Raw genomic sequence first — 226806 nt, forward strand, 5'->3', positions numbered from 1 at the left:
TGGGGCGAACCGCCGCCCAGTGACACGACGAAATCGCACTGGCTCTCCTTCAGCAACCCCAGCCCGAGCTCGACATTGGCGATGCTTGGGTTGGGCTTGGCACCGTCGAAAATCACCGAGTCGATATCCTGAAGCGCCAGTAACCCGGCCACCTTGCTCGCAACGCCGGCCTTGGCCAGCCCCGTGTCGGTGACGATCAGCGCCTTGCGAAAGCCATAGTTACGAATGGCCGTCATGGCCTCGTCGAGACAACCCAGGCCCATGACGTTCACGGCGGGAATGAAAAAAGTACTGCTCATGGGACACGCTCCTGGGGAGACCGAGGTGACAGGGCCTACAGAATGACCGAGTAGTCGGGGCGTATCTTGATCTGGCTCAAGACTGGGTCGTGATAAAGTCGCGCCCTGCCTTTGCCACGTTTTGAGATGAGTTTCGCAATGACCGATTTCCAGGAATATGACACCCGGCTCGAAGACTGGGAGGCCTTGCGCGCTGAGATCGCCTTCAGTGGCTTGCTGGTAGGCAACGGTGCCAGCCGTGCGGTGTGGGACGATTTCGGCTACGACTCGCTGTTCGAAAATGCCCGCACCGTCGAGGAAAAACCCCTGAGCCCGTCGGAACTGAGTGTGTTCGACGCGATGCAGACCCGCAGCTTTGAGCAAGTGCTCGGTGCGCTGAAGACCACCAGTCGGGTCAACAAAGCCCTGGCCGTCAGCTCCGCCGCTCCTCGCAATCGCTACTACGCGATCAAGGAAGCGCTGATCAACACCGTGCATGCGGTGCACATCCCGTGGCGCCTGGTGCAACCGTCGACGCTGGCGGCGCTCAGCCAGGAGCTGGGCCGCTATTGCACGGTGTTCACCACCAACTACGATCTGCTCAACTACTGGTCGATCCAGCACGCGCCCGGCAGCATGACCGACCTGTTCCAGGACGGCGACCACCGTTTCGACCTGAGCCAGGTGAGCACCGATAAACCGCGCCTGCTGTATCTGCACGGCGGCCTGCATCTGGTGCGCAACCAGGACGGCACGGCACGCAAGCTTCCCGCCACCGAAGGCACATTGCTGGGCAGCTTCGCCATCAACAACACCCTCAAGACCCTCGACGACGTACCTTTATTCGTCAATGAAGGCCCGAGCGAAGACAAGCTCAAGACCATTCGCAGCTCCGATTACCTGTCGTTCTGCTACGACCAGTTGCTGCACCACAGCGGTAGCCTGTGCCTGTTCGGCCATGCGCTGGGCGAGCAGGACCGGCATATCGTCCACGCCCTTCGCCAAGCGGCCCCCAGCACTGTGGCTATCTCCATCTACCCGCGCAGCCAGGCGTTCATCCAGCACCAGAAGCGCCATTACGCCAAGGTCTTCGAGGGGCTGGATGTGCAACTGCGGTTCTTTGATGCCAAAAGCCATCCGCTGGGCGATCCGAAGCTATCGGTGCCGGTGGAGGTGTAGCGTCTGTGGCGAGGAAGCTTGCTCCCGCTGGACCGCGAAGCGGTCCCATTGGCTTTCAGACATCAAGCTGCCAGACGACTGCTTCGCAGCCGAGCGGGAGCAGGCTCCCTCGCCACATTGGTCATTGCCACTTCACAGCCGTCATCGCGAGCAAGCTCGCTTCCACAAGGATGGGTTCAAAGCGCAACCACGGTCTTGTCCTTGATCACGGTCGTCGGGCCGTTGGCCTGGACGCTGGCGATGCCTTTGTCCCGGGCGGCCTCGGATGAGTAGGCTTCGCTGCTGCCAATCACTTCGTGGTTACCGGCCTTGAGGTTGAAGTACGGATGGCCATCCTTGGTGTTCTTCAATTCGTAGCGTTCGGCCAACGGACTGTTCTTCTGCACCGACGCAATGCCGCTGTCGGCACCGCTGCGGGCGGCGTACAGCTCGCTGGTCAATATCGTTTCAGCGTTGGCCGCCTTGAGCACAAACCGAAACTGGCCGCTGCTGCTTTTGCTGACTTCATACCATCCGGACATGATTGTTCTCCTGGCAATTGGGGCAAGCTCCGAGAGTAAAGACCCGCTTCGCTTGCTCCGCCAGTTCACTGCGCAGCGTGACGAATAGGGGTGCTACAGGGAGATGGCCGTACCCAGCAGAGTCAGGAATCCCGCCAGCCAATTCGGATGCGCGGGCCAGGCTGGGGCGGTGGCGAGGTTGCCCTGGACATGCCCTTGCGTCACGGGAATGTCCATGTAGGTCCCGCCGGCCAGGCGCACTTCCGGAGCGCAGGCCGGATAGGCGCTGCATTCGCGCCCTTCGAGGATGCCCGCCGCCGCCAGCAGTTGCGCACCGTGGCAGACCGCGGCAATCGGCTTGCCAGCCAAATCGAAATCACGTACCAGCTGCAGGACTTTTTCATTCAGGCGCAGGTATTCCGGCGCACGACCGCCCGGCACGAGCAGCGCATCGTAATCGGCGGCTTCGACACCGGCGAAATCATGATTGAGGGCAAACAGATGCCCGGGTTTTTCGCTGTAGGTCTGGTCGCCTTCAAAGTCATGGATCGCCGTGCGCACGGTCTGGCCGGCGCGCTTGTCCGGGCAGACCGCGTGCACGGTATGGCCGACCATCTGCAAAGCCTGGAACGGCACCATGACCTCATAATCTTCGACGTAGTCGCCGACCAGCATCAGGATTTTCTTGGCCGCCATGGGGTGGGACTCCTTTGGGAATGCGTGGGGAAGTGAACGCATTAAAGGTAGCCCGGTAAGTCAGTCGCTGAAGGATAACCGGTGATTTCCTGACGGGCTGCACGACATGCAACGCATCCTGTGGGAGCGAGCTTGCTCGCTCCCACAGGGCCCCTCGCGCTAGAGGGTGCCATCAGCCCGCAGCAGCGTTTCCAGGCAATGCTCGGTGATGTGGTAGAAAGCCTTGAGCTCTTCGATCTTGGCCAGCAGCTCAGCGGGGTCAGCCGGTTCCGCACGCTTGACCGCCAAGATCATTTTGTTCTTGTTGGTGTGGTCCAGGGAGATGAACTCGAACACCTTGGTTTCGTAGCCACACGCTTCCAGGAACAGCGCCCGCAAGCTGTCAGTGACCATTTCAGCCTGCTGGCCCAGGTGCAAGCCGTATTGCAGCATCGGTTTGAGCAAGGCCGGGCTCTGGATCTGCAGGCGGATCTGCTTGTGACAACATGGCGAGCACATGATGATCGAGGCGCCCGAGCGAATGCCCATGTGGATTGCGTAGTCGGTGGCGATGTCGCAGGCGTGCAAGGCGATCATCACATCCACTGCGCTGGGTGCGACGCTGCGCACGTCACCGTGCTGGAAATTCAGGCCCGGGTGCTCCAGTCGCGCCGCAGCCTCGTTGCACAACTTGACCATGTCTTCACGCAGCTCGACGCCGGTTACCACGCCTTCGGCCTGCAAGGTGTTGCGCAAGTAGTCGTGGATGGCAAAGGTCAGATAGCCCTTGCCCGAACCGAAATCCGAGACCCGCACAGGTTTGTCCAAGGCCAGTGGCGAAGATGTCAGCGCATGGCTGAAGACTTCAATGAACTTGTTGATCTGCTTCCACTTGCGCGACATCGCTGGAATCAGCTCGTGCTTGTGGTTGGTCACGCCCAGGTCGGCGAGGAACGGCCGGTTCAGGTCGAGAAAGCGGTTTTTTTCGCGGTTGTGCTCGGCGGACGGCACTTCACGCAGTTGCTGGGGCTTGCTCTTGAACAGGGAGCTCTTGCCCTTCTTGCTGTATTCCAACTGCGCCTCGTCGGTGACCGCCAGCAGGTGTGCGTTCTTGAACGACGCGGGTAATAGCCCAGCAATGGTTTCCACGCCTTCGACCACCGGCAGGTTCTTGGTGATGTCGCGCGTCTTGTAGCGATAGACGAAGGACAGGCATGGTTGGTCCTTGACCGTCAGCTGCTTGATGATCAGCCGTTGCAGATCCGCTTCTTCACCGACGTACTTGGCCAGCACCAGCTTGATGAAAGCGTTTTGTTCGAGGCTGGCTCGCAGCAGCTCGATGAACTGGGCGTGGTGATCCGGCGCGGGACGGACGGGGGTTGCGGTGGCGGACATGAAAAAGCGGCCTCGGGCGGGGGCGAATCGGGAATGGCGTATTTTAAGCTGCAAGCTGCAAGCTGCAAGCTGCAAGCTTGAAGCTCGTAGCTTACCCCAACACCACCAACCGATTCGGCAGCTCATTGCGCTCGTGGGTCACCGGCACGTGTTCCTTGAGCAGTTCGCCGCAGGCTTCGATGCAAGTCACGAAGCCTTGCAGCGTCTGGCCCTGGCGGACCTGTTGGGTGAAGGCTGCGACGATGGCGTTCCAATGGGTGTTGTCCAGGCGCTTGGAAATGCCTTCGTCCACGAGGATTTCCACATAGCGCTCGGCCTCGCAAACGAAGATCAGCATCCCCGTACTGCCCACCGTGTGGTGCAGGTTCTGTTCGAGAAACTGCCGGCGCGCCAGGTTGGAGGCCCGCCAGTGGCGCACGGAACGGGGAATCAGGTGCGTGGTGATCCGGGGAATGCGCAACACCAGGCACAACACGATGAAACTGACCCACTGCACGATCAACAGGCTGTGCATGGCCAGCCAGCCAGTGAGGTAATGCACCACGCCGGGCACCACCAGGGCCAGCAGGCTGGCCCATAGCAGCGGGATATAGGCGTAGTCGTCGGCGCGGGCGGCCAGCACCGTGACCAGTTCGGCGTCGGTATGCCGCTCGACCCGGGCGATGGCCTCGGCGACCTTGCGTTGTTCGTGTTCAGTCAGTAATGCCATGGTTAAAAGTGCCTGCTCATTATTATTGTCACCAGCCGCCCGACGAACCGCCGCCCCCGAAACTTCCCCCGCCTCCGCTGAAGCCGCCGCCTCCGCCGCCTCCGCCAAAGCCTCCACCGGAACTGCCCGAACCACTGGAACCACCGCTTCCGGACGGCAGGATACCGAGCATCTGGCACACCAATAGGGTCAAGATAAACAGTATCACCAGGAAGATGAACAGCCCGGGATGGCGCTCGACGAAATCGGGCGGTTCCTGCTGGCCGTCCGTGCCGTACGCCGGCGCAGGCTCATCCAGCGGGCTGCCGCCCAGCACTACGAGCATCGCCGACACGCCGTCGCTGATGCCTTTGTTGAAATTGCCAGTCTTGAATGCCGGAGTGATCACCTGATGGATGATCACGGAACTCTGGGCATCGGTCAGGCGATCTTCCAGCCCGTAGCCCACTTCGATGCGCAGTTTACGGTCATCCCGGGCGACGATCAGCAGCGCGCCGTTGTTCTTGTCCTTCTGCCCGATGCCCCAGTGCCGACCCAGTTGATAACCGAAGTCTTCGATACTGGTGCCTTGCAGGTCCGCCAGGGTGACGACGACCACTTGTTCGCCGGTCGCCTGCTCATGAGCCTTGAGCTGCGCCTCCAGCTGCGTGCGCACCGAAGGTTCGAGCATCTGGGCGGTGTCCACGACCCGCCCGGTCAGCTCAGGGAATTTCAATTCGGCCTGGGCCGTGAGTGCAACCGCCCAGAGCAACAGCACCTGGACAACTTTCAACACGCGCATTGGAACCTCTGTGGGAGCGGCGGTTCGTCGCCACGACTTGCTCGCGAAAGCGGTGGGTCAGCTTGCATTGATGTTGGAGCGCCGTCGCCTTCGCGAGCAAGCCCGCTCCCACAACGTTTCAGATCGTCGAGCATTGATCAAAACTTCACTTCAGGCGCTTTTTCGGCGTTGGGGCTGGTGGCCTCGAAGGTCTCGCGGATCGGCAGGTCGCTGTACATCACGCTGTGCCACAAGCGGCCCGGGAAGGTACGGATTTCGGTGTTGTACTTCTGCACCGCCAGGATGAAGTCACGGCGGGCCACGGCGATGCGGTTCTCGGTGCCTTCGAGTTGTGATTGCAGCGCCAGGAAGTTCTGGTTGGCCTTGAGGTCGGGATAACGCTCGGACACCACCATCAACCGGCTCAATGCACCGGACAACTGATCCTGGGCCTGTTGGAACTGCTTGAGTTTTTCCGGGTTGTCCAGGGTGTTGGCATCGACCTGGATCGACGTGGCCTTGGCCCGCGCCTCGATCACCGCGGTCAGGGTGTCCTGCTCATGCTGGGCGTAGCCCTTGACGGTTTCCACCAGGTTGGGAATCAGGTCGGCGCGGCGCTGGTACTGGTTCTGCACCTGGCCCCAGGCGGCCTTGGCCTGCTCATCCAGGGTCGGGATGTTATTGATGCCACAACCGGCCAGCAGCGTCGTCAACAGCATCAACGCCAGCCATTGCAGGCCATGGCGGTGGTTCAGTCGTAGATTCGTCAAATGAAACGCTCCCTTGCGTGATATAGAAAAACACCGCCACCTATCTCACCGGCGTCTGGGGCATAATCTGCCGCCGCGCTGGATTGAATCGGGTCGATGGGCTAAAAGATGCGCGGGGCGAAACTAAGTTCAGCCCCCTGGGTTCGAAAGTGTGCTGTATTTGACCGAACAACAATAGCCGCTCCTCACATTTTGGCTGACCGGCGTGTCCTGATCACCGCCCTTTAGGCTTGCGAGAAAATTATTCATGAAGAAGCTGTGTTTGCTGGGCCTGTTTGTCACCTTGGCCAGTCAATCCGTATTTGCCGACAACCTGCCAGCCCCCATGGAGAACAAGGACGCGTTCATCAGCAACCTGATGAAGCAGATGACCCTCGAGGAAAAGATCGGCCAGTTGCGCCTGATCAGCATCGGCCCGGAAATGCCCCGGGAGCTGATCCGCAAGGAAATCGCCGCCGGTAACATCGGCGGCACCTTCAACTCCATCACTCGCGCGGAAAACCGTCCGATGCAGGACGCGGCGATGCGCAGCCGGTTGAAGATCCCGATGTTCTTCGCCTATGACGTGATCCACGGCCACCGCACGATTTTCCCGATTCCCCTGGCCCTGGCCTCGAGCTGGGACATGGACGCCATCTACCACTCCGGCCGTATCGCCGCCCAGGAAGCCGCGGCCGACAGCCTGGACATCACTTTCGCGCCGATGGTCGACATTTCCCGCGACCCACGCTGGGGGCGGACCTCCGAAGGCTTTGGCGAAGACACCTACCTGGTCTCGCGCATCGCCGGGGTGATGGTCAAGGCATTCCAGGGCAACGGCGCCAACGCGGCCGACAGCATCATGGCCAGCGTCAAGCACTTCGCCCTGTACGGCGCGGTTGAGGGCGGCCGGGACTACAACACCGTGGACATGAGTCCGCTGAAAATGTACCAGGACTACCTGCCGCCCTACCGTGCCGCCATCGACGCCGGAGCCGGCGGGGTGATGGTCGCGCTGAACTCCATCAACGGCGTGCCGGCCACTGCCAACACCTGGCTGATGAACGACCTGTTGCGCAAGGAATGGGGCTTCAAGGGCCTGGCGGTCAGCGATCATGGCGCCATCTTCGAACTGATCAAGCACGGCGTCGCCCGTGACGGTCGCGAAGCGGCGAAGCTGGCGATCAAGGCCGGCATCGACATGAGCATGAACGACTCGCTCTATGGCAAGGAGCTGCCAGGGCTGCTCAAGTCCGGCGAGATCGAGCAGAGCGACATCGACAACGCCGTGCGCGAAGTGCTTGCGGCCAAATATGACATGGGCCTGTTCAAGGATCCGTACCTGCGAATCGGCAAGGCCGAGGAGGACCCGGCCGACACCTACGCCGAAAGCCGCCTGCACCGCGCCGATGCCCGTGACGTGGCGCGCCGCAGCCTGGTCCTGCTGGAAAACCGCAACCAGACCTTGCCCCTGGATAAAAGCGCAAGAATTGCCCTGGTCGGCCCGCTGGCCAAGGCACCGATCGACATGATGGGCAGTTGGGCCGCCGCCGGACGTCCTGCGCAGTCGGTCACTTTGTTCGACGGCATGACCCGCGCCCTGGGCGCCGAATCGAAACTGATCTATGCCCGTGGCGCCAACATCACCGGCGACAAGAAGGTGCTCGACTACCTCAACTTCCTCAACTTCGACGCCCCGGAAGTGGTAGACGATCCACGTCCGGCCCAAGTGCTGATCGACGAAGCGGTGAAAGCGGCCAAGGACGCCGATGTGGTGGTGGCCGCCGTGGGCGAGTCCCGTGGCATGTCCCACGAATCCTCGAGCCGCACCGAGCTGAACATTCCCGCCAGCCAGCGTGAGCTGATCAAGGCCTTGAAGGCCACCGGCAAACCGCTGGTGCTGGTGCTGATGAACGGCCGCCCATTGTCGTTGCTCGACGAGCAGCAGCAAGCCGATGCGATCCTGGAAACCTGGTTCAGCGGCACCGAAGGTGGCAACGCCATCGCGGACGTGCTGTTCGGCGACTACAATCCGTCGGGCAAGCTGCCGATCACTTTCCCACGCTCGGTGGGTCAGATTCCGACCTACTACAACCACCTGAGCATCGGCCGGCCGTTCACGCCGGGCAAGCCGGGCAACTACACCTCGCAGTACTTCGATGACACCACCGGCCCCCTCTATCCGTTCGGCTACGGCCTGAGCTACACCGAGTTCAGCCTGTCGGACATGGCCCTGTCATCCACCACCCTGAACAGGACCGGCAAGCTCGACGCCAGCGTGACGGTGGAAAACACCGGCAAGCGCGACGGCGAAACCGTGGTGCAGTTGTACATCCAGGACGTGACCGGCTCGATCATCCGTCCGCTGAAGGAACTGAAAAACTTCCGCAAGGTGATGCTCAAGGCCGGCGAGAAGAAAGTCGTCCACTTCACCATCACCGAAGACGAGCTGAAGTTCTACAACGCCCAGCTCAAATACGCCGCGGAGCCCGGCAAGTTCAACGTGCAGATCGGCCTGGATTCCCAGGATGTGAAGCAGCAGAGTTTTGAGTTGCTCTGACCCTCGAACGCCACAAAAACCAGTGTGGGAGCGGGCTTGCTCGCGAAAGCGGTTTAACAATCAACAGAGATGTTGACTGCTATGGCCCCTTCGCGAGCAAGCCCGCTCCCACATAGGGTTCCAGTGTTTTCAAGGATTGTGCTTAGCCCCGCCGATCCAGCAGATTCACCACCAACCGATCCACCCACCCCCACAACCGCTGCTTGACCCGCTTCCACAGCGGCCGACGCTGCCAGGCGTCGAGGCTGACTTGTTGGCTCTGGGCGAAGTCCCGTTCAAAACTGGCCGCTACGGCATTGCTGAGCCCTGAATCCAGGGCTTCGAGATTGGCTTCCAGGTTGAAACGCAGGTTCCAGTGGTCGAAATTGCACGAGCCAATGCTGACCCAGTCGTCCACCAGCACCATTTTCAGGTGCAGGAAACATGGCTGGTATTCGAATATTTTCACCCCGGCCTTGAGCAGCCTTGGGTAATAACGGTGCCCGGCGTAGCGCACGGACGGGTGATCGGTGCGCGGGCCGGTCAGCAGCAGGCGCACGTCGATGCCCCGGGCGGCGGCCTTGCGCAAGGAACGACGGACGTTCCAGGTCGGCAGGAAATACGGCGTCGCCATCCAGATGCGTTTCTGCCCGCTGTTCAATGCCCGGGACAATGATTGCAGGATATCGCGATGCTGACGGGCGTCGGCATACGCCACCCGCCCCATGCCCTCGCCCATCGGCGGGACACGAGGCAGGCGTGGCAGGCCGAAGTTGGACGCCGGCTTCCAGGCTCGCCGATGACGGTTGGCCAGCCATTGGCGGTCGAACAGCAACTGCCAGTCGAGCACCAGCGGGCCGACGATTTCCACCATCACTTCGTGCCAATCGCTGCGGTCGTCGAGGGGGTTCCAGAATTCATCGGTCACCCCGGTGCCGCCGACCACGGCCAGGCGCTGGTCCACCAACAACAGCTTGCGGTGATCTCGGTAGAGGTTGCGCACCCAGCGGCGCCAGCTCAAGCGATTGTAGAACCGCAGCTCCACGCCGGCCGTCGTCAGGCGATTGCGCAGGCCAAGGGTAAACGCCAGGCTGCCATAGTCATCGAACAGGCAACGCACGCGCACGCCGCGCTCGGCGGCCTGGACCAGCGCCTGGACCATCGCCTCGGCGCAGGCCCCCGCTTCCACCAGGTACAGCTCCAGCTCCACCTGTTCCTGGGCGCGGGCAATTTCCACCAGCATGCGCGGGAAGAACTGCGGGCCGTCGATCAACAGCTCGAAGCGGTTGCCTTTACGCCACGGAAATACCGGCCCGTTCATGTCAGCGCGCCGTGAAAATCAGCACCGCATTCACCGGCACCGACAGACTGATGGCCGACAAACCGGCCATGTTTTGCAGTTTTTCCAAACCCGGCGCCAAGTCGAAATCCTCCGCGTTGAGTACCACCGGTTCCAGGGTCACCACCTGGAAGCGTCGTTCATCCAGGCGTGTCGCCAACAGTTCGACGTTGTACTCATGTTGCTTGCCGTGCAGGTTCACCGTCAGCGGCAGGCGCAATTCCAACTGCGCACCGTTGGCCAGATCCTGGATCGGCGCCAAGTCGATCTGCGCGGTGACGGTGGCTTCGGCAAATTGCTTGATCTCGAACAGCTCGGCCCGCATGCGCTCGTCCCGCAGGGGAATGCCGCTGTTGATGGAGTCCAGCTCCACTTCCAGGCGCGCCAGGCCATCGGGCTGGACCTGGCCATGCAGCACCAGGAAACGTAGGACTTCGGAGACATTGCCGTTTTTGCTGCTGATGAACGACAACCGCGACGACTCGCCGTCCAGGTACCAATCGGCCTGCGCCGGCAGCGCGGCGCAAGTCAGCAGCAAGGCCGCGACAGCGTGGGAAAACAACCGCTTGAACATACACACTCGGGGGGCAGATAAACCTGTGGCGAACCTTAACCGGGCCGAGGGCGCTTGCAAACTGTCTGTTGTCACAATGGCCCTGCTTACCACATACCCCCGTGGCGAGGGAGCTTGCTCCCGCTGGGCTGCAGCCCCAAGATCGCGGCGGATTAAAGAATCTGCGAGCGCTGCGCACTCGAGCGGGAGCAAGCTCCCTCGCCACAAGAGCTGCGCAGTTTGAAAATCATTCCAACCGACACCCCTGCCGCGCTCCCACCCACCGTGCACTGTGGCTGCGCCCCAACCCACTGACGGTGACGCGTTTGGCTTCAACCGTCTCGAGAAATTCACTGATCGGCACTGCCTGTTTCACGTAGCCACGACAGTAGTCCGCCGGTTGCTCCATTACATAGCGACACGAGCAATATTCCTTGGCGGTGTAGGCACTGATGATGTCGGGAAAGGCCCGTAGCGCCACCCGCTCAAGCCAGACCCACCCCAACAGGGCAACGAGCAGCACCGACACCAGCGCGAGCAGCCACTTGCGCCTCATCGCCGCACCTGCCCGGCGAAAGCCGCCATGACTCGCTTGAGCAGTTCGTTGTGGCGGTAGCGGCCGTCGCGGTCGTCGCCGTAACGCACGATCACCAGTTTGGCGCTGGGGATGATGTACAACGCCTGGCCCCAATGACCCAGCGCGGCGAAGGTATCCTCCGGCGCATCGGGCCATGGGTGGATGGCCGGGTCAGCTGCGCGATTGAGCCACCAATGGCCGCCCGGCACGGCTTCGTCCTGGCCGGCCTGGAAATGCACGAAAGGCTCGCGGTTGAACGCGACCCAGGCCTTGGGGATCAGCTGCCGCTCGCCCCAGCGGCCGTCCCGCTGCATCAACAGCCCTACACGCGCCAGGTCTCGCGCCGTGAGGTAGGCGTAGGAAGAACCGACGAACGTGCCGCGGGCATCGGTTTCCCACGTGGCGTGACGAATGGCCAGGGGTTCGAACAGCGCCGTCCAGGGGTAATCGGGATAGCGCACCGGGCCGACGATGGTCTTCAGAGCTGCCGCCAACAGGTTGCTGTCGCCACTGGAATAACGGAACACCTGTCCCGGCGGGCCGAAGCTTTCATGCTGCGCGGTAAACGCCGCCATGTCGCGCCGTCCCCGGGTATACAGCATCGCCACCACCGAGGAGTTGAGCGGCGCGTATTCGTAGTCTTCCTGCCAATCCAGGCCCGAGGCCCAGTGGAACAGATCGGCCAGGGTCATGTCCGGGTGCTTTTCCAACGCTGGGTAGTAACGCACGACCGGATCTTGCAGGCCGAACAGCTGTTCACCGTAGGCCGCACCGAACACCGTCGCCAGCAGGCTTTTGCTGATGGACCAGGTCAGGTGTGGGGTCTCGGCGCTGGTCGGTCCAGCGTAGCGCTCGTAGACCAGCCGACCGTCCTGGATCACCAGCAGCGCGTCGGTGCGGATGCCTTGGCGGGTGGCGTCGTCCCGGGGGGCGAAGGCGTAACTCTCCAAGGCCTCGATGGCCGCGCCGCTGGGGGTCGGGCCGGTTGGCCATTGCTCACCGGGCCAGTCTTCGGCATGGGTATTGAGGGTGAATATCAGGAGCGGGATCAGGAACCAGCCTTTGAGCATGTTCGCAGGGCTCGGTGGATTGAACCTGCTGAGCCTAGCCAAGCTTGATGACAGTTTTGCGTTGTATGAGGTTTGACTGTGGGAGCGAGCCTGCTCGCGATAGCGGTGTGTCAGTGCGCTGACGTGTGACTGGTCCGGCGCTATCGCGAGCAGGCTCGCTCCCACAAGGGTTTGTCGTCAGTAGGCCGTTATCCCAGCGCCTTGGCCAACCGCTTGGCCCGCGCCCCGGCCGCCATGTCCATCACCGTTCTATCCCGCGCCCACATCTCGCGCCACGACGCAGGCCCTACCGCCAGTGCGGCATTGAGTTCGTCATCAAGCCCTTGGAACTGAGCGAACAAGCCGCCCAACAGCACATGCCCGGCCGCGCTGGAGGGGTTGTGGCGGCTGACTTCTGCGCAACCGGCCAGCAGCGCCAGCAGGCGCAACTGCAAGGCCTGGGGCCAGTCGCATTCCTGCCCCACGCCGTACAACCAGGCGCTCATGGCACTGAGCACGTATAGGTCTTCCAGGGTGCGGAACGGTTTGACGTAGGCGTCCCAACCGTCGCCGGCCAACAACTCGCACAGTGCGCCGTCGAGCAGCACGCGGCCATGGCTGATGTCTGGCATCAGGGCGATGGTGGGAAGTTTTTCCAGGGTCACGCCGGGCTCGCCGGGAAAGACCACCGCCAGGCTCAGCCGTGGCGTTTCACCGGGTGCTTCGCTGCGAGCGGCGATCAGCAGCCATTCGGCGGCGTCGCCGGCAGTGACGAAATCCTTGCGCCCGCTCAGGCGCAAGTCGCTGAGGCGGGTCTGCATGTCTGCCGGGCGCAGGCTGCGCCGTTCGGTGGCACACAAGGCGCCCAGGCTCTGCGGCGCGCTTGGCCAAAGCACCCGCAACGCCGCTTGGTAGCCCACCAGGAAAGCCAGGCCCGGCGTCGCCATCAATCGCGCGCCGGCCACCGCCAGTTCAAACGGCATCACCGGCCCCAGGCGTTGCAACAACGCGGCATAACCTTCGGCCAGGTCCGGATGGGCGGGCAGGCGCTCGCCGCGTTCGATCAGGGTTTGCCAAGGCATGAAGGGGCCTCCTGAGGGCTGTCATATAAGCATCACCAAAGCTTCATGGCGATGACACCGGGGCTACATAGCCTGACTTTGCACAACATGGCTGCATAAAGAAAGTCGATTGGCTGCAACTGAACAGCCCGCACGGAGATTCGCTATGACCCAGATCGCCCGCATCAGCGACACCGGCAATGACCGCCGCCTGCAAGCCGAACGCCTGATCGGCGCCCAAGCCTTGCAAGAAGCCCAGGCCCTGCGCTTCAACGTCTTCAGTGGCGAATTCAACGCCAAGCTCAAGGGCGCGGAAATGGGTCTGGACATGGATGACTACGATGTTCACTGCGCCCACATCGGCGTTCGCGACCTGAACACCGGCCGCCTCGTGGCGACCACCCGCCTGCTCGACCACCAGGCCGCCAGCAGCCTGGGCCGGTTCTACAGCGAAGAAGAATTCAGCCTCAACGGCCTGGTTCACCTCAAAGGACCCATCTTGGAAATCGGCCGCACCTGCGTCGACCCGGCCTACCGCAACGGCGGCACCATCGCCGTGCTCTGGGGCGAATTGGCCGAAGTGCTGAACGAAGGCGGCTACAGCTACCTGATGGGCTGCGCGAGCATCCCGATGCAGGACGGCGGCATCCAGGCCCAGGCAATCATGCAGCGCCTGCGCGAACGCTACCTGTGCACCGAATACCTGCAAGCCGTGCCGAAAAAACCGTTGCCGAGCCTGGACGTGCCGTCCAACGTCATCGCCGAAATGCCGCCCCTGCTCAAGGCCTACATGCGCCTGGGCGCGAAGATTTGCGGCGAACCGTGCTGGGATGAGGATTTCCAAGTGGCCGATGTCTTCATCCTGCTCAAGCGCGACGAACTCTGCCCGCGCTACGCCCGCCACTTCAAGGCGGCCGTGTGATGAGCCGGTTGCGGGTGTACGCGCGCATCGCGCGGGTATTGCTGGTGGTGACGCTGGGCCTGAGCATGGCCAGTGTGTTCGGGCTGTTCGAGCGCCTGGGAGTGGCCAATTCCATGGTCCGCCGCCAGCGTTGGTCACGGTTCTTCATGGCACGCTTGAGTCGCGCCCTGCCCTTCTCCGTGACGGTCCACGGTCAGTTGCCGCAACGGCCGATGCTGTGGGTCAGCAATCATGTGTCCTGGACCGATATCCCACTGTTGGGCATGCTCACGCCGTTGTCGTTCCTGTCCAAGGCCGAAGTGCGCACCTGGCCGGTGGCCGGATGGCTGGCGGCCAAGGCAGGCAGCCTGTTCATCCGCCGTGGCTCGGGCGACAGCCAGTTGATCCGCAAACAGATGAGCCGCCATTTGGAACAGGCCCATCCATTGCTGATGTTCCCCGAAGGCACCACCACCGATGGGCGTTCCTTGCGTACGTTTCATGGGCGCTTGTTGTCGGCGGCCATTGACGCCGATGTCGCCTTGCAACCCGTGGCGATCCGTTACCTGCGCAACGGCGAACCTGACTCGCTGGCGCCGTTCATTGGCGATGATGACTTGCTGTCGCACCTGATGCGCTTGTTTGCCAATGACCGGGGCGACGTGCACATCCACCTGCTGCAACCCATCGCCTGCCACGGCCAGGAACGCGCGGCCCTGGCGTTCCTGGCACAACAGGCGGTGCACAAGGCGTTGTTCGGCGTGACTCCGGAGAAACAGCAGGCGCCGGTGCGGCCTGCTGCGATTGCGGCTTGATCTGCAAATTTTGCGAAGATCCTTTGTGGGAGCGGCTTGCTCGCGAAAGCGGTTTAGCATTCAACGCAAATGTTGACTGTCCCACCGCTTCGCGAGCAAGCCCGCTCCCACAGTTAGATCGGTGATGTGGTTTGGTTTTGCGCAAAATCCTGCAATTGCGGATAGAACAACCGAAAGTCTTCGCTCAACGGTTCATAAAGCTTGACCAGTTCCTCCATCGCCCCAGCCAATTCCTCCGGCCGGGACAGGCGTCGGGAAATGCCGCGCAGTACCTGCCCCAGCACCTCGAATTCCTGATAAGACCCCAGCCAGTCATTCGCCGCCATATGAGGTGCGATTTGCGCCAGCCGCCCGGGCAACTGCGCTTCGGTGCCGAGTACCTGATAGACCCGAGAGGTGAAATCCGCCAGCGGCCCTTCGCCGTATAGCGTCCAGTTCCGAGCCAGGCAATGGTCGAAAAACACGTCGAGCACGATCCCGGCATAACGCCTGCGCACCGTGGAAAAGCGCGACAGGGCGATGTCCACCAAGGGATGGCGGTCGGTGTACATGTCAATGCGTCGGTGCAAGGCAATCGCCGCCTCGATCTGCGGATCGTACAGTCCTTGCAGCGGTCCCTTGACGAAGTCGCCGTAGAGACTGCCGAGCAATTGTTCCCGGCCAGGGCCGCCGAGGTGCAGGTGCGCGAGATAGTTCATGGGGCGCAGCTTAGCATCGACTTGCCCATATCGTTATAACCCGATATAGCGATTCGTTTGGCATTCAGATCAAATCCATATTGGAATATCGCGAAGTAACGATTTAAGGTTCGCCTCATCGCGATATAGCGTTTTACTCATTACGAGCTGCCTTCATGACCCTCGACCTCGACGACATTATCAAAGCCCTGGCGCACCCGGTCAGGCGAGACATTCTCAACTGGCTCAAAGACCCCAAGGTCCAGTTCCCGGAACAGTTGCACAACCACGAATTCGGCATCTGCGCCGGGCAGATCGACCAGCGCTGCGGCCTGTCGCAGTCCACCGTGTCGGCGCACTTGGCGGTATTGCAACGGGCGGGGCTGATCACCAGCCAGAAAGTCGGTCAATGGCATTTCTTCAAGCGCAACGAGGAAGTGATCCAGCAATTTCTCAAGCAAATGAGCCAAGAGCTCTGACCTGACAAGGACTCGACATGCCTCTCTCACTCTTCATCCTGGCCCTGAGCGCCTTCGCCATCGGTACCACCGAGTTCGTCATCATGGGCTTGTTGCCCGATGTGGCGGCCGACCTGGGCGTCTCGATACCCGGCGCCGGCTGGCTGGTGACCGGCTATGCCCTGGGCGTGGCCATTGGCGCACCGTTCATGGCGCTGGCCACCGCACGCTTGCCACGCAAGGCTGCCCTGGTGACCCTGATGGGAATTTTCATCGTCGGCAACCTGCTCTGCGCCATCGCCAGCGATTACAACGTGCTGATGTTCGCCCGGGTCGTCACCGCCCTGTGCCACGGTGCGTTCTTCGGCATCGGCTCGGTGGTGGCCGCCGGCCTGGTCGCCCCCAACAAGCGCGCTTCGGCCGTGGCCCTGATGTTCACCGGCCTGACCCTGGCCAACGTGCTCGGCGTCCCGCTGGGCACCGCGTTGGGCCAACAAGCCGGCTGGCGTTCGACCTTCTGGGCGGTGACGGTCATTGGCGTGGTGGCGCTGATCGGTCTGATCCGCTTCTTGCCGGCCAAGCGCGATGAAGAAAAACTCGACATGCGCTCGGAATTGGTCGCGCTCAAGGGAGCCGGCCTGTGGCTGTCCCTGAGCATGACCGCGCTGTTCTCCGCCTCGGTCTTCACCCTGTTCACCTACGTCGCCCCGCTGCTGGGCGAGGTGACCGGCGTATCGCCCCGTGGCGTGACCTGGACCCTGGTGTTGATCGGCCTGGGCCTGACCTTGGGCAACATCATCGGCGGCAAGCTGGCGGACAAGAGCCTGGCGAACACGCTAATGGGTGTCTTCCTCACCATGGCCGTGGTCTCCACCGTCCTGAGCTGGACCAGCGTGGCGCTGATCCCCACGGAAATCACCCTGTTCCTCTGGGCCACCGCCTGCTTCGCCGCCGTGCCGGCCTTGCAAGTCAACGTGGTGACCTTCGGCAAAGATGCGCCGAACCTGGTTTCGACGCTGAACATCGGCGCCTTCAACATCGGCAATGCCTTGGGCGCCTGGGTCGGCGGCAGCGTCATCGACCACGGCCTCGGCCTCACCTCCGTGCCCCTGGCCGCCGGTGCGCTGGCCGTGCTGGCACTGCTGGTGACGCTGATCACTTTCCGCCAGGGCGGCAATGCCGAACTGGCTACGGCAACTCGTTGACTATTAATCCCTTCCACTTTTGAGGTTGTATTTCATGGCGACTATTTTCGACCCGATCAAACTCGGCGATATCGAGCTGAAAAACCGTATCATCATGGCTCCGCTCACCCGCTGCCGCGCCGATGAAGGCCGTGTGCCCAACGCCCTGATGGCCGAGTACTACGTACAACGTGCCTCCGCCGGCCTGATCCTCAGCGAAGCGACTTCCGTCACGCCGATGGGCGTGGGCTACCCGGATACCCCGGGCATCTGGTCCAACGACCAGGTGCGCGGCTGGAGCAACGTGACCAAGGCGATCCATGGCGCCGGCGGCAAGATATTTCTGCAACTGTGGCACGTCGGCCGGATCTCGCATCCGTCCTACCTGAACGGCGAAGCGCCGGTGGCGCCGAGCGCCATCCAGCCCAAGGGCCATGTCAGCCTGGTGCGCCCACTGGCCGATTACCCAACCCCACGCGCACTGGAAACCGCTGAGATCGCCGATATCGTCGATGCCTACCGTGTGGGCGCCGAGAACGCCAAGGCCGCCGGTTTCGACGGCGTGGAAATCCACGGTGCCAACGGCTACCTGCTCGACCAGTTCCTGCAAAGCAGCACCAACCAGCGCACCGACAACTATGGCGGCTCCCTGGAAAACCGTGCCCGCCTGTTGTTGGAAGTGACCGACGCGGTCATCGAGGTCTGGGGTGCCGGCCGGGTTGGCATGCACCTGGCGCCACGCGCCGACTCCCATGACATGGGCGATGAGAACCGTCTGGAGACGTTCAGCTACGTAGCCCGCGAGCTGGGCAAGCGCGGCATCGCCTTTATCTGCTCCCGCGAGAAGGAAGGCGACGACAGCATCGGCCCGCAACTCAAGCAGGCATTCGGCGGCGTGTACATCGCCAACGAACGTTTCACCAAGGACAGCGCCAACGCCTGGCTGGCCGAGGGCAAGGCCGATGCCGTCGCCTTCGGTGTGCCCTTCATTGCCAACCCGGACCTGCCGGCACGCTTGAAGGCCGATGCACCATTGAACGAGCCGCATCCGGAAACCTTCTACGGTAAAGGGCCGGTAGGTTATATCGATTACCCGGTACTGTAAGTTCGTAAACCGGCCTTGTGAAAAAGCCCCGCCTCGAAAGAGCCGGGGCTTTTTTCATATTCGCAGGCTGCATGTGCATTCGGACTTTTCAGCCATCGAAACACCAGATAACAACATGACACTTATTCAGCATGGATTCATTTGCACAACAGGACTAATAATAAACCCACACAACAACCCACTCACGCAATGGATTCAATCGACACTGACCAAACAATAATTTCACGCCTACAAAAGCGACACCCAAAGTTCTATTAATCAATTATCAGGCAGGCTTCAGCAAGCCTCGCTGTCAAGGAAGACGCATGACAATCAATATGAAAAAAAGCTTCACGCTCGCCCTGCTACTCGGCCCCATGGCAGTTGCCACCAGCCAGGCGAACACGGCCATAACCGTGGAGGTCGTGAACAATACTTCCCACGCTTTGGAAATGACAAACTTTCTAAGTGAGTTACCAACGTCCCCGGACTTCTCCTTGAGCAATTTCGATATCGCTGCCAAAACAAGCGACGAACTTTATTTCCTTCATAACAGGCGATATACCTACCCCGCCGCCGGCTGGCAACCAACGCTTAGAAAGATCAAACCGATCGAACTGGTTCTGTCCTACCAAATGAGCGACTTCAACTTTGGCTGTCAAATGCAAACTCGGTTTGAAGCGCCCATCGGTTTTGGCGTGTTGGAGTCCAGTTACCGACCAAACTGGAAAAGCAGAACCGCGTATACCGGCAATGGCGAATACACCTGCCGATCACTGATTTCGCAAAAGATGCTCGAACCGCCGTTCAATTACACCGTGAGCCTGATCATCGAATAGCCCAGGGCGCAAGCAATCTTCGGTGCCTGCGCAGCCCCGTGCATGAACAGGCCATGATTGCCCTGCACGATGGCGACGCGCGCTGTCAAAGTGCCCACGGTTCATCTATAAGTATTCTGCCGGGTCCAGAGGCCCGGCGGAGTCGTTGCCGAGCAGCTGCTATTGACACAAACCGACGCAATTAAGCATTTTGTTTCATTTGCGCAGGCTAGGGCTCTGACGCAGCATATCCAGCCCGATCTCCACCCAGCGCTCAGCCTCACCGGCCAACGCGAAGCTGTCGGGGGCCAGCAACCACTGGTAGAGGATGCCATCGATGTAGGCATGCACGGCAATCGCCGCCCTTTCGGGATCCAGGTCTTCCGGCAACTGGCCGCGATTCACCGCATTGCGCAACGACAAGGCAATACGCACATTACAGTCGAGGCTGACCTGGCGCCGCTGCTGGCGCAGATCGCACATTTCATCGGTGAATTCGCACTTATGGAACAGAATTTCATTAATGCGCCGGGTCTTCGGGTCCAGGGCCACCTGTTGAAACAACCGCACCAACAGCTTGCGGACACAGCCCAGCGGGTCCAGCTCTTCCTCATTTTCACTGGCACGTGCCAGGTCATCGAGCGGCTCATGCAAGGTATCGAGCATGGCCTGGAGCAAGTCGGCCTTGTTGCTGAAGTGCCAGTAGATGGCTCCTCGCGTCACGCCGGCCAGCGTCGCGATATCTGCCAGGGTCGTGCGCGCCACGCCTCGCTCGAAAAAGGCTTTTTCAGCCGCTTCGAGGATCTGGCTGCGAGTCTCCAGGGCTTCCTCTTTGGTACGACGGACCATGGCAGTAACACCTCAATCAGGATGCATCAGCAATGCGTAAGGATCAGCTGAATAAAAATGAGGCAACGTTTTCCGGAACGCGTCCCCGACCTGCACAGGCCTTTGTCAGGCTTTTGTAAATACGGATGGTACGCAATTTGGCTGTTTACAAACAACCATGTACGTAAGTATATTTCTTAGCATCCTACTAATTGTGTATCTCGCTCTTTTTTCACCTTCCACTTTTCGAGTGCGCCTGTTGCGCGCCTGGACCCGAGGATTTCCATGCAATTCAAGCCAGCTGTTACCGCTCTGGTCACTGCCATCGCCCTGGCATCGCTGCTCAGCGGATGCAAAAAGGAAGAGGCGGCGCCTCCCGCACCCACCCCTCAGGTCGGCGTCGTAACCCTCAAGACCCAGCCTTTCACCCTGACGTCCGAGCTGCCAGGGCGCACCAGTGCGTTCCGCGTCGCCGAAGTTCGCCCGCAGGTCAACGGCATCATCCTCAAGCGCCTGTTCAAGGAAGGTGCTGACGTCAAGGCCGGTCAACAGCTGTACCAGATCGACCCGGCCGTGTACGAAGCGACCCTGAAAAGCGCCGAGGCCAACCTGCGGTCCACCAAGTCAATTGCCGATCGTTACCAGCAACTGGTCAACGAACAAGCAGTGAGCCGCCAGGAATACGACACCGCCGTGGCCAATCGCCTGGAATCGGAAGCCAACCTGCAGACCGCCCAGATCAACGTGCGCTACACCAAGGTCTATGCACCGATCTCCGGTCGCATCGGCCGCTCTTCGGTCACCGAGGGCGCATTGGTCAGCAATGGCCAGGCAGACGCCCTGGCAACCATCCAGCAACTGGACCCGATCTACGTCGATGTCACGCAAAGCTCGGTGGAGCTGCTGCAACTGCGCCGCGAGCTGGAAAGCGGTCGTTTGCAGAAGGCGGGTGACAATGCCGCCATGGTCAAGCTCACCCTGGAAGATGGCAGCCAGTATCCACACGAAGGCAAGCTGGAATTTTCCGAAGTGTCGGTCGACCAGACTACCGGTTCGGTGACCTTGCGCGCCGTGTTCCCCAACCCAGACCACACCCTGCTGCCGGGCATGTTCGTCCACGCGCAGTTGCAGGCCGGTGTGAACAGCGCGGCGATCCTGGCACCGCAGCAAGGCGTGACCCGCGACCTCAAAGGTATGCCGACCGCCCTGGTGGTGGGCCCGGACAACAAGGTGGAACTGCGCCAGCTCAAGGCCAGCCGTACTGTCGGCAGCCAATGGCTGATCGAAGACGGGCTCAAGGCCGGCGATCGCCTGATCACCGAAGGGTTGCAATACGTACGGCCAGGGGTGGAAGTCAAGGCCACCGAGGCCACCAACGTCAATGCCAAGAACCCGGCCCCCGCTCAGGCAGCTGATAAAGCAGCCGGCGGCAAAGGGGAGTAAACCATGTCGAAATTTTTTATCGACCGTCCGATCTTCGCCTGGGTGATCGCCCTGGTGATCATGCTGGTCGGGGCCTTATCGATCCTCAAGTTGCCGATCAACCAGTATCCGAGCATTGCGCCGCCCGCCATTGCGATCCAGGTGACCTACCCGGGTGCGTCCGCGCAAACCGTGCAGGACACCGTGGTGCAGGTCATCGAGCAGCAGCTCAACGGGATCGACAACCTGCGTTATGTATCGTCGGAAAGTAACTCCGACGGCAGCATGACCATCACCGCGACCTTCGAGCAGGGCACCAGCTCCGATACCGCGCAGGTCCAGGTCCAGAACAAGCTGAACCTGGCCACTCCACTGTTGCCGCAGGAAGTGCAGCAACAGGGTATCCGTGTGACCAAGTCAGTGAAGAACTTCCTGATGGTGATCGGCGTGGTATCGCGCGACGGCAGCATGACCAAGGACGACCTGTCCAACTACATTGTGTCCAACATGCAGGACCCGATCTCGCGCACCGCCGGTGTTGGTGACTTCCAGGTCTTCGGCGCCCAGTATGCGATGCGGATCTGGCTCGACCCGGCCAAGCTGAACAATTTCAACCTGACCCCGGTGGACGTTAAAACTGCGATTGCCGCGCAGAACGTCCAGGTATCGTCCGGCCAGCTCGGCGGCCTGCCTGCCCTGCCCGGCCAGCAACTCAACGCCACGATCATCGGCAAGACTCGCCTGCAGACCGCCGAGCAGTTCAAGGCGATCCTGCTCAAGGTCAACCCGGACGGCTCGCAAGTGCGCGTCGGTGATGTCGCCGATGTCGGCCTGGGCGGTGAAAACTACAGCGTCAGCGCCCAGTTCAACGGTGCCCCGGCGTCGGGCCTGGCGGTAAAACTGGCCAACGGCGCCAACGCCCTCGACACGGCCAAGGCGCTGCGCAAGACCATTGACGATCTCAAGCCGTTCTTCCCGCAAGGCATGGAAGTGGTGTTTCCGTATGACACCACGCCGGTGGTGAGCGAATCGATCAAGGGTGTGGTTGAAACCCTGGTCGAAGCAATCGTGCTGGTGTTCCTGGTGATGTTCCTGTTCCTGCAGAACTTCCGCGCCACCATCATCACCACGATGACGGTTCCGGTGGTGCTGCTGGGTACCTTCGGGATCCTTGCGGCATTCGGTTTCAGCATCAACACACTGACGATGTTTGGCATGGTGCTGGCCATCGGCTTGCTGGTGGACGACGCCATCGTCGTGGTGGAAAACGTCGAACGGGTGATGAGCGAAGAAGGCCTGTCGCCCAAGGAAGCCACCAAGAAATCCATGGGTCAGATCCAGGGTGCCCTGGTGGGTATCGCCCTGGTGCTCTCGGCGGTACTGTTGCCGATGGCGTTTTTCAGCGGCTCCACCGGCGTGATCTACAAGCAGTTCTCCATCACCATCGTCTCGGCCATGGCCCTGTCGGTGATGGTGGCGTTGAACTTCACCCCGGCGCTGTGCGCCACTATGCTCAAGCCGATTCCGAAGGGTGAGCACGGCACGCCGAAACGCGGTTTCTTCGGCTGGTTCAACCGTACCTTCGACCGGGGCGTCAGGAGTTACGAGCGCGGCGTGGGCAACATGCTCAAGCACAAGGCGCCGTACCTGCTGGCCTACGTGATCATCGTGGTCGGCATGGTCTGGCTGTTCACCCGCATCCCAACTGCGTTCCTGCCGGAAGAAGACCAGGGCGTACTGTTTGCCCAGGTGCAGACGCCGGCCGGCTCCAGTGCCGAGCGTACCCAAGTGGTGGTGGACAAGATGCGCGAGTTCCTGCTGCGTCCGAGCAAGGACGGCGGTGAAGGCGATGCCGTGGCGTCGGTGTTTACCGTGACCGGTTTCAACTTCGCCGGTCGTGGCCAAAGCTCCGGCATGGCGTTCATCATGCTCCGGCCATGGGACGAGCGTAACGCCGACAACAGCGTGTTCAAGCTCGCAGCGCGTGCCCAGCAGCACTTCTTCACCTTCCGTGACGCGATGGTGTTTGCCTTCGCTCCGCCAGCGGTTCTGGAACTGGGTAACGCCACCGGCTTCGACGTGTTCCTTCAGGACCGCGCTGGCATCGGGCACGACAAATTGATGGAGGCTCGCAATCAGTTCCTGGGCATGGCATCCCAGAGCAAGATCCTCTCCCAGGTGCGTCCGAACGGTCTGAACGACGAGCCGCAATACCAGCTCGAAATCGATGACGAGAAGGCCAGTGCGCTGGGCATCACCTTGTCGGACATCAACAACACCCTGTCGATTGCCCTGGGCAGTAGCTACGTCAACGACTTCATCGACCGCGGTCGGGTGAAGAAGGTGTACGTGCAAGGCCAGCCGGGTGCTCGCATGAGCCCCGAAGACCTGAAGAAATGGTACGTGCGCAACAGCAGCGGGACCATGGTGCCGTTCACCGCGTTCGCCAAGGGCGAGTGGGTCTACGGTTCGCCGAAACTGGCCCGCTATAACGGCGTTGAAGCGATGGAAATCCTCGGTGCCCCGGCTCCGGGTTACTCCACCGGTGAAGCCATGGCCGAAGTCGAAGCCATCGCCAAGAAGCTGCCGGCCGGTGTCGGTATCTCCTGGACGGGCCTGTCCTACGAGGAGCGCTTGTCGGGCTCCCAGGCACCCGCGCTGTACGCTTTGTCGCTGCTGATGGTTTTCCTGTGCCTGGCGGCGCTGTATGAAAGCTGGTCGATTCCGATCGCGGTGATGCTCGTGGTGCCGTTGGGTATCATCGGTGCGCTGATGGCAACCAGCCTGCGCGGCCTGTCCAATGACGTGTACTTCCAGGTGGGCCTGTTGACCACCATCGGCCTGGCGGCGAAAAACGCCATTCTGATCGTGGAATTCGCCAAGGAACTCCATGAAGAGGGCCGGACACTGATGGAAGCTGCCATCGAAGCCTGTAGGATGCGTCTGCGACCGATTATCATGACCTCCCTGGCGTTCGTCCTCGGCGTGGTGCCGCTGGCGATTTCCACCGGCGCCGGCTCGGGCAGCCAGCACGCCATCGGTACCGGCGTGATCGGCGGTATGTTGACCGCTACGATTCTGGCAATCTTCTGGGTGCCCCTGTTCTTTGTGACTGTGTCATCGATCGGTCGCCGCAAAAATGCCGACCAGGACGACACTCCTGAAACTTCTAAAGAGGCTGGCCAATGAGCAAGTCGCTCCTCTCCCTGACTATCGCCGCCATCGTGCTCAGCGGTTGCTCGCTGATTCCCGACTATCAGCGGCCCGAAGCACCGGTCGCGGCGCAGTACCCGCAAGGGCCGGCCTACGAGTCGGCCAAGGCGCCCGGCCAAGCCGCCGCCGAGCAGGGCTGGAAACAGTTTTTCCATGACCCGGCGTTGCAGCAACTGATCCAGGTCGCCCTGGAAAACAACCGCGACCTACGTGTCGCGGCGCTGAACATCGATGCTTATGCGGCGCAGTACCGCATCCAGCGGGCAGACCTGTTCCCGGCGGTCTCGGCCACCGGCTCCGGCAGCCGCCAGCGCGTACCGGCACGGGCTTCGCAGACCGGCGAAGCGGGGATCAGCAGTTCGTATTCGGCGACCTTGGGCATCAGCGCCTATGAACTGGACCTATTCGGCCGGGTTCGCAGCCTGAGCGAGCAAGCGCTGCAAAGCTACTTCGCCACTGAAGAAGCCCGGCGCAGCACCCAGATCAGCCTGGTGGCCAACGTCGCCAATGCCTACCTGACCTGGCAGGCCGACAAGGAACTGCTCAAGCTGACCCAGGAAACCCTCGGGGCCTACGAGCAAAGCTTCAAGCTGACCTCGCGCAGCGCCGAAGTCGGCGTTGCCTCGGCCCTGGACCTGAGCCAGGCCCGCACGGCAGTGGAAAACGCCCGTGTGCAACTGGCCCGCTACACCCGCCAGGTCGCCCAGGACGAGAACAGCCTGACCCTGCTGCTGGGCACCGGCCTACCGGCCAACCTGCACTCGCAACCGCTCAGTGATGACCTGCTGAGCGAAGTGCCGGCCGGCCTGCCATCGGACCTGCTGCAACGTCGCCCGGACATCCTCCAGGCCGAACGCAACCTGCTGGCCGCCAACGCCAACATCGGCGCCGCACGGGCCGCGTTCTTCCCGAGCATCAGCCTGACGGCCAACGCCGGCACCCTGAGCCCGGACCTGTCCGGCCTGTTCAAGGGCGGTTCGGGTACCTGGACCTTCGCCCCGCAAATCAACCTGCCGATCTTCAATGCCGGCAGCCTGCGGGCGAGCCTGGACTACGCGAAGGTCCAGAAAGACATCAACGTCGCCAATTACGAGAAGTCGATTCAGACCGCGTTCCAGGAAGTCTCCGACGGCCTGGCAGCACGCCAGACCTACAACGAACAGTTGCAGGCCCAGACCGACTTCGTCGCCGCCAACCAGGACTACTACCGCCTGGCCGAACGTCGCTATCGCATCGGCGTCGACAGCAACCTGACCTTCCTCGACGCCCAACGCCAGTTGTTCAGTGCGCAACAATCGCTGATCACCGACCGTCTTGCGCAACTGACCAGCGAGGTCAATTTGTACAAGGCACTGGGCGGCGGCTGGAATGCCGAGACGGGCAAGAACGAGCCGGTGAAAGAAGAAGCGCCAGAGACGAAGCTGTTCTGATTGACGCTTGAAATGCTGAAACACGAAGCCCACCGAAAGGTGGGCTTTTTTGTTTGTGTCTGCTTCAACTCCGACTTGGCGAACGCGGGTCGACGATATCCAGCGCACGATTAGCCAACAATTCACTCAGCTCGATCATCTGCGCCACGCCGAGCGCGACATGCCGCCGCGAGCCCTCCAACTCGAACGCCAGGTCACTGACCATGGCATTGGCCGAGGCCAGGGTTTCGCTGAGATTGGCCAGTAGACATTCGGTGTCGATGGTATCGATGACGGTGAAAACTTGGGTTGAGGTTTTGGGTTTAGGATCAGTGGGGGTGCCCAGATGGTAATCGAGTGCTCGGTCTGCGGCCTCTTGGAGCTTTTCCGGATCGGGGGCGTTGTAGGGGAAGGTGCTCTCTGATGGCGAAGAAGAATGATGTTTTTTCATAACGGCGCTCCTGCATCAACTGGAGCCCGAGACGTGGGTCCGGGCGCTGGCGCCTAACGAATTCGGCGGGCTTGCAGTCCCGATCGCTGAATTGGCAGCGACCCAAACAAGCTAGAGATTCCGCTTCCGAGCAGCAACCTTAAAACCTCGTCGGAAAATTCGCCGCGTCTGTCAGACCGGCCACAAACTCTGTGGGAGCAAGGCTTGCCCGCGATGGCGGCCTGACAGCTGGCCTTGCTCTTGTTGACGGGGTACATATCCATTCCTGCGGTAACGGCTGCTTAGGGTTCCGCCCTGAAGGCGGCTCACTTTTGAGAAGCGCAAAAGTAAGCAAAACGCTTTTGCCCCACCACTCGGTGCCTCGCTAGGGCTCGGCATGCCCGCCCTCCGGCATTGCTCCGTGGGCCGCCGCGAAGGGCCATCCATGGCCCAGCGCGGCTACCTCGGCATCCATGCCGAGGTGCCCACTGCGCAATGCCTGCGTGCGGCCATCGTGGTTAACGGGGCGCCCGAGATCAACGTCCACCACGAGGCGGCCTAGTAGCCGACCTGGTTCTTGATGGGGACCGTGTTCCTCCTGTAGGAGCGAGCCTGCTCGCGAAGAGGCCGGCAAATTCAACATCTTCACCGACTGTCATACCGCCTTCGCGAGCAAGCCCGCTCCCACAAATTTGGATCGGAGTACGACCGGGAGAGCCAGGTCGGCTCTAAGGCCGCCTCGTGAGCAAGCTTTGCTCCCACAGATCTGACAGGTGTACGACCAGGAGAGCCAGGTCGGCTACTAGGCCGCCTCGCGGTGGACGTTGATCTCGGCGCCCCGTTAACCACGCTGGCCGAACGCAGGCATTGTGGAGTGGGCATCCCGGCATGGATGCCGGGATAGCCGCGCTGGGCCATGGATGGCCCTTCGCGGCGGGCCCACGGAGCAATGCCGGAGTGAGGGCACACCGAGCCTAAGCGAGGTGCCGAGTGGTGGGGCAAAAGCGTTTTGCTTACTTTTGCGCTTCTCAAAAGTGAGCCGCCGTCAGGGCGGAACCCTAAGCAGCCGTTACCGCAGAAATGGATATGTACCCGATCAAAAAATCTTGATCAGCCGTAAGGCCGCCTTCGCGAGCAAGCTCGCACACAGGCTCTTCATCCAGCCAATCGATCTTTTTGCTGTTCGATAATCGCCCAAAACCCGCAAACCGCAATTGAATCGATCAAGGCCGGCCCGTCACCATCGCTCGCACAAAACCAATAACAACAGGTCCGACGCCATGCCCCCGCGCCCCGCCTCACCAGGCTGATCCCCGGTCGCCCTAACGCCCCTGGCTCCACCCTTACCGCCAGCACCTCAACAGTGCGGCAACGACTCGCTTCGTCCACAAAAAATAGAGACAACACCCATGAAGCCCACACAGCACTTATTCCCCAGCCTCATCGCCGTCGCCCTGACCAGTACCGTCCTGCCCGCCCTGGCCGCGGAATCAGGGTTTGTCGAAGACGCCAAGGCCACGCTGAACCTGCGCAACTTCTACTTCAACCGCAACTTCACCAACCCGAACAACGCCCAAGGCAAAGCCGAGGAGTGGACCCAGAACTTCATCCTCGACGCCAAGTCCGGTTTCACTCAGGGCACCGTCGGTTTCGGTGTGGACGTGCTGGGCCTGTACTCGGTCAAGCTCGACGGCGGTCGTGGCACGGCGGGTACGCAGTTGCTGCCGGTGCACGACGACGGGCGCCCGGCCGATGATTTCGGTCGCCTGGGTGTAGCCCTGAAGGCCAAGGTCTCGAAAACTGAGCTGAAGGTCGGCGAATGGATGCCAGTCCTGCCGATCCTGCGCTCCGACGATGGCCGTTCCCTGCCACAAACCTTCCGTGGCGGCCAGGTGACCTCCACCGAAATCAACGGCCTGAGCCTCTACGGCGGCCAGTTCCGTGGCAACAGCCCGCGCAACGACGCGAGCATGGAAGACATGTCGATGAATGGCCGCGCCGCCATCACCTCCGACCGTTTCAACTTCGGCGGCGGCGAATATGCCTTCAACGAAAAACGCACCCAGGTCGGCGTCTGGTACTCGGAACTGTCCGACATCTACCAGCAGCAGTATTTCAACCTGACCCACAGTCAGCCCATCGGCGACTGGACCCTGGGTGCCAACCTCGGCTACTTCATCGGCAAGGAAAACGGCAGCGCGCTGGCGGGCGATCTGGACAACAAAACCGCATTCGCCATGCTCTCGGCCAAATACGGCGGCAACACCTTCTACGTTGGCCTGCAAAAAGTCAGTGGCGACAACGCCTGGATGCGCGTCAACGGCACCAGCGGCGGCACGTTGGCGAACGACAGCTACAACTCCAGCTACGACAACGCCAAGGAAAAATCCTGGCAATTGCGTCACGACTTCAACTTCGCCGCCGTCGGCGTGCCAGGCCTGACCCTGATGAACCGCTACATCAGCGGTGACAACGTGCACACCGGCGCCATCACTGACGGCAAGGAATGGGGCCGTGAAAGCGAACTGGCTTATACCGCGCAGAGCGGCGCACTGAAGAGCCTGAATGTGAAATGGCGTAACTCGACCATGCGTCGGGACTACAGCACCAATGAGTTCGATGAGAACCGGCTGATCATCAGCTATCCGATCAGCTTGCTGTAAAAACCAACATGGCTGGAGGCTTTACCACCGTCATCGCGAGCAGGCTCGCTCCCACAGGGGATCTGTGTCGAACACAAAATTTGTACTCACGGAAGATCCAGTGTGGGAGCGAGCCTGCTCGCAGGCGTCATCATATTCAACATCGAAGCAAACTGACCTGCCGCTTTCGCAAGCAAGCCTGTGGTGCTTAAGCCCGGGACTCGACACCCAGCTCATCCCACACCGACTCAGCCAAATGAAACGTAGCATTGGCCGCCGGGATGCCGCAGTAGATGGCGCTCTGCATGATCACTTCCTTGATCTCGCTGCGGCTCACCCCATTATTGGCCGCAGCGCGCAGGTGCAGCTTGAGTTCTTCGTTGCGGTTCATGCCGATCAGCATGGCGATGGTGATCAGGCTGCGGGTGTGCCGCGGCAGGCCCGGGCGGGTCCAGATGTCGCCCCAGGCGTGGCGGGTGATCATTTCCTGGAATTCGCTGTTGAACTCGGTCAGGGCATTGAGGCTGCGATCGACGTGGGCATCGCCCAGCACCGCGCGGCGCACTTGCATGCCTTCGTCGTAACGTTGTTTCTCGTCCACAAAAAACTCCTCAGGCGCGGCTGGAATCGAGCAGGAAATCCAGCACCCGCGTGCTGAACGCAACGCCGGCCTGGACGTTGGACAGGTGCGCGGCACGGAATTCGGCGTACTCGGCCCCGCTGACCCGCGCCTGGATGAAGTGCCCACCCGACGGCGGCGTCACCGCATCTTCAGTGCCGGCCACGACAAGAAGCGGCACGCGGATCGATGACAATTGCTCCTGGAAATCAGCATCACGCACGGCCGCACAGTTGGCCGCGTAGCCTTGGGGCGAGGTGGCAGCAAGCATATCGGTGATCTGCTTCACCTTCGCAGGTTGGGCCTCGGCAAAGTCCGGGGTAAACCAGCGGCCAATCGAAGCATCCCGCAACGCCACCATCGCCGCCGGGCCGTCACGCAGCACCGTTTCGATGCGCGGGTTCCACACTGATGGGTCGCCGATCTTGGCAGCGGTGTTGCACACCACCAATTTATGCAGACGCTCACCTGCGTTGATCCCCAGCCACTGGCCGATCAACCCGCCCATGGACAATCCACAGAAATGCACCTTGTCGATGTTCAACTGATCGAGCATTGCCAGCACGTCGTGGCCCAGTTGCTCGATGCTGTACGGCCCGTCAGTGACCAGCGATTGACCATGCCCGCGGGTGTCGAAGCGCAACACACGAAAGTGTTCGCTGAACGCTGCGACCTGTTCGTCCCACATGTGCAGGTTGGTGCCCAGGGAATTGGAGAGCAGCAGCACCGGGGCATCTTGCGGCCCGTCGAAACAATAATTCAGTTCGCCCTCGGCGAGTTTGACGAATCCCACAACAATCTCCTTTCAGGCAGTGAAGGCAAGGTGTTCGGCCACTGCTCGGGCGACCCAGGTCTGGGCTTGGCCGAGGTAATGGGCAGGGTCGAGCAAATGATCGAGTTCGGCAGCAGACAGTTGTGCGGTGACTTCGGGTTCATCCCCCAGTACCTGCCGCAAATGGCGTTGTTCGGCCACGGCGCGTTTGCAGCATTGCTCCAGCAGATGGTGCGCGGTGTCGCGACCTACACGCTGGGCCAGGACGATGCTCACGGCTTCGGCCAGCACCAACCCTTGAGTCAGTTCCAGATTGCGGGCCATGCGCGCCGCGTCGACTTCCAGCCCCTCGGCCAACAGCCGTGACTGCTGCAAGGCGCCGGACACCAGGCAGCAGATTTCCGGCAGGGTTTCCCATTCGGCGTGCCACAGGCCCAGGCTGCGCTCGTGCTCCTGGGGCATGGCGCTGAACAGCGTCGATAACAGGCCAGGCACCCGCGTCGCCGCGCCGATCAGCACCGCCGCGCCCACGGGATTGCGCTTATGGGGCATGGTCGACGACCCGCCCTTGCCCGGCGCCGACGGCTCGAACGCTTCGCCGGCCTCGGTCTGCATCAACAGGCTGATGTCGCGGCCCAGCTTGCCCAGGCTGCCGGCGATCAACCCCAGCACCGCGCCGAACTCCACCAGGCGGTCGCGCTGGGTGTGCCACGGCTGCTCAGGCAGGTCCAATTGCAGCTCGGCGGCCAAGGCTTCGGCAACGGGCAGCGCCTGTTCGCCCAATGCCGCGAGGGTTCCGGAGGCGCCGCCAAATTGCAGCACCAGCAAGCGCGGCTTGAGTTCTTTCAAACGCTGGCGACTGCGGGTGATTGCCCCCAACCAACCGGCGATCTTCATGCCCAGGGTCACCGGCGTAGCGTGTTGCAGCCAGGTTCGCCCGGCCAGCGGCGTGGCGGCGTAGCGTTCCGCTTGTTGGGCCAGGGTGGCGGCCAACTGCGCCAACTCGCCTTCGATCAAGCCCAGGGCCTGGCGTAATTGCAACACCAGCCCGCTGTCCATCACGTCCTGGCTGGTGGCGCCCAGGTGCATGTAGCGCTCGGCTTCAGCGTCCTCGGCGGCAATGCGTTTGCCCAGCGCCTTGACCAACGGAATCGCCGAATTGCCGGCGCTGGCGATCGCTTCGCTCAATGCCGAAAAGTCGTAGAGCTGGGCACGACAGGCCCCTTCGATCGACGCCACCGCGCTTTGGGGAATCAACCCGACCCGCGCCTCGGCCCGGGCCAATGCCGCCTCGACATCGAGCATGGCCTGGACCCGACCCGCGTCGCAGAACACTTCGCGCATGTCGCGGGCGGTGAAGTAGGCATCGAACAGCTGATTGCCCGGTCGTTCGCTCATAAAACTGTCCTTGGAAAGTAGATGTCCTGTGGCCAGAGATTGCGGTGGCCACAATGACTCAAACGAGCCCTAAGTGATCAAGTGGATTCAAAGGTCATGGTGCAGATACGCCGGTTGCTTGGGCAGGCGCAGGCTGAACAGGAACGCCACCACCATCATCACCGTGACATACCAATAAAAGGCGTTCTCCATGCCCTGGGCCTTCAGGCTCAAGGCAACGTACTCTGCCGAGCCGCCAAAAATCGCATTCGCCACCGCGTAAGCCAACCCTACCCCCAGCGCGCGCACTTCGGGTGGAAACATTTCCGCTTTCACCAGGCCGCTGATGGAGGTGTAGAAACTGACGATCGCCAGCGCCAACGTGATCAGGACAAACGCCAGGAACGGGCTGCTGATGCTTTTCAAGGTCAGCAGGATCGGGACGGTGCACAACGCGCCCAGGCCCCCGAACCAGAGCATGGAGTTACGCCGGCCGATCTTGTCCGCCAGCATGCCGAACAGCGGCTGCATGCACATGTACAGGAACAGCGCGCCAGTCATGACGTAACTGGCGGTCTTGGCGTGCAGGCCGGCAGTGTTCACCAGGTATTTCTGCATGTAAGTGGTGAAGGTGTAGAAAATCAACGAACCGCCGGCGGTGTAGCCCAGCACGGTGATGAACGCCGCCTTATGGTCGCGAAACAGCGCCGCGATGCTGCCGGCGTCCTTGTTCTCACGCATTTCCTTACTGCTGGTTTCCTTCAGGGAACGCCGCAGGAACAGGGAAATCAGCGCCGCCACGGCTCCGACCACGAACGGGATTCGCCAGCCGTAGGCGCGCAGTTCGTCTTCGTTGAGAAACTGCTGCAAGATCACCACCAGCGACACCGCCAACAGCTGCCCGCCGATCAGCGTCACGTACTGGAACGAGGCAAAAAAACCGCGCTGGCCCTTGAGGGCCACTTCGCTCATGTAGGTGGCGGTGGTGCCGTATTCGCCACCGACCGACAAACCTTGCAGCAGGCGCGCGAGCAGCAACAGCACCGGCGCCCAGACGCCGATGTCTTTGTAAGTGGGCAGGCAGGCGATGAGCAACGAGCCGAAGCACATCATCAGCACCGATATCATCATCGAGTTCTTGCGCCCGTGACGGTCCGCTACCCGGCCGAAGATCCAGCCGCCGATGGGTCGCATCAGGAAGCCGGCGGCAAATACACCGGCCGTGTTGACCAGTTGCACGGTGGGGTTGTCCGACGGGAAAAACGCCGGTGCGAAATAGATCGCGCAGAACGCATAGACGTAGAAGTCGAACCATTCGACGAGGTTGCCGGAGGAGGCACCGACGATAGCGAAGATGCGCTTGCTGCGTTCTTCGCCGGTGTAGTGGCTGGTTGGGGTGGTCATGGATTATTCACTCGTTGGGGAATGCACAAAGTCTAGACATACTTTGAAACAGACCCGTTCCACAAACAGGCGTTGCCTGTACTGACGCCATCGCGAGCAAGCTCGCTCCCACAGGGTTCATGCCACTTTCGAGGCCCTGTGGACTCCTGTGGCGAGGGAGCTTGCTCCCGCTCGGCTGCGAAGCAGTCGTAACCCGGCCATGAGGTCATCCTGACACACCGAGTCGCCGGTCTTGGGCTTGCTGCGCAAGCCAGCGGGAGCAGACTCCCTCGCCACAGGGGGCCAATCAATAGTCGAAGAACACCGTCTCGGCATCCGTGCCCTGCAGGACCACGTTCCACTGGTACACACCCGAAGCATCAGGCTTGGCCACGATGGTGTCGCGGCGCTCCTCGGGCACGCAGGCCAGCAGCGGGTCGGTTTCGTTGGCCTGTTCGCCATCGAAATAGATCCGCGTCAGCAGATGTTTGACCAACCCACGAGCGAACACCAGCACCACCAAATGCGGCGCCTGGGTTGTTCCCCCCAGGCCCGGTACGGTGCCCGGCTTGATGGTGGTGAAGCGAAAGCGCCCTTCGGCGTCCACCGGCACCCGACCGAAGCCTTCGAAATGCGGGTCCAGGGGTTTGTCCTGGTCATCTTCCGGATGGGCATATTTGCCGGCGGCATTGGCCTGCCAGACTTCCAGCATCGCGTCGTTGACAAATTGGCCGTTGCCGTCGATCACTTGCCCGGTGATTGCCACACGCTGGCCGAGGGTTTGCGCGACGGTCAGATCTTCACGGTTCAGCCAGGTCAGGCCGATGTGATAGTAAGGGCCTACGGTGTGGGATGTGGTGGCGGTGAGCGTCATCTTATTTCTCCATCGGCGTGGCGTCGCGGCCGCGCAAGACGATGTCCCAGCGATAACCGAGGGCGTAGTGAGGGACGGTTTTTTCCAGGTCGAAACTGGCGATCAGGCGTTCCTTGGCGCGGGTGTCCGGTACGCAGTTGTAGATCGGGTCGTAGGCCAGCAGCGGATCGCCCGGGAAATACATCTGCGTGACCAGGCGCGTCAGGACGCTCGGCCCGAACAGCGAGAAATGGATATGCGCCGGGCGCCAGGCGTTGTGATGGTTGCCCCAAGGGTAGGCGCCGGGCTTGATGGTCTGGAACTGATACCAGCCGTCAGCATCGGTGACGGTACGACCGGTGCCGGTGAAGTTCGGGTCCAACGGCGCATCATGGTTGTCGCGGTCGTGGTTGTAGCGACCGGCGGCGTTGGCCTGCCAGATTTCCACCAGGATGCCCGGCACCGCCTGGCCGTGCTCATCCAGCACGCGCCCGTGAATGATGATCCGCTCCCCCAGTGGCTCGCTGGCATGCTGGGCGGTGAGGTCGTTGTCCTTTTCCTGCAAGCGATCAGCGCCTACAACCGGACCGGTAATTTCCGACAGCGAATGGGGCAGGAACACCAACGGCTTGGACGGCGAGCGCAGGTTGGTGGACTGATACGGCGGGTGCAAATACTCCGGCTGGGTGCCCGCTTGGGGGCGACGATAACCAGGCTTGTCAGTCATGAAGCATTCCTCGGTTTCTTATTAGTAGAGCGACATGTCAGACGCGCTCGATTGCCAATGCCAGACCCTGGCCAACGCCGACACACATGGTCGCCAGGCCTTTCTTGCCGCCGGTCTTTTCCAAATGATGCAGCGCCGTCAACACCAACCGCGCCCCGCTCATGCCCAGGGGATGGCCCAGGGCGATGGCGCCGCCGTTCGGGTTGACCTGCGGCGCATCGTCCGCAAGCCCCAGCTCGCGCAGCACCGCCAACCCCTGGCTGGCGAAGGCTTCGTTGAGCTCGATTACGTCAAAGTCGGCAACCGCCAGGCCCAGGCGCTCAGTGAGCTTGCGCACCGCCGGCACCGGGCCGATGCCCATCACCCGTGGTGCCACGCCGGCACTGGCCATGCCCAGAACTTTGCCCCGCGGCGTCAGGCCATGTTTCTTCACCGCCTCGGCCGACGCCAGGATCAACGCCGCCGCACCGTCGTTCACGCCCGAGGCGTTGCCGGCGGTGACCGTCTTGTCCGGGCCGTTGACCGGTTTGAGTTTGCCCAAGGTTTCCAGGGTGGTGTCGGCGCGAGGATGCTCGTCCTGATCGACCACTGTCTCGCCTTTTTTGTGGGCAATGCGCACCGCAACAATTTCTTCGGCGAAAAAACCGGCGGCCTGAGCCGCAGCCGTGCGTTGTTGACTGCGCACGGCGAAAGCATCCTGGTCGGCGCGGGACACTGCGTAATCGTCGGCCACGTTATCGGCGGTCTGGGGCATCGCATCCACGCCGTACTGGGCTTTCATCAATGGGTTGATGAAGCGCCAGCCGATGGTGGTGTCTTCCAGTTTCATGTTGCGCGAGAACGCCGCGTCGGCCTTGCCCATCACGAACGGTGCGCGGGACATCGACTCCACGCCGCCGGCGATGGCCAACTCCATTTCGCCGCTGGCGATGGCCCGGAACGCCGTGCCGATGGCGTCCATGCCCGAGGCGCAGAGGCGGTTGAGGGTCACGCCGGGAATGCTTTCCGGCAGCCCGGCCAGCAGCAGCGCCATGCGCGCTACGTTGCGGTTGTCTTCACCGGCCTGGTTGGCGCAGCCAAGGAACACCTCGTCCACCGCGTTCCAGTCCACCGACGGGTTGCGCTCCATCAGTGCCTTGATCGGTATTGCTGCCAAGTCATCAGCGCGCACGGCGGACAAGCCGCCGCCAAAGCGACCGATGGGGGTTCGAATCGCATCACAGATATAAACGTCGCGCATCAAGCTTCTCCCGGTGCCTGGCCGTGGGCGGCCGCGGTGCGAGCTTCAAGATCGCGCAATGCACGCAGCTCTACCTCGGTCGGCGCAGCGGTGGTCTGCACCTGATCGGCGAAACGGATCGCCCACCCGGTGGCGGCAATGACTTGCTCGCGGGTGACGCCGGGATGCAGCGCGGTGACCACGAACTCATGGCTGCCGGCTTCCGGCTCCATGATGCACAGGTCAGTGATGATGCCCACGGGACCGGCGCCCGGCAGGCCGAGGCGCTTGCGCGAATCGCCGCCTTCGCCATGGCCGACCGAGGTGATGAAATCCAGCTTGTCGACAAATGAACGCGCCGACTGCTTGAGGATGATCAGCACGCTCTTGGCCGAACCGGCGATCTCCGGCGCGCCGCCGGCGCCCGGCAGGCGGACTTTCGGCTGATGATAGTCGCCCACCACCGTGGTGTTGATGTTGCCGAAACGGTCAACCTGGGCCGCGCCGAGGAAACCGACGTCGATGCGTCCGCCCTGCAGCCAGTAGCGAAAAATCTCACCGGTCGGCACGACAGTATCGGCAGTTTCCGCCAGCTCCCCGTCACCGATGGACAGCGGCAACACGCTGGGTTTCGCGCCGATCGGACCGGACTCGTAGATCAAAACAACGTCTGGCGACGAGGTCAGTCGCGCCAGGTTGGCCGCTTTCGACGGCAGGCCGATGCCAACGAAGCAAACGGCGTTGTTCTTCAGGCGACGCGCTGCGGCGACGGTCATCATTTCGTTGGTGGAGTAGGTCATTTGTTCACCTGCGAAGCGGCAGCCAGTCGGGCCTGGAATTCACTGAAATCCCGGGTGCCGTGAATGTATTCATTGATCCAGGCAGTAAAAGTCTCACGGTCGCGCGCAATGGGGTCCCACGCCTGGTAGAAACGGTTGTCACGCTCGGTGTAGCCGTGGGCGTAGGACGGATGGGCACCGCCCGGTACGTGGCACACCGCGCTCAATGCCCAGGTGGGCAGGACGCAGGCGTTCATCGGCGCATTCAGGTCGTCGACGATTTCTTCAACGGTGACGATGCAGCGCTTGGCGGCCAGGGCGGCTTCCTTCTGCACGCCAAGAATGCCCCACAGCAGAACGTTGCCCTTGCGGTCGGCTTTCTGGGCGTGGATCACGGTAATGTCCGGGCGCACCGAAGGCACGGCAGCCAGGACTTCACCGGTAAAAGGACAGGTCACGCTCTTGATCAGCGGGTTGACCTTGGGCAGGTCGGAACCGGCGTAAGCCCGCAGCACCGCGAACGGCAGTCCGGAGGCCCCGGCAACGTAGGCATTGGCCAGGTCGGCATGGCTGTGTTCCTCGATCTCCAGCGGGTGCGGCCATTGCTTTTCAACGGCGTCCCGCAGGCGATGCAACGAGCCCACACCCGGGTTACCGCCCCAGGAGAAAATCAATTTGCGCGCACAACCGGCACCGATCAACTGGTCGTAGATCAGGTCTGGGGTCATCCGCACCAGCGTCAGGTCTTTCTTGCCCTGGCGAATGATTTCATGACCCGCGGCTGTCGGAATCAAATGAGTGAAACCTTCGAGCGCGACGGTATCGCCGTCGTTGACGAATTGCTTCACCGCGTCGTGCAGCGAAAGGATTTCAGCCATGAGGCAGGCTCCCGTTTTCCAGTAGACCGACATGAAGAAAAAGGCGCGAGGTTAAGCGCCGGAGTGACTGAAGATTAAGCTGCGGGAAAACGCCAAACAATCCGATAATCGACTGAGTGTTCGTTTATCGAACGAATTGTTGCTTGGCTATCGATTCATCCAAATACACAACACCCTTGTGGGAGCGGGCTTGCTCGCGAATGCGGTGGGTCAGATAAAGTAATGCTGCCTGACAAACCGCATTCGCGAGCAAGCCCGCTCCCACAGGAATCATGCCCGTGGCTCAGGTCGCATCCGCATGGCTGACCATGCCCTTGATCACGACTGCGGTGGTCGCAAGGGCGGCAGGTATCACCAGCGCGGTCAGAACTTGCTCGAAGTTCCAGCCCAGGCCCAACAGGGTCGCGCCCATCCAGGCGCCGAGGATCGCGCCGAAACGACCGATGCCGAGCATCCATGACACCCCGGTGGCCCGGCCTTGGGTCGGATAGAAGCGCGCGGCGAGCGAGGGCATCGCCGATTGCGCGCCGTTGACGCACATGCCGGCCACCAGCACCAGCGTGGCGAGTAAGGTGATATTGCCTAGGCTCTGGCCTACGGCGTAGGCAAAGATCCCAGCCATCAGGTAGAAAATACCGATCACCTTGTGCGGATTGAACCGATCCATCGCCCAGCCCACGCCGACGGCGCTCAACACACCGCCAAACTGAAACAACGCGCCGATGAACGCCGCCTGCTCCATGCTCGCCCCGCTGTCGCGCATCAACGTCGGCAACCAGCTGGTCAGCAGATAGACGATCACCAGGCCCATGAAATAAGTCAGCCACAGCAGCAGCGTGCCGGCGCTGTAGGTGCCAGAGAAGATCACCGCCAGCACGTTGCGGGCTTTTACGGTCTTCTGCTCCGGCACACTGAAACTCGCCGCTTGGGCAATCGTGGTTGGATCGATCGGCGCCAGGGCCTTGCGTACTTTGTCGGTGCCGCGATTACGCACCACCAGGTAACGCGCCGACTCCGGCAACCAGACCAGCAGCACCACGGCCAAAATCAACGGCAGAATCCCACCGAGCAACAACAGGCTGTGCCAGCCGAACGCCGGTATCAGCTTGGCGGATATGAACCCGCCGCCGGCCATGCCCAGGTTGAAGCCGCAGAACATGCTGGTCACCAACAGGGATTTCTTGCGCTCCGGCGTGTATTCCGACAGCAAGGTCGTGGCGTTCGGCATCCCCGCACCGAGGCCCAGCCCGGTCAGGAAACGCAGCACCAGCAGTTGATCGACATTGGAGCTGTAGGCCGACGCCAGGCTGAACGCGCCGAACAGCAGGACCGCGCCCACCAGTACGACTTTTCGCCCGAAGCGGTCAGCCAATGGGCCGGAACCGAGGGCGCCAAACACCATGCCGATCAGCGCGGCGCTCATCACCGGGCCGAGGCTGGCACGATCAATCCCCCAATCCTGGGACAGCGCCGGCGCAATGAAACCCATGGCTGCCGTGTCGAGGCCATCGAGAAAGACAATCAGAAAGCAGAGGATCACCACTCGCCATTGATAGCGGGAGATGGGCTGGGCATTGATGAAGGACTGCACATCGAGGCAGTTGCCAACGGAGGTCTGGGGCTGATTCATATTATTTTTATTCCACGCAAGAAACGCAGGCGAACGATTGGAGACCGGCAAACACGCCGGATAACGCTGCGCGACATTAATGAGGCCAGCCGAATACCGTCAATTCATCGCAGCCGAGTGTGTGCGTTTATCGAACAGCTTACGTGAACAGCTGCGCGCTCAGATCGCGACTGGCTCCCAGCAGGCCTGGCAGGAAACGCTGTTCCAGTTCATTGCGGCTCACGCGCCCGGCGTGGGTGCTGACGTTCAGCGCCGCCACTACCTGGCCGGAAGCGTCGTACACCGGCACGGCAATCGATCGCAGGCCCTGTTCCAGTTCCTGGTCGACGATGCACCAGCCCTGCTGCCGAACTTGCTGCAGGCATTCCAGCAACGCCTCGGGGGTGTGCAAGGTCCGGCTGGTCTTGGCTTGCAGGTCGGCATGGTCGAGGTAATCACGCAGCGAAGCGTCATCCAGGGCTGCCAGCAGGATTCTGCCCATCGAGGTGCAATAGGCCGGCAGGCGCCCACCCACCGACAGGTCCACCGAAATCAGCCGCTGGGTAGTGGCCGACCGCGCGATGTAGAGGATGTCGTCGCCTTCAAGCGTCGCCATGTTGCAGGCTTCGTGCAGTTGCTCGCTCATGCGGTCCAGGTACGGCTGGGCTGAAACGGCCAGGGGCGTCGACGACAGGTAGGCGTGCCCGAGGGTCAAGACTTTGGGCAGCAATGAATAGGTGCGCCCGTCGGTGGTGGCGTAGCCTAGCTTGATCAACGTATGCAGGCAGCGCCTGACGGCGGCGCGGGGGATTTCCGTGCGGTGGCTGATCTGGGCAATGGTCAAATGCCGCTTGCGCTCTTGAAAAGCCTGGACCACCGCCAGGCCGCGGGCCAGGGACGTCATGAAATCCGGATCGCCGGTCAGCGCCTGGATTCGCTTGGCCGGTGAGGCGACAATCGGTGGCGCGACTGAGGTGAAGGCGTTTCGCAATTGATCGTTCATGTCGGGTCCTTCGCGGGGAATGACGGCTATTACAAGCGGCTGCCAGAGGACAGACAAGACCTGCCCGCCAAGACTGTTCGATTATCGAACCGGCGACCGATAATCGCAATCAAGAAGTTCATGGCGCTCGCCGCCCGCCCCAGGATCCAATGACAGGCCAAGGTGGCAAGCGGTCTGAATTGTCCCCTGCGAGTGATATTGAACTTGTCGCGGTAAATGGCCTCTTGATAACAGTACTCGCCAGACCGGCTGCAACGGAGTTGCCGGACTTGCAAGATACAAATATCGATTCACACAACAACGGGCACCTTTAATATTTCCCCGTAGTGTTATTCGGCTGGACCGCTATAATGCGATTCAGTGACGGTACGGGCATTCGACCGCTCCCGTCCCCAGGCACAGTGGTTCCATACTGCAGTGCCCGGAGCACTTTCAGGGTCGCATCCCTGTATTGGCGATAACACGAAGTCCTGATGCTACGTCAGCTGTCAGCTCTGGTGCCGTGGCCGTCTGCATGCCTGCATGCAGTGCGTATCACCAGATTAAATCTTTATTAATTAGGTACAACTGTGACGAAAGACGAACTGCGCGCGGAACTTGAGCGCCAGGAACAACGTTACAAGGAAGTTTACGGCGGGGAAGTCACCACCTATGCCGCTCAACCTGAACCGGAACGCAAACCCTGGCGCAAACGCGCCACCGTTCAGGACCAGGCCTTCACCCAGGAACTTCAGAAAATGGAAAAAGAACTAAAAGCCGAAGAGCAGTGATGCGCCGGCCGGATGTTCTTGTGAAGCAGTCTGCGGCCGACACCCGGGCCGCAGACCGATAACGGGCGCCTGCCATGAGCGGGCCGTCACCTCCCCAAGCCCAACGCTCGGGAGGAACCCAGGACTCACAGTTCTTTCAGATATTTCAGACAACCGTCTGGCACGCCTTTCAGTGTCGAGACGAGGCATGCCTGCCGCCCTTTCCGCCCCTGAATCAAAGGGTTGCGCACCCCGCTGGACACCTTGTACCAGAGGGTTTCCTACAAATTATTTCGTTGAAGAATGTTACCGATGAGCAGGCAGTGCATCGATTACCCAGGTTTTCTGGCATAATCGCGCCCCCTTATGACCGGGTCAGAAAACCTTCATGATCGATTTATTCAGCGGACTGGATGCTTGGGTGCTTGTGAGCCTCTTGCTCGCCCTGGCTTTTGTCCTCGCCTTCGAGTTCATCAACGGCTTTCATGACACCGCTAACGCGGTTGCCACTGTTATCTACACCAAAGCCATGCCGCCTCACCTGGCGGTGTTCTTTTCCGGTGTGTTCAACTTCCTCGGTGTGCTGTTGGGCGGCGTGGGGGTGGCGTATGCCATCGTCCACCTGTTGCCCGTGGAGCTGCTGATCAATGTGAACACCGGACACGGGCTGGCCATGGTGTTTTCGCTGCTCGCAGCGGCCATCACCTGGAACCTGGGCACCTGGTATTTCGGTATCCCGGCTTCCAGTTCCCACACCTTGATCGGTTCGATCCTCGGCGTGGGCCTGGCCAACGCATTGATCAACGATATCCCGTTGGCCGACGGCGTGAACTGGCAGAAGGCGATCGATATCGGTGCCTCCCTGGTGTTCTCGCCGATGGCGGGTTTCCTGGTCGCCGCCCTGGTATTGATTGGCCTCAAGGCATGGCGCCCGTTGTCGAAGATGCACAAGACACCGGAACAGCGCCGCAAGATCGACGACAAGAAACATCCGCCGTTCTGGAATCGCTTGGTATTGGTGATTTCGGCCATGGCCGTCAGCTTTGTCCATGGCTCAAACGATGGCCAGAAAGGCATCGGCCTGATCATGCTGGTGCTGATCGGCATCGTGCCCTCGCAGTTCGTACTCGACCTGAGCAGCACCACCTATCAGATCGAGCGAACCCGTGACGCGACCCTGCACTTGAGCCAGTTCTACAAGCGCAACAACGAATCACTGGGCGAATTCCTGGCGCTGGGCAAAAGCGTGGAAGGCGATCTGCCGGAGAAATTCCGTTGCAACCCGCAGCAGACCGAGCCGACCATCAATGCCCTGCTCGACACGCTCAAAGGCGTGGCCGACTATCATTCGTTGCCGTCGGAAAGCCGTATCGAAGTGCGTCGCTACCTGCTCTGCCTGGATGACACGGCGAAGAAGGTCGGTAAATTGCCAGGCCTGGCGGCCCGTGAGAAAGACGACCTGAACAAGCTGCGCAAAGACCTGACCGGCACCACCGAATACGCGCCGTTCTGGGTGATCCTGGCGGTTGCACTGGCGCTGGGCCTGGGCACCATGGTCGGCTGGAAGCGCGTGGTACTGACCATTGGCGAGAAGATCGGCAAGCAAGGCATGACTTACGCCCAGGGCATGTCGGCGCAGATCACCACCGCGTGCATGATCGGCTTGGCGAACATCTTCAGCCTGCCGGTTTCCACCACCCATGTATTGTCCTCGGGCGTGGCCGGCACCATGGTCGCCAACAAGAGCGGCCTGCAAGGCGGCACCGTGCGCAATATCCTGCTGGCCTGGGTATTGACCCTGCCGGCGACGGTGGCGCTGTCGGCCGGGCTGTTCTGGCTGGCGTCCATCGCCCTCGGCAGCTGATTCCAGCGGCCCATAAAAAAGGTGCGACCCTCATAGGTCGCACCTTTTTTTACGCCAAAATATTGATCAGAACACTGTGGGAGCGGGCTTGCTCGCGAAAGCGGTGTGCCAGTCACTCTATAAATAACCGACACGACGTCTTCGCGAGCAAGCCCGCTCCCACAGGGTTCCGTGTGGAACAGAAAATTTGGCAAAAAAAAAGGGCGACCGAAGTCGCCCAAAATGCCTTGCGTGCTCGTTGTAGCCGGAAAGACCTACGGTTTTTTGCGTTTGTGTGCATCTTTCCAGATGAATAATCCAAAGCCTGCGAAAAACACGAACATGAGGCCGACCGTCAACACCCCGGCAAACACCACATTATCGAAAAACATGACTGGCCTCCTGGTCTTGCCCCTGTTGCGATGGGTTCAAGTTAACCAATCAGGCCTGGATAAGAATTGACCGGGGTCAATAACGCCCGCAACGGGGCGCAAAGGTGGGGGAATAACTGATCTGCATCAATGGATCGAGGGGGTTCAGCGCTTTTTCGGTTTGTTTTTCGGTTTTTTCTTCGGCTTGCCCAGCGGCATGGCCTGCTCGAAAGCCTGGCGAACTTCATTGAGGCGCTTTTCGTTGAGGTCGTGAACGCGCTTGGCGCGCTCAGCACTGAGGTCAATCAGTTTGTCGTCTTGGCTCATGGTGTGTCGGCATCGTGCAGTAAATGGCGGATACGCCCATGATGCGGGCTGTTGGCGGCGTTGACCAGCCTGCTCGCCTTGACCAATACCTGAATCAGATCTGGATATCGACCCACAGGCCTTGGCGCGACTCATCATCGATCAACGGCACCACGGGCACGGTATTATCGGCGTTCAGTTCGGTGCCCGGCACGGCCAAATGTTCTCCGGGGTCTTCATCGGCTTCACGACGTCGCTTGTCGCGTTCCTGTTGACGACGTTGTTCCTCACGCAGCAGCAGCGCGCCCTCTTCCGGATCACGGTTTTGCAGGTCGATAGTGCTTTCGTTGGAGCTTTGCTGTACCGGCACCACGGGCGGTATATCCGGTCGTTGGCGAACCGGATCCTGCTGAGCGGTGATGGGTACGACGCTCAATGGGAGCATGGGTGGCAACATAAAGGTCTCCTTGTCTTCAGGTTGTCGGCTATGAATGGGGCAGCTTGAACCGCCGGTCTGAAACTTGTGACCCGGTTGGCATTGCAGCAATCCCCGGGGCCGAGCTAGTTGGATCGCTCCGCTCGCTTAAGTTCCATGCCGCCGAGCGAAGAATCCGCACCACAGCAGCGTGGCGCGTACGTAATTTCTTTGGTCTGAAGGATCATTCCGTTAAGATAACCGGCTTTTTCAGGGCGGGAGTCAGGCAGCATGGCGCAGCAGTATCAACCGGGGCAACGCTGGATCAGTGACAGCGAAGCCGAGCTGGGTTTAGGCACCGTTCTGGCACAGGACGGCCGCTTGTTGACCGTGCTCTATCCGGCCACTGGCGACACTCGCCAGTACGCGCTACGGAATGCGCCCCTCACCCGTGTACGGTTTTCCCCGGGCGATGTGATCACTCACTTCGAAGGTTGGAAAATGACCGTGCGCGAAGTCGACGATGTCGATGGACTGCTGGTCTATCACGGCCTCAACGGGCAGAACGAAGTCGTTACGCTGCCGGAAACCCAGCTGTCGAACTTCATCCAGTTCCGCCTGGCCAGCGACCGTCTGTTCGCCGGCCAGATCGACCCGCTGGCCTGGTTCTCCCTGCGCTACCACACCCTGGAACACACCAGTCGCCAGCTGCAGTCTTCGCTTTGGGGCCTGGGCGGCGTGCGCGCCCAACCCATCGCCCACCAACTGCACATTGCCCGTGAAGTGGCCGACCGCATCGCACCGCGGGTATTGCTGGCGGACGAAGTGGGCCTGGGCAAGACCATCGAGGCCGGCCTGGTCATCCACCGTCAACTGCTCTCCGGCCGCGCCAACCGCGTGTTGATCCTGGTGCCGGAAAACCTCCAGCACCAGTGGCTGGTGGAAATGCGTCGACGCTTCAACCTGCAGGTTGCGCTGTTCGACGAAGAACGCTTCATCGAAAGCGATGCCAGCAACCCGTTCGAAGACACTCAGTTGGCCCTGGTGGCGCTGGAGTGGCTGGTGGACGACGAGAAGGCCCAGGACGCGCTGTTCGCCGCCGGCTGGGACCTGATGGTGGTCGACGAAGCCCACCACCTGGTGTGGCACGAAGATCAGGCCAGCCCGCAATACGCGCTGGTCGAGCAACTGGCCGAAACCATCCCCGGCGTGCTGCTGTTGACCGCCACCCCGGAACAACTGGGCCAGGACAGTCACTTCGCCCGCCTGCGCCTGCTGGACCCGAACCGCTTTCATGACCTCAAGGCCTTCCGCGCCGAGAGCGAGAACTATCGCCCGGTGGCCGAAGCCGTGCAGGAGCTGCTGGACAAGGGTCGCCTTTCGCCTGCGGCCCACAAGACTATCCAGGGTTTCCTGGGCAACGAAGGTGAGGCCTTGCTGACCGCTGTCAATGATGGCGATGTCGAAGCCAGCGCCCGCCTGGTGCGCGAACTGCTGGACCGCCACGGCACCGGCCGCGTGCTGTTTCGCAACACCCGCGCCGCCGTGCAGGGCTTCCCTGAGCGCAAGCTGCACGCTTATCCGTTGCCGTGCCCGGATGAATACCTCGAGCTGCCCCTGGGCGATCATCCCGAGCTGTATCCGGAAGTCAGCTTCCAGGCACAGCCGGACGCCAGCGAAGAAGAACGCTGGTGGCGCTTCGACCCGCGCGTCGAATGGCTCATCGACACCCTGAAGATGCTCAAGCGAACCAAAGTGCTGGTGATCTGTGCCCACTCGGAAACCGCCATGGACCTGGAAGACGCCCTGCGCGTGCGTTCCGGCATCCCGGCCACGGTTTTCCATGAAGGCATGAATATCCTTGAGCGTGACCGCGCGGCGGCCTATTTCGCTGATGAAGAGTTTGGCGCCCAGGTGTTGATCTGCTCGGAAATCGGCAGTGAGGGTCGTAACTTCCAATTCGCCCATCACCTGGTGCTGTTCGATCTGCCGTCGCACCCGGACCTGCTGGAACAACGAATCGGTCGCCTGGACCGGATCGGCCAGAAGCACACCATCGAGCTGCATGTGCCGTATCTGGAAACCAGCCCGCAAGCGCGCCTGTTCCAGTGGTATCACGAAGCCCTGAACGCTTTCCTCAACACGTGCCCGACCGGCAACGCCTTGCAGCATCAGTTCGGCCCGCGCCTGCTGCCATTGCTGGAAGAAGCCGACGACGGCCAATGGCAAGCCCTGATCGACGAGGCCCGCACCGAACGCGAGCGCCTGGAAGCCGAGCTGCATACCGGTCGCGACCGTTTGCTGGAGCTCAACTCCGGCGGCGCGGGTGAAGGCGATGCGCTGGTGGAAGCCATTCTTGAGCAGGACGACCAGTTTGCCCTGCCGATCTACATGGAAACCCTGTTCGACGCGTTCGGCATCGACAGCGAGGACCATTCGGAAAACGCGCTGATTCTCAAGCCGAGCGAAAAAATGCTCGACGCCAGCTTCCCGCTGGGCGACGACGAAGGCGTGACCATTACTTACGACCGCAACCAGGCGCTGTCTCGCGAAGACATGCAGTTCATCACGTGGGAGCACCCGATGGTGCAAGGTGGCATGGACCTGGTGCTGTCCGGCTCCATGGGCAACACCGCCGTGGCGCTGATCAAGAACAAGGCCCTCAAGCCTGGCACCGTGTTGCTGGAGCTGCTCTACGTCAGCGAAGTGGTTGCCCCGCGCTCACTGCAACTGGGGCGCTACCTGCCACCGGCCGCCCTGCGCTGCCTGCTGGACACCAACGGCAACGACCTGGCCGCCCGGGTCACGTTCGAAACCCTCAATGACCAGCTCGAAAGCGTGCCCCGCGCCAGCGCCAACAAGTTCATCCAGGCCCAACGCGACCAGCTCACGCCACGGATCAACGCCGGCGAAGAGAAGATCGCCCCGCGCCACGCCGAACGCGTAGCCGAGGCCCAGCGGCGCCTGGCCGCCGATACCGATGAGGAACTGGCGCGCCTGACCGCCCTGCAAGCAGTCAACCCGACCGTGCGCGACAGCGAGCTGGTGGCCCTGCGCCAACAGCGCGAACAAGGCCTGGCGATGCTTGAGAAGGCGGCTTTGCGCCTGGAGGCGATTCGGGTGTTGGTGGCGGGTTGATTAACCCGATTCACCTGTAACACAGAGCTTACGTGGTGAGGGAGCTTGCTCCCTCACCACGTTCAGGGGCTGTAATACCCCACCGCCACGAGGAAATGCCCGACCTTCTTCAGGTACGCGTGCTTGTCCTCGACCTTGCCGGTCACTGGGTTTTTCCAGCGATACTCATACTCCCCCGCGTCCTGCTTGCCGATCATGGCCAGGATCGGCTCGCCCACCGGCTTGCCATCCGGGTCCTTGATCTTCGAGAAGTCGGTATTGATCAAACGCAGATTGGTGCCGTGGCCCACGTACCGCCGAGTGTCGAGGTCAACGACAAAGACATACAGGTCATCCTGCAAGTAACCGCCCTTGAGGGAATTGATCGCCGTCAACGTCGCTTTCTCATTCTTCAGCAAATCGCTCGAAGCCTTGTCCAGCAGCGCCTTGGCCTGTTCGGCAGAAGCCCGTGGCAGATAGTAGCCGACGGCCAGGATTCGCTCACCGACCCGTTGGAAGTACACATGCTTGCGCTCGACCTTGCCGTCCGCCCAGTTCTGCCAGCGGTATTCGGCCTGCTGGATGCCGCTGGCCTCGGGGGTTTTAAGGGCGTCCTTGAACGCTTTGCGCAGGTCCGGTCCGAGGATCTCGGACACGTCGCGCCCAATCAGCGCCGACGACGGCCCACCGCTGGCGAGCATCACGCCTTGGGTATCCACCACGAAGACGTAGCGGTCCTTGTCGACGAACTCCCCTTGGCGACTGAAGGCGGCAAACGCCTTGTCGCCATTGTCGTGGTAATAGGCCAAGGCCTTTTCCAGCAGCGCCCGGGCTGCCTGGCCGTCGTCGGGTGTCGCGGCATGAACCGCTGGCAGCCCCAGCACCAGCATTACGCCCAACCAGGCCATCCTACGAAAAAACCCCATACGCGCGCCCCTCGTTCTTGTTGGTGTCTCAAGAGCGTAGACGGCGCGGGGTGATGTGGGAGTATTCAGGAAACTGTGTTGGGGCAATGCAGTTTTGACCGGGACAAAGCCATCGCGAGCAAGCTCGCTTTCACTAGGGGCTAGCCGGCCTCTGCATAACCTGGGGGAGCGAGCTTGCTCGCGATGGGGTACTGACTGCCCCCATCAACTCTCGGGCAAGTTCTCACAGGTTTGTCATTGAGCCCGGGCACTGAGCTGCTGCTGCAGATGCTGGATCTGCGCTTGCAGGGTATTGATATTGCGGGTGACCTGGCCGCGGAAGGCGTCGAACTCGGCCGTGTTGCCGTTATCCTGCTGACTCTTGAGCACGACTATCTCCTGCTCGAGACGCTCGATAGCTGAGTTGGAGGTGGCTCTTTTCAGCGCAGTGATGTCAGCGCCGATGCTCTTGAGCTGGGCATCCAGGGCACCGCCCTCGCCTTGGTTCTTCAGGGCGGTGACTTCAGCCGACAACGCCTTGACCTGTGCCTGGAGCTCCTTGTTGGAAGCTTGCAGCTGAGTGTTGGCGTTCTGCTGTTCATTGGCTTGGGCAATGATCTGGGCCAGTTCCTTGTCCAGGTCGGCGGACGGACCGAACGTGGCTTGCTGTGCTTTGTATTGTTCCTGCAGCTTGCTGTCGAACTGCCGGCTCTGCTCTTGCAGCTTGGTGTCCAACTGCTTGATCTGCAATTTCAAGGCTTCACTGTCGCTCATGACGTTGGACTGCCCAGCGACCACTTTGCCGGAAATGTCCTGCAAACGCCCCGCTGCATCCTCACTGATCCGGGCGAAGCTTTCCTGGGTGGCCACCAGTTGCTGTTCCATCAGGGAAATCTGCTGGAAGCTCCACCAGGCGAGAAAGCCAAAGGCACACAGCAACGCGCCGACCAATGCCCACAGCGGCCCGGTGCTGGGCCCCTTGACCTTGGCCTTGGCCGCAGCAGCGGGCGCCGGGCGCGCCTGCACGTGAGGCGGGCGGTTGGGCAGGAAATCATCGTCATCGGGAATGTCGGCCCGCATCCGCAGGCTCGGTACATCATCGAAGTCGTCGTTGGCATCGTTACGCATGGGCATGAGCTGAACCTTTGGGAAACCGGCAATGGCTTGATGCGGCGAGTATAACCCCCTCGCCCGCCGCACCGATTGACCCCGAACCTGGCACTCGGTTCACGGCGGGCCGATCAATGGGCGTGTTGGACCCTCCACCAGGCGCAAAATTCATCCAGGGCGGTCCACAGGCTGACCTGCGGATCGTAATCGAGATGATGCCGCGCCCGGCCGATGTCCAGGGTGAAATTTTTGTTCATGACCTGCATACCCAGGCGCGACAGCGTCGGCTCGGGCCGCCCCGGCCACAACTTGCACACGCCTTCGTTCAGGGCTGCGACACTGTAGGCCAAGCCGTAGGAGCGATAACGCCGGACCTGTGGGACGTCCATCTGTCGCATCACATAATTGACCACATCCCACAACGGAACCGGTGCCCCGTTGCTGATGTTGTAGGCCTTGCCCAACGCTGAATCGGCCGCCAGCAGGCTGCTGAGCAAGGCTTCGTTGAGGTTCTGCATGCTGGTGAAGTCGACTTTGTTCAGCCCGTTGCCGACAATCGCCAGGCGCCCCTTGCGCTGCATTTTCAACAGGCGCGGGAAAATGCTCATGTCGCCAGCGCCGGTCACGAAACGCGGGCGCAGGGCCAGGACTTCGAGGCCGAACTCCTGGGCACCGAAGACTTTTTGCTCGGCCAGGTATTTGGTGGCGGCGTAAGGGTGCTTGAAGCGCTTGGGCACTTGTTCTTCGGTCAAGCCGAGGTGGTCGCGACCGTCAAAATAAATCGACGGTGACGACAGGTGGACCAGGCGGCGGACCTTCTGCTTCAGGCACGCCTCGACGATGTTTTCCGTGACCTGGACATTGCCCTGGTGAAAATCCTGATAGCGTCCCCAGAGTCCCACCGATCCGGCGCAATGCACCACGGCCTCGACATCCAGGCACAGATCGCGGGCCAGCAACGGGTCGTTCAGGTCCCCCTGCACAAACTGCGCACCGCGACGCACCAGGTGCTCCACGCTCTCGGCCCGGCGGCCATTGACCCGAACATCCAGGCCCTGCTCCAGGGCGAAACGCGCAAAGCGCCCGCCGATGAAGCCGCTCGCGCCGGTGACCAGAATTTTCATGCATGCTCCTAAAAATCAGATTCGAGCGGCAAGCCGCACGCTTCAAGCCAAGGACTTTCAACTTACTGCTTGCAGCGTACTGCTTGCCGCTGCGATCAGTTGCTCGGTCAGTAAACCGAGCAACTGCCCGCCATTGCGCCAATGATGCCAGTACAGCGGCACATCGATCGGTTTATCTGCCAACAATTCCACCAACACACCCCGCTCCAACTGATCCCGTACTTGCAGTTCCGGCACGAGGCCCCAGCCCAGTCCGGCCTCGGTGAAGCGAATGAAGCCTTCGGAAGATGGGCACAAATGGTGTTCGAATCCGCCCTCGACGCCCACGGAGGCCAGGTAGCGGTGTTGCAGGAAGTCATCGGGGCCGAACACCAATGCCGGTGTGCGGGCCAAAAGATCGGCCCGCACACCCTCGGGGAAATGCCGGGCAATGAACGCGGGGCTGGCCAGCGCTCGATAACGCATGGCCCCCAGCAACACACTGCGGGCGCCGGCCACCGGGCGCTCACTGGCGCAGACACAGGCTGCCACTTCGCCAGCGCGCATGCGCTTGAGGCCAACGTTCTGGTCTTCCACCACCAGGTCGAGCAACAAGTGGTGCGCTGCGCAGAAATCGCTTACCGCCGCCGCCCACCAGGTTGCCAGGCTGTCGGCGTTCAGGGCGATGCGCAGGCGCTCCGGCAGGCCCTCCTCATCCAGCGCCGGCACCAGGCTTTGCAAGTCGCGCTCCAGCAGGCGCACCTGTTGCACATGGTTGAGTAGCCGGCGACCGATCTCCGTGGGCACCGGCGGCGCGGCGCGCACCAGCACTGGCTGGCCGATGCGCGCTTCCAGCAGCTTGATTCGCTGGGAAATAGCCGATTGCGACAAGCCCAGCACTTGGGCCGCACGCTCGAACCCGGCTTGTTCGACCACCGCAGCCAGGGCAGAAAGCAATTTGTAGTCGAACATCAGTTTTCCTAATGAGCGATGAGCAATATTGGTTTTTCTTATACAGAGTCTCGCAGGAGAATGGCCAGCATTCGAACCCGCAAGGAACAAACATCATGGCTGGCGAAACCTCACTGTCCGTCCTGCTGCGCAGCATGAGCCCGCAGCTCAACCATGGCCAATATGTGTTCTGCAGCCTGCCCAACGGTCCATTGCCCACAGGCCTGGAACCGCTCGGCAGCTTCAAGGAACAGGAAGGACTGACGGTGATTCTGGAAAAAACCCAGGCCGAAGACGCCGGGTTGAGCTTCGACTATGTCGCCGCCTGGATCACCCTGAACGTGCATTCGGCCCTGCAAGCCGTTGGCCTGACCGCCGCGTTCGCTACCGCACTGGGCACCGCCGGTATCAGTTGCAACGTCGTTGCCGGCTACTACCACGACCATTTGTTCGTCGGCCAGGACGATGCCGAGCGGGCCATGGACGTTCTCAAGCAACTGGCCATCAGCGGAGCATGAACCTATGTGGCAAAGTTATGTGAATGGGCTGCTGGTGGCCCTCGGGCTGATCATGGCCATTGGTGCCCAGAACGCGTTTGTCCTGGCCCAGAGCCTGCGCCGCGAACATCACCTGCCTGTGGCGGCGCTGTGCGTCACTTTCGACGCGTTGCTGGTGGCCGCCGGCGTTTTCGGCCTGGCGACGTTGTTGGCCCAGAGTCCCTTGCTGCTGTCGATTGCCCGCTGGGGCGGCGCGGCGTTCCTGCTCTGGTACGGCTGCCTGGCGTTGCGTCGGGCCTGTTCGAAGCAGAGCCTGCAACAGGGCCAGAACCAGGCCGTGCGCTCACTGCGAGCAGTGCTGCTCAGTGCGTTGGCGGTGACGCTGCTCAATCCCCACGTTTATCTCGACACCGTGCTGCTGATCGGTTCCCTCGGTGCACAGCAGAGCGTGCCCGGCGCCTATGTCATGGGCGCAGCCAGTGCCTCGCTGCTGTGGTTCTTCACCCTGGCCTTCGGCGCCGCATGGCTGGCCCCTTGGCTGGCCCGCCCAAGCACCTGGCGGATCATGGACCTGCTGGTGGCCGGGATGATGTTGACCGTGGCTGCGCAATTGATCGTCAACGGCTGATTATTCCAAACCGCTCTGGAACCTCTATCCCACACAGTTGTTGCGTGGTTATGCCGCACCCCCGGTGCTATGATCCGACTCCTGCGCCGCAAAGAGTACAAACTCCCCGGCGCTAGTCTGGCCGCCCGTGATCGGCCTTGCGCTCACCGCAACTGACCTGATTAGGAGAATCACCATGGCTTTCGAATTGCCGCCGCTGCCCTATCCACACGACGCCCTGCAGCCGCACATCTCCAAAGAGACTCTGGAATACCACCACGACAAGCACCACAACACCTATGTCGTGAACCTGAACAACCTGGTACCTGGCACCGAGTTCGAAGGCAAGACCCTGGAAGAAATCGTCAAGACTTCCTCCGGCGGCATCTTCAACAACGCCGCTCAGGTCTGGAACCACACCTTCTACTGGAACTGCCTGGCGCCAAACGCTGGCGGTGAACCTACCGGCGCGCTGGCCGAAGCTATCAACAAAGCCTTCGGTTCGTTCGACAAGTTCAAGGAAGAGTTCAGCAAAACCTCCATCGGCACCTTCGGTTCCGGTTGGGGCTGGCTGGTGAAAAAGGCTGACGGTTCCCTGGCCCTGGCCAGCACCATCGGTGCCGGCAACCCGCTGACCAGCGGTGACACCCCGCTGCTGACCTGCGATGTATGGGAACACGCCTACTACATCGACTACCGCAACGTTCGCCCGAAATATGTCGAAGCGTTCTGGAACCTGGTCAACTGGAAGTTCGTGGCCGAGCAGTTCGAAGGCAAGGCCTTCACCGCTTAACCACTGCTGCCGTTAAAAACCCGGCGTCTGGCCGGGTTTTTTTTGCCTGGCGCAATCACCGGGACGTTCGCCGCCCATGAATGACCTCACGTCAGCAAACCAATAAAAAATCCCTCCAGGCCTCAAGTTGCAGCCCCTTCCAACCGACACATTAGTCGTAGAGCAATCACTCTGAAAAAACCGTATATCTGCCATGTTTCAGGCGAAAACCCTTGTGTTTGATTGTCCCTTTGACTGACATCACAGGATTGCCAATACTCATGGCAACTTGACGCTACCCGCACGGAACAAGGAACCCCTCTTTGAAGCTGGAACTCAAGAACAGCTTGTCGGTGAAGTTGCTCCGGGTGGTGCTCCTCTCGGCATTGTTCGTTGGCATGATCTTGAGCTGCGCCCAGATCGTGTTCGACGCGTACAAGACCAACCGCGCCGTCGCCAGCGACGCCCAGCGGATTCTCGATATGTTCCGGGATCCTTCGACTCAGGCCGTCTACAGCCTGGACCGGGAAATGGGCATGCAAGTGATCGAAGGGCTGTTCCAGGACGAAGCCGTGCGCATGGCTTCCATCGGCCACCCCCGCGAAACCATGCTCGCCGAAAAAAGCCGCCCCTTGCAGCGCTCCGAAAGCCGTTGGCTGACCGACCTGATCCTGGGCAAGGAACGCACATTCACCACGCAACTGGTCGGGCGCGGGCCCTACAGCGAGTATTACGGCGACCTGAGCATCACCCTCGACACCGCTACTTACGGCCAGGGTTTCATTGTCAGCTCCGTCATCATTTTCATTTCCGGCATGCTGCGAGCCCTGGCCATGGGCCTGGTGTTGTACCTGGTCTATCACTGGCTGCTGACCAAGCCGTTGTCGCGGATTATCCAGCACCTGACCGAAATCAACCCCGATCGTCCCAGCGAGCACAAAATCCCGCAACTCAAGGGCCACGAGAGGAACGAGCTGGGCTTGTGGATCAATACCGCCAACCAGTTGCTTGAATCCATCGAGCGCAACACGCATCTGCGCCACGAGGCGGAAAACAGCCTGTTGCGCATGGCCCAGTACGATTTTCTCACCGGCCTGCCCAATCGCCAGCAGCTTCAACAACAACTGGACAAGATCCTGGTGGATGCCGGGCGCCTGCAACGCCGGGTAGCCGTGCTGTGCGTGGGACTGGATGATTTCAAGGGGATCAACGAGCAGTTCAGCTATCAGACGGGTGACCAATTGCTGCTGGCCCTGGCCGACCGGCTGCGGGCCCACAGCGGCCGCCTCGGCGCCCTGGCGCGGCTGGGGGGCGATCAGTTCGCCCTGGTCCAAGCCGACATCGAACAGCCTTACGAAGCCGCCGAGCTGGCCCAGAGCATCCTCGATGACCTGGAAGCGCCGTTCGCCATCGAAGACCAACAAATCCGCCTGCGGGCCACCATCGGCATCACCCTTTTTCCAGAGGATGGCGACAGCACCGAGAAGCTGTTGCAGAAAGCCGAGCAGACCATGACCTTGGCCAAGAGTCGCTCACGCAATCGCTACCAGTTCTACATCGCCAGCGTCGACAGCGAAATGCGCCGCCGTCGCGAACTGGAGAAAGACCTGCGCGAGGCGCTGGCCCGCGAGCAGTTCAGCCTGGTGTACCAACCGCAGATCAGCTATCGCGACCTGCGTGTAGTGGGGACCGAAGCCCTGATCCGCTGGCATCACCCTGAACACGGCCTTGTGCCGCCGGACCTGTTCATTCCCCTGGCCGAGCAGAATGGCACCATCATCGCCATCGGCGAATGGGTACTCGACCAAGCCTGCAAACAGCTGCGTGAATGGCATGACCAGGGCTTCATCGACCTGCGCATGGCGGTCAATCTGTCGACGGTGCAACTGCACCATGCCGAGCTGCCGCGGGTGGTGAATAATTTCCTGCAAATGTACCGGCTGCCACCGCGCAGCCTGGAGCTGGAAGTCACCGAAACCGGGCTGATGGAAGACATCACCACCGCAGCCCAGCATCTGCTGAGCCTGCGCCGCTCCGGAGCGCTGATCGCCATCGATGACTTCGGGACCGGCTATTCGTCCCTGAGTTATCTCAAGAGCCTGCCGCTGGACAAGATCAAGATCGACAAGAGCTTCGTCCAGGACCTGCTCGACGATGAAGACGATGCCACCATCGTCCGGGCCATTATCCAGCTGGGTAAAAGCCTGGGTATGCAGGTCATCGCCGAGGGTGTCGAGACCCTCGAGCAAGAAGCCTACATCATTGCCGAGGGCTGCCACGAAGGTCAGGGGTATTACTACAGCAAACCCCTGCCGGCACGGGAACTGGGCATTTACCTGAAGCAGGCACAGCGCAGCCAGGTTTCCATCATCTGACTCTTCCCCCTGGGTCGCCCTGTCGTTGAGGCGCCTGCGATTTTTTGCGGCTGCGCCGGATGGCGGCGGCCCGCATTATTAAATAAGAAATATTTACAGCTGCAACCCTTTACACATAATGCAAATCTTTCGCATTATGTCGCAGCTTTTGCGCACCCTCGCGCCTGTCCCATCCATCACCGAAGCAGGATGTTCGCCATGATTCGTATGCCTCTGGCTACCGCCAGTCTGTTGGCCATCGCTATTTCCCTCGCCGGCTGCGGCGAAGGCAAAGACAAGGCCGCGGCGCCCCAAGCGCCAACGCCTGCCGCCAGCACTGCGGCACCGGTCGCCCCTGCTGCCGCCGGCAAGATCGACGAAGCCGCCGCCAAGGCCGTTGTCGCGCACTATGCCGACATCGTCTATGCGGTCTACAGCGATGCCGAATCCACCGCGAAAACCCTGCAGACCGCCGTCGACGCGTTCCTCGCCAAACCGAACGCCGAAACCCTGAAAGCCGCCAGGGCCGCCTGGGTCGCCGCACGCGTGCCTTACCTGCAGAGCGAAGTATTCCGCTTCGGCAACACCATCATCGACGACTGGGAAGGCCAGGTGAACGCCTGGCCCCTGGACGAGGGCCTGATCGACTACGTCGACAAATCCTACGAGCACGCCTTGGGCAACCCCGGCGCCACCGCCAATATCATCGCCAATACCGAAGTCCAGGTGGGCGAAGACAAGGTCGACGTCAAGGACATCACCCCGGAAAAACTCGCCAGCCTGAACGAGCTGGGCGGTTCCGAGGCCAACGTCGCCACCGGCTACCACGCCATCGAATTCCTGCTGTGGGGCCAAGACCTCAACGGCACCGGCCCAGGTGCCGGCAACCGCCCAGCGTCCGACTACCTGCAAGGCGCCGGCGCCACGGGCGGCCACAATGATCGCCGTCGTGCCTACCTCAAGTCCGTGACCCAACTGCTGGTCAGCGACCTGGAAGAAATGGTCGGCAACTGGAAGCCGGACGTGGCCGACAACTACCGTGCCACCCTGGAAGCCGAGCCGGCCGAAAGCGGCCTGCGCAAGATGCTGTTCGGCATGGGCAGCCTGTCCCTGGGCGAACTGGCCGGGGAGCGCATGAAGGTTTCCCTGGAAGCCAACTCGCCAGAAGACGAGCAGGATTGCTTCAGCGACAACACCCACAACTCGCATTTCTACGATGCCAAAGGCGTGCGTAACGTCTACCTGGGCGAATACACCCGTGCCGACGGCACCAAGATGACCGGTGCCAGCCTGTCGTCCCTGGTGGCCAAGGCCGACCCGGCTGCGGATACCGCGCTCAAGAACGACCTGGCCGACACCGAGGCCAAGATCCAGGTCATGGTCGATCACGCCAACAAGGGTGAGCACTACGACCAACTGATTGCCGCCGGCAACACGGCGGGCAACCAGATCGTACGTGATGCCATCGCCGCACTGGTCAAGCAGACCGGTTCGATCGAACAGGCAGCAGGCAAACTGGGTATCAGCGACCTGAACCCGGACAACGCCGATCACGAGTTCTGATCGACGTTGGCTGGCTGAAAAAGCGACCTTCGGGTCGCTTTTTTTTGCCTGATGCAGGTCAGTTGAAAGAAATAAACTTCAAACAACAACCCCCTGGCGAGGGAGCTTGCTCCCGTTGGGTCGCAAAGCGGCCCTGTTTTTGGGGCTGCTGCGCAGCCCAGCGGGAGCAAGCTCCCTCGCCACAGGGTTCGGCGTTCGTCGGACTCATGTCACTACAACCCCGCAAGCCGTCCCTCGATAAACCGCCGTTCCGGCAGTTGCTGGGTCAACTCCAGCGCTCGTCGATACGCCGTCCTCGCCTCTTCCACTCGCCCCAACTGCCGGCAGAACTCCGCCCGCGCCGAGTGCGCGAGATAGTAGTCCAGCAGCTCACCGCGCTCCAGGATCCCGTCGACCAGGCGCAACCCTTCCAGTGGTCCGTCGCGTTTTGCCAACGCCGCAGCGCGATTAAGCTCGATCACCGGTGACGGCACGGCACGCAGCAATACGTCATAAAGCCCGACGATCTGCGGCCAGTCGGTTTCCTGCGCCGTTGGGGCTTCGGCATGCACCGCGGCAATGGCCGCTTGCAGGCAATAGGGCCCGAAGCGCCGGGTGTTCAACGCCGCTTCCACCAAAGCGCAGCCCTCGGCGATCAGCTCGGTGTCCCACAACGAGCGGTCCTGCTCGTCCAGCAAGATCAGCTCACCCAGCGATGACGTTCGCGCCCGTCGCCGGGAGTCGTGCAGCAGCATCAGCGCGAGCAATCCCATGACCTCGGCTTCGGGCAGCAACTCCATCAGCAGTCGGCCCAGGCGGATGGCTTCGCGGGTGAGTTCCTCGCGCGTCAACTCAGCGCCCATCGAGGCCGAGTAACCTTCGTTGAACACCAGGTAGATCACCCGCAGCACGCTGTCCAGGCGCTCCGGCAGTTCCGCGCGCGAGGGCACTTGATAAGGAATCTTCGCGTAGCGGATCTTTGCCTTGGCCCGCACGATGCGCTGGGCAATGGCTGCCGGAGCGGCCAGGAACGCGCGGGCGATCTGCTCAGTGGTCAGGTCGCAGACCTCCCGCAGCGTCAGCGGCACCTGGGCATCAGCGGCCAGGGCCGGGTGACAACAGGTGAAGATCAGCCGCAAACGATCGTCTTCCACGTCTTCGTCACTCCAATCGACCTGCTCCAACGCTTCGAGCTGGGCGATCAACATCGGCTTTGACGCGGCGAAACGCGCGCGCCTGCGCAGACCGTCGATCGCCTTGAAGCGCCCGGCCGACACCAGCCAGGTTCGCGGGTTATCCGGCACGCCATCGCGCTGCCAGCGCTCGACTGCGATGAAAAAGGCCTCGTGCAAGGCTTCTTCGGCGAGGTCGAAATCCCCCAGCAGGCGAATCAGTGTCGCCAGGATGCGTCGTGAGTCTTGCCAATAAACCTGCTCGACCCGCGCCTTGACCGTTTCGGCCGGCATCAGTCGGGCATGCCCTGGGTGACCAATGCTTCAAGCCGGTCCAGGCTTTGGCCCCAACCTTCATGAAAGCCCATGGCTTCGTGGGCCTGGCGGTCCTCCTCGCTCCAGTGCAGCGCACGGGCGGTGTAGCGGGTCTTGCCCTCCACCTCTTCAAGCAACACCTCGGCGGTCATGAAGGCTTTACCCGAAGGAATCCAGCCAGGCACGAACGCATCGGTGAAGACCAGGCGCTGCGGGGCCATGATTTCCAGGAACACGCCCATGGTCGGGTATTCACTGCCGTCAGGCGCACGCATCAGGGTGCGAAACTGGCCACCCACCCACAAATCCATTTCACATTCCGGCGTGGTCATGCCATGGGGTCCCCACCATTGGACCAGCAAGGCCGGCTCAGTCCAGGCGCGGAAGATTTTCTGGCGCGGCGCATCGATCAATCGGCTGATGGACAGCGCAAAAGGGGCAGGTTTGAGGTTCATCGATGAAATCCTGTTTGTGATTGTTGTTCAGGGGTTCAGTTGGCGCACCGGCCGTACTTCGACGCAGCCGACCCGGGCCGCCGGGATATGGCCGGCGACCTGGATGGCTTCGTTCAGGTCCTTGGCATCGATCAGGTAGAAGCCTGCCAGTTGCTCCTTGGTTTCGGCGAACGGACCGTCGGTGATCGACAGCTTGCCAGCGCGCATGCGCACCGTTGTGGCGGTCTGCACCGACTCCAGGGCCTCGGCAGCGAGCATCCGCCCGCTGCCCTGGATCGACTCGGCATAGGCCATGCACTCTGCGTCCTCCGGACTGTCGGGCGAGTTATGCAGCGTTTGTTCGTTGCTATACACCAGGCATAAGTACTTCATGGAAAGCTCCGTGATCGAACTGATCAACTATGGACGGCAGACGGGCATTTGGCGAAAAACCCGACGATCAGGGCTGCAGGTCGAACAGCGTCGTGCCCGCCATCGGGTCGAACGGAGCGGACCAGTGTTCATGGACAATCCGCCACTGCCCACCGGTACGCTGGTAACAGGCGGTCACGCGCATCCAGCAGGCCTGTTCCTCACCCTTGTCGTTGGTGCCGCCACAGTAGGCCAGCCAATGGGCGAAGGCGATGGTGTCGGCCGGGGTGATGCGCACTTCATGGAAGTCGAACTTGTGCGGGCCGGGGCACATCTCCATGCAGGCCTGCCAATGGGCCCGGTAGGCGGCCTTACCCTTGAATTGCAAGGCCTGGATGGCATCGAACGAGACGATGTCGTCGTCATAGAGGGCCATGACTTTTTCGACGTCCTTGGCCATGACGGCCTGGCGATAAGTGTCGATCAGGTCCTTGATTTCGGTTTCAGTGGCTTGGGTATTCATGGTGAATTCTCCGCAGGTTTTTGTTGAGGACACCCTTAGTCGTTTGGAGAAACGGCGAATCGACAGCCCAAACAAAAATAATCCAAGGACAAAAACTCGCTAGAATCGGCCGCTCATTCTGTCGACAAACAACGGACGTTTTTGTGACCGCCCAACTCGTACCTTACGAAGATCTCACCGCGCTTCAACGCGATCAGGTCGAAGCCATCGAAATCCATGCCGAACAGATCAAGTTCGCAGGCGATATCCATGGTGCCTTGCATACACTACTGTCCAGGCCAAGCCCCGGGGTCAAGGGTTTCGCGCTGCTGGCGGACGGCGTGCCGGTGGCCTTCCTGCTGCTCAAGCGCCCACCGGTCCTGCCCGCCTGGGCCAGCGAGCACAGCGCCACCCTCCATGCGTTGCAAGTGGATCATCGGGCCCAGGGCAAGGGTTATGGCAAGGCCTGCCTGCAAGCGCTGCCCGCCGTCGCGCGAGCGACCTGGCCGGAAATCAGAGGACTTGAGCTATCGGTCGACGCCGACAACGATCCGGCCATCGGCCTGTATACCCGGCTGGGCTGGGTCGACAGCGGCGAGGCGTACAAGGGCCGTATCGGTTATGAGCGGCGGATGGGGTTGGTGTTTTAAGAATCCCTGAGGCGCCCACCGTCCCTGTGGGAGCGGGCTTGCCCGCGAAGGCGTCAGCACATCCGACATTTATGCAAGCTGACCCGCAGCTTTCGCGAGCAAGCTCGCTCCCACAGGGCCTTGTTGATCAGCGCGATTTGAGCGGTATCCAGATCTCCAGGGTGCCTTCGCCGGTCCTGGGGTTGAAGTCATCGCTGTAGCGCTCGAACTCCGGTTCATCCGCGGGTTCGTGGCCGGACTGTGGCAGCCATTCTTTCCAGATGTACTGGAACGTTTGCGGCAACGTCTTCAAGGGGCCCTTATGTTCGAACACCGCGTACTGAGTGGGCTGGAGTTCGATCCAGCGGTACTGCTCCGGTAAATCGTCCAACCGGCTGATTTCCACGCCGGCGATGTATTCGAAACCACCCTTCCCGTCCGGATTGCAACACACGCCATAGGTCACGTCGCTTTTCTGCCCGGGTACGTTACCCAGCCAGGGCAGGAACTTCTCCCAGAGCAAAGGAATATCCTGGGCGGTGTCCTGGGTAAAACGCGCACCAAAGCCGGCGATGAGCTGAAAACGTCCCTGTTCGAAGCGTGGTTCGGCGGTGTAATCGCGTTCGTGCTTTTCCATGCGTCAACACTCCGGGAAACGTGAAGTCGGGCTTTGCAGTATAGAAGCCAAACGGTATTTGCCAGTTTGGTTCGCTCGTCACAACCCGGGCAGGATCGTGGCCGAGGCGCTGGCTACAAACTCGTTGTAACCGGAAACGATCACGTAAACAGCGAAATAACAGAAGATCGCGGCGGATGCCCAATAGGAATACCGCAACAATTTATCCCCCAATAGTTTGCCGCCCTGGGTCGCCGCCAGGCACAGGCCTGCGCTCCACAACAGCCCGGCACAGAGAAAACCGCTGAGAAACAGCGCCGAGCTGAGCAGGGTTCCGCCTCCCGAGCGAGCGATCAAGGTGCCGCCCACAGCGGCGAACCAGAGAATGGCGCTGGGCGATGACATCGCCAGGAAAATTCCCCGAAAGAACTCCTGGCGCGAAGAGTTGCCCTGCACCTCGCCCGCCTCGGCCAGCAGGGCGCTGTGATAGATCGCCGAATGAATCATTTTCGCCGCGAAGTACAGCAGCAGCCCCGAGCCACCGATCCACAGTACCCAGCGCACCGCTTCGTATTGCAGCAGCACGGTCATGCCGGCCAGGGCCAGGATCGCGTAGATCAGATCACCCACGCAGGTGCCCAGGCCCAGGGCGAACCCTTGGAAATACCCGCGCTGCATCGCCAAGGTGATCATGGCGATATTGGCCACGCCAATGTCCAGGCACAGGGAGAGGCTCAGCAGGAAACCGCTGGAAAATTCCATCATTCATTCCGTTCGATTGGGGTGCGGCGAATTCAACTGTCCGCAGCGATCATTGATACGACCGCGCGGCAGGTCGACAGTGTCGTCGAAAATAGTTCTGCGCCGCTACTGGACAATGAGCCATCCGCCCCCTTATCTTGCGCCGCAGGCCACCGCAGTGGCCGACGTCGCTCGGACGGTTCCGGGCGCTCACGTATCTCGAGGCAACAATGGCCGAACAAGGTTCGCCGCGCCGCTTTGCGCGCATCGATCGACTCCCCCCTTATGTATTCAATATCACTGCCGAGCTGAAGATGGCTGCGCGTCGGCGCGGCGAAGACATCATCGACTTGAGCATGGGTAACCCCGACGGCGCCACGCCCCCGCACATCGTCGAGAAACTGGTCACCGTCGCCCAGCGCGAAGACACCCACGGCTACTCCACCTCCAAGGGCATCCCGCGTCTGCGCCGCGCGATTTCGCGCTGGTACAAGGACCGCTACGAGGTGGACATCGACCCGGAAACCGAGGCCATCGTCACCATCGGCTCCAAGGAAGGCCTGGCGCATCTGATGCTGGCGACCCTGGACCAGGGCGACACGGTGCTGGTGCCAAACCCCAGTTATCCGATTCACATCTACGGCGCGGTGATCGCCGGCGCCCAGGTGCGCTCGGTACCGCTGGTGCCAGGGGTGGATTTCTTCGACGAGCTGGAGCGGGCCATTCGCGGCTCGATTCCCAAGCCGAAGATGATGATCCTGGGCTTCCCGTCCAACCCGACCGCGCAATGCGTGGAGCTGGATTTTTTCGAACGGGTCATCGCCCTGGCCAAGCAGTACGACGTGCTGGTGATTCATGACCTGGCCTACGCCGACATCGTCTACGACGGTTGGAAAGCCCCGTCGATCATGCAGGTGCCCGGCGCGAAAGACATCGCGGTGGAGTTTTTCACCCTGTCCAAGAGCTACAACATGGCCGGCTGGCGCATCGGCTTCATGGTCGGCAACCCGGAACTGGTCAGTGCCCTGGCGCGGATCAAGAGCTACCACGACTACGGCACCTTCACCCCGTTGCAGGTGGCGGCCATCGCGGCATTGGAAGGCGACCAGCAATGCGTGCGCGACATCGCCGAGCAGTACCGCCAGCGCCGCAACGTGCTGGTCAAGGGCCTGCATGAACTGGGCTGGATGGTGGAAAACCCCAAGGCGTCGATGTACGTCTGGGCCAAGATTCCCGAGGCCTATGCGCACCTGGGTTCACTGGAATTTGCCAAGAAGCTGCTGGCCGAAGCCAAGGTCTGCGTCTCGCCGGGGGTGGGCTTCGGTGAATATGGGGACGATCACGTGCGCTTTGCGCTGATCGAGAACCAGGACCGGATTCGCCAGGCTGTGCGTGGGATTCGCGCGATGTTCCGGGCCGATGGGTTGGTACACAAACCTGGCGCCTGATGCAAAACCCAGTGTGGGTAACTGGATTTATTGATCACCAGAAACCACTGTGGGAGCGGGCTTGCTCGCGAAAGCGATATGACAGTCAACCCATTTGTTGACTGTCAGTCTGCCTTCGCGAGCAAGCCCGCTCCCACCACATTGGCGACGATGTGATGGGTCAGACCACCAGCGACAACAGCAGGATGAAGATCAGCCCTACCACGGACAGGATGGTTTCCATTGCTGTCCAGGTCTTGAAGGTTTCGGCCACGGTCATGTTGAAGTACTGCTTGACCAGCCAGAAGCCTGCATCGTTAACGTGGGACAGGATCAACGAACCGGCACCGGTCGCCAGGACCAGCAGCTCACGGTTCACGCCCGGGATCATCCCGACCACTGGCACCACGATCCCGGCACCGGTGATGGTTGCCACGGTCGCCGAACCTGTGGCAATGCGGATCACCGCCGCCACCAGCCAGGCCAACAGGATCGGGGAGATCTGCGCACTCACCGCCATATGGCCGATCACGTCGCCGACGCCACTGGTCACCAGCATCTGCTTGAAGCCACCACCGGCACCGATGATCAGGATGATCGCGGCGGTTGGCGCCAGGCTCGCGTCCAGCCATTTGAGCATCTGGCTGGAGCCAATGCCCTGCTTGTAGCCGAAGGTGTACAGCGACAGCAGCAACGCCAGCAGCAGTGCGGAAATCGGGTGACCGATCAGGTCCATGAACGTGCGGAAGAAGTTGCCGTCCGGCAGCGCTACGTCAGCGAAGGTCTTGAGTAGCATCAAGAACACGGGCGAGAGCACGGTGACCAGCGTGATGCCGAAGCTCGGCAGGTCGGCGGCATTCGTTTCGCGGGCCAGTTGATCCACCAGTTCCTGATTCGGATGGCCGGGGATGTGCTTGGCGATGAACGTACCGTAGATCGGCCCGGCAATGATGGCCGTGGGCAGCGCCACGATCAGGCCGTAGAGAATGGTTTTACCGATATCGGCGCCAAACACGCCAATCGCCAGCAGCGGACCCGGGTGCGGCGGCACCAGGCCGTGCACCGCCGACAGGCCAGCCAGCAGCGGGATACCGATCTTGATGATCGAGACGCCGGTGCGGCGCGCCACGATGAACACCAGAGGGATCAGCAACACAAAGCCAATCTCAAAGAACAGCGGGATGCCCACCAGGAATGCGGCGAACATCATCGCCCACTGCACTTTGTCTTTGCCGAAGGCGCGGATCAGGGTCTGGGCGATCTGATCGGCCCCGCCCGACTCGGCCATCATTTTGCCGAGCATCGTGCCCAGCGCCAGGATGATGCCGACAAAGCCCAGCACGCCACCGAAGCCGTCCTGGAACGCCTTGATGATAGTGCCGATCGGCATGCCCGACGTCAGGCCGAGAAAAGCCGCGGCGATGATCAGGGCGAGGAACGGATGAAGCTTGAACTTGGTGATGAGGACGATGAGTCCGATCACCGTGACCACTGCATCCAGCAGTAGAAACGACTCGTGGGACATGCCAAACATGGGGGTGTCTCCTGATTTGTTGTTGTTATTGAAGCAGTTATTTTTAAGTCACCGGGACAGCGCTATCTTTCTGACGCAAATTTTTCCAGCGTTCAGCTGGCAAGCTTCAGCCCATGAGCCAGCCACCAGACATACGCCTGCTGGGCCAATTCCTCGATGCTGTGGTTGGATGCGTCCAGAGCCAGGGTCAGGGGCTCGCCGACAGGGGATTCGAGGGTGGCAAACTGGCTGTCGATCAGTGTGGATGGCATGAAATGGCCGGGCCGATGGGAAACCCGGTCAGCGGCCACTTCGGGGGTGAGTTCGAGGAAGACAAAGCCCAGGCCGGGCAAGGCGCTGCGCAGACGTTCGCGATAACTGTGCTTGAGGGCCGAGCAGGTCAGCACCGGGCGCTCGCCCGTGGCGTCGACACGGCGCAACTCGTCGCACAGGCTGTCGAGCCAGCCGGCGCGGTCGTCGTCGTTCAGGGGAATACCGGCGCTCATCTTCTGGATGTTGGCCGCAGGGTGGAACGTGTCGCCTTCGATGGCAGTGGCGCCGCTCAAATGGCACAGGGCCTGGCTGACGCAAGTTTTGCCGCAACCGGCAACGCCCATGATGACCAGGGCGGTGATGGGATTGTTCATGTAACACCTCAGCGCGCAGACAGCGCTACCTTTGCCAGTTATGACACCGCAACAAAAGCAGAAGTTGCCGACGCCTTCTTGTCATTATTTGTGGTTGCAGCATGTTCGTACACGACACTCACGGATGGGGCTCAGGCAAACCCCGCTCACGCATTTGCAGCCGCGTCGAGACAGCGCTACCTTAGTGCCTTGATTTTTGTTTGGCAAGCCACCCTGATGACCGTCCCTAAAAACGATAAGAATACTCGCACCACCGGTCGCCCCACGCTCAACGAAGTCGCACGCCTGGCCGGTGTCAGCCCCATCACCGCCTCCCGCGCCCTGCGCGGCGTCAGTACTGTCGCCGCAGAGCTGGTAGAAAAAGTCCGCCAGGCGGCCCGGGAACTCAACTACGTCGTCAACCCCGCCGCCCGCGCACTGGCTTCGGCCCAGAGCCATTCGGTGGTGGTGCTGGTGCCGTCGTTGTCCAACCTGTTGTTCATCGACACCCTGGAAGCCATCCATCGGGTGCTGCGGCCCAAGGGTTTTGAAGTGGTGATCGGCAACTATCACTACTCCCGGGACGAGGAAGAAGACCTGCTGCGCCATTACATGGCCTATCAACCCCGGGGTTTGCTGCTGACCGGCTTCGACCGCACTGAAAGCGCCCGGCGCATGATCGAGGCCAGCAACATTCCCTGCGTGTATATGATGGAACTGGACCCTGGCGCCGGGCTCAATTGCGTGGGTTTCTCCCAACTCAAGGCCGGCGAGACGGCGGCCGAGCACCTGATTTCCAAGGGCCGCAAGCGCTTGGCCTACATCGGCGCGCAACTGGACCAGCGCACCCTGCTGCGCGGCGAAGGTTTCCGTCGCGCGTTGCAAAAAGCCGGGTTGTATGACCCTGACCTCGAATTGCTGACGCCTCGCCCATCATCGGTGGGCCTGGGCGGCGAGTTGTTCCTGCAACTGCTCGACAGCCACCCGGATGTCGATGCGATCTTCTTCGGCAACGATGACTTGGCCCACGGCGCCCTGTTCGAAGCACTGCGCTGCGGCATCAAGATTCCCGAGCAAGTCTCGGTCCTCGGCTTCAACGACCTGCCCGCCTCGGCGCACATGGTGCCGCGCCTGAGCAGTATCAGCACGCCCCGTGAAGCCATCGGCCGCCGCGCCGCCGAGCAGATGTTGACGCTGATGGCGGGCAATCGCATTGCCCAACCGGTGGTGGACATGGGCTTTGAACTCAAGGTTCGCGAAAGCACCTGAGCCTCCAGTGCGAAAGCGGTCGATCCATGCCGTCCCGCGGCAACGGTTGGCCGCCCCGTCCTCGTCTCTCGTAGCCGCAACCGCTCAAACCCGTGGCCCGCAGCGACGGCACGGGAATTGCTCCTGTTCATCGCTCAGTCATTACCTACAGGTAGTCATCATGTTGGTCAGTGCAAAACAGCAAGCCATGATCTTGCCCCTCAAACGCCCGGGCGAAGATCCCACCGCCGAAGCCGCCAGCGGCCTGCAAAGCGCCGCATTGCAGGCGTTGCGCGATAATGTCCAGGCCCAAGCCAGCCAGGCCAGCACCCAGGTACAGGATTCTTTCACCCAACGGGCCACGCAACAGGTCAACGCGGCAACGGCCATCAGCGATAACGTGGACGAGGCGTTCGCCAAGACTCGCGTGCAATTGCAGGCCGGTGCTTCGCCAGCGTCCGAAACCGTGGCGTCTGCGGGTTCTGCAACAGCAGAGTTCAAGGAATACATGAGCAAGACGCCTGAACAGCGCCTGCGCGACAGCATTCTTGAAGAGATGGGCATTTCGCAGGAAGAATTCGAGGCGATGCCGCCAGAGAAGCAGATGGCGGTCAGTCAGGAAATTGCCCAGCGCATGCAGGACAAATCGGCGGTGGCCCAGGTCGAGAAAACCCAGGCCAGTCACGCCAATGACAAAGAACCCGCCGTGGACATGTTCCTGGCGTCACTCTGAGCCTTGGCGCCAAGGCGACCGGCGTGAACTGAGTTGGGGCCGCAGCCCCAGCTCAGGCCTGTGGAGGCGATGCGGCTCAATGACCGAACAGGTTCACCTTCTTGGCCTTTTTGTCAGCGCGTTTTTCGTCGGCGCTTTTCGCTGGCTTTTTCTTAGCCGCTTTTTTCGAATCCATGCCTTTGGCCATGATCAGTGCTCCACTCATACGGGGTGTGTAAATCAGGTATACACCTATCGCCGCTCGCACGTTCTTTTATAATCGCCCTCCCCTTATCGTCCCGACCCAGCCATGTCCGAAATCCAGTACACACAACTTCAGGAATCATTGTGGCCGCTGATGAACAAGTTCTATCGCGCGCACCAGTCTTCGATGAAAGCGGTGCGTGACGCCCAGCTGTGGGCGGCGCGGCGCGATGAAATCGTCGCCGCCCTGTGCCTGCGGCCGGTGGCGGGCGGACATTGGTTGACGGGACTGTTTGTCGATCCGGCGTACCGTGCGCAGGGCATCGCCGCGCAATTGATGGCCGAAGCGGTGAAAGGTGTGAATGAGCCGGTGTGGCTCTTTTGCCACCCCGACTTGCGCGGGTTTTATGAGCGGCGTGGTTTCAGCTTCGACCCCGAACTGCCCTATGCGATGGCCGAACGCCTGAGCCGGTATGCGCGCAGCAAGCCGATGATTGCAATGGGGCTTGCGCCACATACACAATCCTAAAGTTCAATACAGATCCAATGTGGGAGCGGGCTTGCTCGCGAAAACGGCGGCACATTCAACATCCATGCAAGCTGACCTACCGCTTTCGCGAGCAAGCCCGCTCCCACAAGTTCTGTGGTGGATGATCAATCGTCTACAGCGGGGTCCAGGTCCGGGAACATCACCTCGGTGAACCCGAACTTGCTGAAGTCGCTGATACGCGACGGGTACAAGCGCCCGATCAGGTGGTCGCATTCATGCTGCACCACCCGAGCATGAAACCCTGAGGCCGTGCGCACGATCGGTTCGCCCTTGGGGTCGAACCCTTCGTAGCGGATGTGCTGGTAGCGTTCCACCGCACCGCGCAGGCCCGGCACCGACAGGCACCCTTCGAAGCCCTCCTCCATCAAGGGGCTTAGCGGTGTAATCAGTGGGTTGATCAGGATCGTCTGGGGCACCGCCTCCGCGTCGGGGTAGCGCTCGCTGTGCTCGAAGCCGAAGATCACCAGTTGCAGGTCCACGCCGATCTGCGGCGCCGCCAGACCGACGCCGCCAACGCTTTCCATGGTCTGGAACATGTCATCGATCAGTTGCCACAACTGCGGGCTGTCGAACATTTCGACGGGCACCGGCGGGGCAATGCGCAGCAGGCGTTCATCGCCCATCTTCAGGATTTCACGAATCATGGTCGGGCTTCGTCAGGGTGAGTGTGAGGGATGGAATGGTCGCGCCCCAGGCCCGAAACATGTTGTTTTTCATGCTCGCCGGGGTGTTTTTCGCCAGGGTCCTTGCCCTCGGCGGACATGTGCTCGATGACCGCGTTCATCTCCGCGCCGAGCAACAGCACCGCCGAGGAAATGTAGAAGTACAGCAGCAGCACGATGATCGCGCCGATGCTGCCATACATGGCGTTGTAGTTGGCGAATGTCTTGACGTAAAACGCGAAGCCCAGGGAGGCGATGATCCAGACGACCACCGCCAGCACCGACCCCGGCGTGATGAAGCGAAACTCCTGTTTTACGTCGGGCATCACGTAATAGATCAGCGCCACGGCAACCATCAGCAAGAACACGATCACCGGCCAGCGCACGATCGTCCAGAGCGTGACGATGAATTCCTCCAGACCGACCTGGGCCGCAATCCAACCCATCACCTGCGGTCCGAGGACCATCAAGGCAGCGGCGGCCAGGAGCATCCCGGCGATACCGACCGTATAAAAAATCGACAACGGAAAGCGTTTCCAGGCCGGACGACCCTCTACCACATCGTAGGCGGCATTCATCGCGCTCATCATCAACCGCACGCCCGCCGAGGCGGTCCACAGCGCGATGACGATACCCACCGACAACAAGCCGCCCTTGGATTGCTGGAGTTGGTCGATTACCGGATTGACCTGCTCCAAGGCCTGGGGCGGCAGTACCAGTTCCGATTGCAGGCGCAGCCAGGAGAAGAAGTCCGGTAAGTGCAGGAAGCCGATCAAGGCGATCAGGAAGAGAATAAAGGGGAACAGTGAAAACAACATCTGGTAGGCCAATGCCGAGGCGTACGTCGACATCTCGTCATCGAGAAACTCGGTCACGGTGCGCATCATCACACGATGCAGGGGTAAGCCTTTCAAGGCCGAAAACATCATGTGCGTCTCCTTTCGCCGCAAAAAGGGTGGTCGCAAGGCGACTCAAGGGCCGTTATTTACAACAAAGTAGCCTGTTTGGCGACTTTGGAGCAATTTCGTCGTTTTGCCGCAGACGCTGAATTGACCGACGATTGACGGGGCAAGTTTCATTGTTAGTAAGGGCGGGGCTTTATGTTTGGCTGGTAACCGTCGAGAATGCCCCACGTGTCAGGCTCTGGCCTGAAGCTCCAATCCCGTAGGAACGTTATGAAACTCGATAAAAAGCAGGCCATTGCCCGCAGAAACCAGGAACTGGGCGGCGCCGTACTGGGCGTCAACAATTGCCATTTCAGCGAATTGAACCGCAACCGCAACATTTTCTGGTTCGATATCCCGGTGGCCCGCCTGGCCATCGGTCAGTACGAATGGATCCACCTGCTGCTGCATACGCCAGCGACCGATGAATTGCTGCATTTGAAAGTGCCAACAGTGTTCCTGCGGGAAAAAATGGAAGGCCTGGAAGTGCGCAACCAGGGCAAGCGCAAGGCGGCCCTGAGCCTGGAATTGAGTGCCGATAAGGATTCCTATCTGCAGGATATGCGTCCGGGTGGTACTAACGTGGATTTCGCGCAGTTTCGGTTGTAACCAGGTCCGAGAGGCACCGATTCCCTCGCCACACAAGCATCCTTGTCCCAGGAAATCGAAGCCAACGAAAAGCCCCGCATTCGCGGGGCTTTTGCTTCATATCGGGCTTACTTCTTCAGACCCAACTTCCTGAGCTCTTCATCACGCAACTCACGCCGCAGGATCTTGCCCACGTTGGTGGTTGGCAGCGCATCACGGAACTCCACCGACTTCGGCACCTTGTAGCCGGTGAGGTTGGCACGCATGTGCTCCATGACCTGCTCCTTGGTCAACGTGACGCCCGGCCGCGCAACGATGAAAATCTTGATCGCCTCACCAGACTTCTCGTCCGGCACGCCGATAGCCGCACATTGCAGCACGCCCGGCAAGGTCGCCAACACGTCTTCCAGCTCGTTGGGGTACACGTTGAAGCCAGAGATCAGGATCATGTCCTTCTTGCGGTCGACGATGCGCATGTAGCCGTCCGGCTGGATTACGGCGATGTCGCCGGTCTTGAGCCAGCCTTCGCTGTCGAGGATCTCGTCGGTGGCGTCCTGGCGCTGCCAGTACCCCTTCATGACCTGCGGACCTTTTACGCACAATTCGCCGACTTCGCCCAATGGCTGCTCGACACCCGCATCGTTGATGATTTTGCACAGCGTCGACGGCACCGGGATACCGATGGTGCCGACCTGGATGTTCTGGATCGGGTTGACGGTGGCCACCGGGCTGGTTTCGGTCATGCCGTAGCCTTCGCAGATCGGGCAACCGGTGACCGCTTTCCAGCGCTCGGCCGCCGCCAGTTGCAGGGCCATGCCGCCGGACAAGGTGACTTTCAGCGCCGAGAAATCCAGTTTGCGGAAGGCTTCGTTGTTGCACAGGGCCACGAACAGCGTGTTGAGGCCGACGAAACCGCTGAATTTCCACTTCGACAGTTCCTTGACCATCGCCGAGAGGTCCCGCGGGTTGCTGATCAGGATGTTGTGGTTGCCGATTAACATCATCGCCATGCAATGGAAGGTGAACGCGTAGATGTGGTACAGCGGCAGCGGTGTGATCAGTACCTCGCAACCTTCGTTGAGGTTGGAGCCCATCAGTGCCTTGCACTGCAGCATGTTCGCCACCAGGTTGCGGTGGGAGAGCATCGCGCCCTTGGCCACGCCGGTGGTGCCGCCGGTGTATTGCAATACGGCCACGTCGTCGCTGGTGGGATTGGCTTCGCTCACCGGTTGGCCGTGGCCTTTGCGCAGCACGTCGTTGAACTTGATGGCCTTGGGCAGGTGATAGGCCGGCACCATCTTCTTCACGTACTTGATCACGCTGTTGATCAGCAGGCGCTTGAGCGGTGGCAGCAGATCGGCGACTTCCGTGACGATGACGTGCTTGACGCTCGTCTTGGGCACCACGGCCTCGGCCAGGTGCGCCATGTTTGCCAGGCAGACCAACGCCTTGGCGCCAGAGTCGTTGAACTGGTGTTCCATTTCCCGCGCGGTATACAGCGGGTTGGTATTGACCACGATAAGCCCGGCGCGGATCGCACCGAACACAGCCACCGGGTACTGGAGAACGTTAGGCAGTTGCACGGCGATTCGATCGCCCGGCTGCAAATCGGTATGCTGTTGCAGATAGGCAGCAAAGGCACCGGACAACTCGTAGAGTTCACCGTAGGTGATCGTCTTGCCGAGGTTGCTGAACGCCGGCTTGTTGGCAAAGCGTTGGCAGGACTGCTTCAACACCGCCTGAATATTCGGATACTCGTCTGGATTGATGTCGGCAGCAATCCCAGCTGGGTACTTATCCTTCCAAAAGTCTTCGATCATGGAAGCCCACTCCTCAGCAACGCGAATTCTCACCGCATTTGATGCGATTATTATTGGTGTGTGTTTATTGGTGATCTGGCTTGAATCAAGGCCGAGAAGTCCCAAAAGCGCGCCGAGAGTAGCAGCTTTGCCAAGGGTCGCCTAGAGCCAAAAACGGCCCCTACAGTCATGAACATGACTTAAGACTATCTTATGGTCACTTTTAGAGTAAAAAATCTAGAGCTTCTAGAAGCGCTCTAAATGACCTCAGTTGAAATACAAAAATGTGAGAGCGAGCTTGCTCGCGATAACGGTCTGTCAGCCCATCTCATTCAGGCTGACCACCGCTATCGCGAGCAAGCTCGCTCCCACAGATTTTCAGTGAAACGAACACCTTCTACATCAGGCGATGTCCCGCAGTTCCCGTCGCAGGATCTTGCCCACCGGCGTCATCGGCAACGACTCCCGCAGCACGATGTGCTTGGGAATCTTGTAGCCCGTGAAGTTCTCCTTGCAGTAGGCCTTGAGCTCCTCAAGGCTGACTCCCGTCTCGCGCGCCACCACGAACAGTTTCACCGCTTCGCCCGAGCGCTCGTCCGGCACACCGATCACCGCGCAACTGGCGACTTTCGGGTGGGCCATGACCACGTCTTCAATTTCGTTGGGGTACACGTTGAAACCGGACACGATGATCATGTCCTTCTTGCGGTCGACAATACGCACAAACCCGTCCGGGTCGATGACCGCGATGTCGCCGGACTTGAACCAGCCCTCGCTGTCCAGCACTTCGGCCGTGGCTTCGGGCTTGTTCCAGTAGCCCTTCATGATCTGCGGCCCCTTGATGCACAGCTCGCCACGCTCGCCCAGTGGCTGCTCGACACCGTCGTCGTTGATCACTTTCATAAGTGTGCCCGGCACCGGCAGCCCCACCGTGCCCAACCGGGACTTACCGCCATAGGGGTTGGCACAGGCCACCGGCGAGGTTTCGGTCAAGCCATAGCCTTCGGTGATACCGCAACCGGTTATCTGCTCCCAGCGCTCGGCGGTGGCCTTGACCAGGGCGGTCCCACCGGAATTGGTGACCTTGAGGTGGGAAAAATCCAGGGTCTTGAAATCTGGATGGTCCATCAGCGCCACGAACAGCGTGTTGAGCCCCAGCAGCAACGAAAAACGCCAGTTCTTCAGTTCCTTGATGAAGCCGCCGATGTCCCGCGGGTTGGTGATCAGCACGTTGTGGTTGCCGGTGACCATCATGCACATGCAATTGGCTGTGAAAGCATAGATATGGTACAGCGGCAGCGGCGCGATCATGACTTCCTGGCCCTCGCGCAGCAGTGCTTGGCCGTCGTCGCCGATCTGCCCGAGGCACGCCCGGGCCTGCTGCATGTTGGCCACCAGGTTACCGTGGGTCAGCATCGCCCCCTTTGCCAGCCCGGTGGTGCCGCCGGTGTATTGCAGCACCGCGATATCTTCGAGGCTGACCTTCAGCGGCTTGATGCCCTGGCCACGCCCCAGGCGCAAGGCACTCTTGAAGGAAATGGCCTGGGGCAGCGAATAGTCCGGGACCATCTTCTTGACCTTGCTCACCATCGTGTTCACCAGCCAACCCTTGGCGGTGGGCATCAGGTCGCCCATTTTCGCTTCGATCAGGTATTGCAGGTCGGTGTCGGGCAGGACCTCTTGGACTTTCTGCCCGAACAGGTTCAGGTACACCAGCGCCCGGGCCCCGGAATCCTTGAATTGGTGGCGCATTTCCCGCGGGGTATACAGCGGGTTGGTGTTGACTACGATCAGCCCCGCACGCAAGGCACCGAATACCGCGATCGGGTATTGCAGCACGTTGGGCATCTGCACCGCGATACGGTCACCCGGGGCCAAGTCGGTGTGAGCCTGCAGATAGCCGGCGAAAGCCGCGCTGTAGCGTTCGAGCTCGGCATACGTGAGGGTCACCCCCATGTTGCTGAACGCTGGACGATCGGCGAATCTCTTGCAGGAACGCTCGAACACCTCGACAACCGACTTGTAGGCCCCATGGTCGATATCCAGGGGCACGCCGGCCGGGCGTTTGTCATTCCAGAAATCAGGCTGCATTGTTTTTATCCTCTTACCTGAGCGAATCCGGGCCGCGTCTGTATCGCTTGCAGAGGCGGAACTCCCTGGGACACTAGCAGTTATGGCGTATCAGGCAAATATGGCGGCCTGCGTCATAGATTGTGTGAATCTTCCTGCCTTGGCGTGGGCTGATCAGGCGAGACGCAGCGGATGAGCTATACAATGCAGCGACACTGCGCAAAGGAACCGCCATGATCCACCAAACGTTCTGGCTGACCGCGACCGACCACAGCCGCCTGTTCGTCAACCAATGGCTGCCTGACACCGCGCCCGAGGCGCTGGTCATGCTGGCACACGGGATGGCCGAACACAGCGGCCGCTACGCACGCCTGGCCCAGGCCCTGTGCGACGAAGGCTACGGCGTCTACGCTGCGGACTTGCGCGGCCATGGCAAGACCGGCCAGGCAATGATTCTCGGCCATTTTGCAGATGCGGGCGGTTGGGCCAAGGTGGTGGGTGACCTGGCCAGCCTCAATCATCACATCGGCCAGCAACATCCCGATACGCCCGTGGTGCTGCTGGGTCACAGCATGGGCAGCTACATCGCCCAGGGCTACTTGCTGCATCACAGCGCCAGCCTGCACGGGGCGATTCTCAGTGGTTCCAATTTCCAGCCTGTGGCGCTTTATCGGGCGGCTCGGCTGATCGCCCGCTTCGAACGTCGACGCCAGGGTGCCACGGGGCGCAGCGCCTTGATCGAGTGGCTGTCGTTCGGCAGCTTCAACAAGAAATTCAAACCGGCGCGCACCCCCTTCGACTGGCTCAGCCGCGACCCGACCGAAGTCGACAAATACGTCCACGACCCGCTGTGCGGCTTTCGCTGCACCAATCAACTGTGGGTCGATCTGCTCGGCGGGTTGCAGCAAATCAGCAAAGCGTCCAATCTCGCCCAGATCGATCCGGGCCTGCCCGTGTTGGTGATCGGCGGTGAATGTGATCCGGTGAGCGAAGGCAAGCGTCTGAAGGATCTGGCCGACGCCCTGCGCGACGCCGGCAGCCGGAACCTGCAACTGACGATTTACCCACAGGCCCGACACGAATTGTTCAACGAAACCAACCGCGACGAAGTGACGGCCGACGTGCTGGCCTGGATTGCCCAGGCACTGAGCCACAAGCGACCGCCACGAAGCGAGTAGGTTTTGCAGCGTTTTCCTTTACCCGTCACAGGATTTGAGACAGATGACCCAGGTTACCAATATCCCTTACGAAGCCCTCGAAGTCGGCCAGACCGCGAGCTACAGCAAGACCGTCGAAGAGCGCGACATTCAGTTGTTCGCCGCGATGTCCGGCGATCACAACCCGGTGCACCTGGACGCCGAATTCGCGGCGGCAAGCATGTTCAAGGAGCGCATCGCCCATGGCATGTTCAGCGGGGCGCTGATCAGCGCGGCGGTGGCTTGCGAGTTGCCTGGCCCGGGCACCATCTACATCGGCCAGCAGATGAGCTTCCAGAAACCGGTCAAGATCGGTGACACCCTGACTGTGCGCCTGGAAATCCTGGAGAAACTGCCAAAATTCCGTGTGCGCATCGCCACGCGTGTATTCAATCAGCGCGATGAGCTGGTAGTGGATGGCGAAGCCGAAATCCTCGCGCCACGCAAGCAACAGACCGTGACGCTGCCGACGTTGCCGGCGATCACTGTCGGTTGAATCGATGAAGCGAAGCGTTTTTCCGTGGCGAGGGAGCTTGCTCCCGCTCGGCGGCGAAGCCGTCGTAAAAAATCGACCGCGTTTGATCAGATCAAATAAGGTCGATTTTTTGGGGGGCTTCGCCCCCAGCGGGAGCAAGCTCCCTCGCCACGGGTGATCGCGGCGCGACAACTATTGATGGCCCTCCTGCACCTGCACGCTCGCCGTCATCCCGGCACTCAGGCTTACCCCTTCGGGCACCTTGTCCAGTTTGATCCGCACCGGTATGCGTTGGGCCAGGCGTACCCAACTGAAGGTCGGCTCGACCTCGGCCAGTAGCTGCGCATCGGGGTTGGTGTTGCGGTCGGTAATCCCCCGGCTGATGCTTTCGACATGACCTTCCAGCGCATGGTCGGCGCTCATCAGCCAGACCTTGACCGCATCACCCACGCGGATCCTTGGCAGTTTGGTTTCTTCAAAATAAGCCTGCACGTAGAACGTCGAGTCATCGATCAGCGCCATGACCGGTTGCCCGGCGTTTACATAGTTGCCTTCGGCCAGGCGCAGGTTGGTGATGTGGCCGCTGCGTGGAGCCAGTACCTGGCTGCGGGCCAGATTGAGTTCGGCCACCTTGGCCTCGGCCTGGGCTTCGCGCAGTTCGCCCCGGGCAATGCCGGCGTTGATCTGGGCGTTCTCGCGCAGTTCAGCACTGATGGCCTGGGGCCCCAGGGCGGCGCGACGGCTGGCTTCGTGCTCGCGCAGGCTCAGTTGCTGCTGGCGTGTCTGAACCACCGCCCGAGCCTTCTCCACCGCCGCCTCGAAGCGCTCGCGATCGATGTCCAGCAACAGGTCGCCAGCCTTCACCTGCTGGTTATCCACAGCCTTGAGCTCACGCACCCAACCCGACACGTCCGGCGCAATCACCACCACATCGGCACGAATTCGCGCATCGCGCGTCCAGGGCGTCAGCATGTAGTACTGCCACAGGTGAAACCCGGCGAAGATCGCCACAGCCACCACGCACAGCGTGACGGCAACACGTACGGAGGTACGCATGTTCAACTCCTAGAGTGGCCCGAGGACCACGGTAATGACAGTCAGGACACAAACATACAGGGCGCAGTCGAACAAGGCTTCGTGCCAGATCCAGCGCCCGGCCGGCACAAGGCTGAGCAACAGGCGCAGCGCACCGGTCACCAGCAACGCCAGCACCACATAAACCAGGAAGGGGCTGAGCAGCACCCCGCCGATCGACCACTCACGCAAGCCCATGGTTGTGCTCCCGTCCTTCAGGTTCATGCTGGCGGCACCAGGCGCGCCAGCTGCTTTGCAATTGCACCACGGCGCCCTGGGCCAACTTCAGCGCATCATTGGGTGGCTGGGCCGCCAGGACTTCCAGGAACTCGGTGCTCGCCGGTGCCAGGGCATCGGCCTGGTCACCGGCCGGACCGTGTTCGAGCGCTTCTTCCAGCGCTTCGAAATAACGGCGCTGCGCCACGCTATCGGGTATCTGGGCCACGGCCAGACTCAGCCGCAAGTGCAACAGTTCGTCGCCGATGTCCAGGCCCAGCAAGCCATCATCCCAACGGCTGCGTGCCTGCACCGGCAGCTCGGGATAATGCCGCGCCAGCTGTAGCAAGCGGTCGGCCATGCGTCCGCCGAACCAGCTCTCGGCGCCGCGCAGGCTGCGATGGGTCAGGCGCACCAGATCGTCGAGGGTCGCAGCCAACAAACGCCGACTGTGCCAGGCCGGGTTACGCAAAATCAGCAGGTTGAACGCCAGTACGGCCGCGCCTACACCGATCACCATCGCCTGGGCGTTGTTGAAGAACGCCGCCACGTCATATTTCATGGCGTTGAGCGGCGACACCAGCACCACGAAATGCAGGCAGAACGAGGTCGCGGTGGCGAAAATCTGCGGCTTGGCCATGCCCAGTGCGCCAAAAAACAATGGCACGCCCATGGCCATGCACAGCATCGCGAAACTGCTCCATTGCGGCAGGACGATCTCACCGATGACAAACGCCGTCGGCACCGCCAACAGAATGCCGCGCAAGAAACTCAGGCCGATCTGCGCACCGTTTTCACGACTGGCAAACAGGCTGCACACCACGCAAGTGAGCACCAGGGCACCCGAAGCGGCAGGCCATGCCGTTGCCAGCCAGAAACTGGCCACCGCCAGGAATGCCAGGGCGCTGCGGGCACCAAAGACCATGGCCAGGGACAGGTCACGGTGCGGAGCCAGGGTCCGTGGAGGATCCGCCGCCGCCCTGCCCTCCTGTACCGCTGCCAGCGCGGCGCAGGCCGCCAGGGCGGTGTCGAGCAACAGGGCGAGCCGGGCCAGGCAATAACTCTGCGCCGAGCTGAAACCGGCGTCGTGAGATGCGTCCAGCAACTGCGGCCGCAAGGCTTGCAGGGTCGCGCTGTCGGCGTCGAGGGCTTGCTGCACCTCGCTCATCCACGGCTGCAAGGCCTCGGCCTCTTCGGGCTCGAGTTGCTTCCACTGGCGCCGCACGGAGCGGGCGATACGCAGCAGCATCAATAATTTCTGGCTCAGACCACTGATGGCCCGGGCCCGTTGCCGGCCAAGGCTGCCTTCAAACCAGGCGTGTTCGCGCTGGGCGTCCACCGCGACAATCTTGCCAAGGATTTCCAGCAAGCCTTTACGGGCCTGCGCGTCGCCGGCCAGGGTGGCCCGTGCCGCTTGCATGCCGCTCTGCCAGGCCGCACGGGCCTGACCCGCCAATTGCCGCTCGACCCGCAACGGCCAGAGCAAGGCACTGGCCGCCGTGGCGCAAACGATGCCCAGGCTGATTTCAGTGCAACGCGCCACCGCCTGATCGAACACACTCAACGGATGGGAAATGGCCGGCAAGGCAATGATCGCCACCGTGTAGCCGGCCAGCACGAATGAATAGGACCAGGCGCTGCGCAACAGCGTGGAACACGCCGTGCACAGGCCCAGCCACAGCGCCAGGGCGAGGAGGAACAACCACGGCGCCTGGGCGAACAGCCCCATGAACACCACCGACATGACGGTGCCCACCAACGTGCCGAGCAATCGCGCCAAACCCTTTTGCACCACCATCCCGGAGAGCGGCTGGGCCACGATGAACGCGGTCATCAAGGCCCAGGATGGCTGTTCCAAGCCCCAGCGCAAGGCCAGCCACAGCGCCAACCCGCCACCCAATACGGTTTTGATGGCGAACTGCACGGCGAGGCGGTCGGGGGCGAACAAGGCCTGGAAGGTAATGGGCACGCGAAAAACTCTGATGGGGACGCAATAACGATAGATGCAATATGGGGTGATTGGCCGGTGCAATTATTAGCTAGCTAACTATGTAGCGTCCATAGGTGATTACCAACGGATTTAACAACACACTTTTCTGGCGGACGCTTCATTTGCCCTAAGCTGGAATAACGACCCACAAAAAAACGCCAGGCTGGCTGGCGTTTTTTTCACATCAAGGCGCGTTTAGCTGGCGCGTGCCTGGTTACGCAGTGCCTTGACCTGGTCATGGTTGCGTTGCACGCCGTGGTACTGGCGCTCGACCAGATCACGAATACCCACCAGGTTGTGCTTGGTGATTTTTTCCAGCGCTTCCTTATAGGCCTTGAGCGCATGGTCTTCGCCGCGCTCGGCTTCGTTGAGCACTGCTTCTTCGTCCTTGCCGGTGAACATGGATTTCACGTCTACCCAGCGACGGTGCAAGTCACCGCTGACACTGGTGGAAGTTTCCGGATCACCGCCCAGCGAACGCACGGCCGCTTGCAGTTCGGCCGCGGCAGTCGCGCAATCGGCAGAACGCTTGACGAACAGAGCCTTGAGTTCTGGGTGCTTGATGTCTTCAGCGCAGGTCTTGAACCCTTCCTGACCATCCTTGCTGGTCTCGATCAGGTCGTTCAGGACGGAGATGGATTCTTTATTGATGTCGGTCATTTTTCAGTTCCTTTGCTGGTGAATAAAACCTGCAAGGGATATTGCATCGGCCGTGCCAGCCGCGTAACGAATTAAAAGCCTTTAAAGTCAATAAGATAACAACACACCAAAAAACTGTATCCGCGCTATTTGCATGATCTGTCATTTGGCCTGCATGCAGAATGCCTGTATTTTCTAGGCAGTTTCGAATCAAGACGATTGCCATGAACCCGCAGAAGCTCGAATTGCTCATCACACGCCAAATGCCCTTCGGCAAATACAAGGGCCGAATCCTCGCGGACCTGCCCGGCCAGTACCTGAACTGGTTTGCCCGCGAAGGTTTTCCCCATGGAGAACTCGGCGGCTTGCTGGCATTGATGCAGGAAATCGATCACAACGGATTGTCGGACTTGCTCGATCCCTTGCGCGTCAAACACGGCAAGCCCAAGCCCCGCCCCTGAACAGTTGAGCCCCGACATGCCCGAGAACACACTGCGCGCCCACGATGAAGCTTTCTGGCAAACCTTCGTGGGTCGCTACGATGTCGATCCCAATGGACCGCTCAATCTGGAAAACGGGTACTTCGGGCGCATGTCCCAGACCGTGGTCGAGGAGTACCAGCGCAATATCGAGTTCATCAACCGCGGCAATTCGTTGTACGTCCGCCAGCAGTTCGACCAGGAACAGGGCGAAGCCATTCGCCGCCAGGTGGCGAACCTGATCCATGCCTCCCCCAAGAGCGTGGCGCTGGCCAGCAGCGCGGTGGATGCCCTGCAGACGCTGATCCGCAACTACAACAAGCTCAAGCCCGGCGACCAGGTACTGGTCTGTGACCTGGAATACACTTCGGTCAAGAGCGCAATGCACTGGTTGGCCCGCCAGCGCGGGGCGCAGGTGATCGAAATCGTCCACCAGCACCCCGCCAGTTTCGAAAGCCTGGTGGGCACCTATCGCGAAGCGTTCATTCGTTATCCGCGCCTCAAGCTGATGGCGCTGACCTATGTCAACCACCTCACCGGATTGGTAATGCCGGTCCGGGCGATTGCCGAGAGCGCCAAGGAGTTCGGCGTCGATATCATCCTCGACGGTGCCCATGCCCTGGGCCAGATCGATTTCGACTTGAAGAAACTCGGGATCGAATTTGCCGGGTTCAACCTGCAGAAGTGGATCGGCGGTCCCCTTTCCCAGGGTTTCCTGTATATCGCCCCCCACCGGTTGGTGGATATCGACCCGGACATGGACGAAGGCAGCTATCCCGCTACCGACATCCGCTCGCGCACACCCCATAGCACGCCCAACATCCCCGCCTTGTTGACCCTGCCCCTGGTGTTCGAAGAGCACCGCGCCCTCGGTGGCGCTTCGGCCAAAGGCGCGCGCCTGAGCTACCTGCGCGATTTGTGGGTAAAGGCCGTGCGCGATCTTCCCGGCATCGAAGTCATGACGCCGGACGACCCCGGCCTTTATTGCGGCATTACCGCGATGCGCTTCACTGCCCAGGCCGATCAACAAGCGATGGCCGATCGATTGCTCAACGACTATGGGATCTTCACCGTGGTGCGCAACACCAGCGTCGGGCCGTGCATACGCATTACGCCAGGCTTGATTACCTTGGCGCGTGATATCGACCGTTTGATCAAGGCATTGACCGAACTGAGCCGCCTGTGACGGCCACGGGACAGAGCACTAAATCCCAGGCATAAAAAAACGGCGCGCCGACCAAGCGCACCGTAAAACCGTAGAACACCCAACGAGGTTCGGTAAATCAATCAGTCCAGCAGCGCCAGTGCCTCGGCGGTGCACTCCTGAATGCGGGCCCAGTCGCCGTTCTTGATCCACTCCGGATCAAGCATCCAGCTACCGCCCACGCACATCACGTTTTTCAACGCCATGTAGCTCTTGATGTTGGCCGGGCTCACGCCGCCGGTCGGGCAGAACTTCACTTCGCCGAACGGGCCGCCCAAGGCCTTGATGGCTACGACGCCACCGCTGACTTCGGCCGGGAACAGTTTGAAGCGGCGATAACCCAGGCCATAGCCTTCCATGATGCCGGAGGCGTTGCTGATGCCCGGCAGCAAAGGAATCGAGCTGTAGACGCTGGCTTCGAGCAGATCACGGGTGATACCCGGCGTCACAATGAACTGCGAACCCGCAGCCTCGGCGGCGGCCAGCATGTGACGATCGAGCACGGTACCGGCGCCGGTTACCAGCTCCGGACGCTGTTCACGCAACACCTGGATGGCCTTGAGGCCGTACTGGGAACGCAAGGTCACTTCCAACGCCGTCAGGCCGCCGGCAGCCAGGGCATCGGCCAACGGCAGGATGTCCTGTTCACGGGCAATGGTGATCACCGGCAGGATCCGCGCCTTGGCGCAGAGGCTGTCGATCAGGGTAACTTTGTCCGCCATGGAAACGGTCGGGGATGGGTTTGTCATAGCGGTTGATCCTTGGTTCATGGGCACCAGTAAATCTCTAGCGTGGGTTGCAGAAACGCGCGGATCGGCATTTCGGCGACGTCGTCACCGGCCACGGCGGCGTTCAGGGTGGTCAATTTCGACTGACCGGAAATCGACAGCACTTTGTATTTCGCCGAAGCCAGCAGTGCGCGACTCATGGTCAGGCGCTGGTGTGGCACGGTTGGCGCAAGCATCGGCCAGCAACGACGGGCGCCGCTGGCATCCAGGGCCTGGGCCAGGTTCGGGCTGCCGGGAAACAGCGAGGCGGTGTGCCCGTCATCGCCCATGCCCAGGACCAGCACGTCGATCGGCGGCAGCTCGGCCAGCAGGCGATCCGCCTGTTCGGCAGCGGCTTCCAGGTTCGCGCTCGCACTGTAGAGGCTGAGAAATTGGGCCTTGGCCGCCGCCCCTTGCAGCAGATAACGCTTGAGCAGGCCGGCATTGCTGTCGGCGTGTTCAACCGGCACCCAGCGCTCATCGGCCAGGCTCACCACCACCTTGGACCAGTCCAGCGCCTGCTTGCCCAGGCTTTGGAAAAACGCCACCGGGCTGCGTCCACCGGACACCACCAGGGTCGCCGCGCCGCGCGCGTCGATCGCTTCGCGCAATTGCCCGGCCACCTTCAATGCCAAACCTTCGGCCAACAGTACCGGGGTCTTGAATGCCTGGGCGCTGACGCCCTGGGGCAGTTTCAGTTCAGATATCGCCATACCACGACCTCCCATCCCGCGTGATCAGTGCGATGGAGCTCATCGGCCCCCAGGACCCCGCCGCATACGGCTTGGGCGCATCACCGGACTTCTTCCATCCGGCGATCAACTGGTCACACCACGTCCACGCGGCTTCAATTTCATCTTTACGGACAAACAGGTTCTGATTGCCGTTCATGACTTCCAGCAACAACCGCTCGTAGGCATCGGGTATCCGTGCGCTGCGATAGGTGTCGGAGAAGTTGAGTTGCAGCGGACCGCTGCGCAATTGCATGCCCTTGTCCAGGCCTTGCTCCTTGGTCATCACCCGCAAGGAGATCCCTTCGTCCGGTTGCAGGCGGATGATCAGTTTGTTGCTGATCTGCAGGCGCTGCTCGGGGGCGAAGATGTAGTGGGACGGTTCCTTGAAGTGGATGACGATCTGCGACAGCTTCTGCGGCATGCGCTTGCCGGTACGCAGGTAGAACGGCACGCCGGCCCAACGCCAGTTACGGATGTCGGCACGCAGGGCGACGAAGGTCTCGGTGTCGCTCTGGGTGTTGGAGTTGGGTTCTTCCAGGTAGCCTGGAACGGCCTTGCCTTCGCTGTGACCGGCAATGTACTGGCCGCGCACAACCTGGGTGGTCAGGCCCTCGGGGCTGATCGGCGCCAGGGCCTTGAGTACCTTGACCTTCTCGTCGCGGATGCTGTCGGCGGACAGGTCGGCCGGCGGGTCCATGGCGATCAGGCACAGCAGCTGCAGCAGGTGGTTCTGGATCATGTCCCGCAGTTGACCGGCCTTGTCGAAATAGCCCCAGCGACCTTCGATACCGACCTTCTCGGCCACGGTGATTTCCACGTGGGAAATATAGTTCTGGTTCCACTGGGTTTCGAACAGGCTGTTGGCAAAGCGCAGCGCGATCAGGTTCTGGACGGTCTCTTTGCCCAGGTAATGGTCGATGCGATAGGTACGGTTTTCCGGAAAGAACTGCGCCACGGCGTCATTGACCTTGCGCGACGATTCCAGGTCCGAGCCGATGGGTTTTTCCAGCACGACACGGGTGTTCTCGCTCAAGCCGACCTTCGCCAGGTTCTCGCAGATCGCCCCGTACACCGCCGCTGGGGTGGCGAAATAGGCGATCATTTGCTGAGCCGTGCCCACCTGCTCGGCCAGGGCGACGTAATCGTCGGTCTTGAGAAAATCCACATGCAGGTAGGTCAGTCGCGCCAGAAAGCGCTCGACCACGGCTTCGTCCAGGTCCTTGTCGCCCACGTAGCGGCGCAGCTCCGCGGCGATGAATGCCAGGTGCTGCTGCTCGCTGCCGGGTTCACGGGCCAGCGCGATGATGCGCGTGTCCTCGTGCAGCAACTGGGCGCCATCGAGTTGATAAAGGGCAGGAAACAGCTTGCGCAAGGCCAGATCGCCCAACGCGCCGAACAAGGCAAAGGTGCACGGTTCAACCGTAATCGAAGGCATGATGTTTGTTCTTTTATCAAGTTAAGCTACAAATACCTTTTTTCAAGGCATCACTCAAGGAAAAATGTAGTAATAACTACAACATTTCTCGAAAAATCTGATTCCGAGTGGTGGTCTGTCGGAGCCATCAGTAGGATAGGCCACCGCAAAGGGTCGTATCAAAGGCCCGTCTTTCTAGGAATCTTGTATGGACCGCGTGCGAAATTTACTCGAACAGATCCAGAGTCGCCTTGAAGACCTGAACAAGGCAGAACGCAAGGTGGCCGAAATCATCCTGCACAACCCACAGCAGGCCACCCGCTTCAGCATCGCCGCCCTCGCCCAGGCCGCCTCGGTCAGCGAGCCTACGGTCAACCGTTTCTGCCGTTCATTCGGCGTCAGCGGTTACCCGGAGCTCAAGCTGCAACTGGCCCAGAGCCTGGCCAGCGGCGCCGCTTACGTCAGCCGCGCAGTGGAGGCCGACGACAACCCCGAAGCCTATACCCGTAAAATCTTTGGCAGTGCCATCGCCTCATTGGACAGCGCCTGTCAGGCCCTTGATCCAAATTTGATCAGTCGCGCCGTGGATTTGTTGATCCAGGCCCGGCAGATCCACTTCTTCGGCCTCGGCGCCTCCGCCCCGGTGGCGCTGGATGCCCAACACAAGTTTTTCCGCTTCAACCTGGCGGTGACCGCCCACGCCGATGTGCTGATGCAGCGCATGATCGCGTCGGTGGCACACACCGGTGAGCTGTTCGTGATCATTTCCTACACCGGACGGACCCGCGAGCTGGTGGAAGTGGCGCGCATCGCCCGGGAAAACGGCGCCTCGGTGCTGGGCTTGACCGCCGAAGGCTCGCCGCTCGCCAAGGCCAGCACCCTGAGCCTGAACATTCCGCTGCCCGAAGACACTGACATCTATATGCCGATGACCTCGCGGATCATCCAGCTCACCGTGCTCGATGTGCTCGCCACTGGCATGACGTTGCGCCGGGGCGTGGACTTCCAGCCGCATCTGCGCAAGATCAAGGAAAGCCTGAATGCCAGCCGATATCCGGTGGGAGATGAGTTCAACTGATCGGGCCTGAGTGCTTTGTTGCCTGACAGGCCGTCATCGCGAGCAAGCTCGCTCCCACATTGGATCTTCGGCGTTCACAAAAACCCCGTGGGCGCGAGCCGGCTCGCGATGAGGCCAGTAGCCTCACCCAAACCCCGGATCAAGCCCCCGCCCGCGCCTGCAAGCTCAAATGCGCCCGCTCCCCCGGCGCCAGGCACAGGCTGTCGGTGCCGCCACTGGCCGCTTCGACGCAGACGAACTCCGACACCTCATCCCAACTCACTCCCAACAATGGCCGGGCACCGGGATGCCACACCACGGTGTCGGCGCTGTCGCCGGTGTCGATGCACAATTCGCGCTGCCAGGCATGATCCTTGAGCTGCAATTCTCCCTCATGTTGAAACACCCGCTGGCAACCACCCTCGACCCGCAACTCGCCTTCCTGCTGGCAAACCGCACGGCTCAATTGATCGTAACCTCGCGCACCTTCGAGCCCAGACAGCGCTATCTCACCAACATCACCAATACGCCAGTAGGCATGCAAAGCCTGGCTCAACTGGCAAGGCAAGCGGTCTTGATGCTCGGTGCTCAAGCGTAATTCCATGCGCTCGCCCAGGTCTGCATGCAAGTCCACCTGCCAGTCACACAGTTGCAAGCGCCAGTGCAAACGCACGCCGTCATCATCGCTTTGGCTGTCGAGCAGTTTCCAGTCGATCAAGCGCGCCCATCCGTGGGATGGCCAGGCATTTTCACTGGGGTGACGGCCATACCACGGCCAGCACACCGGCACACCGCCACGTATTGCGCCGACTTGCGGCCATTTGGCCGCGCACCACAACCAGGGTTTCTGGTCGCGCGGTTGGAAGTGCAGCAATTGCGCCCCCTGGCGACTGAACACCGCCTGGCACAGCGGATGATCGATCACCAACACGTCACGCTGCTGATAGCGCTCCCAGGCAAACACCGGGCGCTCGCGCAAGGATCTGAAGAAGCGTTGCAGTGGGTGCTCATGCATGGGCCGCAGTCCTGGAAATCATTGAATTGCGCTGTCGTAAACGGGGCAAATACAGTCTGGCTGACGCACCGCAGTGAATGGCGTTGGGGTCGCTTCGCAACCCAGCGGGAGCAAGCTCCCTCGCCACGAGTCCAGCATCCAACCAAACCTGCTCCCCAAAAAAAAGCGGACAGCCTTGGCCGTCCGCAAATATGCGCACATAGAGAGGAGCTTATCGCAACAACGTTTAGAACACCGACTGAATTTTCAGGCCGGCCACCAGTGCGTTGTCGACTTCATCCACACCGCCTGGGTGAGTGATGTACTGCAGGTTCGGACGCACGGTCAGCCAGTTGGTGACGTGGATCCCATAGTTGAGTTCGTAGTTGTACTCAGTGCTACGCAGCGGCGCGAACAGTGGATCGTTGTAGTCGGTGACGCCATTGGCCAAATTGGTCAGCTCGGCGTTTTTCTTGACGTCGTCGTTGACATGGATGCGGGAGGCGCCGATGCCGATGTCATCTTTTGGACGCGCATCGAATGGGCCTTTGTACACCAGCATCAGCGACTGGTAGTTGTCGACAATGTTGGTGTCCTTGTCGTGGAAGGTCGCGTTGGCTGCGATGTTCAGGCCGCGCGAAGCATCGCCGTTGTGCGTGGTGAGTTGTTGTTGCGCAACGAACCAGTAGCCGTGCTTGCTGTTGTGGCTGCGGTAGGCGTTTTGGGTAGTTGCCGCATCGTCACCGTTGTCATCTTCACGCACGTCATTGGCATCGGCCGTGCTTTTGTAGTAACCGACACGGTATTCGCCCGGCAGGTTGTTGACCTTCGGCGACCAGACCAGTTCGACTGGAATGACGGTGCCCTTGGTGCCGCTGCCGCTGAGCTTGAAGCCGTTGCCGTGCTCCAGCTGCGATGGGTTCTGGTTGTACGCACCGATCTGCGCGTAAAACTCAGGCGTGATGTTGTACTTCACGCGGATCGCGGCCTGCATGACTGGCCAGTTGTACCAGATACCGGTGGCCCAGTTACCCACTTGGGAGCCGCAGAACGCCAGGTTCTGGAACTCGCAAGGGAAGGTGTTGAAGTCTTCGCCTTCGCCGAAGTAACCGGCCTTGACGTCCAGCTTGCCGTCGAGGAACTGGTGCTTGATCCACAACTGGGTCAGACGGACCATGTGGCCACGGCCATAGACTTCCTGGGAAGAACTCAAGGTACCTGCACGCGGATCGCCGACCCGGTCGTTGGAGATGTTTTCACCGTTACGATTGGTGAGCTGGATCTTGGCCTGGGTGTTATCCCAACCCCACAATTTTTGCAGGTCCAGCGCCACGCCCAGACCAAATTGGTCGGAGTAACGTGCCGTCTTGTCGTTGTTGTAGCCACCGTGCAGGTTGCCGCCGACTTCACCGACGTAGTCGGCCTTGATGTCGATACCCTGCTCGATCAGCTTGGTCCGCTCGCCACCCCAGTCACCCGTCATCCACTGCGAATCGGCGCTGAAAGCGTCGGCAGCGTGTGCGCTACCGGCCAGCATCATCGCCGCAACGGCTGATAACTGGCAGATTAGCTGGGCGTTGTTTTTCTTCTTCATCCCTACATCCTCGTCTTTAATTTATTGTTATTAACTGTTTTTATCTAACGCGGTTTACAACGATTGCGGCGGGTGGTCCCCCACCCACCGCATACTCCCTGTGGGAGCGGGCTTGCTCGCGAAAGCGGTGTGTCAGTCGCCGCAAACGTTAAATGACACACCGTCTTCGCGAGCAAGCTCGCTCCCACATTTGTTCCTCACCGACCTTTGAACTGCGCGACATTCGCAGCGCGGCCTTCTGTTTGCGGCTGACCCGCCACGCCCAGGCGCTCGCCGGACTGGGCGTCGAACAGCAGCACTTTCGATGGATCGAATTGCAGCGTCAGGGTTTCGCCGGCTTGCGGCGCGACGTCCGGCGCCAAGCGACAGCAGACCTTGGTGTCGTTGAGGTTGACGAACACCAGGGTGTCCGGCCCGGTAGGCTCGGTGACCTGGACTTCGGCGCGAATGGTCGGCAGGCCATTGGGCTCGCTGCCCGCCAGCACGATCTGCTCGGGGCGCATGCCAAGGATCACTTCGCGGTCCTCAAGGCCGGCGTCCTGCATGCCCAGCGGCAACTCGCAACGGGCCTGGCCGCTGTCGAGCAACGCCAATAGGCGACCGTCCTTGCGTTGCAGGCGCAGCGGGATGAAGTTCATCGGTGGAGAGCCGATGAAACTCGCCACGAACAGGTTGGCCGGGTTGGTGTAGATGTCCTTTGGCGTGCCGAACTGCTGGATGATCCCATCCTTCATCACCGCCACTTTATCGCCCAGGGTCATCGCTTCAATCTGGTCGTGGGTCACGTAGACCGTGGTGGTCTTCAGGCGCTGGTGCATCAGTTTCATTTCGGTGCGCATCTCGACCCGCAGCTTGGCGTCGAGGTTGGACAGCGGTTCGTCGAACAGGTAGATCTTCGGCCGCCGCGCCAGCGCCCGGCCCATGGCCACGCGCTGTTGCTGGCCACCAGAAAGCTGGCCAGGCTTGCGGTTGAGCAGGTGCTCGATCTGCAACAGCTTGGCCACGCGAGTGACTTCTTCGTCGATGGCGGCCTGGCTCATCTTGCGGATCTTCAGGCCGAACTCGATGTTCTCGCGCACGCTCATGGTCGGGTACAGCGCGTAGGACTGGAACACCATGGCGATGTCGCGATCCTTGGGGCTCATGCCGCTGACATCCTGGTCACCGATCATGATCGCGCCGCCGGTGATGGTCTCTAGCCCGGCGATGCAGTTCATCAGCGTCGACTTGCCGCAGCCCGAAGGTCCGACGAGGATCAGGAACTCACCGTCCTTGATCGATAACTCGATGTTCTTCAGGGTGTCCGGCAGGCCGGCACCGTAGGTCTTGTTTACATTGCGAAGTTCGAGCGTTGCCATGATTACCCCTTGACTGCGCCGGCCGTCAGGCCGCGCACGAAATACTTGCCTGCTACCACATAGACCAGCAGGGTCGGCAGCCCGGCGATCATCGCCGCCGCCATATCCACGTTGTATTCCTTGGCCCCGGTGCTGGTGTTGACCAGGTTGTTCAGCGCCACCGTGATGGGCTGCGAATCACCGCTGGAAAACACCACACCGAACAGGAAATCGTTCCAGATCTGCGTGAACTGCCAGATCAGGCAAACCATGATGATCGGCGTCGACATCGGCAGGATGATCCGCCGGAAAATGGTGAAGAAACCCGCGCCATCCAGCCGCGCCGCCTTCACCAGCGCATCGGGAATGCTGACGTAGTAGTTACGGAAGAACAGCGTGGTGAACGCCAGGCCGTAGACCACGTGCACGAACACCAGGCCGGTGGTGGTACTGGCCAGGCCCATCTTGCCGAGGGTGAACGAGGCCGGCAGCAGCACGGTCTGGAACGGCAGGAAGCAACCGAACAGCAACAGACCGAAGAACAGCTGCGAACCGCGAAAACGCCACATCGACAACACGTAGCCGTTCAATGCGCCAATGGCGGTGGAGATGAGCACCGCCGGGACGGTGATTTTGATCGAGTTCCAGAAGTAGCCGTCGACCGTGGCCCAGGCCTTGACCCAGCCGATGCCGGTGACTACGGTCGGCCAGCTCAGCAGGTTACCGGTGTTGATGTCTTCCGGGGTCTTGAAGCTGGTCAGCAGCATGACCACCAGCGGCACCAGGTACAGCAATACGGCGAGGATCAACACCGCGTAGATCGCGATCCGACTCAGGCTGATGGAAGGTTTGGCAGCGAGACTAGTCATGACGCTTGGTCCTCAGCTCGGAGTACAGGTAAGGCACGATGATTGCGAGAATCGCACCGAGCATCAGGATTGCGCTGGCCGAGCCCATGCCCATCTGGCCGCGACTGAAGGTGAAGGAATACATGAACATGGCGGGCAGGTCGGAGGAGTAACCCGGGCCGCCGGCTGTCATCGCCGCCACCAGGTCGAAACTCTTGATGGCGATGTGCGCCAGGATCATCACTGCGCTGAAGAACACTGGACGCAGGCTTGGCAGCACCACTTTCCAGTAGATACGCGGCATGCTTGCGCCATCAATCTGCGCGGCACGAATGATCGATTGATCGACACCCCGCAGGCCAGCGAGAAACATCGCCATGATGAAACCCGAGGCTTGCCATACCGCCGCAATCACCAAGCAATAAACCACACGGTCCGGGTCGATCAGCCAATCCAGGCGGAAGCCTTCCCAGCCCCAGTCACGCAACAATTTGTCCAGGCCCATGCCTGGGTTGAGCAGCCATTTCCAGGCGGTACCGGTGACGATCATCGAGAGCGCCATCGGATACAGGTAAATGGTGCGGATGAAACCTTCGCGACGAATACGCTGGTCAAGAAACACCGCCAGCAGTACGCCGATCACCAGGGTGATGCCGATGAACATGCCGCCGAACAGCGCCAGGTTCTTGCTCGCCACCCACCAGCGGTCGTTGTCCATCAGCCGTGCGTATTGCGCCAGCCCCGCCCATTTGTAGGTCGGCAAGAACGTCGAAGTGGTGAACGACAGAACGAACGTCCACAAGATATAGCCGTAGAAGCCCACCAGGACGATGAACATGCTCGGCGCCAGCACCAGTTTTGGCAGCCAGCGTTGCAGTGCATCGAACGGCGAGGCCTTGCTGAACACAGCAACAGAACTCATGGGGAAATCCAGTACAAAGGGTAATGATTACAAGGGCATTCCCTGTGGGAGCGGGCTTGCTCGCGAAAGCGATGTGTCAGGCAATAGATGTATCAACTGACACGACGCCTTCGCGAGCAAGCCCGCTCCCACAGGGGGCCTGCGTTGCTAACGATTATTTGGCCGACTGAACCGCTGCGCCGAGTTTCTTCGCAGCATCGGCCGGGTCGGCTTTCGGGTCGTTGATGTAGTTGGTCACTACGTCGAAGAACGCACCCTGGACCGCCAGTGTGGTTGCCATGTTGTGCGCCATGCTCGGCTGCAGGCCGCCGGACTTGGCGTCCGTCAGGAAGTCCTTGGCAGCGGTCTGGGCGCAGGAATCGAAACCGTACTTGCCCATGTCGGCCAGCATGTCGTTGCGAACCGGGATCGAGCCTTTGTTGATGCTGAAGACTTTCTGGAAGTTCTCACCCAGCACGACCTTGGCGATGTCCTGCTGGCCGGCCGCAGTACCTTTATCCTTCTGCTTGAACACCGCCAGGGAGTCGATGTTGTAGGTGAAGGCCTTGTCGGTGCCCGGGAAGGCTACGCATTCGTAGTCCTTGCCAGCGACTTTCTTGGCGGCGGTCCATTCGCTCTTGGCCCAGTCACCCATGATCTGCATGCCGGCCTTGCCGTTGATAACCTTGGCCGCTTCCAGGTTCCAGTCCTGGCCCTTGCCGTCGGCGTCCATGTAGGTCGCGACTTTTTTCAGCTCGGTCAGCGCCTTGACCATTTCCGGACCGGTCAGCGCCTTGCTGTCCAGGTCGACCAGGGCTTTCTTGTAGCCATCAGCCCCCATGACCGAGAGCACCACGGCTTCGAACACGGTGCTGTCCTGCCAAGGCTGGCCACCGTGGGCGAGCGGAATGAAGCCCGCCGCCTTGAGCTTGTCGCCAGCAGCGTAGAATTCTTCCAGGGTGGTTGGGTTCTTGGTGATGCCGGCTTTCTTGAAGACTTCCGGGTTGATCCACAGCCAGTTGACGCGGTGGATGTTCACCGGCACGGCGACGTAGTCACCGTCGTACTTCACGGTATCGGAGACTTTCTTGTCGAGCAGGCTGTCCCACTTTTCGGCCTTGGCGACGTCTTTCAGGATGTCGGTATCGAGCAGGCCGGTAGACGCCCATTCCTGGATGTCGGGGCCTTTGATCTGGGCGACACCCGGTGGGTTGCCGGCCACGGCGCGGCTCTTGAGCACGGTCATCGCGGTAGAACCGCCACCGCCGGCGACAGCGCCGTCTTTCCAGGTAAAGCCGTCTTTCTCCACTTGGGCCTTGAGCACATCGACCGCGGCTTTTTCGCCACCCGACGTCCACCAGTGAACGACTTCCACGGAACCTTTGGATTCGGCGGCAAGGGTGGTGACAGGGAACGCAGCGACGGGAAGCAGGGAAGCAAGAGAAATGACAGTAGCGAGGCGAGAAATCGCATTCATCTAGAATTACCTTTCTTGTTGTTATGCATGCAAGTCTGGTGCTTGCGCTGCATGGATTCTAATCAGAGGGAATCCCTTCACAGGTAACGAAGGGACGTGCAAATGTCACGACATGGTTACACAGGCGAAGGCCTGGACAACCGCGCCAGGGCTGACGCCATGCTCGGTGCCAGGGGCAGGCGCGGAATCAAGACCGCCTGCCAGGCGTGGTACAGGTCCGGCTTGCCCGCCCAGATATCGGCGCTCGGGCGATTTTGCGGATCGAGTTCGTGATGCCAGCTGCCATCGCAACGGTCGATGAAATGCTTGTCGCAGAACTCCCAGAATTGTCGGTACCAGGCTTCGTACTTCGCCTCATCGGTGCGCTTGAGCAAGGCACTGGCAGCAGCGGCCGCTTCGCAATGGACCCAATGCAGGCGATGGCGAACCACCGCGCGATTGTCCCAGTCCAGCGTGTAGACAATGCCGGGCGCGCCATCGACGTTCCAGCCGTGACGGCAGTTCTGGTCGAAGAGTTTTTGCGCATCCTGGGCCAACCAGCCGGGGGTCAGCATGCCAATCTGGACTCGCGCGGCTTCGAGGTGCAGCAACAGCCGGGCCCACTCGAAACCATGGCCGGGGGTGGTGCCGTACGGGCGGAAACCATCGGCGGGATTATCGTGGTTGTACTCGCGCAGCGGCTGCCAGTGGCGGTCGAAATGCTCAACAACCAGGTAATCGTTGGCGGCGGCGTGATCGTGGATCACCCGCTCGACAATGCGCAGCGCACGGACCAGCCAACGCGTGTCGTCCGTGGCATCGGCCAGGGCCAGGAAGGCTTCGGTGGCGTGCATGTTGCTGTTGGCGCCGCGATAGGCCTCTTCCTCGCTCCAGTCGCGGTTGAAGGATTCACGCAGGGCGCCCTCTTCCTCGCTCCAGAAATGCGTGTCGATGATCCGCACCGCCTCGTCCAGCAATGCCTGGGCGCCAGGACGCTGGGCCACCACTGCGGAACTGGCGGCCAGGGCGACAAATGCGTGCAGGTAGGCGGCTTTGCCGGTGGCGTCTTCATCGGGTTGCGCCGTGGCAAACCAGCCGCCGAATTCAGCGTCCCGCAGCGAACCGCCGAGGGCCTGGACGCCGTGGTCCACCAACTCGGCGAAACCGGGCAGGCCCTGGATGTGCGCCATGGCGAAGCTGTGGGTCATGCGCGCGGTGTTCATGGTCTCGGCCCGGGCATCGACCGGCAGACGACCCAGCTCATCCAGGTTGCCAAAGCCGTCCGGCAGCTTCGACGCCTTGGCGAACGCCAGCAACCGCAAGCCTTCGGTGGCAAGCCATTGCTGGTGGGCAGGCGCATTCAGCCAACTGCTGAAGGCCGGTTGGAAGGTGTCCATCGTTGGGTACCTTTTTTGTTGTTTTGACGCAGGGAGTCTAAACAAGGGATGACGGGAGGCAGGTAACGAAAGGGGCGAGTTATGTCACAGGCTTGTGACATTCCCCTCAGACATGTGTTGAGGCTGATGGCGTCTTCGCGAGCAAGCCCGCTCCCACAGGGGCCGAACACATTGTCCGCATCCAATGAGGGCCAATGTGGGAGCGGGCTTGCTCGCGAAGAACGATAACGCGGTTGCGCTATTCCACACTGCGAGGCAATTGCAGCGTCACCCGCAACCCACCCTCGCGCAGGTTTTGCAGGCTCACTTCGCCGCCATGGCTGTGGGCGATGTTGCGGGCGATACCCAGGCCCAAGCCGTAGCCCTGCTGCTGCCCGGCCAGGCGAAAGTGCGGTTCGAACACCTGCTCCAAGCGCTGTTCCGGCACGCCCGGGCCTTCGTCGTCGACGTGCAGGATGAACGCGGCTTCGTCGTCATCGATGTGCAGGTGGGCGTTCTGCCCATACTTCAACGCGTTGTCGATCAGGTTGCCGATGCACCGCTTGAGCGCCAGCGGCTTGCCGGGATACGGCGCCAATGCCCGGCCATCCTGGGTCACGCGACCGTTGCCGTGGGGCGCCAGATACGGTTCGACCAGGCAATCGAGCACATGGTTGAGGTCCACAGGTTCGATGTTTTCGTGGATGTCGGTGTCCTTCACGCATTGCAGCGCGCCCTTGACCAGCAACTCCAGCTCGTCCAGGTCACGGCCGAACTTGGCTTGCAGGTTTTCGTCTTCCAACAACTCGACCCGCAAGCGCAACCGGGTGATCGGCGTGCGCAAGTCATGGGAGATCGCGCTGAACAATTGGCTGCGCTCGGTCAGGTAGCGGCTGATGCGTTCGCGCATGGCGTTGAACGCCCGCCCCACCTCCACCACTTCGCTGCCGCCGCCCTCGGCCACGGGCTCCACTTCGGCGCCCAGGGACATATCCCTTGCCGCCCGGGCCAGCCGCTTGAGGGGCCGGCTCTGCCAGTGGACCAGCAAACCGATGAACAGCAGCAACAAGCTGCTGGTGAGCACGATGAAGCCGACCTGCTGCTTGGGCAGGTCCTGCTCTTCGAGACTGGTATAGGGCTCCGGCAACAACGAGGCGATGTACAGCCATTCGCCGGGGGCCATTTGGATTTGCGTGACCAGCACCGGCGGGTTCACCGGTTCAAGGGTCAAGGCATAGTGCGCCCATGAGCGCGGCAGTTCGTCGAGCTTGAGCCCGGCGTTGAAAATACGCAGATCGTCGGGGCTGACGAATGTCACCGAAATGTCGGCATTGTGGCCCAAGGACCGGCGCAGCACTTCGTCCACCGCCTGGAGCACCGCCAGTTTGCGTGGCGTCACCGGCAGCACGTCCATGCCCAGGGGCTTGTCATTGAGCGTGACGACAAACCGCGTACCGCCCATGCTGCGCAATTGGTCGAGTACCAGCGGCCGGTAAGCCACCGGCAACGAACGCAAGTAGCTGACGCTGGCGGTCATCGAATGAGCCAGGCTGCGGGCGCTGGTGACCAGGCCCTCAAGCTGGGTGGCGCGCAGTTGCGACACCCAGATCAGGCTGGAAAGGGTCTGGGCGAACAGCACCACCAGTAAAGTCAGCAGCAGCATGCGACCCAGCAACGAACGCGGCACTGGCACCCGCCGGACGACTTTCCTGACCCAATCAGTGACCATTGCTGGCAACCACACTGGCCGCCAATTGATAACCGCTGCCGCGCACCGTACGGATCAACCGCGGCGGCTTGTCGGTGTCGCGCAAGCGCTGGCGCAGGCGACTGACCGCCATGTCGACGATCCGGTCCAGGGGCATCAGTTCACGACCACGGGTGGCATTGCCGATGGTGTCGCGGTCGAGGATTTCCTGGGGATGATCGAGGAACAGCTTGAGCAGGGCAAAGTCGGCGCCAGAGAGAATCACCTCTTCGCCGTCGGTGTGGAACAACCGGTGACTGACCATGTCCAGTCGCCATTCGTCGAAGGCCAGCACTTCGCCGCCGGAGCGTTCCTGGCCGAATTGCGCCCGGCGCAGCAAAGCCTTGATGCGCGCCTGCAATTCACGCGGGCTGAACGGCTTGCCCAGGTAGTCGTCGGCCCCCAGTTCCAAGCCGATGACCCGGTCGGCCTCGTCGGAGCTGGCGGTCAGCATGATGATCGGCACATGGGCCTGGCGCGGGTGTTGGCGAACCCAGCGGCAAAGGCTGAAGCCGTCTTCATCCGGCAGCATCACATCGAGAATCACCAGGTCGCTCGGAGCGTCGTTCAACGCCTGGCGGAACCCGGCGCCATCGGGCGTGGTACGCACCTGGAAACCCGCGCGACTGAGGTAGGTGTCCAGCAGCTCGCGAATTTCCTGATCATCGTCGACCAACAAAATCGATTTGTTCACTGAACTCACGGGCCTCGTCCTTGTTGTTTGGGTTGGGGCGGATTATGCCTGATGGTTGGACCGTACAAACACCACAGAACCTTTGTGGGAGCGGGCTTGCTCGCGAAGGCGGAGTGTCAGGCAACGACAATGTTGAATGACACACCGCCTTCGCGAGCAAGCCCGCTCCCACAGGGTCCGTATTTCAATTTCAAGATTGAGCAGACTGCTCCAACGCCACACCCGCGCCCATCAGGCCCGAATAGGGCGCCGTTACCAGCCAGACCGGAATGCCCTTGAAGTAATCGCTCATGCAGCCCTTGTCGGCGAAGCAACGAGCGAAACCGCTTTCAAGGAAGAAATCGGCAAACCGTGGGATCACCCCTCCGACGATGTACACACCGCCGCGCCCTCCCACCGTCAGCACATTGTTGCCGGCCACGCGCCCCAGCCAACGGCAGAACTGTTCGAGTACTTCCAAGGCGATAGGGTCGCCGGCCAGGCCCGCGGCGGTGATGGATTCGGGGGTATCGAGCACTGGAGCATGGCCATCGACCGCGCAAATGGCGCGGTACACCCGAGGCAAGCCGCTGCCGCTCAAGGCGGTTTCGGCGCTGACATGGCCGATCTCGTTGTAGATGTGCTGCCACAGCTGGGTTTCCCGTGGGCTGCTCATCGGCAGGTCGACATGGCCGCCCTCCCCCGGCAACGCCGCGAAACGACCTTCGCCCAGGTCCAGCAGCGTACCGACGCCCAACCCGGTGCCCGGCCCGATCACCACCGCCGGACGCATGGGCTCGGGGGTGCCTTCGCACACGACCCGGTATTCATCGGGACGCAGACGGGTCATGCCCAGGGCCATGGCCGAGAAATCGTTGACCAGCAACAGCTTCTCCACCTGCAATATTTCACAGAACGCCAGGTTGCTCAGGCGCCAGTGATTGTTGGTGAAGCGAAACTCATCACCGCTCACGGGGCCTGCCACCGACAGGCACACCGAGCCGATGGCCCCCGGCGCCATGCCCATGCCGCTCAGGTAAACCTTGATGGCATCTTCCGGGCAGGCGTAATCCGCCGTCGCCAGCACCTGGATATTTTCCAGGTTGTGGTTCTTCCACAGCGCGAAACGCGCGTTGGTCCCACCGATGTCACCGACCAAAGCCAATTTCAATTAAGCGTCTCCAGGGCCGAAGTAAAGGCGCTGGCGCCCTGCTCCGCCGAGCTGAAGGCCATGCGCATGAAACCGAACAGCTCGCGACCGGTGCCGATGTTGTTGCCCAACAGGCCCTTGGCCGGCGTGCGCGCGGCGAATTGCGCGGCGTCCACCTTCAGTTCCAAAGTGCCTTTGACGCCGTCGACGCGAATGATATCGCCCTCCTGCACCCGGGCCAACGCGCCGCCGACATAAGCTTCGGGGCTGACATGAATGGCCGCCGGGATTTTCCCCGACGCACCCGACATGCGCCCGTCGGTCACCAATGCCACTTTGAAGCCACGGTCCTGCAACACACCGAGGAACGGCGTCATCTTGTGCAGCTCCGGCATGCCGTTGGAACGCGGGCCTTGGAAGCGCATCACCGCGACAAAATCCTTCTCCAACAGGCCGGCCTTGAACGCATCGGCCAGGTCCTGCTGATCCTGGAAAACCATCGCCGGGGCTTCGACAACCTGATTCTCCAGCGCCACCGCGGAAACCTTCATCACGCCACGGCCCAGGTTACCTTCCATCACTCGCAACCCACCCTCTGGCGAGAACGCGCGGGCCACCGGACGCAGGATGTTTTCATCGAGGCTTTCGATCGGGCCATCGCGCCACACCAGCTTGCCCTCCTCCAGGAACGGCTCCTGGATGTAGCGGCTCAGGCCGTGACCGAGCACGGTGTTGACGTTTTCATGAAGCAACCCGGCTTCGAGCAGTTCACGGATCAGGAACGACATGCCACCCGCCGCCTGGAAGTGGTTGATGTCGGCCTTGCCATTCGGATAGACGTGGCTCAGGGTCGGCACCACTTCGGAGAGGTCGGCCATGTCCTGCCAGGTCAACTGGATGCCCGCCGCCATCGCGATGGCCGGCATGTGCAGGGTGTGGTTGGTCGAACCGCCCGTGGCATGCAGCGCGACGATGGAATTGACCAGCGACCGCTCATCGACGATTTCGCCGATAGGCATGAAGTTGCCGCTCTGTTTGGTCAGGCGCGTGACCTGGAACGCCGCTTCGCGGGTCAGGGCGTCGCGCAACGGGGTGTTCGGGTTGACGAACGAAGCGCCCGGCAAGTGCAAGCCCATCACTTCCATCAGCAATTGGTTGGTGTTGGCGGTGCCGTAGAAGGTGCAGGTGCCAGGGCTGTGGTAGGACTTCATCTCCGATTCCAGCAGCTCTTCGCGGGTGGCCTTGCCTTCGGCGTAGCGCTGGCGAACGTCGGCTTTCTCCTTGTTGGAAATACCCGAGACCATCGGCCCGCCGGGTACGAAGATCGTCGGCAAGTGACCGAAGCGCAGCGCGCCCATCATCAGGCCCGGGACGATCTTGTCGCAGATGCCGAGCATCAGCGCACCGTCGAACATGTTGTGGGACAACGCCACCGCCGTGGACAACGCGATCACTTCGCGACTCGGCAAGCTCAGTTCCATGCCCGCCTCGCCCTGGGTCACGCCGTCGCACATCGCGGGCGTGCCGCCGGCGAACTGGCCGACCGAGCCGATCTCGCGCAAGGCGCTCTTGATCTGCTCGGGAAAGGTTTCGTAGGGCTGGTGGGCCGAGAGCATGTCGTTATAGGAGGACACGATGGCGATGTTGGCGGCGTTCATCATCCGCAGGTGCTGCTTGTCGTCGCTGCTACAGCCGGCCACACCGTGGGCGAAGTTGGCGCACTGCAGCTTGCCGCGCATCGGGCCGTCGCTGGCAGCACCGCGAATCAATGCAAGGTAAGCCTCGCGCGTGGCGCGGCTGCGGGCGATAAGCCGTTCGGTGACCTCAAGAACGCGGGGATGCATGTGTAGAACTCCAGGCTAGCGGGTGTGGCGACCTGATTGTCTATGCTGGTCAAGAAGCCCGTCGCGAACACCTGCCAAGGGCAGGCGACAGACGGTTTCTTGACCACTCGGACCAGTTGATTCAGGTCACTCGTTGTAGATAAAACAAAATATTGCCACTAAAAAGGCTTGTTTTCTATTTTTATGCGAATAATCTTGTAATTCCAACAACAAATCGACGGCGGCGCAGTTAATGACTCTTCGAATCGCAATCAATGGTTTTGGCCGCATCGGCCGCAACGTCCTCCGTGCACTGTATACCCAAGGCTACCGTCGCGACTTGCAGATCGTCGCCATCAACGACCTGGGCGACAGTGCCATTAATGCCCATCTGCTCAAGTTCGATACCGTTCACGGCACGTTCGATGCCGACGTTCAGCACGATCACGAAAGCCTGACGGTCAACGGCGATCGCATCTCGGTCAGCGCCATCCGCAACCCAGCCGAACTGCCCTGGGCCGCCGAGAAGATCGACGTCGTGTTCGAATGCACCGGCCTGTTCACCGATCGCGCCAAAGCCGCCGCGCATATCAGCGCCGGTGCCCGCAAGGTGATCATTTCGGCCCCGGCCAAGGGTGCCGATGCCACCGTGGTGTATGGCGTGAACCACGACATCCTGCGCCAGTCCCACCAGATCATTTCCAATGCTTCGTGCACCACCAACTGCCTGGCCCCGGTGGCCCAGGTGCTGCATCGCGAGCTGGGCATCGAGAGTGGCCTGATGACCACCATCCACGCCTACACCAACGACCAGAACCTGACCGACGTCTACCACAGCGACCCGTACCGCGCGCGTTCGGCCACCCAGAACATGATCCCGAGCAAGACCGGCGCCGCCGAAGCGGTGGGCCTGGTGTTGCCGGAACTGGCGGGCAAGCTGACCGGCATGGCCGTGCGCGTGCCGGTGATCAACGTGTCCCTGGTCGACCTCACCGTACAGCTCAAGCGCGAAGCCTCGGCCGAAGAAGTCAACGAACTGCTGCGCCATGCCAGCCAGCATTCGAAGATCCTCGGCTATAACACCCTGCCGCTGGTTTCCAGCGACTTCAACCACAACCCGCTGTCGTCGATCTTCGACGCCAACCACACCAAGGCCAGCGGCAAGCTGCTCAAGGTACTGGCCTGGTATGACAACGAATGGGGCTTCTCCAACCGCATGCTCGATAACTGCCTGGCGTTGTGTAACGCGGAATAACCGACACGGCAGCCTTGAGCTTTCTGTGGGAGCGGGCTTGCTCGCGAAAGCGGAGTGCCAGTCGACGGAGAGTTAGCTGACCCACCGTCTTCGCGGGCAAGCCCGCTCCCACAGGGTTACAGGATGCAATGAAATCAAGGCTTGACCCATCGTGTAGGTGATAAGCATTATCATCTACACGAACCGGATCGGGCCCTACCGTGAGTCAATCGCGCTTTCATCATGTCTTCCTCGCCCAGCGCACGCCGCTGCTGCGCACCCTCGAGCGAATGGTCAGCCACCCCAGCATCGCCGAAGACCTGCTTCAGGAAACCTACCTGCGCGTCACCCGCGCACTGGGTGAGCGTACGATCGAGCATCTCGAACCCTTCGTCTTCCAGACTGCTCGCAACCTGGCGCTGGACCATTTGCGCGCGCGCCGTATCCAGTCCCGGACCCTGCTCGACGACGTACCCCAGGAGATCGTCCACAATATCGCGGCTCCCCACAGCAGCGCCGAGGATGCGGCCCATGCCCAACAATTGCTCGAACGCCTGAACGTCAGCTTGCAAGCCTTGAGCCCACGCCAGCGGCAGATTTTCATCCTCAGCCGCCTGCATGGCCACAGCTATCAGCACATCGCCCAGCGATTGGGCGTGTCCCTGAGTACGGTGCAAAAGGAACTGAAACTGATTATGGCGATCTGTGTGGGCGTGGCTGGCCGCAGCGGCGACGGTCATCTTTAGACGTCATGCTGCACTCGCGTTTATCGCCAACTCCGAGGAACTCCCGTGACGGACAACCAGCATCGACCAGACACAGCGCCGGAAACCGCCCACGCCATGGAACAGGCGCTGGATTGGTTGATCGTCCTGGACAGCCCCAGCGCGGAGCAGACGCAGCAGTTCCAGGCCTGGCTGGCGGCCGATCCGCGCCACGGCGAGGCGTTCGCCCGGGCCCAGGCGATCTGGAACGGACCGCAAGTGATGGAAAGTGCCCGTCAACTGGAGGCCGCGCCCAAGGTCACCGCGCTGTCACGCCTGCGTGCCCACTGGAAACCCCTGGCCACCGCCGCCGTGCTGTTTCTCGGCCTGTTCAACTTCAGCGACCTGCCCCTGCGCTTTCGGGCCGATCACCTGACGGTGGTCGGTGAACGCCAGCGGGTGCAATTGGAGGACGGCTCCCAGGTCTTGCTTAACACCGACTCGGCATTCTCCAGCACGTTCAACGCCCAGCGGCAGGTGGCCCGCCTGTATAAAGGCGAGGCGCTTTTCGAGGTGCCGGGCAATCGCAACCTGCCGCTGGAAATCGATGCCGGCCCGGTCACGGCCAGCGTCAGCGACACGACGTTCGCGGTGCGTTACCTCAATGGCGTGGCTCAGGTCCAAGTGCAGCGTGGCGACGTAGACCTGCGGGCCAACCGTAACGATGCCCATGTCCGACTGTCAGCCGGGGAGAGCATCCGCATCGGCCCCAACGGTTTCGACCGCCCCGCCCGACTCGATGCCGCTGCCGACCTGGCCTGGGTCCAGGGTCGATTGGTGTTCGAAAACCGGCCGCTTGGCGAAGTGCTGGCCGAGCTACGACGTTATTACCCCGGCTGGATCATCAACAACAACGAACAGTTGGCCAGTGTCGCGGTGACTGGAAACTACCGCCTCGACCAGCCCTTGGACGTGGTCCGCTCCCTGGCCCAGATCACCTCGGCACGTCTTCAGGAATTCCCGGCGCTGGTGATTCTCAACTAAATGAGCATTATTTTTACTCGATAGGCTCCGCTGGTTCGTCTCGTTATAGCCAATGCAATTGATTCGCATCTACCAACGCGAATCTGCACCTATAACAGATGCGACACGGAGCGCTATCGATGTCCTCTCGCCTTTCTTGCCGGTTCCTTGCCCCTGCTTGCACGCTGTCGTTATTGACCGCCGCCATCCTCATGGCCGTCACCGCGCCGGCCGTCCTGGCCGCCACCGCCGCACAACCACCTGCACGCAGCATGGGCGATTACACCTTCGCCATCGCCGAGCAACCCCTGGTTTCGGCCCTGAACGCCTTCACCACCGTCACTGGCTGGCAAGTCGGCCTGCCGGCGCAATTGGCAGAAGGCGTCGCCTCGCCGGGGGTCAATGGCTCGCTGTCGCCCGAAAAGGCCCTGGAACGCCTGTTACTGGGGACCCACCTGAGCTACCGCAAGCTGAGCGACAACAGCGTCGTCCTGGAAAAACGCAGCGCCGGCAACGTGTTGAACCTGCCGCAGGTAACCATCAGCGCCACCCGCCAGGAACAGGCCATCACCGGCGTACCCAGTACGGTCACCGTCCATGAACGCCAGGAACTGGACCGCAACAACGTCAATACCCTCAAGGACCTGGTGCGCTACGAGCCCGGCGTTTCGGTGGGCGGTGCGGGCCAGCGCGGCGGCATCAGCGGCTACAACATTCGTGGCATCGACGGTAACCGCATCCTGACCCAGGTCGACGGCGTAGCCATACCCGATGGCTTCTTCAACGGCCCCTACGCCAAGACCCAGCGCAACTACGTCGACCCGGAAATCATCAAGCGCGTCGAAATCCTGCGCGGCCCGGCCTCGGTGCTGTACGGCAGCAATGCCATTGGCGGTGTCGTCAGCTACTTCACCCTCGATCCGGACGACATCATCAAGCCAGGCGAGGACGTAGGCGCCCGCTTGAAGACAGGCTACAGCTCCGCCGATGAGAGCTGGCTCAAGTCCGCCACCGTTGCCGGCCGCAGCGGGCAGATCGACGGCCTGTTGCACTACAGCCAGCGCGACGGCCACGAAACCGAATCCAATGGCAGCCATAACGGCACCGGCCTGGACCGCACCGCCGCCAACCCGGAAGACGTGCGCGCCAGTAATGTGCTGGCCAAGCTCGGCTGGGACTATAACGATGACGCGCGCCTGAGCCTGGTCTATGAGAAGTACAAGGACGACCGCGATACCGACTTGAAAAGCGCCTATGGCGGGCCCTACTCCAACGGCCGACCGGCCATTCCCGTTTCGGTGCTGCCCGGCGGCATGTACCAATGGCGCACCGGCAACGACACCATCACCCGTGAGCGTTTTGGCCTGGAGCACAGCTTCGCCCTGAACAGCCTGCTGGCCGATCACCTCAAGTGGAGCCTGAACCACCAAGTCGCCAAGACCGACCAGAGCACCGCCGAGTTCTACTTCCCGATCACCCGCCAGGTCCTGCGCACCCGGGACACCCTCTATGAAGAAAAGCAGTGGGTCTTCGACACGCAGTTGGACAAAGCCTTCCGCATCGCCGATACCGATCACGTGCTGACCTACGGCACGACGCTCAAGCAACAAAAAGTCACCGGCTCACGCAGCGGCAATGGCGTGTGCCTGGCCGTTGGCCGGGGTTGCACCGCCGTGGGTGCCACCAGCACAGCGGATGTACTGGCCAAGGCCAGCGACTTCCCCGACCCGACCATCAATACCTACAGCCTGTTCGCCCAGGACCAGATCAATTGGGACAAGTGGACGTTCACCCCCGCGTTGCGCTACGACTACACCCAGCTCAAGCCGCATCTGACCGAGGCATTCCTCAAGACCGTGGACCCGACCGCCGGCGGTGACGTCAGCGATGAAAACAAAACCTGGCATCGCGTCTCGCCCAAGTTCGGCCTGACATACGCCCTGACGGAGGAATACACCTGGTACGGCCAGTACGCCGAAGGTTTCCGCACCCCAACCGCCAAGGCCTTGTATGGCCGTTTCGACAATGCCGGTGTGGGGTATAGCGTCAGACCCAACCCGGACCTGGAACCGGAAAAAAGCAAAAGCTATGAGACCGGCTTGCGTGGGCGTTTCGACGCTGGCTCGTTCGATGTCGCGGTGTTCTACAACAAGTACCGCGATTTCATCAACGAAGACGCCATTACGCCCGGCGCCGACCAGTTGACCTTCCAGAGCAATAACATCAAGCACGCCACCATCCAGGGCGCCGAGGTTCGCGGACGGCTGGACCTGGACGTGCTGGGCGCGCCGAAGGGCTTGTATACCCAAGGCACCGTGGCCTACGCCTACGGTCGCAACAACGATACCGGCGAACCGCTCAACAGCATTAACCCGCTGACCGGTGTGTTTGGCCTCGGGTACGACCAAGACCACTACGGCACGTTGCTCAGCTGGACCCTGGTCAAGCAAAAGGATCGCGTCGACGACAGCAACTTCAAGTCTCCGGACGGCGTCAGCAGCCAGTTCAAGACTCCAGGCTTCGGCATTCTCGACCTGACCGGTTTCTACAAAGTGACTTCCGACATCACCGTCAGCGGCGGCCTCTACAACCTCACCGATAAAAAATATTGGCTATGGGACGACGTGCGCGGCTACGACAGCGTCGGCGAAGCTGCCGTGCTGAGCCCCGCCAACCTTGACCGCCTGACTGCGCCAGGGCGCAACTTCGCCGTCAATCTGATCTGGGATATCTGATCCAGCCGCCGGGTTTCCCCACGTTCTGAACTCAAAGGAATTTTTCATGACCCCACACCATCCCGCTTTACGGTCCCAACGCCTGAACCAGATCACCCACGAGCCCCACAGCAGGCTCGACGCGCTGGTCAAGGCCCACGCCCCGTTCGAAACCCCGGCCAGCTTCGCCCGTTTCGTCGTTGCCCAGTACCTGTTCCAGTCGGAACTGGTGGCTTTATACAACGACCCAGGGCTATGCGCCTTGATCCCTGACCTGCCGGCCCGCTGCCGGGCCGAAGCAGCCAAGGCCGACCTCGCGGACCTGGACACCGAAGTCCCCGCGCCGGTGGCTGGCGCGGTGAACAATCCGACCCAAGCCGAAGCCCTCGGCTGGCTATTCGTCGGCGAAGGCTCCAAGCTCGGCGCCGCGTTTTTGATCAAGCGAGCCGCGGCCCTGGGGCTGAGCGAAACCTTCGGCGCCCGGCACCTGGCGGAACCCGCGGGCGGGCGCGCCGAAGGCTGGAAAACCTTCACCCGCACGCTCGACGGCTTGGCCTTTACCGAACAGCAAGAAGCCGAGGCAGACAAAGGCGCGCTGGCAGCGTTCAACCGCTTTACGGTGCTGTTGGAACACGCTTACACAGCAGAGCTTGCCTGAAACGCCACCATTCCCTGCGGGAGCGAGCTTGCTTGCGATGACGGCAGCCACGTTTTTTTGGTCTATGCTCCCTCTCTGGTTTTGGAGGGCTTTCGATGACCGATCTGCTGACGTCCGTGCAAGCCGCGCTCGGCTTGCCCATGACGCCGATCCTCTTCACCGGCGAAGGCGCGTTGTCCTCCGCCTTCGCCGTCACGGAGCTGGCCTGCGCCAGCATCGCTGCAGCCGGGCAGGCAACCGCCGGGCTCATCCACCAACAGACCGGCCGCCTGCCACCTGTCGAAGTCGACCGGCGCCTGGCCTCGTTGTGGTTTTCCACGTCCCTGCGTCCGATTGGCTGGAGCGTGCCGCCGATGTGGGACCCAGTGGCCGGTGACTATGCCACCGCCGACGGCTGGATTCGCCTGCACACCAACGCCCCTCATCATCGACTGGCGGCGGAAAAAGTCCTCGGCCCCTGCGTTGACCGCGCCGACATGGCGACCCGAGTGGCCCGCTGGAACAAGGCCGAGCTGGAGCAGGCCGTGGTCGACGCCGGCGGTTGCGCCGCCGAGATGCGCTCATGGCAGGCATGGCAGGCGCATCCCCAAGGCATGGCGGTGAACGCCGAGCCGCTGGTGCAGTTGAGCAAGTCCATCATCGAGCGGCCTGAACCCTGGCTCGGCTCCGTAGCGCGACCGCTGGCGGGCGTGCGGGTACTGGATCTGACCCGCGTCCTGGCCGGCCCTGTCGCCAGCCGCTTCCTCGCGGGCCTGGGTGCCGATGTCCTGCGCATAGACCCACCGACCTGGAACGAACCCGGCGTGGTGCCAGAAGTCACCCTGGGCAAACGCTGCGCCCGCCTCGATCTTCATCGCGCCGACGATCGAGCCACATTCGAGGCACTGCTCCAGGACACCGACATCCTCCTGCACGGCTACCGTGCCGACGCCCTTGAGCACCTGGGCTATGGCGCCGAGCAACGCCAGCAGATCGCCCCGGGCCTGATTGATGTCAGCCTCAACGCCTACGGCTGGAGCGGCCCGTGGCAGAACCGGCGCGGCTTCGACAGCCTGGTGCAGATGAGCAGCGGCGTTGCCGAAGCGGGCATGAATTGGAAACACACCGACAAACCGACACCACTGCCGGTGCAGGCACTGGATCACGGCACCGGCTATCTGCTGGCGGCCAGCGCACTGGTGCTGCTATCCCGGCGCTTGCACAATGGTCACGGCGGCTCGGCACGCTTGTCACTGGCGCGCACGGCAAAGCTGTTGATCGAGCGTGGCGCAGGGGACCCGACCCCATTGCGACCCGAGGCCAGCGACGACCGAGGACTCTTGATCGAACAAACGCCGTGGGGCCCGGCCCAGCGGCTGCACGTGCCGCTGAAAATCACCGGGACGCCGGTGCAATGGGCGCTCCCGGCGGCTGAACTGGGGGCCCATCGCCCACAGTGGTGAGGTGCCCATGTGGTGAGGGAGCCGCAGTAGTTCTACAGCACCAGCACGCCGCGGTACAAACCATAAGCCGCCATGCCCGCCCCCGCCATCACGCAGGCAAAGATTCCCTTTTCCATATGGGTGAACAAGGGCTGCCGCTGCTCGCGCTTGGCCTGGGCGAACAGGATGATCCCGGGCGCATACAACAGCGCCGACAGCAGCAGGTATTTCACACCACCGGCGTACAGCAGCCACACCGCGTAGCACAGCGCGACGCCACCGACGAACAGGTCCTTCACGCGCCGGGCCGAGCCCTGCTCATAAGTTTCACCCCGGGCGCAAAGCAATACCGCGTAGGCCGCTGACCACAGGTACGGCGCCAGAATCATCGACGACGACAGGTAGATCAGGCTGGTGTACGTACCTTCGGAGAATAGGGTAATCAGCAAAAACAGTTGAATCATGCCGTTGGTCAACCACAGGGCATTGACCGGGGCATGGTTGGCATTCTCTTTGGTCAGGAACGCCGGCATGGTCTTGTCCCGGGCAGTGGCATAGAGGATTTCAGCGCACAGCAGCGCCCAGGACAACAGCGCCCCCAGCAACGATACCGCCAAACCCAGGCTGACCAGCAACGCGCCCCAGGGCCCGACGATGTGTTCCAAGACACCGGCCAGAGACGGGTTTTGCAGTCTTGCCAGTTCCGGTTGGGTCATGATGCCCAACGACAACACGTTCACCAGTACCAGCAACGCCAACACCCCGACGAATCCAATGACCGTCGCCCGCCCTACGTCCGCACGCCGTTGCGCCCGCGCTGAATAGACGCTGGCGCCCTCGATGCCGATGAACACGAACACGGTGATCAGCATCATGTGGCGCACCTGGTCCATTACGCTGCCCAGGTCCGGGTTCATCGCGCCCCAGATGTCCCGGGTGAATATCTCGGCCTTGAACGCTATGGCGGCGATGACGATGAACATCACCAGCGGCACCACTTTGGCGATGGTGGTCACCAGGTTGATGAACGCGGCTTCCTTGATACCCCGCAGCACCAGCCCATGCACCGCCCACAGCAGCGCCGACGCGCAAGCGATGGCCACCGGCGTGTTGCCCTGGCCGAACACCGGAAAGAAATAGCCCAGGGTGCTGAACAGCAACACGAAGTAACCGACGTTGCCCAGCCAGGCGCTGATCCAGTAACCCCAGGCCGAGGAGAAGCCCATGTAGTCGCCAAACCCGGCCTTGGCGTAGGCGTAGACACCCGGGTCCAGCCCGGGCTTGCGGTTGGCCAGGGTCTGGAACACAAAAGCCAGGGACAGCATGCCGACGGCGGTAATGAGCCAGCCGATCAGTACCGCACCGGCATCGGCCCGAGCCGCCATGTTTTGCGGCAAGGAAAAAATCCCACCGCCAATCATCGATCCCACCACCAGCGCAACCAGCGCCCCGAGTCGCAATTTCTCAATCGGCTGCGGCATCTTTTCTCACTATCAAATATGTAAATAAAACGACATGACTATTTTAAATAGCGTCATTCAGGGCTAAGTCCCAAGGGCTTATGCCGGGCATTCTCCAAGACGCTTATAAAAAAGGCCATGACGGCAACTCTTTTCTTGTCCAGACACTCGCCCAGGCATTCGTTGCGCAGCAGGTTTTCATCAACTAGCGGAAATATTACCGCCGCAGATCAAACCTCCCCATCGCACCACACCAGCCGCTCTGGAACGGTCCTCCAGGAAAATTCATGAAGACCGAGAGACGGTAATAACTCTTTCATTAACAATGGAATGTTGTCATGCACTGATCCAGATCAGCTATTGAAGTTTCAATTCGTTTTAGCCTACTGACTCTCTTCTCCTGCATTGGAGTCTCGCAAATGTCTGATACCCCCGGAAAACTTCGATTGGGTGCATTGGTGGCACTGGTCGTCGGCTCCATGATCGGTGGGGGAATCTTTTCCCTGCCGCAAAACATGGCCGCCAGCGCCGACGTCGGAGCCGTGTTGATCGGCTGGGCGATCACCGCCGTCGGCATGCTGACCCTGGCCTTCGTGTTCCAGACCCTGGCCAACCGCAAGCCCGACCTGGACGGCGGCGTGTATGCCTACGCCAAGGCCGGCTTTGGCGACTACATGGGCTTCTCCTCGGCCTGGGGTTACTGGATCAGCGCCTGGCTGGGCAACGTCGGTTACTTCGTGTTGCTGTTCAGCACCCTGGGTTACTTCTTCCCGATCTTCGGTGAGGGCAATACCGTTGCAGCCGTGATCGGCGCGTCGGTGTTGTTGTGGGCGGTGCACTTCCTGGTCCTGCGGGGGATCAAGGAAGCGGCGTTCATCAACCTGGTCACCACCGTCGCCAAGGTCGTGCCGCTGGTGTTGTTCGTATTGATCGCGGTGTTCGCGTTCAAGCTCGACATCTTCACCGCCGACATCTGGGGCCTGAAGAATCCGGACCTGGGCAGCGTGATGACCCAGGTACGCCACATGATGCTGGTCACCGTGTGGGTGTTCATCGGCATCGAGGGCGCGAGTATCTTTTCCGCCCGTGCCGAAAAACGCTCGGACGTGGGCAAGGCCACTGTGATCGGCTTCATCACCGTGCTGTTGTTCCTGGTGCTGGTGAACGTTTTGTCGCTGGGCATCATGACCCAACCGGAACTGGCAAAACTGCAGAACCCGTCCATGGCCGCCGTGCTGGAGCACGTGGTGGGGCATTGGGGCGCGGTGCTGATCAGCGTTGGCCTGGTCATCTCGCTGCTCGGCGCGCTGCTGTCATGGGTGTTGTTGTGCGCCGAGATCATGTTCGCCGCCGCCAAGGACCACACCATGCCGGCGTTCCTGCGTCGCGAGAACGCCAATCATGTCCCGGCCAACGCCCTGTGGCTGACCAACGCGATGGTCCAGCTGTTCCTGATCATCACGCTGTTTTCGGCCAGCACCTACCTGTCACTGATCTACCTCGCCACCTCGATGATCCTGGTGCCTTACCTCTGGTCGGCGGCCTACGCGCTGTTGCTCGCGGTGCGCGGCGAAACCTATGAAAACGCCCTGGCCGAACGCCGCAAGGACCTGGCCATCGGTGCCATCGCCCTGGTCTATGCGGTGTGGCTGCTGTACGCCGGCGGCATCAAGTATTTGCTGCTCTCTGCCCTGCTCTATGCCCCCGGCGCGATCCTGTTCGCCAAGGCCAAGCATGAGCTGGGCAAACCGATTTTCACCTCTGTCGAGAAGCTGATTTTTGCCGCGGTGATCGCAGGTGCCCTGGTGGCTGCCTACGGGCTCTACGACGGCTTCCTGACCTTGTAGCTGACTGATTGTTTTCACTGGAGGATTTGTAATGACCACGGAAAAAGTGAAATACGGCGTTCATTCCGAAGCCGGTAAATTACGTAAAGTCATGGTGTGCTCCCCAGGCCTCGCCCATCAGCGCTTGACTCCCAACAATTGCGACGAGCTGCTGTTCGATGATGTGATCTGGGTCAACCAGGCCAAGCGCGACCATTTCGATTTCGTCACCAAGATGCGCGAGCGAGGCATCGACGTGCTGGAAATGCACAACCTGCTGACCGACATCGTCGCCATCCCCGAAGCCCTGGACTGGATCCTGCAACGCAAGATCACTGCCAACTCGGTGGGCCTGGGCCTGGTGAATGAAGTCGGCTCGTGGCTGCGCAGCCTGGAGCCGCGCCATATCGCTGAATTCCTGATCGGCGGCGTCTCGGCAGACGATCTGCCGGACAGCTTCGGTGGCAAGACCATCCAGATGTTCCGCGACTTCCTCGGGCACTCCAGCTTCATCCTGCCGCCGCTGCCCAACACCCAGTTCACCCGCGATACCACTTGCTGGATCTACGGTGGCGTGACGCTGAACCCGATGTACTGGCCGGCGCGACGCCAGGAAACCTTGCTGGCCAGCGCCATCTACAAATTCCATCCCGAGTTCACGAACGCCGATTTCCAGATCTGGTACGGCGACCCCGACCAAGAGCACGGCAACGCGACCCTTGAAGGCGGCGACGTGATGCCTATCGGCAACGGCGTGGTGCTGATCGGCATGGGCGAACGCTCGTCCCGCCAGGCCATCGGCCAGTTGGCGCTGAACCTGTTCAAGCACAAAGCGGTGGAACGGGTCATTGTTGCCGGCTTGCCAAAATCCCGCGCCGCGATGCACCTGGACACCGTCTTCAGTTTCTGTGACCGCGACCTGGTAACGATTTTCCCGGAAGTGGTGAGCCAGATCGTCGCCTTCTCCCTGCGCCCTGACGAGAGCAAACCCGGCGGCATCGACGTGCGCCGCGAGGAAGGCAGTTTCCTCGACACCGTGGCCGCCGCCCTCAAGCTGCCGGCGCTGCGAATAGTGGAAACCGGCGGCAACAGCTTCGCCGCCGAGCGCGAACAATGGGACGACGGCAACAACGTGGTGGCCCTGGAACCGGGCGTGGTGATCGGCTACGACCGCAACACCTACACCAACACCCTGCTGCGCAAGGCCGGGGTGGAAGTCATCACCATCAGCGCCAGCGAACTGGGCCGGGGCCGCGGCGGCGGCCATTGCATGACCTGCCCGATCATCCGCGACCCTATCGACTACTGATTTTTGGCCTTGGCCGCTGCTTATCCGGCAGCGCCCAAGGGGATAACCGAAACCCAAGGAGATCCATCATGGCTTTCAACATGCGTAACCGTAGCCTGCTGAGTTTGATGCACCACACCAACCGCGAGCTGCACTTTCTGCTGGACCTGTCCCGTGACCTCAAGCGCGCCAAATACACCGGCACCGAACAGCCACACCTCAAGGGCAAGAACATCGCGCTGATTTTCGAAAAGACCTCGACCCGTACCCGCTGCGCCTTTGAGGTCGCGGCCCACGATCAGGGCGCCCACGTCACCTACATCGATCCGGTGTCGTCGCAGATCGGCCACAAGGAGAGCATGAAAGATACCGCCCGGGTGCTGGGCCGGATGTTCGACGCCATCGAGTACCGTGGCTTCGAACAGGAAATCGTCGAGGAACTGGCCAAGTTCGCCGGAGTACCGGTGTTCAACGGCCTGACCGCCGAATTCCACCCCACCCAGATGATCGCCGACACCCTGACCATGCGTGAACACAGCGACAAGCCGCTGCATGACATCAGCTATGCCTACCTGGGCGATGCCCGCTACAACATGGGCAATTCGCTGCTGATGATCGGCGCCAAGCTGGGCATGGACGTGCGCATCGGCGCGCCGAAAGCCTTGTGGCCGCATCAGGACTTCATCGACCAGTGCCAGGCCTTCGCCGTCGAAAGCGGCGCGCGCATCACCATCACCGAAGACCCCAAGGAAGCCGTCAAGGGCGTGGACTTCATCCACACCGACATTTGGGTGTCCATGGGCGAGCCGGTGGAGGCCTGGGATGAGCGTATCGAGCAACTGCTGCCCTACCAAGTCAACGCGCAGATGATGAAAGCCTCGGGCAACCCACGGGTGAAATTCATGCACTGCCTGCCGGCGTTTCATAACAGCGAAACCAAGGTCGGCAAAGACATCGCCGCCCGCTATCCGAACCTGGCCAACGGCGTGGAAGTCACCGAGGACGTCTTCGAATCCCCGGCCAACATCGCCTTCGAACAAGCGGAAAACCGCATGCACACCATCAAGGCGATCCTGGTGTCGGCGCTGGCGGATATCTGAAGGCGCCCTCCCCGCTGGAATGCAATCCAGTGTGGGAGCGGGCTTGCTCGCGAAAGCGGTGTGTCAGTCGAAGGAACTGTGCCTGTTATTCCGCCTCCGCGGGCAAGCCCGCTCCCACAAGGGACCGAGTCGTCCGTTATGTATCTGTCAGAGGACAACACCATGCGCATCGTCATTGCCCTGGGCGGTAACGCCCTTCTGCGTCGGGGCGAGCCCATGACCGCAGAGAACCAACGCAGCAACATCCGCACCGCCACCGAGCAGATCGCGAAAGTCCACGCCGGCAACCAACTGGTCATCGCCCACGGCAACGGCCCGCAGGTGGGCCTGCTGTCGTTGCAGGCCGCGGCCTACACCTCGGTCACGCCATATCCACTGGACGTCCTCGGCGCCGAAACCGAAGGCATGATCGGCTACATCATCGAACAGGAACTCGGCAATCTGCTGGATTTCGAGGTGCCGTTCGCCACGCTGCTGACCCAGGTCGAGGTGGATGGCAACGATCCGGCTTTTCAGAACCCCACCAAGCCCATCGGCCCGGTCTACAGCCAGGCAGAGGCGCAAAAACTGGCCGCTGAAAAAGGCTGGGCCATCGCCCCGGACGGCGACAAGTTCCGCCGGGTGGTCGCCAGCCCACGACCCAAGCGCATCTTTGAAATCCGCCCGATCAAATGGCTACTGGAAAAAGGCAGCATCGTGATCTGCGCCGGCGGTGGCGGCATTCCGACGATGTACGACGCGAACGGCAAGCTGCAAGGCGTGGAAGCGGTGATCGACAAAGACCTGTGCTCGGCGCTGCTGGCCGAACAGCTGGAAAGCGATCTGCTGGTCATCGCCACTGACGTCAATGCGGCATACATCGACTTTGGCAAACCGACCCAGCAAGCCATCGTCCAGGCTCACCCCGACGATCTGGAAAAACTCGGTTTCGCTGCGGGTTCCATGGGACCGAAGGTGCAAGCGGCCTGCGAATTTGCGCGCAACACTGGCAAGGTTGCGGTGATCGGGTCGTTGGCAGACATCGATGCTATTGTCCAAGGCACTGCCGGCACGCGCATCAGCACGGCCACGCCGGGAATTGTTTATCGATAAAGGGAAAACTTATGCGGCAGGCGCGGTGTCTGCCGTTCTCCATGCCTTCAAAGGAGAAACGCTTATGGCCATGTTCGAACCCGGTCACCTGCACATGGAGCGCCATGCGCTGAACAAGGAGGATTTCAGCTACAACCTGTGCATCGACTACACGCTCGAGCAGGATCCCAAGGAGGGCGCGGGTATGTCGTTTCGGGTGCATGGCACCGTCGAGGACAAGACCTTGGACGAGACGTTCTTCCTGGCCAAGGACCAAGCCTTCGACTTTGCCCGCCATGCCACCCGCATCGCGCAGAAATATGGCTTGCCCAAGACCGCCAGCATCGGTTCGATGCACAAGTACTACGACGAAATGTTCGAAGACGTTCGCCATCAACTGGACGTCAAGCCGGGCGATCCGATGAAGCCTGAACACTTGAGTTAAGAACACCGCTAACCCTTGTGGGAGCGGGCTTGCTCGCGAAGACGGAACAACCTCCAACATTAAAGTGACTGACCCACCGCTTTCGCGAGCAAGCCCGCTCCCACAGGGATCATCAGTGGCCTGAATACCGATCTACAAACAGCCCCCGCCTCGCTGGCAACTCACCCGCGCTGACCTATGCTTTAAACAGTACCCCAGGGTATTCGTTCAGAGGTCACCGCCATGAACATCAAAACAAAAAGACGCCTCGCCATCTTCGTCACCTGCGCCGCTACGCTGGCGCTGTACGGCACGGCGGCCTACCGGGTCGAGCAGGCCAGGCAGCAGCCCCGTGAATACGCCAGCTGCAATATGGAACGTTGCATCCCCCACAACGCGACCCTGAACGCCCTTCGCTGAGGCGTATTCAGTCGTCCTGCTGATCGGTCTTGAGCCGGTCCCGGAACGCTTTGGGCGAGATGCCGACGCGCCGGCGAAAAAGCCGGGTGAAGTTGGTCGGGTCGGAGAAACCGAGCATCTCGGAAATCTCGTAGATGGTCATGCCGGTATAGGTCAGCAACCGCTTGGCTTCCAGCAACTGGCGCTCGTGCATGATCTGCAATGCCGGTTGCCCCGCAAGTTCCCGGCAGGTGCCGTTTAGGTGCGACACGGAAATGCCCAGGCGATGGGCCAGATCCTCGACCTTGACGTGCTGGCGATAGGTTTCTTCCACCAGTTGAATGAACCCGTTGAGGTATTCCCGGGCGCGTTGCGGGCGCTGGGTCTGGGTACGTCGTTGCATCACCTGGCGGCTGACCCAGACCATGATCACGCTGACCAGGGCATGCATCAGCATTTCCCGGGCCGGTTGATGCCCCACATATTCATTCTGCAAGGCGCTGAACAGGCTGTTGAGGTACTCGGCGTTGTCCAGGGCCGGGTAGCTTTCAGCCTGGGCCAGGACGTTCACCGAATGCCCCAACTGCGCTTGCAAGTGCGTCACCAGTGGCGCCGCCAGGGTCACCACGTAACCTTCCACATCTTCGGAAAAACGAAAGCCATGCACTGACAGCGGCGGCAGGATCTGCACCGCCGGCTCGTCGAGTTGCGTGCGCAGGCCTTCGATTTCCAGTTCCGCCTGGCCCTTGAAGACGAACAGCAACTGGCACAGGTCAGCATGCCGATGGGGTTTGATCTCCCATTGATGCTCGCTGCTGCGCTTGGAAATGGTTTCGCAGTGCAGCAGGTCCGGCGTCGGCCAATCCTGGCTCTCGCCGTAGAGCTTGAACACCGGGATCGAAGGCAAGTCAGGTTTTTTCATAACGTGGATCCGGGCCAGGGGTTGCGGGCGATAATCGCACCAATTGGCAGAAAGAACAGGTATCGGCTCAGTTTTCCCCTTCAACTGACAGCTCCGCAAGCGAAAAATGCAGGCACTCGATCTATAACAATCAACACCGACCCTGGTCGCGTGCTTCGTGCGAGTCATAAGAACAATGAAAACCCTCAAGACCCAAGTCGCGATTATCGGCGCCGGCCCCTCTGGCCTGCTACTCGGCCAGTTGCTGCACAACGCCGGGATCGACACCGTCATCCTCGAACGCCAGGCCCCCGACTATGTACTGGGCCGTATCCGCGCCGGCGTGCTGGAACAAGGCATGGTCGACCTGCTGCGCCAGGCCGGCGTCGGCCAACGCATGGACGCCGAAGGCCTGCCCCACGACGGGTTTGAGCTGGTACTCAACGATCGGCGCGTGCACATCGACCTCAAGGGCCTGACCGGCGGCAAGAACGTCATGGTCTACGGCCAGACCGAAGTCACCCGTGACTTGATGGCCGCTCGCGAAGCCGCCGGCGCCCGCACGTTGTATCAGGTCGAAAACACCCAGCCCCACGCCATGCAAACCGACCAACCCTTCGTGACCTTCGAGCACCAGGGCGACACCTGGCGCCTGGACTGCGACTATATCGCCGGTTGCGACGGTTTCCATGGCGTGGCGCGACAGTCCATCCCGGCGGAAAAACTCAAGGTCTTCGAGCGAGTCTATCCGTTTGGCTGGCTCGGCGTCCTGGCCGATACCCCGCCGGTCCACGAGGAACTGGTCTACGCGCGGCACGAGCGCGGTTTTGCCCTGTGCAGCATGCGTTCCAAGACGCGTACCCGTTACTACCTGCAAGTACCCGCCGAGGAACTGGTCGCCGATTGGCCGGACGAGCGCTTCTGGACCGAACTCAAAGCCCGCCTGCCCGCCGACCTGGCCGAAACGCTGGTAACCGGCCCGTCCATCGAGAAGAGCATCGCGCCGCTGCGCAGTTTCGTGGTCGAGCCCATGCAGTACGGGCGTATGTTCCTGGTGGGCGACGCGGCCCACATCGTCCCGCCCACCGGCGCCAAGGGCCTCAACCTGGCGGCCAGTGATGTCAGCACGCTGTTCAACATTCTGCTCAAGGTCTATCGCGATGGCCGTGTGGATCTGCTGCAACAGTACTCAGCCATCTGCCTGCGGCGGGTCTGGAAAGCCGAGCGTTTTTCCTGGTGGATGACCTCGATGCTGCACCGCTTCGACAACGACGACGCTTTCAACCAGCGCATCAGCGAAGCGGAGCTGGAGTATTTCGTCGACTCCGAGGCCGGCCGAAAAACCATCGCAGAAAATTACGTCGGACTTCCTTATGAGGCTATCGAATAGCCGGCTATCGACTTAAACTGCGGGCTCCGACCCGGCGCGATGCCCGCAGGTTCTACCGTGACTCAGCTCAATATTCCCCACACCCCGAAGCCGGCCATACGCAGCGTACTGGCAGCCCTGATGCTGGCGATTTTCCTCGGAGCGCTCGACCAGACCATCGTCGCCGTCTCGATGCCGGCCATTTCCGCACAGTTCAAGGACGTCAGCCTGCTGGCCTGGGTGATTTCCGGCTACATGGTCGCCATGACCGTGGCAGTGCCGATCTACGGCAAGCTCGGGGACCTTTATGGCCGGCGACCGCTGATGCTGTTTGGCATGGGCCTGTTCACCCTGGCCTCGCTATTGTGTGGCTTGGCGCAAGACATGGAACAACTGGTGCTGGCGCGGATACTCCAAGGCATTGGTGCCGGCGGGATGATCTCGGTGAGCCAGGCGATCATCGGCGACATCGTGCCCCCTCGCGAGCGTGGCCGCTACCAGGGCTATTTCAGCAGCATGTACGCGGTGGCCAGCGTCGCCGGGCCGGTGCTCGGCGGCTACATGACGCAATACCTGTCGTGGCGCTGGGTGTTCTGGATCAACCTGCCGCTGGGCATGGCGGCCTGGTGGGTAGCCAGGCGCACCCTGGTCGGGCTGCCAGTACCGCAACGCACGCCGATCATCGACTACCTGGGCACAATGCTGCTGATCATCGGCCTGACGGCGCTGTTGCTGGGGATCACACAGGTGGGACATGGCCACGCCTGGTACAGCCGTGAAGTGCTGGGGCTGTTGATTGGCGCGATAGCGGTGCTGGGGCTGTTCGCCTGGCATGAGCGCAGGGCCCGGGAACCGCTGTTGCCGATGCACCTGTTCGTCAATCGCAGCGCGGTGTTGTGCTGGTGCACGGTATTTTTCACCAGCTTCCAGGCGATTTCCCTGACAGTGCTGGTGCCGCTGCGCTTTCAGAGCGTAACCGGCGCCGGTGCGGACAGCGCCGCGTTGCATTTGCTGCCCCTGGCCATGGGGCTGCCCATCGGCGCGTACTTCGCCGGGCGCCGTACGTCGATCACGGGCCGCTACAAACCGATGATCCTGGGCGGCGCCGTGCTCCTGCCGCTGTCCATCCTTGGCATGGCCCTCACCCCACCCGCTGCGTTCTGGCTCAGCAGCGTATTCATGCTGCTCAGCGGCATTGCCTCGGGCATGCAATTTCCGACCTCCTTGGTGGGCTCGCAGAATTCTGTGCAACAAGCGGACATCGGCGTTGCCACCAGCACCACCAACCTGTTCCGCTCCCTGGGCGGCGCGGTGGGCGTGGCCTTAATGTCGGCGTTGTTGCTGGCCTTGCTGCAGGATTCGAACTTCGCCCGGCTTGCCGGCTCGTCGTTGATTGGCGAAGGGCATTCGGGGAATGTCTTGCTGGACAGCCTGAACGCTGCGCCGGGCGCGGCGCAGGATGCCTTGCGCGGGGAATTGCTTGGGACGTTTCGGCATTTGCTGTTGATCAGTGCGGCAGTGTCGTTGTTGGGGTTGATGGCGGCTGTTGTGATGCCTGATCGGGTGTTGCGGGGGCGGGAGGAGAAGGGTCAGTAGGTCCGTGTGGATACACACCACCCAAAAAGCCCGACCACGGCCCCATTCCGACTTTAGCCACATTGACCGCAAGATGCTAAGCTGCCGCCCGGCTGGCTTGGCTTGCGAGAGGTACGTTATGGAATTGGTGGTTCATAGCTATTGCCTGAAAGGCGCACGCCAGGAGCCTTTGCTTCCCCCCGTCACCCTGACACCGATCTCGTCGATCCTGACGGTCGCCGAGCTCATTCGCCTCACCGTTGCCGAACAGATCGCCGCGCTGTCGGTCCAGCACTGGCTGGAACAGGCGGCCATGCGCGAGGTGCTCGATCGCCAGTACCTGAGCGAGCGGGAGATCCTTCAGCAAGCCGGTGAAGGCGCAGTCGTCATGCCGCAAGCCAAGGCATCCCCCAAACTGGATCTCGACGTCGAAATCGAGCGAGCCTTGAAGGGCTTTGAGACCCGCGCATTCCGCGTTCTGCACAACGGCGTCATGCTACAGAACCTGAATGACCTCGTTGATGTGAGCCCCCCTTCCACGCTTGCGTTTATCCGTCTGATGCCGCTGCTTGGCGGTTGATTCCTGTTGCTCTCTTCTTCGGAGCCCCTCATGCAATCACGTCGTCCAATGCCGGACCAATCCACACGCCTCGCTGCGCTGGGAGCCTTCTGTGACAGCGCGTTGGATACCTATCCCGAGCTCAGACGATATGACGAATTCGAAATCGATATCTGGGATGGCATCGACTTCCTGAGCATTGCCAACGACTGGGTCAGGCAGCAGCCACAGGAAGGCGCCAGGGCACTGGCGGACGGTTTTGTGTTCCCGATCGTCTGGGACGACTTGAAAGACCGCCGCGACCAACAGCGCTACGGCCTGCAATATCGCATTTGCGATGCGTGGGTGACTGCCCACCCCGATGCCTATGCGCTGGAGCAGATCTGTGCGCGACTGCAGCACATGCTGCAATTTGCTTTCGAGGACAGCGACTATCCACTGCCCACTGATGACGACGATCCAGCCTATTACCGCAGACGCCCGGAACACGCCTGGGCCTTTCCCGATGTGTCGGATTGCATCAACCGCCTGAGCGATTACCCGTCCACCCCGGTCTGGCAAACGTTCGCCGAATGGTTGCTGGACGGCAGTTGGAACCGTGTGCAGCCACCGTCCTCGCCTGATGAAGAGCAAAGGCGACTCGCCGACGCGTACATCTACGTGCACAAGGAGATCCGGCGCATTGCTCTGGGCCTGATGGAAGCAGGCCGGCTCGATTACCCTCGCTTCGCCCGGGCGGCCAACACCTGGGGTCGCGCCATGATGTTCTATACAGACGCCGCCGGGCTCGGCAGTGATGACGTGGACTCGAATCGGTACGCCGGTGAAGCGTTAGACGAGGACGCCCCAGATGACGAAGCCCCTGACGACGAAGCGTGCGAGACGGAGCAACCTCAGCGCGAAGATTCACTGATCGAGGAGCCGGCCGACGTGCCACCTGAACTGGCGAATTTTACCGTTCGTTATGTCGAGGACGCCCTGGCCGGATTACCCGATAATGCCGAGAAGCTGGCGGACACCTTCCGTTCGGTGCAGGTCTATCAGACCCGCTGGCTGCTGTTGGCCCTGGCGGCCATCGAACGTCTGGGTATGACACCCGACACCTTTCACGACAGCTTCGGCAGTACGGCCGCGGTGCTCGAACGTTTCCTGTCGCTCCAGCAATTGCCCAAGGAGCAATCGGCGGAGCTGCTCGCGCCACTGACCCGTTTTTCAAGAGATACCCTGCTGACCGCCCTGCCCTACGCCGGGCACGCCAGCCGAGTGGTACTCGACGCGCTCGGCTGGGGTGATCTGCAAGGCTTCCAGCGTGAATACCTGAACATCGCCCTCGCCCCCCAGTCCGGCTGGGGCAGCGACCTGCCCAATACGCTGGATGCAACCGTGGGTGTGGTGGACCGCTATCTTCTGGACAAGGCGCTGGCCGAAGCTGACCCGCAGCACTTGCGCGACTACCTCGCCGCACTCGCTCCCTCGCACTGGGCGTTTCCCGAAACCCGCGTGCTGCTCGATGCCTATCAGGGTATCGGTCGTCCCGCACTGGAAAAGAAGCTGACCCGCCACGCCCAGCCGGCAATGCGCATCTATGGGGTATTGCCCGTCACGCATTCGGACGACGTACGCCAGCGCTACCTGAAGCTCAAGAAATTGCACCAGGAGGTGCGTAAATACGGCGCTCAACGACAGGCCAACTCCCACGCGGCGATTCAGGCGGGGCTGGAAAACCTGGCGCGTGTTGCCGGTTATCCATCGGCGATTCGCCTGGAATGGGCCATGGAATCGCAGATCTCCGAATCCGCCATGACGGCCGCCACCATCGATGGCTATGACGTCACGCTGGTGAGCGACGGCTTGTCGCCCACGTTGCGCATCTGCAAAGCCGGAAAGACGCTCAAGACCGCACCGCCAGCGATTCGCAAAAACGCGGACTTCCTTGCTCTCAAAGCACAGCAGGCCCAGATCCAGGAACAGACTTCACGCTTCTGCCGCACTCTGGAAACGATGATGAGCAGCGGCGAAACCCTGGCTCTGGATGTCCTGAAAACCCTACTGAAAATGCCTACGGTCCGCCTGCTACTGGAGCAACTCATCGTTCAAGCCGACGACGCTGTGCTGGGCTGGCTCGACAGCACGACGCTGTCAGTGACCGACATTGAAGGGCGCCAGTACACCGTTAAACAGAACCTGCGCATTGCACACCCTTTTCATCTGTTCACGGCAGGACAACTGTCGGCCTGGCAGAAAGCGGTCGTCAGCCACCGCCGTGTACAGCCCTTCAAACAAGCCTTTCGCGAGCTGTACCTGCTGACCCCCGCCGAGCGAGATACACACGTGTGGTCCAATCGATTTGCCGGCCACCGCCTGAAAGGCAAAGTGGCCGCACGGTTGCTGCAGGTTCGCAACTGGTCGACCTCAAGCGTCGAAGACATCTATTACGAGAGCAAGGAGCACGGCATCTACGCCACGTTCAATTTTCTGGATACCGGTCATTACCTGTCCCAAACAGAACACTTCACCTTCGACACGATTGCGTTCCACCGCGACCAGAAAGCCTTGCCGCTTGAACAGGTACCGCCACTGCTGTTTTCAGAAGTCATGCGTGATGCCGACCTACTGGTCTCCGTGGCCCACGCCGCGGACGGCTATAGCACCAGTCAGGAAACCCTGCAGCGACGCGCCGAACTGGTCGCGGAGCTGACTCGGGGGCTGGGACTGCAAAACGTCAGATGTGAAGGGCATTTCCTGCACATTACCGGCCAGCGTGCGAACTACCGCATTCACCTGGGCAGCGCGGCCATCCATATCGAACCCGGCAACTACCTGTGCATCGTGCCTGTTAGCGGCAGCGCCACCGAGTTCTACCTGCCGTTCGCCGACACCGACAGAAAAATGGCTGAGGTGCTGAGCAAGATGTTCCTACTGCTGGACGACATGAACATCACCGACAGCCAGATACTCGAACAGATACAGCTGGCGAGCTGATGTCAGGCTTTGCTCAGGCCGCCGCCACAGCAACGCCCGGCACCACCACCGCACTCATTCCCTCCTTCATCCGCTTGGCATCCCTCACAAAGCACCGCGAAGACATAAACAAAAACACCATCGTCAAAAACAACGCCACCGGAATCAGATACATCGCGTCGTGCAACCCGATGGCCTTGAACGCCTCGGTCATCTGATCGACGCCAGCCGCCGCCATCGCCGTGCGGGCGAAGTAATCGGACAGCCCGCCCACCACCACCGGTCCCAGCCCCCCGCCTAGCAAATAAAGCCCGGCAAAGTACAACGCCATCGCCGTGGCGCGCAGGCGCGGTTCAACCACGTCCTGGATCGCCGTGTAGACGCAGGTGTAGAAGTTATAGGCAAACAACCAACCGACGCTGAACACCGCCACGAACACGCCAATTTCAATACGCCCCGCGTGCAGGGCCCAGGCCGTGGTGACCGTCGAGATCGCCAGGCTGAACGCCGCGAACAGCAGGCGGCCGTTAGGTACGCGCTGGTGAATCTTGTCAGCGACCCAGCCGCCCAGGGTAAGGCCGAACAACCCGGTCACGCCCACCATGATCCCGGTGGCGACGGCCGCCTCATGCAGCGGCATCAGGAAATAGCGCTGCAGCATCGGCACCAGGAACGAGTTGCAGGCATACGTCGCAAAGTTGAAGCACAGCCCCGCCAGCACCAACCAAAGAAATGTCGGTATCGCCAATACCCGACGAACAGGCCGGTCGACCTTCTCCTGGGACACTTGCACGGTTTCCGCCGCGCCGCGCTTGGGTTCCTTGATGAAAAACATGAACACCGCCAGCATCAGCCCCGGTACCGCCGCGATGAAGAACGGTGCACGCCAGCTGTCGAACGCCTTGACCATCGCGCCAATGGTAAAGAACGCCAACAGCAGGCCAAGGGGCAGGCCGAGCATGAAGATGCCCATCGCCCGCGCCCGACGATGGGCCGGGAACAGATCACCGATCAACGAGTTGGCGGCCGGTGCATAACTGGCTTCACCAATACCCACGCCCATGCGCACCAAGAGAAAAGCCCAGAAGCTGCCCACCAGGCCGTTGACCGCCGTCAGTCCGCTCCAGGCTGCCAGGCCCCAGCCCATCAACTTGCTGCGCGAACCGGTATCGGCCATGCGCCCCAGCGGCAGCCCGGCAATGGCGTAGACAATGGTAAACGCGGTGCCGATGATCCCGATCTGGAAGTCGCTGAGACTCCACTCCATACGGATCGGCTCGATAATGATCGCCGGAATGGTGCGATCGAAGAAGTTGAACAGGTTGGCCAGGAACAGCAGGAACAGAATGCGCCAGGCATTCGCCGCTTGGGTCGAGTTCTGCATGGGTCCGTCTCTTTTATTGTTATGGGGCAGCGGCGAGGCATCCGAGCCCGGAACCTGCAATCTAGACAGCAGTGCGAGGACTGTCTCCAATCATTCGCAAGGTTGATACCCGACCATGGCGCGTCAGGTATTTCTTGATGCCGCTCAAGTCTTTGTAACAATTGCCATCACTTTGCCTTTTTTCGGTTAAAGATCATCGCTCCGTGGCCGATTCAACGTGATCAGGAAAAGTTTCTCCCCAGCGCTGCTCAGGCTGTAGCCCTGACCGCTTGGGCCGACCTTCGCGCCATTCAGGACGCGAGCTTCCATCCGCGATGGTTCGATGACAGAGATTGTCGAACCGACCAGTTCAGGCATACGGCGCACAATGACTTCCAAAAAAACAGCCACTGCGGTTTCCGATCTGACCCTGAGCCCGGCCGCCAACGGCCCTGAAGCTCCGACGCTTTCGAGCAGCTCGCGATCCCTGGCGACCCAGCAATATCTGTATTTCACCGAAACCAACACCGACCGCATCCTCGACAACCTCGATGGCCTGCGCGATGCCGTGTTCCCACGCCCTCCTCATCTGGTGGATGACGAGAGCGAACGTGGGCAGCAGGAGTTCCCCTCGGTGTGCCTGATCGGCCTGGGGCGCTGCGGTTCCAACATCGCCCTCGACGTGGCAGAGCTGGTGTACAACGCCCGCAAGTTCTACCTCAACGAATTCAACGCCGAAGACAAAAGCTACAGCGACAAGGGCTACCGCCCTACGCAGTGGATCCGCAATAACCTGCGCCTGGGCAGCAACAAGGCCAGCAAACCGGTGTTCTTGGTCGAGCCTCTGGTGATGCTCGGCGACTTGGACAAAGACATCGCCGGACGCATCCGCTTCTCGCGCAAAGGCGAGAAAAGCGGTTTCCTGCGTGACTACAGCAAGATGAAAATCATGGACTTGTCGGAAGTCCACGCCGGTGGTGCCGGTAACGCGCCGATCCTGGGCCAGTACCTGGCCAAGATCATCCTGAACAAGGACACCCAGCGCTTCTCCAGCCCCGATTGGAAAATGATCCACTCGTACCTGATCGACAGCTGCGGCATCAAGGCCAACCAGTCGCGCCTGTACTTCTCGATCTTCAGTGCCGGTGGCGGTACCGGTTCGGGCATGGCCTCGGAATTCGGCCTGGCCCAGCAGTATTCGTACATGAACAAAACGTTCGACACCAAGCCGATGGACGAACACGACAGCAAGAGCGGCCACTCCTTCGTATTCGAGCCGATCTTCACCAGTGGCATTTGCGTGCTGCCGAACATTTCCGACCACCGCAGCGAAATGTCCGAGGCGCTGCACATCAACGCCGGACGCCTGCTGTGCAAATACCTGTCGGAAGAATGGGATTTCTCGTACAACTTCGCCAACGAAGACAGCAGCGAAGCCAGCGTGATGGGCCGTATCCGTCCGTGGAACGCAATGATGCTGATCTCCAACGACATCATGCGTTATGCCGAAGAAAGCGATGACGGCAACATCCAGAACATTGATGTCAATGCCATGGAGAAGCACGCCAACCAATACATCTCCCAGCAGATTTTCAACATCCTGACCGCCCAGGCCGTCACGACCGACTACGACCAGAACTACTTCCGCCGTGCCGGCATCGACATTGGCGAAACCATTCGCCTGGACGCCAACGACCTGTTCATGAGCCTGGCCGGCCCGGTGGCGATTGCCTACGCCGAATCCGTCGTCCCGGAAACCCCGGCGCCGAGCGGCGACAAGTTCAAGGTGTTCGAAAAAGAGCCGCCGCGCCTGAACATCGATGACCTGTTCTTCCGCTCCATCGACCTGCCGCACTTCAACAAAGTGACCCAGGCCATCGAAGGCATCAGCCTGTTGCCGATCGAATCCAAGCGCTACCGGGCTTCGCTGGAGCAATACAAGAATTCCGGCTACGACGCCGCGGCCCTGCACGACCTGCATTTCTTCAAGAATTGCTCGTCGGTGGTGTCCATCGTCTCGCTGCCCAAGGACTACAAGCTGTCCTACATGGACCTGAACCGGCTCAAGACCCACCTCAACAGCCTGTTCCCCAACACCACGCTCAAGCGTTACGCACTGGTGATCGGCGCTTCGGCCAACCTGTCGCTGACCACCCTGATCGCCAAGAGCCCGTGCCTGTCGGATGACTTCCTGACGTTGATCGTGGCCTTTATCAAGCGCTGCTTTGCGCGCACGCCATATCGCTTCGACGACACCCTGGACAACTCGATCCTGGACTTCATCATCAACGAGGACTTCGACGAGGCACGGATCGACGAGCTGCTCAACGAATTCGAGAACCCGGCGAAGATCCTCGACACCAACTGGTATGCGATCAAGCCGATGTACGAGAAGAAGTACCGCGAGCTGATCAACGACAAGGAAAAATTCGTCTCGATCAACGACATCCGCCTGTCCCGCGACTGCGTGAAGAAGTCGATCAAGTACCTGCGCGAGATCTACCGTCACCGTATTGGCAAGACCAAGGTTATTTCCTTGAATAACCATACGGGCAAGAGTTATTGAGGCGGGTTTGATACCGCGTCGCGCCTTTCGCGAGCAAGCCCGCTCCCACATGGAACCGCGTTTCTTCAGAAGGAATGCGGTCCACTGTGGGAGAGCGGGCTTGCTCGCGAATGCGGCCTTGAATACACCATCGCGACAACATCCAGAAACAATTGAGCAGCCCAAAGGCTGCCCCCCCAAACTGTTCCCGTTACGTATACGTCACCCTCCCCTGTGGCGTTTCACCACGGCAGGTGGCCATCACGCTACGCACCTACACACTTTTGAAGGGTCGAAATCGCGAACCAAATTGGTGCACTGATCAGTTTGATGCTCTTTCCTGGATCATTATCCAAGGTGAAACCACCACCGCCCAAAGCTGCGGATTACGTTCCAGAAAATCCAACGCCCGCGTTTCAGACAGCTTGGCGAGCTGGTCCGCGGCCAGCCAGGCGGCGACTTTGGTACCTTCGTCCTGGGCGACGGCTTCGGCGGCGGCGATCAGATCCAGTGCCGGGTCGACCCACAATAGGGCACCCTTGGCAAAGAACGGCTCCAGCTCCTTCCAGGTGATGGATGCGGTTTCACCAAGCAGCTTGGCATAGAGGGTGCTAGGTTCTTGATTCATGGGACCCGTCCGGAAAAGAAATCGGCGCGAATGATAACGTCGGTGGTCTGGCAGAAAAACCCGGTAGCAAATGGAGTACCGATTGAAGAACACAGGAACGCCAGGGATTGCCGAGATGTCATGACAGCCCCCGCCGCTATTCTGTCTTTTTCTTTCAATAAAGCGACACCCTCAGGTTTTGCCCCCAAGCGCCAGCTTCCCTTGCCAACAATCGGCGCTCTACACTGTACCGGTACAGTTGCCGGGGGCATTTTCCGCGAGGATATCCAAGATATCTGACCCGGTTCTGCTGCTACGGCGCCAGGACTATAAAAACTACAACAGCATGAGTGGAGCACTATGACTAAGGCTACTAAGCAGATTTCCAAACTGTTTGCCGCTATGGTTCTGGCAGGGGTTGCCAGCCATTCGTTCGCCGCCGACACCATCAAGATCGGCATCGCCGGCCCAAAGACCGGCCCTGTAGCCCAATACGGCGACATGCAGTTCAGTGGCGCCAAGATGGCCATCGAACAGATCAACGCCAAGGGCGGCGTCGACGGCAAGCAGCTCGTCGCCGTTGAATACGATGACGCCTGCGATCCAAAACAAGCGGTCGCGGTCGCGAACAAAGTCGTCAACGACGGCGTCAAGTTCGTGGTCGGCCACCTGTGCTCCAGCTCCACCCAGCCAGCTTCGGACATCTACGAAGACGAAGGCGTCGTGATGATCACCCCGGCCGCTACCAGCCCGGACATCACCGCTCGTGGCTACAAGATGATCTTCCGCACCATCGGCCTGGACAGCGCCCAAGGCCCTGCGGCCGGCAACTACATCGCCGACCACGTCAAGCCGAAGATCGTTGCGGTCCTGCACGACAAGCAGCAGTACGGTGAAGGCATCGCCAGCGCCGTGAAGAAAACCCTCGAAGGCAAAGGCGTGAAAGTGGCGGTCTTCGAAGGCGTCAACGCCGGCGACAAAGACTTCTCCTCGATGATCGCCAAGCTCAAGCAAGCCAACGTCGACTTCGTCTACTACGGCGGCTACCACCCGGAGCTGGGCCTGATCCTGCGTCAATCCCAGGAAAAAGGCTTGAAAGCCAAGTTCATGGGTCCGGAAGGCGTGGGTAACGACTCGATTTCGCAGATTGCCAAGGATGCTTCCGAAGGCCTGTTGGTGACCCTGCCGAAATCCTTCGACCAGGATCCTGCCAACGTTGCCCTGGCTGATGCATTCAAGGCCAAGAAAGAAGACCCGAGCGGTCCGTTCGTGTTCCCGTCCTACTCCGCTGTCCAGGTGATTGCCGGTGGTATCGAAGCGGCCAAGAGCGAAGACGCGGCCAAAGTGGCTGAAGCCATCCACAAAGGCACTTTCAAGACCCCAACCGGTGACCTGAGCTTTGACGCGAAGGGCGACCTGAAGGACTTCAAGTTCGTGGTCTACGAGTGGCATTTCGGCAAACCTAAAACCGAAGCTTCGCCTCAGTAAGGCCTTGCCTGACTGACTGCCAATAAAGCCCACGGCGTGCCGTGGGCTTTGTTTTAAATGTATTGGGCCGCGCTGGCGTGATCCGCCAGTCTCCCCACCTGAAAATCTCAAAACCGTCATCAGCGGTTCGCTGGCAAACCTCGTGTTCGAAGTGGATGCAGATCCACGGGACCCGGGCGGGAAAATGACTCCACCAGTGAAATGCGTATCAGGTTTTTAGGAGCGCTGTAATGCCTGACATCTATCACTTCTTCCAGCAGCTGGTTAACGGCCTGACCGTTGGCAGCACGTATGCCCTGATCGCCATCGGCTATACGATGGTCTACGGCATCATTGGAATGATCAACTTCGCCCACGGCGAGGTGTACATGATCGGCTCCTACGTGGCGTTCATCGCCATTGCCGGGCTGAGCATGATGGGACTCGACAGTGTCCCGCTGTTGATGACCGCGGCGTTTCTCGCGAGCATCGTCGTCACCAGTTCCTATGGCTACAGCATCGAACGAATCGCCTACCGCCCCCTGCGCGGCAGCAACCGTCTGATTCCGCTGATTTCCGCCATCGGCATGTCGATATTCCTGCAGAACACGGTACTGCTTTCGCAAGACTCCAAGGACAAATCCATTCCCAACCTGATCCCGGGCAATTTTTCCATCGGGCCAGGTGGCGCACATGAAGTGCTGATTTCCTACATGCAAATCGTGGTGTTCGTGGTGACCCTGGTCGCCATGCTCGGCCTCACGCTGTTCATCTCCCGCTCCCGCCTGGGCCGCGCCTGCCGCGCCTGTGCCGAAGACATCAAGATGGCCAACCTGCTGGGCATCAACACCAACAACATCATCGCCCTGACCTTCGTCATCGGTGCGGCCCTGGCGGCCATCGCCGCGGTGCTGTTGAGCATGCAATACGGCGTGATCAACCCCAACGCCGGGTTCCTCGTAGGCCTCAAAGCCTTCACCGCCGCGGTACTGGGCGGTATCGGCAGTATCCCCGGCGCCATGCTCGGTGGGCTGGTACTGGGCGTCGCGGAAGCCTTTGGCGCCGACATCTTCGGTGACCAGTACAAGGACGTCGTGGCGTTCGGCTTGTTGGTTCTGGTTCTGTTATTCCGGCCGACCGGCATCCTGGGCCGCCCGGAGGTTGAAAAAGTATGACTAGGCATCTCAAATCGGCGCTCTTCAGCGCCCTGCTGGTCTGGGCCGTGGCCTATCCGGTACTCGGTCTCAAACTGACCATCGTCGGCATCAACCTGGAAGTGCATGGCACCAGTCCGGCTATCCTGATGACCATCGCCGTGTGTTCGCTGTTGATGTTCCTGCGCGTGCTGTTCAGCACGCAGATCAGCGCGGCGTGGAAGTCTTCGCCCGGCTTGCCGGTGATCCCGGCCAAGGCCAGCAACTTCCTGACCCTGCCGACCACCCAGCGCTGGATCGTATTGGCGCTGATTGTCGTGGCCCTGGTGTGGCCGTTCTTCGGTTCCCGCGGTGCGGTGGACATTGCCACGCTGATCCTGATCTACGTGATGCTGGGCCTGGGCCTGAACATCGTCGTAGGCCTGGCCGGCCTGCTGGACCTGGGTTACGTCGGCTTCTACGCCGTCGGTGCCTACAGTTATGCGCTGCTGTCCCACTACTTCGGCCTGAGTTTCTGGATCTGCCTGCCGATTGCCGGGATGATGGCCGCCACCTTCGGTTTCCTGCTGGGCTTCCCGGTGCTGCGCTTGCGCGGTGACTACCTGGCGATCGTGACCCTGGGTTTTGGCGAGATCATCCGTCTGTTCCTGCGCAACCTGACCGACATCACCGGTGGCCCGAACGGTATCAGCAACATCCCCAAGCCAACGTTCTTCGGACTGACTTTCGAGAGAACCGCCGCCGAAGGCCTGCAGACCTTCCACGAGTACTTCGGCCTGGAATACAGCTCGATCAACAAGGTGATCTTCCTTTACCTGGTTGCCCTGTTGCTGGCCCTGGCCGCGCTGTTCGTCATCAACCGCCTGCTGCGCATGCCGATCGGCCGTGCGTGGGAAGCATTGCGTGAAGATGAGATCGCCTGCCGTGCCCTGGGTCTCAACCCGACCGTGATCAAGCTGTCGGCCTTCACCCTCGGTGCCGCGTTCGCCGGTTTTGCCGGTAGCTTCTTCGCCGCCCGCCAGGGCCTGGTGACGCCCGAATCCTTCACCTTCATCGAGTCGGCGATCATCCTCGCCATCGTGGTGCTGGGCGGGATGGGCTCGCAGCTGGGCGTGATCCTGGCGGCCATCGTGATGATCCTGTTGCCGGAAATGATGCGTGAATTCAGCGAATACCGCATGTTGATGTTCGGCGCCTTGATGGTGCTGATGATGATCTGGCGTCCTCAAGGTCTGCTGCCTATGCAACGCCCCCACATGGAGCTGCGCAAATGAGCCGCGAGATTCTGAAAGTCGAAAACTTGAGCATGCGCTTCGGCGGTTTGCTGGCGGTCAACGGCGTGGCCCTGACCGTGAAAGAGAAGCAGGTCGTGGCCCTGATCGGTCCGAACGGCGCGGGCAAGACCACGGTGTTCAACTGCCTGACCGGCTTCTACCAGCCCACCGGCGGCACCATCCTGCTGGACGGCGAGCCGATCCAGGGCCTGCCCGGCCACCACATCGCTCGCAAGGGCGTGGTACGTACCTTCCAGAACGTGCGGCTGTTCAAGGACATGACGGCGGTCGAAAACCTGTTGATCGCCCAGCATCGTCACCTGAACACCAACTTTTTTGCCGGTTTGTTCAAGACTCCGGCGTTCCGCAAGAGCGAACGCGAGGCCATGGAGTACGCCGAATACTGGCTGGACAAGGTCAACCTCACCGAGTTCGCCAACCGTACCGCCGGTACCCTGGCCTACGGTCAGCAACGGCGCCTGGAAATCGCCCGCTGCATGATGACCCGTCCGCGGATCCTCATGCTCGACGAACCGGCCGCCGGCCTGAACCCGAAGGAAACCGAAGACCTGAAGGCGCTGATCGGCGTGCTGCGTGAGGAGCACAACGTCACCGTGCTGCTGATCGAGCATGACATGAAGCTGGTCATGAGCATTTCCGACCACATCGTCGTGATCAACCAGGGCACCCCCCTGGCCGACGGTTCACCGGAACAGATCCGCGACAATCCTGAAGTGATCAAAGCCTACCTGGGGGAAGCGTAAATGCTGCAGTTCGAAAACGTTTCCACCTTCTATGGCAAGATCCAGGCCCTGCACAGCGTCAACGTCGAAGTCCGCCAAGGCGAAATCGTGACGCTGATCGGAGCCAACGGCGCCGGCAAGTCCACCCTGTTGATGACGCTCTGCGGTTCGCCCCAAGCCCACAGCGGCAGCATCCGCTACATGGGTGAGGAACTGGTGGGCCAGGACTCTGCGCGAATCATGCGCAAGAGCATCGCTGTGGTGCCGGAAGGTCGTCGGGTATTTGCCCGGCTGACCGTGGAAGAAAACCTCGCCATGGGCGGATTTTTCACCGATAAGGGCGATTATCAGGAACAAATGGACAAGGTGCTGCACCTTTTCCCACGCCTGAAAGAACGCTTTACCCAGCGCGGCGGCACCATGTCCGGCGGCGAACAGCAGATGCTCGCCATCGGCCGTGCGCTGATGAGCAAGCCCAAGCTGCTGCTGCTCGACGAGCCTTCCCTGGGCCTGGCACCGATCATCATCCAGCAGATCTTCGACATCATCGAACAACTGCGCAAGGATGGCGTGACGGTGTTCCTGGTGGAGCAGAACGCCAACCAGGCGCTGAAAATCGCCGACCGGGCGTATGTGTTGGAGAACGGTCGCGTGGTAATGCAAGGCACCGGTGAAGCCTTGCTGACCGATCCGAAAGTGCGCGAGGCGTATCTGGGCGGTTGAGTGACATGTCAAAAAAACGGCCTTCGGGCCGTTTTTTTATCTGGATCTCAAGTGAATGACTTTGTGGCGAGGGAGCTTGCTCCCGCTGGGCTGCGAAGCGGCCCCAAGATTTTGCGGTTGCTGCGCAACCGAGCGGGAGCAAGCTCCCTCGCCACGGGTTTTGCAGTAAATAAAAAAAATCCGAAATCCGCTGTAACACTCCTCCACCTCCCCTCTCTAGTTCAGCAGACCGGCGCTAACGCCGGTTCATTTCCCTGAATGACTGGAGAATCATCATGACTGCTTCGACCCGCACCCTGTCCGCCACCGCCCTGGTCCTCGCCCTGGGTTCTGCCCTGAGCATGACAGCTGTCTCGACCGTCCACGCAGCTGACGACACCATGGAAAAATGCTTCGGTGTTGCCCTCAAAGGCATGAACAACTGCGCCGCCGGCGCCGGTACCACCTGCGCCGGTACCGCGAAAATGGACTATCAGGGCAACGCCTGGAAATCGGTACCCAAAGGCACTTGCACCACCCTGGAAAGCAAAACCTCCCCGACTGGTTTCGGCCAGCTCGAAGCGTTCAAAGCCAAGTCCTGATCGCGTCTGCCTGAGGCCCGTCACCATGTTGAATACCCCATCCCTCGCCACTGATAACCGGCTGCCGCCAAGGGCAGGGTTGGGGCTCAAGAGTGAGCATTTTCGTGAGGTGCTCCAGACCCTACCGGATCTGGGTTTTTTCGAAGTGCACGCAGAAAATTACATGGTGGCTGGCGGGCCACTTCATCACTACCTGGGGCGGATACGCGAACAGTACCCGTTGTCGTTGCACGGCGTCGGTCTGTCAATCGGCGGGGAGGAGCCGCTGGATGTCGCACATTTGCAGCGCCTGGCCGCACTGATCGAACGCTATCAGCCCCAGTCCTTTTCCGAACACCTGGCCTGGTCCAGCCACGGCCCGGTGTTTCTCAATGACCTGCTGCCCCTGGCCTACGATGAGCCGACCCTTGAGCGCGTCTGCGAACACATCGACCAGGTGCAGTCCTGCCTCAAACGCAAGCTGCTGTTGGAAAACCCGGCCACCTACCTGGCGTTCGAAGCCTCGACCCTCGACGAGCCACACTTCATTAGCGAAGTCATTCGTCGCACCGGCTGCGGTCTGCTGCTGGATGTGAACAACCTCTACGTTTCGTGCGTCAACCACTGCCGCGATCCACTGGCCTACCTCGACGCCCTGCCCCTGCAAGCGACCGGGGAAATTCACCTGGCCGGCTTTGCCGAAGACACCGACAGCCTCGGCGAGCGTCTGCTGATAGATAACCACGGCGCCCTCATCGATAACGAAGTCTGGCGGCTGTATCGCAAGGTCCTGGAACAGACCGGGCCGGTAGCCACCCTGATCGAGCGGGACAACCACATCCCCGCATTGGAGGTGCTACTGACCGAAGCACGCCAGGCCGAGCGACTGTTAAGCACCGCTGGAGCCCGGCCATGAAACGCCAGAGCGAATTTGCCGCGGCCCTGCTCGACCCGCGCCTGGCCTGTCCGCCGGGACTGATCAGCGCCAATGGCGCCGATCCTGAGAGCCGCTTCGCGGTGTACCGCAACAACGTGCTCAGCTCATTGATCAACGCCTTGGCCGACAATTACCCCGTGGTGGCGCAACTGGTGGGCAAGGCATTTTTCCAAGGCATGGCCGATGTATACATTCAACTAGCAGCACCGCGCAGCCCGATCATGAGCGACTACGGCGCCGAGTTTGCCAACTTTATCGAACATTTCGAACCCGCCGCCTGCGTGCCCTATTTGGCGGACGTAGCCCGCCTGGAGCGGCTGCAAGTCGAGGCTGGGCATGCAGCCGACGCCCAGCCCATGAGCCAGGCGCGAATCGTGGAAGTGCTGTCGTCCCCTGCGCTTGCAGCGGATTTGAAGTTTGTTTTTCACCCATCACTGCGCCTGCTGCAATCACCTTTCGCGGTGGTCGCGATCTGGGCCGCCCATCAGCAAGAGCCTCCGGTACCGTTCGAACCGCGTTCTGCGCAAAACGCACTGTTACTGCGCAACGGCCTCGACGTGGAGGTGCTCGCAATCAGTCACGGCGCCCTTGCCTTGATCACTTCCTTGCAGCAGGGCCTGCCCCTTACGACGGCCATGGAGGCCGCAATCGAGCACCACACCGATCTCAACCTGAAGCACATCCTGGCGGGGCTCATCCGCCATCAAGCCATTATTGATCTCCTACCTGCACAGGTAACCCAATGAACGCTCTGATTGCTGGTTTCATTCAATGGCTGGAGAAAATCCCTCATAGCCTGATCGCCTTTATTGCCCGTTTTTCCATCGCCGCGGTGTTCTGGAAATCCGGCCAAACCAAAATCGAAGGCCTGGCCATCGACCTGTTCGACGGCACCTTCCAGATCAGCCTGCCGCATCTGGCGGACTCCACCATTCCCTTGTTCAAAAGCGAATACGCCTTGCCGTTGCTGTCGCCGGAACTGGCCGCGCACCTGGCGGCCTCCGCCGAGCATGTGTTCCCGGTGCTGATTCTGCTGGGTCTGGCGACACGCTTATCCGCGCTGGCCTTGCTGGGGATGACCTTGACCATTCAACTGTTCGTCTACCCGGATGCCTACCCGACCCATGGCACCTGGGCGGCGGTCTTGCTCTACCTGATAGCCCATGGGCCGGGGGTGCTGTCGATCGATCATCTGATTGCCAAGCGTTACGCCCACAACTGAACACAGCCCCCCTGTGGGAGCGAGCTTGCTCGCGAAGGCGGTGGATCAGCTTGCATAAATGCCTAATGTGCCGCCGCCTTCGCGAGCAAGCCCACTCCCACAAAGGGTATCCAACGAATGGACTATCGCTGCAGCCGATCCAGTGCCTCGCCGCTGCGCTTGAACCAGTCGATCAAATAGTCGGCCAGCACCTGGGTGCGCTTGGGCAAGCCCCCCTGATACGGATGCACCAGGTACATCGGCATGCGCCGGGTCTGGTAATCGCGCAACAACCAGCGCAGGCGTCCATCGGCCAGTTCCTCATGCAGCAAGTAAGACGGCAACCGAGCGATACCTGCACCAGCCAGGGCAGCTTTCTTCAACAGGCTGTAGTGATTGCTGGCGAACGGCCCCGACACCCGGACCCGCAGTAATTCGTGTTGCTGGTGATAAAGCCATTCTTCCCGACCACTGTAATGGCTGTTCAGCAAGCAGCGATGGTCAGCCAGGGCTTGGGGTGTCTCGGGTTCGCCATAGTGCTCGAGGTAAGCCGGGCTGGCGCAGGTCATTTCGTGCCACGCCAACAGCGGCCGGGCCACCAGGCGATCGTCGATGGCGGCGTCGGAGCGGATCGCCAGGTCGAAACCATCGCGGGTCAAGTCACGGTAACCGTTGTTCAGTTCCAACTCGATCTGTACGTTGGGATAGGTGCGCGCGAACTCCAGCAGCAAACCTTCAAAAAAGGTTTCGCCCAGCGAAACAGGAACGGTCATGCGCACCGGCCCGGAAACATCGTCCTTCAACCGCGCCAACGCCTGACGCGCCCTTTCCACCTGCACCAGCAATGCCTGGGCCTGGGGCAACAACGCCGCCCCAGCCGCCGTAAGGCTCAGGCGTCGCGTGGTGCGTTGCAGCAACACCACGGAAAACCGGCTTTCCAATCCGCTGATCCGCTTGGACAACTGGCCTTTGCTACATCCCAATTGTTGGGCAGCCAGGGTGAAGCTGCCGGCCTCCATCAATACGGCAAATGCCGCCAAATCATCCATCTCGCTCATCGGGATTGTTTCCAAATGAAAACCAAAGGTTGCCTATTAGCAGGATTATCGCTGGAAAAATCCGCTCTAGACTACAAGCTCATTCACACCCTTTGAGGACCCACTCATGAAAATCCTGTTGATCGGCGCCAATGGCACCATCGGTTCGGCCATTGATAATGAACTGTCGCCGCGCCACGAAATCGTTCGGATCGGTCGCCAAAGCGGTGAACTGCACGTGGACATCAGCGACAGCGCCTCGATCCGCGCCCTGTTCGAAAAGACCGGTCGCTTCGATGCCCTGGTCTGCGCGGCTGGCAATGTCACGTTTGCACCCTTGGGCGATATGACGGAAGAAAGTTTCGCCCTGGGCCTGAAGGATAAACTGATGGGCCAGGTCAACCTGGTGCTGATCGGTCGCGAATACGCCAACGACGGTGCGTCGTTCACCTTGACCACCGGCGTGCTCAGCCACGACCCGATCAAGAGCGGCGCGTCGGCGGCCCTGGTCAACGGTGCTCTGGACAGTTTCGTGCGGGCGGCGGCAATCGAATTGCCACGGGGCTTGCGGGTCAACTCGGTGAGCCCGAACGTCTTGCTCGAAGCCATGGACAAATATGCCCCCTACTTCCGCGGCTTCAAGCCGGTGCCGGCGGCTGATGTCGCCTTGGCTTACGCCAAGAGCGTCGAAGGCCTACAGACCGGTCAGACGTTTCACGTGGGCTAACTCCCCTTGTGATGCAGGATCAGTCTGAGTAACGTGGCGGCACTTGTCTGGAGACCCAATGATGCGTGCCGCCCGCTCCCTGCTGTTTGTCGCCCTCCTGCCGCTCTTCGCCGGCTGTCAATTGCTCGACGCACCGCGTCAGAGCGCCTCCCATGCCGGCCAGACGCGCACGCAGGGCGAACTCACCGCAGCCGATGGCAAGCTGGTGTTCCAGCCCTGCCAGGAACAGCGCCGATACATCGTCAACGACAGCGGTGGCACCAGTGTGCTGCAGCAGGCCGCCAGCCTGGCGGATGACCGGGGCAAGCTGTTTGCCGATGTCCGGGGCTATGTCGTCTCCAGCGCGACGGCCGGAACCGATAGCCAATTGAACCTGGAACAGCTGTATCGCCTGGAGCGCTCGGGGACTGCTTGCGACGACGTGAACTTCAAATTGTTGATCCTGCGCGCCGCTGGCCACGGGCCTGAGTGGAACCTCAAGGCCAACGGCAAGGGCCTGGTGCTCGAGCGCGAGGGCCAAGCGCCACTGGCGGTGCCTTTCATGGAGGAGCAACTGGGCGACGGCCGGTTCAACCTCAGCACCGAAGCCAATGGCCAGAAGGTCGAACTCTGGGTTGCGCCCCAGCGCTGCGTCGACAGCGTGACCGGCAGCGTGCAACACATGAGCGCCGAACTGCGGGTCAATGGCCAGGTCCAGCGCGGCTGCGCCTATTTCGGTGGCGCACGTAACGACTGATTCCGTTGTGTCACGGCTGCTTTAAGTGAACAGCATTGTAGGGGAACCGGGGATTGCAGCTTATAATCGCCGGCTTCAAACGCCTTGGCGCAGTTGTGCGCCCCGCGAACCGGATCCCCGTCATGTTACGAATCACCGAACTCAAGCTGCCGATCGATCATCCCGAAGAAGACCTGCGCCCTGCCATCCTGCAGCGCCTGGGCATCGCCAGCGATGATCTGCTCGACTTCACCTTGTTCAAGCGCAGCTACGATGCGCGCAAGAAATCTTCCGAACTGTGCTTCATCTACACCATCGACCTGGCGGTACGCGATGAAGCCGCCCTGCTGCGCAAGTTCGCCGATGACCGTAACGTCAACGAAGCGCCGGATATCAGCTACAAAGTGGTTGGCCAGGCGCCGGCTGACCTGAGCGAGCGCCCGATCGTGGTCGGCTTCGGACCCTGCGGGATCTTCGCCGCGATGTTGCTGGCACAGATGGGCTTCAAGCCGATCGTCCTGGAGCGCGGCCCGGAAGTCCGCCAGCGCACCAAGGACACCTGGGGCCTGTGGCGTAAAAGCGTGCTCAACCCCGAGTCCAATGTGCAATTCGGTGAAGGGGGCGCCGGGACATTCTCCGACGGCAAGCTCTACAGCCAGATCAAGGACCCGAAATTCCTCGGCCGCAAAGTCCTGCACGAATTCGTCAAGGCCGGGGCACCGGAAGAAATCCTCTACGTCAGCAAGCCGCACATCGGCACGTTCCGCCTGACCGGCGTGGTGGAAAACATGCGTGAGCAGATTCGCGCCCTGGGGGGCGAGGTGCGCTTCCAGCAGCGGGTCACCGATGTGCTGATCGAGGACGGCCAACTGGTCGGCGTCGAACTGGCCGGTGGTGAACGCATTCATTCGAAACATGTGATCCTGGCCTTGGGCCACAGCGCCCGGGACACTTTCCGCATGCTTCACAGCCGCGGCGTCTACATGGAGGCCAAGCCGTTCTCGGTGGGTTTCCGTATCGAACATCCGCAATCGCTGATCGACAGCGCGCGCCTGGGCAAATACGCCGGGCACCCGAAACTCGGCGCCGCCGATTACAAACTGGTGCACCACGCCAAGAATGGCCGTTCGGTGTACAGCTTCTGCATGTGCCCGGGCGGCACCGTGGTGGCGGCGACCTCCGAGCCGAACCGCGTCGTGACCAACGGCATGAGCCAATATTCGCGCAATGAGCGCAACGCCAACTCCGGCATCGTCGTGGGTATCACCCCGGAAGTGGATTATCCGGGCGGTCCGCTGGCAGGGATCGAGTTGCAGGAACGCCTCGAATCCCACGCCTTCGTGCTTGGCGGCAGCAACTACGAAGCGCCGGCGCAACTGGTGGGTGATTTCATCGCCGGTAAGCCATCGACGGCCCTGGGCAGCGTCGAACCTTCCTACAAGCCGGGCGTCTCGCTGGGCGACTTGGCCCTGGCCCTGCCGGACTTTGCTATCGAGGCCATCCGCGAAGCCTTGCCGGCGTTCGAGAAACAGATCCGCGGCTACTCGCTGCATGATGCCGTGCTGACTGGTATCGAAACCCGCACTTCATCGCCCCTGCGCATTACCCGCGATGAGTCGCTGCAGAGCCTGAACGTGAAGGGCCTGTTCCCCGCCGGCGAAGGTGCTGGTTACGCGGGGGGGATCCTGTCGGCAGGCGTGGACGGAATCCGCATTGCCGAGGCCGTGGCGCGGGACATCCTCGGCCTCGAGGCCTGAGGGGCCAATGACTCAGGCTAAGTAGATAGCATGACCCTGTGGGAGCGGGCTTGCTCGCGAATGCTGTACATCATTCACCGATAAGTTGACTGACCCACCGCCTTCGCGAGCAAGCCCGCTCCCACAAAAGACCTAAGTGTCTTCAAGGTCAGATATTGGCCCGCAGGACACTCTCCGGCAGCGCCTCGCCCCGCTCCACACTTGCCGCCACGACATCCATCAGTTCACTCAATTCATACCCCTGGGCCTTGAGCCACACCGGGTCGTAATAGGTGGTCGCATAGCGCTCGCCACCATCGCACAAGATCGCCACGATCGACCCCGACTCGCCGGCTTCCACCATCTCCCGCGCGGCAATCAATGCGCCTATCAGGTTGGTGCCGCTGGAACCACCGACCCGCCGTCCCAGGCGCTGGGCCAGATAGTGCATGGCTGCCAGCGACAAGGCGTCAGGCACCTTGACCATCGCATCGATGACTTTCGGCAAAAACGACGCTTCGACTCGCGGCCGGCCAATGCCTTCGATGCGCGAGCCACAATCCAGGCGCAGGCTGGCATCGCCGCTGCGGTAGTAGTCGAAGAACACCGAACGCTCGGCGTCGGCACACAACACGCGAGTGCCATGTTGACGATAGCGAACGTAGCGCCCCAGGGTGGCCGTAGTGCCGCCGGTACCAGGACTGGAAATCAGCCAGCTCGGCTCCGGGTGCCGCTCGAAGCGCATCTGCTGGAAAATCGACTCGGCAATATTATTGTTGGCCCGCCAGTCCGTGGCCCGTTCGGCATAGGTGAACTGGTCAATGAAGTGGCCGTCGTGCTCGCGGGCCAGGCGTTCGGATTCGGTGTAGATCTGCGTAGGATCATCCACCAGATGACTCTGGCCGCCGTAGAAGGCGATTTGTGCGATTTTTTCCCGAGAGGTGGTGGCGGGCATCACCGCAATGAATGGCAACCCCAACAACCTGGCGAAGTACGCTTCGGAGATCGCCGTCGAGCCGCTGGAGGCTTCGATCACCGGAGCACCCGGCTTGAGCCAGCCGTTACACAATGCGTAGAGAAACAACGACCGTGCCAATCGATGCTTGAGGCTACCGGTGGGATGGCTGGATTCATCCTTGAAGTACAGCTCGATGCCTGGCAAGCCGGGCAGCGGCAGCGGGATCAGGTGAGTATCGGCGCTGCGCTGGAAGTCAGCTTCAATGATACGGATCGCTTCACGCGCCCATTGGCGGTGCTCATTCATGGTGTTGTCTCACAGGATCGGTTCGACGCAGGGAAACCGCGCGGTCAGCCAGGTACGGCCTGGTTTCGGAAAAACCAGTCACAAGCTTAGGAAAAAACCGACATCGCGCACAGGTACAGCTAAGGTCCAATATGACCGGTAACTGCCCGACCGCCTGGCAAAGGCGTTGTAACGACATATAACAAAAAAGAATATAACTTTTGTTTTAACAACTAACAGTACGGGTTAGGGTGTGCCATCTTTTTGATTCGATGAATGGAGAGCAATCTTGGCTCTACGCAATTCTCTGACACGTTTCTTCCAACTCGAAGCGGCCAGCGGCCTGTTGCTGATCGCCGCCGCCGTGCTGGCGCTGGTCATCAATAATTCGCCCCTCTCTTGGCTCTATAACGGCCTGTTGGATACGCCGGTGGTCGCCCAGGTGGGCGCCCTGAAGATCGCCAAGCCTCTGCTGCTGTGGATCAACGACGGCCTGATGGCGATGTTTTTCCTGCTCATCGGCCTCGAAGTCAAACGTGAGGTGCTCGATGGGCAACTGTCGAAACCTTCGCAAATCGTCTTGCCTGGCGCGGCGGCGATCGGCGGCATGCTGGTGCCTGCGCTGATCTATTGGTTCCTCAACCGCGACAATCCCGCCGCCCTCGCAGGCTGGGCGATCCCGACCGCCACCGACATCGCTTTCGCCCTCGGTGTACTGGCCTTGCTGGGTAAGCGGGTGCCGGTGTCACTCAAGTTGTTCCTGATGACCCTGGCGATCATCGACGACCTGGGCGCGATTATCATCATCGCCATTTTCTACTCCGGTGCCCTGTCCACGTTGTCACTGATGCTGGCCGCGGCCTGCATCGCCGCGCTGGTGGCAATGAACCGAATGGGCGTGGTCAAGCTCGGGCCCTACATGGTCGTTGGCCTGATTCTCTGGGTCTGTGTGCTCAAGAGCGGTGTCCATGCCACCCTGGCCGGAGTGACCCTGGCGTTCTGCATTCCGCTGCGCACGAAAAACGCCGAAACCTCACCGCTGCTGACCTTGGAACATGCCCTGCATCCCTGGGTGGCCTACGGCATCCTGCCGCTGTTCGCCTTCGCCAATGCCGGCCTGTCGCTGAGCGGCGTCACCGTCGAAAGCTTCACCCACCACGTGCCGATGGGCATTGCCGTCGGGCTGCTGCTGGGCAAGACCGTTGGCGTCTTCGGCCTGACCTGGCTGGCCGTGAAAATCGGCATCGCCAGCCTGCCGGCCGGGGCCAACTGGGGCCAGATATTGGGCGTGGCGATCTTGTGCGGTATTGGTTTCACCATGAGCCTGTTCGTCGGCTCCCTGGCGTTCGAGCCTGGTGTGAGCGACTACGCGGGCATGGACCGTATGGGAATCCTCACCGGTTCGATCCTGGCGGCGTTGTTAGGTTACGCGGTGGTGGCAGCAGCCAGCAGAAAGCAGGCGGTGCTGGGGTCCTGATTAGGACATCTCATATACGCCCGCCGTCCCTGTGGGAGCGGGCTTGCTCGCGAAGAGGCCGGCACATCCAACAATTTCATTGGCTATGACGCTGCCTTCGCGAGCAGGCTCGCTCCCACAATTGGATCGGGTTACAGCCGAAGAGACAGGCCAGTTATAAGGCCGCCTCGCGCTAGCTTTTGATCTGGGCCCCCCGTTAACCATGAGGGCATGCCGAGCCCAGGCGAGGAACCACGTGGTAGGACAAGGGCGTTTTGGTCATGAGTCCCGCCCGTAAATCAGTGCGATACGCGACTCGTACCATCCACAGTAGAAATACGAACCCGCTCACCCACCCGGAACACCTCGTTCTCCTGCACCTGCTGCACATAGGCACGCATGCTGCCATCGTCTTCGCGAACGGTGATTTCCACACCCTGCGTCCGAGTCAGGCCTTCTTCAGTAGCGGAGCCGATCAGCCCACCCGCCACGGCGCCGATCACTGCGGCGACGATGCTGCCACGGCCACCACCGATGGCGCTGCCGCCGACACCACCAACCACCGCACCTGCCGCACCGCCGATCGGGGTCTTGGTGCCTTCGATCTTCACTGGACGCAGGGACTCGATAGTCCCCATACGAATCGTCTGCACGCGACGCGCTTCGTCACGGGAGTAAGAGTCACCGGTCAGGCTCGACTGACAGCCAGTGAGCAACATCGCCATCGTGGAAAAAGAAGCAACCAGCAAAACAGACTTACGCATAGGATCCACTCCAAAAGACAGTGATTCATTAAACTCCGCAGCTTGACGCCTGTCACGGCCTGGCCGGGATAAAATTGCTTTCATTCAGGTGGGATACAGGCGCACCCGAAAAATTCACCAAACAGTAGCGCCAATTTCCGAAACCTGCGTCATCCACCCAGGATTTTTTCATGGATTACTTCATCATCATCGCCACCACCGTTGCCGGTCTGTATTTCCATTGGTGGCTCTACGTGCGGATCAAACGCTGGATGGACCGCGACCTGGCGCTGTCATTGGCGGGCAAGGATGAGCTGAAGAAGGCCTACATGCTGGAACAACTGGCCCACGCCCGGGAGCAGGGAATCAAGCGCCGGGATCTGCCGCAGTGGCTGCACACCGCTGCGGCAGGTTATGGGGCTAAGGCGCCAGGCGCTCGCGAATCCAACTTGCCCCTTGCAGGCGGTAGTTGAGGCGATCGTGCAGGCGGCTCGGGCGGCCCTGCCAGAACTCGATGCGCTCGGGCAGCAAGCGGTAACCGCCCCAATGCTCCGGACAATGAGGCTGACTGTCGCTGAAACGTTGTTCGGTGGCCTTGAGCAGGTCTTCCAGCTCACCGCGTCCGGCAATTACCCGGCTCTGGGGTGAAGCCCACGCCCCAAGACGACTGCCCAATGGGCGTACTTGGTAATAGGCGTCGGACTCCTGCGCCGTCACCTTCACCACCTCGCCTTCGATTCGCACCTGGCGCTCCAGGGAAGGCCAGAAAAACGTCATCGCCGCGAATGGGTTCGCAGCCAGTTGCTGCCCCTTCGCGCTGTCGTAGTTGGTGAAAAATGTGAAGCCCTGGGCATCCAGCCCCTTGAGCAGCAGGATCCGGCAATGCGGACGCCCATCTGCATCCACCGTCGCCAGGGTCATGGCGTTGGCCTCCACCGGGGCCTGCTCGGTTTTTACTGCGTCGGCGAACCACTGATGGAACAATGCAAACGGCTCGGCCGGGGCTTGCGCCTCGGTCAGGCCATCGCGGGTGTAGTCGCGGCGCATATCAGCCAGCGCTTGGGTCATGACGCATTCCTTGTGGTTAGCCCATCACTGCTTGGAGGTATCGGCAGCCGCGACTTTCTTGGTATCGGTGGCGGCTTTGGCCGGTTGGGGTTTCTTCGCCGGGGTCGTGGTCTTGGCCGGCGCTTTTTTCGCTGGAGCCTTGGCGGCGGCCTTTTTGGCCGGGGCTTTCTTGGTGGCCGGGGTCGTTGCTTTTTTCGCCGCTGGCGTCGGGGCCGGGGCGGCAGGCTTGACGTCCTGGGCCGCCACCATCGTTACAGGGGCCGGCGCCGGCATGTTGTATTTGCTCAACAGCGCAACCATGGTGTTCTGCGGGGTCACCAGCAACTCCACACGGCGGTTCAAGGCGCGGCCTTCCACGCTGTCATTGGCCGCACGGGGTGCCACTGCGCCCATGCCGCGCAGCATCAAGCGGTCACGCTGCAAGCCGCTGAGACGGAAAATCGCCGCCACGGACTGGGCACGTTCCTGGCTGAGCTTCAGGTTGGCCGGTGCAGCGCCCGACGTGTCGGCGTGACCCAGAATCAGCACGGCGGTCTTCGGATCTGCCTCGAGGATTTTCGCCACGCGGGTGAAGGGGCCGAGGGTCACTGGCAGCAACATGGCCGGACGGTCCGGGTTGAACGAGCTGTCCACCGGAGCGGTGACCACCAACACGTTGTCGCGACGTTCAAGTTCCAGCTTGCTGTCCTGGATGGCCGTGCGCAGCTTCGGCTCGTAGTCGTCGAGCCAGGCCTGGGTGACTTTTGGGTCCGGCATCGGCACCGCCTTGGCGGTTTCCTGGTCCTTGCCACCGAACGGCCACCACCATTTGCCGTTGCTTTCGGCTTCGGCCTTGGCAATGGCCGGCGCCTTGGCTTCAGGCTTGGCTTCGGGTTTCACTGCATCTTTTTTGGCGACGTCGGCACCGTCGTCGGAAGAAAACGGCCACCACCCATGAGTGGCACCCTCGGCCTTGGCTTGGGGTGCAACGGCGGCCGGCTTCAGAGGAGCCGTTGGTGCCGTTGGCGGCGTTTCCTTGGCCGCCACTTTGTCGGAGGAACCGAACGGCCACCAGCCACTGCCGCCCTCGGCATCATTTTGTGGGGTTTGTGCGCAACCGGTAATAGCGAAGCACAGCGCCAGAGCGAGCGTTTTATTCGATGACATTGGATATCCACAAAATGATTTGAATGAAAAATAAAAGGCTAGGTTCGGCCGCATAAACAGACGCTTGGAAACTGAAAAGGACACGAGGTTCCTGTGTCCACTGCCTTCAATGGCTTTTTACAGACAAGTGGCAAGTACCCTCGCCAGGTTCTGAGCGCGCGGGTCCATCAACACATAAGGCCCGAGAGTGTTCGTCACGAAGCCGAACGCCACATCATGCTCTGGATCGGCAAAACCGATGGAGCCCCCTGCCCCCGGATGTCCAAATGCTCGCGGGCCGAGGCCGTAGGTCGCGTTCGGTACGTCCGGCTGGTCGAGCATGCATCCCAGGCCAAAACGGGTCTGGGTCAGCAGTGTCTTGTCTTCGCCGAAGCTGTGCTGGCGAGTCAGCTCGTCAAGCATTTCGCCTTCCAGCAAGCTTCCGTCCAACAGCCCGGCGTAGAACCCTGCCAGGCTGCGCGCATTGCCGTGGCCGTTGGCCGCCGGCTGCTGCATGCGCCGCCATTGCGGTTTGTTGGTGCTGGTCATGATCGACGGCGGGTTGGTGAATGCGCGGGTAGTCATGGCCGTGGGTTCGCGCATCGTCACTTGCAACAGACGCTGGGCCGCCGCATCGCCGGCATTGCCTTTGCCGCGGGCGATATGGGCCACGCGGTGAAACTCTTCGTCGGCCAGGCCTACATGAAAATCCAGCCCCAACGGTTTGGCGACCCGGGCCACGATGGATTCGCCCGGACCACGACCGTCAGCCCTGCGCAACAACTCGCCAACCAGCCAACCGTAAGTGATCGCGGCGTAACCGTGGCCTTCGCCCGGCGTCCACCATGGTGTTTCAGCGGCCAGCGCATCGATCATGGTTTGCCAGTCATACAGCGCTTCGGGCGGCAGCAGTTCGCGCAACGCCGGGAGCCCGGCCTGATGGCAGAGCAACTGGCGCAGGGTAATGGAGGCCTTGCCGGCCGCAGCGAACTCTGGCCAATAGCGGGCAACCGGGGCGTCGAGTTGCAACTTGCCCTCGGCCACCAGTTGCAGGGCGGTGACGGCCGTAAACGTCTTGGTGCAGGAAAACAGATTGGCGATGGTGTCGCTGTGCCACGCTTCACTGCCATCCTTGTCAGCGGTGCCAGCCCACAGATCGATCACCGTGCGGCCACCGACCTGGATACACAGCGCCGCACCGCGCTCTTGAGGATCGTCGAACAGTGCCGCGAAGGCTTCACGCACCGCTTCGAACTGAAGCTCATAATGACCTTGAATCTGCACCCGCAACTCCTTTGAAACAAAGACTTTTCAGAGTGGCTGGCATTGTTTCAGGCATTAGGGTTTTTGGGAACCGCCACAGGACGGCTGGCGGGACACTGATCCGTGTGGCGAGGGAGCTTGCTCCCGCTGGGTTGCGAAGCAGCCCCCTCGGAAATCTGGTCGTGATCAGCCTGGCGCACCGCGATGCCGGGATTCGGGTCTGCTGCGCAGCCCAGCGGGAGCAAGCTCCCTCGCCACAACAGCGTCCATCGCCAGAGCGGCTCCGTCAGGAAATTTCCCGCCGAAACGGCGGCAACGCATTGAGGATCGCCTTGCCGTAGCGCTGGGTCACCAACCTGCGGTCGAGCAACGTGATGGTGCCGCGGTCTTCTTCGGTACGCAGCAAGCGACCACAGGCCTGGACCAGCTTCAGCGAGGCGTCCGGCACGGAGATTTCCATGAACGGGTTGCCGCCACGGGCTTCGATCCATTCGGCCAGCGCCGCTTCCACCGGATCGTCCGGGACCGAGAACGGGATCTTGGCGATCACCACGTGCTCGCAGTAGGCACCGGGCAAGTCCACGCCTTCGGCAAAACTCGCCAGGCCGAACAGCACGCTGGAATCCCCGCCATCGACCCGCGCCTTGTGCTTGTTGAGGGTTTCCTGCTTCGACAGGTTGCCCTGGATGAAAACCTGTTTGCGCCAGTCACGGTCAAGGCCATCGAACACGTCCTGCATCTGTTTGCGCGAGGAAAACAGCACCAGGGTGCCCCGTGAGCCTTCCACCAGTTCCGGCAGGTCGCGGATAATCGCGGCGGTATGGGCGGCGGCGTCCCGAGGATCGGCCTTGAGGTCCGGCACCCGCAGCACGCCAGCATCGGCATGGTGGAAGGGGCTCGGGACCACGGCGGTCACGGCTTTTTTCGGCAGGCCGGCACGCATGCGGAAGCGGTCGAAGGTGCCCAGGGCGGTCAGGGTGGCGGATGTCACCAGCGCGCCATAGGCCACGTTCCACAAATTGCGCCGCAGCATGTCCGCTGCCAGGATCGGGCTGGCATTGACCTCGATGTCGAACAGCGAACCGCTTTCGGCCAGGGTCAGCCACCGTGCCATCGGCGGGTTGTCTTCCGGGTCTTCAACCGTGAATGCGGTCCACAGTTCCCAGTTGCCTTGCGAACGAGACAACAGGCTGCCGAACAGCGGATACCATTCCTCGGCCTGGTTGCTGGCGATGCCGATATTGACCTCGCCATCCATGCCTTCCTTGAGCAGGTCGGTCAGGCGGGTGAACAAGTCGGTCAAGCGCGCGAAGCCTTTCTTGAGCTCGATGCCCATCTCGCGCATGTGCTCGGGAATCACCCCGCCGACAAAACGATGGCGTGGTCGCTCACGGCCCTCGACGTCTTCGCCGGGCTTGAAATCGGCCACCTGCTCACAAGCTGTGAACATGAACTGCTGGTTGGTCTTGATCTCCCGGGCAAGCTCCGGCACCTGCTCGATGAACTTGCCCAGGTCTCCTGGCAGCGGGTGTTGGGCCAACAACTTGGTGAGGTTCTTGGCGGTGGTCTCCAGCCAGTCGGCGGTGGAACGCAGCCGCGTGTAGTGGGCAAAATGGCCGATGGCCTTGTCCGGCAGGTGATGGCCTTCGTCGAACACATAGATCGTGTCCCGCGGGTCCGGCAGCACTGCGCCACCGCCCAGGGCCAGGTCGGCCAGCACCATGTCGTGGTTGGTGACGATCACGTCGACCTTGCCCATGCCTTCGCGGGCCTTATAGAAGGCGCACTGGCCGAAATTCGGGCAATGACGGTTGGTGCATTGGCTATGGTCGGTCGTCAGGCGGGACCAGTCGGCATCTTCCAGGGCCGTGGACCAGCTGTCGCGGTCGCCGTCCCACTTATTGCCGGCCAGTTTCTCGATCATGCTGGTGAACAGCTTCTGGCTCGCCTCGTCGACTTCGATCTTGAAGCCTTCTTCTTCGAACAGCTGGGCCGTGGCGGTCTGCGCCTGGCCTTCCTGCAGCAACATGTCGAGCTTGGACAGGCACATGTAGCGTCCGCGCCCCTTGGCCAGGGCGAACGTGAAGTTCAAGCCGCTGTTGCGCATCAGGTCGGGCAAGTCCTTGTAGACGATCTGCTCTTGCAGGGCGACGGTGGCCGTGGCGATCACCAGGCGTTTGCCGGCGGCCTTGGCGGTGGGGATGGCCGCCAGGCTGTAGGCCACGGTCTTGCCGGTACCGGTGCCGGCCTCGACCGCCACGACGGCGGGCTCGCCACTGCGCCGGCCTTCGTCGTCGGTGTCGATGTCACCCAGGACTTTTGCCACTTCGGCAATCATCAGGCGCTGGCCATATCGCGGCTTGAGGCTCTTGGCTTCGAGAAAACGCGAATAGGCGCCCTGGATCGTGGTTTTGAGTTCGGTGCTGATCATGAATGGTCGGGCGCTAAAAACGCTGGATAAATTTTCAGTGGTTCGGATCGGCGGCTATCATACCCCGCTAATGAATCCTGCGCAGAACGGAGTAACCCAATGACACCCTTTGCCCTTATCTACACCCTGCATTTACTGGCCGCCCTGATCTGGGTCGGCGGCATGTTCTTCGCCTGGATGATCCTGCGACCCGCCGCAATGACGGCGCTTGAGGGCCCTGCTCGACTCAAGTTATGGGTAGAAGTGTTTCAACGTTTTTTCGTCTGGGTCTGGGTGGCAGTGGTGCTTTTGCCGATCAGCGGCGTAGGCCTGGTTCACGTGCGCTTCGCCGGCTTCGAAACCGCGCCGCGCTATGTGCAGGTCATGATGGGGCTGTATGTGGTGATGACGGCGCTGTTTATCCGGATCCAGGCCTTGCAGTTACCATCGTTGCGCAACGCCGTGACGGCCCAGGACTGGCCGGCGGGTGCGGCAGTATTAGGGAAGATTCGCCAACTGGTGGGGATCAATCTGTTGATCGGGTTGCTGGTGGTAGCCATTGGCGCGGCGCGGCCGATGTTCTGAAAAAAACTCCAATGCCCCTGTGGGAGCGGGCTTGCTCGCGAAGAAGGAGTATCTGGTAGATGAATACTCACTGACCCACCGCCTTCGCGAGCAAGCCCGCTCCCACAGGGTTTGCTACTGATCTTAGAACCGTTGCACCGTCACTGCCCCCGCCGCGCCGGCAGGCCCTGGCTGGCCCTCTGCTCCGGGGCGGCCGCTTTTGCCACCATCGGCAGTATAGACGAGGCAGCCCTTGGCCTTGCCTCCTTTGCCCGGTTTGCCCCCCGGCCCTGGCGCGCCACCGACGCCACCGTCCACGGTCACCTTGATCTGTTCGGCAGGGTAGGCGCGAGGCAGCTCCAGGCGCACCAGTGCACCGGCGGCACCCGGCTGGCCATCGCTGCCATTGCTGCCGTCGGCACCGCGTCCAGCCGAACCCCAGGTGCAACCCGGCGCCTGGCCGTTGGCGCCGTCGAGACCGACGTAGCCCGGCGCACCGGCACCACCGCGAGCATCCACCGACAATAAAGGTGCATTCAGCGCTTCAAAACGCAGATTGAGATCGCGCCCCGGCCGTGCCGCCTTCGTAAAAGTGCCGGGTGCGCCGCGAGCAGTGATCTGGCTGCCATCGGCCATTTCAGCCTGGGCCACTTTCATTGCCAACACCTGTTGAGCCGGCACAATGGCGATTCGCGCTTCACGCCCCAGGTGCAATTGGGCGATGGTCAGCTCAGTGACATTGGACGGCACCAGCAGCGTGCCGTAGTCGGCCACGTCGAGCCGTTCCAGGGCCAAGGTGCTGGTGGTGTTGGGCAGGCGCATCAATGAATGGCTTTCTACCTGGAGCACTTGGGCCGAAGCCCATGGGCACACGAGTGCGGCGAGCAGACACAATTTACGCATGGGAAGCCTCTGGCGCGGTCGGAAGGGTTTGCAGATGGAAGATGCCGAACAGCAGCACTCTGAGGCGATCACGACCCGGCGCAGGGCGACCACGAAAACTGGCCCTGAACAGCAGTAATTCCAGCAGATGGAGCGCCAGCAAAAACGCGCCGGCGAGATTGACCAGCAGATGCAGCGGCTGGACGAACGGCACGATCAAGTTGACCAGCACCACCAGCCAGAACAGCAGGGTCAGCAAGCGACCCAGCCCCCAAAACACCTTCATACGGCCCCCCGGTCGAGCATTATTCTTTGCACGCACAGTAACGGCTTGCGCGCTGGATAAGCCAGAGGGCCAGGCAAATTTAATCTAGCCCGAGCATCCGCCCGCCGGATCGTCTCGTCGACGACCCGGCAGCCCTGGCCCGCGCCTCAACGCTTGATATGCAATTCAACCCGACGGTTCTGCGCCCGCCCTTCGTCGGTCTCGTTGTCAGCTACCGGCTCGCTTTCGCCCTTGCCTTCGCTGGTGAGTTTGCCGGGCGCCAGCCCCTGGGTCAGCAGGTACTCCACGACACTACTGGCCCGGCGCTCGGAAAGCCCCTGGTTGTAGGTGTCGGTCCCGACACTGTCGGTGTGGCCCACCACACGGATACTGGCGACATCGGCATTGCTCAACTTGCCGACGAGCCCATCGAGCTGACTGCGAGCGTCTGCGGTGAGGTTGGACTTGTCGAAATCAAACAGCACTTTGCCGGCGTCGTTGAGGGTGATGACTTCGCTGGTCGGTGCCTGGGGCTCGACCGGCGGAGCGCTGGCCGGGTATTGCGGCAATGGGCACCCGTGATGTTCGACGGGCGTATTGGCAGGCGTATCAGGGCAACGGTCGCGGCGGTCGAACACGCCGTCACCGTCTTCATCGCCGTCCTGGGCATAGCAGATCAAACCACCGCCCAACAGCCCCAACGCGGCGCCGCCGGCAGCCCATCCGCTGCTTTCGATCGCACCCAAGCCACCGCCAACCAGGCCGCCGATCAAGCTGCAGATTGGCCAAGTGCGTTGATTGAGGGGCGCGCTGCCATCGCTGTGCGTGGCGCAACCGGACAATAGGCTGCTCGCCAGCAGCACCGGCAAGGCGGCCTTGATTAGAACATTCATGGTGAAAGCTCCTGTGTCACCGGCCCATACCGGTCACACAGGAGTAAAGACCCGCATCCGCAACTCAACAAGCCGCGCGGGCAAAGGGGTTCAGCGGTTTATCTTGATTTCGGTGCGGCGGTTCAAGGCACGTCCGTCGGCGGTTTTGTTGTCTGCCACCGGCTGGCTTTCGCCGGCACCGGCCACCGAGACAAAACTGGCACGAGGCACGCCCTGTTCGACCAGGTATTGCACGACCGAATTGGCCCGTTTCTCCGACAACCGCTGGTTATAGGCATTGCTGCCGACGCTGTCGGTGTGACCCGTGACCCGCAGCTGCGCGGTGGACGTTTCCTGTTTCAGCCGGGTCGCGACGGTGCTCAGCACTTCCTTGTCGGTTGGGGTCAGCGTGGCTTTGTTGAATTCAAAGTGCACGTCGCGGATCACGATGGTCTCCTCCTTGACCACGACAGGCGCTTCGACCACTGGCGCCGGCGCCGGTGGCGGGCAACCGTCGGCATCGACCTGCACACCCTTCGGCGTGCCCGGGCACTTGTCGCGGCTGTCCGGCACACCATCGCCATCTTCGTCGCCGTCGCCATGAGCCCAGCACCAGCCCGCTGCCACAGTGCCGGCCACCAACGCACCAGGACCGATCCAGGAGCTGCTTTCAATGGCGCCCAATCCCGCGCCAACGACGCCGCCAGTGGCCGCACAGATCGGCCAGTCGGTTTTCTGCAAACCTGCGCAACCAGTCAACACACTGGTGAGCAGAACCAGGGGTAACGCTGTCCGAACGATGCTCATCGGTTTTTCTCCTTGAGGGATCGGCTTTGCGCCGATTCAGGGGAGTAAAGACCCGAGTTCGACTCTGCGCCAGCCTTGGGCATTCGTCGGTTTCGCCGCGTGTTTACGGCCGTTCGACCCGCTCGCGCGCAAACCGCTCTAGGCCATGATGTCCGGGCAGGCTATCGTGAGGGTTCTGACTGAGGAACTTCGATGACCGTTGCCATCTCTTCGCGTACGCCCCAACAAGCCCTGGCGGCCGTGCTTGACCGTTATGCCCCGCAAACGCTGCTGTTGATCGGCGCCGACAGCTTCCCCGCGCTCGAAGCCTTCCAACAGGCGCATCCAGCCACCGAAGTCGTGCATACCGGCCCCGGCGCGCTGCCGGCGGACGTAGCGGCACGGCGTTTTGACCTGGCCCTGGCGCTCGATTGCCTGGAGCATTTGCCCAAGCGCGACGGTCTGAACCTGTTGGGTGGCATCCGCAACCTGAACGCCAGCCGTATCGCCGTGCTGGCGGACCTGAACGCCTGCGGCTGGCAGGAAACGGACTTCTTTTCCCTGGCGTTGCAGGCCAGCGAACGGTTCCAGCGCCAGGATCAGGTCTTGACCCTGTTCACCTACGATCTGCTTGAATACAAACAAGTCCCCGACTGGCTCAACTCCCGTTTTTGGGCCAACCCGGAAAATTTCGGAAAATACTGGTGGTAGCCTTGAACACAATGCACGCACCCATTTGCCCTTGCGGCAGTGGCAACCCACTGCCAGCCTGCTGCGGCCATTACCACGACGGCCATCCGGCGCCCTGCGCCGAAGCCCTGATGCGCTCGCGCTATAGCGCCTATGTGTTGGGTCTGGTGGACTACTTGGTGCACACCACGCTCCCGGCCCAGCAGGACGATCTCGACCGCCAGTCCATCAGCGAGTGGAGCGCCAACAGCACCTGGCTGGGGCTGGAAGTGGAAAGCAGCGAGGTCTTCGGTGGCCAGCCGGAACACGCCTTCGTCACTTTCACGGCCCGCTGGCATGACGGCCAGGGCGAACACAGCCACCGCGAACAGTCTTCATTCGTACAAAACGGCGGGCACTGGTATTTCATCGACCCCACCGTATCGGTCAAGGCCGGACGCAACGACAGCTGCCCGTGCGGCAGCGGACAAAAATTCAAGAAGTGCTGCGCAGGCTACTTCGCGCGCTAATTTCGGAAACGTCCGACGCCCGTCCGCTCTCCAGCGGGCTAGACTGGGGGAAACCAGAGGCACGGATATGAACCATTCACCCTTGCTATTGCGCATCGCTTGCCTGCTGCTGTTCGTCGGGCTCGGCGGCTGCGCGTCATGGCAAGGCGAAGAGGCCCCGGAGCCGCAGGTGCATCTGGTCAAGGTCGAGGTGGTGCGGGCTCGGCTCCTTGAGCAGAAGTTCATGCTGCACTTTCGCGTCGACAACCCTGCCGACAGCGACCTGACCGTACGCGGCCTGACCTACCGCATTCATCTGGGAGACCTGCTGTTGACCGAAGGTGAGCATGAGCATTGGTTCACCGTGGGCCCCAGGCACAGCGCCTTCTTCAAAGTACCGATCCGTACCAACCTGTGGCCGCAAGTGCGGGAGGTAGTGAAACTCCTGGGCAAACCCCGACAGGAGATCCCCTATCGTCTGGAAGGTGAGCTGGAAACCGGATTATTCATCGCCCACTACGTGCACCTGGAGCGCAATGGCGTGATAATCGCCGCCGATTTAATTGCGGAGTAACCCCGATGACCCAGCAGCCTCACGTCCACGGTCCTGATTGCAATCATGATCATGACCATCATCACGACCATGACCACGGCCATGTCCATGGCCCGAACTGCGGCCACGCCCACCAGGAACCGGTGCGCAACGCCCTGAAGGATGTCGGTCGCAATGACCCTTGCCCATGCGGCAACGGCAAGAAGTTCAAGAAGTGCCACGGGGCTTGAGGGTCCGGGCGAAGAACTTCTTCGCCTGCTAGGCCGTTATCGCGAGCAAGCTCGCTCCCACAGGGGATTTGAGGTGAGGCGATATTTAATGATCGCCGAAGAATCAATGTGGGAGCGAGCTTGCTCGCGATGAGGCCGGCACATTCAGTGCCGACCTGTCAGCCCGCCTCCAGAATCCGCCGCACACTGCTCACCGTCGCATACTCGCCGTGCAAGTTGCCCAGGGACATGGCATGCACCTCGCTGGCCGAGCGGGCATTGCCGAAATAGTCGGCCTTATCAAAAGTGAAGCAGGCGTCTTCGGCCACCCAGGTGTCGAATCCCAGGTTGCCGGCCGTGCGCGCTGTGGACTCTACCGAGTTGTTCGTCGCCACGCCGACGATCACCAATTGCCCGATCCCGGCCTTACGCAGGTTTTCTTCCAGACGGGTACCGCTGAACGCATCCGGCACCTGCTTCTGAATCAGCTCTTCACCGGCCATCGGCTCGAATCGTGGTTGAACCTCTACGCCCGCCTGTCCTGGCCAGAACACCGAGTCCGGTGAGCGGGACAGATGGTGGACGTGAATCACTGGCCGCGCCGAATGTCTCCAGAACGCCAGTAATTCCAGCATGCGCAACTCCGCCTCGGGATTGTTGCGGGAGCCGAGCGTGGGATGAAGGATGCCTTTTTGTTGATCGATGAGGATCAACGCTGCGTTTTTCTGTAGCTCCATGCCGGTTTTCTCTTGCTCGGTCATTGATTTTTCCACACTTGAGCATCACCTCTTCCTACAGGCAAGCCTTCGAGCAAAAGAGGACAACCTCCTGCCGTCGATTGTTGTCCCTTCATCACGATGTCTTATCTGGAGCCCTCCCATGATCGACCTGTATTACTGGACCACCCCTAACGGCCATAAAATTTCGCTGTTCCTGGAAGAAGCCGGCCTGCCTTACAAGGTGCACCCGATCAATATCGGCCAAGGCGAGCAATTCAAACCTGAATTCCTCAAGATCGCGCCAAACAACCGCATTCCCGCCATCGTCGACCATGAACCGGCCGACGGCGGCGAACCGATCTCACTGTTTGAATCCGGCGCCATCCTGCTGTACCTGGCGGAAAAAACCGGCCAGTTCCTTCCCAAGGATCTACGCGGGCGGCAAGAAGTCCTGCAATGGCTGTTCTGGCAAATGGGCGGCCTGGGACCGATGGCCGGGCAGAATCATCATTTCAGCCAGTTCGCACCGGAAAAGATCCCCTACGCAATCAAGCGCTATGTCGACGAGACCGCTCGCTTGTACGGCGTTCTGGACCGACGCCTGGCGGACCGTGACTTCGTGGCTGGTAGTGAATACAGCATCGCCGACATGGCGATCTACCCCTGGACGGTGTCCCACAAATGGCAGAGCCAGCGGCTGGAAGACTTCCCTAACGTGCAACGCTGGTTCAACCGCATCAAGGAACGTCCGGCGACCGTGAAGGCCTACGCCCTGGTGGACAAGATCAACCCACCCAAATCCTGAGATGACGCGACGGCGAGGATTCGGTGTCATCCCGAAGGTCAGGATGTCACCGAGCCCGGGCTTTCATCGCCAAATCAACAAATAACCCTCGCCCCCGCTTGCGCGGCCCCCTCCTGCTCACTAACGTAGCGCCTTTATTGGTGCTACCCCCCCGCAGGAGCTTTGCCATGGCCTCGCCAGCCTCTATTTCCTCTTTCCCCCGGCTCGGCGCTGCCGCCGCAGTGGCCAGTGTGCTCGGCTTGAGCGGTTGCCAGACCTGGAATACCCAGGACTCGGTCCCGCCCACTTCCGGCGTACAGCCGCTCAAGGGGCTGGCACAGAACGTCTCGGTTCGACGCAATGCCATGGGCATGCCGCTGATCGAAAGCAACAGCTTCCACGACGCCCTGTTCACCCTCGGCTACGTCCATGCCAGCGACCGCATCACCCAAATGGTGACCCTGCGCCTGCTGGCCCAGGGGCGGTTGGCGGAAATGTCGGGCGCCGAACGGCTGGACGTCGACCGCTACATGCGCGCCGTCAATCTGAAGAAAAACGCCGATGAGCTGTACAAGGCTTCTTCGCCACGGCTCAAGCGTTTCTTCGAGGTCTATGCCCGCGGCGTCAACGCCTACCTGTTCCGCTACCGCGACAAGTTGCCGTCGGACCTGGCCGCCACCGGTTACAAACCCGAATACTGGAAACCGGAAGATTCGGCGCTGATGTTCTGCCTGTTGAACTTCAGCCAGTCGGCCAACCTGCCGGAAGAAATCGCCAGCCTGGTACTGGCCCAGACGGTCACCAACGATAAGCTCGCCTGGCTGAGCCCGTCCTATCCGGACGAGCAACTGCCCTTGGCCGAGGCCGAAAAGCTCCAGGGAATCCGTCTCAACGGCCAGGTTCCGGGGCTGCAGGAGATCAGCAAGGCCACCGGCCAACTGGCTGGGATGAACCTGCTGGGCGCTGCCTCTTCGAGCAACTGGGCCATCGCGCCACAACGCAGTCGCAGCGGCAAGAGCCTGCTGGCCAGCGACAGCCACGGGCCGTTGGGGGTGCCGGCGCTGTGGAGCCCGGTGCAGATCCGGGCACCGAAGTATCAGGCCGCCGGGATTTCCGTGGCGGGTATCCCGATGATCCTGGCGGGCTTCAACGGCAAGGTAGCCTGGAGCATGACCAGCGTCCTGGGAGACAACCAGGACTTGTTTCTGGAAAAAATCCGACGCCAAGGCAATGGCCTTTCCTACGAGGTCAACGGCAAATGGCAGCCGGTAATGGTGCGTAACGAAACCTATTTCATCAAAGGCCAGCGATCGATTCGCGAAGCGGTGTTCGAGACTCGCCATGGCCCATTGCTCAACAGCGCCCAAGGCCTGGCCATGGCCAGCGGCTTTGGCCTGGCGTTGCAGACGCCGAGCTTTACCGACGACAAGACTCTGGACGCGTTTTTCGACCTGTCCCGTGCGCAAAGTGCCGAGAAAGCCTCCGACGCCAGCCGGGAAATCCGTGCGATGGCGGTGAATCTGGTCTTCGCCGATGCCAGTCATATCGGCTGGCAAGTCACCGGCCGCTACCCAAACCGCCGCGAAGGCGAAGGCCTGTTGCCGTCGCCAGGCTGGGACGGCCGCTACGATTGGGATGGCTATGCCGATCCGATGCTGCACCCTTACGACCAGGACCCGGCCCAGGGCTGGCTCGGCACGGCCAACCAGCGCGTCATCCCCCACGGCTACGGCATGCAATTGTCCAACTCCTGGGCCGCACCGGAGCGTGGCGAACGCATGGCCGAACTGGCCGGCGCAGGCAAGCACGACACCCGCAGCCTGACCGCCATGCAATATGACCAGACCACGACCTTCGCGGCCAAGCTCAAGAAAGTCTTCGAAGCGCCGGGCATGGCCCAACCGCTCAAGCAGGCGATCGAAGCGCTGCCGATCAATGAACGGGCCAAGGCCCGCGAGGCCTACACCCGCCTGATGGCGTTCGATGGGCGGCTCAGCCCGACCTCCGCCGACGCGGCGGTTTATGAGCTGTTCCTGCAGGAAAGCATGAAGCAGATTTTCCTCGACGAACTGGGCCCGGACAGCAGTCCGGCGTGGAAAGCATTGATCGCCAATGGTCAGTCGTCCTACTCGGCCCAGGCCGACCATCTGCTGGGACGCGAAGACAGCCCGTTCTGGGACGATGTGCGCACGCCGCAAAAAGAAGACAAGGCCGTTGTCCTGGCCCGCAGCCTGGCCGCCGCTATCAACGCCGGTGACAGCCAACTGGGCGCGGATCACAAGGCCTGGCAATGGGGCAACCTGCATCGCTACGAGTGGAAAAACAGCAGTGGCCAGGTCGTACGCGGCCCGGTTGCGGCCGGTGGCGATGCCAGCACGCTCAACGTGGCGGCGTTTGCCTGGGGCCAGGATTTCTACACCACGCTGGCGCCGGCCATGCGTTTTATCGTCGACTTCGGCCAGCCTGAACCGTTGATGGTGCAGGACGGCGCGGGCCAATCCGGTAACCCGGCGAGCCCGAACTATGTCAATGGCATCGATCCGTGGATCAAGGGGCAGTACCAGAATTTGCCGCTGCAACCACAGAACTTCGATCGGGCCTATGGCAAGACGCGGTTGACCCTGGTGCCTGGCAAGTAACTGCCGACCGGGGCTGAAGACAAGACGCCTGTGGAGGGAGCTTGCTTTCGCTGGACTGCGAAGCAGGCCCCGGCACGTCTACAGGCAGACCGCGTCAGTCGGTGTTACGACTGCTGCGCAGCCGAGCGGGGCAAGCTCCCTCGCCACGGTGATTGGGTGTTGAATTCGGTATCGCGGTTCGACACAAAGCCAGTGTGGGAGCGAGCTTGCTCGTGATGAAGTCAATCCATTCCAGCGAAAACCCAATAGAACTTCTCCCCCCGCCAGCGCCTCTACCTGACAAGCCCATCGCCCCGGTGACTGCATGGATCTTGTCATTGCCCGCCCCGAAGGCCTGTATTGCCCGCCCGGGGATTTCTACATCGACCCGTGGCGTCCGGTAGAACGTTCAGTCATCACCCACGCCCATGGCGACCATGCCCGCAACGGCAACCAACATTACCTGGCAGCGGCGCCCGGCGAAGGCATTCTGCGTTCCCGCCTCGGCCAGGACATCGACCTGCAAACCCTGCCCTACGGCGAACGCCTGCTGCATCACGGCGTGACCTTGAGTTTTCACCCCGCCGGCCATGTGCTGGGCTCGGCCCAGGTGCGGCTGGAATATCAAGGTGAGGTCTGGGTGGCGTCGGGGGATTACAAAGTCGAGCCCGACGGCACCTGTGCGCCCTTCGAACCGGTGAAATGTCATACCTTCATCACGGAATCCACCTTTGGCCTGCCGATTTATCGCTGGCAGCCCCAGACGCAGGTTTTCGACGAGATCAACCAATGGTGGCGCGGGAACATTGCCGCCGGCCGGGCCAGCGTGCTGTTCTGCTATTCCTTTGGCAAGGCCCAGCGGATTCTTCACGGTATCGATGAAAGCCTCGGGCCGATCCTGGCCCACGGGGCCGTGGAGCCGCTGAACCGTGTGTATCGCGAGGCCGGGGTTTATCTGCCGCCAACGATCTACGCCGGCGAGGTGAAAAAGAACGACCCGATCATGGGCCAGGCGTTGGTCATCGCCCCGCCCTCCGCCGGCGGCAATACCTGGATGCGCCGCTTCGGCGACTACAGCGATGCCTTTGCCAGCGGCTGGATGCGCCTGCGCGGCACGCGGCGGCGGCGTGGCGTCGACCGGGGTTTTGTACTGTCCGATCACGCCGACTGGCCCGGCCTGCTCTGGGCCATCGAACAGACTGGCGCCGAGCGGGTCATGGTCACTCACGGTTCGGTCGGCGTGCTGGTGCGCCATTTATGCGAGCAAGGCCTCGACGCCCAAGGGTTCACCACCGAATACGGCGACGACGAAGAAGACCGCGCCGCCACGATCGATGCCGGCGCCGACACCGATTCCGGCGAGGAGGCACCATGAAAGCCTTCGCCGAGCTGTACGCCGAGTTGGATGCCACTACGTCGAGCAATGCCAAGCTCGCCGCTATGCAGAACTACTTCACCCAAGCCCCGCCCGAGGACGCGGCGTGGGCGGTGTATTTCCTTTCCGGCGGGCGCCCACGGCAGCTGGTTCCGGTAAAGATCCTGCGGGAGTTGGCAGTGCAAGTATCCGGGCTCTCGGGGTGGCTGTTCGAAGAAAGCTACCAGGCGGTCGGCGACCTGGCCGAGACCATTTCATTGGTGTTGCCGGAATCGCCCCACAGTTCCGACGAAGGCCTGGCACTGTGGATCGAGGATAAATTGTTGCCGTTGCGGGGTGAGTCGCCGGAAGTCCTGGCACACCGGCTACCGGCATTGTGGGCGCAACTGGACCGGCCAAGCCTGATGTTGTGCATCAAGCTCATTACCGGCAGTTTCCGGGTCGGCGTGTCCAAACTGCTGGTGACCCGCGCCCTGGCCGGCTTGGCCAATCTGGACAGCAAACGGGTGGCCCAACGTATGGTGGGCTATACCGACCTGTCCCATCGTCCAACCGCCGCAGGTTATCTCAAGCTGATCGCAGCTGAATCCTCCGATGAACATGCCCAGCGCGGCGGCCAGCCGTACCCGTTTTTCCTGGCCCATGGGTTGTCCGCGCCAGTGGAGCAGTTCGATACGCTGCTGGGCCCGGCCAGTGATTGGCAAGTGGAATGGAAGTGGGACGGCATCCGCTCCCAGGTGATCAAGCGCGACGGCCACCTGTGGGTCTGGTCCCGGGGTGAGGATCTGGTAACCGACCGTTTCCCCGAACTGCATGCCCTCGCGCAGGCGCTGCCCGACGGTACGGTGATCGACGGCGAAATCGTGGTGTGGAAAACTTCCCGGCCGAAAACCGAGGACGCCTTCGATCCGGACACGCTGCTGCAACCGGCCGTGCAGCCCTTCGCCCTGTTGCAACAGCGCATCGGGCGCAAGACCCTGGGCAAGAAAATCCTCGAAGATGCCCCCGTGGTGGTGATGGCCTACGACCTGCTGGAATGGCAGGGCGAGGACTGGCGCAGCCGCCCCCAAGTCGAACGCCGCGAACAATTGGAAGCACTGCTTGCCCGCGTCCATAGCCCGGTGCTGTTGCCATCACCGATTGTCACCGGTCCGGACTGGCTCGACCTGGCCCGGCAGCGCGAAGCCTCTCGCAGCCTCGGCGTCGAAGGCATGATGCTCAAGGCTCGCAACGCGCTGTACGGCGTCGGTCGCACCAAAGACATGGGCGTGTGGTGGAAGTGGAAAATCGACCCGTTCAGCGTCGACGCGGTGCTCATCTATGCCCAGCGCGGCCATGGCCGGCGTGCCAGTCTGTACAGCGATTACACCTTCGCCGTATGGGATAACCCGCCGGGCAGCCGCGAACGGACCCTGGTGCCCTTTGCCAAGGCCTATTCGGGGCTGACCGATGAAGAAATGCGCCAGGTCGACAGCATCGTGCGCAAGACCACCGTGGAAAAATTCGGGCCCGTGAGCAGTGTCACGCCCACCCTGGTGTTCGAACTGGGCTTCGAGGGCATCGCCCTGTCCAAGCGCCACAAGAGCGGGATCGCCGTGCGGTTTCCGCGAATGTTGCGCTGGCGCCGGGACAAAGGCGTCGACGAGGCCGACACGCTGGTGACACTTCAGGATCTGTTGAAAAGCTGACCCCCCTCCCGGGCCAGGCTGCTGAACGCCGGCGTGACTATCAAGGCGATGCATTTCATAGTGTACTTCTCCACAGTCTAGCTGAGGCGCGTTGGTGCTCTGCCCCTTCGCTCTAGACAATAGTCACTATGTAACACGGATGAAAAAAAGTGTGAGTCGTCAATGACGGCATCTAAGTATATGCATGTGTTAAATAGGCGATTTAGCGCATCTAAAAAACTATTGATACTCCGCGCACTAGCAGTTTTTCTGACGCCGTAATTGCGTCACCTGCGCCTTCATCATGATAATAAAAAACCGCCTTGCTCTTTCAAAGCGCACTGCTAACGTGACATCAGACCCGTCATTTATTTTAGTGTCTCCATCGTCCAGATCCTGCGCCAAGCCGATTATGCAACCATGAAAGGGATGCAATCATTCGGGGAGTGCCAGCCCCTTCCCAGGGTGAAGCCGAGCGGGACCGCCCCCCAATGGCATGTTGAATCCAGAACGTGCCACCCATACGAGTAGGGAGCCTGCCATGCGCGCAGAGAAGCGGTTCCAGTCGCTGGACAGTTTCAGGGGATTGATGGCCATTTCAGTGATGCTTTATCACTTACGTGTCAGCGGCAGCTTTACCGAATGGTTGTTATTTCGCCATGCCGAAGTATTTGTATCTTTCTTTTTTGTATTGAGTGGCTTTGTCTTGACGCATGCTTATGGCCGTTCCGTACAGTTTAACTTTCGAAAGTTCTTCATCACACGAACCTTCCGCTTGCTACCCCTGCACCTCTTTATGCTGAGTATTTTTGTACTGTTAGAGTGCGGCAGATACATGGCTGCTCAAAAAGGCATGGACTTCAACAACTCACCCTTTTCAGGGAAGTTTGCCCCTTCCGAAATCCTGCCGAATGCACTGCTGTTGCAATCCTGGACGCATTTGACTGAGCCACTGTCGTTCAACTTTCCATCGTGGAGCATCAGTATCGAGTATTACACCTATATGATCTTCGCCCTGATCCTGAGCATCGCTTTCGGCGCCAAGACGTGGGTATGGGTGACGGTGGTGTTCGTGGCCTTGGCGCTGATGTATGCAAGCAATACCTTCTTTACCGTCGAGTCGCTGCGGGGCCTCGCCTACTTTTTCACCGGCTGCCTGGCTTACGCCGTGTACCTGAGGCTCCCCCACCCCACACAGGCCCAAACCTGGTTGCTGACAACGTTTGAAGTGGTGGCGGTGATCGTGGTGCTGGTTTTCGTGATCAATGATTTTGCAGGCAAGCAGTTGTGGGCCAGCCCGTTGTTCGGTGCCATCGTGGTGATATTCGCCTTTGATCGCGGCGCTGTGTCACGGTTGTTGGCGGGCCGTGGCTTCGGTTTCCTCGGCAAATTGTCTTATTCCATCTACCTGACCCACGCGGCCGTTCTGTTTTGCGTAGTGTCGGCGTTCATGGTGGCGAAAAAAATCTCAGGCGTTGACATTGCACCGGTGATCGACGGGACTCGTTATCTGGACCTCGGTAATGTGCTGCTTAATAACCTCATCGCTTTGCTGGTAGCGGGATCAGTCGTCCTGGTGTCGATGTTCACCTACCGATATGTCGAAATGACCGGGCAATCCCTTGGTCGAGCGCTTAGTAACACCCCCGCCCACAGCCGTCCGGTATTAAGGCCTGATACCGAGGTTTGAAAAAACCGCGATTAAAACCTTCAGGCCGCTGCGGCTTCGCTGTGAAGGGCCTGCTCCAGCACGATCAGCACACGATGTTTTGAACAGCGGCCACTTCCTTGCCACTTGAGCGATAGAACACAGAGTCGGCACCATCCTGGTGCGCCTTTTAAGGTACGCTCGTACCCGCGCACCATCGCGCTCCGTGACCGGCCGCCGTGGCTTTTAAAACACTTGTTCGGCACTGTGGTTCGGAAATTGCTACCTTTATGCCGTCATACCGTTCTCGCCTTCACCGGTAACAATACTTACGCGCCACAAGCGCTCATATTGGTTTTAGGGATTGAATAATGAAAAAAGCACTGCTGACCCTTTCTGCACTGGCGTTGTGCATGGCCGCTGGCGTGGCCACGGCCAAGGAATACAAGGAACTGCGTTTTGGTGTCGACCCGTCCTACGCCCCGTTTGAGTCCAAGGCCGCCGACGGCAGCCTGGTCGGTTTCGACATCGACCTGGGCAATGCGATCTGCGCGGAGCTGAAGGTCAAATGCAAATGGGTCGAAAGTGATTTCGACGGCATGATTCCGGGCCTCAAGGCCAATAAATTCGACGGTGTGATCTCTTCCATGACCGTGACCCCGGCCCGCGAGAAAGTCATCGACTTCTCCGCCGAGCTGTTCTCCGGCCCAACCTCCCTCGTGTTCAAGAAAGGCTCGGGCCTGTCTGAAGACATCGCGTCGCTCAAAGGCAAGACCGTCGGCTACGAGCAAGGCACCATCCAGGAAGCCTATGCCAAAGCCGTGCTGGACAAGGCGGGCGTCAAGACCCAGGCCTATCAGAACCAGGACCAGGTCTACGCCGACCTGACTTCCGGCCGTCTCGACGCCTCCATCCAGGACATGCTGCAAGCCGAGCTGGGCTTCCTGAAATCGCCACAAGGCGCCGACTACGAAGTCAGCAAGCCTGTGGACAGCGAGCTGTTGCCTGCCAAGACTGCGATCGGTATCAAGAAAGGTAACAACGAGCTGAAGGCACTTTTGGATAAAGGTATCAAAGCGTTACACGATGACGGCAAGTACGCCGAGATCCAGAAAAAACACTTTGGCGATCTGAATCTGTACAGCGGCAAATAATGCGCTGCGCCCATCCGGTCTCGGATGGGCGCTTTTTTCCTGCCAAAGGCCTCTTTCATGTTCGAACAACTCCTACAAAATCTGGGGCTCTCCGCCTTCAGCCTGAAGGGCTTTGGCCCGCTGCTGATGCAGGGCACCTGGATGACCATCAAGCTGTCGGCCCTGTCCTTGCTGTTGAGCGTCTTGCTCGGCCTGCTGGGCGCCAGTGCCAAGCTGTCCAGCGTCAAACTCCTGCGAATTCCTGCCCAGCTCTACACCACGCTGATTCGCGGCGTGCCGGACCTGGTGCTGATGCTGCTGATTTTCTACAGCCTGCAAACCTGGCTGACCTCGTTTACCGACTTCATGGAATGGGAATACATCGAGATCGACCCATTCGGCGCTGGGGTCATCACCCTGGGCTTCATTTATGGCGCGTACTTCACCGAGACCTTTCGCGGCGCGATCCTCGCAGTGCCCCGGGGCCAGGTCGAAGCCGCCACGGCGTATGGCCTCAAACGTGGCCAGCGCTTTCGCTTCGTGGTATTCCCACAAATGATGCGCTTCGCCCTGCCGGGGATCGGCAACAACTGGATGGTGATGCTCAAGGCCACCGCGCTGGTGTCGATCATTGGCCTGGCCGACCTGGTCAAGGCGGCCCAAGACGCGGGCAAGAGCACCTATCAACTGTTTTACTTCCTGGTCCTGGCGGCCCTGATCTACCTGCTGATCACCAGCGCCTCCAACTTCATCCTGCGCTGGCTTGAACGCCGCTACGCCGCAGGCGCGCGGGAGGCCGTGCGATGATCGAGCTCCTGCAAGAATACTGGCGGCCATTTCTCTACAGCGACGGTGTCAATGTCACCGGCCTGGCCATGACCCTCTGGCTGCTCAGCGCCTCGCTGCTGATCGGCTTCCTGGTGTCGATCCCGCTGTCCATCGCCCGGGTTTCGTCCAAGGTCTACGTGCGCTGGCCGGTGCAGTTCTACACGTACCTGTTCCGTGGCACGCCGCTTTATATCCAATTGCTGATCTGCTACACCGGCATCTACAGCATCGCTGCGGTGCGCGCCCAGCCGTTGCTCGACAGTTTCTTTCGCGATGCGATGAACTGCACGATCCTGGCGTTCGCCTTGAACACCTGCGCCTACACCACGGAAATTTTCGCCGGGGCGATTCGCAGCATGAACCATGGCGAAGTCGAAGCGGCCAAGGCCTATGGCCTGACCGGCTGGAAGCTGTACGCCTATGTGATCATGCCTTCGGCCCTGCGACGCTCGCTGCCGTATTACAGCAACGAAGTGATCTTGATGTTGCACTCGACGACCGTGGCGTTCACCGCTACCGTTCCAGACGTGCTGAAAGTCGCGCGGGACGCCAACTCGGCCACGTTCCTGACGTTCCAATCGTTCGGGATCGCCGCGTTGATCTACCTGACCGTCACCTTCGCACTGGTGGGCCTATTCCGTCTCGCCGAACGCCGCTGGCTGGCCTTTCTCGGGCCGACCCACTAGGGCTTTTGTTCCAGGACACACATTCAAATGCGCCACCAGATTCATGACCTGCAGGCCCCGGTGCCAGGAACTGCACGCAAGGTCCACAGCTTCCACTTCGGCCCGGAAAAAGCCGTTGGCAAGATCTACATCCAGTCATCCCTGCACGCCGATGAGCTGCCCGGCATGCTGGTCGCCTGGCACCTCAAGCAACGCCTGGCGGAGCTGGAGGCGTCAGGTCACTTGCGGCACGAGATCGTGCTGGTGCCGGTCGCCAACCCCATCGGCCTCGAACAAGTGCTGATGGACGTGCCCCTGGGCCGCTATGAAATGGAGAGCGGGCAGAACTTCAATCGCCGGTTCGTCGACCTGAGCGAGGAGATCGGCAACGAAATCCAGGACCTGCTCAGCGACGACCCGCAGCACAACCTGATGCTGATCCGCACCAGCCTGCGCGATGCCCTGGCGCGGCAGACGGCCGGCACGCAATTGCAATCCCTGCGCCTGGTGCTGCAGCGACTGGCTTGCGACGCCGACATGGTGCTGGACCTGCATTGCGACTTCGAAGCCGTGACCCACCTCTACACCACGCCCGAGGCCTGGCCACAGGTGGAACCGCTGGCCCGCTACATCGGTGCCGAAGCCAGCCTGCTGGCCACCGATTCGGGCGGCCAGTCCTTCGACGAATGCTTCACGTTGCTGTGGTGGCAGCTCAAGGAACGCTTCGGCGACCGCTTCGAAATTCCCTTGGGCAGCTTTTCGGTCACCGTGGAATTGCGCGGCCAGGGCGACGTCAACCACGGTCTGGCGAGCCTCGACTGCCAGGCATTGATCGAATACCTGATCCGCTTCGGCGCCATCGACGGCGAACCGATGCCCATGCCCGAGCTGCCCTACCCCGCCACGCCGCTGGCCGGTGTCGAGCCGGTGGCGACGCCCGTGGGCGGGTTGCTGGTCTACAACGTCCTGCCCGGCGAATACCTGGAGGCGGGGCAACTGATCGCGGAAATCATCGACCCGGTCAGCGACACCGTCATTCCCGTTCATTGCCGTAACGCCGGGCTGCTATATGCCCGTTCGCTGCGCCGCATGGCCACCGCCGGCATGGTGATCGCCCATGTCGCCGGCACCGAAGCCTACCGCAGCGGCTACCTACTTTCGCCTTGAGGATGCATGCTCCATGTACAAACTGACCATCGAAGGCCTGCATAAAAGCTATGGCGAACATGAGGTGCTCAAAGGCGTTTCGCTCAAGGCCAAGACCGGCGACGTCATCAGCCTGATTGGCGCCAGCGGCTCGGGCAAAAGCACCTTCTTGCGCTGCATCAACTTCCTGGAACAACCCAACGACGGCGCCATGAGCCTGGACGGCCAGCCGATCCAGATGATCAAGGACCGCCACGGCATGCACGTGGCCGACGCCGATGAACTGCAACGCATCCGCACGCGCCTGGCCATGGTATTCCAGCACTTCAACCTGTGGAGCCACATGACGGTGCTGGAAAACATCACCATGGCGCCACGCAGGGTGCTGGGGATCAGCAAGCAGGAAGCGGACGACCGCGCCCACCGTTACCTCGACAAGGTCGGCCTGCCGGCGCGGGTCGCCGGGCAATACCCGGCGTTCCTTTCCGGCGGCCAGCAACAACGCGTGGCCATCGCCCGCGCGCTGGCGATGGAGCCGGAAGTGATGCTGTTCGACGAACCCACCTCGGCGCTGGACCCGGAGCTGGTCGGCGAGGTACTGAAGGTGATCCAAGGCTTGGCTGAAGAAGGCCGGACCATGATCATGGTGACCCACGAAATGAGCTTCGCCCGCAAAGTTTCCAACCAGGTGCTGTTCCTGCACCAAGGCTTGGTGGAAGAAGAAGGCGCGCCGGAAGACGTGCTGGGCAACCCCACCAGTGAACGGCTCAAGCAGTTCCTCAGTGGCAACCTGAAGTAAACCTCGGCACACCTGGCAGCCCGCTTTTGGGACAGGCCGTTTTTGTGGCGAGGGAGCTTGCTCCCGCTGGGGCGCGAAGCGGCCCCCTGTCCTTCACTGACATACTGCCGGGGGGAGGCTGCGCCTCCAGCGGGAGCAAGCTCCCTCGCCACAAAAGCACGCTCCGCCATAAAACCTTTCCTGTCCCGTCGCGGTCACTGAAGAAGGACCTTCAGGGCACGCGCGGCAGGCATGGCGACAACCAACAACTTCGCAAACCAATGGTTCAGCGCCCGCGGCTGGAAACCGTTCGCCTTTCAAAAACAGGTGTGGAGCGCGGTCAAGCGTGGCGAGTCCGGGCTGCTGCACGCCAGCACCGGCGCTGGCAAGACCTACGCCGTATGGTTCGCCGCCCTCAACCGTTTCGCCCGCCCCGCCCCACCACTGGATAAACCCCGCAAGCGCAAACCGCCGGCCGAGCCGTTGACCGTCCTGTGGATAACACCGATGCGCGCATTGGCCGCCGACACCGGCAAAGCCCTCGAAGCGCCGCTGGCAGAGCTGCACCTGCCTTGGAGCATTGGCCTGCGCACCGGCGATACCAGCGCCAACGAGCGCGCCCGCCAGGGTCGTCGCCTGCCCACCGCCCTGATTACCACGCCCGAAAGCCTGACGCTGATGCTTGCCCGGGCCGATGCACACAGCGCCACGTCAACGCTGCGCATGGTCGTGGTGGACGAATGGCATGAGCTGATCGGCAACAAACGGGGGGTGCAGTTGCAACTGGCCTTGGCCCGCTTGAGGCACTGGCATCCCGAGCTGATCGTTTGGGGTGTGTCCGCCACGTTGGGCAACCAGACCCACGCCGAGCAGGTGTTGATCCCGCAAGGCGACGGCGTCAGCGTGCAAGGAGCCAACGGCAAGGCGCTGCTGGTCGACACGCTGCTGCCCCCGGCACAGGAACGCTTTCCGTGGGCGGGACACATCGGGTTAAAGATGCTGCCCCAGGTCGTCGTCGAGATCGATGCCAGTAACAGTTGCCTGGTCTTCACCAACACCCGAGCCCAAGCCGAAATCTGGTATCAGGCGATCCTTGAAGCGCGCCCCGACTGGGCGGGGTTGATCGCGTTGCACCACAGCTCGTTGTCCCGCGACACCCGGGATTGGGTCGAGGGGGCGTTGAAGGATGGTCAACTGAAGGCCGTGGTATGCACCTCGAGCCTGGACCTGGGGGTGGATTTCTTGCCGGTGGAGCGAGTGCTGCAAATCGGCTCGGCCAAAGGCGTGGCGCGGCTGATGCAGCGTGCCGGACGCTCCGGGCATGCGCCAGGGCGAACCTCGCGGGTGACCCTGGTGCCAACCCACAGCCTGGAGCTGATCGAGGCCGCCGCCGCCCAGGATGCCGTGGCCCAACGGCGCATCGAACCTCGCGAATCGCCCCACAAGCCCTTGGATGTGCTGGTACAGCACTTGGTCAGCATGGCCTTGGGGGGCGGCTTCGTTCCCGAAGAATTGTTCGAGGAAGTACGCGGCGCCTGGGCCTATCGCGACCTGAACCAGGCCGAATGGGCCTGGGCCCTGGCGTTCGTGCGTCACGGTGGCCTCTCGCTGACCGCTTATCCCGATTACCGGCGGGTCGAGCCGGACGAACATGGCATCTGGCGTGTCCCGGATGCGCGCCTGGCCCGCCGCCATCGCATGAGCATCGGCACCATCGTCAGCGATGCGAGCCTGCAGTTGAAATTCTGGAGCAAGGGTGGAGGCGGCAAGACGCTGGGCAGCGTGGAAGAAGGTTTCATTGCCCGCCTGCGACCCGGCGACGGGTTTCTCTTCGCCGGCCGATTGCTGGAGCTGGTCCGGGTGGAGGACATGACCGCTTATGTACGCCGCAGCCAGGCCAAGAAAGCTGCCGTGCCGCGCTGGAACGGCGGGCGCATGCCACTTTCCAGCGAACTGGCGGCGGCCGTCGTGGCCCGTTTGAGCGAGGCCGCCGCGGGGCGCTTCGAAGGCCCGGAAATGCGCGCCGTACAACCGCTGTTATTGACTCAGCAACGCTGGTCCGGCTTGCCCACCCAAACCACATTGCTGGCCGAAGCGCTCAAGTCCAGGGAAGGCTGGCATCTGTTCCTGTACCCGTTCGCCGGACGCCAGGTTCACCTGGGACTGGCCAGCCTGCTGGCCTGGCGGGTCAGTCGGCAACAGCCGGTGACGTTTTCCATCGCCGTCAACGATTACGGGCTGGAACTGCTCAGCGCCACGGCGGTGGATTGGGCGCGATACCTCACCCCCGGATTGCTCGGCGCCGATCACTTGCTGACCGACGTGCTCGCGAGCCTGAACGCCGGGGAGCTGGCGCTGCGGCGCTTTCGAGAAATTGCCCGGATTGCCGGGCTGGTCTTCGCCGGTTACCCCGGCGCGCCGAAAAGCACCCGTCAAGTCCAGGCGTCCAGTGGCCTGTTTTTCCAGGTATTCAAGCAATACGACGCCGACAACCTGCTGCTCGCCCAAGCCGGGGAGGAAGTCTTGCGTGAAGAATTGGATATCCATCGATTGGAGCAAACCTTGGAACGACTCAGTACCTTGAAGCTGGACCTGCATCTCATCAAACGCCCCACCCCGCTGGGTTTCCCGTTGCTGGTGGAGCGGTTCCGGGAAAGCATGAGCTCGGAAAAACTCGCCGATCGCATCCGGCGAATGGTGAGCGAGCTGGAAAAAACCGCCGACCGTGGTGACGCCTGATGCCGGCGCCCTATCCCATCAACCTGGCCGGCGAGGAGCTCTGGTTGCTGCCGGAGAAAGCCCTGTACTGGCCCGCCCAGGAAACCCTGATGGTGGCCGATGTGCATTTCGGCAAGGCTGCTGCCTACCGCAGCCTGGGCCAGCCGGTCCCCCACGGCACGACCGCCAGCAACATCGCAGCGCTGGACGCTTTGCTGGCGAGCCTGCCGTGTCGACAGTTGATTTTTCTCGGAGACTTTCTCCACGGCCCCGGTTCTCACGCGCCCGGCACCCTGAAGGCGCTTTCCGATTGGCGTGAGCGACATCCGCACCTGGCGATAACGCTGATTCGGGGCAACCATGACAAACGCGCCGGCGACCCACCGCCAGCGCTGAACATTCGCGTCGTTCCGGAGCCTTTGCTGCTCGGCCCCTTCGCCGTGCAACACGAGCCCACCCCACACCCCTGCCGCCACGTGCTGGCCGGCCATGTGCACCCGGTCTACCACCTGAGCGGCAAGGGTCGGCAGCGCCTGCGCCTGGCGTGCTTCCGGCTGGGCCACGAAATCAGCCTGCTGCCAGCCTTCGGCGCGTTCACGGGCGGCTATCGGGTCGAGCAGGACAACGACTGCAGGATTTTTGTCATCGGCGATAACGAAATATGGCCCATCAGCTAAGCATCGCGTGCTTTCGCTGACAGGCCATCCGTTAATCAGGCAACAGGCGCAGGAGGCGGCTCGTCCGGCAACGTCGGTTCGCCGGGCTCGGTGGGCTGTTCGTTGGGCGTATCGGGATCAGGCTGGCCGGGGATGCCGCCCGCCGCTTCGACAGGGTGGGCCAGCAATGACCAGGCCATGACGCCAATTTGATTGGGCTCAAGCCTTGCCAGTTCGGCACTGATTCGCGGATCGATCTTCATAGAGCAACTCCTGAGCGAAGGGCCCGTTGCGCTGACGCAAAAACGGGCAGTACACCCAATAGAGTGCCTGCCCGCCCAGGAATTCCAACAGCTCGTCCGAATCAGGTGCGCGGCAACGTCACACCGCGCTGGCCCTGGTATTTGCCGCCACGGTCCTTGTAGGACACTTCGCATTCCTCGTCGGATTCAAGGAAGAGCATCTGCGCCACGCCTTCGTTGGCATAGATTTTCGCCGGCAAGGTCGTCGTGTTGGAAAACTCCAGCGTCACGTGGCCCTCCCACTCCGGCTCCAGCGGCGTGACGTTGACGATGATGCCGCAACGGGCATAGGTGCTCTTGCCCAGGCAGATGGTCAGTACGTTGCGCGGGATGCGGAAGTACTCGACGGTGCGAGCCAGGGCGAACGAGTTCGGTGGAATGATGCACACGTCGCTCTTGACGTCGACGAAGCTTTTCTCGTCGAAGTTCTTCGGGTCGACGGTCGCCGAATTGATATTGGTGAATACCTTGAATTCATCGGCGCAACGCACATCGTAGCCGTAGCTGGAGACGCCGAAGGAGATCAGCCGGTCGGCGCCTTCGCCACGCATCTGACGCTCGACGAAGGGCTCGATCATGCCGTGCTCTTGCGCCATGCGGCGAATCCACTTGTCCGATTTGATGCTCATGGCGGTTTCCTGAAATAGCGAGGTGGAAAAAATACGTCCGGCATCTTACCGGGCCGCGGGGCCGGGTTCAAAGCGCCACAGACAAATCTCGCCGATCCCCCTTGATTTCCTGCTCCTGACGGCCATCATCCGCGCCGTCAGTCACCAAATCGGAGAAACCTTCGCAAAGACCATTGGCACGTTCCGGAAAAAGGGTTAAGGTGGCGTCACTGTGTTGCTTGTGTCACTGAGAATCTCTACACGATATGTTGAATTTCGATCCAACCATCTACAAGAATTTTTCCTGCTCTTTGCACTCAGTCTCGGCCAGGGTTCTTCCTGAGTCGCAGTTATCTTTGTTCAAGGAGTTACACCATGTCTAATCGCCAAACTGGTACCGTTAAGTGGTTCAACGATGAAAAAGGCTTCGGCTTCATCACCCCACAATCCGGTGACGACCTGTTTGTTCACTTCAAAGCTATCCAATCCGACGGCTTCAAAAGCCTGAAAGAAGGCCAACAGGTTTCTTTCATCGCTACCCGCGGTCAGAAAGGCATGCAAGCTGAAGAAGTTCAAGTTATCTAACTTGTCCTTGCTTTAGTAAAAAGCCCCGCCCTCAAAAGCGGGGCTTTTTTGTGTCTGTCAGTTTTTACTGACGCACAAAAAACTGTGGGAGCGGGCTTGCTCGCGAAGGCGTCGTATCAGTCACCTATACAGCGACTGGCACCCCGCTTTCGCGAGCAAGCCCGCTCCCACATTAAGGTCTGTGTTGGCCTGGGATTACCAGGTGACGCCAAATCCAGCCGTGTACCGCGTCTTGCTCAGGTCGCTGTCTTCCGTGCCCTCGATGACATCCTTCTCTGCCTTGAGGTTGAGCGACGCCCAATCGGTGACCTTGTAGCGCAAGCCGACCTCGGCGTCATAGGCATAGTCCGCCACGCCGGACAGAGGCTTGCCCACTTCACCATTGGTGAAGAGCTCGACGCGCTTGCCGATCAGGTAGCGGTTGTAGTCCCATTTCATCGCCACGGAGTAGAAGTCGTCCTTGCCACCGTCACGGTATTCATAATCGGTGCGGTTGAGCAGCGAACCCAGCGAGAACGCACCCAGCTCGTCGTCCCAGAATTGATAGCCGGGACCGGTACCCACGACGCGCTGACGGGCCAGGTCTTCGACTTTGTCGCGTTTGTAGTTCAAGCGACCCTGCCAGAACCATTTGTCCGTCAGGAACCGGTCGAGGGAATACTCCAACCGCCAGTTGTCCGCAGACACCACGTCGTCCTGGAATTCACGGTTGTATTCGCCTTCGGCGGTATGCCGCCATCTGCCGTGGCGTGCGGAGGTCTTGAAGTCGATGTCGTAATCGTCGGTATCGTTTTCCGCACGCTGATAATCCAGCGCGGCGTCGATATTGCCTTTCCACACCAGATCTTCGACCACCGGCTTGGGCTTGAGGATTTGCTGGATACTTGCCAAGTCGACGGTCTTGGGCGCGTCACCATTGGCCAAGGTCACCTTGCCATCCTCGGCAGCATGCAGTGCCTTGGCTTTTTCGCCGCTATAGGCATCCTGCTTGACCAGCAATTGCTGGTCGCTCTCCAGGGTCTTGACCTGCTTCCAATCGATGGGAATCGCACCGGCGTATTCGGTCTGGATCAGCAATTTGCCGCCATCGAAAACGGTAATCTTGCCGCTGAGCTTGTCGCCGTTCTTCAACCAGACGGTATCGGCAAGCAAAGGCATGGAGGCGCTGGTAACAGCTAGGCACAGCAAGGTTCTGCACAACATAAGCGATAATGGGCTCAAGTTTTCGGTGAAAAGGCGGCATTATCCCCCAGGACGACACCTTAGCAACGACTGACCCGCTTATATGTAATGAGTTCATTTCTCAACCAGCCCTGTAGGAATTAATCTACAGACGGAGCCCTCAGGAAGCCTTTACGTGACTGACACCCCAGCGGCGGCCGAGAACGCTGCCCAGATCCGCCGCACCACCCTTTACCTGACCCTGGCACAGGTGCCGGCGGGCAAAGTCGTCACTTATGGCCAGCTCGCCGAAATGGCTGGCCTGGGCCGGGCCGCGCGCTGGGTCGGGCGCACCCTCAGCCAATTACCGAACGACACGAAACTGCCCTGGCATCGGGTGCTCGCCGCCGGCGGTCGGATCAGCCTGCCCGCAGGCAGCGCCTCGGGAGACGAACAACGCGCGCGCCTGCGCACGGAGGGGATCAGTGTCCTGAATAATCGTGTTGATATTCAGCGCCATGGCTGGCGCCCGGTAGAGCACAGCGGTTAGAGTGCGCGCTTTGTTTTCGCAATTTTTGAGGCAGACTCCAGCCCATGCCCCGTAAAACCTGGCGCGCCGCCCTCGCCGCCTATGCCAGTCCCTCGACGCTCGTGCTGTTGCTGCTTGGCTTCGCCGCCGGCTTGCCATATATGCTGGTGTTTTCCACGCTTTCGGTCTGGCTGCGCGAAGCCGGTGTCGCCCGTGAAACCATTGGCTATGCGAGCCTGATCGGCCTGGCGTACGCCTTTAAATGGGTCTGGTCACCCTTGCTCGACCAGTGGCGCCTGCCACTGCTCGGTAAATTGGGGCGTCGCCGGTCCTGGCTGGTGCTTTCCCAGGCCTTGGTCATCCTCGGCCTGATCGGCATGGGCTTCTGCGACCCGCAAAAACACCTGTCCTGGCTGATCGCCATTGCCGTCATCGTGGCTTTCGCCTCAGCCACCCAAGACATCGCCGTCGATGCCTATCGCCTGGAAATCGCCGACGACACGCGCCAGGCCGCCCTCGCCGCCAGCTACATGTCCGGCTATCGCGTCGCCGCGCTGCTAGCCACTGCCGGCGCCCTGTTCTTCGCCGAAGGTTTTGGCTCTACCGGCTTCAACTATAAACACTCGGCCTGGGCCGGCACCTACCTGCTGTTCGGCGTCTTGATGGTCCCGGCGCTGCTCACCTCGCTGCTCATGCGCGAACCGCCGGTGCCGCTGCGCACGCAATTGCAGGCCGGGCGCTACACGTTCGTTCACCAATTGGCGTCGGTGTTCGTGCTGATCGTGCTGCTGGTGTCCGTCCCGGCGATGTTTACCCAGCTCTACAACACCGATTTCGCCAGCGTACTGTTCGAAGGGGTCAGCCTGCTGGACCTGCTGCTGCAGGACCGTGCCTTTCTGCGGGCCATCCTCTACATCATCCTGACCGCGCTTTGCCTGTCGGGCATGGGCCGTCGCGGGCTGGCGCCGGTGCTGACGCCGGTCAACGACTTTATCCTGCGGTACCGCTGGCAAGCCCTTTTGCTGCTTGGGCTGATCGCGACTTACCGGATGTCCGATACGGTCATGGGCGTCATGGCCAACGTGTTCTACATCGACCAGGGCTTCACCAAGGACCAGATCGCCAGTGTCAGCAAGATCTTCGGGCTGATCATGACCCTCGTCGGCGCCGGCATGGGCGGCCTGCTGATCGTACGCTTCGGCATCCTGCCGATCCTGTTCATCGGCGGGGTCACCTCGGCTAGCACCAACATCCTCTTCCTGATGCTCACCGACATGGGCGCCAACCTGAAGATGCTGATCCTCACCATCTCCCTGGACAACTTCAGCTCCGGCCTGGCCACTTCGGCGTTCGTCGCCTACCTGTCGAGCCTGACCAACCTGAAGTTTTCCGCCACCCAATACGCCTTGCTCAGCTCGATCATGCTGTTGCTGCCGCGGCTGATTGGTGGTTATTCCGGGGTAATGGTGGAGAAATTCGGCTATCACAATTTCTTCCTGATCACCGCGCTGCTGGGCGTTCCGACCCTGCTGCTGATCGCCCTGCACTGGTATCAGGAGAACCGGCGCCAGGGCTCGGCCGCCACTGCCGAACCGACGCCCACTCGACCGGCGGAAGAATCGTAGGAAACTTCAGCAGACGCCGGCGAAACCGGCGTTCGCGCCCGGCGACCGGCCGCGCGCCTGTACGCCAAGGCATCTCGCCCGTACAATGCTCCGTCACTTCTCGTCATCAGCAACCGACAACGGCCAACCATGCGCACCAGTCAATTTTTGCTCGCCACACAGAAAGAAACGCCTTCCGACGCCGTCGTGATCAGCCATCAATTGATGCTGCGTGCCGGCATGATCCGCAAACTCGCCTCCGGCCTGTATACCTGGCTGCCGATGGGCCTGCGGGTCATGCGCAAGGTGGAAGCCATCGTCCGCGAGGAAATGGACGCCGCCGGCTCTCTGGAAGTGTTGATGCCGAGCACCCAACCGGCCGAGCTGTGGCAGGAATCGGGGCGCTGGGAAGAGTACGGCCCTGAGCTGCTGCGCATCAAGGATCGCCACGGTCGCGACTTCTGTGCAGGCCCGACTCACGAAGAAGTCATCACCGACCTGATGCGCAACGAGTTGAGCAGCTACAAGCAGCTGCCAATCAACCTGTACCAGATCCAGACCAAATTCCGTGACGAGATCCGTCCACGCTTCGGCCTGATGCGCGGTCGCGAATTCATCATGAAGGACGCCTACTCGTTCCATGCCGACCTGGCATCGCTGCAAGTCACCTATGACCGCATGCACCAGGCCTACTGCAACGTGTTCACCCGCCTGGGCTTGAAATTCCGCCCGGTTGAAGCCGACAACGGCTCCATCGGCGGCGCCGGCTCCCATGAATTCCACGTGCTGGCCGAGTCCGGCGAAGACGACATCGTCTTCAGCAATGGCTCCGACTACGCCGCCAACATCGAGAAAGCCGAAGCCGTGCCACGGGAAACCTCCCGCGCCGCGCCGACAGAAGAACTGCGCCTGGTGGACACACCGAACGCCAAGACCATTGCCCAACTGGTGGAAGGCTACAACCTGCCCATCGAGCGCACCATCAAGACCCTGATCGTGCGGGCGGAAGAAGAAGGCAAGTTGATTGCCCTGATCATCCGTGGCGACCATGAGCTGAACGAAATCAAGGCCGCCAACCAGCCTGGCGTTGCCAGCCCACTGGTCATGGCCACCGAAGCGGAACTGCGCGACGCCATCGGCGCCGGTGCTGGCTCCCTCGGCCCACTGAACCTGCCGTTGCCAATCATCATCGACCGCTCGGTGGAACTGATGAGCGACTTCGCCATCGGCGCCAACGTCGACGACAAGCACTATTTCGGCGTGAACTGGGAGCGTGACCTGCCCGTTCCAACCGTGGCGGACCTGCGCAACGTCGTGGCCGGCGATCCGAGCCCGGACGGCAAGGGCACCCTGGAAATCAAGCGGGGCATCGAAGTCGGGCACATCTTCCAGCTGGGCAACAAGTACAGCAAGGCGATGAAGTGCGAAGTGCTGGGCGAGAACGGCAAGCCGGTCACCCTGGAAATGGGTTGCTACGGCATCGGCGTTTCCCGCGTGGTAGCAGCGGCCATCGAACAGAACAACGACGAGAAAGGGATTATCTGGAGCGACACACTGGCGCCCTTCCAGATCGCCCTGGTGCCGCTGCGCTACGAGACCGACCTGGTGCGCGAAGCCACCGACAAGCTCTACGGCGAACTGACTGCGGCCGGCTTCGAAGTGCTGCTGGATGATCGCGACAAGAAAACCAGCCCCGGCATCAAGTTCGCAGACATGGAACTGATCGGCATCCCACACCGGATCGTCGTCAGTGATCGTGGCCTGGCCGAAGGCAACCTGGAATACAAGAGCCGTACCGAGGCCGAGCCGCAAGCGCTGCCGGTCGCTGACGTACTGTCCTTCCTCCAGGCCCGTATCCGCCGCTGACACCAGATAGAGACGTCATGTTCAAGCGAAACACCTTAGGCCTCGGTGGCGCCGCCTTGTGCGGCGCCCTGCTGGTCAGCGGCTGTGCCAACCATATGTCACAGCGCAGCGAGCACGAAGAGCGGGTCGAGCGCAAACTGCTTGACCACAGCTTGCAGATCGACGTGGGCGAACCCAAGGTGCTCGACCTGCCGCAACGTCGAGTGCGAATCAATGAGCAAAAAACCTTCGAAGTCACCGAGTTCGAAGTGACTCGCCATTATGATCGCTACACACCTTACCAACCGTGGCGGGAAGTCTACGAGATCCCCCTGGGTGCGGTGGCCGTGGTGGCCGGTGTCGGCGCGAATGTGGTCAACGTGTTCGCCTTGGGCAACCTGCCGGAAACGGTGACCCATGACTGGATCAGCTACGGTGTTGCCGGGCTCAACCCGTTCATGAACGTGCCGTCCCATGGCCGTGCCCAGCAGAACCTGGCGGGCATCGACGAAGTCCAGCGCGACAAGCGCACGGAACATTCGAGCCTGCCCTGGAGCGAACGCCCTGTGGAGGTCAAGGCCGCCCGGCAGACCTTCGAGCTGAGCACCGACCGTAACGGCGTGCTGCGCTTGAACCTGCTGGAAAGCCCGTTCGCCGAACAGGACCTGAGCCAGTTCGGCAAATTGCAGATCAGCGTGACGGACGCCCAGGACGAGGTGCACACCGACTCATCCCTGAGCATCAGCAGCACCTTGCGCAGCAAGCTGGTGGAAGCCCATGCGCTGATCTACGACGACCTGGAAGACGACGAGGTGAGCCAATGGGTGCATCGGGTCAAACGTTTGTCCGAGCTGGGGCTCGAGGAAGAGGCCAGCGAACTGGAACAGAGCCTGATCGAGCTGACGCGCAACGATCCGGAGCTGCAGGCCGAGTTCATCAAGGCGCTGACCAAGGATGGCGGCCGATTGGTCGCGGACCCGGGCGTTAACTGAAGGGCAGAACACCTCGGTGGCGAGGGAGCTTGCTCCCGCTGGGCTGCGCAGCAGCCCCAATAGCGGCTGACCGAATTTATCTGACATACCGAGGCGGCAGATTTCAGGGCCGCGTCGCAGGCCAGCGGGAGCAAGCTCCCTCGCCACCAGGCCAGGCCTTACCGCTCAAACAACTCCAACTGCTCGAACCCACCCCGCAAATCCTCCAGCCGCACCCCTATGCCCAACAATCGCACCGGTTTGCCGCCACGGCTGAACGCCTGGGTCAATAACAGCTGGTAGCTATCCAGGTCCCGCCCCGCCCCGGCTTGTTCCAGCGTGGTCTGGGTGAAGTCGTGAAACTTCACTTTGACGAACGGTTTGCCCGGCCGATAACTGCTGTCGATCCGCGCCATGCGCCCGCTGAGGGTTTGCATCAGTTCCGGCAGCTTGTCGAGGCAGCTCGCCAGGTCCGGCAGGTCGACATCGTAGGTATTTTCCACGCTGATGGACTGCCTTCGGCTGTCGTTATGAACCAGGCGCTCATCGATCCCACGGGCCAGACTCCAGAGTCGTTCGCCAAAACTGCCGAATTCGCGCACCAGCGCCAGCTTGTCCCACTGACGCAACTGCAAACAATCGACGATGCCGAGCCTGTTCAATTTGTCAGCGGTGACCTTGCCCACGCCATGGAGCTTGTTGACGGGCAGGGCCGAGACGAAATCCTCGACCTGGTCCGGGGTGATGACGAACAGGCCGTTGGGCTTTTTCCAGTCACTGGCAATCTTGGCCAGGAATTTGTTCGGTGCGACGCCGGCCGACACGGTGATGTGCAACTGATTGGAAACACGCCGACGAATGTCCTGGGCGACACGCGTGGCGCTGCCACCGAAATGGGTACTGGCGGAAACGTCCAGGTATGCCTCATCCAGGGACAGCGGCTCGATCAGGTCAGTGTAATCGCTGAAGATCGTATGAATTTCCTTGGATGCCTCCCGATAAGCCTCCATCCGGGGCTTGACGATGGTCAGGTCCGGACAGAGCTTCAAGGCATGACCGGATGACATGGCCGAACGCACACCGTAGGCCCGCGCTTCGTAGTTACAGGTGGCAATCACCCCTCGCCGATCCGCCGAGCCTCCCACGGCCAGTGGTTTTCCGGCCAGCCGAGGGTCATCCCGCATCTCAATGGCGGCATAGAAACAGTCACAGTCGACGTGGATGATTTTACGTTGCGTCATAAAGAAGCGGAGCGTGCGACGAGTCGGGCCGACAGTATCGCATCGGCACCTGTATATAGCACCAGTAGTTTGAAGGATCCTTCGTTTAGAGCCGAAAGATCCTACATAAATTTATTTCTTCAATCGCCGCGAACCGTTCGATAGAGCGCCAACCCTTGCCAGGCCTGCGTCACAGCGTTGTCACAAGCCTTTCCCCGTGGCTAAGCGCTTGAAGCGGAACAGTTTTTTATAACACGAGGGTTGACAGCAGCAAGATCCTCTGTAGAATGCCGACACACAGACGCGGGATGGAGCAGTCTGGTAGCTCGTCGGGCTCATAACCCGAAGGTCGTCGGTTCAAATCCGGCTCCCGCAACCAAACATCAAAAAAGGCTACTCGAAAGAGTGGCCTTTTTTGTGCGCGGGGGTTTTGTACTCGTGGAGCTGAAAGGGTCGGCCGCGGCCACCCTCACCGCACCAGACTGTAGGACAATTTCTTTTGATTCCGAGCATTTACGCCGATAAGAGGCGGATCGGTCGTTTATTTGACCCCGCGATCTTTTAACGGTTGACACTGAGGCGTTCGCCTGTAGAATGCCGCCACACAGACGCGGGATGGAGCAGTCTGGTAGCTCGTCGGGCTCATAACCCGAAGGTCGTCGGTTCAAATCCGGCTCCCGCAACCAAATATCAAGAAAGGCTGCTCGAAAGAGTGGCCTTTTTTGTGTCTGGCGAAAAAGCTTCATTACAAATTTTTTGTAATTATTTTCTGCCGCAGGGATTGGTAACTTGGCTGGATACCCCCATCCTGTCGCGCATAGCTCAAGAGGTGATTGATGCGCGCCCACTCGTCTGACCCGCAAGACTCCGTTACTGCGACACAACCGATCAAGGCCGAGCAATTGCGCTGGCTGGATCGGATCAGCCAGTATCGCCAGCCTATCGGCCTTGCCGTCACGCTGCTGTTGTTTGCGATTGCATTGATAGCCTGCCGCCATCTGCTGAGCGAGCTCGATCTATACGCGCTGCACGACTCCATCCTGGAGGTGCCTCGGCCAGCGCTGCTCGGCGCGATTGCCGCTACGGTGGTGGGCTTCATCATTCTTCTGGGCTATGAATGGTCCGCCACCCGCTATGCCGGGGTGACACTGCCGCCCCAGACCATGATCCTCGGCGGCTTCACTGCCTTTGCCATTGGTAACGCCATCGGCCTGTCCTTATTGTCCGGCGGTTCGGTTCGCTACCGCCTGTATGCGCGCCATGGCCTGGGGGCCTCTGACGTCGCCCACATGACCTTGTTCGCCAGCCTGTCCCTGGGCTGCGCGCTGCCACCGCTGGCGGCACTGGCAACGCTCAGCGATTTGCCTGCCGCGTCTGCCGCACTGCATCTTCCAGCCGCCCTGCTGGGCGCGATTTCGGTGGCGGTGCTGTTGCTCATGAGCGTGCTGGCCATCGGCATCTATCGTCGGCGATTGCCGGAACAGCCCCATCGGCACAGCCTCCTGGTCAAGGCCGGCCGCCGTACGTTGCGCCTGCCAGGCCGGCGCCTGACCTTCCTGCAACTGGTCATTACCGCCCTGGACGTCGCGGCCGCCGCCACCGTGTTGTACCTGTTGCTGCCCGAAGCGCCACCGTTCGGCGCCTTCCTGCTGGTTTACCTGTTGGCGCTGGCCGCCGGTGTGCTCAGTCATGTACCGGGCGGGGTCGGCGTATTCGAAGCGATTCTGCTGGCCGCGTTCGCCGACAAACTGGGGGCCGCACCGCTGGCCGCTGCCCTGCTGCTGTACCGCTTGATCTACGTGCTGCTACCGATGCTGGTGGCCTGCGTGTTGCTGTTGATCAATGAGGCTCAGCGGCTGTTCCAGACGCGCCAGACCCTGCGGGTAGCGTCGGGTTTCGCCGCGCCGATCCTGGCGGTGCTGGTGTTCCTGTCAGGCGTGGTGCTGCTGTTTTCCGGCGTGACGCCGGAAATCGATACCCGTCTGGAGCACATCGGTTTTCTGATCCCGCATCGGCTGGTGGATGCCTCCCACTTCGGCGCCAGCCTGGTGGGCGTACTGTGCCTGCTGCTTGCCCAGGGCCTGCGTCGCCGCTTGTCGGCGGCCTGGATGCTGACCACCATCCTGCTGCTGGTAGGCGCCCTGCTCTCGCTGCTCAAGGGCTTCGACTGGGAAGAAGCCACGCTGCTGACACTCACCGCCGCCCTGCTGGCGATATTCCGACGCTCGTTTTATCGCCCGAGTCGCCTGACTGAACTGCCGTTTTCCCCACTTTTCCTGATCGCCAGTCTCTGCGTGCTCGGCGCGTCGATCTGGCTGCTGCTGTTCGCCTACCAGGACGTACCCTACAGCCATCAACTGTGGTGGCAGTTCACCCTTGATGCCGATGCGCCTCGCGGCCTGCGCTCGTTGCTGGGCGCTGCGGTGCTGTTGGTGGTGGTGTCGCTGACCTGGCTGCTGCGCACCGCACGGCCGATCATCCACTTGCCCACCGCAGCGGAGCTGGAGCGAGCCAAGACGATCCTCATGGCCTCCTCGCAACCCGACGGTGGCCTGGCGCTGACCGGCGACAAGGCGTTGCTGTTTCACCCCAACGACGCCGCGTTCCTGATGTATGCCCGCCGTGGACGCAGCCTGGTGGCGCTGTACGACCCGATCGGCCCTACCCAACAACGGGCCGAAATGATCTGGCAATTCCGCGACCTGTGTGACATCTACCATGCCCGCCCGGTGTTTTATCAGGTGCGCGCCGAGAACCTGCCGTACTACATGGACATCGGCTTGACCGCAATCAAGCTGGGTGAAGAGGCACGGGTCGATCTCAAGCGTTTCGATCTGGAAGCCAAGGGCAAGGAGATGAAGGATCTGCGCTACACCTGGAATCGGGGCACCCGCGACGGCTTGTCGCTGGAGATCCACGAGCCGGGCCAGGCGCCAATGGATGAGCTCAAGGTCATTTCCGATGCCTGGCTGACCGGCAAGAATGTCCGCGAGAAAGGCTTCTCGCTGGGCCGCTTCAGCGATGACTACCTCAAGCACTTCCGCATCGCGGTGATCCGCTTCGAAGGCCGCCCGGTGGCGTTCGCCAATCTGCTTGAAACCCACAGCCATGACCTGGCGAGCCTCGACCTGATGCGTGCTCACCCGGACGCTCCCAAGCTGACCATGGAATTCATGATGGTCGGCCTGATCCAGCATTATAAAAACCATGACTTCGCCCGCTTCAGCCTCGGCATGGTCCCACTGTCGGGCCTGCAACCACGTCGCGGTGCACCGCTGACCCAGCGCCTGGGTTCGATGGTGTTTCGCCGTGGCGAGCAGCTCTACAACTTCCAGGGGCTGCGCCGCTTCAAAGACAAATTCCAGCCTGACTGGGAACCTCGTTACATGGCCGTGCCCGCCGGACTCGATCCGCTGGTGGCGCTGGCCGATACTGCCGCCCTGATTGCAGGCGGCCTGACTGGACTGGTGAAACGCTGATGATGCAACGCTCCTGGCGATACGTAGTGGCCGCCCTGCTGGTGCTGGCAGTGATTCTCGGCGGCGGTTATTGGTACTGGAACCGCCCGGCCCCACAACCCACCCTGGAACAACTGGAACCCTCCGACGGCGTACCGATGACCCGGGTCATCCCCGGCACCAAGCCCCGCGCCCAAGTGTTGGTAGCCGTCAATGAAGACCAGAAACTCAGCGACACGCAACTGACGACCCTCAGCCGCAGCGGCTCGGCGCAGATCGTCCAGGTGATCCTGCCCAAGGACTGCATGCTGCAAGGTCGCGCCCTGCAGGCGGGGCTGCGGCAGCTCCAGGGGCCGGCCACGCTGGTCAGCGGTATCGGCCCGGGCGCTGTGCTGGCCTGGCGCTGGCTGGCGGAACAGAAGGATGACAAGGCCAAGGCTGTTTCGGTGGACCTGGCCCTGGAAAAACCCGGCTGCACGCACCTGCTGCCAAAAAGCGCCGCCCACGGCCACTGGCTGGTGGCCTGGAACGATAACCCCGACGACACCAGCGCCGGTTTCGTGCGGGATCAGCCAAATGCCGAAACCAGCATCAGCGACTACGACATCAACCTGCCGCAGGTGCTGAACAACGAACTGCGCAAGATCCTCGTAGGTGCCGACAAGGGCAAGGGTGGCCTGAGCATTCCGGTGGTCGAAGTGCCCACCAGCCAGGCGCGGGATACCGTGACCCTGTTTCTTTCCGGAGACGGCGGCTGGCGTGACCTGGACCGCGATGTGGCTGACGAGATGGCGAAGATCGGCTACCCGGTCGTCGGCATCGATACCCTGCGTTACTACTGGCAACACAAGAGCCCCGAGCAGAGCGCCGTGGACCTTGCTGAGCTGATGCAGCACTACCGCCAGATCTGGGGCGCCAAGCGCTTCATCCTGACCGGCTACTCCTTCGGCGCCGACGTCTTGCCAGCCATCTACAACCGCTTGCCGGCCACCGAGCAACAGCGGGTCGATGCGATTATCCTGCTGGCCTTCGCCCGTACCGGCAGCTTCGAGATCGAAGTTGAAGGCTGGCTGGGCAACGCCGGCACCGAAGCCGCCACCGGCCCGGAGATGGCCAAGCTGCCTGCCGAGAAAGTGGTGTGCATCTACGGCGGCGAAGAGGCAGACGAAAGCGGCTGCACCGACAAGACCGCCGTCGGCGAAGCGATCAAACTGCCGGGCGGCCATCACTTCGACGAAAACTACCCGGCCCTGGCCAAGCGGCTGGTCGATGAGATCAACAAGCGGCAGAACAAGCCTGCCGACCAATGATTTGATGCAAGCCTGAAAAAAAGCCCCCGCTACCACAAGGTAACGGGGGCTTTTGTCTAAAGACGACGCTCTGCCGCATCGTACACTTCCTTATCCCGCCGAGCGCCAACGGCCACGATCAGCACCTGAATCGCCTTCCCATCGACTCTATAAACAATACGCGTGTCGCCTGTTCTAATTCTCCGACATCCCGCGAGGCTAGCTCTGAGCGGTTTACCGGTTTTGTCCGACTCTCCTTTGATAATCCGCTCCTCGATGACATCAAGGATACGGTTCGCCGAAGCCGCCCCCAGCTGATCCAGATCGTTTTGAACCTCCGGATGGTAGATCACGCCCCAAACCATTCACCGCTCCTTCAGTCGTTTTTGGCGTATCGCGCCCGCATAGCCTCATGGCTGATGGCCTTGGCCTGATCAAAACCGATCAATCGCTCGCGAGCTGTCGCCTCAACGCGAAGATTTTCCAGCTCATCAAGCATCTCCTGATAAGCCTCAACGTTGATAATGACTGCAGCGGGCTCATTATCTTTGAAGATCACCAGCCTTTCGGTTGTACGACTCGATATTTCCTTGAGCTTCGCACTGAAGCCCCGAACCATCGCTGTTACGGATACCGCTTGATCAGCTCGTTCTAATAGCGCTGCCATCGCTCTTCTCCAACACAGTATTTTGCGTATTTTTATACACACCTTTATGCGCAAAGTGTTGCGCCTCGGCACGTATAAATCAAGTTGTAAAAACTGCTTCCGACCGATTGCACACCATGGAAAACCTGTGCTTACAAAAAAGCCCCCGCTGCCGCAAGGCAACGGGGGCTTTTTTCCAGGCCTACATCTCGACCTGCGTCCCTAGCTCGATCACCCGGTTAAGCGGTAGATTGAAGAAACGCAAATTGCCGTTGGCGTTTTTCAGCATGAAGGCAAACAACATCTCGCGCCAACGGGCCATGCCCTCGAGCTTGGAGGCGATAATGGTTTCGCGGCTGAGGAAGTAGGTCGTGCGCATCGGGCTGAAGTCCAGGTCATCCAGATGGCAGAGCTTGAGCGCCTGCGGTACGTCCGGCTCGTCGGTGAAACCGAAGTGCAGGATCACCCGGAAGAACCCTTCGCCATAGGCATCGACCTCGAAGCGTCGCTGCGGTGGCACCCGCGGGATGTCTTCGTAGACAACGGTGAGCAACACCACTTGTTCGTGCAGCACCTGGTTATGCAGCAGGTTGTGCAACAGCGCATGGGGCACGGCATCCGAGCGCGCAGTCAGGAACACAGCGGTGCCTTGCACGCGGTGAGGAGGTTGCACGCGGATACTGCTGATGAAGATCGGCAGCGGCAACGCGCCTTCGTCCAGGCGTTCCACAAGCAATTGCTTGCCGCGCTTCCAGGTGGTCATCAGCACAAACAGCGCAATGCCGGCGATTACCGGAAATGCGCCGCCCTGGATGATCTTCGGCACGTTGGCGGCGAAGTACAGGCCATCCACCAATAGGAAACCGAGCAATACCGGGACCGCCAACAGCGGTGGCCATTTCCACAACAGCAACATCACGGCCGAGACCAGGATCGTGGTCATCAGCATGGTGCCGGTTACCGCTACCCCGTAGGCCGATGCCAGCGCGCCGGAAGACTCGAAACCCAGCACCAGCAGCACTACCCCGACCATCAGCGACCAGTTCACGGCGCCGATGTAGATCTGGCCCTGCTCGGCGCTGGAGGTGTGCTGGATATACATGCGCGGGATATAACCGAGCTGGATCGCTTGGCGAGTCAGGGAGAAAGCGCCGGAAATCACCGCTTGCGAAGCGATCACCGTAGCCATCGTCGACAGGCCCACCAACGGAATCAGCGCCCAGCTTGGTGCCAACAGATAAAACGGGTTGCGCGCCGCTTCCGGGTCACCGAGCAACAACGCGCCCTGGCCGAAATAGTTGAGTACCAAAGCCGGCAACACCAGGATGAACCAGGCGCGTGCGATCGGCTTGCGGCCGAAGTGGCCCATGTCGGCGTACAGCGCCTCGGCGCCGGTCAGCGCCAGCACCACGGCGCCGAGAATTGCCACGCCCATGCCCGGATGGACGACGAAGAAACGCACAGCCCAGGCTGGGTTTACCGCCTGTAGCACTTCCGGGTGTTGAATGATGCCGTACACACCCAGGGCGCCGAGCACCAGGAACCAGGTGACCATGATCGGGCCGAACAGGATGCCGATCCGCGCGGTGCCGTGGCTCTGGATCAGGAACAGCCCAACCAGCACCACCAGCGACAGCGGCACCACCCAGTGATCGATGCCGTCAAACGCCAGGCCAAGGCCCTCGATGGCCGAAAGCACCGAGATCGCTGGGGTGATCATACTGTCGCCGTAGAACAGCGCCGCGCCGATCAAGCCGCAGACCACCAGGAACGTGCGCAGCCGTGCCCGCCCCGCAGCCGCTCGCCGCGCCAGGGCGGTAAGTGCCATGATGCCGCCCTCACCCTGGTTGTCGGCCCGCAAGACAAACATCATGTACTTGATCGACACGACCCAGATCAACGACCAGAAAATCAGCGAGAGAATCCCCAACACGCCGTCGTGGTTGACCGGTACGCCGTAGCCGCCGGAGAACACTTCCTTGAGGGTGTACAACGGGCTCGTGCCGATGTCGCCATAAACCACTCCGACCGCCGCGACCAGCATGCTCAGCGGCTTAGTTGCCGAATGCTCGGCGCCCGCCACCTGACTACTTGCATGACCCATCCAACACTCCTGATTCCCAGACCTGCCAGCTTGAACGAAGCACGCTGCTTGATGCGTGCAGCATGCGCCGTTTCACTTATTGTTACAGACGTTTTATTGACTGTAGAAACAGCCGATACGCAAAGGCGCGAAGCATAGCGCAGCACTCGTCGCATTTCCCGGTATAAAGCTGGTCAACTGCGTCGACCCTGGATAGAATTGCGCACTTTTTGATCAGAGGCGCGTTCAGGCGTCCTGTCTCGGCAAGAGACGATCCCCCTACACCGAGGTTAGACATGTCCACCACTATCGCGCCAGCCAATCCCAAGGTTGGCTTCGTATCCCTGGGTTGCCCGAAGGCTCTGGTCGACTCCGAGCGCATCCTCACCCAGCTGCGCATGGAAGGCTATGACGTTGTGTCCACCTACCAGGACGCCGACGTGGTAGTGGTCAATACCTGTGGTTTCATCGATTCGGCCAAGGCCGAGTCCCTGGAAGTCATCGGCGAAGCCATCAAGGAAAACGGCAAAGTCATCGTCACCGGCTGCATGGGCGTGGAAGAAGGCAACATCCGCAACGTGCACCCGAGCGTGCTGGCCGTGACCGGTCCGCAGCAGTACGAGCAAGTGGTCAATGCCGTGCACGACGTCGTGCCGCCGCGCCAGGATCACAACCCGTTGATCGACCTGGTGCCGCCACAAGGCATCAAGCTGACCCCGCGCCACTACGCCTACCTGAAGATCTCCGAAGGCTGCAACCACAGCTGCAGTTTCTGCATCATCCCGTCGATGCGCGGCAAGCTGGTGAGCCGCCCGGTGGGCGATGTGCTCGACGAGGCCCAGCGCCTGGTCAAGGCCGGTGTCAAAGAGCTGCTGGTGATCTCCCAAGACACCAGCGCCTACGGCGTCGATGTGAAATACCGCACCGGCTTCTGGAACGGCGCACCGGTGAAAACCCGCATGACCGAACTGTGCGAAGCCCTCAGCACCCTCGGCGTCTGGGTCCGTCTGCATTACGTCTATCCGTACCCGCACGTCGACGAACTGATCCCGCTGATGGCCGCCGGCAAGATCCTGCCGTACCTGGACATCCCGTTCCAGCACGCCAGCCCGAAAGTCCTCAAGGCCATGAAACGTCCGGCGTTCGAAGACAAGACCTTGGCCCGCATCAAAAACTGGCGTGAAATCTGCCCGGACCTGATCATCCGTTCGACCTTCATTGTCGGCTTCCCCGGTGAGACCGAAGAAGACTTCCAGTACCTGCTGGATTGGCTGACCGAAGCCCAGCTCGACCGCGTCGGCTGCTTCCAGTACTCGCCCGTGGAAGGCGCACCGGCCAACGACCTGGACCTGGACGTGGTGCCGGACGACGTCAAGCAGGACCGTTGGGAGCGCTTCATGGCGCACCAACAGGCCATCAGCTCGGCCCGCCTGCAGATGCGCATCGGCCGTGAGATCGAAGTGCTGGTGGATGAAGTGGACGAGCAAGGCGCCGTAGGCCGATGCTTCTTCGACGCCCCGGAAATCGACGGCAACGTTTTCATCGACAACGGCAGCAACCTCAAGCCGGGTGACAAGGTCTGGTGCAAGGTGACCGATGCCGATGAGTATGACTTGTGGGCTGAACAGATCGGTTGATCCAGGCTCGGGCTTAAGCCGAGCTGGCTTTTGTGGCGAGGGAGCTTGCTCCCGCTCGATTGCGCAGCATCGCTAAAAAAGGGGGCCACTACGCTGCCCAGCGGGAGCAAGCTCCCTCGCCACAGATTCTGTACTCACAGCTCGTTGACTCGCCACATCGAAAAAATTTAAAAGCCCTGCTCTTGCGACAAGATGCAGGGCTTTTTTACGGCTATCGTATGAAGAATCAAGGTTTCCAGCACAAGGAACAGGCGGGCATGCGTCAGCATTCGGTCATCCACACACCGAAACCAAGCGATTACCAGGAACTGACCCAGGTGTGGGAGGCGTCAGTGCGAGCCACCCACGACTTCTTGCCAGACAGCTACATCGAACTGCTGAAAAACCTGGTGCTCACCCGTTACCTGGACGCAGTGATGCTCATTTGCACCCGCGACGCTCGCCAGCGGATCACCGGGTTCGCCGGTGTTGCGGCCGGCAAGATCGAGATGCTCTTCATCGACCCGCAGCACCGTGGCCAAGGCCTGGGCAAGCAACTGCTGCACTACGCCATGGAACAGCTGAACGCCGATCAACTGGACGTCAACGAACAGAACCCGCAAGCCCTGGGTTTTTATCTCAAGCAAGGCTTCGAAGTGGTCGGCCGCTCGGAACGGGACGGCATGGGCCAGCCCTACCCTCTGCTGCACATGCGCTACAAACAACCCGACCTGAAGGCTCGGCGCGGCTAAAAGCCACACGACGCAAATGGACCCGCGATTAACCGGCGCCAGGCAGGTACAATGCTCACCCTCTTTTTGTTACGGCCTTGTCATGACTGACCCGATTCGTCTCTCCAAACGCCTCATCGAACTCGTCGGCTGTTCCCGTCGGGAGGCTGAGCTGTTCATTGAGGGCGGCTGGGTCACCGTGGACGGCGAAGTGATCGACGAGCCGCAGTTCAAGGTCGGCACCCAGAAAGTCGAACTCGACCCTGAGGCCAAGGCTACCGCGCCGGAGCCGGTGACCATCCTGCTGAACGTCCCGGCGGGCACCGATGTGGATACCGCGATGGCCTCCCTGGGGCCAGAGACCCTGAGCGAAGAACACCGCTTCAGCAAGCGACCGCTCAAGGGACACTTCCTGCGCCTGACCGCCAGCGCCGACCTGCAGGCCAACGCCAGCGGGCTGCTGGTGTTCACCCAGGACTGGAAGATCCTGCGCAAACTCACCGCCGACGCCGCGAAGATCGAGCAGGAATACGTGGTGGAAGTCGAAGGCGAGATGGTCGCCCACGGTCTCAATCGCCTGAACCACGGCCTGACCTACAAGGGCAAGGAGCTGCCGGCGGTCAAGGCCAGCTGGCAGAACGAGAACCGCCTGCGCTTTGCCATGAAAAACCCGCAGCCAGGCGTGATCGCGCTGTTTTGCCAGGCGGTCGGCCTCAAAGTGGTCGCTATCCGCCGCATCCGCATCGGCGGCGTATCCATCGGCAAGGTGCCGCTGGGCCAATGGCGCTACCTCTCTGCCAAAGAGAAATTCTAATTTTCCGGCGCCGCACCGAACTGGGGCGCCCACTGCCGATTGATCAGGACTGCACACATGATTCACAACGACGTACTGCGCAGCGTGCGCTACATGCTCGACATCAGCGACAAGAAAGTCATCGAGATCATCAAGCTGGGCGGCCTGGACGTGACCCTGGCGGATCTGGCGGGCTACCTCAAGAAAGACGAGGAAGAAGGCTTCGTCTTCTGCCCTGATGATGTCATGGCGCACTTTCTCGATGGCCTGGTGATCTTCAAGCGCGGCAAGGACGAAAGCCGTCCGCCGCAGCCGATCGAAGTGCCGGTGACCAACAACATCATCCTCAAGAAACTGCGGGTGGCCTTCGAGCTGAAGGAAGACGACATGCACGCCATCCTCAAGGCCGCCGAGTTCCCGGTTTCCAAGCCGGAGCTGAGCGCGCTGTTCCGCAAGTTCGGCCATACCAACTACCGCCCGTGTGGCGACCAGTTGCTGCGCAACTTCCTCAAGGGCCTGACGCTGCGCATTCGCGGCTGATTTCCAAAAGCTGACGTGCATAGGGCTTCTGTGGCGAGGGAGCTTGCTCCCGCTGGACGCGCAGCGTCCCCTTGCGGTGTGTCAGACAAAACCAGGGGGCCGCTTCGCAGCCCAGCGGGAGCAAGCTCCCTCGCCACCGGGACCGTGGTCGATCGCACCGCTCGCGCTATCATGCCCTCTCCATCTCGCCTCGATTTCAACCCATGACTTACAGCGTCTCCCCCATCGGCTTCGTCCGCTCCTGCTTCAAGGAGAAGTTCGCCATCCCCCGCCAACCGCAACTGGCCCCGGCCGCTCGCGGTGTGCTGGAGCTGGTGGCGCCGTTTGACCAGGGCGATGCGGTGCAGGGCCTGGAACAGGTCAGTCATGTCTGGCTGCTGTTCCTGTTCCACCAGGCCTTGGAAGACAAGCCACGCTTGAAGGTCCGTCCGCCGCGCCTGGGCGGCAACAAGTCCATGGGGGTGTTCGCCACCCGAGCCACCCATCGCCCCAACGGCATCGGCCAATCGGTGGTCAAGCTGGAGCGGGTTGAAGCGGGGCGCCTGTGGATCTCGGGCATCGATTTGCTGGACGGCACGCCGGTGCTGGACATCAAGCCCTACGTACCCTACGCCGACATCATCGGCGCGGCGTCGAACAGCATCGCCAGTGCAGCGCCTGAGCTGATCCCAGTGCAATGGACGGACTCTGCCCTGCTCCAGGCCCGCGATCATGCCACGCGTCTGCATGAGCCCTTGGTGGACCTGATTGAACAGTGCCTGGCCCAGGACCCACGTCCGGCGTATCAGGTTCCTACAGCGGAACGGGAATATGGCGCACAGTTCTGGGACCTGGACGTCCGCTGGCATTATCCGCAGCCGGGGTTGATCCGGGTGTTGGAAGTGATCCCAACGAAAGAATAATCGCTGGAAACGAAAAAGCCCGCGCGGCCTTCATCAGGCGGCACGGGCTTTTTCTTGTGGTCTGTCAGTGTGACCAAGTCGCTGCCATCGCAGGTGCCGAAGTTTACTTCTCTACGAACGCCCGCTCGATCAGGTAATCACCCGGCTCGCGCATGCGCGGCGAAACGGTCAGGCCGAAGCTGTTGAGCACTTCGCTGGTCTCATCGAGCATGCTTGGGCTGCCGCACAGCATGGCGCGGTCGTCCTGCGGATTGATCGGCGGCAGGCCGATGTCGCGAAACAGCTTGCCGCTGCGCATCAGGTCGGTCAGGCGGCCTTCGTTCTCGAACGGCTCACGGGTCACGGTCGGGTAGTAAATCAGTTTGTCGCGCAGTGCTTCGCCGAAAAACTCGTTCTGCGGCAGATGCTCGGTGATGAACTCGCGGTAGGCGACTTCATTGACGTAGCGCACGCCGTGGCACAGGATCACTTTTTCGAAACGCTCGTAGGTTTCCGGATCCTGGATGACGCTCATGAACGGCGCCAGGCCGGTGCCGGTGCTGAGCAAATACAAATGCTTGCCAGGCTTGAGGTCATCCAGCACCAGCGTGCCGGTAGGCTTCTTGCTGATGATGATCTCGTCGCCTTCCTTCAGGTGCTGCAACTGGGAAGTCAGCGGGCCATCAGGCACCTTGATGCTAAAGAATTCGAGATGCTCTTCCCAGTTCGGGCTGGCGATCGAGTAAGCGCGCATAAGCGGGCGGCCATTGGGCTGCTGCAGGCCGATCATCACGAACTGACCGTTCTCGAAGCGCAGGCCCGGATCGCGGGTGCACTTGAAGCTGAACAGAGTGTCGTTCCAGTGATGAACACTGAGGACACGCTCGTGGTTCATGTTGCTCATGTACGGGGACTCCTGGGAATGATGCCTGCGTCGTCAATTTGCGCAATTGCATCGCATTCTAATGGCGGCGACAATATCTGTTAAATGGATTATTAAGATAAGGGTTATCGGTTATATCGATATGCGATTTACTCTACGTCAACTTCAAGTCTTCGTCGCCGTTGCCCAGCAGGAAAGCGTGTCCCGTGCCGCGGGCCTGCTCAATCTGTCGCAATCGGCGGCCAGCACCTCCATCACCGAACTGGAGCGGCAATCGAGCTGCCAACTGTTCGACCGTGCCGGCAAGCGCCTGAGCCTCAATGCCCTGGGCAAACAGCTGCTGCCCCAGGCGGTGGCACTGCTGGACCAGGCCAAGGAGATCGAAGACCTGCTCAACGGCAAGTCCGGCTTCGGCTCACTGGCGGTCGGCGCCACGCTGACCATCGGCAATTACCTGGCGACGCTGTTGATCGGCGGCTTCATGCAGCGTCATCCGGAAAGCCAGGTGAAGCTGCACGTGCAAAACACTGCCAATATCGTGCACCAGGTGGCCCATTATGAAATTGACCTGGGTCTAATCGAAGGCGATTGCAGCCATCCGGACATTGAAGTGCAAAGCTGGGTCGAGGATGAACTGGTGGTGTTCTGCGCTCCCCAGCATCCGCTGGCCAAGCGCGGCCAGGCGACCATGGAAGAGCTCACCCATGAAGCCTGGATCCTGCGCGAACAAGGCTCCGGTACGCGGCTGACCTTTGACCAGGCCATGCGTCATCACCGCAGCGCGCTGAATATCCGCCTGGAGCTGGAACACACAGAAGCGATCAAGCGAGCCGTGGAGTCCGGCCTGGGCATCGGCTGCATTTCACGCCTGGCCCTGCGCGATGCCTTCCGCCGCGGCAGCCTCGTCGCGGTGGAAACCCCGGACATGGACCTGGCCCGGCAGTTCTATTTCATCTGGCATAAACAAAAATACCAGACCTCGGCCATGCGCGAATTCCTCGAACTGTGCCGAGCGTTCACCGCAGGGGTCCAGCGCAGCGACGAAATCGTGCTCCCGGCCATCGCCTGAGGATTAGAGCAGAACCACACCCCAGACCAACGCAATCATGGTCAAGGCGACGAACTGGGCGGCGCTGCCCATGTCCTTCGCGTTTTTCGACAACGGGTGCAGCTCCAGGGAGATGCGGTCGATGGCCGCCTCCACCGCCGAATTCAGCAACTCCACGATCAGCGCCAACAGGCAGACCGCGATCAGCAATGCCTGCTCGACACGGCTGACATTCAGAAAGAACGACAACGGAATCAGCACGACGTTGAGCAATACCAACTGGCGGAAAGCCGCTTCGCCGACAAACGCGGCGCGCAGACCATCGAGGGAGTAACCAGAGGCGTTGAGGATACGTTTCAGGCCGGTTTGGCCTTTAAAAGGTGACATAGAGTGGGCAACTGATCAAAAAGGAGTGGAGAAGCTAATTCAAGCTCGGTCAAAAAAGCGTGAACCCGGCCATCAAGGCTGCGGTGAAATTGACTCAAGTTGTTGCAACAACAGGGCCGCCTGGGTCCGGGTGCGCACGTTCAGTTTACGGAAGATCGCCGTGACGTGGGCTTTGATGGTGGCCTCCGACACGTTCAGTTCATAGGCAATCTGCTTGTTCAGCAGGCCTTCGCAAACCATGGTCAGCACACGAAACTGCTGCGGCGTGAGGCTGGCCAGGCCCTCGCTGGCCGCCTTGGCTTCCGCGGAGACGCTGACCGCTTCGAACGCCTGGGGCGGCCAGGAAACATCACCGTCCAGGACGGCTTTCACCGCCTGCTGGATCATTTCCAGGGAGCTGGACTTGGGGATGAAGCCGCTGGCGCCGAACTCACGGGCCTTGACCATCACCGAGGCTTCTTCCTGGGCCGAGACCATCACGACCGGAATCTGCGGGTATTGGCCGCGCAACAACACCAGCCCTGAAAAACCGTAGGCCCCGGGCATGTTCAGGTCCAGCAGCACGAGGTCCCAATCGGCCTTTTCAGTCAACCGGACTTCCAGCTCCGCGATACTGGCCACCTCCGTCAACCGGACATCCGGGCCCAGGCCCAGGGTCACTGCCTGATGCAACGCGCTGCGAAAGAGCGGGTGGTCATCGGCAATCAGGATTTCGTATGTGGCCATTGTTCAAATGATCCTGTTTTTTAATGGCAGGCCCGATGCATTCGCGCCTCGCCAAAACAACTCAAGACACCGCCAGGCAGCGGCATCCACAGGGGCACGTTCAACGCCAAACACGGCGTTTCAAACTTCGGCCGCACCCTGGTCGGCGCCAAGCATGCCCAGCGAAGCGGGGGTGGTCAAGCAGCACGGCCGCCACTGGTCCAGTATGAGCCACTATTGGGCCAATACTGCTGGCGCCGCATGAATAAAGGGCCGTAGCTCGGCGTGGGCCGGCGTCGATATGTCCACCGCTTGCTGGCGCTTGGCCCCCAGGTAGTGCTGACTGAACACATCAAAATAAGCGTCCAGGGCCGACGCGGCGTCGCTGTCCCCTGCCAGTTCCAGACACAGCGCGGCCACTTCGGCGGTGCACAGATGCTCGCTGCGGGTCGAACGGCGCAGACGATAGCGCGACAGCTTGTCAGGCAGCAGGCTCAGGATCGGCAGCCTATCGAAATAGGGGCTCTTACGAAAAATCTTCCGTGCCTCGGTCCAAGTAGCGTCCAGCAGAATGAACAGCGGGCGCTTGGCGCGATCAAGGTCGACGGTATGGGTGACCCGCGATGGCTCCACGTACTCGCCGGGAAACACCAGATAGGGTTGCCATTGCGGGTCGTTCAGCAACGCCAGCAGTTGCTCGTCGACGTCGGTGCGAGACCAGATGAAGGCGTGGTTATCGCGCACCACGTCGGCAATCAGCCAACCCGTGTTGCTCGGCTTGAAGACTTCCTTGTTGGTCATGATCAGGCAGATCCCGGAGCGGGTCTCGACGTTTGGACGCCAGGCGCACAGGCAATGGCTCTCGATGACCCGACAGGCACTGCAACGGGGGGCACGCCAGCCACGGGCCTGAATCGGCTTGATGCCTTCATCGATGCGCTGGTCACGCAGCAGCGCGACGGCATTAGGGGCATGATTCATCGTGGGCGACGCCGACAAACAGGAAAACTCGACACGAACGACACTCGGCAGGGCAATAAAGGCCGGCATTCTACCAGAGCGCGCAAGCCTGTACCGTGCACCCGGGCTCCCCTATAATTCCCGGCCACTGAACGCACAGTCATGTGATCGGTCGAACCACCAGTCACTGAACCAGGAGAGTTTCATGCTGCGCCTTATCGTCCCTACCGTTGCCGTTCTGCTGGCGACGTCTTTCAGCGTCCAGGCTGCCTCGCTGAAAGAACTCGAACTGAACAAGATGCTGCAGAACGTCGCCAAGGAAAGTAGCGTCGGTACGCCGCGGGCGATCAATGAAGACATTCTGGACCAGGGCTACACCGTCGAAGGCACCGAGCTGATCAACCACCTCAGCGTGCAAAGCAGCCATGCCCAGAAAATGCGCGCAGATCCCAAGGCCGTGTATTTCCAGCTGGGCTCCACCGTGTGCACCAACCCGGGTTTCCGCAAGCTGATGGCCAAGGGCGCAACGATGCGCTACGAATTCACCGAAGTTAAGACCAACCGCCCAGTCGCGACCGAACGCTTCCAGGAATCGGATTGCCCGAAAGCGGCCAAGGCCAAGAAATAATCAACCTGAGCGTGCGCGCCGCTGTTCGTCATCGGCGCGCAATTCCGCCACCAGCGCCTGTAGATAACGCGAGCGCCATGTCCGCCCTTCCAATCGGCGGCAACATTCCTCTTCAAGGCTCAACCGATTGGCCTGAGCTGATTCCAACAGCGCCAGGTACAGCTGCCTGTCGAGTTCCAGGGTCACCCTGCTCATCTCTCCCGCCTCCATGCCCGATCCGCTTGAATCCTTCGCGTGGCGCCCAGCCCTGGGCGTAAATTTTCATTGGCACGCTTGTTAATCAGTAAATCAGAGCGGCACGCAACCGGTCGGTAATCTGACGAGCGGCACGGTAGCCTTCGTTGCATCCAGCGGTTGCCAAGGGCCACTTTTGAGCGCCATGATCAGGGCAGCGCAGATTGGCGCAAAGGTCTAGATTCATAAATGTATCGACTACTTGGGCAGAACGAGGCTGCCCTGTCAGCGCCTTGCCGTGTGATGGTCTTTATCCAAGGAAAAAGCAGAACCCGCTGGGTGGCTTGGTCGCCTTGCTGCGAACCGCGCCGAGCCAGGTCGGCATCCGGGCAAGGGCCTGGGCTGACAGCGACACATGGAGTGTCAGGGCCATGACGAATCTCTCGTTCAGGCCGGGGTCCTGTCAAGAAGGAGAAGCTGAATGCCTTATAAACCCAATGATGTGCTCAGTCGTCATTTTGAGAACCACGGCCACGACCTCACCCGCAAGGTCGAAGAGCAACTCAGCCTGGTGTCACCCAATAGCCCGAACCTCCCCATCTACCGAGACATGATCCTGACCGTACTGCGTATGGCCCAGGAAGATCACAACCGCTGGAATGCCAAGATTACCCTCCAAGCACTGCGGGAGCTGGAGAACGCCTTTCGCACGCTCGAACAGTTCAAAGGACGCCGCAAGGTCACCGTCTTCGGCTCGGCCCGAACGCCCATCGAACATCCACTGTATGGCATGGCCCGCGAGCTGGGGGCAGCGCTGGCCCGCTCCGACATGATGGTCATCACCGGTGCCGGCGGGGGCATCATGGCCGCCGCCCATGAAGGCGCGGGGCGCGATCACAGCCTGGGGTTCAACATCACCCTCCCCTTCGAACAGCATGCCAACCCGACCGTCGAAGGCACGCCGAACCTGTTGCCGTTCCATTTTTTCTTCACCCGCAAATTGTTCTTCGTCAAGGAAGCCGATGCGCTGGTGCTCTGCCCGGGCGGGTTCGGCACCCTCGATGAAGCGCTGGAAGTCCTGACGCTGGTACAGACGGGTAAAAGCCCGCTGGTGCCGGTGGTCTTGCTGGATGTTCCAGGCGGCAAGTTCTGGCAAGGCGCCCTGAATTTCATCCGTGAGCAACTGGAGGAGAACCGTTACATCCTGCCTACCGATTTGAAGTTGATGCGTCTGGTGCACAACGTCGAAGACGCCGTGGAAGAGATCAACCAGTTCTATCGCAACTTCCATTCCAGTCGCTGGCTCAAGCATCAGTTCATCATCCGCATGAATCGCAAGCTGAGCGAACAGGCCATGCAGCAGATGCAGGCTCAATTTGCCGATTTGTGCCTGAACGATTGTTTCCATCAGCATGATTACGGCGGTGAAGAACATGACGAGGCCAGGTTCAGTCATCTGACGCGACTGGCCTTCACCTTCAACGCCCGCGATCACGGCCGCTTGAGAGAACTGGTGGATTACATCAACCTGCCGGAAAACTGGGCCCAACCCGCCCAAAAAGTCCAACCCCTGACATGGGAGCCGCTGAAGGTAACCTGAGCCCATAAAAAAACGGCCCGCTATCGAAATAGCGGGCCGTTTTCATTTAATCATCCATACCGCGACCGCTGAACAAGCGGTTGATCATTTCCATGGAATACCCTCGGTACGCCAGGAAACGCCCTTGCTTGGCGCGTTCTCGTGCATCGATGGGCAGATGCCCTGAGAACTTGCGGCGCCAGGTATCGATCAATTGCTCTTGCCAATCGATACCACTTTCACGCAGGGCGAGTTCGATATCAGGCCGCTGCAAACCGCGCTGGCCCAGCTCTTCACGAATTCGCAAAGGACCATAACCGGATCGGGCGCGATAAGAGACAAAGCTTTCCAAATAGCGGGATTCCGACAACAGGCCTTCTTCCGTCAAACGGTCGAGGGCCGAGTCGATCAGCTCATCGGGAGCGCCGCGCTGACGCAGCTTGCGCGTCAGCTCGACTCGACCATGCTCGCGTCTTGCGAGCAGGTCCATCGCGGTTCGCCGCACCGCGACGAGGGTATCGAGTACGACGGTCATCGAATCTATCAGAGGTCAGCGTCAGCCAGGTCATCAACGGTTTCACGATTGGCCACTGCCTTGACATCCGCTACGGGGCTCAGCAATTTGTCACGCAGTTGCTTCTCAAGGGCAGCTGCAACTTCCGGGTTGTCCGCCAGGAACTTGGCCGAGTTGGCCTTGCCCTGACCGATCTTGGTGCCGTTGTAGGCATACCAGGCGCCCGACTTCTCGACAAAACCGTGCAGTACACCCAGGTCGATCATTTCGCCGTTGAGGTAGATGCCCTTGCCGTAGAGAATCTGGAACTCAGCCTGACGGAACGGCGAAGCGACTTTGTTCTTCACGACCTTGACGCGGGTTTCGCTGCCGACAACCTCATCACCTTCCTTCACCGCACCAGTGCGGCGGATGTCCAGGCGAACCGAGGCGTAGAATTTCAGCGCGTTACCGCCGGTGGTGGTTTCCGGGCTGCCGAACATCACGCCGATCTTCATGCGGATCTGGTTGATGAAGATCACCAGGCAGTTGGCGTTCTTGATGTTACCGGTGATCTTGCGCAGGGCCTGGGACATCAGGCGAGCCTGAAGGCCCACGTGCATGTCGCCCATTTCACCTTCGATTTCCGCTTTTGGCACCAGTGCCGCCACGGAGTCGACGATGATCACGTCAACCGCGTTGGAACGCACCAGCATGTCGGTGATTTCCAGGGCCTGCTCACCGGTGTCCGGCTGGGAAACCAGCAGGTCGTCGACGTTGACACCCAGTTTGCCGGCGTATTCCGGATCCAGGGCATGCTCGGCATCGACGAAGGCGCAAGTCGCGCCGGCTTTTTGGGCCTGGGCGATCACGGACAGGGTCAGCGTGGTTTTACCGGAAGATTCAGGACCGTAGATTTCAACGATTCGGCCTTTTGGCAGGCCGCCGATGCCCAGCGCAATGTCCAGGCCCAGGGAGCCGGTGGAGATGGAAGGAATAGCCTGACGGTCCTGATCGCCCATACGCATTACGGCACCCTTGCCGAATTGACGTTCGATCTGACCCAAGGCCGCAGCCAAGGCTTTCTTCTTGTTGTCGTCCATTAAAGTCCTCACGTAATCAATAAGGCCTGACGGCCAACACCTGTATAAGTAGCCAGTATTATTCCACAGCGATTGAGGATCGCCTACCCCTGATTTGAGATTTCTACAGCGGCATGTTGCAGCAGCCCCTCTAGCGCGGCCTTAACCGTTTGTCGGCGGACCTCGTCGCGGTTGCCTGCAAAGAACCGCTGCTCGCTGACCACCGCCTCGCCAATCCCCCAGGCCAACCATACGGTGCCCACCGGCTTGTTCGGCGTGCCCCCGTCCGGCCCGGCGACCCCGCTGACCGCCACGGCATAACGCGCCAGGCTTTTATGCTGGGCACCGCGCACCATAGCCTCGACCACCTCGCGACTGACCGCCCCCACCGTCGCGAATAACTCGGCCGGGACGTTCAACTGCTGGGTCTTCTGGCGATTGGAATAGGTGACGTAACCGGCCTCGAACCAGGCCGAACTCCCGGGAATACGGGTGATTGCCTCGGCAATCCCACCGCCGGTACAGGACTCGGCCGTGGTCACGTGGGCATTGAGCAACTGCAAGCGCCTGCCGAGTTCAGCGGCCAGCCCGGTAATGTCGTCCATGATGCTCTCCCGATTCGACACAATGGAGGCCTACCGTACACGAGCATTCGCAGCTTGCAAGGCTCGCCGGATCATTGACCTAGGGCCCTGACATAGGCCTGGCAAGCCTGTAAGGCAATCAGTCCTCGATCGCCTTCGTGGGTGATGGCGATAATTCGTTGAGCATGCGCTGGGTCAAGTCGGGCGCGTGGGGCGCCATGATCCAGGCTGCCGGCGCCGGCGGCGGCGGCGGCAGGCATTGTGCAACCGGCGGCCACATCGTCGGCGTCGAGGAGGACTGACAGCCGCACATCGGCAGTAGCAAGGCGATCGCGCAGGCGATCCTGGTCACGTTGGGCATCGCTCAAGGCTCGGTAATGGGTGTGTTCGCTGGCGGACAGTTGGCGTCCAAGGGCTTCGCGTTTGTCTTGCTCGACCTTTTGCTGCATTGCGGCCGACTGGCTTATCCGGTTCAACGTGTCGGCCTGGGATTGCTCCAGTTGCGCCAATTGTCGGCCATAACGCCAATCTTGAACTCGCCATGCGAGCATCGCCGGGCCACCCGCCAATAATGCCAATAGAACGACGATGCCAAGGGTACGAGCGGAAAAAGGCATCAGGCTGAAGACTGGCATAACGCCGCCCTCGCCCGCGCCCAGAGTTGCAGGCGATCTTCCAAACCGTTCAAACCACCGTTGATGCGTCGGGTAATGCTGTTGAACTGATCGCGATCGGCCAGTTCGTTCAAGCCGTTTTGCTCCCAGAACCACGCAGCGGACTCAGCTGCCCATTGCGGTTGCTCCAGCAGTTCAGGCAAGGCCAGCAGGCGTGCGTCGCCAAACAGTCCCTGACTGCAACGAAGGTAATTGTCGCGGCCGGTAATCTGGATCAGACCGCGGCCCCGATACTTCTGGCCATCACCGTCGGCCTGGGACGAATTGCCCAGGCGCACGGCCAACGGCCCCGTGTCGTACTTGCCCAGGTATTGATCACCGCCGAGCTCGCGCACGTAACGCAATTGCCCCGACTCATGGCCGACCTGGGCCAGGAACATAGCGATGCGTTTAGGCGTGTCGATGCGATAGCGGGACATGGCTGCGTTAAGCGCAGAAATGAAAACGCCCGCTTGGGTGCGGGCGTTGGGCATGATGTTGATGAGTTGCTGTTGGGTAACGTCCATAGTCGGGTCATCGAAATTCGTTGTTGGGGTTGCCTTCTTCGCGAGCAAGCTCCCACAGGGCCTGGTATTAAGCCCTGGCATCCAGGCAAGTCGCATCAATCGTGCAGCGATAGCTCTTTTCCCGGTCACCGGCCGCCGTGACCTTGTCGATCGACCAGCGACCGCGCATGAAATCCGGCCAAGTGGTGTCCAACAGCACGATGCCTTCCGCCGATAATCCGGGGTTGCCAGGGCATTCAATTTTCACCTTGAGAGCCTCGCGCATCATCCGGCGCACCTCACCTTCAGCAGCGGCACGGGCGTCGTTGGCGCTCTGGAAGCGCTGGCGCAGGTTCTTGAACGGCGCGATGCCGATCTCCTCCACGCGCAGTTTACCGGCCACCGGGTCCCACCAACTGGTCTTGCAGCCCTGGTATTTCGCCCGGGCGTTTGCATCAAGAATGGCGGAAATAAAGGCATGGTCGCCCGGACGATTATCGGTCGTCACTGACAACCTGATGGGTGGCAGGACCTTGCCCGACAATGATTTCGCCTGACCACGCCGAGCCAGCACATACAACTCGTTGATCGGTTTGGCGACGGCATCGTAACGGTGGGCAAGTCGCGTCAGGAAGCCCATGTCGGTTTCGTTGGACTGGTCGATATGCTCGATTTTAATCAGCGACAGGTCCGGCGCCACACGGGGAGAAAAACCGTGTCGGGAGGTCAATTGGCGAAACAACGCCCCAAGGGTTGTCGGGCCATGACTGGCAGATCGGCGCTGTTTGAATCCACTCTGGTCGGCCGCGCTGAACGGCGCCGCCATCGCCACCAGCGTCAGCTTGAGGGGAAACAGCATAGGCGTAAGCCGGGTGATAACGAACTCGCCCTTGTCCACCAGGCCCGACTCGAGGTAACCGACCCGCAAGCCGATTTTCCCGCCCAGGCTGGGCAGGCCTTCAAGCCCCTCCAGGCTGATCGTGAGCGTCAGTTGGTCGGACTCGATCCCCGCCGCGTCGACATGAGTCCAATTGAGCAAGCGTTCGTTGAGCAACGCAGCGTTCGCGCCGTAGATTTCTATTGCGGGGGTGAAACCCAGTGACATGTCGCCTCCTTAATCCCAGGCTGAAACCGGTGGGGTCGCGACGGGTTTGACGTCCACTTCCGGCAGTACCACCCATACACCCGCAGGCAGCACCGCCCCCCATTCGGCCAGCGTTGGATTGAGCCGCCAAAGCGCTTCTTCAGTGGCATCGTCACAATGCGCGAGCTCGCGATACAGCAACAGATTCACCGAATCACCGGCGATGCTTCGAACCCTACGCATTGGCGAACTCCGTCAATTCAATGACCCAGCCGACCACCATCGCGGTACCGTCATCGATGATCTCGGTCTGGGATTCAGTCACTGTGTTGATTCGCCAGAGGCCCCAATTGCGACCGATGCCATCCACCAACGGCAAGGGGATGCGCTGCGCCTGCAATGCCCGCAGCTCATCGAGACGGTCCATGGCGGTCGCGTACATCGACTTGCCTGTGATCGTCAGCCCTTGCAGGCCTTGGCCGGTCTGGCTGGACTTGGGTTTGCTGGTGAGAATGTCGATGTTTTTCCAGCCGCCATCCGATGTATGTACCAGTTGGTGGTACGCAAAGTTTCTCGACAGGCCGAAAATGAAGCTGCCGAGGGCCATTTGTTGACGCATCACGTACCTCCGTCGGTCAGGGCCGCATCACTGCGCATGGCGAGTGAGTTGGGCATGGTCGTTAAGCCGAATTGGCCAGAAAGCTGCTGCACGACCAGGTTGGCCAACTGACTGGCGCTGGCCTGGTCCTGACCATTGATATAGATGTTCGCAGTCAGGGTGTTCTGCTGTGTGGTTGTCTGGGTGCTGATCAGGTCTTTGCTGACCTGGTCTGGCGCGGCGAGTCTGTCGGCGGGGGCAACGAGTTTTTCGCCCAGAGACGCGCCGACGTCGCTCCCCAACCAACCGCCCAGCAGTCCGCCAACCAACCCACCAATGGCAGTGCCAATCACCGGAACGACACTACCCAAAGCGGCACCGGCAGCAGACCCCGCAGCAGCGCCTGCCCACCCGCCCCCTGCGGCTCCCAGGCCTGCGCCCATCATTCGTTTGTCGCCGGTAAGGACACCCTCGGCCACATCGGCGACGGCGCCGACTACCTTTAATGGGCCGGGCGCCCTGCGAGTCATCGAGCGTAACGAGGCCGTTGGCCCGAATGAAAAACGCCCTGCGCCTCCCCGTGAGCCTCGTGTACTGACGCGTATTTTCGACCCGCTCGTGGATTCGGGACCCTGGCTGGCATTGCGTGTATCGAGCTTGTCCCCACGAGATTTTCTGAAATCTTCGGAGATCACCTCACCCAAGCCGCCGGGAAGGTGCGGGGCAGCCCTACCCAACACCCGCTTAGCCACCTGGTTGGACATCTCATCCCCTACAGCCTTGAGCAGCGCGCCCACCAGCGGTTTGATCGCTGCAACAACCAGCACAATGGCAGCGGTGGCCTTGGGCGAAGATTCAGCCAGCTCACTCATGCCATCAGCCAGCGAACCCAGCCATTGAAACGAGCTATCCGCCAACGGTACCAGCGCATTTCCCGTGGCCACTGACAAACGCTCGTTATGTGCGTTGAGGACGTTTAGCTGGCCTTGCTGGGTGTTCGACAGCGCCAACGCGTCCTGCCGCACCGAGCCGTTGTTGCCCAATTGTGAAGTGGCGTATTGGCCCGGGTCTTTCACCTGCAAGAAGGCTGCGTTCACGTCGGGCAGTTTCTGCGCCATGCGCAGCACTGCCTCATCGCCCTTGCCGAATAGCGTGGTTGCAAGGGCCGAGCGTTTTTCAGTCGGTTGCGCGTTCAAGGCCGCAAGCACGGTCATCATTGTGCCGGGCGCCGTGTCCTTGTCGCGCAAGCCGCTCGACACCGCCGCGGGCGCCAGGCCCAGCTGTTTCCAGGCCGCTTGCTCGGCTGTGGAGGCTTGCTCACCCTTGTCCAGGGCCGTCGTGAAGTCATCCAGCGCTGCGCCGGCTTCAGCTTGTTTCGTACCGGTATTGAGCAACGCCGCCGTCAACGCCGCGGCTTGCACAGGGGCCAGGCCGGCGGTCGTCGCAGCCGCACCGTCACGCTGCAAGACGGCGCCGATGTCACCCGGTTTCGCTCCACCGGGTAGTTTGCCCAGGTGGTTGGTGGCATCCGCCAGATCAAAGGCTTGGGCGCCGCTGAGCTTCATGGAAGTACGCCAGCCAGCCATCATTTCGGCCATCTCCATGGCCGGCTTCCTGAACGCCGCCGCGGCCACGCCAACATCCGAGGCGAAACGCAACAGTTCCCGCTGTCGGTCCGAGGCATCGAGCAACTCGCTACCAATGCCTTCCTTGGCCGCCAGGGTTTCTATCCTCACCAGATCAACCGCTGTGGTGCCCCCGGCCGCCACCAACGGGGCGGTGGCGATCTGCTGGGTTGGCGCAGCCATCTGTTCGATCTGGCGAGGGCTGAATTGGGTGGCCTGCTTCAGATCGGCCATCGCCGTATCCATGGCTATCGCGGGTTTCAGCAGCTCCGGCGGTTCGATACCGCCACGCGACTTACCTTTTGACTCATTGGCCGACTCCCCCTTGGCGCCGCCCCCAATTGTCTGGGAGAACAATCGTTGCGCCGACAGCTTCACGGTCAGTGACTCGATCGCCGAGGTGAGCAGACCGAGCTTGAGCCCCAACTTTTCCAGCGCCAGATCGAGGCTCAACAGTTGATCCCGGGGGAAGGCACTTTGTGCTGATATACCACTCGTCAGACTGGTATTTCCCAACGCCAACCCACTCCCATCGAAAGCTGCGTATCTGAGCGAATATCTATCGTCCGCCATCCCGCTCTACTCCTGTTTCACGCCAAGGCGAGTGATCGCAATGTCGTAGCGGCGCAAGGCCTTGCCGGCGTCCCACTCCAGGATTTCCGCCTCACTTACCGAGTAAATGAGCGGCACCACATCGAGGATCACTTCGATGTCGCGCTCCGAAAGAAGTCCGCCGGTTTGTTTAAAAAATCGTCGATGCGTACCTGCAGCTGGGTCCAGTCGGGCACGGTCAACAGGTCGAGGTCGGGAATCATCAGGCCGGTGCAATGGGCGGTGATGAATTCGGCGCGTTCCTTGGCTGTCTTCAGCTTCTTCATCGCCTTGGTGGCACGCAGCGCCGGCATTTCCAGGGTCAGCGAGGTCATGCTGCGGCCCGCTACGTCGAGCGGTTGCAGTAGCGGCACCTGGTCGGGGTCGGCCTGTGTGTCATCTAGAAAGTACGACGCCGGACGGGTCGACATTTCATGTACGTATTGCGCAATGCTGACGTAGTCCGGGCGCTTGAGCTGGTCGAGCTCCTTGACCGACAGGCCAGTGGCCAATTTCGCCAGCTCGAAGAACTGGTCGTCTTCGTCATCGCCTGCACGGGCCAGGGCGTCTTTTTGCGCGGCGTAGAACAGCGGCTTGAGCGAGAGTTGCTCGATCTGCGAACCGTCGTCACCGGTGATCGGCGACAACAGCTCATGTGTAGGAGGCATCCAGGACATGAAATCAATTCCTTGGTGAATCATGGCGGGCGAGCCCCCTGTGGGAGCGGGCTTGCTCGCGAAAGCGGTATGTCAATCAACATTGATTTGAAGTTGATGGACTCTTCGCGAGCAAGCCCGCTCCCACAGGGACTGCATCTAAACAGCTGGCAAAGGGTTAAGGCAGCAACACCGCACGCCGCGCATCACCGAGGATGTCCACGCCGTTGAGCACGAACTTCTGGGTGCGCACATCGATGTCGATCACGGGGATACCGTTTTCGAGACGGTTGTAAGTGCGGCAAGAGAGTTCCAGCGTGGTGAGCGGTTTCTCACCCATCTTCAGCGCTGTTTCGGTCAGGGATTTCAACTTCCCGCCGACGGTGTGGTAGGTGAACCAGGTATTGCCATCCTGATCCTGACCGGCCTCGCGCACGTTCAGCAGGATGTCGTCACCCAGCCGCACACCCAGGGCCAGCATGACTTCCGGCCCTGCGCCTTGTAGTACCAACGTGGCGCCGAGCACAGCGCCGTTCTTGGCCATTTCCTCGCCGATAAAGCGCCCGCCCGTCATCGACTCCATGGCGAACTCGATCTTCGGCGGGGTGAAGCTGTCCACGGTCGCCGACAACGGCAGGCCTTGCAGGGTGGCCGCGATGGCCTGTCTTACGCGGTTGGTAAACATTAGAGAACGTCCTCCAGGAACTGCTCGATGATTTCATCGCGTGCATTGAGTTGATAAATCATGTGTTCGTTCGGCGCGTAGCGGCCGTAGTCGATGACCACGTACCAGGTGCCGTTCTTGTACTTCTCGACGCTGTTCAATTCCGGGTGCAGGTACACGCTGCCGCCAGGGATGGTTTCGTCGGCGACCAGGGTTTGCAGCCAGTCGTTGATGCGCTTGACCTCCTGGTCCATAAACGACTTGGTCAGGTTCTTGGCCATGGCTTTCTGGCCGGCCTTCACCAACTTGCGACTGATCGCATCTTCAAGGCCGACGTAGCTGATGAACTTGCCGGTGATGGAGCGGTTGCCCAGCAGCGAGAAGCCGCCGAGGATGGTCCGGGCGTAGTAGCTGACGCCGTAGCGGTTGAGCAGGTCGCCTTCGGTGGAGGTGTCGAGGATGTTGTATTCCACGGTGCGCGAGACGTCTTCGGCGTAGGTCACCTGGTTGCCCGGGCTCTCCCATTGCTTGACCTTGGCGAGCGCGGCGATGGCCAGGCTCGACGGCGCCAGGAAGACGTTTTTCTTCGCCGCCTTGGAGTACACGGCCGGCATGTTGTGCACCACCAGGCAACGGTCGAAACCGAGGTCCGCGCCGCCCAGTTCCTGGCTGTAGGTCACCTGGTCGGCAACCGCGGCATCCTTGCCGTCGAGCACCACGCGCGCCTTGATACGCTTGCCGAACGAGGCGAATTCGCTGGCCACGGCCTTGGTGCCGGTGAAGCCCGGCGCGCCGATGATGGTCAGGTCTTCAGCGACCCCACTCAACGCCGCCAGACCGAGCTTGCGACCGGTCTGCGCTTCGATGCCGCCAATGACGTTGTTCTGCGTGTCGGCCGGTGTGGCGCCCTCTTCGACGATGACGACATAGACCGGCACCTTGACCACTTTGAGGATCTGGAACACCGCCTGGAACAAGGTCCCCGCCTCGGCACCGGTCGGGTCCAACTGGGCCTGGGTGGTGAAGCTGTTGATGCGGAACGGGGTGTTTTTCGGAATCAACGGATTGGCATTCGGCGCGGTGCCGACCAGGCCGATAACGTTGTCACCCAGGCCACCCATGGCCTCGGGAGATTCGGTGGCATTGACGGTAATGCCGTTGTGCTCGAAGTTCAAAACCTCAGCCATGGTTATTCAGCCTTTTTGGTTGCGGCCTTTTTGGCCGGGGTGGATGCAGAGGCCGATTCGCCGGCCTCGGTTTTTTTCAGCTCCAGACGACCGGCGCTGCGCAAGGCATTGGCCTCGACGTCGAGCAGGTCGAGCTCCTGGCCCTTGGTCGACCAGTGACCACCTCCGGTGGGAAATGGGAGGAGCACGGTGTAGGTTTGGCGTGGTGCCATTTTTGGGTTCTCCAGATACGAAAAAGCCCCTTTCAAAAAGGGGCCGTTGGGTGTTGGACGGATAAGAAAACGCCCCGTCGGTGCGGGGCGTTTATTTGGGTTGCTCAGGTAGCCAGGAGGGGGCTATCGGACGGTGATCCAGCTGAGGAAACGCTTGCGCTTCAGGCCAATTGCGAAGCGCACGCCGGTATTGCTGAAGATCGAGATACTGTGCAGGAGATAACGTGGTTTCAACACTCTCCTCCAGTTCGTCGCGATGGCGAGCCACTACGCCGTCCGTTTCGGACAAGCACTGATCCCGCCAAGCCCGCTCGACAACTGCCAGCTCGTCATCGCTGGACGGCTGCGGATCAACAAGCACAGGAAGACCATCATCATCCCAGGCAATAACCTTACCCTCCGATTGTCCCGCCAGCAGCTCAGCGTGGCGTTCAGCAGAAATTTCGACCACGTCGTCTGGCATCGAAACATTGATAGCTGCGTCGTAGAAACCACGGGCTATTTTTGAAGCGAACATACTTTTCTCCTTAGTAACCGATGGCTAGGAACTGAACGTTTTCAGACTTTCCGGCGCCTGTACTCCCGTTGAAGCAGTTAATTCCGATCGAGTTGTTAGCAACCACACCGACCGTGGGGACAGAGTTAGTTCCAGATGCAGAAACCAGAACCTTCAATACCGCGGTCGGAAACGTGATCGGAAGGGCGATGGTAGCGGCCCCCCCCGTAGAAGTTATCCCTACCCCCCATTGTAAAACCAAACCATCCGGTAATTTTTGATAGCCCGCGGAACCGAATAAGGCAGCAAAGGAAGCAGCGTACTTAAGGGCTATGGACCCGCCACGCAAGCGCCAAGTCGTCGACACTTTTACGAATTCTGCGTTATCCCCCATACCTAGGATGACAGTGATCCCTGTCGCAACCGGAGACGCCAATACGTCTCCCCCAGACGCAAGAACAGTTACAGCACCACTTCCAGTAGCCACCACCTCGATAGTCGCACCCTCTGCGACTCCGGCGGTCGACGGCAATGTGATACTGATCGGTGTAGGGGATATCGCCGATATAATGCCGCCGATGCTCGAAGCGCCGAGTGCGGAACTGGCAGTAAGCGGTACGAACACCGAATACTCGACGCCCATCCGCTTGGCAAAGGCAGCGTTGACCAATCTGAGAGAGCTGTCGAACTGGGCCGCAGTCGAGCCAAATACTCTTGAATATTGCAACTGTGCCGTCCCACCCGCCCACCAAGCGCTCGCACCATTACCGGTCAACTCCAGGGTCGCACCTACCTGCAAGTCGATGCTTTTAATCTGACCTGCCCCCGAGTTGATGTTGTCAGCATCAACACAAACAATAGTGACAATGCCGCTACCGATATTTCGAAAATGGATCGCACCACCTGCCGACAGGGAATTGACTGGAGGTAAGGTGATCGAGAAGGATCCGATGGTAGTAACCAGCGTGCCAACAGCTGATGTCGTCAACGTGGTGGTCGCAGTCAAACTGGTAAAGCCACGATAGTTGCCACTAGCGCGCATGACGTACTCGGTCGTCGCGATCGACTTCGTGTTGTCAAATAGAGGTGGCGTGTTCGCCGTAGGATTGACGAGTACCGGCGAGTTAAGGGGCGCGAGTCCTTGAGTGATGTTCTGAAAAGTCAGCGCCGTGATACCCAGTACAATGCCACCGTCGGTAGTCAGCTGCCAGATCGTATTGGCAAGAGTCGTCCCCTCCTCCACCGAAACCATCAATCCCGAGGTGACTTCGACACTCGCGTCGGCATCTTTTGCCCGTACCCATGCGCCGTTCGCGGCTACATAAATGCCGTTGTCTTTCGCCAGGGTCTGCGACTTAACCAGAACCCGATCCCCGGCTACTACGGCAACACCGTCGATTGCTTGTGCACCACTTAGGGCAATGCTGGCCGTTGTCGCCACCCGCACAGATTGCTTCCTGTCCAGCTTGGCAAGTTCATCAGCGACATAGCTCGCCACCCACGCCTGCGTCGCCTTGACGACCGTGTCGTCGATCAGCAACGTCACCGACTCAGCATTACTGGTCTCGAAAATCGACCGAATGTAAAACTCTTTCCCCGACCCCGAAGTCGCCAACACCGGTTTGAACGACTCCGGATATTTGACAATCGCGTACAGGATTCCGCTATCGGTCCAGATCCCTGCCTCTCGCACATACCAGCCGCCCACTTCAGGCGGGATGGTCACTTCAGCCAGCAACCAGCTCGGGTTTTTCTCATCTTGGAACAGCGCATTGAGCGGCCCTCGCCACACTTCGCGTTTAAGCGCCGTGGCGGTGGCAGCCGGGTTGTAGATCGCGCCGCCGCCGTCTCCGACGGAAATCTGCGACAGCTTGATGGGTGTGCCCGCCGCCTTGCAGGCAGTTTCGTAGGCGATCCCCGCATCGGTGAGCAGGGTGTAGTAATCGGCCATTTAGGACCCCTGTGGATAAATAGTGGAGGTTTCGACGGTGTAGAGCGCGGCGGCCATGAAGGCCTGGCCCGAGGCTTCCAGCCCTTCGATGACGATCGGATAAACCGTGGTCAGCTCGCCGCACAGCGTGGCGGCGGCGATGACGTGACGGCCGAAGGCACTCAAACCGACCGAAACCGTCAAGGTGTCGCGCTCGCTTTTCGCATCGGCCAGGCGGCGGTCGAGACGCGCGTCGATGGCTTCGCTGTAGGGCTGTTGGGTGAATGCTCGGACCGAAAAACTGTAGGGCGCGCCAGGTGGCGTTTGCTCATACCAAGCGCGCACTTCAGGCATCAGCTGCAAACCCTTAGCGGCATTTTCCAGCGCCTTTCGCGTCCCGGCTTGCCGGGCGGTGGGCCAGGCGAGTTCAACGGTCAGGCGTTTTTCAGTCTCGGGCGCCGCGGTGCTCCACTCACCAACGCCGCGGTCTGCTGCGAGATACGGAAGGAATGCGAGGGGCGTCGCCGCCGGATTCATCAGCTCAGGAAATGGCGGATCGATGCGCTCAAGCAATCGGCCGAAACCGAGGTCAAGGGCCCTTTCCAACGGAGAACTGTTGACGGGCAACAGACTAGGGCGAGGTGTTTCGTCACTCATAACGTATCCACCTCGACCTCGACGCCCGTGCAGTACGGAGCCTGGAAAGCCGTCGTCACAATCGGCACCAACGGTTCGAGAATTTCCAGCTGAACCGCGCCAGCGCTGTGCAACGTGTAGTCGATCCAGCTCGGGTCTACCCGTCCTTCCAGGCGATGGCACGCCTCGGCATAAGCCTGCAATTGCTGCTCGGCGGCAACCTGGGTCAACCCCGAATCCGGGCCGGCGTTGATCTTCGCCACGACGCGGATTTTGTAGGGTTTGATTTGCGCGGCCTGCACGATGACCAGGTCGGTTTCCGGTCGAACGTCGGGCCGGGCGAAATGCTGGCGAACACTGTCGAGCAGCGCTTCGGACGGTGTGCCGTTGCCCTCGCGAGAAAGCACCGTGACCGTGACTTCACCCGGTGCGGTCCGGCGTCCGTTGCCGTCCTTGACCTGCGCTGCCTGCCCATCCGGGTCGAAGGCATACGTGACCGTCACTACACCCGCCGCGGCGTTTTCCACCTTCACCGCCGGCCGTTCGCCAAGGGTAAAGATCTCCCGCCGATACTGCATGCGCGAGCCCGCCGCCGGGGCATGGGGCGCCAGGTAGTAGCGCAACCGCGCATCGTCATCGCTCTCGTAGACCGGAGGGATGGGCGGGAAAGCCGCCGGGTCGCCCGAGTCGAGCAACTGGCGTTCGAGCCCCATGTCCGCGAGGCGAGCGTCAAGGTTGGTCCCAGTGGCCCACCACGCCAACATCTGCTGGATCCGGGCGTTGTATTTGCGTTCGTGGGTTTGCAGTCGGACACAGAACGCCTCCAACGCGAGAGTCAGCAGTTCGCTTTCGTTTTCGAGGCTGTCCACCAGCTTCGCGGCGCTTGCCGGAGAGCGCGCGCCGACGTACTCGACCACGAAGGTCTTGAACTCAGCGAGAAGGTCCTCGAACGCTTCGACGGTGACGATAGCCGGTTCGGCCAGTTGGTTCTGGCCGGGTATCAACATACTCATGTCACCACCTCGAAAGTCTGTTTGCGGTTTTTCCAGGTGCCGGCGAAGCGCAACAGCAAGCCGGCGCCCTGTCGGCTGGCGACAACGACTTGAGGCTCAAAATCACTGATGCCGTTTTGCGGGTTGTAGAACGCTTGGGTCGCATAGCTCTGGGCGAGGATCAGCAAGTCGTCGCCGAGGTTCTGCCCGAGCAATTGGGTGAGTGCGCAGCCATATAAAGGACGTTTCTGACGAGTGCCCAAAGGCGTGGTCAACGCCCGGGTGGCGCGCTGCACGAACTGCAGCCAGTCGTCGACCGTCGCGCCGGTATTTCTATCGATTCCGATCATGGGAAATCTCTTATGCGGTACTGATGACGCGCCCCTGGTGATCCACCACCGGACCGCTCAGGTGCACGCCGGAAGCGTCGAGCCGCAGGCCGACGGCGCCCAGTTGCAGTTCGATGGTCTGTGCTGTCATCGCCAGTCGCGCCGGGCCGATGTTCAATTCGAGGGACTCACGGGAACCGGTGAACGCCGCCGGACCGTTCTTCCAATGCAGGACATGGCTGGCATGGTCGTAGCCGTTTTCCGAACCGTCCTGATAGAGGCGACGCGTCAGCGAAGCCTGTGTCGAGACCGGAGGAAACTGCCCGCCATTGAGACCGAACAGCGCTACCGACTGCCCTCCTCCATCACCGCCGCCATGGTTGAGCAACACGCACTGTTCGCCCACGGTGGGAATGCGCGACTCGCTTTGAGCACCGGCACTCGGGTTGAAAAAGCGGATCGCCGGAGTCAGCAGCCCTCCATGGCTGACCTTGCAGGTGTTGCTGGCCGCATCGACCTCCTGGCAAACGCCGATGCGACAAAAGCTGTCGGCGCGACGGTGCAGGTCTTCCAGCTCGGTTTCCATCTGCGCCAGACGCTCGATGACCGGCCCCAGGTGCATGCGTAGAAGCGCATCGAACATGGGCTAATCCTCGAGTGTGGTGTATTGATCCGGGTCGTCGATGTTCGACACTTCCCAGGTACGGGCAAATTTTGGGATGCCCAGCGGGTCATCCAGCAGCGTTGGGCCGAGGTACAGGGTTTGGGTGAATGAAAGGGTCCAGGCGGCGAACGCCTGGGTCCCGCGGCTGAACGTCGACGCGACGCCACCGATGTCAGCGGGCAGGTCACATTGATCGCCCGGCAGATCCCAGCGGTTGTCCACCACCAGGCGTTTCAACTCGCAGCCCAGGTCGCATGCAGCCGACGCTGTTCCAGACGTCACGGCTTGCAAGGAAACCGTCAGGACATGGGCAATGCGTCCCTCGCTGGATCGTATGCCCGCTGCATCCTGCTCGATGGCAATCAACACCCAGGGCGGATCGCCGGAGCCGTTGAAATCCTGGGGGCTTTCGACATTCAAGCCAGGAATGGCGGCACGCAACGTTTCGGCAATGGCCGTTAACAGCTGCGAAGGTTTTTCTAGGACGACAGGCATCAAGGCCTCCTGTTTTATGGCGGCACGAAGATCAGTAGCGAAGGATCAGCGGGGGTCGGAACGCGAGTCGCGCGACGGAGGTTCATCAATGCCCATGCGCTTGGCGGCCCAACGTTCATAAAGCCCGATGGCCACGTCCGCCCCGGCCATCGCCGTCAGGCAACCAAAGGCACCCGCGGCCCAGATCGACAGGCCCATGGCGTACAACAGCATGATCGCCGAGACGCCGCAGACCATGCAGGCGCCGGAGCGCAGGGCCAGGCGGCGCAACAGCGACCAGCCGCGGGCGCCTTCCTTGTCGGCACGCCACATCTCGCCAGTCACCCCGCCCACCAGGGCGAGCACGATGACCAGCCAGATCGGCATGTCCAGCAACGCTTGTTGCTCGGTTGTCATGTCACGCCTCCTGGGGGATTGAGGAATGTTCGGAAGGCCGTGCAAAAAAGCCTGGGATTGAACCGGGCTTTTTAATGAGCCCGTTTAGAGCACCTCCGGCCAAACAATGCTCAGCGGAAAACCGGGTTGTTTGTTGACCTGAGTGAAGGCGATGCAGTACTCCTTGAAGGCAAGCAAGTAAGCCTGCTCGGCAGCCGTAGCCACGCCCAGGTCAACTTTGAATTGCAATCCCGAAGACGCCACGCCGGTCATGACATTGTCGAGCCGCCTGGCTTTTTCAATGCGCATCTGCTCGCCAAGTGCAGTCTGCGGCCAAGGGAACCCGGAGTTAAATGACCAGACCCCACCAGTGTTGACTGCTACATAGTCGTAATCGATCTCAGCGCTAGACTTGCCAGTGACGTCAATCCAAAGTTGGTCGACTGGAAATTCTTCAGAGATCGGATTGACCGTTTCATAGATATTGTCGACTTTGCCGTCCACAACACGTGCATATTTTTTCATATTCATATCCTTATCTATTGCCGGCATCCCGGCACTCTTTGATCTGCCTGGTTCAGGTAGGCATTCCAAAAAGCCCGGCAACGAACCGGGCTTTTCAGTAATGCGGTCCTTCGCCTTCCTTGGCCAAAGGCCAGAAGGAAGCTGATCTTTCGGCGCAACTGGCGCGGTACGGATCCATTCAAATTGTTTTTCCGACCGCGGTCCCTGCCCGCCGGATAACTGCTTCTGGTGCTTTACGCTGCACACCCGGGTCAGTTGCCAACCCTCTGAACCGTTAAGGCCGGTTCATCGCTGCCTGTTGATGGAACTAAAGAGCTTTGTTGCCAGCCGCTTTGTCGAGCGGCTTGGACAGAGAATATGCATGGATGCATATACAGTCAATGCGTAAATGCATTTATTTATGCGCACCTCATGCATGGATGCATCGTCGTTCAATGAATACGGGAGGTCCGGCCATTTTCAGGACGAAAAAAAACCCGCTCGGCGGCGGGTTTTGTCTGACAGCGAGTGGGTTATCGGGCGTACATGCCCCACCAGAAGACGTGACCTAAGATGACGATTTGCTCATCCTGCATTTCCTGGAACGTGTAGTCCTCGTCCGGATGTTCGTCGCGGTTGAAGCTGCGCAGGCGGATGCCGGTAGGCAGGCGATAAAGCTGTTTCACCCGCAGTTGGCCGTTGTGATTGATGGCGTAGAGGTCACCGTCGACGATGTCGCCGATGCCGCATTTGCCCGCATTCACCCCGACCGTGGCGCCGTCGCGCAGCACCGGCAACATGCTGTTGCCGCGTACCGTCACGCATTTGGCCTGGTCGAATTGCACACCGTTATGCCGCAGGCTGCGCTTGCCGAAGCGCAGGCTGGAGCGCTCGCTTTCCTCGATGACGAATCTTCCTGATCCAGCAGCCAATTCAACCTCACGCAGAAAAGGGACCGATACCTCGTCTTCCTCGACGGGTGTCTCGTCATCCCACAGGCTTATGTCCTTGAGTTCGGAATGCGACTCGCCGCGGCGGCTGTTGCCCGCGGGCACAACGTCCGCGCGCCCGCGCAACTGGTCGGTGCTCACGGCGAAGTACTCGGCGATCTTCGAGATGTGTTTATCCGAAGGGTCGACGATCTTGCCGCTGAGAATCCGCGAGAGGGTGGACTGAGGCACGCCGGTGCGCCGGTGAAGCTCCGTGGGGGAGATCCCGTGCTGATCGAGCAATGCTCTTAATACGGTAGAAACGTTGCGTTTTTGCATAACGCGCATAGTGCTTGTTCTTTTCGCAGAAGACAAATGCTGTTTTGCATAATCATGCATATCGATGAAGAAACCATTCACCCAAGGTCGGCCCGATCCAACGTGGCGAGGGAGCTTGCTCCCGCTGGGCTGCGCAGCAGCCCCAAAACCTCCAATCACTGAGCATTCGGCGAATTGAGCTCAGTCCTGTTGGGCGCGCTACGCGCGCCAGCGGGAGCAAGCTCCCTCGCCACGGGTCCAATCCAATCCTTGAATTGGGAATTCCCCCTACAATTTCTTGGGAAAATTCTCGATTCGCATCCTTCAAATGTGCGACACCAGGCTACATCGCCTTGCGCCTCTGCCTACGACTACGCCAGAATCCGCCGGCTTGTCCACCTTGGATCCCATCGGTACTTTGGTTCTCGTCACTGCCCATCAGTGATCGGGTTTAGTCGCTCGGTATTCCAAGGTGTTCATTGCTCCATTCAGTCAGGTACCTCTATTCCTGCACTTGATGGTAGCTGTGCGCAGGGCGCCCTCGGGCGCGCCGGTTCCTTGGATCCCCGGTCGACTAACCTGCGTACAGCTGCCACCCCTCGTTTAGTCGCGAGTGAGTGGTAGCTCAACTTCAAGGATCCATAGAATGCCGAAGAACACTCCAAATCCCCCAGACGATCACGTCTCCCGCAGCCAATCGGCCAACGCCAAGAAACTCGATGACGCGGCCACCCGCGCCTTGGACTATTACCTCAAGCCGAAAGACGACAAAGAAACATCCGACACCCTCGACACCCTTTTCATCATCGCCCCTAACATCGACGCCGAATGCCTGCTCGCCAACCTCAGCGAAACCCTGGCCTCGGCCAATGCCATGGTCAGCGACCTGGCATTCGACCTGGAGGGCTCGCGACGACATATCGCGCTGGGGGTCCAGCAGATGATTGAGCTGGGGCAGTTGTTGGCGAATCGGGCGCTGGATGTGGTTGAGGTGAGGTAGGCATTCATGATGCAAGCCGAGACCTAAGAGAAGCTCCTACAGTTGGATCGGGGTACAGCCGGAGAAACAGGCCGGCTGTCAGGCCGCCTTCGCGAGCAAGCCCGCTCCCACAGGGAAACGCGGCCCCCCCCCAAGAACCAGGTCGGCTATCAGGCCGCCTCGCGGTGGACGTTGATCTCGGCGCCCCGTTAACCACGCTGGCTGAACGAAGGTATTGCGCAGTGGGCAACCCGGCATGGACGCCGGGTTAGCCGCGCTGGGCCATGGTTGGCCCTTCGCGGCGGCCCACGGAGCAATGCCTTCGTTCAGGCATGCCGAGCCCTAGCGAGGCACCGAGTGGTGGGGCAAAAGCGTTTTGCTTACTTTTGCGCTTCTCAAAAGTGAGCCGCTGTAAGAGCGGAACCGTCAGCAGCCGTTACCGCAGCAACGGATACACACACAACCCCAAACTCTGGGTAGCACCAGACAGCCCATGTTAACCTTGCGCCCATCGCGGAAAAGCCGGGCCAATGCCCCTCCTTTTGCCCCACACCTTTCAACGAGCTTTCCTGACACCCATGAATACAGCCGTGAACGACCTGTCCTCCCACACGCCCATGATGCAGCAATACTGGCGCCTGAAGAACCAGCACCCCGACCAGCTGATGTTCTACCGCATGGGCGATTTCTACGAGATCTTCTACGAGGATGCGAAGAAAGCCGCCAAGTTGTTGGACATCACCCTGACGGCGCGTGGGCAATCGGCAGGCATGGCCATTCCAATGTGTGGGATTCCTTACCACGCGGCGGAAGGGTACCTGGCGAAGCTGGTCAAGCTTGGCGAGTCGGTGGTGATTTGCGAGCAGGTCGGCGACCCAGCCACCAGCAAAGGGCCGGTGGAACGCCAAGTCGTGCGCATCATCACCCCGGGTACGGTCAGTGACGAAGCCTTGCTGGATGAACGCCGCGACAACCTGATCGCCGCGGTCTTGGGCGATGAGCGCCTGTTCGGCCTGGCGGTGCTGGACATCACCAGCGGCAACTTCTCGGTACTGGAAATCAAGGGCTGGGAGAACCTGCTGGCTGAGCTGGAGCGGGTCAACCCGGTGGAACTGTTGATTCCGGATGACTGGCCCAAAGACCTGCCGGCGGAAAAACGCCGTGGCGTGCGGCGTCGGGCGCCGTGGGATTTTGAGCGTGACTCGGCGTTGAAAAGTCTCTGCCAGCAGTTTTCCACTCAGGACCTCAAGGGTTTTGGTTGCGAGAACCTGACCCTGGCCATCGGCGCTGCCGGTTGCTTGCTGGCCTACGCCAAGGAAACCCAGCGCACCGCCCTGCCCCATTTGCGCAGCCTGCGTCACGAACGCCTGGATGACACCGTGGTGCTGGACGGCGCGAGCCGGCGCAACCTGGAGCTGGACACCAACCTGGCCGGCGGGCGCGACAATACCCTGCAATCGGTGGTCGATCGCTGTCAGACCGCCATGGGCAGCCGCCTGCTGACCCGCTGGTTGAACCGTCCACTGCGGGACCTGACGGTCTTAACAGCGCGCCAGTCCTCCATTACTTGTCTGCTGGACCGTTATCGCTTCGAGCAGCTGCAACCGCAGCTCAAGGAAATCGGCGACATCGAGCGGATCCTGGCGCGTATCGGCTTGCGCAATGCCCGTCCTCGAGATTTGGCGCGCCTGCGCGATGCCCTTGGCGCCTTGCCCGAGCTGCAAGTGGCGATGACCGACCTCGAGGCGCCGCACCTGCAGCAACTGGCGCGCACCACCAGCACCTACCCGGAGCTGGCCGCGCTGCTGGCAAAAGCCATCATCGACAACCCGCCAGCGGTGATCCGCGACGGTGGCGTGTTGAAAACCGGCTACGACGCCGAACTCGACGAATTGCAGTCCCTGAGCGAAAACGCCGGTCAGTTCCTGATCGACCTCGAAGCCCGGGAGAAAGCCCGTACCGGCCTGGCCAACCTCAAGGTTGGCTACAACCGCATCCATGGCTACTTCATCGAACTGCCGAGCAAGCAGGCCGAACAGGCCCCGGCCGACTACATTCGCCGCCAGACCCTCAAGGGCGCCGAGCGTTTCATTACCCCGGAACTCAAGGCCTTCGAAGACAAGGCCTTGTCGGCCAAGAGCCGCGCCCTGGCTCGGGAAAAAATGCTCTACGAAGCGCTGCTCGAAGACCTGATCAGCCAACTGCCGCCGTTGCAAGACACCGCTGGTGCCTTGGCAGAACTGGACGTGCTGAGCAACCTGGCCGAGCGCGCACTGAACCTGGATCTCAACTGCCCGCGCTTCGTCAGCGAGCCGTGCATGCGCATCAGCCAAGGTCGCCACCCGGTGGTCGAGCAGGTACTGACCACGCCGTTCGTGGCCAACGACCTGAGCCTGGACGATAACACCCGCATGCTGGTGATCACCGGTCCGAACATGGGCGGTAAATCCACCTACATGCGCCAGACCGCTTTGATCGTGCTGCTGGCCCACATCGGCAGCTTCGTGCCAGCGGCAAGCTGCGAATTGTCCCTGGTGGATCGGATCTTCACCCGGATCGGCTCCAGCGATGACCTGGCCGGCGGGCGCTCGACCTTCATGGTGGAAATGAGCGAAACCGCGAACATCCTGCACAACGCCACCGAACGCAGCCTGGTGCTGATGGACGAAGTCGGCCGCGGCACCAGCACCTTCGACGGCCTGTCCCTGGCCTGGGCGGCGGCCGAGCGGCTGGCGCACCTGCGAGCCTACACGCTGTTCGCCACGCATTATTTCGAACTCACCGTGCTGCCGGAAAGCCAGCCGCTGGTGGCCAACGTTCACCTCAACGCCACCGAGCACAACGAGCGCATCGTGTTCCTGCACCATGTGCTGCCCGGCCCGGCCAGCCAGAGCTACGGCTTGGCGGTGGCACAGCTGGCAGGGGTTCCAAGCGAAGTGATCAGCCGCGCCCGCGAGCACCTGAGCCGACTGGAAACCACCAGCCTGCCCCACGAAGCGCCGCGTCCGACCAAGGGCAAACCGGCCGTACCGCAGCAAAGCGACCTGTTCGCCAGCCTGCCGCACCCGGTGCTCGACGAACTGGCCAAGCTTGATCTGGATGACCTGTCCCCACGTCAGGCACTGGATTTACTCTATACATTGAAGACACGGATCTAACGCACAGGCTTTCAAGCTGTTAGAATCTCGCGCGGTTTGGGATGCTGCGGGCTATTAGCCTGGTTCGCAGACTATCGCTCCCAAACCTGGCGAGCCCACCGTGAAGGGGTTCCGCTGCCGCCGCCTGAGGAGAGAATTAGAAATGACCTTCGTCGTCACCGACAACTGCATCAAGTGCAAGTACACCGACTGCGTAGAAGTCTGTCCGGTGGACTGCTTTTACGAAGGGCCGAACTTCCTGGTCATTCACCCGGACGAGTGCATCGACTGCGCCCTGTGTGAACCGGAATGCCCGGCAAATGCCATTTTCTCGGAAGACGAAGTGCCGGCCGGCATGGAAAACTTCATCGAGCTGAACGCTGAACTGGCGGACATCTGGCCGAACATCACTGAGAAGAAAGATGCCCTGCCGGACGCCGAAGAGTGGGATGGCAAGCCAGGCAAGATCGCAGACCTCGAACGCTGATTATTCCTGCGCTCGTCTAAAAGGCCCCTTGCGGGCCTTTTTGCTTTTTCGGATCGAATAAATCGCAGGCAAAAAAAGGGGCGGTTTGACCCGCCCACATTTTTTCCCTAATCCCTTTAATCCTTTTCATCGTCCTGATGAATCGCGTCCTGCGATGTCCTTCCTTTCCCATCGTCCGTGACGGGTGTGTCTGTCCGTCGACACAGGATTGATATTAGTGCTTTCCCAGCCGAGCGCAATTCGCCGGATATCGTCGACTGTCTCTGTCATGGTACAGACATAAATAAAAATGCCTTACAAATCATATAATTAACGGAATACGACAACCTTTATAGTCGTCTATCCCGTGCGCGAGAATCCGAACACTTACGCAACACTAGGCAAAGGCTTACACGGCGGATCCATAAATAGAGAGCGCGCGGAAAATACTCACTGCAGAAACGCAAAAGCCCCGAACCAATCGGGGCTTTTGCTGTTGCACTTGCGTTCGTTACTGGAACAGCGACTCACTCGAGAGACCATTCTTTTCCAGGATCTCCCGCAGACGCTTGAGGCCTTCTACCTGGATCTGCCTGACGCGCTCACGAGTCAAACCAATCTCCAGGCCCACATCTTCAAGGGTGCTGCTTTCATGACCGCGCAGGCCGAAGCGACGAATCACCACTTCCCGTTGCTTGTCGGTCAGCTCCGACAGCCACTGGTCGATGCTCTGGGACAAATCATCGTCCTGGAGCAACTCGCACGGGTCGGTGGGTCGATCGTCGGTCAGGGTGTCCAGCAAGGTCTTGTCCGAGTCCGGCCCCAGTGAAACGTCCACCGAGGAAACCCGCTCGTTGAGCCCAAGCATGCGCTTGACCTCGCCTACTGGTTTTTCCAACAGGTTGGCGATTTCTTCCGGCGAAGGTTCATGGTCGAGTTTCTGGGTCAACTCGCGGGCGGCCCGCAGGTAGACGTTCAGCTCCTTGACCACGTGAATCGGCAAGCGAATCGTCCGGGTCTGGTTCATGATCGCCCGTTCGATGGTCTGGCGGATCCACCAGGTGGCGTAGGTCGAGAAACGGAAGCCCCGTTCGGGGTCGAATTTCTCGACGGCGCGAATCAGGCCCAGGTTGCCCTCTTCGATCAGGTCCAGCAACGAAAGCCCGCGATTGACGTAGCGTCGGGCGATTTTCACCACCAGGCGCAGGTTGCTTTCAATCATGCGTTTTCGACCGGCTGGGTCGCCACTTTGCGACAGCCGCGCAAAATGAACTTCTTCCTCGGGGGAGAGCAGTGGCGAGAAACCGATTTCGTTGAGGTACAGCTGAGTGGCGTCCAGCGCCCGGGTGTAATCGATGTACTTATGTTGTTTAAGCGAAGCGGAGTGTTTGGATTTGGCACGAACGGAAGGTGGAGTCGCCCCTTCATCATTCGACATCGAATCCATAGCGATGCCGGCCTCCATCAGGAGAACCTCATCGTCGATGTCAAACTCCGGCACTTCTTTACTGAGAGCCATTGTTATAGTCCTTTGGTGAGTTCGACCTCAAGCTCAAGCGACGCCTTTATCCTTGGCAACGCTGGAGCCTGTTCCCTCTACGTGACGGAACAGGCTGACAATCAAATCAACGACGTGGCAGGAATTGCAGTGGATCTACAGGCTTACCTTGTCGGCGAATCTCAAAATGCAGTTTCACCCGGTCTGTTCCCGTCGATCCCATCTCGGCAATTGTCTGTCCGACCTTGACCTGCTGCCCCTCCCGAACCAACAGCCTGCGGTTGTGACCGTAGGCACTGACGTAGGTATCGCTGTGCTTGATGATGACGAGTTCGCCGTAGCCCCTCAAACCACTCCCGGCGTACACAACCGTGCCATCAGACGCAGCTAAAACAGGCTGTCCCAAATCCCCGGCGATATCAATTCCTTTATTCAAACTACCGTTTGAAGAGAATTTTCCAATGAGAACGCCATTAGAAGGCCATCCCCAGCCGGTCGGGGCGGGGCCCGCTGGAGGCATCGGAGCGGGTGCCGGTTTGCCCGCGACGGACGGTACAGTCGCCGCTTCAGCCCCCGCCGGCCGGCGAATGACCGTGGTCTTGCTCGATGACGAAGCGGTCGAACCGGACTGCGTGACCACAGCGGTTGGCGTTGAACCAGTACGGCCATCGAAGCGAATTGTCTGACCTGGATGAATCGTATAAGGCGCGGGAATGTTGTTGCGCGCCGCGAGGGCTTTGTAGTCCCAACCGTAGCGAAAAGCGATGGAAAACAGCGTATCGCCGCGACGGACTACGTACTGACCGGTGGTGACTGTAGGACGCTGGGGCGCCGCATTCGTGTTGCGATCGACCACCCGGACATTGCTCGACGGTGTACTGGAACAACCGACCAGCAAAGTACTCAAGACAAGGCCAGTCACCAGGCGCTGAAAGCTTGTGATACCCATACGCTGCGCAATGACTGTGAGACTCACCCGCCGCTCCCTTTGTGGTGGCTGGAAATTGGGACACTGCCTGTCCAGGCAGTCGTCATATTTGTATAGCGGGCCGCAACCGCGCTTCTATTAATAGAGCAGACAGCGCTTGCGCACACGTTTGCTCGACGCCGTTGAATGCTGTTCAACGAATCGCTGCCGCTGTAAGACACAGCCTTCGCCAAGCAATTCCGCGTCTGTTTATAAATGCTCAGGCCAACGGCCCATTGAGTAACGGCACGAACCGCACCGCCCCCAGAACGTGGCGTGAGAAGCCGTGCTCTTCGCGCACGATCAGCATCAATTGCTGAACTTCTCCGGCGCCCACGGGAATGACCAGTCGCCCGCCCGGAGCAAGTTGATCCAGCAACGCCTGGGGCACATCGGTGGCCACGGCGGTCACGATGATGCCGTTGTAAGGCGCGAGGGCCGGCCAACCTTCCCAGCCGTCCCCCCAACGAAACACCACGTTGCGCAGGTTCAACTCGACCAGGCGCTCCTTGGCGCGATCTTGCAGGACCTTGATCCGCTCTACCGAAAACACCCGTTCCACCAGCTGCGACAACACGGCAGTCTGGTAACCCGAGCCGGTACCGATCTCCAGTACTTTGTCCAGCGGCCCCGCCTCCAACAGCAACTCGCTCATGCGGGCCACCATGTAAGGCTGGGAGATGGTCTGGTTGTGGCCGATGGGCAACGCCGTGTCTTCATAGGCACGATGGGCCAGGGCCTCATCGACGAACAAATGCCGCGGCGTGCGCCGGATGACTTCCAGCACCTGGGCGTTGGACAGGCCTTCTTCGTACAGACGCTGGATCAGTCGTTCACGGGTACGCTGGGAGGTCATGCCAATGCCGCGGCGCAGCATATCGTCTTGCTCACGCATCAACGCAACCCCTCCAGCCAGCCATCGAGATGTCGAAAGGCATCGTTGAAGGTACGGTCGAGCTGCAACGGCGTGACTGAGACATAACCTTGCATCACCGCATGAAAGTCCGTGCCCGGCCCACCGTCCTCGGCATCACCGGCAGCGGCAATCCAGTAACCGGCCTTGCCCCGCGGATCGACCACGTGCATGGGCTTGGCGGCGCGGGCGCGGTGGCCCAGGCGTGTCAGTTGGATACCACGGATATGATCGAGCGGCAGGTTCGGGATATTCACGTTCAGCACCGTGCGCGGTGGCAGGTCCAACTCGCCATGGGCTTGCACCAATTTACGGGCGTAGTAGGCGGCGGCGGCCAAATTATCGACCTGGCGTGAAACAAACGAAAAGGCAAATGACGTCTTCCCCAGGAAACGACCCTCCAGTGCGGCAGCGACCGTGCCGGAATAAAGCACGTCATCCCCCAGGTTCGCACCCAGGTTGATGCCCGACACCACCATGTCCGGCTCACGTTCCAGCAAGCCATTGAGGCCCAGGTGCACGCAATCGGTCGGGGTGCCGTTGAGGCTGATGAAACCGTTGTCCAGATAGCACGGGTGCAAAGGACGGTCGAGCGTCAGCGAGCTGCTGGCGCCGCTTTTGTCCTGGTCCGGCGCGATAACCACGCACTCGGCAAAATCCGCCAGCGCAGCATAAAGCGCGGCAAGACCGGGTGCTGTCACCCCGTCGTCGTTAGAAATCAGAATACGCATGGGCTGTCCGTCTGCCCCACCGGCACCAGATCGACGAGTTCGCGCACCAAGGCGGTGGCGAAACATCCGGCCGGCAGGACGAATTCCAGTTGCAGAATGTCAGGCTGGGGATAATGCCACGACAGCCCGCCAATGGGCAGTCGCAGGATGCGACGTTCGTGACTCATTCCGGCGTTTATCAACCAGTCCCGCAGATCAGCCTCGCCCTCGGCGATGGCCTGTTCCAATTCAAAGGTCGCGCCGGCGGCAGGCGAAGGTCCCTCGCCCCACTGCGGCCCGGTCGGGTGCAAATCGAGGATGCCCAGGCGTGGATCGCTGCATTCAGCCTCGCCGGCCGGAAAAAAACTGCGGCTGTCGGTGAAGGCCAGCAAGTCGCCCACTTGGGCTTGCTGCCAGGTACCGTCGGCCACCCGCGCCGCCAACACTTTGTTGAACAGGAAACTGCGGGCCGTGGACAACAACCGCGAGCGCACGTTGCGCTGCTCGGGCAAGGCCTTGCGCGCCGCCCAGGCCCGGGCATCGACGACATTGCCACCGTCGTGGCCGAATCGCTGGGCGCCGAAATAGTTGGGAATGCCCTGGCGAATTATCTGTTGCAGGCGTGCATCGATGGCCGCCGCGTCGCCCTTGAGCTGGGTCAGGCGCAACGTGAAGCCGTTGGCCGAATGCGCGCCGCGTTGCAGCTTGCGTTTATGCCGACCGGTCTTGAGGATCTTCAGCGTGTCGTTTTCCGCCGCCGACAGGTCGGGATCGGCCTTGCCCGGCAACTGCACGCTGAACCACTGGCGGGTCAGGGCTTGGCGGTCCTTCAGGCCGGCATAGCTGACGGTGCGCAACGGCACACCGGCCGCCTTGGCGATTCGCCGGGCGGCTTCCTCGGTGTTCAAGCCGCGTTTTTCGACCCAGATCCATAAATGCTCGCCATCACCGGTCAACGGAATGTCGAGCACTTCATCGACCTGGAAATCTTCAGCGGTGGCCTTGAGTACCGCGCTGCCCAATGGTTCGCCATAGGCACGAGGGCCCAACAATTCCAGTTCGGTCATGGGCGCAGCAACAAGGCAACGGAGTGCACCGCAATGCCTTCTTCGCGACCGACGAAACCGAGTTTTTCGGTAGTGGTGGCTTTCACGTTCACTTGGTCCAGCTCAACTTGGAGATCCTCGGCGATCAATTGGCGCATCGCTTCGATGTGCGGCGCCATCTTGGGCGCCTGGGCGACGATGGTGTTATCGACATTGCCCACCTTCCAGCCCTTGGCGTGGATCAGCGAGACCACATGGCGCAGCAACACCCGGCTGTCGGCGCCCTTGAATTGCGGGTCGGTGTCGGGGAAGTGCTTGCCGATGTCACCCAGCGCCGCCGCGCCGAGCAATGCATCGCTCAAGGCATGCAGCAGGACGTCACCATCAGAATGTGCGAGCAGCCCGAAGCCGTGCGCGATACGCACACCGCCCAGGGTAATGAAGTCGCCTTCAGCGAAACGGTGAACATCGTAGCCGTGGCCAATACGCATAAAAAAACGCCCCGATTTTTGTCAGGGCGTGATTCTACCTGCATTAGGCGTTCAGAGCGCGCGCATGATGCTGCAAGTGGTCGTCGATGAAGCTCGATATGAAGAAGTAGCTGTGGTCATAGCCGGGTTGAAGGCGCAATTGAAGCGGATGACCGGCGGCCTTGGCTGCCTGTTGCAGCGTTTCGGGCTTGAGTTGATTGCTGAGGAAATCGTCGCGATCGCCCTGGTCCACCAGCAGTGGCAGCTTTTCAGCAGCCTCGGCTATCAGTGCGCAAGCATCCCACTCGCGCCATTTCGCACGGTCTTCGCCCAGGTAACGAGAGAACGCTTTCTGCCCCCAGGGGCAGTCCATCGGGTTATTGATCGGCGAAAAGGCCGACACCGAACGGTAACGCCCCGGGTTGCGCAACGCACAGACCAGCGCGCCATGACCGCCCATGGAATGCCCGCTGATGCTGCGTTTATCCGAAGCAGGGAAATGCGCCTCGACGAGCGCCGGCAATTCCTGCACCACGTAGTCATGCATCCGATAGTGCCGCGCCCACGGGTCCTGCGTGGCGTTCAGATAAAAACCGGCGCCTAGGCCGAAGTCCCAGGCACCGTCCGGATCGCCGGGTACGTCAGCGCCGCGGGGGCTGGTGTCCGGCGCGACGATGATCAAGCCCAATTCGGCGGCCATGCGCTGGGCACCGGCCTTTTGCATGAAGTTCTCGTCGGTGCAGGTCAGTCCCGACAGCCAATACAGGACCGGCAACTTGCCACCCTGCTCGGCTTGCGGCGGCAGGTATACGGCAAACACCATGTCACAACCGAGCACGTCGGAACGGTGCCGGTAACGCTTGTGCCAGCCGCCGAAGCTTTTCTGGCAGGAAATGTTTTCCAGACTCATGACCGACCTCAGAAATGAATGACGGTACGGATGCTTTTGCCTTCATGCATCAGGTCAAACGCCTTGTTGATATCTTCCAGGCCCATGGTGTGGGTGATGAAAGTATCCAGCGGAATTTCGCCCTTCTCGGCCATTTCCACATAGCTAGGCAACTCACTGCGACCGCGCACGCCGCCGAATGCCGAACCGCGCCAGACGCGCCCCGTCACCAACTGGAATGGACGGGTGGAGATTTCCTGGCCGGCCCCCGCCACGCCGATGATCACCGACTCGCCCCAGCCCTTGTGGCAGCACTCCAGCGCCGCACGCATCAACTGGACGTTGCCGATGCACTCGAAGGAAAAGTCTACGCCGCCGTCAGTCATGTCCACGATGACTTCCTGGATTGGACGATCGAAGTCTTTAGGATTGACGCAATCGGTGGCCCCCAATTGCTTGGCGATTTCGAATTTGGCCGGGTTGATGTCGATGGCGATGATCCGCGCGGCCTTGGCCTTCACGGCGCCAATCACGGCCGACAGGCCGATGCCGCCCAGGCCGAAGATGGCTACGGTGTCGCCCGGCTTGACCTTGGCGGTGTTGATCACGGCGCCGATACCGGTGGTGACGCCACAACCCAGCAGGCAAACTTTTTCCAGCGGGGCTTCCTTGGGGATTTTCGCGACGGAGATCTCGGGCAA

Annotated in this window: 220 protein-coding genes and 2 tRNA genes (2 of these 222 running past the window's edge); 99 read left to right on the forward strand and 123 right to left on the reverse strand. The window is 60.9% G+C overall.

Annotated features, from left to right (window positions below; all coding sequences use genetic code 11):
• Positions 1 to 299, reverse strand: partial view of an L-threonine dehydrogenase gene (yiaY, locus tag AD663_RS20280; RefSeq protein WP_053214436.1) — the start only. It extends 850 nt beyond the left edge of the window; the window shows 299 of its 1149 coding nt (coding positions 1-299); it begins with the start codon at positions 297 to 299; its stop codon lies beyond the left edge, outside the window.
• A gap of 138 nt (positions 300 to 437) precedes the next feature.
• Between yiaY and AD663_RS20285 the strand changes: the two genes are divergently transcribed.
• Positions 438 to 1457 (forward strand): DUF4917 family protein, encoded by a 1020-nt coding sequence (locus AD663_RS20285; RefSeq protein WP_053214437.1) that lies wholly within the window; start codon positions 438 to 440, stop codon positions 1455 to 1457.
• A gap of 176 nt (positions 1458 to 1633) precedes the next feature.
• Here AD663_RS20285 and AD663_RS20290 read toward each other — a convergent pair whose 3' ends face one another.
• The 6 genes from AD663_RS20290 to AD663_RS20315 all read right to left on the reverse strand — a co-directional run bounded on the left by AD663_RS20290 (position 1634) and on the right by AD663_RS20315 (position 6215).
• Entirely contained in the window at positions 1634 to 1978 is a 345-nt protein-coding gene (locus AD663_RS20290) for a YegP family protein (RefSeq protein WP_053214438.1), read from the reverse strand.
• A 93-nt stretch (positions 1979 to 2071) separates the two neighbouring features.
• Positions 2072 to 2653 carry a DJ-1/PfpI family protein gene (locus AD663_RS20295; RefSeq protein ID WP_003184433.1) on the reverse strand — a complete coding sequence of 194 codons (582 nt, stop codon included), beginning with the start codon at positions 2651 to 2653 and terminating at the stop codon, positions 2072 to 2074.
• Positions 2654 to 2812: 159 nt separating this feature from the next.
• Positions 2813 to 4027 (reverse strand): SAM-dependent methyltransferase, encoded by a 1215-nt coding sequence (locus AD663_RS20300; RefSeq protein WP_053214439.1) that lies wholly within the window; start codon positions 4025 to 4027, stop codon positions 2813 to 2815.
• A 91-nt stretch (positions 4028 to 4118) separates the two neighbouring features.
• Complete coding sequence (locus AD663_RS20305) at positions 4119 to 4736, reverse strand: TPM domain-containing protein (RefSeq protein ID WP_003184437.1); 618 nt, start codon at positions 4734 to 4736, stop codon at positions 4119 to 4121.
• Between the two features lie 28 nt (positions 4737 to 4764).
• Complete coding sequence (locus tag AD663_RS20310; protein WP_053214440.1) at positions 4765 to 5517, reverse strand: YgcG family protein; 753 nt, start codon at positions 5515 to 5517, stop codon at positions 4765 to 4767.
• 137 nt (positions 5518 to 5654) lie between these two features.
• Positions 5655 to 6215 (reverse strand): LemA family protein, encoded by a 561-nt coding sequence (locus AD663_RS20315; RefSeq protein WP_050551606.1) that lies wholly within the window; start codon positions 6213 to 6215, stop codon positions 5655 to 5657.
• Between the two features lie 298 nt (positions 6216 to 6513).
• Between AD663_RS20315 and bglX the strand changes: the two genes are divergently transcribed.
• Positions 6514 to 8805, forward strand: a complete 2292-nt coding sequence (bglX, locus tag AD663_RS20320) for a beta-glucosidase BglX (RefSeq protein ID WP_003184444.1) — start codon at positions 6514 to 6516, stop codon at positions 8803 to 8805.
• Between the two features lie 142 nt (positions 8806 to 8947).
• Here the strand turns inward: bglX and AD663_RS20325 are convergent, their stop codons facing one another.
• The 5 genes from AD663_RS20325 to AD663_RS20345 form a co-directional block, all read right to left on the reverse strand.
• Positions 8948 to 10105: a phosphatidylserine/phosphatidylglycerophosphate/cardiolipin synthase family protein gene (locus tag AD663_RS20325; RefSeq protein ID WP_003184446.1), complete on the reverse strand. Its 1158-nt coding sequence runs from the start codon at positions 10103 to 10105 to the stop codon at positions 8948 to 8950.
• Position 10106: 1 nt separating this feature from the next.
• Positions 10107 to 10697 (reverse strand): YceI family protein, encoded by a 591-nt coding sequence (locus AD663_RS20330; RefSeq protein WP_053214441.1) that lies wholly within the window; start codon positions 10695 to 10697, stop codon positions 10107 to 10109.
• Positions 10698 to 10923: 226 nt separating this feature from the next.
• Positions 10924 to 11232, reverse strand: coding sequence for a hypothetical protein (locus AD663_RS20335; RefSeq protein ID WP_003184450.1), 309 nt, complete (start codon positions 11230 to 11232; stop codon positions 10924 to 10926).
• On the reverse strand, positions 11229 to 12323 hold the full coding sequence (locus AD663_RS20340; RefSeq protein WP_003184454.1) for a serine hydrolase: 1095 nt from the start codon (positions 12321 to 12323) through the stop codon (positions 11229 to 11231). Before AD663_RS20340 ends, AD663_RS20335 begins: the two co-directional genes overlap by 4 nt.
• A gap of 188 nt (positions 12324 to 12511) precedes the next feature.
• Positions 12512 to 13384, reverse strand: coding sequence for a hypothetical protein (locus tag AD663_RS20345; RefSeq protein ID WP_003184456.1), 873 nt, complete (start codon positions 13382 to 13384; stop codon positions 12512 to 12514).
• A 145-nt stretch (positions 13385 to 13529) separates the two neighbouring features.
• Between AD663_RS20345 and olsB the strand changes: the two genes are divergently transcribed.
• Together olsB and AD663_RS20355 are read left to right on the forward strand one after the other, a co-directional pair.
• Entirely contained in the window at positions 13530 to 14285 is a 756-nt protein-coding gene (gene olsB / locus AD663_RS20350; RefSeq protein ID WP_003184459.1) for an L-ornithine N(alpha)-acyltransferase, read from the forward strand.
• Positions 14285 to 15079 (forward strand): lysophospholipid acyltransferase family protein, encoded by a 795-nt coding sequence (locus tag AD663_RS20355; RefSeq protein ID WP_053214442.1) that lies wholly within the window; start codon positions 14285 to 14287, stop codon positions 15077 to 15079. Before olsB ends, AD663_RS20355 begins: the two co-directional genes overlap by 1 nt.
• A 113-nt stretch (positions 15080 to 15192) precedes the next feature.
• Here AD663_RS20355 and AD663_RS20360 read toward each other — a convergent pair whose 3' ends face one another.
• Positions 15193 to 15777 (reverse strand): ACP phosphodiesterase, encoded by a 585-nt coding sequence (locus AD663_RS20360; RefSeq protein ID WP_053214443.1) that lies wholly within the window; start codon positions 15775 to 15777, stop codon positions 15193 to 15195.
• Positions 15778 to 15932: 155 nt separating this feature from the next.
• Between AD663_RS20360 and AD663_RS20365 the strand changes: the two genes are divergently transcribed.
• The 4 genes from AD663_RS20365 (at position 15933) to AD663_RS20380 (ending at position 19321) form a co-directional block, all read left to right on the forward strand.
• A complete protein-coding gene (locus tag AD663_RS20365; RefSeq protein ID WP_003184465.1) occupies positions 15933 to 16235 on the forward strand; it encodes a helix-turn-helix transcriptional regulator in 303 nt (100 codons plus the stop codon).
• A gap of 17 nt (positions 16236 to 16252) precedes the next feature.
• Positions 16253 to 17419: an MFS transporter gene (locus tag AD663_RS20370; RefSeq protein WP_003184467.1), complete on the forward strand. Its 1167-nt coding sequence runs from the start codon at positions 16253 to 16255 to the stop codon at positions 17417 to 17419.
• A 34-nt stretch (positions 17420 to 17453) separates the two neighbouring features.
• Positions 17454 to 18503: an alkene reductase gene (locus tag AD663_RS20375; RefSeq protein WP_003184469.1), complete on the forward strand. Its 1050-nt coding sequence runs from the start codon at positions 17454 to 17456 to the stop codon at positions 18501 to 18503.
• Positions 18504 to 18808: 305 nt separating this feature from the next.
• Positions 18809 to 19321 (forward strand): hypothetical protein, encoded by a 513-nt coding sequence (locus AD663_RS20380; RefSeq protein WP_003184472.1) that lies wholly within the window; start codon positions 18809 to 18811, stop codon positions 19319 to 19321.
• A 195-nt stretch (positions 19322 to 19516) separates the two neighbouring features.
• Here AD663_RS20380 and AD663_RS20385 read toward each other — a convergent pair whose 3' ends face one another.
• The gene (locus AD663_RS20385) at positions 19517 to 20149 is read right to left on the reverse strand and encodes a TetR family transcriptional regulator (RefSeq protein ID WP_003184474.1); all 633 of its coding nucleotides are present in this window, start codon (positions 20147 to 20149) and stop codon (positions 19517 to 19519) included.
• 264 nt (positions 20150 to 20413) lie between these two features.
• Here AD663_RS20385 and AD663_RS20390 point away from each other — a divergent pair, with 264 nt between their 5' ends.
• The 3 genes from AD663_RS20390 to adeC are packed head-to-tail and all read left to right on the forward strand — an operon-like array spanning position 20414 to position 26193.
• The gene (locus tag AD663_RS20390; protein ID WP_003184476.1) at positions 20414 to 21571 is read left to right on the forward strand and encodes an efflux RND transporter periplasmic adaptor subunit; all 1158 of its coding nucleotides are present in this window, start codon (positions 20414 to 20416) and stop codon (positions 21569 to 21571) included.
• 3 nt (positions 21572 to 21574) lie between these two features.
• Positions 21575 to 24739 (forward strand): efflux RND transporter permease subunit EmhB, encoded by a 3165-nt coding sequence (gene emhB, locus AD663_RS20395; RefSeq protein ID WP_053214444.1) that lies wholly within the window; start codon positions 21575 to 21577, stop codon positions 24737 to 24739.
• Positions 24736 to 26193, forward strand: a complete 1458-nt coding sequence (adeC, locus tag AD663_RS20400) for an AdeC/AdeK/OprM family multidrug efflux complex outer membrane factor (RefSeq protein ID WP_003184479.1) — start codon at positions 24736 to 24738, stop codon at positions 26191 to 26193. Before emhB ends, adeC begins: the two co-directional genes overlap by 4 nt.
• A 64-nt stretch (positions 26194 to 26257) precedes the next feature.
• On the opposite strand, the gene AD663_RS20405 is transcribed toward adeC, so the two are convergent.
• Positions 26258 to 26623 (reverse strand): DUF6124 family protein, encoded by a 366-nt coding sequence (locus AD663_RS20405; protein ID WP_003184482.1) that lies wholly within the window; start codon positions 26621 to 26623, stop codon positions 26258 to 26260.
• A gap of 1388 nt (positions 26624 to 28011) precedes the next feature.
• On the opposite strand from AD663_RS20405, the gene AD663_RS20415 reads away from it, so the two are divergent.
• Complete coding sequence (locus AD663_RS20415; RefSeq protein WP_053214445.1) at positions 28012 to 29265, forward strand: OprD family porin; 1254 nt, start codon at positions 28012 to 28014, stop codon at positions 29263 to 29265.
• A 187-nt stretch (positions 29266 to 29452) separates the two neighbouring features.
• On the opposite strand, the gene pcaC is transcribed toward AD663_RS20415, so the two are convergent.
• The 11 genes from pcaC to pcaR all read right to left on the reverse strand — a co-directional run bounded on the left by pcaC (position 29453) and on the right by pcaR (position 40463).
• On the reverse strand, positions 29453 to 29845 hold the full coding sequence (pcaC, locus tag AD663_RS20420) for a 4-carboxymuconolactone decarboxylase (RefSeq protein ID WP_014336968.1): 393 nt from the start codon (positions 29843 to 29845) through the stop codon (positions 29453 to 29455).
• Between the two features lie 10 nt (positions 29846 to 29855).
• On the reverse strand, positions 29856 to 30656 hold the full coding sequence (gene pcaD, locus AD663_RS20425) for a 3-oxoadipate enol-lactonase (RefSeq protein ID WP_003184489.1): 801 nt from the start codon (positions 30654 to 30656) through the stop codon (positions 29856 to 29858).
• Between the two features lie 12 nt (positions 30657 to 30668).
• Positions 30669 to 32033: a 3-carboxy-cis,cis-muconate cycloisomerase gene (locus AD663_RS20430; protein ID WP_003184491.1), complete on the reverse strand. Its 1365-nt coding sequence runs from the start codon at positions 32031 to 32033 to the stop codon at positions 30669 to 30671.
• Positions 32034 to 32120: 87 nt separating this feature from the next.
• On the reverse strand, positions 32121 to 33416 hold the full coding sequence (locus AD663_RS20435; protein ID WP_003184493.1) for an MFS family transporter: 1296 nt from the start codon (positions 33414 to 33416) through the stop codon (positions 32121 to 32123).
• A gap of 286 nt (positions 33417 to 33702) precedes the next feature.
• Entirely contained in the window at positions 33703 to 34269 is a 567-nt protein-coding gene (pcaG, locus tag AD663_RS20440) for a protocatechuate 3,4-dioxygenase subunit alpha (protein ID WP_003184495.1), read from the reverse strand.
• A gap of 1 nt (position 34270) precedes the next feature.
• Positions 34271 to 34975: a protocatechuate 3,4-dioxygenase subunit beta gene (gene pcaH, locus AD663_RS20445; RefSeq protein WP_003184497.1), complete on the reverse strand. Its 705-nt coding sequence runs from the start codon at positions 34973 to 34975 to the stop codon at positions 34271 to 34273.
• 37 nt (positions 34976 to 35012) lie between these two features.
• Positions 35013 to 36218 carry a 3-oxoadipyl-CoA thiolase gene (pcaF, locus tag AD663_RS20450; RefSeq protein WP_172680622.1) on the reverse strand — a complete coding sequence of 402 codons (1206 nt, stop codon included), beginning with the start codon at positions 36216 to 36218 and terminating at the stop codon, positions 35013 to 35015.
• Positions 36215 to 36994, reverse strand: a complete 780-nt coding sequence (locus AD663_RS20455) for a CoA-transferase subunit beta (protein WP_003184501.1) — start codon at positions 36992 to 36994, stop codon at positions 36215 to 36217. The genes pcaF and AD663_RS20455 overlap by 4 nt, the downstream gene beginning before the upstream one ends.
• On the reverse strand, positions 36991 to 37851 hold the full coding sequence (locus AD663_RS20460; RefSeq protein ID WP_053214446.1) for a CoA transferase subunit A: 861 nt from the start codon (positions 37849 to 37851) through the stop codon (positions 36991 to 36993). The genes AD663_RS20455 and AD663_RS20460 overlap by 4 nt, the downstream gene beginning before the upstream one ends.
• 283 nt (positions 37852 to 38134) lie before the next feature.
• Positions 38135 to 39481 (reverse strand): MFS transporter, encoded by a 1347-nt coding sequence (locus AD663_RS20465; RefSeq protein WP_003184505.1) that lies wholly within the window; start codon positions 39479 to 39481, stop codon positions 38135 to 38137.
• 139 nt (positions 39482 to 39620) lie between these two features.
• The gene (gene pcaR, locus AD663_RS20470; RefSeq protein WP_003184507.1) at positions 39621 to 40463 is read right to left on the reverse strand and encodes a pca regulon transcriptional regulator PcaR; all 843 of its coding nucleotides are present in this window, start codon (positions 40461 to 40463) and stop codon (positions 39621 to 39623) included.
• 569 nt (positions 40464 to 41032) lie between these two features.
• On the opposite strand from pcaR, the gene AD663_RS20475 reads away from it, so the two are divergent.
• Together AD663_RS20475 and AD663_RS20480 are read left to right on the forward strand one after the other, a co-directional pair.
• Positions 41033 to 41233: a hypothetical protein gene (locus tag AD663_RS20475; RefSeq protein WP_003184509.1), complete on the forward strand. Its 201-nt coding sequence runs from the start codon at positions 41033 to 41035 to the stop codon at positions 41231 to 41233.
• A gap of 367 nt (positions 41234 to 41600) precedes the next feature.
• Positions 41601 to 43076 carry an inorganic phosphate transporter gene (locus AD663_RS20480; protein ID WP_003184511.1) on the forward strand — a complete coding sequence of 492 codons (1476 nt, stop codon included), beginning with the start codon at positions 41601 to 41603 and terminating at the stop codon, positions 43074 to 43076.
• Positions 43077 to 43330: 254 nt separating this feature from the next.
• On the opposite strand, the gene ccoM is transcribed toward AD663_RS20480, so the two are convergent.
• The 3 genes from ccoM to AD663_RS20490 form a co-directional block, all read right to left on the reverse strand.
• Positions 43331 to 43447, reverse strand: coding sequence for a cytochrome c oxidase subunit CcoM (ccoM, locus tag AD663_RS29520; RefSeq protein ID WP_025212288.1), 117 nt, complete (start codon positions 43445 to 43447; stop codon positions 43331 to 43333).
• 144 nt (positions 43448 to 43591) lie between these two features.
• Entirely contained in the window at positions 43592 to 43753 is a 162-nt protein-coding gene (locus tag AD663_RS29120) for a hypothetical protein (RefSeq protein WP_003184513.1), read from the reverse strand.
• A gap of 94 nt (positions 43754 to 43847) precedes the next feature.
• Entirely contained in the window at positions 43848 to 44189 is a 342-nt protein-coding gene (locus AD663_RS20490) for a hypothetical protein (protein WP_003184515.1), read from the reverse strand.
• Between the two features lie 249 nt (positions 44190 to 44438).
• Here AD663_RS20490 and rapA point away from each other — a divergent pair, with 249 nt between their 5' ends.
• Complete coding sequence (gene rapA / locus AD663_RS20495; protein ID WP_053214447.1) at positions 44439 to 47285, forward strand: RNA polymerase-associated protein RapA; 2847 nt, start codon at positions 44439 to 44441, stop codon at positions 47283 to 47285.
• Between the two features lie 62 nt (positions 47286 to 47347).
• On the opposite strand, the gene AD663_RS20500 is transcribed toward rapA, so the two are convergent.
• The 4 genes from AD663_RS20500 to AD663_RS20515 all read right to left on the reverse strand — a co-directional run bounded on the left by AD663_RS20500 (position 47348) and on the right by AD663_RS20515 (position 51354).
• The gene (locus tag AD663_RS20500; protein WP_003184519.1) at positions 47348 to 48190 is read right to left on the reverse strand and encodes a cache domain-containing protein; all 843 of its coding nucleotides are present in this window, start codon (positions 48188 to 48190) and stop codon (positions 47348 to 47350) included.
• A 234-nt stretch (positions 48191 to 48424) separates the two neighbouring features.
• Positions 48425 to 49303 carry an ATPase gene (locus AD663_RS20505; RefSeq protein ID WP_033046222.1) on the reverse strand — a complete coding sequence of 293 codons (879 nt, stop codon included), beginning with the start codon at positions 49301 to 49303 and terminating at the stop codon, positions 48425 to 48427.
• A gap of 107 nt (positions 49304 to 49410) precedes the next feature.
• Entirely contained in the window at positions 49411 to 50403 is a 993-nt protein-coding gene (locus tag AD663_RS20510; RefSeq protein ID WP_003184523.1) for an NAD(P)-dependent oxidoreductase, read from the reverse strand.
• Between the two features lie 57 nt (positions 50404 to 50460).
• Complete coding sequence (locus AD663_RS20515) at positions 50461 to 51354, reverse strand: LysR family transcriptional regulator ArgP (protein WP_003184525.1); 894 nt, start codon at positions 51352 to 51354, stop codon at positions 50461 to 50463.
• 95 nt (positions 51355 to 51449) lie between these two features.
• Between AD663_RS20515 and AD663_RS20520 the strand changes: the two genes are divergently transcribed.
• From AD663_RS20520 to AD663_RS20540, 5 genes are all read left to right on the forward strand, one after another.
• The gene (locus tag AD663_RS20520; RefSeq protein WP_003184526.1) at positions 51450 to 51851 is read left to right on the forward strand and encodes an ACT domain-containing protein; all 402 of its coding nucleotides are present in this window, start codon (positions 51450 to 51452) and stop codon (positions 51849 to 51851) included.
• Positions 51852 to 51855: 4 nt separating this feature from the next.
• Positions 51856 to 52458 (forward strand): LysE/ArgO family amino acid transporter, encoded by a 603-nt coding sequence (locus tag AD663_RS20525; RefSeq protein WP_003184528.1) that lies wholly within the window; start codon positions 51856 to 51858, stop codon positions 52456 to 52458.
• A gap of 175 nt (positions 52459 to 52633) precedes the next feature.
• The gene (locus AD663_RS20530) at positions 52634 to 53230 is read left to right on the forward strand and encodes a superoxide dismutase (protein WP_003184529.1); all 597 of its coding nucleotides are present in this window, start codon (positions 52634 to 52636) and stop codon (positions 53228 to 53230) included.
• Positions 53231 to 53532: 302 nt separating this feature from the next.
• The gene (locus AD663_RS20535) at positions 53533 to 55584 is read left to right on the forward strand and encodes a bifunctional diguanylate cyclase/phosphodiesterase (protein WP_003184531.1); all 2052 of its coding nucleotides are present in this window, start codon (positions 53533 to 53535) and stop codon (positions 55582 to 55584) included.
• 198 nt (positions 55585 to 55782) lie between these two features.
• On the forward strand, positions 55783 to 57126 hold the full coding sequence (locus tag AD663_RS20540) for an imelysin family protein (RefSeq protein ID WP_003184533.1): 1344 nt from the start codon (positions 55783 to 55785) through the stop codon (positions 57124 to 57126).
• Between the two features lie 212 nt (positions 57127 to 57338).
• On the opposite strand, the gene AD663_RS20545 is transcribed toward AD663_RS20540, so the two are convergent.
• From AD663_RS20545 to AD663_RS20560, 4 genes are all read right to left on the reverse strand, one after another.
• A complete protein-coding gene (locus AD663_RS20545; RefSeq protein WP_053214448.1) occupies positions 57339 to 58571 on the reverse strand; it encodes an RNA polymerase sigma factor in 1233 nt (410 codons plus the stop codon).
• Positions 58571 to 59047: an SRPBCC family protein gene (locus AD663_RS20550; RefSeq protein ID WP_003184537.1), complete on the reverse strand. Its 477-nt coding sequence runs from the start codon at positions 59045 to 59047 to the stop codon at positions 58571 to 58573. Before AD663_RS20550 ends, AD663_RS20545 begins: the two co-directional genes overlap by 1 nt.
• A 27-nt stretch (positions 59048 to 59074) precedes the next feature.
• Positions 59075 to 59419 carry a YciI family protein gene (locus AD663_RS20555; protein WP_003184539.1) on the reverse strand — a complete coding sequence of 115 codons (345 nt, stop codon included), beginning with the start codon at positions 59417 to 59419 and terminating at the stop codon, positions 59075 to 59077.
• A gap of 67 nt (positions 59420 to 59486) precedes the next feature.
• Positions 59487 to 59921 carry an SgcJ/EcaC family oxidoreductase gene (locus AD663_RS20560; RefSeq protein WP_003184541.1) on the reverse strand — a complete coding sequence of 145 codons (435 nt, stop codon included), beginning with the start codon at positions 59919 to 59921 and terminating at the stop codon, positions 59487 to 59489.
• A gap of 143 nt (positions 59922 to 60064) precedes the next feature.
• Between AD663_RS20560 and AD663_RS20565 the strand changes: the two genes are divergently transcribed.
• Positions 60065 to 60550, forward strand: a complete 486-nt coding sequence (locus AD663_RS20565) for a GNAT family N-acetyltransferase (protein WP_003184543.1) — start codon at positions 60065 to 60067, stop codon at positions 60548 to 60550.
• Positions 60551 to 60677: 127 nt separating this feature from the next.
• Here AD663_RS20565 and AD663_RS20570 read toward each other — a convergent pair whose 3' ends face one another.
• Complete coding sequence (locus tag AD663_RS20570) at positions 60678 to 61166, reverse strand: GyrI-like domain-containing protein (protein WP_053214449.1); 489 nt, start codon at positions 61164 to 61166, stop codon at positions 60678 to 60680.
• 78 nt (positions 61167 to 61244) lie between these two features.
• Positions 61245 to 61907 carry a LysE family translocator gene (locus tag AD663_RS20575; protein WP_053214450.1) on the reverse strand — a complete coding sequence of 221 codons (663 nt, stop codon included), beginning with the start codon at positions 61905 to 61907 and terminating at the stop codon, positions 61245 to 61247.
• A gap of 209 nt (positions 61908 to 62116) precedes the next feature.
• Here AD663_RS20575 and alaC point away from each other — a divergent pair, with 209 nt between their 5' ends.
• On the forward strand, positions 62117 to 63334 hold the full coding sequence (gene alaC / locus AD663_RS20580; protein WP_003184550.1) for an alanine transaminase: 1218 nt from the start codon (positions 62117 to 62119) through the stop codon (positions 63332 to 63334).
• 160 nt (positions 63335 to 63494) lie between these two features.
• Here alaC and AD663_RS20585 read toward each other — a convergent pair whose 3' ends face one another.
• Together AD663_RS20585 and AD663_RS20590 are read right to left on the reverse strand one after the other, a co-directional pair.
• Positions 63495 to 64847, reverse strand: coding sequence for a GntP family permease (locus AD663_RS20585; protein ID WP_003184553.1), 1353 nt, complete (start codon positions 64845 to 64847; stop codon positions 63495 to 63497).
• A 92-nt stretch (positions 64848 to 64939) separates the two neighbouring features.
• Positions 64940 to 65473, reverse strand: a complete 534-nt coding sequence (locus AD663_RS20590) for a gluconokinase (RefSeq protein WP_003184555.1) — start codon at positions 65471 to 65473, stop codon at positions 64940 to 64942.
• A 216-nt stretch (positions 65474 to 65689) separates the two neighbouring features.
• Here AD663_RS20590 and AD663_RS20595 point away from each other — a divergent pair, with 216 nt between their 5' ends.
• From AD663_RS20595 to AD663_RS20605, 3 genes are all read left to right on the forward strand, one after another.
• Positions 65690 to 66721 (forward strand): LacI family DNA-binding transcriptional regulator, encoded by a 1032-nt coding sequence (locus AD663_RS20595; RefSeq protein ID WP_003184557.1) that lies wholly within the window; start codon positions 65690 to 65692, stop codon positions 66719 to 66721.
• Positions 66722 to 66881: 160 nt separating this feature from the next.
• Complete coding sequence (locus tag AD663_RS20600) at positions 66882 to 67433, forward strand: hypothetical protein (RefSeq protein ID WP_003184559.1); 552 nt, start codon at positions 66882 to 66884, stop codon at positions 67431 to 67433.
• 289 nt (positions 67434 to 67722) lie between these two features.
• Positions 67723 to 68145 carry a GNAT family N-acetyltransferase gene (locus AD663_RS20605; RefSeq protein WP_003184564.1) on the forward strand — a complete coding sequence of 141 codons (423 nt, stop codon included), beginning with the start codon at positions 67723 to 67725 and terminating at the stop codon, positions 68143 to 68145.
• A gap of 125 nt (positions 68146 to 68270) precedes the next feature.
• Here AD663_RS20605 and def read toward each other — a convergent pair whose 3' ends face one another.
• Together def and AD663_RS20615 are read right to left on the reverse strand one after the other, a co-directional pair.
• The gene (gene def / locus AD663_RS20610; RefSeq protein WP_003184566.1) at positions 68271 to 68810 is read right to left on the reverse strand and encodes a peptide deformylase; all 540 of its coding nucleotides are present in this window, start codon (positions 68808 to 68810) and stop codon (positions 68271 to 68273) included.
• A complete protein-coding gene (locus AD663_RS20615; RefSeq protein WP_003184567.1) occupies positions 68807 to 69757 on the reverse strand; it encodes a YihY/virulence factor BrkB family protein in 951 nt (316 codons plus the stop codon). The genes def and AD663_RS20615 overlap by 4 nt, the downstream gene beginning before the upstream one ends.
• A gap of 246 nt (positions 69758 to 70003) precedes the next feature.
• Between AD663_RS20615 and AD663_RS20620 the strand changes: the two genes are divergently transcribed.
• Positions 70004 to 70381, forward strand: coding sequence for a hypothetical protein (locus AD663_RS20620; RefSeq protein WP_003184570.1), 378 nt, complete (start codon positions 70004 to 70006; stop codon positions 70379 to 70381).
• Positions 70382 to 70488: 107 nt separating this feature from the next.
• Here the strand turns inward: AD663_RS20620 and fadD1 are convergent, their stop codons facing one another.
• Together fadD1 and fadD2 are read right to left on the reverse strand one after the other, a co-directional pair.
• The gene (fadD1, locus tag AD663_RS20625) at positions 70489 to 72180 is read right to left on the reverse strand and encodes a long-chain-fatty-acid--CoA ligase FadD1 (protein WP_003184572.1); all 1692 of its coding nucleotides are present in this window, start codon (positions 72178 to 72180) and stop codon (positions 70489 to 70491) included.
• Between the two features lie 381 nt (positions 72181 to 72561).
• Entirely contained in the window at positions 72562 to 74250 is a 1689-nt protein-coding gene (fadD2, locus tag AD663_RS20630; RefSeq protein WP_003184574.1) for a long-chain-fatty-acid--CoA ligase FadD2, read from the reverse strand.
• 212 nt (positions 74251 to 74462) lie between these two features.
• Here fadD2 and AD663_RS20635 point away from each other — a divergent pair, with 212 nt between their 5' ends.
• Together AD663_RS20635 and AD663_RS20640 are read left to right on the forward strand one after the other, a co-directional pair.
• A complete protein-coding gene (locus AD663_RS20635; RefSeq protein ID WP_003184576.1) occupies positions 74463 to 75407 on the forward strand; it encodes an alpha/beta hydrolase in 945 nt (314 codons plus the stop codon).
• A gap of 43 nt (positions 75408 to 75450) precedes the next feature.
• Positions 75451 to 75921 (forward strand): MaoC family dehydratase, encoded by a 471-nt coding sequence (locus AD663_RS20640; protein ID WP_003184579.1) that lies wholly within the window; start codon positions 75451 to 75453, stop codon positions 75919 to 75921.
• 171 nt (positions 75922 to 76092) lie between these two features.
• Here AD663_RS20640 and AD663_RS20645 read toward each other — a convergent pair whose 3' ends face one another.
• The 4 genes from AD663_RS20645 to AD663_RS20660 all read right to left on the reverse strand — a co-directional run bounded on the left by AD663_RS20645 (position 76093) and on the right by AD663_RS20660 (position 79840).
• The gene (locus AD663_RS20645) at positions 76093 to 76956 is read right to left on the reverse strand and encodes an HlyD family secretion protein (RefSeq protein WP_003184581.1); all 864 of its coding nucleotides are present in this window, start codon (positions 76954 to 76956) and stop codon (positions 76093 to 76095) included.
• A 9-nt stretch (positions 76957 to 76965) separates the two neighbouring features.
• Positions 76966 to 77172: a DUF1656 domain-containing protein gene (locus tag AD663_RS20650; protein WP_003184582.1), complete on the reverse strand. Its 207-nt coding sequence runs from the start codon at positions 77170 to 77172 to the stop codon at positions 76966 to 76968.
• Positions 77159 to 79159 carry an FUSC family protein gene (locus AD663_RS20655; protein WP_003184585.1) on the reverse strand — a complete coding sequence of 667 codons (2001 nt, stop codon included), beginning with the start codon at positions 79157 to 79159 and terminating at the stop codon, positions 77159 to 77161. Before AD663_RS20655 ends, AD663_RS20650 begins: the two co-directional genes overlap by 14 nt.
• Before the next feature lie 216 nt (positions 79160 to 79375).
• Entirely contained in the window at positions 79376 to 79840 is a 465-nt protein-coding gene (locus tag AD663_RS20660; RefSeq protein ID WP_003184587.1) for a PA2169 family four-helix-bundle protein, read from the reverse strand.
• 203 nt (positions 79841 to 80043) lie between these two features.
• Between AD663_RS20660 and AD663_RS20665 the strand changes: the two genes are divergently transcribed.
• Positions 80044 to 80280 carry a DUF3820 family protein gene (locus tag AD663_RS20665; protein ID WP_003184589.1) on the forward strand — a complete coding sequence of 79 codons (237 nt, stop codon included), beginning with the start codon at positions 80044 to 80046 and terminating at the stop codon, positions 80278 to 80280.
• Positions 80281 to 80296: 16 nt separating this feature from the next.
• A complete protein-coding gene (locus AD663_RS20670) occupies positions 80297 to 81484 on the forward strand; it encodes an aminotransferase class V-fold PLP-dependent enzyme (RefSeq protein WP_003184591.1) in 1188 nt (395 codons plus the stop codon).
• 101 nt (positions 81485 to 81585) lie between these two features.
• On the opposite strand, the gene AD663_RS20675 is transcribed toward AD663_RS20670, so the two are convergent.
• Genes AD663_RS20675 through zwf form a run of 3 tightly spaced genes read right to left on the reverse strand, consistent with a single transcriptional unit; the run spans position 81586 to position 84438 of the window.
• Positions 81586 to 82251, reverse strand: coding sequence for a bifunctional 4-hydroxy-2-oxoglutarate aldolase/2-dehydro-3-deoxy-phosphogluconate aldolase (locus tag AD663_RS20675; protein ID WP_033046223.1), 666 nt, complete (start codon positions 82249 to 82251; stop codon positions 81586 to 81588).
• 17 nt (positions 82252 to 82268) lie between these two features.
• Complete coding sequence (gene pgl / locus AD663_RS20680) at positions 82269 to 82982, reverse strand: 6-phosphogluconolactonase (protein ID WP_033046225.1); 714 nt, start codon at positions 82980 to 82982, stop codon at positions 82269 to 82271.
• Positions 82969 to 84438: a glucose-6-phosphate dehydrogenase gene (zwf, locus tag AD663_RS20685; RefSeq protein ID WP_003184597.1), complete on the reverse strand. Its 1470-nt coding sequence runs from the start codon at positions 84436 to 84438 to the stop codon at positions 82969 to 82971. Before zwf ends, pgl begins: the two co-directional genes overlap by 14 nt.
• A 196-nt stretch (positions 84439 to 84634) precedes the next feature.
• Between zwf and AD663_RS20690 the strand changes: the two genes are divergently transcribed.
• Positions 84635 to 85495: a MurR/RpiR family transcriptional regulator gene (locus AD663_RS20690; RefSeq protein ID WP_172680625.1), complete on the forward strand. Its 861-nt coding sequence runs from the start codon at positions 84635 to 84637 to the stop codon at positions 85493 to 85495.
• A gap of 139 nt (positions 85496 to 85634) precedes the next feature.
• Here the strand turns inward: AD663_RS20690 and AD663_RS20695 are convergent, their stop codons facing one another.
• The 11 genes from AD663_RS20695 to edd all read right to left on the reverse strand — a co-directional run bounded on the left by AD663_RS20695 (position 85635) and on the right by edd (position 99394).
• Positions 85635 to 86489, reverse strand: a complete 855-nt coding sequence (locus AD663_RS20695) for a D-hexose-6-phosphate mutarotase (RefSeq protein ID WP_053214451.1) — start codon at positions 86487 to 86489, stop codon at positions 85635 to 85637.
• Positions 86490 to 86715: 226 nt separating this feature from the next.
• Positions 86716 to 88062 carry a carbohydrate porin gene (locus AD663_RS20700; RefSeq protein WP_003184603.1) on the reverse strand — a complete coding sequence of 449 codons (1347 nt, stop codon included), beginning with the start codon at positions 88060 to 88062 and terminating at the stop codon, positions 86716 to 86718.
• Between the two features lie 197 nt (positions 88063 to 88259).
• On the reverse strand, positions 88260 to 89420 hold the full coding sequence (locus tag AD663_RS20705; protein ID WP_053214452.1) for an ABC transporter ATP-binding protein: 1161 nt from the start codon (positions 89418 to 89420) through the stop codon (positions 88260 to 88262).
• 2 nt (positions 89421 to 89422) lie between these two features.
• The gene (locus AD663_RS20710) at positions 89423 to 90268 is read right to left on the reverse strand and encodes a carbohydrate ABC transporter permease (RefSeq protein ID WP_053214453.1); all 846 of its coding nucleotides are present in this window, start codon (positions 90266 to 90268) and stop codon (positions 89423 to 89425) included.
• A complete protein-coding gene (locus AD663_RS20715) occupies positions 90261 to 91169 on the reverse strand; it encodes a carbohydrate ABC transporter permease (RefSeq protein ID WP_053214454.1) in 909 nt (302 codons plus the stop codon). The genes AD663_RS20710 and AD663_RS20715 overlap by 8 nt, the downstream gene beginning before the upstream one ends.
• Before the next feature lie 154 nt (positions 91170 to 91323).
• Positions 91324 to 92625 carry an ABC transporter substrate-binding protein gene (locus tag AD663_RS20720; RefSeq protein ID WP_003184610.1) on the reverse strand — a complete coding sequence of 434 codons (1302 nt, stop codon included), beginning with the start codon at positions 92623 to 92625 and terminating at the stop codon, positions 91324 to 91326.
• A 116-nt stretch (positions 92626 to 92741) separates the two neighbouring features.
• On the reverse strand, positions 92742 to 94001 hold the full coding sequence (locus AD663_RS20725; RefSeq protein ID WP_053214455.1) for an AGE family epimerase/isomerase: 1260 nt from the start codon (positions 93999 to 94001) through the stop codon (positions 92742 to 92744).
• A 238-nt stretch (positions 94002 to 94239) separates the two neighbouring features.
• Entirely contained in the window at positions 94240 to 95709 is a 1470-nt protein-coding gene (locus tag AD663_RS20730) for an ATP-binding protein (protein WP_053214456.1), read from the reverse strand.
• Complete coding sequence (locus tag AD663_RS20735; RefSeq protein WP_003184616.1) at positions 95699 to 96430, reverse strand: response regulator; 732 nt, start codon at positions 96428 to 96430, stop codon at positions 95699 to 95701. The genes AD663_RS20730 and AD663_RS20735 overlap by 11 nt, the downstream gene beginning before the upstream one ends.
• Before the next feature lie 181 nt (positions 96431 to 96611).
• Positions 96612 to 97571: a glucokinase gene (locus tag AD663_RS20740; RefSeq protein WP_053214457.1), complete on the reverse strand. Its 960-nt coding sequence runs from the start codon at positions 97569 to 97571 to the stop codon at positions 96612 to 96614.
• Positions 97568 to 99394, reverse strand: coding sequence for a phosphogluconate dehydratase (gene edd, locus AD663_RS20745; RefSeq protein ID WP_053214458.1), 1827 nt, complete (start codon positions 99392 to 99394; stop codon positions 97568 to 97570). The genes AD663_RS20740 and edd overlap by 4 nt, the downstream gene beginning before the upstream one ends.
• Positions 99395 to 99626: 232 nt before the next feature.
• On the opposite strand from edd, the gene gap reads away from it, so the two are divergent.
• From gap to AD663_RS20775, 6 genes are all read left to right on the forward strand, one after another.
• Positions 99627 to 100628, forward strand: a complete 1002-nt coding sequence (gene gap / locus AD663_RS20750) for a type I glyceraldehyde-3-phosphate dehydrogenase (RefSeq protein ID WP_003184623.1) — start codon at positions 99627 to 99629, stop codon at positions 100626 to 100628.
• A 200-nt stretch (positions 100629 to 100828) separates the two neighbouring features.
• Entirely contained in the window at positions 100829 to 101353 is a 525-nt protein-coding gene (locus tag AD663_RS20755) for an RNA polymerase sigma factor (RefSeq protein WP_053214459.1), read from the forward strand.
• Positions 101354 to 101449: 96 nt separating this feature from the next.
• Entirely contained in the window at positions 101450 to 102355 is a 906-nt protein-coding gene (locus tag AD663_RS20760; RefSeq protein ID WP_157062734.1) for a FecR domain-containing protein, read from the forward strand.
• Positions 102356 to 102474: 119 nt separating this feature from the next.
• Positions 102475 to 105069, forward strand: coding sequence for a TonB-dependent receptor (locus tag AD663_RS20765; RefSeq protein WP_053214461.1), 2595 nt, complete (start codon positions 102475 to 102477; stop codon positions 105067 to 105069).
• Between the two features lie 46 nt (positions 105070 to 105115).
• On the forward strand, positions 105116 to 105706 hold the full coding sequence (locus AD663_RS20770) for a biliverdin-producing heme oxygenase (RefSeq protein ID WP_003184631.1): 591 nt from the start codon (positions 105116 to 105118) through the stop codon (positions 105704 to 105706).
• 95 nt (positions 105707 to 105801) lie between these two features.
• Positions 105802 to 107148 carry a CoA transferase gene (locus tag AD663_RS20775; RefSeq protein ID WP_003184635.1) on the forward strand — a complete coding sequence of 449 codons (1347 nt, stop codon included), beginning with the start codon at positions 105802 to 105804 and terminating at the stop codon, positions 107146 to 107148.
• 32 nt (positions 107149 to 107180) lie between these two features.
• Here the strand turns inward: AD663_RS20775 and arcD (AD663_RS20780) are convergent, their stop codons facing one another.
• Positions 107181 to 108608: an arginine-ornithine antiporter gene (gene arcD / locus AD663_RS20780; protein ID WP_053214462.1), complete on the reverse strand. Its 1428-nt coding sequence runs from the start codon at positions 108606 to 108608 to the stop codon at positions 107181 to 107183.
• Between the two features lie 398 nt (positions 108609 to 109006).
• On the opposite strand from arcD (AD663_RS20780), the gene arcD (AD663_RS20785) reads away from it, so the two are divergent.
• From arcD (AD663_RS20785) to AD663_RS29125, 6 genes are all read left to right on the forward strand, one after another.
• A complete protein-coding gene (gene arcD / locus AD663_RS20785) occupies positions 109007 to 110434 on the forward strand; it encodes an arginine-ornithine antiporter (RefSeq protein WP_053214463.1) in 1428 nt (475 codons plus the stop codon).
• Positions 110435 to 110465: 31 nt separating this feature from the next.
• Entirely contained in the window at positions 110466 to 111722 is a 1257-nt protein-coding gene (gene arcA / locus AD663_RS20790; protein ID WP_053214464.1) for an arginine deiminase, read from the forward strand.
• A 68-nt stretch (positions 111723 to 111790) separates the two neighbouring features.
• Positions 111791 to 112801: an ornithine carbamoyltransferase gene (locus tag AD663_RS20795; RefSeq protein ID WP_003184642.1), complete on the forward strand. Its 1011-nt coding sequence runs from the start codon at positions 111791 to 111793 to the stop codon at positions 112799 to 112801.
• Between the two features lie 162 nt (positions 112802 to 112963).
• Positions 112964 to 113893: a carbamate kinase gene (gene arcC, locus AD663_RS20800; protein ID WP_053214513.1), complete on the forward strand. Its 930-nt coding sequence runs from the start codon at positions 112964 to 112966 to the stop codon at positions 113891 to 113893.
• Positions 113894 to 113957: 64 nt separating this feature from the next.
• A complete protein-coding gene (locus AD663_RS20805) occupies positions 113958 to 114317 on the forward strand; it encodes a DUF5064 family protein (protein WP_003184645.1) in 360 nt (119 codons plus the stop codon).
• Between the two features lie 222 nt (positions 114318 to 114539).
• Entirely contained in the window at positions 114540 to 114716 is a 177-nt protein-coding gene (locus tag AD663_RS29125) for a hypothetical protein (protein ID WP_003184646.1), read from the forward strand.
• 7 nt (positions 114717 to 114723) lie between these two features.
• On the opposite strand, the gene AD663_RS20810 is transcribed toward AD663_RS29125, so the two are convergent.
• Positions 114724 to 115617 (reverse strand): helix-turn-helix domain-containing protein, encoded by an 894-nt coding sequence (locus AD663_RS20810; protein WP_053214465.1) that lies wholly within the window; start codon positions 115615 to 115617, stop codon positions 114724 to 114726.
• Positions 115618 to 115792: 175 nt separating this feature from the next.
• Between AD663_RS20810 and pobA the strand changes: the two genes are divergently transcribed.
• The 4 genes from pobA to AD663_RS20830 all read left to right on the forward strand — a co-directional run bounded on the left by pobA (position 115793) and on the right by AD663_RS20830 (position 122081).
• Positions 115793 to 116986 carry a 4-hydroxybenzoate 3-monooxygenase gene (gene pobA / locus AD663_RS20815; protein ID WP_003184650.1) on the forward strand — a complete coding sequence of 398 codons (1194 nt, stop codon included), beginning with the start codon at positions 115793 to 115795 and terminating at the stop codon, positions 116984 to 116986.
• A 57-nt stretch (positions 116987 to 117043) separates the two neighbouring features.
• Positions 117044 to 118561 (forward strand): MDR family MFS transporter, encoded by a 1518-nt coding sequence (locus AD663_RS20820; RefSeq protein WP_053214466.1) that lies wholly within the window; start codon positions 117044 to 117046, stop codon positions 118559 to 118561.
• Between the two features lie 118 nt (positions 118562 to 118679).
• Positions 118680 to 119120: a hypothetical protein gene (locus AD663_RS20825; RefSeq protein WP_053214467.1), complete on the forward strand. Its 441-nt coding sequence runs from the start codon at positions 118680 to 118682 to the stop codon at positions 119118 to 119120.
• Between the two features lie 30 nt (positions 119121 to 119150).
• Positions 119151 to 122081, forward strand: a complete 2931-nt coding sequence (locus AD663_RS20830) for a DUF4132 domain-containing protein (RefSeq protein ID WP_053214468.1) — start codon at positions 119151 to 119153, stop codon at positions 122079 to 122081.
• Positions 122082 to 122094: 13 nt separating this feature from the next.
• On the opposite strand, the gene AD663_RS20835 is transcribed toward AD663_RS20830, so the two are convergent.
• Positions 122095 to 123444 carry an MFS transporter gene (locus AD663_RS20835; protein ID WP_053214469.1) on the reverse strand — a complete coding sequence of 450 codons (1350 nt, stop codon included), beginning with the start codon at positions 123442 to 123444 and terminating at the stop codon, positions 122095 to 122097.
• Between the two features lie 367 nt (positions 123445 to 123811).
• Here AD663_RS20835 and AD663_RS20845 point away from each other — a divergent pair, with 367 nt between their 5' ends.
• Positions 123812 to 125989: a hypothetical protein gene (locus tag AD663_RS20845; RefSeq protein ID WP_003184661.1), complete on the forward strand. Its 2178-nt coding sequence runs from the start codon at positions 123812 to 123814 to the stop codon at positions 125987 to 125989.
• A 301-nt stretch (positions 125990 to 126290) separates the two neighbouring features.
• On the opposite strand, the gene AD663_RS20850 is transcribed toward AD663_RS20845, so the two are convergent.
• Positions 126291 to 126596 carry a DUF2288 domain-containing protein gene (locus AD663_RS20850; RefSeq protein WP_003184664.1) on the reverse strand — a complete coding sequence of 102 codons (306 nt, stop codon included), beginning with the start codon at positions 126594 to 126596 and terminating at the stop codon, positions 126291 to 126293.
• Positions 126597 to 126935: 339 nt separating this feature from the next.
• On the opposite strand from AD663_RS20850, the gene AD663_RS20855 reads away from it, so the two are divergent.
• The 9 genes from AD663_RS20855 to AD663_RS20895 all read left to right on the forward strand — a co-directional run bounded on the left by AD663_RS20855 (position 126936) and on the right by AD663_RS20895 (position 134655).
• Positions 126936 to 128063, forward strand: a complete 1128-nt coding sequence (locus AD663_RS20855; RefSeq protein ID WP_003184667.1) for a branched-chain amino acid ABC transporter substrate-binding protein — start codon at positions 126936 to 126938, stop codon at positions 128061 to 128063.
• 230 nt (positions 128064 to 128293) lie between these two features.
• On the forward strand, positions 128294 to 129217 hold the full coding sequence (gene livH, locus AD663_RS20860) for a high-affinity branched-chain amino acid ABC transporter permease LivH (protein ID WP_003184668.1): 924 nt from the start codon (positions 128294 to 128296) through the stop codon (positions 129215 to 129217).
• Positions 129214 to 130470, forward strand: a complete 1257-nt coding sequence (locus AD663_RS20865) for a high-affinity branched-chain amino acid ABC transporter permease LivM (protein WP_003184670.1) — start codon at positions 129214 to 129216, stop codon at positions 130468 to 130470. The genes livH and AD663_RS20865 overlap by 4 nt, the downstream gene beginning before the upstream one ends.
• On the forward strand, positions 130467 to 131234 hold the full coding sequence (gene livG, locus AD663_RS20870; RefSeq protein WP_003184673.1) for a high-affinity branched-chain amino acid ABC transporter ATP-binding protein LivG: 768 nt from the start codon (positions 130467 to 130469) through the stop codon (positions 131232 to 131234). Before AD663_RS20865 ends, livG begins: the two co-directional genes overlap by 4 nt.
• Entirely contained in the window at positions 131235 to 131936 is a 702-nt protein-coding gene (locus AD663_RS20875; RefSeq protein ID WP_003184675.1) for an ABC transporter ATP-binding protein, read from the forward strand. It abuts the gene before it with no gap.
• A 275-nt stretch (positions 131937 to 132211) separates the two neighbouring features.
• Positions 132212 to 132517, forward strand: a complete 306-nt coding sequence (locus AD663_RS20880) for a DUF2282 domain-containing protein (RefSeq protein WP_003184677.1) — start codon at positions 132212 to 132214, stop codon at positions 132515 to 132517.
• 25 nt (positions 132518 to 132542) lie between these two features.
• Positions 132543 to 133412: a DUF692 domain-containing protein gene (locus AD663_RS20885; RefSeq protein WP_003184680.1), complete on the forward strand. Its 870-nt coding sequence runs from the start codon at positions 132543 to 132545 to the stop codon at positions 133410 to 133412.
• Positions 133409 to 134179 (forward strand): DUF2063 domain-containing protein, encoded by a 771-nt coding sequence (locus AD663_RS20890; protein ID WP_003184682.1) that lies wholly within the window; start codon positions 133409 to 133411, stop codon positions 134177 to 134179. Before AD663_RS20885 ends, AD663_RS20890 begins: the two co-directional genes overlap by 4 nt.
• Entirely contained in the window at positions 134176 to 134655 is a 480-nt protein-coding gene (locus tag AD663_RS20895; protein ID WP_003184684.1) for a DoxX family protein, read from the forward strand. Before AD663_RS20890 ends, AD663_RS20895 begins: the two co-directional genes overlap by 4 nt.
• A 122-nt stretch (positions 134656 to 134777) precedes the next feature.
• Here the strand turns inward: AD663_RS20895 and AD663_RS20900 are convergent, their stop codons facing one another.
• Entirely contained in the window at positions 134778 to 135692 is a 915-nt protein-coding gene (locus tag AD663_RS20900) for a LysR family transcriptional regulator (protein ID WP_003184685.1), read from the reverse strand.
• Positions 135693 to 135798: 106 nt separating this feature from the next.
• Here AD663_RS20900 and AD663_RS20905 point away from each other — a divergent pair, with 106 nt between their 5' ends.
• The 3 genes from AD663_RS20905 to AD663_RS20915 all read left to right on the forward strand — a co-directional run bounded on the left by AD663_RS20905 (position 135799) and on the right by AD663_RS20915 (position 138870).
• Entirely contained in the window at positions 135799 to 136398 is a 600-nt protein-coding gene (locus AD663_RS20905) for a short chain dehydrogenase (protein ID WP_003184688.1), read from the forward strand.
• Positions 136399 to 136459: 61 nt separating this feature from the next.
• The gene (locus AD663_RS20910) at positions 136460 to 137134 is read left to right on the forward strand and encodes a COG3650 family protein (protein ID WP_003184689.1); all 675 of its coding nucleotides are present in this window, start codon (positions 136460 to 136462) and stop codon (positions 137132 to 137134) included.
• Between the two features lie 122 nt (positions 137135 to 137256).
• The gene (locus AD663_RS20915; protein WP_003184691.1) at positions 137257 to 138870 is read left to right on the forward strand and encodes an NAD(P)/FAD-dependent oxidoreductase; all 1614 of its coding nucleotides are present in this window, start codon (positions 137257 to 137259) and stop codon (positions 138868 to 138870) included.
• Between the two features lie 148 nt (positions 138871 to 139018).
• On the opposite strand, the gene AD663_RS20920 is transcribed toward AD663_RS20915, so the two are convergent.
• Positions 139019 to 140113 carry a PLP-dependent cysteine synthase family protein gene (locus tag AD663_RS20920; protein WP_053214470.1) on the reverse strand — a complete coding sequence of 365 codons (1095 nt, stop codon included), beginning with the start codon at positions 140111 to 140113 and terminating at the stop codon, positions 139019 to 139021.
• A gap of 268 nt (positions 140114 to 140381) precedes the next feature.
• Here AD663_RS20920 and nhaA point away from each other — a divergent pair, with 268 nt between their 5' ends.
• Positions 140382 to 141569, forward strand: coding sequence for a Na+/H+ antiporter NhaA (gene nhaA / locus AD663_RS20925; RefSeq protein WP_053214471.1), 1188 nt, complete (start codon positions 140382 to 140384; stop codon positions 141567 to 141569).
• Positions 141570 to 141847: 278 nt separating this feature from the next.
• Here nhaA and AD663_RS20930 read toward each other — a convergent pair whose 3' ends face one another.
• Complete coding sequence (locus tag AD663_RS20930) at positions 141848 to 142312, reverse strand: glycine zipper 2TM domain-containing protein (protein ID WP_003184697.1); 465 nt, start codon at positions 142310 to 142312, stop codon at positions 141848 to 141850.
• Positions 142313 to 142482: 170 nt separating this feature from the next.
• Between AD663_RS20930 and AD663_RS20935 the strand changes: the two genes are divergently transcribed.
• On the forward strand, positions 142483 to 142764 hold the full coding sequence (locus AD663_RS20935; RefSeq protein ID WP_050551583.1) for a hypothetical protein: 282 nt from the start codon (positions 142483 to 142485) through the stop codon (positions 142762 to 142764).
• On the opposite strand, the gene pdxH is transcribed toward AD663_RS20935, so the two are convergent.
• The 4 genes from pdxH to dinG all read right to left on the reverse strand — a co-directional run bounded on the left by pdxH (position 142712) and on the right by dinG (position 148178).
• Positions 142712 to 143359, reverse strand: a complete 648-nt coding sequence (gene pdxH / locus AD663_RS20940) for a pyridoxamine 5'-phosphate oxidase (protein WP_003184699.1) — start codon at positions 143357 to 143359, stop codon at positions 142712 to 142714. The two genes, AD663_RS20935 and pdxH, sit on opposite strands and share 53 nt — an antisense overlap.
• A gap of 24 nt (positions 143360 to 143383) precedes the next feature.
• Positions 143384 to 144505: an OmpA family protein gene (locus AD663_RS20945; RefSeq protein ID WP_003184700.1), complete on the reverse strand. Its 1122-nt coding sequence runs from the start codon at positions 144503 to 144505 to the stop codon at positions 143384 to 143386.
• A 117-nt stretch (positions 144506 to 144622) separates the two neighbouring features.
• Entirely contained in the window at positions 144623 to 145768 is a 1146-nt protein-coding gene (locus AD663_RS20950) for a serine hydrolase domain-containing protein (protein ID WP_053214472.1), read from the reverse strand.
• Positions 145769 to 146033: 265 nt separating this feature from the next.
• Entirely contained in the window at positions 146034 to 148178 is a 2145-nt protein-coding gene (gene dinG / locus AD663_RS20955; protein WP_003184704.1) for an ATP-dependent DNA helicase DinG, read from the reverse strand.
• A gap of 99 nt (positions 148179 to 148277) precedes the next feature.
• On the opposite strand from dinG, the gene AD663_RS20960 reads away from it, so the two are divergent.
• Positions 148278 to 148742 (forward strand): CopD family protein, encoded by a 465-nt coding sequence (locus AD663_RS20960; protein WP_053214473.1) that lies wholly within the window; start codon positions 148278 to 148280, stop codon positions 148740 to 148742.
• A gap of 123 nt (positions 148743 to 148865) precedes the next feature.
• Here AD663_RS20960 and AD663_RS20965 read toward each other — a convergent pair whose 3' ends face one another.
• From AD663_RS20965 to AD663_RS20980, 4 genes are all read right to left on the reverse strand, one after another.
• On the reverse strand, positions 148866 to 149624 hold the full coding sequence (locus AD663_RS20965) for a hypothetical protein (RefSeq protein WP_053214474.1): 759 nt from the start codon (positions 149622 to 149624) through the stop codon (positions 148866 to 148868).
• Positions 149617 to 149889: a DUF1145 domain-containing protein gene (locus AD663_RS20970; RefSeq protein ID WP_003184710.1), complete on the reverse strand. Its 273-nt coding sequence runs from the start codon at positions 149887 to 149889 to the stop codon at positions 149617 to 149619. Before AD663_RS20970 ends, AD663_RS20965 begins: the two co-directional genes overlap by 8 nt.
• Before the next feature lie 146 nt (positions 149890 to 150035).
• A complete protein-coding gene (locus AD663_RS20975; RefSeq protein WP_003184712.1) occupies positions 150036 to 150761 on the reverse strand; it encodes an OmpA family protein in 726 nt (241 codons plus the stop codon).
• A gap of 90 nt (positions 150762 to 150851) precedes the next feature.
• The gene (locus AD663_RS20980; RefSeq protein ID WP_003184714.1) at positions 150852 to 151547 is read right to left on the reverse strand and encodes an OmpA family protein; all 696 of its coding nucleotides are present in this window, start codon (positions 151545 to 151547) and stop codon (positions 150852 to 150854) included.
• A 192-nt stretch (positions 151548 to 151739) separates the two neighbouring features.
• Here AD663_RS20980 and AD663_RS20985 point away from each other — a divergent pair, with 192 nt between their 5' ends.
• The 4 genes from AD663_RS20985 to AD663_RS21000 all read left to right on the forward strand — a co-directional run bounded on the left by AD663_RS20985 (position 151740) and on the right by AD663_RS21000 (position 153487).
• Positions 151740 to 152237, forward strand: coding sequence for a DUF6231 family protein (locus AD663_RS20985; RefSeq protein ID WP_003184716.1), 498 nt, complete (start codon positions 151740 to 151742; stop codon positions 152235 to 152237).
• An 11-nt stretch (positions 152238 to 152248) separates the two neighbouring features.
• Positions 152249 to 152725, forward strand: coding sequence for a YchJ family protein (locus AD663_RS20990; RefSeq protein WP_033046234.1), 477 nt, complete (start codon positions 152249 to 152251; stop codon positions 152723 to 152725).
• A 67-nt stretch (positions 152726 to 152792) separates the two neighbouring features.
• On the forward strand, positions 152793 to 153278 hold the full coding sequence (locus tag AD663_RS20995; protein ID WP_003184721.1) for an LEA type 2 family protein: 486 nt from the start codon (positions 152793 to 152795) through the stop codon (positions 153276 to 153278).
• 5 nt (positions 153279 to 153283) lie between these two features.
• Positions 153284 to 153487, forward strand: a complete 204-nt coding sequence (locus tag AD663_RS21000; protein ID WP_003198420.1) for an SEC-C metal-binding domain-containing protein — start codon at positions 153284 to 153286, stop codon at positions 153485 to 153487.
• A 158-nt stretch (positions 153488 to 153645) separates the two neighbouring features.
• On the opposite strand, the gene AD663_RS21005 is transcribed toward AD663_RS21000, so the two are convergent.
• The gene (locus AD663_RS21005; protein ID WP_003184723.1) at positions 153646 to 154203 is read right to left on the reverse strand and encodes a cysteine hydrolase family protein; all 558 of its coding nucleotides are present in this window, start codon (positions 154201 to 154203) and stop codon (positions 153646 to 153648) included.
• Between the two features lie 142 nt (positions 154204 to 154345).
• On the opposite strand from AD663_RS21005, the gene AD663_RS21010 reads away from it, so the two are divergent.
• The 12 genes from AD663_RS21010 (at position 154346) to pdeM (ending at position 170222) form a co-directional block, all read left to right on the forward strand.
• Positions 154346 to 154990, forward strand: coding sequence for a glutathione binding-like protein (locus AD663_RS21010; protein WP_003184725.1), 645 nt, complete (start codon positions 154346 to 154348; stop codon positions 154988 to 154990).
• A gap of 167 nt (positions 154991 to 155157) precedes the next feature.
• A complete protein-coding gene (locus tag AD663_RS21015; RefSeq protein ID WP_053214475.1) occupies positions 155158 to 157608 on the forward strand; it encodes a penicillin acylase family protein in 2451 nt (816 codons plus the stop codon).
• Positions 157609 to 157912: 304 nt separating this feature from the next.
• Positions 157913 to 158962 (forward strand): ligase-associated DNA damage response exonuclease, encoded by a 1050-nt coding sequence (locus AD663_RS21020; RefSeq protein ID WP_003184729.1) that lies wholly within the window; start codon positions 157913 to 157915, stop codon positions 158960 to 158962.
• Positions 158959 to 160650, forward strand: a complete 1692-nt coding sequence (locus AD663_RS21025) for an ATP-dependent DNA ligase (RefSeq protein WP_003184732.1) — start codon at positions 158959 to 158961, stop codon at positions 160648 to 160650. The genes AD663_RS21020 and AD663_RS21025 overlap by 4 nt, the downstream gene beginning before the upstream one ends.
• A 520-nt stretch (positions 160651 to 161170) precedes the next feature.
• On the forward strand, positions 161171 to 162319 hold the full coding sequence (locus AD663_RS21030; RefSeq protein WP_003184733.1) for an acyltransferase: 1149 nt from the start codon (positions 161171 to 161173) through the stop codon (positions 162317 to 162319).
• A gap of 329 nt (positions 162320 to 162648) precedes the next feature.
• Positions 162649 to 163431 carry a transporter substrate-binding domain-containing protein gene (locus AD663_RS21035; RefSeq protein WP_003184735.1) on the forward strand — a complete coding sequence of 261 codons (783 nt, stop codon included), beginning with the start codon at positions 162649 to 162651 and terminating at the stop codon, positions 163429 to 163431.
• A gap of 57 nt (positions 163432 to 163488) precedes the next feature.
• Positions 163489 to 164217 carry an ABC transporter permease gene (locus AD663_RS21040; protein WP_003184737.1) on the forward strand — a complete coding sequence of 243 codons (729 nt, stop codon included), beginning with the start codon at positions 163489 to 163491 and terminating at the stop codon, positions 164215 to 164217.
• Entirely contained in the window at positions 164214 to 164924 is a 711-nt protein-coding gene (locus AD663_RS21045; protein ID WP_003184739.1) for an ABC transporter permease, read from the forward strand. The genes AD663_RS21040 and AD663_RS21045 overlap by 4 nt, the downstream gene beginning before the upstream one ends.
• A 27-nt stretch (positions 164925 to 164951) precedes the next feature.
• Positions 164952 to 166070 (forward strand): succinylglutamate desuccinylase/aspartoacylase family protein, encoded by a 1119-nt coding sequence (locus AD663_RS21050; protein ID WP_003184740.1) that lies wholly within the window; start codon positions 164952 to 164954, stop codon positions 166068 to 166070.
• A gap of 13 nt (positions 166071 to 166083) precedes the next feature.
• Positions 166084 to 166848, forward strand: a complete 765-nt coding sequence (locus AD663_RS21055) for an ABC transporter ATP-binding protein (RefSeq protein WP_003184742.1) — start codon at positions 166084 to 166086, stop codon at positions 166846 to 166848.
• Positions 166849 to 167079: 231 nt separating this feature from the next.
• Entirely contained in the window at positions 167080 to 169566 is a 2487-nt protein-coding gene (locus AD663_RS21060; RefSeq protein ID WP_053214476.1) for a ligase-associated DNA damage response DEXH box helicase, read from the forward strand.
• Positions 169566 to 170222: a ligase-associated DNA damage response endonuclease PdeM gene (pdeM, locus tag AD663_RS21065; RefSeq protein WP_053214477.1), complete on the forward strand. Its 657-nt coding sequence runs from the start codon at positions 169566 to 169568 to the stop codon at positions 170220 to 170222. Before AD663_RS21060 ends, pdeM begins: the two co-directional genes overlap by 1 nt.
• A 35-nt stretch (positions 170223 to 170257) precedes the next feature.
• On the opposite strand, the gene AD663_RS21070 is transcribed toward pdeM, so the two are convergent.
• Positions 170258 to 170464: a hypothetical protein gene (locus tag AD663_RS21070; RefSeq protein ID WP_003184748.1), complete on the reverse strand. Its 207-nt coding sequence runs from the start codon at positions 170462 to 170464 to the stop codon at positions 170258 to 170260.
• Between the two features lie 101 nt (positions 170465 to 170565).
• Positions 170566 to 171132, reverse strand: coding sequence for a dCTP deaminase (dcd, locus tag AD663_RS21075; protein ID WP_003184751.1), 567 nt, complete (start codon positions 171130 to 171132; stop codon positions 170566 to 170568).
• Positions 171133 to 171486: 354 nt separating this feature from the next.
• On the opposite strand from dcd, the gene AD663_RS21080 reads away from it, so the two are divergent.
• Positions 171487 to 171696 carry a cold-shock protein gene (locus tag AD663_RS21080; protein ID WP_002554837.1) on the forward strand — a complete coding sequence of 70 codons (210 nt, stop codon included), beginning with the start codon at positions 171487 to 171489 and terminating at the stop codon, positions 171694 to 171696.
• A gap of 195 nt (positions 171697 to 171891) precedes the next feature.
• Here AD663_RS21080 and AD663_RS21085 read toward each other — a convergent pair whose 3' ends face one another.
• Entirely contained in the window at positions 171892 to 172899 is a 1008-nt protein-coding gene (locus tag AD663_RS21085; protein WP_003184754.1) for a DUF481 domain-containing protein, read from the reverse strand.
• A gap of 154 nt (positions 172900 to 173053) precedes the next feature.
• On the opposite strand from AD663_RS21085, the gene AD663_RS21090 reads away from it, so the two are divergent.
• From AD663_RS21090 to AD663_RS21105, 4 genes are all read left to right on the forward strand, one after another.
• Entirely contained in the window at positions 173054 to 173407 is a 354-nt protein-coding gene (locus tag AD663_RS21090) for an MGMT family protein (RefSeq protein WP_053214478.1), read from the forward strand.
• Between the two features lie 44 nt (positions 173408 to 173451).
• On the forward strand, positions 173452 to 175011 hold the full coding sequence (locus AD663_RS21095) for an AmpG family muropeptide MFS transporter (RefSeq protein ID WP_053214479.1): 1560 nt from the start codon (positions 173452 to 173454) through the stop codon (positions 175009 to 175011).
• Positions 175012 to 175140: 129 nt separating this feature from the next.
• Positions 175141 to 176856 (forward strand): proline--tRNA ligase, encoded by a 1716-nt coding sequence (locus AD663_RS21100; RefSeq protein WP_053214480.1) that lies wholly within the window; start codon positions 175141 to 175143, stop codon positions 176854 to 176856.
• A gap of 17 nt (positions 176857 to 176873) precedes the next feature.
• Positions 176874 to 177827, forward strand: a complete 954-nt coding sequence (locus tag AD663_RS21105; protein WP_003184762.1) for a hypothetical protein — start codon at positions 176874 to 176876, stop codon at positions 177825 to 177827.
• 158 nt (positions 177828 to 177985) lie between these two features.
• Here AD663_RS21105 and dinB read toward each other — a convergent pair whose 3' ends face one another.
• Positions 177986 to 179047 (reverse strand): DNA polymerase IV, encoded by a 1062-nt coding sequence (gene dinB / locus AD663_RS21110; protein WP_053214481.1) that lies wholly within the window; start codon positions 179045 to 179047, stop codon positions 177986 to 177988.
• A gap of 281 nt (positions 179048 to 179328) precedes the next feature.
• Between dinB and AD663_RS21115 the strand changes: the two genes are divergently transcribed.
• From AD663_RS21115 to AD663_RS21130, 4 genes are all read left to right on the forward strand, one after another.
• Positions 179329 to 179405, forward strand: a tRNA-Met gene (locus AD663_RS21115).
• A gap of 230 nt (positions 179406 to 179635) precedes the next feature.
• Positions 179636 to 179712, forward strand: a tRNA-Met gene (locus AD663_RS21120).
• Positions 179713 to 179862: 150 nt separating this feature from the next.
• On the forward strand, positions 179863 to 182505 hold the full coding sequence (gene mprF, locus AD663_RS21125) for a bifunctional lysylphosphatidylglycerol flippase/synthetase MprF (protein WP_053214482.1): 2643 nt from the start codon (positions 179863 to 179865) through the stop codon (positions 182503 to 182505).
• The gene (locus AD663_RS21130) at positions 182505 to 183794 is read left to right on the forward strand and encodes a virulence factor family protein (protein WP_053214483.1); all 1290 of its coding nucleotides are present in this window, start codon (positions 182505 to 182507) and stop codon (positions 183792 to 183794) included. Before mprF ends, AD663_RS21130 begins: the two co-directional genes overlap by 1 nt.
• Positions 183795 to 183850: 56 nt before the next feature.
• On the opposite strand, the gene AD663_RS21135 is transcribed toward AD663_RS21130, so the two are convergent.
• The 3 genes from AD663_RS21135 to AD663_RS21145 form a co-directional block, all read right to left on the reverse strand.
• Positions 183851 to 184138, reverse strand: coding sequence for a type II toxin-antitoxin system RelE/ParE family toxin (locus tag AD663_RS21135; protein WP_053214484.1), 288 nt, complete (start codon positions 184136 to 184138; stop codon positions 183851 to 183853).
• An 11-nt stretch (positions 184139 to 184149) separates the two neighbouring features.
• Complete coding sequence (locus tag AD663_RS21140; RefSeq protein WP_033046236.1) at positions 184150 to 184440, reverse strand: Phd-YefM; 291 nt, start codon at positions 184438 to 184440, stop codon at positions 184150 to 184152.
• A gap of 181 nt (positions 184441 to 184621) precedes the next feature.
• Positions 184622 to 186463, reverse strand: a complete 1842-nt coding sequence (locus AD663_RS21145) for a potassium transporter Kup (protein ID WP_371261223.1) — start codon at positions 186461 to 186463, stop codon at positions 184622 to 184624.
• A 335-nt stretch (positions 186464 to 186798) separates the two neighbouring features.
• Here AD663_RS21145 and rimO point away from each other — a divergent pair, with 335 nt between their 5' ends.
• From rimO to tsaA, 5 genes are all read left to right on the forward strand, one after another.
• A complete protein-coding gene (gene rimO, locus AD663_RS21150) occupies positions 186799 to 188139 on the forward strand; it encodes a 30S ribosomal protein S12 methylthiotransferase RimO (protein WP_003184774.1) in 1341 nt (446 codons plus the stop codon).
• Positions 188140 to 188396: 257 nt separating this feature from the next.
• Positions 188397 to 188870 carry an acetyltransferase gene (locus AD663_RS21155; RefSeq protein WP_003184776.1) on the forward strand — a complete coding sequence of 158 codons (474 nt, stop codon included), beginning with the start codon at positions 188397 to 188399 and terminating at the stop codon, positions 188868 to 188870.
• Positions 188871 to 188952: 82 nt separating this feature from the next.
• Complete coding sequence (locus AD663_RS21160; RefSeq protein WP_003184779.1) at positions 188953 to 189663, forward strand: rRNA pseudouridine synthase; 711 nt, start codon at positions 188953 to 188955, stop codon at positions 189661 to 189663.
• A 57-nt stretch (positions 189664 to 189720) separates the two neighbouring features.
• Positions 189721 to 190182 (forward strand): DUF1456 family protein, encoded by a 462-nt coding sequence (locus AD663_RS21165; RefSeq protein ID WP_003184781.1) that lies wholly within the window; start codon positions 189721 to 189723, stop codon positions 190180 to 190182.
• Between the two features lie 203 nt (positions 190183 to 190385).
• A complete protein-coding gene (gene tsaA / locus AD663_RS21170) occupies positions 190386 to 191084 on the forward strand; it encodes a tRNA (N6-threonylcarbamoyladenosine(37)-N6)-methyltransferase TrmO (protein ID WP_003184783.1) in 699 nt (232 codons plus the stop codon).
• Positions 191085 to 191187: 103 nt separating this feature from the next.
• Here tsaA and fpr read toward each other — a convergent pair whose 3' ends face one another.
• A complete protein-coding gene (fpr, locus tag AD663_RS21175) occupies positions 191188 to 191967 on the reverse strand; it encodes a ferredoxin-NADP reductase (RefSeq protein ID WP_003184787.1) in 780 nt (259 codons plus the stop codon).
• Positions 191968 to 192088: 121 nt separating this feature from the next.
• On the opposite strand from fpr, the gene AD663_RS21180 reads away from it, so the two are divergent.
• Entirely contained in the window at positions 192089 to 193015 is a 927-nt protein-coding gene (locus tag AD663_RS21180) for a LysR family transcriptional regulator (RefSeq protein WP_053214485.1), read from the forward strand.
• A 3-nt stretch (positions 193016 to 193018) separates the two neighbouring features.
• Here the strand turns inward: AD663_RS21180 and AD663_RS21185 are convergent, their stop codons facing one another.
• The 3 genes from AD663_RS21185 to AD663_RS21195 form a co-directional block, all read right to left on the reverse strand.
• The gene (locus tag AD663_RS21185; protein ID WP_003184792.1) at positions 193019 to 193381 is read right to left on the reverse strand and encodes a diacylglycerol kinase; all 363 of its coding nucleotides are present in this window, start codon (positions 193379 to 193381) and stop codon (positions 193019 to 193021) included.
• Between the two features lie 72 nt (positions 193382 to 193453).
• Positions 193454 to 194107: a response regulator transcription factor ErdR gene (erdR, locus tag AD663_RS21190; protein ID WP_003184794.1), complete on the reverse strand. Its 654-nt coding sequence runs from the start codon at positions 194105 to 194107 to the stop codon at positions 193454 to 193456.
• Positions 194108 to 194320: 213 nt separating this feature from the next.
• Positions 194321 to 195067 (reverse strand): tRNA-uridine aminocarboxypropyltransferase, encoded by a 747-nt coding sequence (locus AD663_RS21195; RefSeq protein ID WP_053214514.1) that lies wholly within the window; start codon positions 195065 to 195067, stop codon positions 194321 to 194323.
• Positions 195068 to 195251: 184 nt separating this feature from the next.
• On the opposite strand from AD663_RS21195, the gene AD663_RS21200 reads away from it, so the two are divergent.
• Positions 195252 to 195674, forward strand: a complete 423-nt coding sequence (locus tag AD663_RS21200) for a quorum-sensing-regulated virulence factor family protein (protein WP_053214486.1) — start codon at positions 195252 to 195254, stop codon at positions 195672 to 195674.
• On the opposite strand, the gene AD663_RS21205 is transcribed toward AD663_RS21200, so the two are convergent.
• Together AD663_RS21205 and AD663_RS29430 are read right to left on the reverse strand one after the other, a co-directional pair.
• Entirely contained in the window at positions 195675 to 195869 is a 195-nt protein-coding gene (locus tag AD663_RS21205; protein ID WP_003184799.1) for a hypothetical protein, read from the reverse strand. It abuts the gene before it with no gap.
• A 289-nt stretch (positions 195870 to 196158) separates the two neighbouring features.
• The gene (locus AD663_RS29430) at positions 196159 to 196281 is read right to left on the reverse strand and encodes a hypothetical protein (protein WP_256217234.1); all 123 of its coding nucleotides are present in this window, start codon (positions 196279 to 196281) and stop codon (positions 196159 to 196161) included.
• Between the two features lie 48 nt (positions 196282 to 196329).
• Here AD663_RS29430 and AD663_RS21210 point away from each other — a divergent pair, with 48 nt between their 5' ends.
• Positions 196330 to 197448, forward strand: coding sequence for a TIGR00730 family Rossman fold protein (locus AD663_RS21210; RefSeq protein WP_003184803.1), 1119 nt, complete (start codon positions 196330 to 196332; stop codon positions 197446 to 197448).
• Positions 197449 to 197494: 46 nt separating this feature from the next.
• Here AD663_RS21210 and recX read toward each other — a convergent pair whose 3' ends face one another.
• The 23 genes from recX to AD663_RS21325 all read right to left on the reverse strand — a co-directional run bounded on the left by recX (position 197495) and on the right by AD663_RS21325 (position 215051).
• The gene (gene recX, locus AD663_RS21215) at positions 197495 to 197962 is read right to left on the reverse strand and encodes a recombination regulator RecX (protein WP_003184805.1); all 468 of its coding nucleotides are present in this window, start codon (positions 197960 to 197962) and stop codon (positions 197495 to 197497) included.
• Between the two features lie 8 nt (positions 197963 to 197970).
• The gene (recA, locus tag AD663_RS21220) at positions 197971 to 199023 is read right to left on the reverse strand and encodes a recombinase RecA (protein WP_003184807.1); all 1053 of its coding nucleotides are present in this window, start codon (positions 199021 to 199023) and stop codon (positions 197971 to 197973) included.
• Between the two features lie 83 nt (positions 199024 to 199106).
• On the reverse strand, positions 199107 to 199607 hold the full coding sequence (locus tag AD663_RS21225; RefSeq protein WP_003184809.1) for a CinA family protein: 501 nt from the start codon (positions 199605 to 199607) through the stop codon (positions 199107 to 199109).
• Positions 199608 to 199678: 71 nt separating this feature from the next.
• Positions 199679 to 200221, reverse strand: coding sequence for a lysis system i-spanin subunit Rz (locus AD663_RS21230; RefSeq protein ID WP_053214487.1), 543 nt, complete (start codon positions 200219 to 200221; stop codon positions 199679 to 199681).
• On the reverse strand, positions 200203 to 200766 hold the full coding sequence (locus tag AD663_RS21235) for a glycoside hydrolase family 19 protein (protein WP_003184813.1): 564 nt from the start codon (positions 200764 to 200766) through the stop codon (positions 200203 to 200205). Before AD663_RS21235 ends, AD663_RS21230 begins: the two co-directional genes overlap by 19 nt.
• A 67-nt stretch (positions 200767 to 200833) precedes the next feature.
• Positions 200834 to 201850: a contractile injection system protein, VgrG/Pvc8 family gene (locus tag AD663_RS21240; RefSeq protein ID WP_053214488.1), complete on the reverse strand. Its 1017-nt coding sequence runs from the start codon at positions 201848 to 201850 to the stop codon at positions 200834 to 200836.
• A gap of 9 nt (positions 201851 to 201859) precedes the next feature.
• Positions 201860 to 202072, reverse strand: coding sequence for a tail protein X (locus tag AD663_RS21245; RefSeq protein ID WP_003184817.1), 213 nt, complete (start codon positions 202070 to 202072; stop codon positions 201860 to 201862).
• Positions 202065 to 202448: a phage tail protein gene (locus tag AD663_RS21250; RefSeq protein ID WP_003184818.1), complete on the reverse strand. Its 384-nt coding sequence runs from the start codon at positions 202446 to 202448 to the stop codon at positions 202065 to 202067. The genes AD663_RS21245 and AD663_RS21250 overlap by 8 nt, the downstream gene beginning before the upstream one ends.
• On the reverse strand, positions 202448 to 204625 hold the full coding sequence (locus AD663_RS21255) for a phage tail tape measure protein (RefSeq protein ID WP_003184820.1): 2178 nt from the start codon (positions 204623 to 204625) through the stop codon (positions 202448 to 202450). The genes AD663_RS21250 and AD663_RS21255 overlap by 1 nt, the downstream gene beginning before the upstream one ends.
• 128 nt (positions 204626 to 204753) lie before the next feature.
• Positions 204754 to 205320: a phage tail assembly protein gene (locus tag AD663_RS21260; RefSeq protein ID WP_003184825.1), complete on the reverse strand. Its 567-nt coding sequence runs from the start codon at positions 205318 to 205320 to the stop codon at positions 204754 to 204756.
• A 157-nt stretch (positions 205321 to 205477) separates the two neighbouring features.
• Positions 205478 to 205984: a phage major tail tube protein gene (locus AD663_RS21265; protein WP_003184827.1), complete on the reverse strand. Its 507-nt coding sequence runs from the start codon at positions 205982 to 205984 to the stop codon at positions 205478 to 205480.
• A complete protein-coding gene (locus AD663_RS21270; protein ID WP_003184829.1) occupies positions 205984 to 207150 on the reverse strand; it encodes a hypothetical protein in 1167 nt (388 codons plus the stop codon). The genes AD663_RS21265 and AD663_RS21270 overlap by 1 nt, the downstream gene beginning before the upstream one ends.
• Positions 207151 to 207152: 2 nt before the next feature.
• A complete protein-coding gene (locus AD663_RS21275; protein ID WP_003184831.1) occupies positions 207153 to 207362 on the reverse strand; it encodes a hypothetical protein in 210 nt (69 codons plus the stop codon).
• 91 nt (positions 207363 to 207453) lie between these two features.
• On the reverse strand, positions 207454 to 207879 hold the full coding sequence (locus AD663_RS21280; protein ID WP_033046239.1) for a tail fiber assembly protein: 426 nt from the start codon (positions 207877 to 207879) through the stop codon (positions 207454 to 207456).
• 10 nt (positions 207880 to 207889) lie between these two features.
• On the reverse strand, positions 207890 to 209809 hold the full coding sequence (locus tag AD663_RS28625) for a phage tail protein (RefSeq protein ID WP_003184833.1): 1920 nt from the start codon (positions 209807 to 209809) through the stop codon (positions 207890 to 207892).
• Positions 209810 to 210445: a phage tail protein I gene (locus tag AD663_RS21290; RefSeq protein ID WP_003184835.1), complete on the reverse strand. Its 636-nt coding sequence runs from the start codon at positions 210443 to 210445 to the stop codon at positions 209810 to 209812.
• Positions 210442 to 211437, reverse strand: a complete 996-nt coding sequence (locus tag AD663_RS21295; protein ID WP_003184837.1) for a baseplate J/gp47 family protein — start codon at positions 211435 to 211437, stop codon at positions 210442 to 210444. The genes AD663_RS21290 and AD663_RS21295 overlap by 4 nt, the downstream gene beginning before the upstream one ends.
• Positions 211434 to 211766, reverse strand: coding sequence for a phage baseplate protein (locus tag AD663_RS21300; protein ID WP_053214489.1), 333 nt, complete (start codon positions 211764 to 211766; stop codon positions 211434 to 211436). Before AD663_RS21300 ends, AD663_RS21295 begins: the two co-directional genes overlap by 4 nt.
• A 10-nt stretch (positions 211767 to 211776) precedes the next feature.
• Positions 211777 to 212388, reverse strand: a complete 612-nt coding sequence (locus AD663_RS21305) for a phage baseplate assembly protein V (protein WP_003184841.1) — start codon at positions 212386 to 212388, stop codon at positions 211777 to 211779.
• A gap of 3 nt (positions 212389 to 212391) precedes the next feature.
• On the reverse strand, positions 212392 to 212904 hold the full coding sequence (locus AD663_RS21310) for a hypothetical protein (protein ID WP_053214490.1): 513 nt from the start codon (positions 212902 to 212904) through the stop codon (positions 212392 to 212394).
• 45 nt (positions 212905 to 212949) lie between these two features.
• A complete protein-coding gene (locus AD663_RS21315; RefSeq protein ID WP_003184845.1) occupies positions 212950 to 213300 on the reverse strand; it encodes a phage holin family protein in 351 nt (116 codons plus the stop codon).
• Positions 213301 to 213384: 84 nt separating this feature from the next.
• A complete protein-coding gene (locus tag AD663_RS21320) occupies positions 213385 to 213804 on the reverse strand; it encodes a tail fiber assembly protein (RefSeq protein ID WP_003184846.1) in 420 nt (139 codons plus the stop codon).
• A gap of 512 nt (positions 213805 to 214316) precedes the next feature.
• Positions 214317 to 215051, reverse strand: a complete 735-nt coding sequence (locus AD663_RS21325) for an XRE family transcriptional regulator (protein ID WP_003184848.1) — start codon at positions 215049 to 215051, stop codon at positions 214317 to 214319.
• 625 nt (positions 215052 to 215676) lie between these two features.
• Here AD663_RS21325 and AD663_RS21330 point away from each other — a divergent pair.
• The 3 genes from AD663_RS21330 to fdxA all read left to right on the forward strand — a co-directional run bounded on the left by AD663_RS21330 (position 215677) and on the right by fdxA (position 219633).
• Positions 215677 to 216030, forward strand: coding sequence for a DUF6124 family protein (locus AD663_RS21330; RefSeq protein ID WP_003184850.1), 354 nt, complete (start codon positions 215677 to 215679; stop codon positions 216028 to 216030).
• 569 nt (positions 216031 to 216599) lie between these two features.
• Complete coding sequence (gene mutS / locus AD663_RS21335) at positions 216600 to 219167, forward strand: DNA mismatch repair protein MutS (protein ID WP_172680623.1); 2568 nt, start codon at positions 216600 to 216602, stop codon at positions 219165 to 219167.
• A gap of 142 nt (positions 219168 to 219309) precedes the next feature.
• Positions 219310 to 219633: a ferredoxin FdxA gene (gene fdxA, locus AD663_RS21340; protein WP_003184854.1), complete on the forward strand. Its 324-nt coding sequence runs from the start codon at positions 219310 to 219312 to the stop codon at positions 219631 to 219633.
• Between the two features lie 490 nt (positions 219634 to 220123).
• On the opposite strand, the gene rpoS is transcribed toward fdxA, so the two are convergent.
• The 8 genes from rpoS to AD663_RS21380 all read right to left on the reverse strand — a co-directional run.
• Complete coding sequence (gene rpoS, locus AD663_RS21345) at positions 220124 to 221131, reverse strand: RNA polymerase sigma factor RpoS (protein ID WP_003184855.1); 1008 nt, start codon at positions 221129 to 221131, stop codon at positions 220124 to 220126.
• A gap of 106 nt (positions 221132 to 221237) precedes the next feature.
• A complete protein-coding gene (locus tag AD663_RS21350) occupies positions 221238 to 222086 on the reverse strand; it encodes a peptidoglycan DD-metalloendopeptidase family protein (protein WP_003184857.1) in 849 nt (282 codons plus the stop codon).
• A gap of 211 nt (positions 222087 to 222297) precedes the next feature.
• Positions 222298 to 222933: a protein-L-isoaspartate(D-aspartate) O-methyltransferase gene (locus AD663_RS21355; protein WP_161796107.1), complete on the reverse strand. Its 636-nt coding sequence runs from the start codon at positions 222931 to 222933 to the stop codon at positions 222298 to 222300.
• Between the two features lie 38 nt (positions 222934 to 222971).
• Complete coding sequence (gene surE / locus AD663_RS21360; RefSeq protein ID WP_003184859.1) at positions 222972 to 223721, reverse strand: 5'/3'-nucleotidase SurE; 750 nt, start codon at positions 223719 to 223721, stop codon at positions 222972 to 222974.
• Entirely contained in the window at positions 223709 to 224767 is a 1059-nt protein-coding gene (gene truD, locus AD663_RS21365) for a tRNA pseudouridine(13) synthase TruD (protein ID WP_003184861.1), read from the reverse strand. The genes surE and truD overlap by 13 nt, the downstream gene beginning before the upstream one ends.
• Positions 224764 to 225237 carry a 2-C-methyl-D-erythritol 2,4-cyclodiphosphate synthase gene (gene ispF, locus AD663_RS21370; RefSeq protein ID WP_003184863.1) on the reverse strand — a complete coding sequence of 158 codons (474 nt, stop codon included), beginning with the start codon at positions 225235 to 225237 and terminating at the stop codon, positions 224764 to 224766. Before ispF ends, truD begins: the two co-directional genes overlap by 4 nt.
• A gap of 43 nt (positions 225238 to 225280) precedes the next feature.
• Entirely contained in the window at positions 225281 to 226126 is an 846-nt protein-coding gene (fghA, locus tag AD663_RS21375) for an S-formylglutathione hydrolase (RefSeq protein ID WP_003184865.1), read from the reverse strand.
• 8 nt (positions 226127 to 226134) lie between these two features.
• Positions 226135 to 226806: the 3' portion of an S-(hydroxymethyl)glutathione dehydrogenase/class III alcohol dehydrogenase gene (locus AD663_RS21380; RefSeq protein WP_003184867.1), read on the reverse strand. The gene runs 441 nt beyond the window's last position; 672 of the gene's 1113 nt are visible here — the last part of the coding sequence; the start codon falls outside the window, past its right edge — the gene reads right to left on this strand; it ends in the stop codon at positions 226135 to 226137.

This window comes from Pseudomonas sp. Q12-87, assembly GCF_001269755.1.
GTDB classification, from domain to species: Bacteria; Pseudomonadota; Gammaproteobacteria; order Pseudomonadales; family Pseudomonadaceae; genus Aquipseudomonas; species Aquipseudomonas fluorescens_S.

What these genes read in the sequence shown, in the direction of transcription:
- AD663_RS20670 (WP_003184591.1), top strand. Translation starts at nt 80,297, where the DNA reads ATGCCCGAGAACACACTGCGCGCCCACGATGAAGCTTTCTGGCAAACC.
- AD663_RS20675 (WP_033046223.1), bottom strand. Translation starts at nt 82,251, where the DNA reads ATGACAAACCCATCCCCGACCGTTTCCATGGCGGACAAAGTTACCCTG.
- AD663_RS20355 (WP_053214442.1), top strand. Translation starts at nt 14,285, where the DNA reads ATGAGCCGGTTGCGGGTGTACGCGCGCATCGCGCGGGTATTGCTGGTG.
- AD663_RS20570 (WP_053214449.1), bottom strand. Translation starts at nt 61,166, where the DNA reads ATGGAAAAGCACGAACGCGATTACACCGCCGAACCACGCTTCGAACAG.
- olsB (WP_003184459.1), top strand. Translation starts at nt 13,530, where the DNA reads ATGACCCAGATCGCCCGCATCAGCGACACCGGCAATGACCGCCGCCTG.
- AD663_RS20665 (WP_003184589.1), top strand. Translation starts at nt 80,044, where the DNA reads ATGAACCCGCAGAAGCTCGAATTGCTCATCACACGCCAAATGCCCTTC.
- arcD (WP_053214462.1), bottom strand. Translation starts at nt 108,608, where the DNA reads ATGCCGCAGCCGATTGAGAAATTGCGACTCGGGGCGCTGGTTGCGCTG.
- AD663_RS21035 (WP_003184735.1), top strand. Translation starts at nt 162,649, where the DNA reads ATGAAAAAAGCACTGCTGACCCTTTCTGCACTGGCGTTGTGCATGGCC.
- arcC (WP_053214513.1), top strand. Translation starts at nt 112,964, where the DNA reads ATGCGCATCGTCATTGCCCTGGGCGGTAACGCCCTTCTGCGTCGGGGC.
- AD663_RS20530 (WP_003184529.1), top strand. Translation starts at nt 52,634, where the DNA reads ATGGCTTTCGAATTGCCGCCGCTGCCCTATCCACACGACGCCCTGCAG.
- AD663_RS20845 (WP_003184661.1), top strand. Translation starts at nt 123,812, where the DNA reads ATGACTTCCAAAAAAACAGCCACTGCGGTTTCCGATCTGACCCTGAGC.
- AD663_RS20545 (WP_053214448.1), bottom strand. Translation starts at nt 58,571, where the DNA reads ATGCCGGCCGAAACGGTCAAGGCGCGGGTCGAGCAGGTTTATTGGCAA.
- AD663_RS21290 (WP_003184835.1), bottom strand. Translation starts at nt 210,445, where the DNA reads ATGAGTGACGAAACACCTCGCCCTAGTCTGTTGCCCGTCAACAGTTCT.
- AD663_RS20975 (WP_003184712.1), bottom strand. Translation starts at nt 150,761, where the DNA reads ATGAATGTTCTAATCAAGGCCGCCTTGCCGGTGCTGCTGGCGAGCAGC.
- AD663_RS21160 (WP_003184779.1), top strand. Translation starts at nt 188,953, where the DNA reads ATGACTGACCCGATTCGTCTCTCCAAACGCCTCATCGAACTCGTCGGC.
- AD663_RS20965 (WP_053214474.1), bottom strand. Translation starts at nt 149,624, where the DNA reads ATGCGTAAATTGTGTCTGCTCGCCGCACTCGTGTGCCCATGGGCTTCG.
- AD663_RS20560 (WP_003184541.1), bottom strand. Translation starts at nt 59,921, where the DNA reads ATGAATACCCAAGCCACTGAAACCGAAATCAAGGACCTGATCGACACT.
- livH (WP_003184668.1), top strand. Translation starts at nt 128,294, where the DNA reads ATGCCTGACATCTATCACTTCTTCCAGCAGCTGGTTAACGGCCTGACC.
- AD663_RS21275 (WP_003184831.1), bottom strand. Translation starts at nt 207,362, where the DNA reads ATGGCACCACGCCAAACCTACACCGTGCTCCTCCCATTTCCCACCGGA.
- AD663_RS20770 (WP_003184631.1), top strand. Translation starts at nt 105,116, where the DNA reads ATGACCCCACACCATCCCGCTTTACGGTCCCAACGCCTGAACCAGATC.
- AD663_RS20855 (WP_003184667.1), top strand. Translation starts at nt 126,936, where the DNA reads ATGACTAAGGCTACTAAGCAGATTTCCAAACTGTTTGCCGCTATGGTT.
- AD663_RS21255 (WP_003184820.1), bottom strand. Translation starts at nt 204,625, where the DNA reads ATGGCGGACGATAGATATTCGCTCAGATACGCAGCTTTCGATGGGAGT.
- AD663_RS21155 (WP_003184776.1), top strand. Translation starts at nt 188,397, where the DNA reads ATGCGTCAGCATTCGGTCATCCACACACCGAAACCAAGCGATTACCAG.
- AD663_RS20985 (WP_003184716.1), top strand. Translation starts at nt 151,740, where the DNA reads ATGACCGTTGCCATCTCTTCGCGTACGCCCCAACAAGCCCTGGCGGCC.
- AD663_RS21250 (WP_003184818.1), bottom strand. Translation starts at nt 202,448, where the DNA reads ATGCGTCAACAAATGGCCCTCGGCAGCTTCATTTTCGGCCTGTCGAGA.
- AD663_RS20660 (WP_003184587.1), bottom strand. Translation starts at nt 79,840, where the DNA reads ATGACCGACATCAATAAAGAATCCATCTCCGTCCTGAACGACCTGATC.
- AD663_RS20935 (WP_050551583.1), top strand. Translation starts at nt 142,483, where the DNA reads ATGGATTACTTCATCATCATCGCCACCACCGTTGCCGGTCTGTATTTC.
- AD663_RS21315 (WP_003184845.1), bottom strand. Translation starts at nt 213,300, where the DNA reads ATGACAACCGAGCAACAAGCGTTGCTGGACATGCCGATCTGGCTGGTC.
- emhB (WP_053214444.1), top strand. Translation starts at nt 21,575, where the DNA reads ATGTCGAAATTTTTTATCGACCGTCCGATCTTCGCCTGGGTGATCGCC.
- ispF (WP_003184863.1), bottom strand. Translation starts at nt 225,237, where the DNA reads ATGCGTATTGGCCACGGCTACGATGTTCACCGTTTCGCTGAAGGCGAC.
- AD663_RS20575 (WP_053214450.1), bottom strand. Translation starts at nt 61,907, where the DNA reads ATGGAATTTTCCAGCGGTTTCCTGCTGAGCCTCTCCCTGTGCCTGGAC.
- AD663_RS20520 (WP_003184526.1), top strand. Translation starts at nt 51,450, where the DNA reads ATGGCTGGCGAAACCTCACTGTCCGTCCTGCTGCGCAGCATGAGCCCG.
- dinG (WP_003184704.1), bottom strand. Translation starts at nt 148,178, where the DNA reads ATGATCAGCACCGAACTCAAAACCACGATCCAGGGCGCCTATTCGCGT.
- AD663_RS20605 (WP_003184564.1), top strand. Translation starts at nt 67,723, where the DNA reads ATGTCCGAAATCCAGTACACACAACTTCAGGAATCATTGTGGCCGCTG.
- AD663_RS20585 (WP_003184553.1), bottom strand. Translation starts at nt 64,847, where the DNA reads ATGTTTGGCATGTCCCACGAGTCGTTTCTACTGCTGGATGCAGTGGTC.
- fdxA (WP_003184854.1), top strand. Translation starts at nt 219,310, where the DNA reads ATGACCTTCGTCGTCACCGACAACTGCATCAAGTGCAAGTACACCGAC.
- AD663_RS20810 (WP_053214465.1), bottom strand. Translation starts at nt 115,617, where the DNA reads ATGAAAAAACCTGACTTGCCTTCGATCCCGGTGTTCAAGCTCTACGGC.
- livG (WP_003184673.1), top strand. Translation starts at nt 130,467, where the DNA reads ATGAGCCGCGAGATTCTGAAAGTCGAAAACTTGAGCATGCGCTTCGGC.
- AD663_RS20360 (WP_053214443.1), bottom strand. Translation starts at nt 15,777, where the DNA reads ATGAACTATCTCGCGCACCTGCACCTCGGCGGCCCTGGCCGGGAACAA.
- AD663_RS21130 (WP_053214483.1), top strand. Translation starts at nt 182,505, where the DNA reads ATGATGCAACGCTCCTGGCGATACGTAGTGGCCGCCCTGCTGGTGCTG.
- AD663_RS20890 (WP_003184682.1), top strand. Translation starts at nt 133,409, where the DNA reads ATGAAACGCCAGAGCGAATTTGCCGCGGCCCTGCTCGACCCGCGCCTG.
- AD663_RS20620 (WP_003184570.1), top strand. Translation starts at nt 70,004, where the DNA reads ATGAAACTCGATAAAAAGCAGGCCATTGCCCGCAGAAACCAGGAACTG.
- gap (WP_003184623.1), top strand. Translation starts at nt 99,627, where the DNA reads ATGACTCTTCGAATCGCAATCAATGGTTTTGGCCGCATCGGCCGCAAC.
- AD663_RS20905 (WP_003184688.1), top strand. Translation starts at nt 135,799, where the DNA reads ATGAAAATCCTGTTGATCGGCGCCAATGGCACCATCGGTTCGGCCATT.
- AD663_RS20720 (WP_003184610.1), bottom strand. Translation starts at nt 92,625, where the DNA reads ATGAATGCGATTTCTCGCCTCGCTACTGTCATTTCTCTTGCTTCCCTG.
- arcA (WP_053214464.1), top strand. Translation starts at nt 110,466, where the DNA reads ATGACCACGGAAAAAGTGAAATACGGCGTTCATTCCGAAGCCGGTAAA.
- pdeM (WP_053214477.1), top strand. Translation starts at nt 169,566, where the DNA reads ATGCCGGCGCCCTATCCCATCAACCTGGCCGGCGAGGAGCTCTGGTTG.
- AD663_RS20305 (WP_003184437.1), bottom strand. Translation starts at nt 4,736, where the DNA reads ATGGCATTACTGACTGAACACGAACAACGCAAGGTCGCCGAGGCCATC.
- fadD1 (WP_003184572.1), bottom strand. Translation starts at nt 72,180, where the DNA reads ATGATCGAAGACTTTTGGAAGGATAAGTACCCAGCTGGGATTGCTGCC.
- AD663_RS21200 (WP_053214486.1), top strand. Translation starts at nt 195,252, where the DNA reads ATGCTGCGCCTTATCGTCCCTACCGTTGCCGTTCTGCTGGCGACGTCT.
- AD663_RS20880 (WP_003184677.1), top strand. Translation starts at nt 132,212, where the DNA reads ATGACTGCTTCGACCCGCACCCTGTCCGCCACCGCCCTGGTCCTCGCC.
- AD663_RS20640 (WP_003184579.1), top strand. Translation starts at nt 75,451, where the DNA reads ATGACCCAGGTTACCAATATCCCTTACGAAGCCCTCGAAGTCGGCCAG.
- AD663_RS21205 (WP_003184799.1), bottom strand. Translation starts at nt 195,869, where the DNA reads ATGAGCAGGGTGACCCTGGAACTCGACAGGCAGCTGTACCTGGCGCTG.
- AD663_RS20600 (WP_003184559.1), top strand. Translation starts at nt 66,882, where the DNA reads ATGTTGGTCAGTGCAAAACAGCAAGCCATGATCTTGCCCCTCAAACGC.
- alaC (WP_003184550.1), top strand. Translation starts at nt 62,117, where the DNA reads ATGGCCGAACAAGGTTCGCCGCGCCGCTTTGCGCGCATCGATCGACTC.
- AD663_RS20700 (WP_003184603.1), bottom strand. Translation starts at nt 88,062, where the DNA reads ATGAAGAAGAAAAACAACGCCCAGCTAATCTGCCAGTTATCAGCCGTT.
- AD663_RS21000 (WP_003198420.1), top strand. Translation starts at nt 153,284, where the DNA reads ATGACCCAGCAGCCTCACGTCCACGGTCCTGATTGCAATCATGATCAT.
- AD663_RS20995 (WP_003184721.1), top strand. Translation starts at nt 152,793, where the DNA reads ATGAACCATTCACCCTTGCTATTGCGCATCGCTTGCCTGCTGCTGTTC.
- AD663_RS20415 (WP_053214445.1), top strand. Translation starts at nt 28,012, where the DNA reads ATGAAGCCCACACAGCACTTATTCCCCAGCCTCATCGCCGTCGCCCTG.
- pdxH (WP_003184699.1), bottom strand. Translation starts at nt 143,359, where the DNA reads ATGACCCAAGCGCTGGCTGATATGCGCCGCGACTACACCCGCGATGGC.
- AD663_RS20765 (WP_053214461.1), top strand. Translation starts at nt 102,475, where the DNA reads ATGTCCTCTCGCCTTTCTTGCCGGTTCCTTGCCCCTGCTTGCACGCTG.
- rapA (WP_053214447.1), top strand. Translation starts at nt 44,439, where the DNA reads ATGGCGCAGCAGTATCAACCGGGGCAACGCTGGATCAGTGACAGCGAA.
- AD663_RS21095 (WP_053214479.1), top strand. Translation starts at nt 173,452, where the DNA reads ATGCCCCGTAAAACCTGGCGCGCCGCCCTCGCCGCCTATGCCAGTCCC.
- AD663_RS20930 (WP_003184697.1), bottom strand. Translation starts at nt 142,312, where the DNA reads ATGCGTAAGTCTGTTTTGCTGGTTGCTTCTTTTTCCACGATGGCGATG.
- AD663_RS21300 (WP_053214489.1), bottom strand. Translation starts at nt 211,766, where the DNA reads ATGATCGGAATCGATAGAAATACCGGCGCGACGGTCGACGACTGGCTG.
- AD663_RS20865 (WP_003184670.1), top strand. Translation starts at nt 129,214, where the DNA reads ATGACTAGGCATCTCAAATCGGCGCTCTTCAGCGCCCTGCTGGTCTGG.
- AD663_RS20405 (WP_003184482.1), bottom strand. Translation starts at nt 26,623, where the DNA reads ATGAAAAAACATCATTCTTCTTCGCCATCAGAGAGCACCTTCCCCTAC.
- AD663_RS21195 (WP_053214514.1), bottom strand. Translation starts at nt 195,067, where the DNA reads ATGAATCATGCCCCTAATGCCGTCGCGCTGCTGCGTGACCAGCGCATC.
- AD663_RS21270 (WP_003184829.1), bottom strand. Translation starts at nt 207,150, where the DNA reads ATGGCTGAGGTTTTGAACTTCGAGCACAACGGCATTACCGTCAATGCC.
- AD663_RS20730 (WP_053214456.1), bottom strand. Translation starts at nt 95,709, where the DNA reads ATGGTCACTGATTGGGTCAGGAAAGTCGTCCGGCGGGTGCCAGTGCCG.
- AD663_RS20385 (WP_003184474.1), bottom strand. Translation starts at nt 20,149, where the DNA reads ATGGTCCGTCGTACCAAAGAGGAAGCCCTGGAGACTCGCAGCCAGATC.
- AD663_RS20895 (WP_003184684.1), top strand. Translation starts at nt 134,176, where the DNA reads ATGAACGCTCTGATTGCTGGTTTCATTCAATGGCTGGAGAAAATCCCT.
- AD663_RS21210 (WP_003184803.1), top strand. Translation starts at nt 196,330, where the DNA reads ATGCCTTATAAACCCAATGATGTGCTCAGTCGTCATTTTGAGAACCAC.
- AD663_RS21165 (WP_003184781.1), top strand. Translation starts at nt 189,721, where the DNA reads ATGATTCACAACGACGTACTGCGCAGCGTGCGCTACATGCTCGACATC.
- AD663_RS20725 (WP_053214455.1), bottom strand. Translation starts at nt 94,001, where the DNA reads ATGGACACCTTCCAACCGGCCTTCAGCAGTTGGCTGAATGCGCCTGCC.
- AD663_RS20515 (WP_003184525.1), bottom strand. Translation starts at nt 51,354, where the DNA reads ATGTTCGACTACAAATTGCTTTCTGCCCTGGCTGCGGTGGTCGAACAA.
- AD663_RS21050 (WP_003184740.1), top strand. Translation starts at nt 164,952, where the DNA reads ATGCGCCACCAGATTCATGACCTGCAGGCCCCGGTGCCAGGAACTGCA.
- AD663_RS21245 (WP_003184817.1), bottom strand. Translation starts at nt 202,072, where the DNA reads ATGCGTAGGGTTCGAAGCATCGCCGGTGATTCGGTGAATCTGTTGCTG.
- AD663_RS21325 (WP_003184848.1), bottom strand. Translation starts at nt 215,051, where the DNA reads ATGCAAAAACGCAACGTTTCTACCGTATTAAGAGCATTGCTCGATCAG.
- surE (WP_003184859.1), bottom strand. Translation starts at nt 223,721, where the DNA reads ATGCGTATTCTGATTTCTAACGACGACGGGGTGACAGCACCCGGTCTT.
- AD663_RS20370 (WP_003184467.1), top strand. Translation starts at nt 16,253, where the DNA reads ATGCCTCTCTCACTCTTCATCCTGGCCCTGAGCGCCTTCGCCATCGGT.
- AD663_RS20490 (WP_003184515.1), bottom strand. Translation starts at nt 44,189, where the DNA reads ATGTTGCCACCCATGCTCCCATTGAGCGTCGTACCCATCACCGCTCAG.
- AD663_RS21030 (WP_003184733.1), top strand. Translation starts at nt 161,171, where the DNA reads ATGCGCGCAGAGAAGCGGTTCCAGTCGCTGGACAGTTTCAGGGGATTG.
- AD663_RS20705 (WP_053214452.1), bottom strand. Translation starts at nt 89,420, where the DNA reads ATGGCAACGCTCGAACTTCGCAATGTAAACAAGACCTACGGTGCCGGC.
- AD663_RS20645 (WP_003184581.1), bottom strand. Translation starts at nt 76,956, where the DNA reads ATGCGTACCTCCGTACGTGTTGCCGTCACGCTGTGCGTGGTGGCTGTG.
- AD663_RS20310 (WP_053214440.1), bottom strand. Translation starts at nt 5,517, where the DNA reads ATGCGCGTGTTGAAAGTTGTCCAGGTGCTGTTGCTCTGGGCGGTTGCA.
- AD663_RS20380 (WP_003184472.1), top strand. Translation starts at nt 18,809, where the DNA reads ATGACAATCAATATGAAAAAAAGCTTCACGCTCGCCCTGCTACTCGGC.
- AD663_RS21085 (WP_003184754.1), bottom strand. Translation starts at nt 172,899, where the DNA reads ATGTTGTGCAGAACCTTGCTGTGCCTAGCTGTTACCAGCGCCTCCATG.
- pcaH (WP_003184497.1), bottom strand. Translation starts at nt 34,975, where the DNA reads ATGACTGACAAGCCTGGTTATCGTCGCCCCCAAGCGGGCACCCAGCCG.
- truD (WP_003184861.1), bottom strand. Translation starts at nt 224,767, where the DNA reads ATGACCGAACTGGAATTGTTGGGCCCTCGTGCCTATGGCGAACCATTG.
- AD663_RS20540 (WP_003184533.1), top strand. Translation starts at nt 55,783, where the DNA reads ATGATTCGTATGCCTCTGGCTACCGCCAGTCTGTTGGCCATCGCTATT.
- mprF (WP_053214482.1), top strand. Translation starts at nt 179,863, where the DNA reads ATGCGCGCCCACTCGTCTGACCCGCAAGACTCCGTTACTGCGACACAA.
- AD663_RS20390 (WP_003184476.1), top strand. Translation starts at nt 20,414, where the DNA reads ATGCAATTCAAGCCAGCTGTTACCGCTCTGGTCACTGCCATCGCCCTG.
- AD663_RS20635 (WP_003184576.1), top strand. Translation starts at nt 74,463, where the DNA reads ATGATCCACCAAACGTTCTGGCTGACCGCGACCGACCACAGCCGCCTG.
- AD663_RS21265 (WP_003184827.1), bottom strand. Translation starts at nt 205,984, where the DNA reads ATGTTTACCAACCGCGTAAGACAGGCCATCGCGGCCACCCTGCAAGGC.
- AD663_RS21025 (WP_003184732.1), top strand. Translation starts at nt 158,959, where the DNA reads ATGAAAGCCTTCGCCGAGCTGTACGCCGAGTTGGATGCCACTACGTCG.
- AD663_RS21355 (WP_161796107.1), bottom strand. Translation starts at nt 222,933, where the DNA reads ATGACCTCCCAGCGTACCCGTGAACGACTGATCCAGCGTCTGTACGAA.
- AD663_RS20435 (WP_003184493.1), bottom strand. Translation starts at nt 33,416, where the DNA reads ATGACCACCCCAACCAGCCACTACACCGGCGAAGAACGCAGCAAGCGC.
- AD663_RS20885 (WP_003184680.1), top strand. Translation starts at nt 132,543, where the DNA reads ATGTTGAATACCCCATCCCTCGCCACTGATAACCGGCTGCCGCCAAGG.
- AD663_RS20430 (WP_003184491.1), bottom strand. Translation starts at nt 32,033, where the DNA reads ATGAGCGAACGACCGGGCAATCAGCTGTTCGATGCCTACTTCACCGCC.
- AD663_RS20555 (WP_003184539.1), bottom strand. Translation starts at nt 59,419, where the DNA reads ATGAAGTACTTATGCCTGGTGTATAGCAACGAACAAACGCTGCATAAC.
- AD663_RS20510 (WP_003184523.1), bottom strand. Translation starts at nt 50,403, where the DNA reads ATGAAAATTCTGGTCACCGGCGCGAGCGGCTTCATCGGCGGGCGCTTT.
- arcD (WP_053214463.1), top strand. Translation starts at nt 109,007, where the DNA reads ATGTCTGATACCCCCGGAAAACTTCGATTGGGTGCATTGGTGGCACTG.
- AD663_RS21305 (WP_003184841.1), bottom strand. Translation starts at nt 212,388, where the DNA reads ATGTTCGATGCGCTTCTACGCATGCACCTGGGGCCGGTCATCGAGCGT.
- AD663_RS20900 (WP_003184685.1), bottom strand. Translation starts at nt 135,692, where the DNA reads ATGAGCGAGATGGATGATTTGGCGGCATTTGCCGTATTGATGGAGGCC.
- AD663_RS20615 (WP_003184567.1), bottom strand. Translation starts at nt 69,757, where the DNA reads ATGATGTTTTCGGCCTTGAAAGGCTTACCCCTGCATCGTGTGATGATG.
- AD663_RS20290 (WP_053214438.1), bottom strand. Translation starts at nt 1,978, where the DNA reads ATGTCCGGATGGTATGAAGTCAGCAAAAGCAGCAGCGGCCAGTTTCGG.
- AD663_RS20650 (WP_003184582.1), bottom strand. Translation starts at nt 77,172, where the DNA reads ATGGGCTTGCGTGAGTGGTCGATCGGCGGGGTGCTGCTCAGCCCCTTC.
- AD663_RS21070 (WP_003184748.1), bottom strand. Translation starts at nt 170,464, where the DNA reads ATGAAGATCGATCCGCGAATCAGTGCCGAACTGGCAAGGCTTGAGCCC.
- AD663_RS20330 (WP_053214441.1), bottom strand. Translation starts at nt 10,697, where the DNA reads ATGTTCAAGCGGTTGTTTTCCCACGCTGTCGCGGCCTTGCTGCTGACT.
- ccoM (WP_025212288.1), bottom strand. Translation starts at nt 43,447, where the DNA reads ATGTTTTTCGATAATGTGGTGTTTGCCGGGGTGTTGACGGTCGGCCTC.
- dcd (WP_003184751.1), bottom strand. Translation starts at nt 171,132, where the DNA reads ATGAGCATCAAATCGGACAAGTGGATTCGCCGCATGGCGCAAGAGCAC.
- AD663_RS21235 (WP_003184813.1), bottom strand. Translation starts at nt 200,766, where the DNA reads ATGGACGTTACCCAACAGCAACTCATCAACATCATGCCCAACGCCCGC.
- AD663_RS20970 (WP_003184710.1), bottom strand. Translation starts at nt 149,889, where the DNA reads ATGAAGGTGTTTTGGGGGCTGGGTCGCTTGCTGACCCTGCTGTTCTGG.
- AD663_RS21020 (WP_003184729.1), top strand. Translation starts at nt 157,913, where the DNA reads ATGGATCTTGTCATTGCCCGCCCCGAAGGCCTGTATTGCCCGCCCGGG.
- tsaA (WP_003184783.1), top strand. Translation starts at nt 190,386, where the DNA reads ATGACTTACAGCGTCTCCCCCATCGGCTTCGTCCGCTCCTGCTTCAAG.
- AD663_RS20300 (WP_053214439.1), bottom strand. Translation starts at nt 4,027, where the DNA reads ATGTCCGCCACCGCAACCCCCGTCCGTCCCGCGCCGGATCACCACGCC.
- AD663_RS20960 (WP_053214473.1), top strand. Translation starts at nt 148,278, where the DNA reads ATGACACCCTTTGCCCTTATCTACACCCTGCATTTACTGGCCGCCCTG.
- AD663_RS21295 (WP_003184837.1), bottom strand. Translation starts at nt 211,437, where the DNA reads ATGAGTATGTTGATACCCGGCCAGAACCAACTGGCCGAACCGGCTATC.
- AD663_RS29430 (WP_256217234.1), bottom strand. Translation starts at nt 196,281, where the DNA reads ATGGCCCTGACACTCCATGTGTCGCTGTCAGCCCAGGCCCTTGCCCGG.
- AD663_RS20480 (WP_003184511.1), top strand. Translation starts at nt 41,601, where the DNA reads ATGATCGATTTATTCAGCGGACTGGATGCTTGGGTGCTTGTGAGCCTC.
- AD663_RS20805 (WP_003184645.1), top strand. Translation starts at nt 113,958, where the DNA reads ATGGCCATGTTCGAACCCGGTCACCTGCACATGGAGCGCCATGCGCTG.
- rpoS (WP_003184855.1), bottom strand. Translation starts at nt 221,131, where the DNA reads ATGGCTCTCAGTAAAGAAGTGCCGGAGTTTGACATCGACGATGAGGTT.
- AD663_RS21310 (WP_053214490.1), bottom strand. Translation starts at nt 212,904, where the DNA reads ATGCCTGTCGTCCTAGAAAAACCTTCGCAGCTGTTAACGGCCATTGCC.
- AD663_RS21330 (WP_003184850.1), top strand. Translation starts at nt 215,677, where the DNA reads ATGCCGAAGAACACTCCAAATCCCCCAGACGATCACGTCTCCCGCAGC.
- AD663_RS20980 (WP_003184714.1), bottom strand. Translation starts at nt 151,547, where the DNA reads ATGAGCATCGTTCGGACAGCGTTACCCCTGGTTCTGCTCACCAGTGTG.
- pobA (WP_003184650.1), top strand. Translation starts at nt 115,793, where the DNA reads ATGAAAACCCTCAAGACCCAAGTCGCGATTATCGGCGCCGGCCCCTCT.
- pgl (WP_033046225.1), bottom strand. Translation starts at nt 82,982, where the DNA reads ATGGCGATATCTGAACTGAAACTGCCCCAGGGCGTCAGCGCCCAGGCA.
- dinB (WP_053214481.1), bottom strand. Translation starts at nt 179,047, where the DNA reads ATGACGCAACGTAAAATCATCCACGTCGACTGTGACTGTTTCTATGCC.
- pcaR (WP_003184507.1), bottom strand. Translation starts at nt 40,463, where the DNA reads ATGAACGATCAATTGCGAAACGCCTTCACCTCAGTCGCGCCACCGATT.
- AD663_RS21015 (WP_053214475.1), top strand. Translation starts at nt 155,158, where the DNA reads ATGGCCTCGCCAGCCTCTATTTCCTCTTTCCCCCGGCTCGGCGCTGCC.
- AD663_RS21040 (WP_003184737.1), top strand. Translation starts at nt 163,489, where the DNA reads ATGTTCGAACAACTCCTACAAAATCTGGGGCTCTCCGCCTTCAGCCTG.
- def (WP_003184566.1), bottom strand. Translation starts at nt 68,810, where the DNA reads ATGATTCGTGAAATCCTGAAGATGGGCGATGAACGCCTGCTGCGCATT.
- fpr (WP_003184787.1), bottom strand. Translation starts at nt 191,967, where the DNA reads ATGAGCAACATGAACCACGAGCGTGTCCTCAGTGTTCATCACTGGAAC.
- AD663_RS21230 (WP_053214487.1), bottom strand. Translation starts at nt 200,221, where the DNA reads ATGCCAGTCTTCAGCCTGATGCCTTTTTCCGCTCGTACCCTTGGCATC.
- AD663_RS20910 (WP_003184689.1), top strand. Translation starts at nt 136,460, where the DNA reads ATGCGTGCCGCCCGCTCCCTGCTGTTTGTCGCCCTCCTGCCGCTCTTC.
- AD663_RS20710 (WP_053214453.1), bottom strand. Translation starts at nt 90,268, where the DNA reads ATGACTAGTCTCGCTGCCAAACCTTCCATCAGCCTGAGTCGGATCGCG.
- AD663_RS21080 (WP_002554837.1), top strand. Translation starts at nt 171,487, where the DNA reads ATGTCTAATCGCCAAACTGGTACCGTTAAGTGGTTCAACGATGAAAAA.
- AD663_RS20795 (WP_003184642.1), top strand. Translation starts at nt 111,791, where the DNA reads ATGGCTTTCAACATGCGTAACCGTAGCCTGCTGAGTTTGATGCACCAC.
- AD663_RS20825 (WP_053214467.1), top strand. Translation starts at nt 118,680, where the DNA reads ATGGAATTGGTGGTTCATAGCTATTGCCTGAAAGGCGCACGCCAGGAG.
- AD663_RS21320 (WP_003184846.1), bottom strand. Translation starts at nt 213,804, where the DNA reads ATGAAAAAATATGCACGTGTTGTGGACGGCAAAGTCGACAATATCTAT.
- AD663_RS20715 (WP_053214454.1), bottom strand. Translation starts at nt 91,169, where the DNA reads ATGAGTTCTGTTGCTGTGTTCAGCAAGGCCTCGCCGTTCGATGCACTG.
- AD663_RS20340 (WP_003184454.1), bottom strand. Translation starts at nt 12,323, where the DNA reads ATGCTCAAAGGCTGGTTCCTGATCCCGCTCCTGATATTCACCCTCAAT.
- edd (WP_053214458.1), bottom strand. Translation starts at nt 99,394, where the DNA reads ATGCATCCCCGCGTTCTTGAGGTCACCGAACGGCTTATCGCCCGCAGC.
- AD663_RS20525 (WP_003184528.1), top strand. Translation starts at nt 51,856, where the DNA reads ATGTGGCAAAGTTATGTGAATGGGCTGCTGGTGGCCCTCGGGCTGATC.
- AD663_RS20835 (WP_053214469.1), bottom strand. Translation starts at nt 123,444, where the DNA reads ATGCAGAACTCGACCCAAGCGGCGAATGCCTGGCGCATTCTGTTCCTG.
- adeC (WP_003184479.1), top strand. Translation starts at nt 24,736, where the DNA reads ATGAGCAAGTCGCTCCTCTCCCTGACTATCGCCGCCATCGTGCTCAGC.
- AD663_RS20345 (WP_003184456.1), bottom strand. Translation starts at nt 13,384, where the DNA reads ATGCCTTGGCAAACCCTGATCGAACGCGGCGAGCGCCTGCCCGCCCAT.
- AD663_RS20695 (WP_053214451.1), bottom strand. Translation starts at nt 86,489, where the DNA reads ATGCATGAGCACCCACTGCAACGCTTCTTCAGATCCTTGCGCGAGCGC.
- fghA (WP_003184865.1), bottom strand. Translation starts at nt 226,126, where the DNA reads ATGAGTCTGGAAAACATTTCCTGCCAGAAAAGCTTCGGCGGCTGGCAC.
- erdR (WP_003184794.1), bottom strand. Translation starts at nt 194,107, where the DNA reads ATGGCCACATACGAAATCCTGATTGCCGATGACCACCCGCTCTTTCGC.
- AD663_RS20590 (WP_003184555.1), bottom strand. Translation starts at nt 65,473, where the DNA reads ATGAACAATCCCATCACCGCCCTGGTCATCATGGGCGTTGCCGGTTGC.
- AD663_RS21145 (WP_371261223.1), bottom strand. Translation starts at nt 186,463, where the DNA reads ATGCTGGTCGCGGCGGTCGGAGTGGTTTATGGCGACATCGGCACGAGC.
- AD663_RS21280 (WP_033046239.1), bottom strand. Translation starts at nt 207,879, where the DNA reads ATGTTCGCTTCAAAAATAGCCCGTGGTTTCTACGACGCAGCTATCAAT.
- AD663_RS20920 (WP_053214470.1), bottom strand. Translation starts at nt 140,113, where the DNA reads ATGAATGAGCACCGCCAATGGGCGCGTGAAGCGATCCGTATCATTGAA.
- fadD2 (WP_003184574.1), bottom strand. Translation starts at nt 74,250, where the DNA reads ATGCAGCCTGATTTCTGGAATGACAAACGCCCGGCCGGCGTGCCCCTG.
- AD663_RS20285 (WP_053214437.1), top strand. Translation starts at nt 438, where the DNA reads ATGACCGATTTCCAGGAATATGACACCCGGCTCGAAGACTGGGAGGCC.
- AD663_RS20945 (WP_003184700.1), bottom strand. Translation starts at nt 144,505, where the DNA reads ATGTCATCGAATAAAACGCTCGCTCTGGCGCTGTGCTTCGCTATTACC.
- AD663_RS20505 (WP_033046222.1), bottom strand. Translation starts at nt 49,303, where the DNA reads ATGCCCATGCGTAACGATGCCAACGACGACTTCGATGATGTACCGAGC.
- AD663_RS20990 (WP_033046234.1), top strand. Translation starts at nt 152,249, where the DNA reads ATGCACGCACCCATTTGCCCTTGCGGCAGTGGCAACCCACTGCCAGCC.
- AD663_RS20365 (WP_003184465.1), top strand. Translation starts at nt 15,933, where the DNA reads ATGACCCTCGACCTCGACGACATTATCAAAGCCCTGGCGCACCCGGTC.
- AD663_RS28625 (WP_003184833.1), bottom strand. Translation starts at nt 209,809, where the DNA reads ATGGCCGATTACTACACCCTGCTCACCGATGCGGGGATCGCCTACGAA.
- AD663_RS20500 (WP_003184519.1), bottom strand. Translation starts at nt 48,190, where the DNA reads ATGGGGTTTTTTCGTAGGATGGCCTGGTTGGGCGTAATGCTGGTGCTG.
- AD663_RS20460 (WP_053214446.1), bottom strand. Translation starts at nt 37,851, where the DNA reads ATGGCTGAAATCCTTTCGCTGCACGACGCGGTGAAGCAATTCGTCAAC.
- AD663_RS29120 (WP_003184513.1), bottom strand. Translation starts at nt 43,753, where the DNA reads ATGAGCCAAGACGACAAACTGATTGACCTCAGTGCTGAGCGCGCCAAG.
- AD663_RS20850 (WP_003184664.1), bottom strand. Translation starts at nt 126,596, where the DNA reads ATGAATCAAGAACCTAGCACCCTCTATGCCAAGCTGCTTGGTGAAACC.
- AD663_RS21100 (WP_053214480.1), top strand. Translation starts at nt 175,141, where the DNA reads ATGCGCACCAGTCAATTTTTGCTCGCCACACAGAAAGAAACGCCTTCC.
- recA (WP_003184807.1), bottom strand. Translation starts at nt 199,023, where the DNA reads ATGGACGACAACAAGAAGAAAGCCTTGGCTGCGGCCTTGGGTCAGATC.
- rimO (WP_003184774.1), top strand. Translation starts at nt 186,799, where the DNA reads ATGTCCACCACTATCGCGCCAGCCAATCCCAAGGTTGGCTTCGTATCC.
- AD663_RS21260 (WP_003184825.1), bottom strand. Translation starts at nt 205,320, where the DNA reads ATGTCCTGGATGCCTCCTACACATGAGCTGTTGTCGCCGATCACCGGT.
- AD663_RS21185 (WP_003184792.1), bottom strand. Translation starts at nt 193,381, where the DNA reads ATGTCACCTTTTAAAGGCCAAACCGGCCTGAAACGTATCCTCAACGCC.
- AD663_RS20455 (WP_003184501.1), bottom strand. Translation starts at nt 36,994, where the DNA reads ATGACCTACTCCACCAACGAAATGATGACCGTCGCCGCAGCGCGTCGC.
- AD663_RS20830 (WP_053214468.1), top strand. Translation starts at nt 119,151, where the DNA reads ATGCAATCACGTCGTCCAATGCCGGACCAATCCACACGCCTCGCTGCG.
- recX (WP_003184805.1), bottom strand. Translation starts at nt 197,962, where the DNA reads ATGACCGTCGTACTCGATACCCTCGTCGCGGTGCGGCGAACCGCGATG.
- AD663_RS20760 (WP_157062734.1), top strand. Translation starts at nt 101,450, where the DNA reads ATGGAACAGGCGCTGGATTGGTTGATCGTCCTGGACAGCCCCAGCGCG.
- AD663_RS21140 (WP_033046236.1), bottom strand. Translation starts at nt 184,440, where the DNA reads ATGGCAGCGCTATTAGAACGAGCTGATCAAGCGGTATCCGTAACAGCG.
- AD663_RS21225 (WP_003184809.1), bottom strand. Translation starts at nt 199,607, where the DNA reads ATGGACGACATTACCGGGCTGGCCGCTGAACTCGGCAGGCGCTTGCAG.
- bglX (WP_003184444.1), top strand. Translation starts at nt 6,514, where the DNA reads ATGAAGAAGCTGTGTTTGCTGGGCCTGTTTGTCACCTTGGCCAGTCAA.
- AD663_RS20315 (WP_050551606.1), bottom strand. Translation starts at nt 6,215, where the DNA reads ATGCTGTTGACGACGCTGCTGGCCGGTTGTGGCATCAATAACATCCCG.
- AD663_RS20325 (WP_003184446.1), bottom strand. Translation starts at nt 10,105, where the DNA reads ATGAACGGGCCGGTATTTCCGTGGCGTAAAGGCAACCGCTTCGAGCTG.
- zwf (WP_003184597.1), bottom strand. Translation starts at nt 84,438, where the DNA reads ATGCCTTCGATTACGGTTGAACCGTGCACCTTTGCCTTGTTCGGCGCG.
- AD663_RS20335 (WP_003184450.1), bottom strand. Translation starts at nt 11,232, where the DNA reads ATGAGGCGCAAGTGGCTGCTCGCGCTGGTGTCGGTGCTGCTCGTTGCC.
- AD663_RS21135 (WP_053214484.1), bottom strand. Translation starts at nt 184,138, where the DNA reads ATGGTTTGGGGCGTGATCTACCATCCGGAGGTTCAAAACGATCTGGAT.
- AD663_RS21180 (WP_053214485.1), top strand. Translation starts at nt 192,089, where the DNA reads ATGCGATTTACTCTACGTCAACTTCAAGTCTTCGTCGCCGTTGCCCAG.
- AD663_RS20775 (WP_003184635.1), top strand. Translation starts at nt 105,802, where the DNA reads ATGACCGATCTGCTGACGTCCGTGCAAGCCGCGCTCGGCTTGCCCATG.
- AD663_RS21010 (WP_003184725.1), top strand. Translation starts at nt 154,346, where the DNA reads ATGATCGACCTGTATTACTGGACCACCCCTAACGGCCATAAAATTTCG.
- AD663_RS20915 (WP_003184691.1), top strand. Translation starts at nt 137,257, where the DNA reads ATGTTACGAATCACCGAACTCAAGCTGCCGATCGATCATCCCGAAGAA.
- AD663_RS21055 (WP_003184742.1), top strand. Translation starts at nt 166,084, where the DNA reads ATGTACAAACTGACCATCGAAGGCCTGCATAAAAGCTATGGCGAACAT.
- AD663_RS21005 (WP_003184723.1), bottom strand. Translation starts at nt 154,203, where the DNA reads ATGGAGCTACAGAAAAACGCAGCGTTGATCCTCATCGATCAACAAAAA.
- AD663_RS21060 (WP_053214476.1), top strand. Translation starts at nt 167,080, where the DNA reads ATGGCGACAACCAACAACTTCGCAAACCAATGGTTCAGCGCCCGCGGC.
- AD663_RS20375 (WP_003184469.1), top strand. Translation starts at nt 17,454, where the DNA reads ATGGCGACTATTTTCGACCCGATCAAACTCGGCGATATCGAGCTGAAA.
- AD663_RS21240 (WP_053214488.1), bottom strand. Translation starts at nt 201,850, where the DNA reads ATGTCACTGGGTTTCACCCCCGCAATAGAAATCTACGGCGCGAACGCT.
- AD663_RS20550 (WP_003184537.1), bottom strand. Translation starts at nt 59,047, where the DNA reads ATGAACCTCAAACCTGCCCCTTTTGCGCTGTCCATCAGCCGATTGATC.
- AD663_RS20875 (WP_003184675.1), top strand. Translation starts at nt 131,235, where the DNA reads ATGCTGCAGTTCGAAAACGTTTCCACCTTCTATGGCAAGATCCAGGCC.
- pcaG (WP_003184495.1), bottom strand. Translation starts at nt 34,269, where the DNA reads ATGACGCTCACCGCCACCACATCCCACACCGTAGGCCCTTACTATCAC.
- AD663_RS29125 (WP_003184646.1), top strand. Translation starts at nt 114,540, where the DNA reads ATGAACATCAAAACAAAAAGACGCCTCGCCATCTTCGTCACCTGCGCC.
- AD663_RS21105 (WP_003184762.1), top strand. Translation starts at nt 176,874, where the DNA reads ATGTTCAAGCGAAACACCTTAGGCCTCGGTGGCGCCGCCTTGTGCGGC.
- AD663_RS20595 (WP_003184557.1), top strand. Translation starts at nt 65,690, where the DNA reads ATGACCGTCCCTAAAAACGATAAGAATACTCGCACCACCGGTCGCCCC.
- AD663_RS20465 (WP_003184505.1), bottom strand. Translation starts at nt 39,481, where the DNA reads ATGAATCAGCCCCAGACCTCCGTTGGCAACTGCCTCGATGTGCAGTCC.
- AD663_RS21045 (WP_003184739.1), top strand. Translation starts at nt 164,214, where the DNA reads ATGATCGAGCTCCTGCAAGAATACTGGCGGCCATTTCTCTACAGCGAC.
- AD663_RS20295 (WP_003184433.1), bottom strand. Translation starts at nt 2,653, where the DNA reads ATGGCGGCCAAGAAAATCCTGATGCTGGTCGGCGACTACGTCGAAGAT.